This window comes from Sphingobium sp. LMA1-1-1.1 (genome assembly GCF_040676365.1).
Taxonomy (GTDB): Bacteria; Pseudomonadota; Alphaproteobacteria; order Sphingomonadales; family Sphingomonadaceae; genus Sphingobium.
Genome location: NZ_JBEGHS010000023.1, coordinates 1 through 228,965 on the forward strand (window position 1 = coordinate 1; position 228,965 = coordinate 228,965).

Annotated in this window: 199 protein-coding genes, 2 tRNA genes, 1 other RNA gene and 1 pseudogene; 87 read left to right on the top strand and 116 right to left on the bottom strand. The window is 61.8% G+C overall.

Annotated features, from left to right (window positions below; all coding sequences use genetic code 11):
• Positions 1–683 precede the first annotated feature (683 nt).
• From MRBLMA1_RS11525 to MRBLMA1_RS11540, 4 genes are all read left to right on the top strand, one after another.
• Positions 684–887: a hypothetical protein gene (locus MRBLMA1_RS11525; RefSeq protein WP_363736967.1), complete on the top strand. Its 204-nt coding sequence runs from the start codon at positions 684–686 to the stop codon at positions 885–887.
• On the top strand, positions 877–1,104 hold the full coding sequence (locus MRBLMA1_RS11530; RefSeq protein ID WP_363736968.1) for a hypothetical protein: 228 nt from the start codon (positions 877–879) through the stop codon (positions 1,102–1,104). The genes MRBLMA1_RS11525 and MRBLMA1_RS11530 overlap by 11 nt, the downstream gene beginning before the upstream one ends.
• A gap of 60 nt (positions 1,105–1,164) precedes the next feature.
• The gene (locus MRBLMA1_RS11535; protein WP_363736969.1) at positions 1,165–1,479 is read left to right on the top strand and encodes a hypothetical protein; all 315 of its coding nucleotides are present in this window, start codon (positions 1,165–1,167) and stop codon (positions 1,477–1,479) included.
• A gap of 76 nt (positions 1,480–1,555) precedes the next feature.
• Entirely contained in the window at positions 1,556–1,906 is a 351-nt protein-coding gene (locus tag MRBLMA1_RS11540; RefSeq protein ID WP_363736971.1) for a glycine zipper domain-containing protein, read from the top strand.
• Positions 1,907–2,047: 141 nt separating this feature from the next.
• Here MRBLMA1_RS11540 and MRBLMA1_RS11545 read toward each other — a convergent pair whose 3' ends face one another.
• Positions 2,048–4,348, bottom strand: a complete 2,301-nt coding sequence (locus MRBLMA1_RS11545) for an arylsulfatase (protein WP_363736973.1) — start codon at positions 4,346–4,348, stop codon at positions 2,048–2,050.
• 119 nt (positions 4,349–4,467) lie between these two features.
• Here MRBLMA1_RS11545 and MRBLMA1_RS11550 point away from each other — a divergent pair, with 119 nt between their 5' ends.
• Together MRBLMA1_RS11550 and MRBLMA1_RS11555 are read left to right on the top strand one after the other, a co-directional pair.
• Positions 4,468–5,154, top strand: a complete 687-nt coding sequence (locus tag MRBLMA1_RS11550; protein ID WP_363736975.1) for a TetR/AcrR family transcriptional regulator — start codon at positions 4,468–4,470, stop codon at positions 5,152–5,154.
• A gap of 169 nt (positions 5,155–5,323) precedes the next feature.
• Complete coding sequence (locus MRBLMA1_RS11555) at positions 5,324–6,004, top strand: peptidylprolyl isomerase (RefSeq protein WP_363736976.1); 681 nt, start codon at positions 5,324–5,326, stop codon at positions 6,002–6,004.
• Positions 6,005–6,061: 57 nt separating this feature from the next.
• Here the strand turns inward: MRBLMA1_RS11555 and MRBLMA1_RS11560 are convergent, their stop codons facing one another.
• Entirely contained in the window at positions 6,062–6,757 is a 696-nt protein-coding gene (locus MRBLMA1_RS11560; protein WP_363736978.1) for a hypothetical protein, read from the bottom strand.
• 160 nt (positions 6,758–6,917) lie between these two features.
• On the opposite strand from MRBLMA1_RS11560, the gene MRBLMA1_RS11565 reads away from it, so the two are divergent.
• A complete protein-coding gene (locus MRBLMA1_RS11565) occupies positions 6,918–7,139 on the top strand; it encodes a hypothetical protein (protein WP_363736980.1) in 222 nt (73 codons plus the stop codon).
• A gap of 26 nt (positions 7,140–7,165) precedes the next feature.
• Complete coding sequence (gene rarD, locus MRBLMA1_RS11570) at positions 7,166–8,047, top strand: EamA family transporter RarD (protein ID WP_363736982.1); 882 nt, start codon at positions 7,166–7,168, stop codon at positions 8,045–8,047.
• On the opposite strand, the gene MRBLMA1_RS11575 is transcribed toward rarD, so the two are convergent.
• On the bottom strand, positions 8,044–9,369 hold the full coding sequence (locus MRBLMA1_RS11575; protein WP_363736984.1) for a dihydroorotase: 1,326 nt from the start codon (positions 9,367–9,369) through the stop codon (positions 8,044–8,046). The genes rarD and MRBLMA1_RS11575 overlap by 4 nt on opposite strands.
• A gap of 61 nt (positions 9,370–9,430) precedes the next feature.
• Here MRBLMA1_RS11575 and MRBLMA1_RS11580 point away from each other — a divergent pair, with 61 nt between their 5' ends.
• Together MRBLMA1_RS11580 and MRBLMA1_RS11585 are read left to right on the top strand one after the other, a co-directional pair.
• Positions 9,431–10,168 (top strand): YgfZ/GcvT domain-containing protein, encoded by a 738-nt coding sequence (locus MRBLMA1_RS11580; RefSeq protein ID WP_363737429.1) that lies wholly within the window; start codon positions 9,431–9,433, stop codon positions 10,166–10,168.
• Positions 10,165–10,911, top strand: a complete 747-nt coding sequence (locus MRBLMA1_RS11585) for a glutaminyl-peptide cyclotransferase (protein ID WP_363736985.1) — start codon at positions 10,165–10,167, stop codon at positions 10,909–10,911. Before MRBLMA1_RS11580 ends, MRBLMA1_RS11585 begins: the two co-directional genes overlap by 4 nt.
• 150 nt (positions 10,912–11,061) lie before the next feature.
• On the opposite strand, the gene ssrA is transcribed toward MRBLMA1_RS11585, so the two are convergent.
• Positions 11,062–11,405, bottom strand: a transfer-messenger RNA (tmRNA) gene (gene ssrA, locus MRBLMA1_RS11590).
• Positions 11,406–11,492: 87 nt separating this feature from the next.
• On the opposite strand from ssrA, the gene MRBLMA1_RS11595 reads away from it, so the two are divergent.
• From MRBLMA1_RS11595 to glp, 5 genes are all read left to right on the top strand, one after another.
• Entirely contained in the window at positions 11,493–12,083 is a 591-nt protein-coding gene (locus tag MRBLMA1_RS11595) for an anthranilate synthase component II (protein ID WP_363736987.1), read from the top strand.
• A 196-nt stretch (positions 12,084–12,279) separates the two neighbouring features.
• Entirely contained in the window at positions 12,280–13,272 is a 993-nt protein-coding gene (trpD, locus tag MRBLMA1_RS11600) for an anthranilate phosphoribosyltransferase (RefSeq protein WP_363736989.1), read from the top strand.
• Positions 13,269–14,060, top strand: a complete 792-nt coding sequence (gene trpC / locus MRBLMA1_RS11605) for an indole-3-glycerol phosphate synthase TrpC (RefSeq protein ID WP_363736991.1) — start codon at positions 13,269–13,271, stop codon at positions 14,058–14,060. The genes trpD and trpC overlap by 4 nt, the downstream gene beginning before the upstream one ends.
• Positions 14,057–14,542 (top strand): cyclic pyranopterin monophosphate synthase MoaC, encoded by a 486-nt coding sequence (gene moaC, locus MRBLMA1_RS11610; protein ID WP_363736993.1) that lies wholly within the window; start codon positions 14,057–14,059, stop codon positions 14,540–14,542. The genes trpC and moaC overlap by 4 nt, the downstream gene beginning before the upstream one ends.
• A complete protein-coding gene (gene glp / locus MRBLMA1_RS11615; RefSeq protein WP_363736995.1) occupies positions 14,539–15,720 on the top strand; it encodes a gephyrin-like molybdotransferase Glp in 1,182 nt (393 codons plus the stop codon). The genes moaC and glp overlap by 4 nt, the downstream gene beginning before the upstream one ends.
• A 61-nt stretch (positions 15,721–15,781) precedes the next feature.
• On the opposite strand, the gene MRBLMA1_RS11620 is transcribed toward glp, so the two are convergent.
• Positions 15,782–15,940: a hypothetical protein gene (locus MRBLMA1_RS11620; protein WP_363736997.1), complete on the bottom strand. Its 159-nt coding sequence runs from the start codon at positions 15,938–15,940 to the stop codon at positions 15,782–15,784.
• Between the two features lie 154 nt (positions 15,941–16,094).
• Here MRBLMA1_RS11620 and lexA point away from each other — a divergent pair, with 154 nt between their 5' ends.
• Positions 16,095–16,781 carry a transcriptional repressor LexA gene (gene lexA / locus MRBLMA1_RS11625; protein WP_133654116.1) on the top strand — a complete coding sequence of 229 codons (687 nt, stop codon included), beginning with the start codon at positions 16,095–16,097 and terminating at the stop codon, positions 16,779–16,781.
• Here the strand turns inward: lexA and MRBLMA1_RS11630 are convergent.
• Positions 16,772–18,862, bottom strand: coding sequence for a ComEC/Rec2 family competence protein (locus tag MRBLMA1_RS11630; protein ID WP_363737000.1), 2,091 nt, complete (start codon positions 18,860–18,862; stop codon positions 16,772–16,774). The two genes, lexA and MRBLMA1_RS11630, sit on opposite strands and share 10 nt — an antisense overlap.
• A gap of 99 nt (positions 18,863–18,961) precedes the next feature.
• Between MRBLMA1_RS11630 and gltX the strand changes: the two genes are divergently transcribed.
• The 4 genes from gltX to MRBLMA1_RS11650 all read left to right on the top strand — a co-directional run bounded on the left by gltX (position 18,962) and on the right by MRBLMA1_RS11650 (position 23,219).
• Positions 18,962–20,416 (top strand): glutamate--tRNA ligase, encoded by a 1,455-nt coding sequence (gltX, locus tag MRBLMA1_RS11635; protein ID WP_363737002.1) that lies wholly within the window; start codon positions 18,962–18,964, stop codon positions 20,414–20,416.
• A gap of 17 nt (positions 20,417–20,433) precedes the next feature.
• Positions 20,434–21,720, top strand: coding sequence for a citrate synthase (locus MRBLMA1_RS11640; RefSeq protein WP_133654114.1), 1,287 nt, complete (start codon positions 20,434–20,436; stop codon positions 21,718–21,720).
• 183 nt (positions 21,721–21,903) lie between these two features.
• Positions 21,904–22,359 (top strand): carboxymuconolactone decarboxylase family protein, encoded by a 456-nt coding sequence (locus tag MRBLMA1_RS11645; RefSeq protein WP_363737005.1) that lies wholly within the window; start codon positions 21,904–21,906, stop codon positions 22,357–22,359.
• Positions 22,359–23,219, top strand: coding sequence for a sigma-70 family RNA polymerase sigma factor (locus MRBLMA1_RS11650; protein ID WP_363737006.1), 861 nt, complete (start codon positions 22,359–22,361; stop codon positions 23,217–23,219). The genes MRBLMA1_RS11645 and MRBLMA1_RS11650 overlap by 1 nt, the downstream gene beginning before the upstream one ends.
• A 12-nt stretch (positions 23,220–23,231) precedes the next feature.
• Here MRBLMA1_RS11650 and MRBLMA1_RS11655 read toward each other — a convergent pair whose 3' ends face one another.
• Positions 23,232–24,194 (bottom strand): acyltransferase family protein, encoded by a 963-nt coding sequence (locus MRBLMA1_RS11655; RefSeq protein WP_363737008.1) that lies wholly within the window; start codon positions 24,192–24,194, stop codon positions 23,232–23,234.
• A 68-nt stretch (positions 24,195–24,262) separates the two neighbouring features.
• Between MRBLMA1_RS11655 and MRBLMA1_RS11660 the strand changes: the two genes are divergently transcribed.
• The 4 genes from MRBLMA1_RS11660 to MRBLMA1_RS11675 all read left to right on the top strand — a co-directional run bounded on the left by MRBLMA1_RS11660 (position 24,263) and on the right by MRBLMA1_RS11675 (position 26,820).
• Complete coding sequence (locus MRBLMA1_RS11660) at positions 24,263–24,940, top strand: RluA family pseudouridine synthase (RefSeq protein ID WP_363737010.1); 678 nt, start codon at positions 24,263–24,265, stop codon at positions 24,938–24,940.
• 5 nt (positions 24,941–24,945) lie between these two features.
• Complete coding sequence (gene arfB, locus MRBLMA1_RS11665) at positions 24,946–25,371, top strand: alternative ribosome rescue aminoacyl-tRNA hydrolase ArfB (protein ID WP_363737011.1); 426 nt, start codon at positions 24,946–24,948, stop codon at positions 25,369–25,371.
• 42 nt (positions 25,372–25,413) lie between these two features.
• Complete coding sequence (locus tag MRBLMA1_RS11670) at positions 25,414–25,899, top strand: GAF domain-containing protein (protein WP_363737012.1); 486 nt, start codon at positions 25,414–25,416, stop codon at positions 25,897–25,899.
• A gap of 216 nt (positions 25,900–26,115) precedes the next feature.
• A complete protein-coding gene (locus tag MRBLMA1_RS11675; protein ID WP_363737014.1) occupies positions 26,116–26,820 on the top strand; it encodes an RcnB family protein in 705 nt (234 codons plus the stop codon).
• A gap of 78 nt (positions 26,821–26,898) precedes the next feature.
• Here the strand turns inward: MRBLMA1_RS11675 and MRBLMA1_RS11680 are convergent, their stop codons facing one another.
• The 3 genes from MRBLMA1_RS11680 to MRBLMA1_RS11690 form a co-directional block, all read right to left on the bottom strand.
• Positions 26,899–29,421, bottom strand: coding sequence for a sensor domain-containing protein (locus MRBLMA1_RS11680; RefSeq protein ID WP_363737016.1), 2,523 nt, complete (start codon positions 29,419–29,421; stop codon positions 26,899–26,901).
• A 172-nt stretch (positions 29,422–29,593) separates the two neighbouring features.
• Entirely contained in the window at positions 29,594–30,412 is an 819-nt protein-coding gene (locus MRBLMA1_RS11685; RefSeq protein ID WP_133654106.1) for an arginyltransferase, read from the bottom strand.
• A 160-nt stretch (positions 30,413–30,572) separates the two neighbouring features.
• On the bottom strand, positions 30,573–31,820 hold the full coding sequence (locus MRBLMA1_RS11690; protein WP_363737017.1) for a threonine ammonia-lyase: 1,248 nt from the start codon (positions 31,818–31,820) through the stop codon (positions 30,573–30,575).
• Between the two features lie 97 nt (positions 31,821–31,917).
• Here MRBLMA1_RS11690 and MRBLMA1_RS11695 point away from each other — a divergent pair, with 97 nt between their 5' ends.
• On the top strand, positions 31,918–32,787 hold the full coding sequence (locus MRBLMA1_RS11695; RefSeq protein WP_363737019.1) for an NAD(P)-dependent oxidoreductase: 870 nt from the start codon (positions 31,918–31,920) through the stop codon (positions 32,785–32,787).
• Positions 32,784–34,541, top strand: coding sequence for an amidohydrolase (locus tag MRBLMA1_RS11700; RefSeq protein ID WP_363737020.1), 1,758 nt, complete (start codon positions 32,784–32,786; stop codon positions 34,539–34,541). Before MRBLMA1_RS11695 ends, MRBLMA1_RS11700 begins: the two co-directional genes overlap by 4 nt.
• Positions 34,542–34,586: 45 nt before the next feature.
• Here MRBLMA1_RS11700 and MRBLMA1_RS11705 read toward each other — a convergent pair whose 3' ends face one another.
• The 19 genes from MRBLMA1_RS11705 to MRBLMA1_RS11795 all read right to left on the bottom strand — a co-directional run bounded on the left by MRBLMA1_RS11705 (position 34,587) and on the right by MRBLMA1_RS11795 (position 58,473).
• Positions 34,587–36,326, bottom strand: a complete 1,740-nt coding sequence (locus tag MRBLMA1_RS11705) for an MFS transporter (protein WP_363737022.1) — start codon at positions 36,324–36,326, stop codon at positions 34,587–34,589.
• Positions 36,326–37,078 (bottom strand): FkbM family methyltransferase, encoded by a 753-nt coding sequence (locus MRBLMA1_RS11710; RefSeq protein ID WP_363737024.1) that lies wholly within the window; start codon positions 37,076–37,078, stop codon positions 36,326–36,328. The genes MRBLMA1_RS11705 and MRBLMA1_RS11710 overlap by 1 nt, the downstream gene beginning before the upstream one ends.
• Positions 37,075–38,214, bottom strand: coding sequence for a glycosyltransferase family 4 protein (locus MRBLMA1_RS11715; protein WP_363737026.1), 1,140 nt, complete (start codon positions 38,212–38,214; stop codon positions 37,075–37,077). Before MRBLMA1_RS11715 ends, MRBLMA1_RS11710 begins: the two co-directional genes overlap by 4 nt.
• Complete coding sequence (locus MRBLMA1_RS11720) at positions 38,211–39,524, bottom strand: hypothetical protein (protein WP_363737430.1); 1,314 nt, start codon at positions 39,522–39,524, stop codon at positions 38,211–38,213. The genes MRBLMA1_RS11715 and MRBLMA1_RS11720 overlap by 4 nt, the downstream gene beginning before the upstream one ends.
• 2 nt (positions 39,525–39,526) lie before the next feature.
• Positions 39,527–40,279, bottom strand: coding sequence for a class I SAM-dependent methyltransferase (locus MRBLMA1_RS11725; RefSeq protein ID WP_363737027.1), 753 nt, complete (start codon positions 40,277–40,279; stop codon positions 39,527–39,529).
• A gap of 134 nt (positions 40,280–40,413) precedes the next feature.
• Complete coding sequence (locus MRBLMA1_RS11730) at positions 40,414–41,547, bottom strand: glycosyltransferase (protein WP_363737028.1); 1,134 nt, start codon at positions 41,545–41,547, stop codon at positions 40,414–40,416.
• A gap of 15 nt (positions 41,548–41,562) precedes the next feature.
• Positions 41,563–42,852 (bottom strand): sugar transferase, encoded by a 1,290-nt coding sequence (locus MRBLMA1_RS11735; protein ID WP_414714734.1) that lies wholly within the window; start codon positions 42,850–42,852, stop codon positions 41,563–41,565.
• Between the two features lie 175 nt (positions 42,853–43,027).
• The gene (locus MRBLMA1_RS11740) at positions 43,028–44,923 is read right to left on the bottom strand and encodes an XrtA/PEP-CTERM system amidotransferase (RefSeq protein WP_363737032.1); all 1,896 of its coding nucleotides are present in this window, start codon (positions 44,921–44,923) and stop codon (positions 43,028–43,030) included.
• Between the two features lie 10 nt (positions 44,924–44,933).
• Positions 44,934–46,454 (bottom strand): exosortase A, encoded by a 1,521-nt coding sequence (gene xrtA, locus MRBLMA1_RS11745; RefSeq protein WP_363737033.1) that lies wholly within the window; start codon positions 46,452–46,454, stop codon positions 44,934–44,936.
• Positions 46,454–47,683, bottom strand: coding sequence for a TIGR03087 family PEP-CTERM/XrtA system glycosyltransferase (locus tag MRBLMA1_RS11750; protein WP_363737034.1), 1,230 nt, complete (start codon positions 47,681–47,683; stop codon positions 46,454–46,456). The genes xrtA and MRBLMA1_RS11750 overlap by 1 nt, the downstream gene beginning before the upstream one ends.
• Complete coding sequence (locus tag MRBLMA1_RS11755; protein ID WP_363737035.1) at positions 47,680–48,741, bottom strand: FemAB family XrtA/PEP-CTERM system-associated protein; 1,062 nt, start codon at positions 48,739–48,741, stop codon at positions 47,680–47,682. Before MRBLMA1_RS11755 ends, MRBLMA1_RS11750 begins: the two co-directional genes overlap by 4 nt.
• The gene (locus MRBLMA1_RS11760) at positions 48,738–49,583 is read right to left on the bottom strand and encodes an XrtA system polysaccharide deacetylase (RefSeq protein ID WP_363737036.1); all 846 of its coding nucleotides are present in this window, start codon (positions 49,581–49,583) and stop codon (positions 48,738–48,740) included. Before MRBLMA1_RS11760 ends, MRBLMA1_RS11755 begins: the two co-directional genes overlap by 4 nt.
• Before the next feature lie 8 nt (positions 49,584–49,591).
• Positions 49,592–50,827, bottom strand: coding sequence for an XrtA/PEP-CTERM system-associated ATPase (locus tag MRBLMA1_RS11765; protein WP_363737037.1), 1,236 nt, complete (start codon positions 50,825–50,827; stop codon positions 49,592–49,594).
• Between the two features lie 30 nt (positions 50,828–50,857).
• Positions 50,858–52,444, bottom strand: coding sequence for a hypothetical protein (locus tag MRBLMA1_RS11770; RefSeq protein WP_363737038.1), 1,587 nt, complete (start codon positions 52,442–52,444; stop codon positions 50,858–50,860).
• Positions 52,441–53,376 carry a P-loop NTPase gene (locus tag MRBLMA1_RS11775; RefSeq protein WP_363737039.1) on the bottom strand — a complete coding sequence of 312 codons (936 nt, stop codon included), beginning with the start codon at positions 53,374–53,376 and terminating at the stop codon, positions 52,441–52,443. The genes MRBLMA1_RS11770 and MRBLMA1_RS11775 overlap by 4 nt, the downstream gene beginning before the upstream one ends.
• Positions 53,377–53,389: 13 nt before the next feature.
• The gene (locus MRBLMA1_RS11780; protein WP_363737040.1) at positions 53,390–54,901 is read right to left on the bottom strand and encodes an XrtA system polysaccharide chain length determinant; all 1,512 of its coding nucleotides are present in this window, start codon (positions 54,899–54,901) and stop codon (positions 53,390–53,392) included.
• A gap of 1 nt (position 54,902) precedes the next feature.
• Positions 54,903–55,547, bottom strand: coding sequence for an XrtA/PEP-CTERM system exopolysaccharide export protein (locus MRBLMA1_RS11785; protein WP_133654088.1), 645 nt, complete (start codon positions 55,545–55,547; stop codon positions 54,903–54,905).
• A 146-nt stretch (positions 55,548–55,693) separates the two neighbouring features.
• Positions 55,694–56,926: a pyridoxal-dependent decarboxylase, exosortase A system-associated gene (locus tag MRBLMA1_RS11790; protein WP_363737041.1), complete on the bottom strand. Its 1,233-nt coding sequence runs from the start codon at positions 56,924–56,926 to the stop codon at positions 55,694–55,696.
• Entirely contained in the window at positions 56,923–58,473 is a 1,551-nt protein-coding gene (locus MRBLMA1_RS11795) for an acyl-CoA ligase (AMP-forming), exosortase A system-associated (protein WP_363737042.1), read from the bottom strand. The genes MRBLMA1_RS11790 and MRBLMA1_RS11795 overlap by 4 nt, the downstream gene beginning before the upstream one ends.
• A gap of 49 nt (positions 58,474–58,522) precedes the next feature.
• Here MRBLMA1_RS11795 and MRBLMA1_RS11800 point away from each other — a divergent pair, with 49 nt between their 5' ends.
• Positions 58,523–59,530, top strand: a complete 1,008-nt coding sequence (locus MRBLMA1_RS11800) for a GNAT family N-acetyltransferase (RefSeq protein WP_363737043.1) — start codon at positions 58,523–58,525, stop codon at positions 59,528–59,530.
• A gap of 28 nt (positions 59,531–59,558) precedes the next feature.
• Entirely contained in the window at positions 59,559–59,849 is a 291-nt protein-coding gene (locus tag MRBLMA1_RS11805; protein ID WP_363737044.1) for an acyl carrier protein, read from the top strand.
• A gap of 215 nt (positions 59,850–60,064) precedes the next feature.
• Here the strand turns inward: MRBLMA1_RS11805 and trxB are convergent, their stop codons facing one another.
• The 23 genes from trxB to MRBLMA1_RS11920 form a co-directional block, all read right to left on the bottom strand.
• Entirely contained in the window at positions 60,065–61,027 is a 963-nt protein-coding gene (trxB, locus tag MRBLMA1_RS11810; protein WP_363737045.1) for a thioredoxin-disulfide reductase, read from the bottom strand.
• A 117-nt stretch (positions 61,028–61,144) separates the two neighbouring features.
• Positions 61,145–61,882: a peptidase gene (locus MRBLMA1_RS11815; protein WP_363737046.1), complete on the bottom strand. Its 738-nt coding sequence runs from the start codon at positions 61,880–61,882 to the stop codon at positions 61,145–61,147.
• Between the two features lie 24 nt (positions 61,883–61,906).
• A complete protein-coding gene (locus tag MRBLMA1_RS11820) occupies positions 61,907–62,776 on the bottom strand; it encodes a transglutaminase family protein (protein ID WP_363737047.1) in 870 nt (289 codons plus the stop codon).
• A gap of 13 nt (positions 62,777–62,789) precedes the next feature.
• On the bottom strand, positions 62,790–63,722 hold the full coding sequence (locus MRBLMA1_RS11825; protein WP_363737048.1) for an alpha-E domain-containing protein: 933 nt from the start codon (positions 63,720–63,722) through the stop codon (positions 62,790–62,792).
• A 43-nt stretch (positions 63,723–63,765) separates the two neighbouring features.
• Complete coding sequence (locus MRBLMA1_RS11830; protein WP_363737049.1) at positions 63,766–65,175, bottom strand: circularly permuted type 2 ATP-grasp protein; 1,410 nt, start codon at positions 65,173–65,175, stop codon at positions 63,766–63,768.
• Positions 65,176–65,288: 113 nt separating this feature from the next.
• Positions 65,289–65,365, bottom strand: a tRNA-Met gene (locus MRBLMA1_RS11835).
• A 106-nt stretch (positions 65,366–65,471) separates the two neighbouring features.
• The gene (locus MRBLMA1_RS11840; protein WP_363737050.1) at positions 65,472–66,233 is read right to left on the bottom strand and encodes a prepilin peptidase; all 762 of its coding nucleotides are present in this window, start codon (positions 66,231–66,233) and stop codon (positions 65,472–65,474) included.
• Positions 66,230–66,952, bottom strand: a complete 723-nt coding sequence (gspN, locus tag MRBLMA1_RS11845; RefSeq protein WP_363737051.1) for a type II secretion system protein N — start codon at positions 66,950–66,952, stop codon at positions 66,230–66,232. The genes MRBLMA1_RS11840 and gspN overlap by 4 nt, the downstream gene beginning before the upstream one ends.
• Entirely contained in the window at positions 66,949–67,434 is a 486-nt protein-coding gene (locus tag MRBLMA1_RS11850; RefSeq protein WP_363737052.1) for a type II secretion system protein M, read from the bottom strand. The genes gspN and MRBLMA1_RS11850 overlap by 4 nt, the downstream gene beginning before the upstream one ends.
• Positions 67,431–68,543: a type II secretion system protein GspL gene (gene gspL, locus MRBLMA1_RS11855; RefSeq protein WP_363737053.1), complete on the bottom strand. Its 1,113-nt coding sequence runs from the start codon at positions 68,541–68,543 to the stop codon at positions 67,431–67,433. The genes MRBLMA1_RS11850 and gspL overlap by 4 nt, the downstream gene beginning before the upstream one ends.
• Positions 68,540–69,529, bottom strand: coding sequence for a type II secretion system minor pseudopilin GspK (gene gspK / locus MRBLMA1_RS11860; RefSeq protein ID WP_363737054.1), 990 nt, complete (start codon positions 69,527–69,529; stop codon positions 68,540–68,542). Before gspK ends, gspL begins: the two co-directional genes overlap by 4 nt.
• Positions 69,522–70,259, bottom strand: a complete 738-nt coding sequence (gene gspJ, locus MRBLMA1_RS11865; protein ID WP_363737055.1) for a type II secretion system minor pseudopilin GspJ — start codon at positions 70,257–70,259, stop codon at positions 69,522–69,524. Before gspJ ends, gspK begins: the two co-directional genes overlap by 8 nt.
• Complete coding sequence (gene gspI / locus MRBLMA1_RS11870) at positions 70,256–70,648, bottom strand: type II secretion system minor pseudopilin GspI (protein WP_363737056.1); 393 nt, start codon at positions 70,646–70,648, stop codon at positions 70,256–70,258. The genes gspJ and gspI overlap by 4 nt, the downstream gene beginning before the upstream one ends.
• Positions 70,641–71,096, bottom strand: coding sequence for a GspH/FimT family pseudopilin (locus MRBLMA1_RS11875; protein ID WP_363737057.1), 456 nt, complete (start codon positions 71,094–71,096; stop codon positions 70,641–70,643). Before MRBLMA1_RS11875 ends, gspI begins: the two co-directional genes overlap by 8 nt.
• A gap of 85 nt (positions 71,097–71,181) precedes the next feature.
• On the bottom strand, positions 71,182–71,733 hold the full coding sequence (gene gspG, locus MRBLMA1_RS11880) for a type II secretion system major pseudopilin GspG (protein ID WP_363737431.1): 552 nt from the start codon (positions 71,731–71,733) through the stop codon (positions 71,182–71,184).
• 40 nt (positions 71,734–71,773) lie between these two features.
• A complete protein-coding gene (gene gspF / locus MRBLMA1_RS11885; protein ID WP_363737058.1) occupies positions 71,774–72,991 on the bottom strand; it encodes a type II secretion system inner membrane protein GspF in 1,218 nt (405 codons plus the stop codon).
• Entirely contained in the window at positions 72,984–74,528 is a 1,545-nt protein-coding gene (gene gspE, locus MRBLMA1_RS11890; protein WP_363737059.1) for a type II secretion system ATPase GspE, read from the bottom strand. Before gspE ends, gspF begins: the two co-directional genes overlap by 8 nt.
• A gap of 24 nt (positions 74,529–74,552) precedes the next feature.
• Positions 74,553–76,727: a type II secretion system secretin GspD gene (gspD, locus tag MRBLMA1_RS11895; RefSeq protein WP_363737060.1), complete on the bottom strand. Its 2,175-nt coding sequence runs from the start codon at positions 76,725–76,727 to the stop codon at positions 74,553–74,555.
• Entirely contained in the window at positions 76,724–77,554 is an 831-nt protein-coding gene (locus MRBLMA1_RS11900) for a type II secretion system protein N (protein WP_363737061.1), read from the bottom strand. The genes gspD and MRBLMA1_RS11900 overlap by 4 nt, the downstream gene beginning before the upstream one ends.
• Before the next feature lie 234 nt (positions 77,555–77,788).
• The gene (locus MRBLMA1_RS11905) at positions 77,789–79,171 is read right to left on the bottom strand and encodes a sensor histidine kinase (RefSeq protein ID WP_363737062.1); all 1,383 of its coding nucleotides are present in this window, start codon (positions 79,169–79,171) and stop codon (positions 77,789–77,791) included.
• Positions 79,171–80,268 carry a hypothetical protein gene (locus MRBLMA1_RS11910; protein WP_363737063.1) on the bottom strand — a complete coding sequence of 366 codons (1,098 nt, stop codon included), beginning with the start codon at positions 80,266–80,268 and terminating at the stop codon, positions 79,171–79,173. Before MRBLMA1_RS11910 ends, MRBLMA1_RS11905 begins: the two co-directional genes overlap by 1 nt.
• A gap of 46 nt (positions 80,269–80,314) precedes the next feature.
• On the bottom strand, positions 80,315–81,481 hold the full coding sequence (locus MRBLMA1_RS11915; RefSeq protein ID WP_363737064.1) for a hypothetical protein: 1,167 nt from the start codon (positions 81,479–81,481) through the stop codon (positions 80,315–80,317).
• A 78-nt stretch (positions 81,482–81,559) separates the two neighbouring features.
• Complete coding sequence (locus MRBLMA1_RS11920; protein ID WP_363737065.1) at positions 81,560–81,862, bottom strand: Hpt domain-containing protein; 303 nt, start codon at positions 81,860–81,862, stop codon at positions 81,560–81,562.
• An 80-nt stretch (positions 81,863–81,942) separates the two neighbouring features.
• On the opposite strand from MRBLMA1_RS11920, the gene MRBLMA1_RS11925 reads away from it, so the two are divergent.
• A complete protein-coding gene (locus tag MRBLMA1_RS11925) occupies positions 81,943–84,615 on the top strand; it encodes a hypothetical protein (protein ID WP_363737066.1) in 2,673 nt (890 codons plus the stop codon).
• A gap of 72 nt (positions 84,616–84,687) precedes the next feature.
• Here the strand turns inward: MRBLMA1_RS11925 and MRBLMA1_RS11930 are convergent, their stop codons facing one another.
• The 3 genes from MRBLMA1_RS11930 to MRBLMA1_RS11940 form a co-directional block, all read right to left on the bottom strand.
• Entirely contained in the window at positions 84,688–84,960 is a 273-nt protein-coding gene (locus tag MRBLMA1_RS11930; protein WP_363737067.1) for a DUF4242 domain-containing protein, read from the bottom strand.
• Between the two features lie 91 nt (positions 84,961–85,051).
• Positions 85,052–85,777: an extensin family protein gene (locus tag MRBLMA1_RS11935; protein WP_363737068.1), complete on the bottom strand. Its 726-nt coding sequence runs from the start codon at positions 85,775–85,777 to the stop codon at positions 85,052–85,054.
• A gap of 3 nt (positions 85,778–85,780) precedes the next feature.
• Complete coding sequence (locus tag MRBLMA1_RS11940) at positions 85,781–86,542, bottom strand: NUDIX hydrolase (RefSeq protein ID WP_363737432.1); 762 nt, start codon at positions 86,540–86,542, stop codon at positions 85,781–85,783.
• A gap of 249 nt (positions 86,543–86,791) precedes the next feature.
• Here MRBLMA1_RS11940 and MRBLMA1_RS11945 point away from each other — a divergent pair.
• The 6 genes and pseudogenes from MRBLMA1_RS11945 to MRBLMA1_RS11970 all read left to right on the top strand — a co-directional run.
• Positions 86,792–86,938 (top strand): annotated as a pseudogene (locus tag MRBLMA1_RS11945) (IS110 family transposase); the annotation flags it as partial.
• Positions 86,939–87,138: 200 nt separating this feature from the next.
• The gene (locus MRBLMA1_RS11950; protein WP_363737069.1) at positions 87,139–88,578 is read left to right on the top strand and encodes a CHAD domain-containing protein; all 1,440 of its coding nucleotides are present in this window, start codon (positions 87,139–87,141) and stop codon (positions 88,576–88,578) included.
• A 278-nt stretch (positions 88,579–88,856) separates the two neighbouring features.
• Entirely contained in the window at positions 88,857–89,825 is a 969-nt protein-coding gene (locus MRBLMA1_RS11955; protein ID WP_363737070.1) for an endonuclease/exonuclease/phosphatase family protein, read from the top strand.
• On the top strand, positions 89,825–90,988 hold the full coding sequence (locus MRBLMA1_RS11960) for a TonB-dependent receptor domain-containing protein (protein ID WP_363737071.1): 1,164 nt from the start codon (positions 89,825–89,827) through the stop codon (positions 90,986–90,988). The genes MRBLMA1_RS11955 and MRBLMA1_RS11960 overlap by 1 nt, the downstream gene beginning before the upstream one ends.
• A 46-nt stretch (positions 90,989–91,034) precedes the next feature.
• On the top strand, positions 91,035–91,835 hold the full coding sequence (locus MRBLMA1_RS11965; protein ID WP_363737072.1) for a YncE family protein: 801 nt from the start codon (positions 91,035–91,037) through the stop codon (positions 91,833–91,835).
• Positions 91,836–91,969: 134 nt separating this feature from the next.
• Complete coding sequence (locus MRBLMA1_RS11970; protein WP_363737073.1) at positions 91,970–92,374, top strand: DUF5110 domain-containing protein; 405 nt, start codon at positions 91,970–91,972, stop codon at positions 92,372–92,374.
• 203 nt (positions 92,375–92,577) lie between these two features.
• Here MRBLMA1_RS11970 and MRBLMA1_RS11975 read toward each other — a convergent pair whose 3' ends face one another.
• From MRBLMA1_RS11975 to MRBLMA1_RS11990, 4 genes are all read right to left on the bottom strand, one after another.
• The gene (locus tag MRBLMA1_RS11975; protein ID WP_363737074.1) at positions 92,578–95,391 is read right to left on the bottom strand and encodes a TonB-dependent receptor; all 2,814 of its coding nucleotides are present in this window, start codon (positions 95,389–95,391) and stop codon (positions 92,578–92,580) included.
• Positions 95,392–95,516: 125 nt separating this feature from the next.
• A complete protein-coding gene (locus tag MRBLMA1_RS11980) occupies positions 95,517–97,025 on the bottom strand; it encodes a glycoside hydrolase family 32 protein (protein WP_363737075.1) in 1,509 nt (502 codons plus the stop codon).
• Entirely contained in the window at positions 97,022–98,410 is a 1,389-nt protein-coding gene (locus MRBLMA1_RS11985) for a sugar porter family MFS transporter (protein ID WP_363737076.1), read from the bottom strand. The genes MRBLMA1_RS11980 and MRBLMA1_RS11985 overlap by 4 nt, the downstream gene beginning before the upstream one ends.
• Entirely contained in the window at positions 98,403–99,383 is a 981-nt protein-coding gene (locus MRBLMA1_RS11990) for an ROK family protein (protein WP_363737077.1), read from the bottom strand. The genes MRBLMA1_RS11985 and MRBLMA1_RS11990 overlap by 8 nt, the downstream gene beginning before the upstream one ends.
• Positions 99,384–100,260: 877 nt before the next feature.
• On the opposite strand from MRBLMA1_RS11990, the gene MRBLMA1_RS11995 reads away from it, so the two are divergent.
• A complete protein-coding gene (locus MRBLMA1_RS11995; protein WP_363737078.1) occupies positions 100,261–101,208 on the top strand; it encodes an ROK family protein in 948 nt (315 codons plus the stop codon).
• A gap of 307 nt (positions 101,209–101,515) precedes the next feature.
• Here the strand turns inward: MRBLMA1_RS11995 and MRBLMA1_RS12000 are convergent, their stop codons facing one another.
• Genes MRBLMA1_RS12000 through ptsP form a run of 4 tightly spaced genes read right to left on the bottom strand, consistent with a single transcriptional unit; the run spans position 101,516 to position 108,044 of the window.
• Positions 101,516–102,865 (bottom strand): carbohydrate porin, encoded by a 1,350-nt coding sequence (locus MRBLMA1_RS12000; protein ID WP_363737079.1) that lies wholly within the window; start codon positions 102,863–102,865, stop codon positions 101,516–101,518.
• A gap of 42 nt (positions 102,866–102,907) precedes the next feature.
• Positions 102,908–104,587 (bottom strand): PTS fructose transporter subunit IIC, encoded by a 1,680-nt coding sequence (locus MRBLMA1_RS12005; protein ID WP_363737080.1) that lies wholly within the window; start codon positions 104,585–104,587, stop codon positions 102,908–102,910.
• A complete protein-coding gene (locus MRBLMA1_RS12010; RefSeq protein WP_363737081.1) occupies positions 104,584–105,531 on the bottom strand; it encodes a 1-phosphofructokinase family hexose kinase in 948 nt (315 codons plus the stop codon). The genes MRBLMA1_RS12005 and MRBLMA1_RS12010 overlap by 4 nt, the downstream gene beginning before the upstream one ends.
• Positions 105,531–108,044 (bottom strand): phosphoenolpyruvate--protein phosphotransferase, encoded by a 2,514-nt coding sequence (gene ptsP, locus MRBLMA1_RS12015; RefSeq protein WP_363737082.1) that lies wholly within the window; start codon positions 108,042–108,044, stop codon positions 105,531–105,533. Before ptsP ends, MRBLMA1_RS12010 begins: the two co-directional genes overlap by 1 nt.
• A 133-nt stretch (positions 108,045–108,177) precedes the next feature.
• Between ptsP and MRBLMA1_RS12020 the strand changes: the two genes are divergently transcribed.
• The 4 genes from MRBLMA1_RS12020 to MRBLMA1_RS12035 all read left to right on the top strand — a co-directional run bounded on the left by MRBLMA1_RS12020 (position 108,178) and on the right by MRBLMA1_RS12035 (position 113,022).
• Positions 108,178–109,185: a LacI family DNA-binding transcriptional regulator gene (locus MRBLMA1_RS12020; protein WP_363737083.1), complete on the top strand. Its 1,008-nt coding sequence runs from the start codon at positions 108,178–108,180 to the stop codon at positions 109,183–109,185.
• A gap of 4 nt (positions 109,186–109,189) precedes the next feature.
• A complete protein-coding gene (locus tag MRBLMA1_RS12025; RefSeq protein ID WP_363737084.1) occupies positions 109,190–110,029 on the top strand; it encodes a shikimate 5-dehydrogenase in 840 nt (279 codons plus the stop codon).
• Positions 110,030–110,061: 32 nt separating this feature from the next.
• Positions 110,062–111,072 carry a class 1 fructose-bisphosphatase gene (locus MRBLMA1_RS12030; RefSeq protein WP_363737085.1) on the top strand — a complete coding sequence of 337 codons (1,011 nt, stop codon included), beginning with the start codon at positions 110,062–110,064 and terminating at the stop codon, positions 111,070–111,072.
• Positions 111,073–111,465: 393 nt separating this feature from the next.
• Positions 111,466–113,022, top strand: a complete 1,557-nt coding sequence (locus MRBLMA1_RS12035; RefSeq protein WP_363737433.1) for a glycoside hydrolase family 32 protein — start codon at positions 111,466–111,468, stop codon at positions 113,020–113,022.
• A 270-nt stretch (positions 113,023–113,292) separates the two neighbouring features.
• Here MRBLMA1_RS12035 and MRBLMA1_RS12040 read toward each other — a convergent pair whose 3' ends face one another.
• The gene (locus MRBLMA1_RS12040) at positions 113,293–114,303 is read right to left on the bottom strand and encodes a GlxA family transcriptional regulator (protein WP_363737086.1); all 1,011 of its coding nucleotides are present in this window, start codon (positions 114,301–114,303) and stop codon (positions 113,293–113,295) included.
• 138 nt (positions 114,304–114,441) lie between these two features.
• Here MRBLMA1_RS12040 and MRBLMA1_RS12045 point away from each other — a divergent pair, with 138 nt between their 5' ends.
• The 4 genes from MRBLMA1_RS12045 (at position 114,442) to MRBLMA1_RS12060 (ending at position 117,179) form a co-directional block, all read left to right on the top strand.
• Positions 114,442–115,269, top strand: a complete 828-nt coding sequence (locus MRBLMA1_RS12045) for an alpha/beta fold hydrolase (RefSeq protein ID WP_363737087.1) — start codon at positions 114,442–114,444, stop codon at positions 115,267–115,269.
• Between the two features lie 55 nt (positions 115,270–115,324).
• Positions 115,325–116,101 (top strand): SDR family NAD(P)-dependent oxidoreductase, encoded by a 777-nt coding sequence (locus tag MRBLMA1_RS12050; RefSeq protein WP_363737088.1) that lies wholly within the window; start codon positions 115,325–115,327, stop codon positions 116,099–116,101.
• Between the two features lie 12 nt (positions 116,102–116,113).
• Positions 116,114–116,617: a hypothetical protein gene (locus MRBLMA1_RS12055; RefSeq protein ID WP_363737089.1), complete on the top strand. Its 504-nt coding sequence runs from the start codon at positions 116,114–116,116 to the stop codon at positions 116,615–116,617.
• A gap of 235 nt (positions 116,618–116,852) precedes the next feature.
• Positions 116,853–117,179 (top strand): transposase, encoded by a 327-nt coding sequence (locus tag MRBLMA1_RS12060; RefSeq protein ID WP_363737090.1) that lies wholly within the window; start codon positions 116,853–116,855, stop codon positions 117,177–117,179.
• 94 nt (positions 117,180–117,273) lie between these two features.
• Here MRBLMA1_RS12060 and MRBLMA1_RS12065 read toward each other — a convergent pair whose 3' ends face one another.
• The 4 genes from MRBLMA1_RS12065 to MRBLMA1_RS12080 form a co-directional block, all read right to left on the bottom strand.
• Positions 117,274–118,881: an alpha/beta hydrolase domain-containing protein gene (locus MRBLMA1_RS12065; RefSeq protein WP_363737091.1), complete on the bottom strand. Its 1,608-nt coding sequence runs from the start codon at positions 118,879–118,881 to the stop codon at positions 117,274–117,276.
• Positions 118,882–118,996: 115 nt separating this feature from the next.
• The gene (locus MRBLMA1_RS12070) at positions 118,997–121,324 is read right to left on the bottom strand and encodes a TonB-dependent receptor (RefSeq protein WP_363737092.1); all 2,328 of its coding nucleotides are present in this window, start codon (positions 121,322–121,324) and stop codon (positions 118,997–118,999) included.
• Between the two features lie 737 nt (positions 121,325–122,061).
• Positions 122,062–123,102: a WD40/YVTN/BNR-like repeat-containing protein gene (locus tag MRBLMA1_RS12075; RefSeq protein ID WP_363737093.1), complete on the bottom strand. Its 1,041-nt coding sequence runs from the start codon at positions 123,100–123,102 to the stop codon at positions 122,062–122,064.
• 117 nt (positions 123,103–123,219) lie between these two features.
• A complete protein-coding gene (locus MRBLMA1_RS12080) occupies positions 123,220–123,996 on the bottom strand; it encodes a hypothetical protein (RefSeq protein ID WP_363737094.1) in 777 nt (258 codons plus the stop codon).
• A gap of 333 nt (positions 123,997–124,329) precedes the next feature.
• Here MRBLMA1_RS12080 and MRBLMA1_RS12085 point away from each other — a divergent pair, with 333 nt between their 5' ends.
• Together MRBLMA1_RS12085 and MRBLMA1_RS12090 are read left to right on the top strand one after the other, a co-directional pair.
• Complete coding sequence (locus tag MRBLMA1_RS12085) at positions 124,330–124,590, top strand: hypothetical protein (protein WP_363737095.1); 261 nt, start codon at positions 124,330–124,332, stop codon at positions 124,588–124,590.
• A 220-nt stretch (positions 124,591–124,810) separates the two neighbouring features.
• A complete protein-coding gene (locus tag MRBLMA1_RS12090) occupies positions 124,811–125,254 on the top strand; it encodes a hypothetical protein (protein WP_363737096.1) in 444 nt (147 codons plus the stop codon).
• A 50-nt stretch (positions 125,255–125,304) separates the two neighbouring features.
• Here the strand turns inward: MRBLMA1_RS12090 and MRBLMA1_RS12095 are convergent, their stop codons facing one another.
• The gene (locus MRBLMA1_RS12095) at positions 125,305–127,578 is read right to left on the bottom strand and encodes a TonB-dependent receptor (RefSeq protein ID WP_363737097.1); all 2,274 of its coding nucleotides are present in this window, start codon (positions 127,576–127,578) and stop codon (positions 125,305–125,307) included.
• 562 nt (positions 127,579–128,140) lie between these two features.
• A complete protein-coding gene (locus MRBLMA1_RS12100; protein ID WP_363737098.1) occupies positions 128,141–128,668 on the bottom strand; it encodes a DUF6152 family protein in 528 nt (175 codons plus the stop codon).
• Positions 128,669–129,337: 669 nt separating this feature from the next.
• On the opposite strand from MRBLMA1_RS12100, the gene MRBLMA1_RS12105 reads away from it, so the two are divergent.
• From MRBLMA1_RS12105 to MRBLMA1_RS12120, 4 genes are all read left to right on the top strand, one after another.
• Positions 129,338–129,826, top strand: coding sequence for a DUF6644 family protein (locus MRBLMA1_RS12105; RefSeq protein WP_363737099.1), 489 nt, complete (start codon positions 129,338–129,340; stop codon positions 129,824–129,826).
• A 42-nt stretch (positions 129,827–129,868) separates the two neighbouring features.
• Positions 129,869–130,357, top strand: coding sequence for a DUF6644 family protein (locus tag MRBLMA1_RS12110; protein ID WP_363737100.1), 489 nt, complete (start codon positions 129,869–129,871; stop codon positions 130,355–130,357).
• 248 nt (positions 130,358–130,605) lie between these two features.
• Complete coding sequence (locus MRBLMA1_RS12115) at positions 130,606–131,976, top strand: aminotransferase (RefSeq protein WP_363737101.1); 1,371 nt, start codon at positions 130,606–130,608, stop codon at positions 131,974–131,976.
• Between the two features lie 117 nt (positions 131,977–132,093).
• Positions 132,094–133,224 (top strand): MFS transporter, encoded by a 1,131-nt coding sequence (locus MRBLMA1_RS12120; RefSeq protein ID WP_363737102.1) that lies wholly within the window; start codon positions 132,094–132,096, stop codon positions 133,222–133,224.
• A 224-nt stretch (positions 133,225–133,448) separates the two neighbouring features.
• Here MRBLMA1_RS12120 and MRBLMA1_RS12125 read toward each other — a convergent pair whose 3' ends face one another.
• Positions 133,449–134,252: an SDR family NAD(P)-dependent oxidoreductase gene (locus MRBLMA1_RS12125; protein WP_133654976.1), complete on the bottom strand. Its 804-nt coding sequence runs from the start codon at positions 134,250–134,252 to the stop codon at positions 133,449–133,451.
• Positions 134,249–135,040 (bottom strand): 2-keto-4-pentenoate hydratase, encoded by a 792-nt coding sequence (locus MRBLMA1_RS12130; RefSeq protein WP_363737103.1) that lies wholly within the window; start codon positions 135,038–135,040, stop codon positions 134,249–134,251. The genes MRBLMA1_RS12125 and MRBLMA1_RS12130 overlap by 4 nt, the downstream gene beginning before the upstream one ends.
• A 168-nt stretch (positions 135,041–135,208) precedes the next feature.
• Between MRBLMA1_RS12130 and MRBLMA1_RS12135 the strand changes: the two genes are divergently transcribed.
• The 7 genes from MRBLMA1_RS12135 (at position 135,209) to MRBLMA1_RS12165 (ending at position 141,931) form a co-directional block, all read left to right on the top strand.
• Entirely contained in the window at positions 135,209–136,726 is a 1,518-nt protein-coding gene (locus tag MRBLMA1_RS12135; RefSeq protein WP_363737104.1) for an aldehyde dehydrogenase family protein, read from the top strand.
• Positions 136,727–136,760: 34 nt separating this feature from the next.
• Positions 136,761–137,243 (top strand): VOC family protein, encoded by a 483-nt coding sequence (locus MRBLMA1_RS12140; RefSeq protein ID WP_133654979.1) that lies wholly within the window; start codon positions 136,761–136,763, stop codon positions 137,241–137,243.
• 128 nt (positions 137,244–137,371) lie between these two features.
• The gene (locus MRBLMA1_RS12145; RefSeq protein ID WP_363737105.1) at positions 137,372–137,980 is read left to right on the top strand and encodes an amino acid synthesis family protein; all 609 of its coding nucleotides are present in this window, start codon (positions 137,372–137,374) and stop codon (positions 137,978–137,980) included.
• Between the two features lie 29 nt (positions 137,981–138,009).
• Complete coding sequence (locus MRBLMA1_RS12150) at positions 138,010–138,897, top strand: alpha/beta fold hydrolase (RefSeq protein WP_363737106.1); 888 nt, start codon at positions 138,010–138,012, stop codon at positions 138,895–138,897.
• Positions 138,898–138,970: 73 nt separating this feature from the next.
• On the top strand, positions 138,971–140,527 hold the full coding sequence (locus MRBLMA1_RS12155; protein ID WP_363737107.1) for an acetolactate synthase large subunit: 1,557 nt from the start codon (positions 138,971–138,973) through the stop codon (positions 140,525–140,527).
• On the top strand, positions 140,524–141,324 hold the full coding sequence (locus MRBLMA1_RS12160; RefSeq protein WP_363737108.1) for an SDR family NAD(P)-dependent oxidoreductase: 801 nt from the start codon (positions 140,524–140,526) through the stop codon (positions 141,322–141,324). Before MRBLMA1_RS12155 ends, MRBLMA1_RS12160 begins: the two co-directional genes overlap by 4 nt.
• 28 nt (positions 141,325–141,352) lie before the next feature.
• Positions 141,353–141,931, top strand: a complete 579-nt coding sequence (locus MRBLMA1_RS12165; RefSeq protein WP_363737109.1) for a cytochrome b — start codon at positions 141,353–141,355, stop codon at positions 141,929–141,931.
• Positions 141,932–142,035: 104 nt separating this feature from the next.
• Here MRBLMA1_RS12165 and MRBLMA1_RS12170 read toward each other — a convergent pair whose 3' ends face one another.
• Positions 142,036–142,410 carry a hypothetical protein gene (locus tag MRBLMA1_RS12170; protein WP_363737110.1) on the bottom strand — a complete coding sequence of 125 codons (375 nt, stop codon included), beginning with the start codon at positions 142,408–142,410 and terminating at the stop codon, positions 142,036–142,038.
• A 45-nt stretch (positions 142,411–142,455) separates the two neighbouring features.
• Positions 142,456–143,781: a helix-turn-helix domain-containing protein gene (locus MRBLMA1_RS12175; protein WP_363737111.1), complete on the bottom strand. Its 1,326-nt coding sequence runs from the start codon at positions 143,779–143,781 to the stop codon at positions 142,456–142,458.
• A gap of 418 nt (positions 143,782–144,199) precedes the next feature.
• Here MRBLMA1_RS12175 and MRBLMA1_RS12180 point away from each other — a divergent pair, with 418 nt between their 5' ends.
• A complete protein-coding gene (locus MRBLMA1_RS12180; protein WP_363737112.1) occupies positions 144,200–145,408 on the top strand; it encodes an acyl-CoA dehydrogenase family protein in 1,209 nt (402 codons plus the stop codon).
• A gap of 60 nt (positions 145,409–145,468) precedes the next feature.
• Positions 145,469–146,965 carry an NAD-dependent succinate-semialdehyde dehydrogenase gene (locus MRBLMA1_RS12185; protein WP_363737113.1) on the top strand — a complete coding sequence of 499 codons (1,497 nt, stop codon included), beginning with the start codon at positions 145,469–145,471 and terminating at the stop codon, positions 146,963–146,965.
• A gap of 237 nt (positions 146,966–147,202) precedes the next feature.
• Here the strand turns inward: MRBLMA1_RS12185 and MRBLMA1_RS12190 are convergent, their stop codons facing one another.
• Complete coding sequence (locus MRBLMA1_RS12190; protein ID WP_414714767.1) at positions 147,203–149,107, bottom strand: TonB-dependent receptor; 1,905 nt, start codon at positions 149,105–149,107, stop codon at positions 147,203–147,205.
• A 611-nt stretch (positions 149,108–149,718) separates the two neighbouring features.
• Here MRBLMA1_RS12190 and MRBLMA1_RS12195 point away from each other — a divergent pair.
• The 3 genes from MRBLMA1_RS12195 (at position 149,719) to MRBLMA1_RS12205 (ending at position 153,420) form a co-directional block, all read left to right on the top strand.
• On the top strand, positions 149,719–150,669 hold the full coding sequence (locus MRBLMA1_RS12195) for a LysR family transcriptional regulator (RefSeq protein ID WP_363737114.1): 951 nt from the start codon (positions 149,719–149,721) through the stop codon (positions 150,667–150,669).
• Positions 150,670–150,852: 183 nt separating this feature from the next.
• Positions 150,853–152,160: a hypothetical protein gene (locus MRBLMA1_RS12200; protein WP_363737115.1), complete on the top strand. Its 1,308-nt coding sequence runs from the start codon at positions 150,853–150,855 to the stop codon at positions 152,158–152,160.
• Positions 152,161–152,205: 45 nt separating this feature from the next.
• Positions 152,206–153,420, top strand: a complete 1,215-nt coding sequence (locus MRBLMA1_RS12205; RefSeq protein WP_363737116.1) for an IS701 family transposase — start codon at positions 152,206–152,208, stop codon at positions 153,418–153,420.
• 260 nt (positions 153,421–153,680) lie between these two features.
• On the opposite strand, the gene MRBLMA1_RS12210 is transcribed toward MRBLMA1_RS12205, so the two are convergent.
• The 3 genes from MRBLMA1_RS12210 to MRBLMA1_RS12220 form a co-directional block, all read right to left on the bottom strand.
• Positions 153,681–154,955, bottom strand: a complete 1,275-nt coding sequence (locus MRBLMA1_RS12210; protein ID WP_363737117.1) for a hypothetical protein — start codon at positions 154,953–154,955, stop codon at positions 153,681–153,683.
• An 82-nt stretch (positions 154,956–155,037) separates the two neighbouring features.
• Entirely contained in the window at positions 155,038–155,889 is an 852-nt protein-coding gene (locus MRBLMA1_RS12215) for a hypothetical protein (RefSeq protein WP_363737118.1), read from the bottom strand.
• The gene (locus MRBLMA1_RS12220) at positions 155,879–156,244 is read right to left on the bottom strand and encodes a DUF6152 family protein (protein ID WP_363737119.1); all 366 of its coding nucleotides are present in this window, start codon (positions 156,242–156,244) and stop codon (positions 155,879–155,881) included. The genes MRBLMA1_RS12215 and MRBLMA1_RS12220 overlap by 11 nt, the downstream gene beginning before the upstream one ends.
• Positions 156,245–156,722: 478 nt before the next feature.
• Between MRBLMA1_RS12220 and MRBLMA1_RS12225 the strand changes: the two genes are divergently transcribed.
• The 4 genes from MRBLMA1_RS12225 (at position 156,723) to MRBLMA1_RS12240 (ending at position 162,166) form a co-directional block, all read left to right on the top strand.
• Entirely contained in the window at positions 156,723–159,077 is a 2,355-nt protein-coding gene (locus tag MRBLMA1_RS12225; RefSeq protein ID WP_363737120.1) for a TonB-dependent receptor, read from the top strand.
• 77 nt (positions 159,078–159,154) lie between these two features.
• Positions 159,155–159,499 (top strand): DUF6152 family protein, encoded by a 345-nt coding sequence (locus MRBLMA1_RS12230; RefSeq protein ID WP_363737435.1) that lies wholly within the window; start codon positions 159,155–159,157, stop codon positions 159,497–159,499.
• An 84-nt stretch (positions 159,500–159,583) separates the two neighbouring features.
• A complete protein-coding gene (locus MRBLMA1_RS12235; RefSeq protein WP_363737121.1) occupies positions 159,584–160,351 on the top strand; it encodes a hypothetical protein in 768 nt (255 codons plus the stop codon).
• A gap of 654 nt (positions 160,352–161,005) precedes the next feature.
• Entirely contained in the window at positions 161,006–162,166 is a 1,161-nt protein-coding gene (locus tag MRBLMA1_RS12240; RefSeq protein ID WP_363737122.1) for a tyrosine-type recombinase/integrase, read from the top strand.
• Between the two features lie 311 nt (positions 162,167–162,477).
• Here the strand turns inward: MRBLMA1_RS12240 and MRBLMA1_RS12245 are convergent, their stop codons facing one another.
• The 7 genes from MRBLMA1_RS12245 to traA all read right to left on the bottom strand — a co-directional run bounded on the left by MRBLMA1_RS12245 (position 162,478) and on the right by traA (position 186,074).
• The gene (locus MRBLMA1_RS12245; RefSeq protein WP_363737123.1) at positions 162,478–163,008 is read right to left on the bottom strand and encodes a toxin-activating lysine-acyltransferase; all 531 of its coding nucleotides are present in this window, start codon (positions 163,006–163,008) and stop codon (positions 162,478–162,480) included.
• 15 nt (positions 163,009–163,023) lie between these two features.
• A complete protein-coding gene (locus tag MRBLMA1_RS12250; protein ID WP_363737436.1) occupies positions 163,024–178,455 on the bottom strand; it encodes an Ig-like domain-containing protein in 15,432 nt (5,143 codons plus the stop codon).
• A gap of 2 nt (positions 178,456–178,457) precedes the next feature.
• The gene (locus MRBLMA1_RS12255; protein WP_363737124.1) at positions 178,458–178,841 is read right to left on the bottom strand and encodes a hypothetical protein; all 384 of its coding nucleotides are present in this window, start codon (positions 178,839–178,841) and stop codon (positions 178,458–178,460) included.
• A 29-nt stretch (positions 178,842–178,870) separates the two neighbouring features.
• Positions 178,871–179,278, bottom strand: a complete 408-nt coding sequence (locus MRBLMA1_RS12260; RefSeq protein ID WP_363737125.1) for a hypothetical protein — start codon at positions 179,276–179,278, stop codon at positions 178,871–178,873.
• The gene (locus MRBLMA1_RS12265; protein ID WP_363737126.1) at positions 179,275–180,681 is read right to left on the bottom strand and encodes an HlyD family type I secretion periplasmic adaptor subunit; all 1,407 of its coding nucleotides are present in this window, start codon (positions 180,679–180,681) and stop codon (positions 179,275–179,277) included. The genes MRBLMA1_RS12260 and MRBLMA1_RS12265 overlap by 4 nt, the downstream gene beginning before the upstream one ends.
• Before the next feature lie 47 nt (positions 180,682–180,728).
• On the bottom strand, positions 180,729–182,912 hold the full coding sequence (locus tag MRBLMA1_RS12270) for a type I secretion system permease/ATPase (RefSeq protein WP_363737127.1): 2,184 nt from the start codon (positions 182,910–182,912) through the stop codon (positions 180,729–180,731).
• 312 nt (positions 182,913–183,224) lie between these two features.
• On the bottom strand, positions 183,225–186,074 hold the full coding sequence (gene traA / locus MRBLMA1_RS12275) for a Ti-type conjugative transfer relaxase TraA (protein WP_363737128.1): 2,850 nt from the start codon (positions 186,072–186,074) through the stop codon (positions 183,225–183,227).
• 172 nt (positions 186,075–186,246) lie between these two features.
• Here traA and MRBLMA1_RS12280 point away from each other — a divergent pair, with 172 nt between their 5' ends.
• Genes MRBLMA1_RS12280 through MRBLMA1_RS12290 form a run of 3 tightly spaced genes read left to right on the top strand, consistent with a single transcriptional unit; the run spans position 186,247 to position 187,021 of the window.
• Entirely contained in the window at positions 186,247–186,597 is a 351-nt protein-coding gene (locus tag MRBLMA1_RS12280) for a conjugal transfer protein TraD (RefSeq protein ID WP_363737129.1), read from the top strand.
• A gap of 16 nt (positions 186,598–186,613) precedes the next feature.
• A complete protein-coding gene (locus tag MRBLMA1_RS12285; RefSeq protein WP_363737130.1) occupies positions 186,614–186,835 on the top strand; it encodes a conjugal transfer protein TraD in 222 nt (73 codons plus the stop codon).
• 18 nt (positions 186,836–186,853) lie between these two features.
• On the top strand, positions 186,854–187,021 hold the full coding sequence (locus MRBLMA1_RS12290; RefSeq protein WP_363737131.1) for a DUF6771 family protein: 168 nt from the start codon (positions 186,854–186,856) through the stop codon (positions 187,019–187,021).
• Between the two features lie 35 nt (positions 187,022–187,056).
• On the opposite strand, the gene MRBLMA1_RS12295 is transcribed toward MRBLMA1_RS12290, so the two are convergent.
• The 4 genes from MRBLMA1_RS12295 to MRBLMA1_RS12310 all read right to left on the bottom strand — a co-directional run bounded on the left by MRBLMA1_RS12295 (position 187,057) and on the right by MRBLMA1_RS12310 (position 190,840).
• A complete protein-coding gene (locus MRBLMA1_RS12295; protein WP_363737132.1) occupies positions 187,057–187,797 on the bottom strand; it encodes a hypothetical protein in 741 nt (246 codons plus the stop codon).
• 4 nt (positions 187,798–187,801) lie between these two features.
• The gene (locus MRBLMA1_RS12300; RefSeq protein WP_363737133.1) at positions 187,802–188,731 is read right to left on the bottom strand and encodes a HEPN domain-containing protein; all 930 of its coding nucleotides are present in this window, start codon (positions 188,729–188,731) and stop codon (positions 187,802–187,804) included.
• Positions 188,732–188,801: 70 nt separating this feature from the next.
• The gene (locus tag MRBLMA1_RS12305; RefSeq protein ID WP_363737134.1) at positions 188,802–189,044 is read right to left on the bottom strand and encodes a sigma-70 region 4 domain-containing protein; all 243 of its coding nucleotides are present in this window, start codon (positions 189,042–189,044) and stop codon (positions 188,802–188,804) included.
• 50 nt (positions 189,045–189,094) lie between these two features.
• The gene (locus MRBLMA1_RS12310; protein ID WP_363737135.1) at positions 189,095–190,840 is read right to left on the bottom strand and encodes a ParB/RepB/Spo0J family partition protein; all 1,746 of its coding nucleotides are present in this window, start codon (positions 190,838–190,840) and stop codon (positions 189,095–189,097) included.
• A gap of 526 nt (positions 190,841–191,366) precedes the next feature.
• On the opposite strand from MRBLMA1_RS12310, the gene MRBLMA1_RS12315 reads away from it, so the two are divergent.
• Together MRBLMA1_RS12315 and MRBLMA1_RS12320 are read left to right on the top strand one after the other, a co-directional pair.
• Positions 191,367–191,573: a helix-turn-helix transcriptional regulator gene (locus tag MRBLMA1_RS12315; RefSeq protein ID WP_363737136.1), complete on the top strand. Its 207-nt coding sequence runs from the start codon at positions 191,367–191,369 to the stop codon at positions 191,571–191,573.
• Positions 191,574–192,143: 570 nt separating this feature from the next.
• Positions 192,144–192,380: a hypothetical protein gene (locus MRBLMA1_RS12320; RefSeq protein WP_363737137.1), complete on the top strand. Its 237-nt coding sequence runs from the start codon at positions 192,144–192,146 to the stop codon at positions 192,378–192,380.
• Between the two features lie 731 nt (positions 192,381–193,111).
• On the opposite strand, the gene MRBLMA1_RS12325 is transcribed toward MRBLMA1_RS12320, so the two are convergent.
• A complete protein-coding gene (locus MRBLMA1_RS12325) occupies positions 193,112–193,321 on the bottom strand; it encodes a hypothetical protein (protein ID WP_267252537.1) in 210 nt (69 codons plus the stop codon).
• 584 nt (positions 193,322–193,905) lie between these two features.
• Positions 193,906–194,199, bottom strand: coding sequence for a hypothetical protein (locus MRBLMA1_RS12330; protein WP_363737138.1), 294 nt, complete (start codon positions 194,197–194,199; stop codon positions 193,906–193,908).
• A 287-nt stretch (positions 194,200–194,486) separates the two neighbouring features.
• On the opposite strand from MRBLMA1_RS12330, the gene MRBLMA1_RS12335 reads away from it, so the two are divergent.
• Positions 194,487–194,672 carry a hypothetical protein gene (locus MRBLMA1_RS12335; protein WP_192670121.1) on the top strand — a complete coding sequence of 62 codons (186 nt, stop codon included), beginning with the start codon at positions 194,487–194,489 and terminating at the stop codon, positions 194,670–194,672.
• A 71-nt stretch (positions 194,673–194,743) separates the two neighbouring features.
• Here the strand turns inward: MRBLMA1_RS12335 and MRBLMA1_RS12340 are convergent, their stop codons facing one another.
• From MRBLMA1_RS12340 to MRBLMA1_RS12355, 4 genes are all read right to left on the bottom strand, one after another.
• Entirely contained in the window at positions 194,744–195,316 is a 573-nt protein-coding gene (locus tag MRBLMA1_RS12340) for a hypothetical protein (RefSeq protein WP_363737139.1), read from the bottom strand.
• 394 nt (positions 195,317–195,710) lie between these two features.
• On the bottom strand, positions 195,711–197,015 hold the full coding sequence (gene pncB, locus MRBLMA1_RS12345) for a nicotinate phosphoribosyltransferase (protein ID WP_363737140.1): 1,305 nt from the start codon (positions 197,013–197,015) through the stop codon (positions 195,711–195,713).
• A gap of 8 nt (positions 197,016–197,023) precedes the next feature.
• Positions 197,024–197,164 (bottom strand): hypothetical protein, encoded by a 141-nt coding sequence (locus MRBLMA1_RS12350; RefSeq protein ID WP_363737141.1) that lies wholly within the window; start codon positions 197,162–197,164, stop codon positions 197,024–197,026.
• A gap of 55 nt (positions 197,165–197,219) precedes the next feature.
• On the bottom strand, positions 197,220–197,954 hold the full coding sequence (locus MRBLMA1_RS12355; RefSeq protein ID WP_363737142.1) for an NUDIX hydrolase: 735 nt from the start codon (positions 197,952–197,954) through the stop codon (positions 197,220–197,222).
• Positions 197,955–198,029: 75 nt separating this feature from the next.
• Here MRBLMA1_RS12355 and MRBLMA1_RS12360 point away from each other — a divergent pair, with 75 nt between their 5' ends.
• From MRBLMA1_RS12360 to MRBLMA1_RS12370, 3 genes are all read left to right on the top strand, one after another.
• Positions 198,030–198,623 carry a cysteine hydrolase family protein gene (locus MRBLMA1_RS12360; protein WP_363737143.1) on the top strand — a complete coding sequence of 198 codons (594 nt, stop codon included), beginning with the start codon at positions 198,030–198,032 and terminating at the stop codon, positions 198,621–198,623.
• On the top strand, positions 198,620–199,594 hold the full coding sequence (locus MRBLMA1_RS12365) for a radical SAM protein (RefSeq protein ID WP_363737144.1): 975 nt from the start codon (positions 198,620–198,622) through the stop codon (positions 199,592–199,594). The genes MRBLMA1_RS12360 and MRBLMA1_RS12365 overlap by 4 nt, the downstream gene beginning before the upstream one ends.
• A 330-nt stretch (positions 199,595–199,924) precedes the next feature.
• Positions 199,925–201,430 (top strand): helix-turn-helix domain-containing protein, encoded by a 1,506-nt coding sequence (locus MRBLMA1_RS12370; RefSeq protein ID WP_363737145.1) that lies wholly within the window; start codon positions 199,925–199,927, stop codon positions 201,428–201,430.
• Between the two features lie 168 nt (positions 201,431–201,598).
• Here the strand turns inward: MRBLMA1_RS12370 and MRBLMA1_RS12375 are convergent, their stop codons facing one another.
• Both MRBLMA1_RS12375 and MRBLMA1_RS12380 read right to left on the bottom strand, forming a co-directional pair.
• Complete coding sequence (locus tag MRBLMA1_RS12375; RefSeq protein ID WP_363737146.1) at positions 201,599–202,480, bottom strand: hypothetical protein; 882 nt, start codon at positions 202,478–202,480, stop codon at positions 201,599–201,601.
• Positions 202,477–203,172 carry a hypothetical protein gene (locus MRBLMA1_RS12380; protein WP_363737147.1) on the bottom strand — a complete coding sequence of 232 codons (696 nt, stop codon included), beginning with the start codon at positions 203,170–203,172 and terminating at the stop codon, positions 202,477–202,479. Before MRBLMA1_RS12380 ends, MRBLMA1_RS12375 begins: the two co-directional genes overlap by 4 nt.
• An 81-nt stretch (positions 203,173–203,253) precedes the next feature.
• Between MRBLMA1_RS12380 and MRBLMA1_RS12385 the strand changes: the two genes are divergently transcribed.
• Positions 203,254–203,454, top strand: a complete 201-nt coding sequence (locus MRBLMA1_RS12385; protein WP_363737148.1) for a hypothetical protein — start codon at positions 203,254–203,256, stop codon at positions 203,452–203,454.
• Here MRBLMA1_RS12385 and MRBLMA1_RS12390 read toward each other — a convergent pair.
• The 5 genes from MRBLMA1_RS12390 to MRBLMA1_RS12410 form a co-directional block, all read right to left on the bottom strand.
• Positions 203,435–204,685: a three-Cys-motif partner protein TcmP gene (locus tag MRBLMA1_RS12390; RefSeq protein ID WP_363737149.1), complete on the bottom strand. Its 1,251-nt coding sequence runs from the start codon at positions 204,683–204,685 to the stop codon at positions 203,435–203,437. The two genes, MRBLMA1_RS12385 and MRBLMA1_RS12390, sit on opposite strands and share 20 nt — an antisense overlap.
• A 9-nt stretch (positions 204,686–204,694) precedes the next feature.
• Positions 204,695–205,501 carry a phage Gp37/Gp68 family protein gene (locus MRBLMA1_RS12395; protein WP_363737150.1) on the bottom strand — a complete coding sequence of 269 codons (807 nt, stop codon included), beginning with the start codon at positions 205,499–205,501 and terminating at the stop codon, positions 204,695–204,697.
• Positions 205,502–205,606: 105 nt separating this feature from the next.
• Entirely contained in the window at positions 205,607–205,930 is a 324-nt protein-coding gene (locus MRBLMA1_RS12400; RefSeq protein WP_264612073.1) for a DNA-binding protein, read from the bottom strand.
• A 4-nt stretch (positions 205,931–205,934) separates the two neighbouring features.
• Complete coding sequence (locus MRBLMA1_RS12405) at positions 205,935–206,276, bottom strand: type II toxin-antitoxin system RelE/ParE family toxin (protein ID WP_363737151.1); 342 nt, start codon at positions 206,274–206,276, stop codon at positions 205,935–205,937.
• A gap of 188 nt (positions 206,277–206,464) precedes the next feature.
• The gene (locus tag MRBLMA1_RS12410; RefSeq protein WP_363737152.1) at positions 206,465–207,085 is read right to left on the bottom strand and encodes a hypothetical protein; all 621 of its coding nucleotides are present in this window, start codon (positions 207,083–207,085) and stop codon (positions 206,465–206,467) included.
• An 85-nt stretch (positions 207,086–207,170) separates the two neighbouring features.
• On the opposite strand from MRBLMA1_RS12410, the gene MRBLMA1_RS12415 reads away from it, so the two are divergent.
• A complete protein-coding gene (locus MRBLMA1_RS12415) occupies positions 207,171–207,749 on the top strand; it encodes a hypothetical protein (RefSeq protein WP_363737153.1) in 579 nt (192 codons plus the stop codon).
• Between the two features lie 433 nt (positions 207,750–208,182).
• Here MRBLMA1_RS12415 and MRBLMA1_RS12420 read toward each other — a convergent pair.
• Positions 208,183–208,258 (bottom strand) — tRNA-Ala (locus MRBLMA1_RS12420).
• Positions 208,259–208,485: 227 nt separating this feature from the next.
• Between MRBLMA1_RS12420 and MRBLMA1_RS12425 the strand changes: the two genes are divergently transcribed.
• Complete coding sequence (locus MRBLMA1_RS12425) at positions 208,486–209,433, top strand: DUF2171 domain-containing protein (RefSeq protein ID WP_363737154.1); 948 nt, start codon at positions 208,486–208,488, stop codon at positions 209,431–209,433.
• A 48-nt stretch (positions 209,434–209,481) separates the two neighbouring features.
• On the opposite strand, the gene MRBLMA1_RS12430 is transcribed toward MRBLMA1_RS12425, so the two are convergent.
• Genes MRBLMA1_RS12430 through MRBLMA1_RS12445 form a run of 4 tightly spaced genes read right to left on the bottom strand, consistent with a single transcriptional unit; the run spans position 209,482 to position 214,323 of the window.
• Positions 209,482–210,318: an HpcH/HpaI aldolase/citrate lyase family protein gene (locus MRBLMA1_RS12430; protein WP_363737155.1), complete on the bottom strand. Its 837-nt coding sequence runs from the start codon at positions 210,316–210,318 to the stop codon at positions 209,482–209,484.
• Positions 210,315–210,767, bottom strand: coding sequence for a MaoC family dehydratase (locus MRBLMA1_RS12435; RefSeq protein ID WP_363737156.1), 453 nt, complete (start codon positions 210,765–210,767; stop codon positions 210,315–210,317). The genes MRBLMA1_RS12430 and MRBLMA1_RS12435 overlap by 4 nt, the downstream gene beginning before the upstream one ends.
• Positions 210,767–212,725, bottom strand: a complete 1,959-nt coding sequence (locus tag MRBLMA1_RS12440) for an acetyl/propionyl/methylcrotonyl-CoA carboxylase subunit alpha (protein ID WP_363737157.1) — start codon at positions 212,723–212,725, stop codon at positions 210,767–210,769. The genes MRBLMA1_RS12435 and MRBLMA1_RS12440 overlap by 1 nt, the downstream gene beginning before the upstream one ends.
• Complete coding sequence (locus MRBLMA1_RS12445; protein ID WP_363737158.1) at positions 212,722–214,323, bottom strand: carboxyl transferase domain-containing protein; 1,602 nt, start codon at positions 214,321–214,323, stop codon at positions 212,722–212,724. The genes MRBLMA1_RS12440 and MRBLMA1_RS12445 overlap by 4 nt, the downstream gene beginning before the upstream one ends.
• A gap of 63 nt (positions 214,324–214,386) precedes the next feature.
• On the opposite strand from MRBLMA1_RS12445, the gene MRBLMA1_RS12450 reads away from it, so the two are divergent.
• Positions 214,387–214,725 (top strand): DMT family protein, encoded by a 339-nt coding sequence (locus tag MRBLMA1_RS12450; RefSeq protein ID WP_363737159.1) that lies wholly within the window; start codon positions 214,387–214,389, stop codon positions 214,723–214,725.
• 1 nt (position 214,726) lies between these two features.
• Here the strand turns inward: MRBLMA1_RS12450 and MRBLMA1_RS12455 are convergent, their stop codons facing one another.
• Positions 214,727–215,872: an isovaleryl-CoA dehydrogenase gene (locus MRBLMA1_RS12455; RefSeq protein ID WP_363737160.1), complete on the bottom strand. Its 1,146-nt coding sequence runs from the start codon at positions 215,870–215,872 to the stop codon at positions 214,727–214,729.
• Between the two features lie 85 nt (positions 215,873–215,957).
• On the opposite strand from MRBLMA1_RS12455, the gene MRBLMA1_RS12460 reads away from it, so the two are divergent.
• On the top strand, positions 215,958–216,818 hold the full coding sequence (locus tag MRBLMA1_RS12460; RefSeq protein ID WP_363737161.1) for a LysR family transcriptional regulator: 861 nt from the start codon (positions 215,958–215,960) through the stop codon (positions 216,816–216,818).
• Here MRBLMA1_RS12460 and MRBLMA1_RS12465 read toward each other — a convergent pair.
• Positions 216,787–217,605 carry a methyltransferase domain-containing protein gene (locus tag MRBLMA1_RS12465; RefSeq protein WP_363737162.1) on the bottom strand — a complete coding sequence of 273 codons (819 nt, stop codon included), beginning with the start codon at positions 217,603–217,605 and terminating at the stop codon, positions 216,787–216,789. The genes MRBLMA1_RS12460 and MRBLMA1_RS12465 overlap by 32 nt on opposite strands.
• A 61-nt stretch (positions 217,606–217,666) precedes the next feature.
• On the opposite strand from MRBLMA1_RS12465, the gene MRBLMA1_RS12470 reads away from it, so the two are divergent.
• From MRBLMA1_RS12470 to bfr, 3 genes are all read left to right on the top strand, one after another.
• Positions 217,667–218,911, top strand: a complete 1,245-nt coding sequence (locus MRBLMA1_RS12470; protein ID WP_363737163.1) for a DUF418 domain-containing protein — start codon at positions 217,667–217,669, stop codon at positions 218,909–218,911.
• 54 nt (positions 218,912–218,965) lie between these two features.
• Entirely contained in the window at positions 218,966–219,136 is a 171-nt protein-coding gene (locus MRBLMA1_RS12475; RefSeq protein WP_025547882.1) for a (2Fe-2S)-binding protein, read from the top strand.
• 150 nt (positions 219,137–219,286) lie between these two features.
• Positions 219,287–219,766: a bacterioferritin gene (gene bfr / locus MRBLMA1_RS12480; protein ID WP_013847267.1), complete on the top strand. Its 480-nt coding sequence runs from the start codon at positions 219,287–219,289 to the stop codon at positions 219,764–219,766.
• A 197-nt stretch (positions 219,767–219,963) separates the two neighbouring features.
• Here bfr and MRBLMA1_RS12485 read toward each other — a convergent pair whose 3' ends face one another.
• Positions 219,964–220,371, bottom strand: a complete 408-nt coding sequence (locus MRBLMA1_RS12485) for a (deoxy)nucleoside triphosphate pyrophosphohydrolase (protein WP_363737164.1) — start codon at positions 220,369–220,371, stop codon at positions 219,964–219,966.
• Positions 220,372–220,448: 77 nt separating this feature from the next.
• Here MRBLMA1_RS12485 and MRBLMA1_RS12490 point away from each other — a divergent pair, with 77 nt between their 5' ends.
• Both MRBLMA1_RS12490 and MRBLMA1_RS12495 read left to right on the top strand, forming a co-directional pair.
• On the top strand, positions 220,449–220,634 hold the full coding sequence (locus MRBLMA1_RS12490; RefSeq protein ID WP_363737165.1) for a Flp family type IVb pilin: 186 nt from the start codon (positions 220,449–220,451) through the stop codon (positions 220,632–220,634).
• A 137-nt stretch (positions 220,635–220,771) separates the two neighbouring features.
• On the top strand, positions 220,772–220,933 hold the full coding sequence (locus MRBLMA1_RS12495; protein WP_363737166.1) for a Flp family type IVb pilin: 162 nt from the start codon (positions 220,772–220,774) through the stop codon (positions 220,931–220,933).
• Between the two features lie 67 nt (positions 220,934–221,000).
• Here the strand turns inward: MRBLMA1_RS12495 and MRBLMA1_RS12500 are convergent, their stop codons facing one another.
• The 5 genes from MRBLMA1_RS12500 to MRBLMA1_RS12520 form a co-directional block, all read right to left on the bottom strand.
• Positions 221,001–222,479: a M48 family metalloprotease gene (locus MRBLMA1_RS12500; protein ID WP_363737167.1), complete on the bottom strand. Its 1,479-nt coding sequence runs from the start codon at positions 222,477–222,479 to the stop codon at positions 221,001–221,003.
• A gap of 78 nt (positions 222,480–222,557) precedes the next feature.
• The gene (locus MRBLMA1_RS12505; protein ID WP_363737168.1) at positions 222,558–223,502 is read right to left on the bottom strand and encodes an acetyl-CoA carboxylase carboxyltransferase subunit alpha; all 945 of its coding nucleotides are present in this window, start codon (positions 223,500–223,502) and stop codon (positions 222,558–222,560) included.
• Between the two features lie 11 nt (positions 223,503–223,513).
• On the bottom strand, positions 223,514–224,431 hold the full coding sequence (locus MRBLMA1_RS12510) for a tyrosine recombinase (protein WP_363737169.1): 918 nt from the start codon (positions 224,429–224,431) through the stop codon (positions 223,514–223,516).
• Positions 224,431–226,245: a hypothetical protein gene (locus tag MRBLMA1_RS12515; RefSeq protein ID WP_363737170.1), complete on the bottom strand. Its 1,815-nt coding sequence runs from the start codon at positions 226,243–226,245 to the stop codon at positions 224,431–224,433. Before MRBLMA1_RS12515 ends, MRBLMA1_RS12510 begins: the two co-directional genes overlap by 1 nt.
• A gap of 5 nt (positions 226,246–226,250) precedes the next feature.
• Positions 226,251–226,439, bottom strand: a complete 189-nt coding sequence (locus MRBLMA1_RS12520) for a hypothetical protein (RefSeq protein ID WP_363737171.1) — start codon at positions 226,437–226,439, stop codon at positions 226,251–226,253.
• Between the two features lie 94 nt (positions 226,440–226,533).
• Between MRBLMA1_RS12520 and MRBLMA1_RS12525 the strand changes: the two genes are divergently transcribed.
• Positions 226,534–227,082 (top strand): shikimate kinase, encoded by a 549-nt coding sequence (locus tag MRBLMA1_RS12525; RefSeq protein WP_363737172.1) that lies wholly within the window; start codon positions 226,534–226,536, stop codon positions 227,080–227,082.
• On the top strand, positions 227,073–228,185 hold the full coding sequence (gene aroB, locus MRBLMA1_RS12530; protein ID WP_363737173.1) for a 3-dehydroquinate synthase: 1,113 nt from the start codon (positions 227,073–227,075) through the stop codon (positions 228,183–228,185). The genes MRBLMA1_RS12525 and aroB overlap by 10 nt, the downstream gene beginning before the upstream one ends.
• 262 nt (positions 228,186–228,447) lie before the next feature.
• Here the strand turns inward: aroB and MRBLMA1_RS12535 are convergent, their stop codons facing one another.
• Positions 228,448–228,867, bottom strand: coding sequence for a hypothetical protein (locus tag MRBLMA1_RS12535; RefSeq protein ID WP_363737174.1), 420 nt, complete (start codon positions 228,865–228,867; stop codon positions 228,448–228,450).
• Positions 228,868–228,965 lie beyond the last annotated feature (98 nt).

Consider the following 228,965-nt stretch of genomic DNA (forward strand, 5'->3'; position numbering starts at 1 on the left):
CAGGAGGAATAATCCCAAGATAGAACCGCTCATTTCTAGGAGCCATTCCTGCACAAATCTTACATGGTGTGTAAGGACATTGTGAGTAATGGCTTGCTTTAACCGAATATCCGACGCCCAGAAGCCGCCAGAACCCGGAGCCGCCGCCCACATGTCCCTTCATCAATCTACAATGTCAAAGAACCTCACAACATAAACCGGACAGCTATCCCACCCCGTTCCTTGCGTTCCGGGGGACCAGCGTCCGTCTATGTCGGCGACCGCCGCTTCCGCCGTCCCAGTGGGGCAGCGCCGCGTCGGTGAAGGGGCATCTAGGTGGGCCAGCAGATTCAGGCAACCCTAAAAATGACAGTTTCGAGAAATTTCTGGATTTTTTTGTTTAAAGGTCTGGAAAATATGTGTTTTCTGTTTCCAATGCCCGGACACACGGGCCTTTTCGCCTGATGAGGGACCACGAACCCTCCGACCCAAAGCGAAGGCCCAACTCCGATCCCGGGCTGGATAGCCGCCAGTATCAGACGCCATAAAGCAAGGTAGCCTTCGCACTGCGCTCCCGCTCTGCTTCACGACAAAGCGAAAGCGCGCTTTCCCCCGGCCCTTGAGACGCTGAGCTTCCCGCACTTCGGAGTTGTTGAAAGCCGGCATGGCTGCTTCTATCAGCGATCCATGCGGCGGCGATCTTCATGACGGGCGGTATCCGGGACATTCTCGCCCGTCTGCGCGCGCCCAGCGACAATGTCGTGGCGCGAGCCAGACGCATGGTGGAGGCGCATGTGCCGGAAGAACGGCGCGGCCCAGGATGGGACCGGCATTGGCGGGAGCTGGAGGCCTATCTGGAACTGCCCGGACAATGGCCCTGCGCCGAGGGGAAAGAAAATGACGACTGACAAACTTGTCGACATGATCATTGCCCGGATGGTCCGCGATCATGGACGCAGCAAGCATCACTGGCGCAGGCTGGTAGGGCCGATCCGCCTCTATAGCCGTACCACGCACCCTCATTGCAACTGGTCTGCCGCGCCGACCGGCACATTCCAGGAGATCGCCGCGATCGAGGCCTTGCTGGATGATTGGCGCATGCGTTACCCGCTGCTTTCCAGTTGATCGTGGCTTGAGAAACAGCAAGCGATAAGGCTGCTTCCGTCCCTTCGACGAGCTCCCGGCTTGGATATTGACCGGTGGTGCCAAGGGATTGGCGTCGTCATCCTCGGCCTTCTCTATGCGCTCCAGGGTTCCACCGTCGGCGCGATCCTCATCGCCGCCGGGAAAACCTCTTTCCGGCGGCGTTACGTCGTCGCGTCCTTCCGCCGGATCCTGGGACGATTCGCTGCGCTGTCCGTTCTGCGTGCCGACCTCCTCTATTTGAAGACGGCAAGGTGGGATTTCCGGTCCATATCCATTCCGAAAGGCCGCGGCGCGTTCGCGCTTAACCTGCTTTATCGACACGGCACGGCCAGTTCCGTTCAGCTTAACCGTTGATAACAAAGCGGTTCAGGATCGACGCATGTGCCGCGTGGAATAAGCGGGTCAACGACAAGGTAAGAGGAGACCAGTCATGACCATTCGCAAAACCATGCTCGCCATCGCTGCTGCTGCCGCGACGCTTTCCGCAGCGGTTCCGGCAACGTCCTTCGCCCGCGACGACGGCTGGCATCGCTATGACCGTCACGAGCGGGTCCGCTATTCCGACCGCCGCGATTATCGCGACTACCGCTCCTATCGCGATGACCGCGGCTATCGTTGCCGCAAGTCGGGCGGTACGACGGGCCTGCTGCTGGGCGGTGTCGCCGGGGCTTTGCTGGGCCGCGCGGTCGACACCCACGGTGATCGGGCTCCCGGCACCATCATCGGCGCTGGCGCAGGCGCCCTGGCCGGCCGCGCCATCGACCGCAATTCAAGCTGCTAAGCAGGAATCAGGAAAGGCGGCGGCGATGAAGCTGCCGCCTTTCTTTTGCTGCTTCAATTTTCTGTTTTACTGCTCCTGCCGAGCCGACTGATTCTCTCCATCAGAGTAGAAAACGCCCTCGCCGCGTCCGAAAACCCGGCATCAGCGCAGGTCGATCCGAACATCGCTCAACATCCCGGTGAAGTCGGATGGAAACGGATAGTCGCCGACAGGCGATCCATAATCCGTCCCCACGTCGAGACCTTCATTAAGCGAGAAAATCCCCGGAAGTGTCCGGGGGAGATGGCCGGTCGCCACGACCTGCCCGTCGGCGAGCAGGGTCAGTACGCCCCCGCCACCCCTGACCTGCGGGGCGCCCTCATAATCAAACCGCGCCACCAGCGACTTCGTACCTGCCGCAATCGGAGATTGCGCGACGATGCGGTAATGCGCCGCCAATCCAAGATTATAATCGAAAGCGGGCCGTCCATCGCGCAGATAGAAGGCCCAGCCCCCCGTCATGCCTCCCTGGGTGATGAGCATGCCGTTGTCACGCGCAGTGAAGCTGCCGTCCGCCGCGATGGTCCATGACCGGTTGCGGATATTGGGCGCGATCGTTTCGGGAATGCCGATCGTACCGGGATACAGTTCGAAATGGGTCCGCGAGTCCGGCGGGCGGTTAGCGAGCCTTTCCCCTGCCCGCCAGTCGAGCGGCAGCACATTGTTGCGCTTCGCTTCCTCCCACCACAGTTTCTTGTACTGCTCGAGCCGTTCGGGACAGCGAGCGGCAAGATCATGGGCCTGGGTAAAGTCATGATCCAGATCGTAAAGTTCCCAATGAACCTTATCGGGATCCAACATGGCACGGTTGGCTTCCCACGGGTTTGCGAGCCGGGCCGATGCCATCCAGCCGTGATCATAGATGGCGCGATTGCCGAACACCTCGAAATATTGGCGCTGCCGCACCTCGGGCGCATGGGGCTCCGTCGCCACGGGGAGCAGGTTGACGCCGTCCAGCGGCTTCTGCGCAACGCCGTCGACGCTGGTTGGCGCCGTAACGCCTGCAGCGGCAAGAAGCGTCGGCGCAATGTCCGTCACATCGGTGAACTGGCTTCTGAGCGCACCCTTGTCGGCAATGTGCGCGGGCCACGACATGACCATGGGATTGCGCACCGCGCCAAGATGCGACACCACCTGTTTGTAATAGCGAAAACGCGTATTGACCGCCCACGCCCAGCCGGCGGGATAATTGTTGTTATAGGCCGGACCGCCCAGGTCCGCCAGTTCGGCGGTCGTCACCTTCTCTTCCAACCCGTTTGCCGGCCCCAGTTCGTTCAGCGTACCATTCGCCCCGCCCTCCGCGCTCGCGCCATTGTCGCCCGCAATATAGACGATCAGCGTGTTCTCACCCCCTGGCATCGCATGGACGGCATCGATCAGCCGGCCCACCTCCGCATCGGTATGGGCGGCAAATCCGGCGAACACCTCCATCTGACGAGCGAAGATGCGCTGCGTTTCAGGTGGCAGGCTGTCCCATGCAGGAATTTCCGCCGGACGCGGGGTCAGCTCGGCATCCTTCGGCACCACGCCAAGCGCCTTCTGCCTTGCAAAGGCGGCGGTCCGATACGCGTCCCAGCCTTTGTCGAACTGACCCTTGAAGCGATCGATCCATGCCTTCGGCGCATGGTGCGGCGCATGCGTCGCACCGGGAGCAAGATAGAGGAAATAGGGCCGGTCGGGGCTGGCGGCCTTCACGCTCCTGATCCAGCCGATGGCGCGATCCGCAAGATCATGGGTGAGGTGATAGTCCGGGTCGCGCACAGGCGGCACGGGCCGGTTATTCTCGAACAGCAACGGCTGATGCTGACTGGTGCCCCAGGCGTTGAAGCCGTAGAAGTAATCGAAGCCAAAGCCGCCCGGCCAGTGATTGAAGGGCCCCGCAGGCCCGGCCTCGGCAGGCGGCGTGTTGTGGTTCTTTCCGAACATGGCGGTGGCATAGCCATTGTCGCGAAGAATGCGGGCAACAGGCACGGTACTCTGCGGAATGATGCCCGTATAGCCGTCATAGCCGGTCGCAAGTTCGGTGACGATACCGACCCCCGCGTTATGCGGATTGCGCCCCGTCAGGAGCGCGGCGCGCGTGGGCGAGCAGATACCGGCCGTATGGAAGCGATTGAAGCGCAAGCCCTCGGCCGCCAGCCGATCCATCGCAGGCGAAGGCACCGCGCCGCCAAAAGTCGCATATTGGCCGAAGCCGGCATCGTCGAGCATGATGACGACGATATTGGGTGCCCCTTTGGGCGCCGCGACAGGCTTGGGAAGCGATGCGGATGACGATTCCCGGAACGTCCGCCCGACCGTGCCGGTGAATGTCCTGTCCGGAAGCGGAAGCGTTGTGCGCGGCTCAGCAGCCAGGGCGGACGCGGCAAGCGACAGAACCAATGATGTGAACACCAATTTCATGCGGCACCTCCCGTGAATTTTTTCGAACCAGCAGATGCGGCATTGCCAACCGTCTCACCAGAATTATAACATGTGTATTAAACTGGACGTGGGCGCGCAAGCGGATATGGTGAAATGCCATGAGCCCTGCCGCTGTCCCCGTGAAACGACCCAAGTCGCGCGCCGTTATCGTCGATGTGGCGGAGCGTTTATGGGGCGAGCGCGGCCTCGACGCCGTGTCGCTTCGAGAGATCAGCGCCGCGGCTGGCTTGTCGAATCCGGCCTCGGTTCAATATCATTTCGGCGGACGCGACGGGTTGGTGAACGCGATCTATACAGGGCGGCTGCCGGCAATCGATGCGCGTCGCAGCGCCCTGCTGGCAGCGGCGCGCGTCAAAGGCAAGGAAGCGGATCTGCGCACTCTGCTCGATTGCCTGTTTCGCCCCCTTCTCGAACAGCAGGACGAGCGGGGCCAACACAGCTACGCCTCCTTCCTGCGGCAGGTCCTGCAATTCGAACCCGCCATTGCCCTGCGCGGCCAGGCCATGAGCTTGACGCCCGTGACGGTCGAGCTTCTCCTGCTGATCGAAAGAGCCATGCCGGACGTTCCACCGCAACTGGTGCAGCATCGGCTCATCGCAACGAACCTATTGATGCTTGACGTGCTGATCAGACACGACCGCGATCCCGAAGCGGAATTGCTGGTGGAAGAGATTTATGCCGATACGCTCGACATACTGGTGGCGGGCATCGCCGCATGCCCGACGACGGGAAATCCGAATGTGCGGCATGCGGCAAAGACGGACGGGGACTCCAACGAAATCTGATTACCTGTTCTGCATGGCCAGGATCGCTTGCGCCGAATGAACTGACTCATGGCGGCGCCTTCTTCTGCGAAGAAGTGTGTGGAACGGGTGCTTGTCACCCGGTTGCGCCGGGCCTGCACAGGCTCTAGCCTGGGGCGGAACTCCTTTCATTGAGCGTGCTTTCCTGTCGATGATCCCTGCTGTCCTGCGCTTTGCCCTCCTGTCGCTTGTCCTGCTTCTTGGCACCCTGCCTTCCGGTTCCGCCCTCGCGCTACCCGCGAACCGGCCCACCCCCGGCCATACCCGCGTAGCGATAGAGACCTCCGTGGGCACCATCGTGGTCGCGACCGACGATCGACGGGCGCCGATAACCTCCACCAATTTCCTTACCTATGTCGATGACGGGCGCTTCGACTGCGTGACCTTCTATCGCGCGGCGCGGCGCAAGAGCGATCCAGGGCTGGGGCTGATCCAGGGCGGGATCGACACCGACGCCCGCCGTTCGCTGCCGCCCATCAGGCATGAGCCGACGACGCAGACCGGGATCAGGCATCTAGACGCCACGCTTTCCATGGCGAGGCCCGACCGCGCCAATTCCGCCATGGGCAATTTCTTCATCACCGTGGGGCCGACGCCGAACATGGACGCGCGGGGCGATTATATCGGCTATGCCGCTTTCGGCCACGTCGTTGGCGGCATGGATGTGGTGAAGCGAATCCTTGCCGTACCGACCTGCTGCGGATCGGGACCGATGCGGGGGCAGATGATCATCAAGCCGATCCGTATCATCCGCGCAAGGCGGCTTGACGGCACGCCTCATCCGACGCGCGGGGTAAAGCCGTGGTTGTTGGGCCTCAGGCGCGAGCCGTGAAATCGGGCGGACGGCCGCTGCGATGCGCAGCTGACCAGTGCGCGGTGCCTCGCGGTCCTACCGGCCGTTATCCGCCAACAGGTCGACGCTCGTCTTGCCGCCCGGCACCTGGGTGAACAGCAGCAGGAAGGCGCTGCCGTCATCCTTGCGCGATCCGCCTAGCACATGGTCGCCGCCCATCACCCTGTGTTCGGCATCAAAGCCCGCGCGGCGAGCCTGGGTATAATAGAAGTCCATCACGCTTTGCCACGGCACCGGCGTGACGAATGTCGCCGCCCGCAGCGTGCAACCGTCCTTTTCCGCGCCCGCAGCTTCCATGAGTTGCGCGCCGGGATAAACGGCAAAGGGTTCAGGCAGGCGGCTGGCCCATTGCGCGCCATGGATCAGTTGCTCACGGCAAAGGGCATTGCCCCCCGGCTTCTTCTGTTCGGCGGCCACGGCAGCCAGCGCGGATTCGGACTCCTTTGCCTCCCCCAGAGCGGGCGCGGGCGTAGCAAGCAGCGACCCGCCAGCCAGCTTCACGGAGGCCGCCAGCGCCGTCGCGGCCTCTCCCTTCAACGCCGGCAGTTTTGCGGCCGCATTGGAGCTGCCTGCAAGCCGGGGATCGACCACGATCTGGTTGGCGAGCGCATCGACCGCATTGTTGGTGAGCTGGGCATCGAGCGCGTTCAGATCATCCTTTTTCTTGCCGCAACCCGCCAGAGGCAGGGCGACAAGCATCGCCAGAACACAGAAAGATCGAACAGGCGTCATCGCTTCACTCCTTCGTAAACAAGGGATGAAGAGTAGAGGTTAATTTTCCGTTAGGGATTTTGGTGAATCGCGAATTTTTTCCGGACGCCGGGCCAGTCTGCATCAACTGGCCCGGCATCTTGCCTTGTTTCGGCCGTTCTCACTCGCCATTTGTGCGGCCATGTTCAACATCCTGTCAGCCCTGATTGGCCTCATCACCCTGATTCTGATGATCCCGGCGGTTTTTCCGCTGCTGGGGGCACTGAACTGGCTGCTGGTGCCCATGGCATTGTTCGGCGCCTTTGTCGGCATGTTCTCCACGAAAAACGGGGGGCGTAATTTTTGCCTGATCGTGGCGGCGTTCGGCGCCCTGCGGCTGTTCATGGGCGGAGGCGTCCTCTGAATAATTTCCACCCATCCGAACAGGCGGTGCGGCAAGGCCTGCTCGCGGCCGTGGCGGCCTATGGCACCTGGGGACTGCTGCCGATCTATTTCAAGCTGCTGCATCATGTGGATGCGGTGGAGATCGTCTGCCAGCGCATTCTGTGGTCGCTGCTGTTGATCCTGACGCTATTGCTGGCGCGACGGAGCCTCCGCGAAGTGGGAGCGATATTGCGCGACCGGCGGCTCCTTTTCGCCCTTTCCGGATCGGCCCTCATGATCGGCATCAACTGGCTGACCTATGTCTGGGCGGTGAACGCGGGGCATGTCATCGCCGCCAGCCTGGGTTATTTCCTCAATCCGCTCGTCAACGTCGGGCTGGGCATGCTGCTGCTCGGCGAGCGGCTGAGGCTGGGACAACTGGCGGCGGTGGCGATCGCCGCAGTCGGCGTCGCCATCATGGCCGCAACGGCGCTGACGACGCTCTGGATCAGCGTGGCGCTGGCATTTTCCTTCGGTTTTTATGGACTGATTCGGAAAATGACGCCGGTTGCCCCCATGGTCGGACTGGGTGTCGAGACCTTTCTGCTGATGCCGCCGGCCATAGCCTATCTGTTCTGGCTGTCGATGCACGGCGGCGCCAGCTTTGGACAGGATGTGCCCACCACCACCCTGCTGATCGCAGCCGGCGCAGTTACGACCTTTCCTTTGGTCCTGTTTGCGATCGCCGCGCATCGATTGCCCATGGCGACGCTTGGCCTGTTGCAATATCTGGCGCCATCCATCCAGTTCCTGTGCGCTATCCTGCTGTTCGGCGAAAAGCTTACGATGGGACAGATGGCGAGCTTCGGATTGATCTGGCTCAGCCTTGTCGTGTTCGCGGCGGACGGCCTGAGCGCCGCCCGCCGCAACCACCTGGCAGCGGTTTAGGCGAACTCGGTCGCTTCGAAACGGACAGACTCACCCACTGCCTCATTCGCCAGTGCATCTTCCCACATGACGCGATGGCCGCGGATGATGGTGCCGACAGCCTTGCCGGTCAGGTCCATCCCCTCAAAAGGCGACCAGTTGCAGCGGGAGGACAGCCAGTCGCCACCCACCGTCCAGCGCTTCTTCAGGTCGACTACGGTGAAATCGGCGTCATAACCGATCGCGATGCGGCCCTTGCCCACCAGGCCGAAGACGCGCTGCGGCCCCGAAGAAGTCAGTTCGATGAAGCGACGGAGCGACAACCGCCCCTCCGCCACGTGATTGAGCAGCAGCGGGACCAGCGTCTGCACGCCCGGCATGCCGCTGGGCGAGGCGGGATAGGATTTCGCCTTCTCCTCGATCGTATGTGGCGCGTGATCGCTGCCCAGAACGTCGGGCACCCCCTGGTTCAGCCAGTGCCACAGCCCGTCGCGATGCGCGCCGGAGCGGATCGGGGGGTTCATCTGCGCATATGTGCCAAGACGCGGATAGGCATCCTCCGCCGCCAGGGTGAGATGCTGGGGCGTGACTTCACAGGTCGCGATATCCTTGTTCCGGCCGATATACTCCAGTTCGGCGGGCGTCGTCACATGCAGGATGTGGATGCGCCGGCGCGCCTTGCGGGCAAGATCGATGATCCGCCTGGTGGCGATCATCGCGCTTTCATCGTCACGCCACACGGGGTGAGACGACGGATCGCCTTCCACCCGCAGATCCTTGCGCGCGTTCATCCGTGCCTCATCCTCGGCATGGATGGCGACGCGGCGGGTGCCGCTGGCGAGGACACGGGACAATGCGTCGTCATCGTCGACCAGCAGGCTGCCGGTGGAGGCACCCATGAAGATCTTGACCCCCGAGGTGCCGGGTATCCGCTCCAGTTCCTTCAACTGCTCGGCATTGTCCGCGGTGGCGCCGACATAGAAGGCATGGTCGCACCACATACGATGATGGGCGCGTTTCAACTTGTCCCGTACCCGCTCGGCGGTGTCGGTGTTGGGATTTGTGTTCGGCATCTCGAACACGGCGGTGATGCCGCCCAGCACGGCGGCGCGGCTGCCCGATTCCAGATCTTCCTTATGCTCCAGCCCGGGCTCGCGAAAATGGACCTGGCTGTCTATGCAGCCCGGCAGCACGTCCAGGCCCGCGCAGTCGATCACTTCGCCCGCATCGCCCAGGGATGCGCCGATGGCGACGATCCTGCCGCCGCTCACGCCCACATCCACACTTTCCGCGCCGCCAGGGGTGTGCACGGTTCCGTTCTTCAGGAGGAGGTCGAAAGTCATGTCGGTCTCGCCAGCTTGGGGTGGGCTTGGATATGATGGGCGTTTGTCCTACCTAAAGCCGATGACCGGCACCACCCTTACCGACCGCGCGCTCCTCAGAATTTCCGGCGAGGATGCGAAAAGCTTCCTGCAGGGCCTGCTCACCCGCGACGTCCTGAAGCTGAAGGAGGGGGAGCCGCGCTGGACCGCGCTGCTGACGCCGCAGGGCAAGGTGCTGTTCGATTTCATCCTCTGGGCAGGGGGTGACGATGTGCTCATCGATTGCGAGGGCGCTCAGGCGGATGCCCTGATGAAGCGACTTACGATCTACCGGCTGCGGCGCAAGGTGGCGATCATGCGGGAGGATGTGCTGGCGGTGCATTGGGCTCTCGAAGCGCCCGGCAAGCCGTTCGATCCGCGCTTGTCGGAACTCGGCCACCGCTGGATCGCAACGCAGGATGAAGGCGATGCATCCGCGGCATTCCGGGCGCACAGATTGTCGCTCGGCATATTCGAAGGCGCGGGCGAACTCGGTCAGGACCAGCTCCTCTGGCTGGAAACCAATGCCGGCGAACTGAGTGGCGTGGATTATGACAAGGGATGCTATGTGGGGCAGGAAAACACCGCGCGCATGCATTATCGCAACAAGGTGAGCCGGCGCCTGGTCGCGGTGCCGATGGCACAGGCCGACGAGAAGCGGCAGAAGGCTGCGCTGACTGATCTTGGCCTCTCCATCGAATTGCGGCGGATGGAGGATATGGATCCCGCCGCCCTGCCAGGCTGGCTTGCCGCGGCCATGGCGGACCAGGCCGCCGAATGAGGCACGTCTTCGTCGCGCTGCTGGGCGCGTGGCTGCTGATCCTTCCCGCGCAGGCGGAGACGCGCTGGAAACTCGTCCGAAGCTATCCGCACGACCCCGGCGCCTTTACCGAGGGGCTCTTCTACCATGATGGCGCCCTGTATGAGAGCACGGGCCTGGAGGGCGAGTCGGAGATTCGGAAGGTCGATCTCAAGAGCGGCAAGGCGCTGGCCCACCGGATCATTCCCCGCCCCTATTTCGGAGAGGGCATCGTCAACTGGAAGGACCGGTTGATCAGCCTGACCTGGCGGCACCGGCAGGGCTTCGTGTGGAAGCTGAACGATTTTTCCCCGGTTTCCCAGTTCCGCTATGAGGGCGAAGGCTGGGGGCTGACGCAGGACGGGCACAGCCTCATCATGAGCGACGGCACTGCGCAGCTTCGCTTTCTGGACCCCGAAAGGCTGACCGAGGAACGCCGGATCACCGTGACGTGGAATGGCCGTCCTGTGGACCGCCTCAATGAACTGGAATATGTGAAGGGCGAAATATGGGCCAATATCTGGTACGATACCCATATCGCCCGGATTGATCCGCGCACCGGCGCGGTGATCGACTGGCTCGACATCGCCCCTCTCCTGCAGGCAAGCGGCGCCAGGGACAGCGAGGCGGTCGCCAATGGCATAGCCTATGACGCGAGGACCGACCGTCTGTTCGTCACGGGGAAGAATTGGGCCAGATTGTTCGAGATAAAGGTCGAGAAATAGGTCGGGCCAGTGAACTTCAGCGCCAGAAGCGCAATTCGCCGGAACCCGCCATGGCAGGGACAACGTCCCTCTCTCAGCGCCCGGAGCATGCCAAATGGATGGGGAGAAAAGGTCCGGAGGGTTCTGTTGCCCGGCCCCTCCGGAGGCCGCTGAATTCCCTTCTGTTGCCCGGTGGGTTCAACCGCGTTCTTTTTGAGTAATGTCAGGCCGTGAGGCCATCAATTACGCAGCAAGAGCAAGAGCCTCGTTATCGTTGGCACTTGTGAGTTTTGAACCTTTTTACGGCGTACTCAGGCCGGGTAAAGGCACCGCTTTTCAACACACGTCGATCCTAGTTCGGCCCCGTCACGCGCCCCGAAAACCGGGGAATGTGGTGGAGCCGCCGGGTACCGCCCCCGGGTCCGCTGCGCCTATTGCACGATACGATTTATCACCATAGCCGGGCGAACCCGGCACCGCCCTATATGGAGAGGCGCATCCGGTTTATCAAGCCGTCGCCGTTCGCAGGTCCAGGACAGTTCTCCCGTCGATCCGGAATCCCGACTCTTCCCCTGCCTCCGATCCGGCGCTAAAGCCGCGGCATGATCCTCGTCATCGACAATTATGACAGCTTCACCTGGAACCTCGTCCACTACCTCATGGAACTGGGCGCGCAGGTTGAGGTCGTCCGCAACGACGCCATTTCCGCCGGCCAGGCCCTTTCCACCGGCGCGCAGGCATTTCTGCTCTCGCCGGGCCCCTGCACACCCAACGAAGCGGGCGTCAGCCTTGATCTCGTCGCCGCCTGCGCCGATGCCGGCGCGCCGTTGTTGGGCGTGTGCCTCGGCCATCAGTCGATCGGCCAGCATTTCGGCGGTCAGGTCGTGCGCGGCGGGCTGATGCACGGAAAGACATCGCCGGTCACGCATGATGGCACCGGGCTGTTCCAGGGGCTGCCTTCGCCCTTTACGGCCACCCGCTATCATTCGCTGATCGTCGAGAACATTCCCGAAAGCCTTGTCGTCAACGCCACCAGCGAAGACGGTTCGGTCATGGGATTCCGGCACCGTGACCTGCCGATTCATTCGGCGCAATTCCACCCGGAAAGCATCGCCACGGAACATGGCCACGACATGCTGGCGAATTTCATGCGGATCGCCGGCATTCCGGTCCGCGAACGTGTGGCGGGCTGAACCGCTTTCCCCGGCAGTCCGGCCGCCTGTCCTCCTGCTTCACTCAACGCCGGAAAATTGATCACCATCGGTCCTGCGAATCCGGAAGTAGACGGCGCGATATGGCACCGCCCAGTACCACGCTGTTGCACATCCATAGCGACTTTCGCGTATCCCATCTCGACTCTGGCACCTTCCCATGATTAAGGCAGCGACCATGACCCGCCTGCCCGACCCCTGCCAGCCTCTCGACGCGCAACAGGCCGCAACGGCTTTCGATATGCTGTTCGATGCCGAGTTGCCGGAGGAGGAAATCGCCGGTTTCCTTGTCGCCATGGCCCGGCGGGGCGAGACGGCAACGGAAATCGCCGCCGCTGCCCGCGCCATGCGCAAGCGCATGATCCCGGTCACGGCGCCTGCGGGGACGATCGATGTCTGCGGCACGGGCGGCGACGGGCATCACACCCTCAATGTTTCAACCGCGGTGTCGCTGGTCGTCGCCGCTGCCGGCGTCCCCGTGGCCAAGCACGGCAACCGTGCCGCCTCCTCCAAGGCGGGCGCGGCCGATACGCTGGAGGCGCTCGGCCTGGACCTGGCGCGAGCAGCCGCGACAGCAGAAGCAACGCTGGCCGATCTTGGCATCTGCTTCCTTTTTGCGCAGAATTATCATCCCGCGCTCAAACGGCTTGGCCCCATTCGCAGGGCGATCGGGGAACGCACCATCTTCAACCTGATGGGGCCGCTCGCCAATCCCGCAGGGGTGCGCCGTCAGCTGGTCGGCATCGCCCGCCCTGACTATGTCCCCGTCTATGCGGAGGCGCTGGCGGAACTCGGCGTCGATCACGCGATGATCGTTTCCGGCGACGAGGGACTGGATGAATTGTCGCTGGCCGGCGGCAACGAACTGGCCGAGGTGAAAGGCGGCCGCCTTGTCGCGATGCGTCGCCTGACCGCTGCGGAACTCGGCCTTTCCACCCATCCGGTCGATGCGATCAGGGGGGGCGACCCCGCCTATAACGCTGCCGCCCTGCGCGCCCTGTTGCAGGGCGAAGCTGGTCCCTATCGCGATGCGGTACTGCTGAACACTGCTGCCGCCCTTGTCGTGGCGGATGCCGTATCCGATTTTCGCGAAGGCGTGGAGGAAGCCGCCGAAACCATCGATCGCGGCCTTGCCAATGCGCTCCTCAATTGCTGGATTGCCTATAAATGACGAACAAGCTGATCGAAATCTGCAATATGAAGCGAGAAGAGGTCGCCAGCCGAAAGGTGGCAACCGCCATTTCCGCGCTGCACGCCCGCGCCGCCGAGCAGACGCCGCCGCGCGGCTTTCGCAAGGCGCTGGACGACGCAGCCCGCTCCGGATTCGGCCTGATCGCCGAGGTCAAGAAGGCCAGCCCGTCCAAGGGCCTGATCCGCCCGGACTTCGATCCCCCCGCCCATGCCCGCGCCTATGCGGCTGGCGGCGCAGCCTGTCTGTCAGTGCTGACCGACGCGCCCTTTTTCCAGGGGCATGACGACTATCTGGTCGCGGCCCGCGCCGCCTGCGCCCTGCCTGTGCTGCGCAAGGATTTCATGATCGATCCCTGGCAGGTGCTGGAAAGCCGCGCATTGGGGGCGGACGCGATCCTGATCATCGTCGCGGCGCTCGATGACAATCAGATGGCGGAGATAGAGGACGCCGCGCTCGGCCTGGGCATGGACGCGCTGGTCGAAGTGCATGACGCGCAGGAACTGGAGCGGGCGATGAAACTCCGCTCACGCCTGATTGGCGTCAACAATCGTGACCTTAGAGACTTCACGGTCGATTTCGCCCGGACATATGAATTGGTCGGCCATGCTCCGGAAGGCTGCACCTTCGTCGCGGAAAGTGGCATAGGCAGCCATGACGACCTGATCGCCATGGCGGATCATGGCGTCCGCTGCTTCCTGGTGGGGGAAACATTGATGAGACAGGCGGACGTCGAAACGGCCACACGCAAACTGCTGACCGGCCAATGAGCAAGCTCACCCATCTGGACGAGGAGGGATCGGCCCATATGGTCGATGTTTCCGCCAAGGCCACAACCGCGCGCAAGGCCGTCGCGAGCGGCCGCATCAGCATGAGTGCCGAAGCGGCGGCGGCCATCGCGCAAGGGTTGGTGAAGAAGGGCGATGTGCTGGCCGTCGCCCGCGTCGCCGGTATCATGGCGGCCAAGCGGACCTCCGACCTGATCCCGCTCTGCCACCCCATTGCGCTCAGTTCCGTCAGCGTCGACCTCGACCTGGACGGCACCGGCGTGTCCGTGACGGCGACTGCGAAGACGGCCGGACAGACCGGCGTGGAAATGGAGGCGCTGACCGCCGCCTCGGTCGCGTTGCTGACGGTCTATGACATGGCGAAGGCGCTGGACAAGGGCATGATCATCAGCAACGTGCGGCTGCTGGCCAAGAGCGGCGGCAAGTCCGGCGACTGGACAGCCAGGGAAGATGGCGCGGTATGAGCCTGCTTCCCGTTGCGGAGGCGCAGAACCGCCTGATGGCGCTGGCAAGGCCGCTGCCGACGGATCACGCGCCTGTAGCCGCCTGCGCCGGGCGCTGGCTGACGGAAGATGTCGCAGCACTGCGCGAGCAGCCCTGGGCCGACCTTTCTGCGATGGACGGCTATGCCGTTCGCGCCGCCGAATCGCCGGGGCCATGGCAGGTGGTTGGCGAAAGCGCGGCGGGTGGGACGCTGCCTGCACCGCTCGAACCCGGCCAGGCTTGCCGCATCTTCACCGGAGCGCCCTTGCCGCCGGGCGCAGACGCGATATTGATCCAGGAAAATGCTGCCCGCGAAGGAAATGAGCTGCGCGGGCTCGAAGAGGCTCTGGCGGCGGGCCGCCATGTCCGCTCGGCCGGTTCCGATTTCCGCAAGGACGATCTCCTGCTGACGGCCGGCAGCGCGCTTGGCCCCGCGCAGATCGCGCTTGCCGTAGTGGCGGGGCATGGCGCACTGCCCGTTTCCCGCCGGGCGCGGGTCGCGTTGATCTCCACCGGCAATGAACTGGTGCCGCCCGGCGCGTCGACGCAGCCAGGCCAGCTTCCGTCATCTAACGCACCTATGCTGGCAGCCCTGCTTGCGAGCCTCCCCTGCGACATCATCGACCTGGGGATCGTGCGAGATGATCTGCCCGGCATGGCCCAGGCCTTTGCCCGTGCCGCCGATGCCGACATCATCGTTTCGACCGGCGGCGCGTCGGTCGGCGACCATGATGTGGTCCGTCCAGCCTTCGCCCAGGCTGGCGGCTCGCTCGATTTCTGGAAAATTCGCATGCGGCCGGGCAAGCCGCTGATGGCAGGGACATTGGATTCCGCCATTTTCCTGGGCCTGCCGGGCAATCCGGTATCAGCCTTCGTAACCGCGACGCTGTTCCTGCTGCCGCTGGTCCGCCACATGATGGGCGCGGCATCGCCCCTGCCGCGCACCGCGGTCGCGACATTGGCAGCATCGCTACCCGCCACGGGGGAACGGGACGACTATCTTCGCGCCTTCCGCACCGAAGCCGGCATCGTTTCGGTGACGTCGCAGGACAGCGCCGCCACCGCCGCCCTGGCCATGGCGGACTGCCTCATCCTGCGTCCCGGAGGCTCCGCTCCGGTGGCGGCAGGCGATCCCGTCACGGTGCTTCCCCTAATATAAGGGCCTTGCATAAGGAAAGGGGTCGCCATGCGACCCCTTCCAGTGCGAAGCTGATGAATGTTCAGCGCTGCTGCTTGCCGGGCGACTTGTCCTGACGGCGCTCATCACCCATTTGGCCCTGCCGGTCTTCCTGCTGTTGCTGGCGTCCACCCTGATTGGCACGGTCGCCGCCCTGCTGATCGCGACGTTGATCGCCGCCCTGGTTGTTCTGGTTGGCCATCTTACTCTCCTATTCACCTTCTTCGGCGAAGGCAGGCTTGAAAACGGCCCGGCGGCCGGCACGTTCCCTTAAACGCGGCGAACCGTTAGGCGCTTGACTTGCCCCGTTCCGTTTCCTATGCGTTCCCTATCCGTTCCAAAGAAGGGCAGGCGAAATGTTGACACCCAAGCAACAGGAATTGCTGAGCTTCATTCAGATCCGGCTGGAAGAGGGAGGCGTATCTCCTTCTTTCGAGGAGATGAAGGAAGCGCTGGACCTGCGGTCGAAATCCGGCATCCATCGCCTGATCAATGCGCTGGAGGAGCGCGGCTTCATCCGCCGCCTGCCCAATCGTGCCCGCGCTCTTGAAGTGCTCAAGCTGCCCGATGCCATGCATCGCGCGCCCAGGCTGGTCGTGCCTGCCAAGGCGCCGGTGACAACTGCTCCTGCCTTGAGCAAACCACCGATCGTCGCCAATGACATATTGGAGATTCCCCTGCATGGCCGCATCGCGGCCGGTGTTCCGATAGAGGCATTGGAGGGACAGAATATGCTCTCCGTACCCGCGGCGCTGCTTGGGACCGGGGATCATTATGCGCTGGAAGTCGCAGGGGACTCCATGGTCGAGGCAGGCATACTCGACGGCGATTTCGCGCTTATCCAGCGTACCGAAGTCGCGCGGGAGGGGCAGATTGTCGTCGCTCTGATCGATGAAAATGAAGCGACGCTCAAATATTTCCGGCGAGAGGGGCCCAAAGTCAGACTCGATCCTGCCAATAGTGCCTATGAACCGCAGATCTACGACCCGCGTCAGGTTCGCATTCAGGGCAAGTTGGCCGGGCTGCTGCGACGCTATAACTGACCGCCTCCGGATCGGCGCGGCCAAACGGAAGGTCGCGCAATCCACGGATGCCCGTCGTTCCGCATTTTCGCGCTGCGCACGGTACCATGGTCCAGATCGATGGCCAGCCCCCCGGTCTGAGCGAGGAATCGCCTATCCACCTTCAGCCAGCGAGGACGGCAGGCACCTGGCAGTCTACGGTCGCTGACGACGATATCGGCATTGGCGCAATCCCGCGCCAATATCGCATGGTCGATATTTACATTGCTCCGAGTGAGCAAAAGGTTCCACTTACGTCCCCCGCCCACCAGGCGGACGGCGCAGAGATCAAGCGAACAATGTGCCTGGGGCAACGTCGGCAGTGCTTCCAACGCGCCACCGTAACCAGCGCTTTCCGCCAGCATGTCGCGTGTGTAACTTCCGGCCCGTGCCCGCAGTATCGCCATGCCACTTGCGGTGCGAACCGCGACGTGGCGGCCATCGCTGCTGATCAATATGCCAGGCATCGGGGTCGCGAGGATCATGGTTACGCCTGCGGCAACGGGCATCAGGCCAGCCCAGCGCCAGTGACTCCGCCATAGGAGGCACCACAGCATGCCGAGCATCACGAGGCCGAAAACAGCGCCGGATTGGGCGGGCGTCAACATCACTGCCCAAGGGCTGGATGCTACGCCATGGGCCACCAGCAGCAGCAGATCCAACGCCCGCGCAGCAAGCCACCAGAAGGGCGCGCCCCACCCGCCCAGATCGAACAGCAAGGCCAGCGCTTCCAGCGGCATGACGACCAGAGTGGTAAGAGGTATCGCGACCAGATTGGCGACCGATCCCATCATGCCCGCCTTGTGGAAATGGAACAGAGCGATCGGCGCGAGCACCAGTTCGACCACCAGACCCGTAAGCAACATGCCCGCAAGACTGCGCCCCAGCCGGCGCCATGCCGCCTCGTCGCGCCCGGCTGCAAAGCGTCGGAAAGCGGGATGCTCGCCCAGTGAAACCAGAGCGACCACGGCGGCGAAGCTCATCTGGAAACTCGGTCCCATCAATGCTTCGGGCCATATGGCGAGCACGACCAGCGCCCCGGCCGCGACCAGGCGGAGGGTGATCGCATCCCGCCCCATCGCCAGTCCTCCGAGCACCAGCAGGGCAGCGATGCAGGACCGCACGGTCGGCACTTCGGCGCCGGTCAGGATCGTATAGCCGAGGCCGGCCAAAGCCCCACCGCCCGCCGCAAGGAGCATCAGCGGCCAATCGAGCGCTGCCCGGCGGCTGAGCGCCATCAGCCGCATCAGCAAAAAGATCACCACACCGATCAGTGCCGTCACATGCAGGCCGCTGATCGACAGGAGATGCGCAAGGCCGCTCCGCCGCATCGCCTCCGCATCGGCTTGCATGATCGCGCCCTGATCACCCGTGGCCAGGGCAGCGGCAATGCCGGCCCCCTGGCCGGGAACGCGCGTCAGAATGTGCTCGAACAAACGCGTTCTCAGGCGCGGACCTGTGGTGGCGGGCCGCAGGATCGTGATGGGCGGCAGCGCACGGCCCGTTGCGCCGATACCATCGAAATAGGCCCGGCGCGCAAAATCATAGCCACCCGGCAAGCTGGGCGGCGCTGGCGGCATCAGCCTGGTACGGACGGCCACGACGGCCCCCTCACCCAGTCCAGCCGGCGTCGAGGACTCGTCAAGATTGATGCGTACCAGGGCGGGCAGCGCCGGCATGCCGATCGGCCGGATCAAAAGCCGACTCATGTGCTGAGCAGGCAATCTATGAACGGATTGGACTTCTCCCTTCAGCGTGAGGACGACAGGGCGGGCCAGAGGAGGCGATCCCACCACCATGGCCTTGCCCCAGACCAGCAGGCAACCAGCGCAGGCCAGCAGGCTGCCAGCGACGAGCGCCTGACGCGTCCGGCCACCCGGTGGCAAAAGCAGCGCAGTGAAGGCGACTCCCAGCATCACGCAGCAGAAAGCAAGCCAATCCAGCCGGTTGGACAGAACGAACCAGGCGGCTATGCCCGCCGCCAATGCCACGGGGACCCAAAGCGGCAACCGCTCGCGCTCTTCCTCCAGCCACAGTTCCAGCGGGCGCCAGAGCGGCGCCATCCTCCCTCCAACCCAAGTGGCAACGGAGGTTTGTCGTGGCTCGAAAGCCATGCTAGGGGGCGTCGCGATCATGGATAGGTCGGGTGGATATCTGGGCAAATGTCAGGGAATGAAGCGGTGAGTGCTACGGGATTGAACAAGCAGGTAGTAACCCGTTTTGCGCCTTCGCCCACAGGTTTTCTTCACATTGGCGGCGCGCGCACCGCGCTGTTCAACTGGCTGTTCGCCCGCCACCACGGCGGCAAGTTCCTGCTGCGGATAGAGGATACCGACCGGACCCGTTCGACGGAGGAAGCGGTCGCCGCGATCTTCGATGGCCTGGAATGGCTCGGCCTGAGCGGGGATGAACCAGCAGTCTTCCAATTCGAACGCGCGCCGCGCCATGCCGAAGTGGCGAACCAGATGCTTGCGGCAGGCCATGCCTATCGCTGCTATGCGACGGCCGAGGAATTGGCCGAGCTGCGCGAACAGCAGCGTGCCGCCAGGCAGCCGATGCGCTATGACGGGCGCTGGCGTGACCGCGATCCTTCGGAAGCGCCCGAAGGTGCGCCCTTCGTCATCCGCCTGAAGGCGCCCCGCGAAGGCGAGACGGTGATCGAGGATGCCGTGCAGGGCCGCGTCGTCGTACAGAATGCGGAACTGGACGACATGATCCTGCTACGGTCGGACGGGACGCCCACCTATATGCTGGCCGTCGTGGTCGACGATCATGATATGGGCGTCACCCACGTCATTCGCGGCGACGATCACCTCAACAATGCATTCCGCCAGCTAGGCATCATAAAGGCGATGAATTGGGAAGAACCCGTCTACGCCCATATCCCGCTGATCCACGGTTCCGACGGCGCAAAGCTGTCGAAGCGACATGGTGCGCTGGGCGTCGACGCCTATCGCGACGAGATGGGAATGCTCCCCGAGGCGGTGCTCAACTATCTGTTGAGGCTGGGCTGGGGCCATGGCGACGAGGAGATCATCTCCCGCCAACGCGCCGTGGAACTCTTTGATATCACAGGCGTCGGCCGCTCGCCCTCTCGCTTCGACATCAAGAAGCTCGAAAATCTGAACGGCCATTATCTGCGTGAGGCGGACGATGCGCGCCTTGCCGCGCTGGTTGCTCCCAGGGTCGCGGCGAGGCTGAACATGGCTCTGCCCGAGAGCGGAGAGAAGCTGCTCACAGAGGCCATGCCCGCGCTCAAGCCGCGTGCCAGGACGCTTAACGAAATTGCCGAAGGCGCCGAGTTCCTGTTCAAGAATGGCCCGCTGGATTTTGACGAGAAGGCTCTTGCTCTGCTAGACGATTCTGCGCGCGTGCTGCTGGGACAGACAGCCGACGCTCTTGCACCCGTCCAGTCCTGGACGGTCGAAGCGATCGAAGAAGCCGTTCGCCGCGTGGCAGAGGATGCCGGCCTCGGGCTTGGAAAGGTCGCGCAGCCTTTGCGCGCGGCGCTGACCGGTCGCACGGTTTCGCCGGGAATTTTCGACGTCCTTTTCCTTCTGGGAAAGGCGGAGAGCTTGGAACGATTGGCCGCTGCAAGGCACGCATCGGCCAATTGAAGTATCAGGAGAACACCATGTCGGATAACAATGCCACTTTGAGCGTCGGCGGCGATGCAAAGGACTATGCCATTCTGAACGGCACGGTCGGACCGCAGGTGATCGACGTTCGCAAGCTCTACGCCAACACCGGCATGTTCACCTATGATCCCGGCTTCACCTCGACCGCGAGCTGCGATTCAGGGCTGACCTATATTGACGGCGATGCCGGCGTGCTGCTCCATCGCGGCTATCCGATCGATCAGCTCGCCGAACAGTCGAGCTTCATGGAAGTGTCCTACCTCCTGCTCAACGGCGAACTGCCGTCGAAGAAGACGCTGGAGGATTTCACCCGCACCATCACACGCCACACAATGGTGCATGAACAGCTCACCACCTTCTACCGCGGTTTCCGCCGCGATGCGCACCCCATGGCGATCATGTGCGGCGTGGTGGGTGCGCTGTCGGCCTTCTACCACGATTCGACGGACATCAACGATCCGGAACAGCGCAAGATCGCGAGCCATCGCCTGATCGCCAAGATGCCGACGATCGCGGCCATGGCCTATAAATATTCGGTTGGTCAGCCCTTCGTCTATCCGCGCAACGACCTCAGCTACACCGCCAACTTCCTCAACATGACCTTCTCGGTCCCGGCGGAAGAATATGTGATCGATCCGGTCGTCGTCGACGCGATGGACAAGATCTTCACGCTGCACGCCGATCATGAACAGAATGCGTCGACATCGACCGTGCGTCTCGCCGGTTCGTCGGGCGCCAACCCCTTCGCATGCATCGCGGCCGGCATCGCCTGCCTGTGGGGCCCGGCGCATGGCGGTGCGAACGAGGCCGCTCTCAACATGCTGCGCGAGATCGGCACTGTGGACCGCATTCCGGAATATATCGCCCGCGCCAAGAACAAGGACGATCCGTTCCGCCTGATGGGCTTTGGTCACCGGGTCTACAAGAATTACGATCCGCGCGCGACGGTGATGCAGAAGACCGCAAAGGAGGTTCTCGCCAAGCTGGGGGTCGACGATCCGATCTTCGACGTGGCCAAGGAACTGGAGCATATCGCGCTCAACGATCCTTATTTCATCGAAAAGAAGCTCTATCCCAACGTCGATTTCTATTCGGGCGTGATCCTTTCGGCCATTGGTTTCCCGACCGAAATGTTCACCGTGCTTTTCGCCCTTGCCCGCACTGTCGGCTGGGTCGCGCAGTGGAACGAGATGATTTCCGATCCCGCGCAGAAGATCGGCCGTCCGCGCCAGCTTTACACTGGTCCGACGCAGCGGGATTATGTCCCCGTCGAAAAGCGCTGAGCGCCACCCTCGACAGGATATGGATATGGAAACGGCGCCCCGCGGGCGCCGTTTTCGTCTGAGCAGAAGCCCCAAAGGCACGCGACTGTCGCCCCGGTGATCAGCTGTTTTTTTCCGCATCCATGTCACACCAGCCGGAGCTGGCTCGTCATACAGGCACAATCCAGAAAGAAAGGTGCCGACATGACTGCCAAGCTAGATCCCTTTGCCGCCGCGCCCCAGCTTATGAAGAGCTGGTTTGCGACCTCCAACGCCATTAACGACAGCCTTGAGCCCAGCCTCACCGAACTGGTGAAGATCCGCGCGTCGCAGATCAACCAGTGCGCCAACTGCCTCAACATGCACACCGCCGATGCCCGCTCGCAGGGCGAAAGCGAACAGCGCATCTATCTGCTCTCCGCCTGGCGCGAGGCGCCTTGCTATACGGCACGCGAACGTGCCGCATTGGAATGGACCGAGGCCTTGACGCGCCTCTCCGAAGGGCACAGCCATGAAGCGGCCCACAAGGCCCTGGCAGCCGAATTTTCGGAGGAGGAGCAGGTGAAACTGACCCTGATGATCAACATCATCAACGGCTGGAACCGCATCGCAGTGGGTTTCGGCCTCTGGTACGATACACCGGCCAAGGCGGCCGCGTGATGGCGCCGGGGATGCACGGGGACGCGGCGGAGAGCTTCGATCCGCTGCGTCCCCGACTTGTCCGCGTCGCCTATCGCATGCTGGGTTCGGTGTCGGATGCCGAGGATGTGGTGCAGGAGGCCTTCATCCGTTGGATGAGCGCGGACCGGGAGGCAGTGCGCGAGCCGGAGGCGTTCCTGCGCCGCACGGTCACGCGGCTGTGCCTGGACCAGCTCAAATCTGCTCGGCACAGGCGTGAAACCTATATTGGCCCCTGGCTGCCCGATCCGTTGGTGGAAGAGGCCGAGGAAGAAGAGGATGTCACGCTGCCGCTGATGTTGGCCCTGGAACGATTGTCGCCGCTGGAGCGGGCTGCTTTCCTGCTCCATGACGTTTTCGGCGTCTGCTTTGAGGAAATCGCCGCAACGGTCGAGCGCGACGCGGCGGCCTGCCGCCAACTGGCGGCCCGGGCACGCACCCATGTGCGAGAGGCGAGGCCCCGTTACAAGGTGGAAAGGCAGCGCGGGCTGGAGATCGCCGGCGCCTTCTTCGCCGCCTCGCGAAGTGGCGACATGACGGCGCTGGGTGCCATGCTTGCCCAGGATGTCAGCCTGCACAGCGACGGCGGCGGCAAGCGTCCCGCGGCGATAGTTCCCGTGCTGGGTTTCGGCCAGGTGATGCAGGTTCACAAGGCGCTGGCCGTGCTGTTCGGCAAATATGGATCGACGCTGGTGCATGTGGGCCTGATCAACGGCCTTCCCGGTTTCGTCACTCGGGAGGCGGACGGCGAATTCCAGACCACGGCACTCGACATCCAGGACGGGCACATCACTGGCATCTATGTGATGCGCAATCCCGACAAGCTGCGCCACCTGCACTGAATGGGCTTGAGCCTAAAGAAAAATGCGTCGCGCGGTGGGAACGGACCGGATCAGATAATAGGCGCCCAGCGGCAACAGCAGCGCCTGCATCAGCAGCCAAGGCTTGGCCACATAGGGCGAGAGATAGTGGATCACCGCGACGTGGAGATACATGATGACCAGCGATGCGCGGCCGATCGCAGCGATCCAACCGGAAAAGGGCGCGATCCGCACCGAAAGACGGAACAGCAGCAGGCTGGTGGCCATGGCCGAGCCAAGGGACAAAAAGGGCCAGCCATAATCAGCCGCCTTCATGTTGAGCGTCGGGATCAGTGTCATCAGTCCGGCGAGCGATAGCGGCACCAGCAACGGAAGCATCCAGCTTCGCCAGCGTACAAGCTGCCATGCCGCCCCTAGCCAGAGCAGGACCAGCGCCATGGGCACGGTCAACACGCCCATCGGCGACAGGGTGGTGAGCCGGCCCGCGCCATAGGCGATCAGCAGCACCGGCAGCATCAGCAACGCCCAGCGCCGATCAAGCTGATCGGGCCAGCGGACGAGCGCCATATTGAACAGGATACGCGCCAGCACCAGGCAGGGCACGAACCAGAAGATCGTGAACGGCCCCCGCAACCACGACCCGCCCAGCAGGATCGGCACCAGGTCCAACGGCCAGTCATGGAAGATCGGCCTGCCTCCCTTCATCCTTTCGATGAACTGGTCCGCCAGGATCAACAGGATGAGGAAAGCCGCATAAGGCCGCATCTGGGAAAGAAGCTGGCGACGGGTGAAGCGTCCCGCCGGCTGCGGCCGCGAAAGCAGGCCGGAAAGCAGGAAGAACAGCGGCATGTGAAAGCTATACATGGCATCGCGCAGCCCGCCGCGCGTCCACACATGCCCAACCACCACGGCGACGATCCCGATGCCGCGCGCGACATCGATCCATTCCAGCCGCCCTCCCGCCGGCGGATGCGCCTCATGCCCCCTGTTCTCCATCCCTTCCACGCCCTATAGGAAGCGGCACGCGCGTCAATCGCCAGCCTTCATTCACGGAAAAACGCCTCTTGTCCCTGCTTCATGACCGAGTCCTGTTCATCGATGGCGAGGCCATCATCCTCGACAAGCCGGCGGGCCTGCCGGTCGATGCGCCGCGTGACGGATCTCTTTCGCTGGAAAACCATCTTTCCTCGCTGACCTTCGGCTTTCAACGCTGGCCGCGGCCGGTTCACCGGCTGGACCGCGACACCAGCGGCTGCCTGCTGCTTGCCCGCAATCCCAAGGCGCACAAACGTTTTGCCGCAGCTTTCGAAGCCGGAACGGTCGCAAAGCGCTATGTCGCGGTGGTCGACGGCGTTCCCGCGGAGGACAGCGGCACCATCGAACTGTCGCTCAAGAAGATCAGCACAGCCACTCAGGGCTGGCGAATGATCCCGGCAAAGGCGGGCAAGACAGCGCTCACCGAATGGCGCAAGATCGCAGAGAAAGATGGCCGTGCGCTGATCGTCTTTACTCCCCGCACAGGCCGGACCCATCAGATCCGTACCCATGCGTTGCACGGCCTGGGCTTCGGCATAGCGGGCGACCCCGTCTATGGATCGGGGGAAGGCCCGATGTTGCTGCACAGCCGTTTCCTCAGCATCCCGCGCGGAGAGAAGCCGCCTGCTGAAGCAAGCGCCCCCTTGCCTCCCACCTTCGTGGCGGCGGGATTCGGGCAGGAACTGCTCGAACAGGCCGGGCTCTAGGCCTCTTGCCGCGCATTCCCGTCACCCGGTCGATCTCCATCGACAGCGATGAACTGTCGGAGAGCTTCGTCCGATCGACAGGCGCGGGTGGCCAGCACGTCAACACGACAGACAGCGCGGTGCAACTGCGCTTCGACGTGGCGAACAGCCCGTCGCTGCCCGATGCGGTCAAGTACCGGCTGGCGGCGATCGCCGGACGAAGGATGACGGCGGACGGGGTGCTGATCCTCCGTTCCGAAGGCTCGCGATCGCAGCTTTTGAACCGGCAGGAAGTGTTGGCTCGCCTGATCGAACTCGTCCGGGAGGCCACGGTCGTGCCCAAGGCGCGCAAGGCGACAAAACCCGGCAAAGCCGCCAAGGCGCGTCGCGTCGATGCGAAGAAAGCGCGCAGCTCGGTCAAGGCCGGACGTGGCAAGGTGCGGTTGGATTAGCCGGTCTGGCCTGTACATGCGGCGTCCCCTATATGAAAGGCCATGTTCGATTTTTCTCCCGCGGCCAACGCCGACAAAGCCACGCTCTACGATGACCTGCTCTCCGCAGCCGATGCGCTGACGGCAGGGGAACCCGATGCCATCGCCAATATGGCCAATGTCGCGGCACTGATCTGGCAGTTCCTGCCCGACCTCAATTGGGCAGGCTTTTACCGGATGGCAGAAGACGAGCTGGTCCTCGGCCCCTTCCAGGGCAAGACGGCCTGCATTCGCATTCCACTGGGCAAGGGCGTCTGCGGCGCGGCGGCCGCCAGCGGCGAGACGCAACTGGTCGAGGACGTGCACGCTTTTCCGGGCCACATAGCCTGCGATGCCGCCAGCGCTTCGGAAGTCGTGGTGCCGGTGATCATCGAAGGCAGGGTCGTCGCTGTACTCGACCTCGACAGTCCGCTGCCTGCGCGCTTCGACAGGACCGACCAAGAGGGACTGGAAACACTGGTCGAACGGATCGCGGCGCGTCTAGCCTAGGATCAACCCTTCCGGATTTACTGCCCCTTTTCGGGACAGGCATCAGAATGCCGACGCTTGGTCGGCGACTTCGCATCATGCTAAACAAATCCTTAAATATCAGCCGAAAACGGGGATTCGAGCATGCATATCCGGAGCTTCATCCTGGCCGGGACCTTTCTGGCGATCGGGTTGACGACGCCAGCGTCCGCTAATGGCCCGGTCAGGGGTGGAAGCATGGTTTCCCGGTCGGCAGTGCATGCAGGGACCGCAGTTCACCGCTGGGGACCGCGTTATCAAGGCCGCTGGTATGCCGGTTGGTACGCGCCGGGCGGCTGGGCAGCCTATCGTCGGCCGGTGATGGGCTATGTCCTGCCGCGTTACTGGATCAGCCCGGCCTATCAGATCCGCAACTATGGCGCTTACGGCTTGCCGGTGCCGGCCAGCGGCTATGGCTGGTCACGCTATTATGATGACGCGGTGATGACGGACCGGGACGGCCGGGTGCACGACTATCGCAACGGCGTCGCATGGGAGGCGGGCGATGCGCCGCCACCGCCGGGCCTGCGCTATGATGACGAGGTTACAGCGCGGGATGGCGCACCCCTGCCGCCGATGGACTATGAAGGACGCTGGAGCGGTACATGGCGTGACAAGGACGGAAAAACCTTCAGCGGCGATTATGAAGGCCGCTTCGAGGGACAGGTCCACGGTGGACCGGGCGTGGATTTCAGCCCGCCGCCTTATGCGGGTACGGACCGGATGAAGCGGCGTACCGCGCCGGGGGAACCCGTTGTGACCACGACGCAGACGCCAGGTTTCATTTCCGGTGGCTATTATTATCCCGGCACCACGACCACCACGGTCGTTGTCCAGCCTGCCGTCACTACCACCCGGACCTATGTGACCGAAGTTCCGGTGAGAAAGCGCAGAGTGCGGTAAGAGCGCATCAACAGCTTTTCGAAGCGGAGGGCGCGGCCCACAGCTGAACCAGAGCGGGCTTCGATCGCCTGGAAACCGCTAAGCAGCGCGGGATCGGATCGCTGCCCAGGGCCGGGGCCTTCCCATCAGATAGCCCTGACCGATTGTGCAGCCGCGCGCGATCAGCATTTCGACCTGGCCGACGGTTTCCACGCCTTCGGCCACCACCTCCATGCCAAGGCTGCTGCCCAATTTCACGATGGCGTCGACGATGACGGCGTCGCCTGGATCCTGTTCGATGTTGCTGATGAAGCTGCGGTCGATCTTGAGCACGTCGACCGGATATTGCTTCAAATGACTGAGCGATGCGTAGCCAGTGCCGAAATCGTCCAGCGCGATCCGCACGCCCGCCAAGGACAGGCGATGCAGTGCCCGCTCCACCTGCTCGGCGCCGCGGCCCAGGAAAACCGTCTCCGTCACCTCTATCTCGAATCGCTGCGGTGGGATCGCGCAGCGTGCCAGATGGGCGAGGACATAGTCCGCAAAATCATGCTGCATGAAATCGGCGGCGGACGCATTAATGGCTACCCGACCAGGATCCTGGCCGGCCCGGCGCCACCGGTCGACGTCGCGAACGACCTTCGCCAGCATCTTTTCCGTAAGCTCGACAGCCAGTTCCGTATTGTCGAAGGCCGCGGCGATCGTGTCGGGCGCATGTACGCCGGTACGAGGGTGCCGCCAGCGGAGCAGCGCCTCATACCCCAGAACGCGGCCGGTCCGCATATCCACCTTTGGCTGATAATAAGGGACGACAAGATCGTCCACCAACGCCTGGCGGGCCATATGGATCATCGAGCTGCGGTGCTGCGCGTCAGCACGCAGTTGCGACTGGAACAGCGTCAGCCGCCCCCGCCCAGAGGATTTGGAGGCATAGAGCGCCAGGTCCGCCGCCTTCAGCAACTCCGTCGCATCATCGCCATGTTCGCCGAACACCGCGCCACCCATGCTGATCCCATAGTCGAGCGATCGGCCATTATGGACATAGGGCGCCCGCACCCCACCCAGCAATTCGACGCTCCAGTCAGAAAGGGCCGCGCTGCTGGCAAGGGAGGGTGCGATCATGCCAAACTCGTCACCGCCCAGCCGCCCGATCATCGCATCGGCCGGCGCACAGGCGGCAAAGCGTTGCGCAAAGCCGCAGAGAAGCGCGTCGCCCGCGTCATGGCCGAGCGTGTCGTTGGTCCGCTTCAGATCGTCGATATCGACCAGGATCAGACCGAAGCTCTCGCCTGTCCGGCGCGCCTGCTCGGTCATTTCCTCCAATGTCGTCTGCCACAGCGCCCGATTGGGCATGTGCGTCATGGGATCATGGGTGGCGGCCCAGCGTATGCGTTCCTCGCTATTCCGTTCCTCCGTCACGTCCTGAAACGTGACGATGACGCGCAGCGGCTTTCCACAATCCGAAAAACTGCTCCATCCGACGCTCTTGATCCATCGCAGGGCGCCGGTATCTGCCCTGTGCACCCTTAACGTGGCTTCGAAATGGGGCGGCATGTGCTCGCTCGCAACTGCGTCCAGCATCGCGGCAAGGCGCGGACGATCCTCCGGATGGACCAGCCGCAATGCGAGTTCACTCGTCGCCGGCTCAGTGTCGGACAGGCCAAGCATCGTCCGGAATTCCCGCGACCAAGTCCGCGTCCCGGCGACGGCGTCGAAATCCCATATGCCAAGACGCGCCGACTGCACCGCCAGGCGGAATCGCTCCTCGCTGTCGGCCAGTTCGCGCTGCGCCATTTTCTGCGCGTGAATATCTTCCAGCGTGCCGTACCAGCGCACGACCCTGCCCTTCGCGTCGCGCCGCGCCGAAGCGCGCGCCCGCATCCAGCGATAACTTCCGTCGCTCAGGCGCAGCCGATAGTCCACGTCGAGGGGATCGCCAGTATGCAGTCTTTCGGTCCAGACGGCCAATGTCCGCTCGACATCGTCCGGATGCAGCGAGTCGATCCACCCCCGGCCCCGTGCATGCTCCGGCGGCATCCCGGTCAGTTCCTGCCAGCGGGGTCCAACCTCATCGATCTCGCCCGTGACCGTTGCGGTCCAGGGGACCTGCGGACTTAGCTCGACCGACCAGCGGTAATGCTGGCGGCTTTCCGCCAACGCATCCGCGAGCGCCCGCCGTTCACCGTCGTAACGCTCGTCCACATCCTCGATCGTTCCGTACCAGAGCGGCGCTTCGTCAGGTTCCTGGACCAACGTCATGCGCACGAGGCCCGATCGCGTCTCGCCGATACGGGTGTGCATCCGCACCAGGACAGGATCGGGCTGCACGGAGCGGTTGGCCGCTTCCGCCAAGGCCCGCCAGTCGGCCTTGGCCAATATGGCGCGCCAGCCCTTGCCCATGATGTCGCAGGAAAAATGGCGGGCGAAGAGGTTCGACATGATCTCCCGGGACAATATGCGTCCGCGACAGTCAGCAATCCACCGAATCAGCGGCGGCGAGACGCGCCCAAAGACCGGCGAGAACAGGAGTTCATTACGATAGTGAAATCCCTCCCATTCCAGCCCGTTCGGAGCCAGTTCAGAAGCGAATTCGCCAAATCTGCGATCAGCAAAACGGTCCATCTACCGATCCTGACCCATCGCCATTTCCGCAATCCATCAGCGATCAGTACCGGAAAAAGTTAAATAAGCTTTCCAACGCCGTAACGCATGATGATCCACAATGGCATGACCCTCCGCCGATCAGAGAAGGGCGCAACCCGCCCTTATGATCCAAGGCGGAATCGACGCGGCCTTATTTGCGGAAGATCGCCGCCAGTTCGCGAGGCAAGGCCGGTTCGTCCCGGCTCTCTGCCTGCCGGGTTGCCTGCACCTGCTGCTCCGGATCGAAACGGGTCCAGCCGTTGCGGCTCAACCGTTCCAGCGGGCGATAGCGGATCTTGTACTGCATCCGCTGCGATCCTTCGACCCAATATCCCAGATAGACATAGGGCAGGCCGGCCTTGGCCGCACGCAGGATATGGTCCATGATGATGAAATTGCCCAGCCCCTTGCGATGCTCCAGTTCCGTATCGAAGAAGCTGTAGATCATGGAGAGACCGTCACCCTGCCGATCGGTGAGGCAGGCGCCGATCAGCTTGCCGGGTCGACCATTTTTTCCAGGCTCGCGATATTCGATGACATGGCTTTCGACCGGGGTCTGTTCGACCATGTCCGCGAAATCCATCTCGTCCATTTCGGTCATGCCGCCGCCAGGATGGCGGGCACGCAAATAGCGCTGAAGCAATTCGAACTGCTCCTCTGTCGACCACGGCTTGCAAGCCGTGATGACCAGGTCTTCATTCCGCCGCAGCAACTTGCGCTGGGTAGCGTTGGGTTCGAATTCGCCAGCGACCACACGTACCGATACGCAGGCGGAACAATCCGCGCAACTGGGGCGATAAGCAACGTTCTGGCTGCGGCGGAAACCGATCCTGCCAAGGGCGTCGTTCAGTTCGGACGCATTGTCGCCGTTCAGTTCGGTAAATACCTTCCGCTCGTTTTTGCCGGGCAGATAGGGACAGGGACTGGGATTGGTGACGAAAAAACGCGGAAAGCGGAAAGGCGCACTCACAACCGCATCTCCCCCACAGCGTTGCCCGACCCCTGATTCATGAGGCGACTATGCCGTTCGCGGGCCGCTGTGAAAAGTTTATTTACCACGAAAATTGGTTAAGCGGCAGATAAGAGGCAGAGGCTCCACGGGATGGCCCGGAAATGGCCGATGTCGGACGTCAGGCGACCTCGATTGGCGCGACCTCATAGCCCACTTCGCGCAGGGCCGCGATCAGGCGTTCCAGATGGGCGCCATCCCGCGTCTCGCATTCCACGTCCAGACTGAGTCCCTTGGCCGGCAGATTGGTGAAGATCCGCTGGTGCGACAGTTCGAGAATATTGACCGCTTCCTGATCGAAGATGCGCGCCACATGGAACAATGCGCCCGGCCGATCCTGAAGGATGATGCGCAGCCGCGCCAGCCGCCCCGACCGCGCCAGATCGCGCAGCAGCACATTGGCCAGCAGTCGCGTGTCGATATTGCCCCCGGTCAGGATCAGCCCGACGCTGCGCCCCGCGAACAACTCCTTGTGGGTCAGCAGCGCCGCGAGACCAGCGGCGCCCGCACCCTCCACCACCGTCTTCTCGATCTGCAGCAGCAGGCTGACGGCTTCCTCCAAATGGCGCTCACTCACCAGCAGGACGTCATCAGCCAGCCGCTCGACGAAGCGGCGCGTGAGTTCGCCCGGTTCCTTGACGGCAATGCCCTCCGCCAGCGTATCGCCGTCGCAGGGCAGGTTCGCACCCTTGATATGGTCGTACATCGACGGATAAAGTTCCGCCTGCACACCATAGATCCTGATATCCGCCTTCATCGCCTTGGCCGCCGTCGCCACGCCTGAAAACAGGCCGCCGCCGCCGATGGGCACGATCAGCGTGTCAATCTCCGGCACATCTTCCAGCATTTCCAGCGCGACCGTCCCCTGTCCGGCCATGATGTCCGGCTCGTCGAAGGGATGGATGAAGGTCAGGCCCTGCTCCACCTCAAGCAGCCGGGCATGGGCATAGGCATCATCGAACTTCTCGCCAAATTGGACGACCGTAGCGCCATGACCCTGCGTCTGCGTGACCTTCACCGTGGGCGTCGTGTTGGGCATGACGATGGTGACCGGCACGCCCAGCCGCTTGCCATGATAGGCAAGACCCTGCGCATGATTACCCGCAGAGGCAGCAATCACGCCCTTCTTCTTCGCCGCCTCGTCCAACTGCAGCAGCCGGTTGAGCGCGCCCCGTTCCTTATAGGCGGCGGTGAACTGGAGATTTTCGAACTTCAGATACACCTTGCAGCCGAACATGGCCGACAGCGTCTGGCTGATCAACGTCGGCGTGTGCACGACGGAACCGGAAATTCGCACCCGCGCCGCGAGGATGTCGTCGACGGAAATGGGCAGCGGCACGGCGTTCTCGATCTTGGTCAGCGTGTTCATGGCGCGCCACCTAGCTTAAAATTGCTTCGGAAGGAACTGGCACTGACCGAAAACTCTGCTTATGGCTTGCGGGCGCGCATACAATTGATCGAGGCATATGGCTAAAATCGCGTTTATCGGCCTGGGCGTCATGGGCGGCCCGATTGCTGGGCATCTGGCGAAGGCGGGGCATGAGCTCACTGTCTATAACCGTTCCATCGGCAAGGCGAAGCGCTGGGCCGAGGCCTTTGGCGGGGCGGTCGCGATCAACCCAGCCAAGGCGGCCGAGGATGCGGAGATCGTCATCAGCTGCGTCGGCACCGATGATGATCTTAGCCAGATCACCCTGGGCCGGGATGGCGCCTTTCGTTCCATGAAGCCGGGCGGCCTGTTCATCGATCATACGACGGTTTCGGCACGGATCGCCCGGCAATTATTCGTGGAGGGGGAGAGCCGGGGGCTGCATTGCGTCGATGCACCGGTCACGGGCGGCCAGGCGGGGGCCGAAAGCGGCCGCCTGGCCATCATGTGCGGCGGCAGCGAGCCGGCAGTGGCTGCGGCGAAGATCGTGATGCAGGCCTATACCACCCGCATCGTCCATGTCGGGCGCGCGGGCGCCGGGCAGACCGCCAAGATGGTGAACCAGATCTGCATTGCCGGCGTTGTGCAGGGCCTGGCCGAGGCGCTGCGGTTCGCGCAGGCGGCGGAACTCGACTTGGACAAGCTGTTCGAAGCGATTTCCGGCGGGGCGGCGCAAAGCTGGCAGATGGACAAGCATTGGAAGACGATGGCGGCGGACAGTTTCGATTTCGGCTTTGCAGTGGATTGGATGCGCAAGGATCTGGGGCTGGCGCTGGAGGAAGCGCGGGCCAATGGCGCCACCCTGCCGGTGACCGCGCTGATTGACCAATTCTACGCTGATGTGCAGGCGATGGGCGGCCATCGTCAGGACACCAGCGCGCTCGTGCGGCGGATCACGCGGGCATGACCGGCAACGTTGCCGGCTCTGCGCCTGCCCCCAGAAAAAAACGACCCGGCGCCAAGCGACCCGGCATCGCTATCGCTGTTGCCCTGGCCCTGCCCTTCCCTGCCCTGGCCTCCGGCATCATCGACAATGTCAACGGCATCGCGCTGGATGCCAATGGCCATGTCGTCCGCTTCAGGGCGCTTACCATCGACGATGAGGGCAAGGTGGATAAGCTGCTGCCCGACCGCTATCAGGAACCGGAGCAGCCGCGCCCCCGGAAGCGGAAGAAGAACGAGCCGGAGCAGCCCCAGCCCAGTCGTCCCGACTTCAAGCTGGATGCCGGCGGGAAGACGCTGATCCCCGGCCTGATCGACGCGCATGGGCATGTGATGGGTTACGGCCTGTCGCTGATCACCCTGGACTTGTCAGACATGAAATCACTCGCGGAGGCGCAGGCGAAGATCAGGGCCTATGCCGCCGCCAATAGCGGCCGGAAATGGATCATCGGCACGGGCTGGAATCAGGAACTTTGGGGCCTGGGCCGCTTTCCGACGGCGGCAGAGCTGGACGCCGCCGTCAGCGACGTTCCGGTCTGGCTGGAACGGATAGACGGACATGCGGGCTGGGCCAATTCACTGGCGATCAAGGCGGCGGCCGTCTCCGCCGCGACCAAGGAGCCCGCCGGCGGGCGGATCGAAATGGCCGCAGGGAAGCCGGCGGGCGTGTTCGTCGACAAGGCGATGGACCTGATCACGCGGGTCGTGCCTCCCCCGGCGCCCAAGGACCGCGACATCGCGCTGGAAAAGGCGCAGCAGGCGTTGCTGCGGCAGGGCATCACCAGCGTTGCCGACATGGGCACCGGCATCGACGACTGGCAGGCCTTTCGCCGTTCGGCGGACCGCGGCGCATTGCGGGTACGGATCATGTCCTATGCGCTCGGCCTTGAGAATATGGTGCTGATCGCCGGACCGGAGCCGACGCCCTGGCTCTATGATGACCATCTGCGCATGGGCGGGATCAAGCTGATCCTGGATGGCGCGCTCGGATCGCGGGGGGCCTGGCTCAAGGCCGACTATGCCGATGCGCCGGGGCAGCGTGGCCTGCCGATGATCCCGTCAACCCAGCTTCGCAACATCATGAGCCGGGCGGCGATGGACAATTTCCAGATCGCAGTCCACGCCATCGGCGACGCGGCCAACAGCGAAGTGCTGGATGCGGTGCAGGAACTCAGCGAAACCTACAAGGGCGACCGGCGCTGGCGCATCGAACATGCGCAGATCGTCGATCCGGCCGAACTGCCGCGCTTCGGCCAATATGGCATTGTCGCATCGATGCAGCCGATCCATCAGACCTCCGACTGGCGCATGGCCACGGCGCGACTGGGAGAGGCGCGGTTGAAAGGCGCCTATGCCTGGAAAGCGATGCTGGACAATCGCGTGCCGCTTGCCTTCGGGTCGGACGTCCCGGTGGAAAGTCCCAATCCCTTCCCCGGCATCGCCGCCGCCATGACTCGGGAGGATGCGTCGGGCCAGCCAGCGGGCGGCTGGATGCCGGAGCAGCGGGTGAGCTTCGAGGCGGCGTTGGACGGGTTCACCAGGACGGCGGCCTATGCGGGCTTTGCGGAAAAGCGCTTCGGCAGTCTGGTGCCGGGACAGCGGGCGGACTTCCTGCTGATCGACCGGGATATCTCTACGTCCAGTCCGGCCGAAATTCGCGGGACACAGGTGCTTGAAACCTGGATCGGCGGCAAGCGGGTCTATGTGAAGGGGCAGTAGCCTGCCGTTGCAAACAGCGCGCCCGGCCACGGGCACGCATCGCCCTTACAACACATCTCCCGCCGCGTTGAACGCCTCATCCTCCGTCTCCGGCAACGGCGGCTGCACCGGCTTGTCGCAACCCTCTTCCTTCATGTGCGCGCGCAGCGCGTCCATGCGTCCGAGATTCCAGCGCGCCAACGGCACACCAAGCGGCCGAAACTCAGCGCGATCGAACAACTCCACCACATAATTCCTGCAGAGACTGTCGACCTGCTCAAGCGTCAGCATGCCCAGGTTCATCACCATCGGCTTGCCGGGTACGCCGTTGCGTCCTCGCACCAGGTCGGTCACATAAAGCCCGCCGCGCGGATCGACCAACACGACGTCGGCCCTGGATGCGTCGATCATCCTGTGGCTTGCCGCATAGGGCGCAACGAAGCTGTGCGTCCGCCACACCAGAAAAGCGCTGCTGAGCAAGGTCAAGGCCGTTCCCACGAATATGGGTCGCAGGGCGCCGGTACGGAAGCGCGCCCAGCCAAGGCCCGCCAGCAGGCAGAAGGGCCCGATGAAGCCGTGGGCATAGCGATAGCCCCAGCCATAGCCCTGCGCCAGGGCGAGCGCGCATCCCGCAAAGCAGCCCAGCGCCAACGGCAGCGCGATCTCCTGCCCCCGGATCGCCTTGCGCCAGCGCATTGCGAACACGCCCAGAGTGGCGAGCGGCACCATCAATATATTGTTCCAGGCGGCGAAACGGCTGAGATTCACCAGCGGCTGCCAGCGGTCGCCCAGCCGTTCGAACAGGCTGCCCACCTTATCCGCCACGCCCGCAGAAGGGCGCACGTCGGTGGGTTGCCCCAACACATGGGTCAGGAAGGCGGGCCAGAGCTTCGCCCAGACGATGACGATGGCCGCCAACACAAGGATGTGGAATATCGCGACCTTCCACCGCTTGCCCAGCAGCATCCAGAGAATGAAGGGCGCGATGAAGATCGGCGGGAAGTGCCATTGATGCAGGCCTGCCGCGATCAGGGCGACCGCGCCCGCGCTCAGATGGCCGATCGGCCCGCCGCGCAGCACCAGCGCCAGCCAGATCATGTTGAGCGCGAAATGCCCGGTCATGGCGTAGGGCGTCATCGCCGTGACCCACAGCTGAGCCGACGACAGCGCCAGCAGCATCGTCACCCAGACCGCGTCGGGCCTGTCCGGGAACAGGTGCAGCGCCACCCGCCACAACGCGAACAGCCCGGCCATCAGCAGCACCGGCCCGGCCAGATTGGGGTCGCCCAACTGCCAGAACAAGGCCTGGATCGCGCTGTTCACCGGCAGATAGGCCGCCGTCCAATAATCCGCCGCGCCAAAGGGAGAGAAGAATTCGGGCATGATCGCCCGGCGATAGGCCTCCCACTCCATCGGGATCGGGCGGGCCAGGAAACCCTCCCGCATATAGGCGGCGGCGAAGCGGGCGACCTCCTCGTCGCGGGAAATGGAATAGTCCTGGAACAGCCAGTAGTGGCCCGCCCATGCCACCAGGCCGAATACCAGCACCAGCGGCACCATTGTCCGGGCGCGCGGCAACGGCAGGCGCCAGCCCAGACCCTCCGCAAAGGGCGCGGCCAGCGTCAGGAGCAGCAACGCGCCAAGAAGCGCCGGAAAATCCTGGTCGAGGAACAGGATAACCGCCAGGCTGATCCCCTGCCTGTAGGTCACATGCCAGAGGAAGGTTGCGCCCAGCCAAAGCGTCAGCCCGATCGCCCCCGCAAGGAGCAGGCGAGTGGCACTGACCGGGCGCGCGGGAACGACCATCAGCCTTCCCGCGGCAACAGCGCCTGGTTGACGAAAATCCCGTCCATCTCGACCAGAAGGGGAAAATGCCCCTTGTTGTTGGCGAAGAAGGCGGAGGGGAGGAAGCCGCGCTCGGCCACCCAGTCGATCATCGCGCGATAGCTGGTGCCACCCTCATAGATCGGCCGGACGCCGAGTTCCGTCTGCACGCCAGCCATGTCGCGAAGCACTTCGCCCGCACCTTCACAGACGGACAGGTCATGCCCCTGGGTATCCATCTTCAGAAAGGGTCGGGCAAAGCCATGGGCGCGTTTCAGTTCCGGCAGCAGGCTTTCCAACCGGCGGCATTGCATGTCGACCGTGCGCGTCACCCTGTTGCGGTCGGCGAAAATGGCGTCCTGTTCCCCCGCCGGCTTCCTGAGCGAACTGAACTGGTCGGCCGCCATGATGTTGAAGCTGGCCATGCCATCGAAATCCGACAGGGCCATGTTGAACACATGCCATTGTCGGTCGGATGACGCATTCCGCTCCAGTTCGGAAAATATCTCGGGATTGGGCTCAAAGGACAATATCGTGCCACCGAAGCCCGCATCCTTGCGCAGCATCGTGGCATATTGACCGCGATTGGCGCCCACGTCGAACACGCAATCCACGGCAAAGGCGCCCAGGAAACGGCGCAGCGCCTGAATTTCCGGATATTGATGCACCCGCCCTGCCAGCGCCAGCCGCACCGCCAGCGCCCGATCACGCAGTTCCCGGATATAGCGGCTCATTTCCCGGTCACGCTGCGGTAGATGGCGATGGTGGCCAGGGCCATGTCCTTCCAATTGCCCATTGAATCTCCATAGGTCTGCGCCTGCGCGCCCAAAGCCTGCCTGATGGTCGCGCTTTCTACGAGGGGCAAGAGGGCTTGCGCAAGGGCGTGCGCATTGCCGGCCGGGCTTCTGACGGCCACTTCCTCCGGCAAGCTGGCGAACATGCCGACGTCGGACGTGACCATCGCCTTGCCATGGTGCAGGGCCGACAGGAAAGCGCCGCTGCTGTCGATATGTCGATAGGGGAAGACCAATATGTCCGCCTTTTTCATATGCGCGTCGAGCCGCTGTTCGGCAAGAAAGCCGAGATCGAGGATCAGTCGGTCGCCAAAGCCCGCAGCGTGGACGCTGTCCAGCAATGGGGCGATGTCCATGAAGGGCTTGCCCGCCAGCACCAGTTCGAAACCATGCCCTGCGCGCCAGAGCGACAGGCACGCCTCCAGCAGCAGGTCGACGCCTTTATACGGCCGGATAGTCCCGAAAAAGAGCAGGCGCGGCAGAACCGGGTCCGGTACTTGCGCCAGATCCTGCGGCCCGGCCGTTGCCAGTCGCATCGGCGGGTGCGGCGTCATATGGATGCGTCGGGGATCGACACCTTGACGTTCCAGCGCCTCCCTGGTCGTTCCCCCGTGCACGATCAGTGCATCGAACATGTCGAGCAGGCCGTGATACCCCCTGCCCTGCACCCCGGCATCGGCATGATAGGCATCGGCATTATGCACGGTGTGAACCAGTGCCGTGCCACCCTTCAACCGCCGCAGCATGATCCGGTCGGCAGGCGCGAGCGGCAGCCATTGCATATGCGCGACATCCGCACGCGTCAGCGGCGTCAGGTCGTCCAGCATGCAGCTCAGCCCATATTCCGCCGCCTTGAGCAGGCGGAAGGCCCGCCCTTCCCCCATGCGCAGGCGCAGAGCTTCGCTCCGACGGAAAAAGCGCGGCTCGTAACGATAGCCGTTCGGCGCAATCGCATCCGTGGCCCGCATCGGACGGCCAAGGAGGGCTACGTCCATGCCAGCCGCCGCCAGCGCCGCGCAAAGACTGTCGTCATAGCGTCCGGTGAAAAGCGACGGATCGCACATCGCGACCTTCATGCGCGCTTCCCTACCAGATGCCGCAGGGAAAGGCCGTGGATGAACGCGGCGACAAACAGGGTCAGCGTGTAGAGGATCAGGAACAGCAGGTCGAGCCGTTCCGGCGCGAATATCCTGGCCAGCGGCACGCTGAGCAGCGAACCGGCGAGGAAGGGCAAGGACCGGCCAAGCAGCAGCGTGAACCGTCCCAGCGCGCCTTGCACATAGACAGACACGCAGATCAGGGCGAGCGCCAGCAGCGCGCCGCCGATCAGCAGCAGTTCGACCCGGTCGATCGACGCGCGGCCATCGAACAACTTTGCGAACAACCATTCGCCCAGCAGGAGCAAGGCCGCCGAAGCACCGAACGCAAAGAAGAATGCCACCCCGAGCGCCCGCACCATCAACTGTCGCAGGCGACCTGTCTCCCCCGCATGAAAGGCGCGGGTGATGCGAGGTAATGCGGCCTCCACGGTCGCCCTGACCAGCATGGAAAGGGAACGCGACATCTTGAAGAAGAAGTCGAAGACCAGCATCGGCCGTGCATCAAGGGTTGCGGCGGCGATGGTGAAATAAGGCGCGTTATAGGCGAGGATTTCGGAAATGGTGAAGGCGGCCGAGGCGCCGATGTCCCGCAGATAATGGCGCCTGACATGGCCGCCACCGACCCCGAAGGACAGCCAGTGCCGCGTCTCCATGCCGAGGCGTCGATGCACCAGGGCGATGGCATAGCCGATCACCACCATACTGACGCAAAGTTGCAGAGCGACAGAGGCACGCGGGTCCAGTCCTTGCAGGATGAACAGCAGCAGCGCGATGGTCATCACCCGGCGCAGGCAATCCAGCGCTTCCCAGAGGAAATTGCCGTCCACCGCCGCAAGCGCCCTTTTGGCGAGCAGCGCGGGCAGGTTGAGACAGGCCGACAGGAAGAAGAGCAGGAAAAGCAGCGGCATGCCCGTGTGCAATCCGCCGATCGCCAGCGCGACCAGCAAAATCGCGAAACCGCCGAGGATCAGCAGGCCGAGGAAAAGGAACAGGACGCCCATTTCCTCCACGCGGAAGCCCCCCGCCTCATCCTGACCCAAGCCCAGCCAATGCCGGCGCAGGCGGGCATAGATGATGCTGGTGAGGCCGAACTCGGCGGAAATGGTGAAATTGCCGAACGCGACCAGCAGCAGGAAGGACTGGAACTCACGCAGAGGCAGGGCGCGCACGAAGACATAGGTGACGGCAAAGCCCCAGACCAGCGTCAGCCCGACATTGGCCAGCTTGATAAGGGCAAGGATGCGCGCCGACCCCTCCATCCGGGCGAGCGCGCTGCCGGGCGGCATGCTCACCGGGCGCCGGTCGCGAGCGGCTTGCGGGCGCGGAACAGCCGGTCGTCCAGTGCATAAAAATGCCGCGTATCAGCATCGATGGCGCTGGCGTCGATCTCCTCCAGATCAAAGCCCGCGCCCCGGATGCGGTCGGCAAAATCCAGGCCATATTGCCGCACATGGTCCCACTGGCCAAAACGCCGCTCGCGTTCGCGCGGCGGCATGTCGAAGCTGCCGTCCTCGGTCGGCCTGTCCCATAATGGCACGATCAACCAGGCTTCTCCACCGGGCTTCAGCGCGCGATGGATGTTGCGCAGCACGGCATGATCGTCGGGAACATGCTCCATCACATGGCTGGCGTAGAAGAGGTCGTAGCGATCGCTGGCATCAAGCGCCATCAGGTCGACGCGCTGCATGTTCGGCACATGGTAGCGGCCGGGATCGAGATCCGCCGGCGTATAATCGGCGGCGGTGGAAAAGCGGCGCACCAGACTGCCTTCATTCGGCGCCATGTGCAGCACAGCGCCCTGTTCCGGCACGGTCAGCACATGGCCCGCGATCAGATGGTTCATCAGCCGTTCGCGCGGGGAAGCGCCGCAGTTCGGACATCCCCATTCGGCATTGTCACCATAACGGAAAAATCCCACCACCGCCTGCCCGCAGGCCGGGCAGCCCCGGTTCGCCCGCGCGCCCAGAGCCCTGCGCACGGCCAACAGGCTGCGGGTCAGATGCTTGCCGGCGGCTTTCGCCACCCGCTGGAAAGTGATCACGCCTTGGCTCCAAAAAGCAGTTGGCACCGGCCTATACAATATGCCGCCATTTTGGCGAGCGATTCATTCCGTGCGCTGCTGATCCTTTGGCCCGTCGTCCAGGCAGGGCGCACCAATGGGCGGGGAAGCACCGATCAGCGCGACTTGGCTGGATTCCAGATCGTCACGGTACGCCCCGTCATCGCCTTCACGACGCCCTGCAATGTCGCGAAATAGGCGATCACGATGTCCACTATCGCCGCGAACGGCCCGCCCCTGGAACGCAGCCCCCGCCACAGGATGAACACGCCAGCCAGACCGCAGACCATGTAGAGCGTCGGCGAAATCCGCATCGCCAACGTTCCCGCCGCAACGATGCCCGTCAGGATAAAGATCCCGCCAAACCACCGCACGATCTTGCGCGAGGCATATTTGAATCTGTCGATCGCGCGCATCCGTCGCAACTGCGGCCGCAAATGGCTGTGGGTATGCCAGGCGCGGGCTGCAATGCGGACCTTGCGGCGATATTCGTCACCGCGCGCCGCCACCAGCCTTTCGCGGGCGATCACGTCCTTCGCTTTCACCAGCCGCTTGCCCGCGAAGACGACCGCCATCGACACGGTCAGATCGTCCAGCACGCTGTCAGGGAATTCCGGATAAAGCGCGCGCCTGATGGAGAAGATCGAGCCGTCGGCCCCCAGCACATTGCCGGTGCGCGATTCCTCGTCTTTCAACCGTTCCTCGATCCGCCAGTAGAGCGACCCGACCGAAGCTGTGGCGCTGTCCCCATCGCCCATATAGTGTAGCGACCCCAGCACGCCACCGATCTCCGGATCGGCATAACGCGCCAGCAGATTCTCAATCGCATCGGCGTCCAGCGTCACATTAGCGTCGGTGAAGATCAGCACATTGCCCTTCGCCCGCGCCGCCAGCAGCTTCATGCCATGCGCCTTGCCGCTGCGGCCCGGACCGCGCAGCAACGTCACCAGATCGCCCTGCGCCGCGATCAGCGCGGCAGTCTCATCCGAGGAACCATCGTCGAAGGCGAGAATTTCAAGCTTTGGGTAGCGCGCCTTCAGCATCGCCAGATTGGCCAGCTTTTCCGGCATCGCCCCTGCCTCATTATAGGCGCAGAAAAGCAGCGAAGCGGACGGCGCCGGCCCTGCCACCGGCTTTTCCGGCCGGGCGGGCAGCAGGCGCAGAACCAGCGGATAGAAGAGGAACGGCCATGCCACCGCCGTCAGAGACAACAGCAGCGCCAGGGTCGCGATCAGATCGGTCCGGTCCATCAATAGGCCCACCTCTCAATAAGCCTTGTGATGCACGAGCACGCCAATGGTCGCGACGATGATGCGCAGGTCACGCCAGATCGACCATTTGGTGACATATTCCAGGTCCGACTGAAGCCGGTCGATCAGATCCTGATGATCATCGGTAGAACCGCGATGACCGCGCACCTGCGCCAGCCCGGTCATGCCCGGCTTGATGCAATGCCGCTCCCAATAGCGCTCGTCCACTTCCCAATAGAGGCTGTCACCGGCCTTGGCGGCGGCGGCGTGAGGGCGCGGGCCGACGATGCTCATGTCGCCGCGCAGGACATTGAACAGTTGCGGCAGCTCATCGATGCTGGTCTTGCGCAGAAAACGGCCCACGGCCGTCACCCTATCGTCGTCGCGCGTGGTCAACTTGTCGGCCTTCCGGTCACTCGCCTCCGTCCGCATCGAACGGAATTTGTAGATGTTGAACGGCCGGGCATCCCGCCCGATCCGCGGCTGGCGGAAGATGACCGGACCGGGACTGGTCAGTTTCACGGCCAGCGCAGCGGCGATCAGCACCGGGGACAGCGCAATGGTTGCCGCCGTCGCGACGATGATGTCGAAGAATCGTTTGATGAGGCGGTCGCGAAACTGGAACGGCCCGCCCGCGACGATGATCGTCGGCTGGCCGTCGAACTCGTCCACCCGCGCGGGGGCGAAACGCAGCAGTTCCGGCACCACTATCTCGCCCCGCGCGGACAGGGACTTCAGGGCCACCGACCAGTCGTCCATCCGATCCATCGGGCAGGCGACGATCACCCGTTCCGCCATGCCGACGGCGGCGGCCAGCCTGGCGGCCATTTCGGCATCATGCCCCTTTGGATGCAGGCCGGCAGCGGCGGCCTCTATCAAATGCATGTGCGGACCGGTATCGATCGTCACCCCGTCCATGATGACCACGGTCAGATGCGGCACCTCACCCAGCAGGTGGGCGCTCAGCCGCCCGATGGCGAGCCGCACGGTCGCCACGCCGGCCGCCGAAATCCCCAACCCGACGATGAAGGTCAGACGCGAAAGCTGCTCCGCGATCTTGCCCAGATAGACGATCAGCAGCATCAGCATCGCCGCCTGCGCCAAGGCCATCAACCCCTGGAAGATGCCCCGCCGCAGGTTTTCCAGCATATGGATGCCATAGGCGCCGCCCTGCACCCCCAGCAGCACATAGATCGGCGCGATCATCGCGAACATGACGATGCCGTGCGGCTTGCCCGGTTCGCCCAGCCATGCGCCCAGCACCAGATAATTGGCGAGCAGGAAGGACAGGAAAAGTCCCGCCATGTCCCCCAGCAGACACAGCAGGTACAGGCGCACCCGCAATATTTCCTTGGAGACTGTCACTTATGGACCCTGATCAGCTTGGCGTGTCCGTCCCGTTGGCACTGCTTCGCACGGCTTGCAAGGATTTGATCGGCCACCCGCCCGGCGCGCAGCCCCGTCATAGGGCGATCCCGCATCAGAGGCTGAACAATCGCGTCAAAGCCTTGTCCAGCATCAGCAATTGCCACAGCAGCCGCCCATGATCGGCCAGCCCTGATTTATGGTCCGCCGCCGCCTTCCCCAGCACCCGCGGATCGAACCACCCCGTCCGGGCCAGAGCGGAGCCGCCCGCGATCGCCGTCGCTTCACCCGCCAGCGGGCCGCGAAACCATGCGCTGATCGGGGTCACGAAGCCCATTTTCGGGCGATAGAGTATGTCCTGCGGCAGGAACGGCTCCATCGCCTTCTTCATCAGATATTTGCCGCTGTTCCCGCGAATCCTTTGCGCCACGGGCAGGCGGGCGGCGAACTCGACCAGCCGGTGATCCAGCAGGGGCTCCCGCGCTTCCAGGCTGACGGCCATGCTCATCCGGTCGGTCTTGGTCAGGATGTCGCCGGGCAGCCAGATGCGCATGTCCGCATATTGCGCGCGGTCGAGCGGATCGCGTGCCGGCGCCTGCGCCATCGTCCTGATATAGCGATCCTCCGCCCGATAGGCGCCGAGGCGGGTCTTCATATCCTGGCTGAACAGTCGCTGCCGCAAGGCATGGGGCGTTACCCCGACTGACGCGGCATAGGCTTCCCCGCCCTCCCCCGCCAGTTCGAGCAGGGTCGATTTGGCCCGCAGGGGCCGGGGAGCCCAGTCCGCCTTGGGATACCAGCGCCCCAGGGTTCCGAACAAGGGCTGCCGCACCGAAGCGGGGATCAGACCGCGCAGTCGCTCCCCCTGCATCTGGAAACGATGCCGCCGATAGCCGGCAAAGGCCTCATCCGCACCATCTCCGGAAAGGGCCACCGTCACCTTCTCTCGCGCCAGTTCACACACCCGATAGGTCGGCAGCGCCGAGGCATCGGCGAAGGGTTCGTCGAAATGGAGCGCCAATATGTCGATCAGCCCATAATCGTCCGGCGACACGATGCGGGTGCGATGATCGGTGGCAAAGCGCCGCGCAACCCTGTCGGCATAGGCGGTTTCATCCAGTTCCTTGACGTCGAAGCCGATGGTGCAGGTCCTGACCGCCTGTTTCGACGCCTCCGCCATCAGCGCGACGACGCTGCTGCTGTCCACCCCACCCGAGAGGAAGGCGCCCAGCGGCACGTCCGCCACCATGCGGGATCGCACCGCCTGCCGCATCAGCGCGACCAGTTCCTCCTCCAGCGCCTCTGGCTTCGCGCTGCTGCGATCGGCAAAGCTGACGTCCCAGTAGCGCTGCGGTTGCGGCAGGGGCCGACCACGCACGATGCGGAGCGTCTCGCCCGCGCCCAGCTTCCGCACGCCGGCCACCATGCAGGCGTCATCGGGCACATAGCCAAAAGCAAGATAATCCTCGACCGCAGACAGGTCCGGAGCGCGCCGCAAAAGCGGATGGGCGAGCAGGCTCTTGAGTTCCGATCCGAAGATCAGGCTGCCGTCCGACAGCAGCGCATAATGGAGCGGCTTCACGCCAAGCCTGTCGCGCACCAGCCAGAGCGCCTGCGCCCGCGCATCGAACAGGGCGAAGGCGAACATGCCATTGAACTTCTCGACGCAGGCCTCGCCCCATTGGCGATAGCCGTGCAGGATGACTTCCGTATCGCTATGCGTGCGGAAGACATGGCCCTTGGCCTCCAGTTCGGCGCGCACCTCCCGGAAATTGTAGATTTCGCCGTTGAAGACGACGGCCAGGCTGTCATCCTCCGTCAGCATAGGTTGCGCGCCGCTGCCCAGGTCGATGATCGAGAGGCGCAGATGGCCCAGCCCAATGCCCGGCGCGGTCCAGATGCCGCTGTCGTCCGGTCCGCGCCAGGGCATGGCATCCAGCATCAGCCCGACCCGCGCCGGATCGACCGGCTTGGCCGTTTCAAGGTGGAAAATGCCCGCTATTCCGCACATTCGACGGGTCTTAGCGGGTTCGGAGGCTGCGGTCAGCCAAATCCTTCACATCGCCCAAATCATGAAGGAAGGTTGCGATGGCGGCATCCGAAGGGCGCCCGGCTCGTTCCTCCGCCGAAACCAGCACCGCGGCGGCGCGCTGGTCGCGACCCAGGATGCGCGCCTTCATCGTCTCCAGCTTGACCAGATGAGCGCTTCCCGTGGGCTGGCCGTTGCCCACGACATAGAAGCTGACCACATGGCGCACCATCCGGCCGGGCCCGGTGATCCGCTCACCCCGCGCGCCGTCGGGCGCCGCGGCAGGTTGCGACCAGGTCCATCCGCTATCTGCTCCGGCGGCGCCCTGACCGAAACCGACCAGTTCGCGCCCCTCATCCTGCCGGTCGAAGGTCGCAATGGCGAGATCGACGACCTGCCCTGCCGCGTTGCCATATCTTGCCATCGCCAGATAATCGGCGCCATCGAAGCGCGGCCGCCATGAAGAAAGCGGCGGCTCATCGACCCGCGTCCAGCCCTTCACGTCCGGCATGACGGGCGGACTGGCAAGCGGCGCGCCGGCCATGCCGCTCGTCGCCAGCCATAGCGGCGCGGCCACGATCATGGCCAGCGCGCCGCAGGCGAGGATGCCGGGCGAAGAATGGCCTTCACCGCGCAATCGTTCGGGATCGAACCAGGGATCGCCGGGCTGCCGGTCGAAAAATGGCCAGGCGGCTGCCATCACGATCGTCATGATGATGGCGAAGAACAGCCAGCCATAAACCACATGATCGAAACCGGCCGCCGCATCGATGGTGGTCACTTCAGCGACGAAGATGGTGGCGAAGGCACGCACCCCGTTAGCCAATATGGACAGGGAGAGCGCGCCCGCCATGAAAATGATCCGTCGCCGCCAGCTGGTGAAGCAGACATTGCAGACCAATAGGCCATAGGCCGTCATGGCGATCACGAATTTCGCGCCGGAGCAGGCCTCCGCCACCTCGAAATAGCCGTTGGGCGTGGTAATGAAGATGCCCTGCATCTGCGCCGGAACGCCGGTCAGATGGAGCAGGACCATGCTGATATGCGCGGTCAGCAATTGGAGAGGGGCGACGATTTCCTCACCGAAGGGGACCATGAAAAAGGCGTAGAACAGCGGAAAGAGCAACGCCCGCGTCACGGCGGGGCCCAGCAAGGCGATCACCGAACCCTGCAACATCAGGATCAGCGCGCCGTGGCGCACCACGGCCACGCCCGCCGCAGCGCCCAGCATCCAGGAAAATACGCCCAGCCCCAGCCAGAGCAGCCCCGGCGCCCAGGCCGACGGCTCCAGCCGGCGCAGGCCCGGCAAACGCTGCTGCACCAGCCATGCGACCAGGATGGGGATGAACAGGCAATGCCCGTAGGTCGATGCGGTCCACCAGATCGCCATCATGCCCAGCAGGTCGCGGTGGAACAACGCCAGGATCGTGCCGGCAATGATGGCAAGCGCGGTCAGATGACCACGCCAGCCTGACAGCTTTACCTCCCGCCGTATTTGAAGCGCGTCTTCCATCACGCGGCCCTCGCGTCGTCGGCATCCGACGATCCGAACAGAAGGTTCGGCAGATTCGCCAGCGTCGCGGACCAGCGGTAGCGCTCCTCCATCCGCGATCGTGCCGCACGGCCGAGGCGCGCGGCATGGGCCGGATCGGCGAGCAGAGCAAGGATTTTCCCCGCCTCCTGCGCGGGGTCAGCGGCAATCAGCAGATGCTCGCCATCGCGGGCGTCAATCCCTTCGGCAGCCTGGGGCGACGCGAGGACGGGCCGCGCCATGGCCATCGCCTCCAGCACCTTGTTCTGGATACCCCGCGCGATCCGCAGCGGCGCCACCACCACGTCAGCCGCCGCCAGCCAGCCGCGAACATCAGGCACGGCGCCGGTCACGATCACGCCGGGCAAAGCCGCCAGCGCCTGCACCGATTTCGTCGGATTGCGGCCGACAATGACGAAAATCGCTTCCGGACAGCGGGCACGGATCGCGGGCAGGGTTTCGCGGGCGAAGCTCTCCACCGCCTCCACATTGGGACGATAGTCCATCTGGCCGGTGAAGACGAGCAGCCGCCCCTCGGGCCGATCGACGGCGGGGAAATCCGCTGCGGGATCGAAGAAATCCAGCGCGACGCCATTATCGATGCCGACGATGCGATCCGGCCCCAGACCGCTTGCACGCCGGAACAGCTCCGCCTCCGCCTCGCTCACAAAGGCGCAGAGGTCGGCGCGCTCCGCCACCTGCCGCTCGAAGTTCAGCAGCATGCGTCCTTCGCGCCGGTTGATCCACGCCATGGGACCGGAGCCTTGCGCGCCATAAGCGGCATATTTGGCCGAATCGAGATCCACGAAATCCATGACGAAGCGCACGCCGTCCGCCAGCACCGGCACGAAATGCGCCATCTGCGCCGAATAGGTAACCACCGCCGCGATGGGTCGCTCCGCCAGCGTCTTCGCGACCCAGCGATGCAGGTCGGGATGATCGAACAATGAAACCAGCAGGGGCTGGCGCTGCACCAGCCCCTTGAGGCCCGCCAGGATGCGCGAGTGGTCGCGCGTCAGCACGCATTGGCTGGCGGTGATCTTCGCCATGTCGGCGGCAAAGCCCATGTCCCGCGCATCGTCGGCAAAGCAGCCGACGTGGACGGGCGCGATCTCCGCCATCCGCTTCAGCAGATGACAGGACCGAATCTTGTCGCCCCGGTCCGGCGGAAAGGGGATGCGATGGCAGAGGAACAGAATGTCTCCCCTCATCCCAACCCTCGCGCGATAAGCGGCCCGATGAGGTTGGCGACCGGCAAGGGCAGCTTCTTCCAGAGGTCGATCCGCCGCTGATAGTGCGGGCTGTTGGGATTGATGTCCCGCCGCTCGCCCGTGGACGACCAGCTATGATAGGAAAGCGGAACGGGGTCGAAGCCGAAGCTCCTCTTCCAGGCCGCCTGGCCGCTGCCCGCCTTGGAACGGCCGAAGTCGAAGATGCGCATGCCCCGCGCGCGGCCATGACCCATCAGTCGGTAATACATGAGTTCGTTCGATCGCAGCCGCCGCGCGTCCGCGATACCCCCGCCCCAGAAGGGCATGACCCGCCCCTGATGATAGAGGGTCAGCACCGCCGAAACCGGCCGATCGCCATCATAGACGACCAATATATCGGCATCCTCGCCAAAGACCGCCAGCACCTCGCGGAACAGCCGCGCCGGGAAGACCGGCGTGCCGAGATTGCGCACGCTTTCCGAATAGACCCGGTAATGCGCCTGCCGATGTCGCGCTTCCCGCCCGATCTCGACGCGCAGCGCATCGTTGGCGAGCGCCTTGCGTAGTTCCGCCCGATGCTTGCGCGGCACGGCGAGCAGCTCCGCCTCATCATCCGCAGCGATAGGCCGCGCAAAGCCAAGATGGCTGTCCTCATGCAGCGTCCAGTCACTGCCCGGCACCGGCCCGCCGCGAATTTCGACCGAGGCGATGCCGCCGTCCCGCGCCATGCCCTCGCAGGCCGCCGCCAGCGCAGGCACTGCCGCCGGATCGCTGGCGAGAATCCCGCCATCGACGGCAAAGCCCGAAGACACCAGGGCCTGGCCGAACAGGGCGCTCTTCACATGATGCAGCGGCAGCAGCCCGACCACCTCCCCGGAAGGAGCCACGGCGGCCAGCATATGTGCCCGATTGCCCGTCCCCCGCTCCACGCCCGTCAACCAGGCGGGCCGGTGAAAGGGCGTCCCCGCCGGATGCGCCATGACGAAATCATCCGCTGCCGCCCGCTGCGCCGGATCGGCGAGATTCAACGTCGTGACGAGCATCTCCCCCGCCATCATGCTGCCCGCTCCACTTCCTGCGCCGCCAGCGCATCCACGCGGGTCCAGGAAAAGTCCCGCGTCAGGCGGCGCAGCTTGGCTGCCATGACCGACAGATTGCTGTAATGCCGCACCCGCGAGCGCAAGGGCGCGCCGTCGACGCGCGGCTGGTCAGGGTCGATTTCCCAGGGATGGAAATAGATGATCGCCGGTCGCCCTTCCCGCTGGTTCACCTGCCGGATAGCCCAGCGCGAAAAACCATAGGGTAGCAGCCGGAAGAAGCCGCCGCCGCCAGCCGCCAGCGTCCGACCGGCAAACTTCGCGGTGGTCACGGGCAATTCGACGAGCGGCGATCCCTTGACCGGCCTCCAGGCGAAGCGGGGCGATTCGGGCCAGCCATAATGATCATGCCGGATCGGCGCGACGCTGCTGGAATAGGCATAGCCTTCCTCCGCCAGCACCTCATGGGCCCAGGGGTTGCGCCGGTCGATGGAAAAGCTGGGCGCGCGATAACCGGTCACCGCCTGGCCGGTCGCATCCTCCAATATCGCCCGCGACCTGCGCAGATCAGCGCGGAATTGCGCTCCGTCGAAGGTGAAGACCCGCTTATGGTCATAGCCATGGCTGGCGACCTCATGCCCCGCCGTGACAATGCGCCGCATCAGCGCCGGATAGCGCTCCGCCACCCAGCCGAGCGTGAAGAAGGTCGCGTGGACCCCTGCCTCCTCGAACAGCGCCAGCACCGCATCGGTATTGCGCTCGACGCGATGGGCCAGACTGGTCCAATCCTCGCGCCGGATCGTATGCTCAAAGGCGCCAACCTGGAACCAGTCCTCGACGTCGACGGATAGGGCGTTCCGCATGAGTCCGGTCAGGCGGCGGCGCTTTGCTGCGCCTCGCCCAGCCTTTCCTCGCGCTCGACCCACTCGACGAGCAGCGTCAGTACCCGGCGCAGTGCCGTGTCCTGTTCCGTCACCCGGAATTCCAGCGTGGAAAGCCGTTCCTCGACGAGGGCGAAGCAATCCTTGAGCGCTTCGGGATCGACGCTCGGCGCGCTGCGGGCAAAGTCGTTCTCAGCCCGAAGCGTGTCGATCTCGGCTCGCAGAGAGGCGATCTCGTCCAGCAGGTGCATGGACGGATCGGGCCGGGCGGCGCGCAGCGCGTTGACCTCTGCGCGCAAGGCCGCGACCTCCTCGGACACGATCGGATCGGCTGCAACAGGCGCAGCGGCAGGTATGTCCGCCAGCTCCTCCGCCTCGTCCAGCACGTTGCGCGCCATCGGTTCGGGGGTCACGTCCGTGTCCGCACCCATGTCATTCACCACCGCATATACCACCTCGGCATCGATCACCGAAAGCTGGTCGAGCGCGCCCAGCAGCAAAACGCGGCTGACCAGCACGTTGATCCGGCGAGGCACGCCGCCCGTTGCGGCATAGATGGCGGCGAAAGCCTCCGCCGTGAATTGCGGGTCGCCCTGCCATCCGGCCAGCGACAGGCGATGCAGGATATAGGGTTCGACCTCCCGCCGCATCATCGGTTCCAGATGATGGGTGGCGATCACGCGCTGGCGAAGCTGCTCCAGTTCCGGTGATTTCAGCAGATCGCGAAATTCCGGCTGGCCCAGCAGGAAAATCTGCAACAGCGACTGCCCACCCAATTGGAAATTGGAGAGCATCCGCAATTCCTCAATGGCCGAGATTGGCAGATTCTGCGCTTCGTCCACGATCAGCAGCGACCGCTTGCCGGCCCGCGCCTGCGCATGGAGAAAAGCCTCGATCTGCCTCAGGATCTGCGCCTTGGGCATGCCGTCCACGCCCAGGCCGAAGCTCTGCGCGGCAAGGCGCAGCATGTCGTCGCCCTCCACCTGGGTAGAAACAACCTTCACCGCCGTCAGCCGCGAAGGATCGATGGTGTTCATGAGGTGACCGACCAGCGTCGTCTTGCCCGCGCCGATATCGCCGGTGATGACGATGAAGCCCTCCCCCTGGGCCAAGCCATAGCCCAGATAGGACAGCGCCTTGCGGTGCGTCGCGCTCTCGAAATAGAAATGCGGGTCCGGCGTCAGCTGGAACGGGCGTCCCTGCAATCCGTAGAACTGATCGTACATATCTATCTCTCCACCCGACGGGGCATTGGCTTAAAATGTGTATCGAAGGCCAAGCTGGCCCATGGCGTTGATGACGGCGTCCAGCTTGTCCGCCTTGGCACTGTCCACGCCGACGGAGGCGGACGCCTGAAGATTGCGCGTGACGAGCCGGTAATAGCTGGCGAAGGCGCCCAGGTTCAGCACATCCAGCCGGTTGCCGCTGGCGTCGAAATAATTGGCGTAGACGGCTGTATCGATACTGGAATGGCTGTCCATCCGGTAGGTGAGAGAGGCGTTGCCGTACCAGTTCTGGTCCCTCGTACCGCGCACCAGCACGGTTTCGCCGGAAGGCGTCACGAATTTGCGTTGCGAATAGCCAAGGCCCACGCCCAAGCCCCAGGGTCCGCGTTCCGCGGCGAACTGCGCGGCGACGCCGCGATAGCGGAAATTGGCGCCGGTGATACCCGCCAGCGCGTCGTTGAAGCACTGGCCGCCGCCAGTGGTCGAGAAAGCGCAGCCAGTGAAATCGCCCGTGAAGGGATTGCGTACGACATTGAGGTTGCTGCCCGAGAGCGCCGCCACATCGGAGGTGATGACCCGTCCGAAGCTGTCGATGCCGTCGAACACCACCAGGGCAAAGGACTTGTCGCGTCCCTGCCAGATGAAGCTGCCGGAATAGGTCATGCCGCCGTAGCGTTCGCCCACGCGCGCGGTCAGCGACGTGCGGTGGCTGGGCCGCCAGAGGACGCCGACATCCCAGATGATGTCGTCGAAATCATAGATGAGCTGGCGGGGCGAACTGCCGTCCGTGACATAGCGGCCGCCGGAGGAAATCACCGGCAGGCCGTTGGCGTCCAGCAAGGGCGAACGCTGGCTTATCTCCATCTTCTCATAGCCGACGCCGCCAATCAGGGCGAGCGTGGGCGACACCGGCAGGGTCGCGTCAAGCCGCGCCCATTTGTCCTCGAACCGCTGGTCGAGCTGGCTCGCATCCTCCCGGCTGTAGCCGGCGCTGGCGACAAGGCCCAGCGGCATCCACACCCCCGGCCCGACGCCGACAGAACCCATCAGGTCATGGGTGGTCGATTCCGCAAATCCTCTGCCCAGTGGCGCGCCGGGGAAGTCGACATTCACGTCGTCCTCGACCCGCGCATAGCCCAGCCGGTAGGAGGCGCTGACGTCCAGATCGCCCAGCCGCGTGACATAGGACGGGCCGACATAGCCGGCATAGACCTGGCTGCTATAGCCGTTATTGCGCACCGAAGCGCCGGAAAACCCGTCTGTACGGACCCGCGTCGCCAATCCACCTGCATTCAGCGTCAGCCCGCGCGCCAGCGCATATTGGCCACTGACGATACCGCTGATGATGTCCTGATCGCTGAGGTTTTCGCCCCAGCCGAAGCTGTGCGCATATTGCACGTCCGCCGCTGCTTCCAGCCGTCGGGTCTGCACGCTGGCCGTCACGCCCGCGGTGACGTTGGTATAGGTCAGCACGTCGCCGCCGCCCTGGATCGGCGCGACCACGACCTGGTCGACACCCAGATAGGGGGAGACGTCGACCTTGCGCTCCTCATCACGTGCAAGCGCGGGCGAGGCCAGGGCCATCCCCGCGAGAAGAAGGGCAATGCGGGAGATCATGAGCCACCATGCTCCGCATCATGGCCATATGCATGATAGCTGCCGAAACGCCGTCCGCCGCTGGCGAAGTTCACACCGTTCAGGAGTAGCTTCACCTGGGACGCGCCCTTGAGCAGACCGGCCGCGTCGCGCAGCGCGCTTTCGGTCGTCCTGTCCGCGCGCACGACCAGCAGCGCGATGGCGGCGTGGCTCGCCAGCACCGCCGCCGGGGATGCGGCCAGCAAAGGGGGCGAATCGAACAGGATGATGCGGTCGGGGCGTCCCTCGGTCAGCCGGTTGAGCAGCATTTCCGTCCGCGCGGAAGCGAGATATTCGGTGTCGTTATTGCTCCGCTGCCCGGCAGGAAGCACGGACAGGGAAGGGATATCGGTGCGCAGCACGATATCCTCTATGGCGATGGCCGGATCGGCCAGCGCGTCCATCAGGCCCGGCCCCGCCGTAAGCCCCAGCGCCTCAGGGATGGCAGGCTTGCCGAAATCGGCGTCGACCAACAGGATCTCGCGCTCCTTCTCCGCAGCGAGGCTGAGCGCCAGATTGATCGCGCAGAAGCTCTTGCCTTCGCCACTATGCGCGGAGCAGATCAGCACCCGGTTTCCGCGGTTGTTGCCCGCCAGTTCCGCCAGCAGGTCACGCTTGAGCAGCCGGAATTCCTCGCTCATCGCGGTAACCGGACCGTCGGGCAGCAGATAGCCCGCCTCGACCAGCGCGATGCGGTCGATCGGCTGGACCGGCCCGGTCCAGTCCGGCGCGCGATGGCCGGGGACAGGCGTATCCACGGCAAGGGCCGCAGGTTGCGAGACCTCCACCACCGGTTCGCCCGCCGGAACCTCGACCGCCGGCGCCGCGCGCCCACGCAGGGCCGCACTGAAATCGTAGATCTCGGTCGCCCGCTCGATCAGCGATCCGCCGGAAAGGGACTTGTGCTTGTTCATTTCCAGTCCCTCCTCAGGCCAACCCGCGCTGGACGAATTCGATGACGATCAGCAGCAGGCACAGCGCCGCCAGGCCGCCGCTGGCGCCTGCGAACCACTTCATCCGCTGCCTTTCCATCGCGAGTTGCGCCGCGTTGACGGTCTGGCTGATCGATCCGATCACGGCGACGCCCAGCGCCTTTTCCAGCCGCGCCGCATTGGGGAAGCCGCCCTTGAGCTGGGCCACGGCAAAGGCCGTGCCGACGCCCGCGCCCAGTCCCAGGATCAGCACCCCCAGCAACAGCAGCGGCCGGTTGGGTGCGGCGGGAGCGGTCGGCAGGCTGGGCGGATTGATCACGCGGAACTGGACCGATCCGGTTTCCGACTTCACATCGCCGCGCAGGCGGATTTCCTCGCGGTCGGCCAGCATCTTGTCATATTGGGTCTTGAGCACCTGATAGTCGCGGTCGAGCCGTTCCTGCTCGGCGGCGAGGCCGGGCTCATCGGTCTGGCGCGAAGCCATGGCGTTGAGGTCGGCCTGCAACTGCGCCTTGCGGGCGGACAGCCCCTGCACCGTCGCGGCGCGTTCCGCCTGCATCGACCTGATCGAGAGATAGGCGGGATTGGGCGTGCTGCCCACGCTGCCGCCGCCCTGACCGCGCAGCAGGTCCACCTGCCGCTGGGCCGCGATCACGTCGGGATGGCTGTTGGTGAAGCCGCGCGCCCGCATCGACGCAAGATCCGCCTGCGCCTGCGCCAGGGCCGAAGGACCGCCCGAAGCGCCGACGCCCGGCAAGGTCTGCGGCGTGCCGGCAAGCTGCCCGTTCATCGCCGCCAGCGCACTCTGCGCCTGCACGAGCTGCGAATCGATGCTGTTGATCTCCGACCGGGCGGCGTCCATGCGCTGGCCGATCGACCCGGCGCCCGGCAGCATGCCCGCATAGCGCTGCTCAAAATCCACGCGGCGCTGTTCGGCGGCGGCAAGCTGCTTGCCCCGCGCCGCCAGTTGCTGGTCGAGGAAGGCGAGGCTCTGGCTCGTCTCCACCTTGTCGGAGGAAAGGTTGGTTTCCTGGAAGATGTCGACCAGCTTCTGCACGATCTGCTGCGAAATGCGCGCATTTGCGCCATCCGACAGGCCGGAGTCGGCCCAGGTGGCGCTGATGTCGATCATGCTGGGGTCAAGCTGGGCCATCACCGTGATGTTCTCGCGCAGCCTGGTGATCTTCGCTGCCAGGTCACGCGGCCCGTCAACCGTCCGGTTGAGGTCCGTTTCCTTGACCACCCGTTCCAGATTGGCGGTGCTGGCCAGCGTCTGGCGCAGGCGATCCAGATCCTGCTGCGCCTGGACCTGGGTGATGCCCACCTTGTCCTCCAGCAGCGACTGGGTGTTCACATAGACCCGCGCCTTGGATTCATAGCTGTTGGGGATGAGCGCCACGCCCAGCCAGCCGAGCAGGCACACGCCCCATGCCACCCCCAGCGCCAGCCAGCGGCGGAGCCAGAGGCCATGCAGGATGACCAGCAGTTCGTCGACCAGCGCCGCCATGTCAGAACATGCTTTCGGGAATGATGATGACGTCGCCGGGCGCCAGCATGACGTTCGCCTTGCTGTCCCCGCGCTTCAGCAGGTCGCCGATGCGGACCTGATATTCCTGCTGCTTGCCGTTTTCCTTGTTGTAGCGGACCAGCTTTGCCTTGTTGCCCGCCGCATATTCGCTGAGGCCGCCGACCGAGATCATCGCGTCGAGCAGCGTCATGTTGGCGCGATAGGGGATGGAGGCGGGTTTCTCCGTCGCGCCGACGATCCGCACCTGCTGGCTGAAGGTGCCGGAGAAATTGTTGACGATCACCGACACCAGCGGATTTTCGATATATTTGCCGAGCGCAACCTTCAGGTCGTCAGCCAGTTGCCTGGGGGTCTTGCCGACCGCGGGCATGTCGGAAATAAGCGGGGTGGTGATGCGTCCGTCGGGTCGCACCTGCACCTTCGCGCCCAGGTCCGGATTGCGCCAGACGAAGATGGTGAGGTCGTCGAGCGGCCCGATCACATATTCCTCGCCCGGCCCCTCCTGCGTCGAAACGAAGGACGCCGGGGGCAGATTGGGTGCGCTCCCGCCCGAAGCGCAGCCCGAAAGAGCCAGGACCGGCAGTGATACGCCGATCATCGCGCGGGAAACCGACAGGAAACGCATAGATTCAACCCCTTTTGCGGCCACACCGACAGCCGCCAAAGGGGGGCGCCGGCAACCGTCAAGCACTCAGCTTCGACGGCCTTCTTGCCCACAAAGGGTAAAAATAGCGTTAGGAGTTAAGTTATTGGCAAATCAGTTCATTAAAATCAGCCGACGAGCAGTTCCAAAGGCGCCGGATGTCCAAGAAATGCGGCCGGGCTGGCCGAGGCACCATAAGCGCCCGCAAGGAAGATCGCGATAAGATCGCCCTCCTCCACCGGTGGCAGCGCGACCTTGTCCCCCAGCCTGTCGATGGGCGTGCACAGGCAGCCCACGACCGTCACGGCTTCCTCCGCCGGAGCTTCCCCGAAGCGATTGGCGACGGCGATGGGATAGTTGCGACGGACGACCGTACCGAAATTGCCGCTCGCCGCGAGCTGATGATGCAGCCCCCCATCGACGACGACGAAGGTTTCGCCCTGGCTTTTCTTCACATCGACTATGCGGGTGAGGTAGACACCCGCCTCGCCCACCAGCCATCGGCCCAGTTCCATGGCGAAGGCGCTATCCTTCAATATGTCCGCGCGTCCGTCGAGCAGCCTGGCCAGCGCATCACCGATGGGGCGGATATCCAGCCGTTCGTCGCCGGGGAAATAGGGAATGCCGAAGCCGCCGCCCAGATTGACCAGCGGCGGCGCGACGCCCACGCTGTCGGACAGGCGAGTGGCGAGATCGATGGTGGCGGCCTGCGTTTCGATCAATGCCTGCGCGCCCAGAGCCTGGCTGCCGGTGAAGATATGCCAGCCGCGCCATTCGCCCCCGGCATCGATCACCCAGCGCGCCAGCGCGGCCGCCCGCTCCGCATCAACGCCGAAGGGTTTGGCGCCACCGCCCATGCGCATGCCCGACCCCTTGAGGTCGAAATCCGGGTTCACCCGCACCGCCAGCTTCGGTGTCTTGCCGCGCTGCCCGGCAAGGGCGATGGCCCTTTGCGCCTCACCCTCCGATTCCAGGTTGATGGTCGCGCCGCTGTCGATGGCGGCGATCAGTTCATCGTCGCGCTTTCCCGGTCCGGCAAAGCTGATATGGGCGGCGTCCATCCCCGCCTCCAGCGCCCGCGCCAGTTCCCCGCCCGACGCCACGTCGAAGCCGTCGACCAGCTTCGCCATGCGCTCCAGCAGGGGCAGGTAGGGATTGGCCTTCACCGCATAATGGAGCGACAGCATGGCGGGCATGGCGTCGCGGAACGCCCGAACCTGCCCCTCCATTATGCCCATGTCATAGACGAACAGGGGCGTGTCGCCAGCCTCCCCGACCAGGCTCCCCGCGCCGCAGCCCCCGATCAGCAACATGCCCTCCTCGCCGCTGAAGAAGGGCGGGACCGGTCCCATCGGCTTCATGCGGCAAATTCCCTCGCCAGCGCGACGCGGTCGATCTTGCCATTGGGATTGCGGGGGAATTCGGGAAGCATGACGATCTCGCGCGGTTGCATGAAATTGGGAAGCTCCTGCCGAAGCCGAACCTCCACCTGCGCCTTTAGCTCCGGCGAAGCGGTGCGCAACAACAACAACACAGCCTGTCCCAGCCGCTCGTCCCGGACGCCCAGCGCCACCGCCTCTGCAATGCCGTCCACGGCGACGGCGGCTTCCTCTATCTCCGTCGGGCTGATGCGGTTGCCGGCGGACTTGATCATCGCATCATCGCGTCCGACGAAATAGAGCAGGCCCCCAGCATCCCTCCGCACTGTGTCGCCCGACCATACCGCCATGCCGCCATAGCGGGAAGCGGGCGGCGCGGGCCGGAATCGCTCCCCCGTGCGCACGGGGTCGCGCCAATAGCCCTGCGCCACCAGCGGCCCGCAATGCACCAGTTCGCCGGGCTCATCGTCGCCCGCAATCGAGCCGTCCGGGCGGACGACCAGTATCTCCGCATGGGGAATCGCCGATCCCATGCTGTCGGGATGGCTGGCCACCAGCGCGGGCGGCAAATAAGTGGAGCGGAACGCCTCTGTCAGCCCGTACATGGGATAGAGGTCCGCCCTTGGAAACAGCGCCCGCAGCTTCGCCACCAACGGCCGCGTCAGCGCCCCGCCACTATTGGTGAGCCGCCTGAGCTTTACCGCCACATCGGCGGGCCAGTCCAGTTCGACCAGTTGCACCCAGAGCGGCGGTACCCCGGCCAAGGTGGTGATGTCCCGCCGGTCCACCGACTTCACCACGTCGCGCGGCGTCAGATAATCGAGCGGAAAGACGCACCCGCCGGCGCACCAGGTCGAAAACAACTGATTCTGCCCATAATCGAAGCTGAAGGGGAGCACGCAAAGCGTCCGGTCCTCCGCCGTCAGCATCAGATATTCCGCCACCGACACGGCCCCCAGCCAGAGATTGGAGTGGCTCAGCATCACGCCCTTGGGCCGCCCGGTCGATCCGCTGGTATAGAGGATCGCGGCCAGTTCGTCCGGCGCGGCGTGGGACGGCCCCAATATCTCCCCGCCGCTCATCGCGCAGGCCGCATCATCCTCCCGGTGCAGGTCGCATCCCTCCGGCACGTCGTCCGGCGTCAGCGTCGCCAGACGGCTGGCGGTTCCGATCAGCAGCGACGCGCCGCTATCGGCCAATATATGCGCGACCTGCGCATGTTTGAGCAGCGGGTTGACCGGCACATGCACGAGCCCGGCGCGGGGCGCAGCGAGCGGCATCAGCGCCGCGACCGGGCCCTTGGCGATCCAGCTTGCGACTCGGGCGCCCCTTTCCAGTCCGAATCCGGCCAGCCATGCCGCCAGCCGCCCCAATGTCGCTTCCAGCTCGGCATAGCTGTGCGTGCCGGACCGGCCGTCCAGCGCGGGCCGTGCCGGGTCGCCGCGCAGCAGCAGATGGTCGATCGGCCGGACCTGCGCGCCGTCGATCGTCGGGGCCGCAATCGGCGCGGGGGAATCGCTTAACTCCATCTCCAGACTTTTTTCCTAAACGCGATGCTGTCGCCGGGGAGATAATGGTTTGCTGGTCGCAAGGGAATATCGCAGCGTCGAACAAGCGCGCCGCGCGCTGGGTTCAGCGCTCGACCGCGCCTGCACGCCGTTGCTGTTCGATCGCATCGACTGGTTCGAATCGCTCCATGCGCATTGCTTTCCGACGACCGGCGTCCGCATCTTCCAGGCGTTGGAGGGGGAGTGCCAGGCATGGTTGTTCCTGCTTTCCCCCGGCGCGGGACGGCTGAGCGCTCTTGCCAACTGGTACAGTTTCGACTGGCGTCCGGTCTTCCTTGGCCCTTCGGACGAGTCGGTCCGACGCCGCCTGGTCGAAGTCATCGCCCAGTCCCTGTTGACGGACAGTGCCCAGGTCGACCTCTATCCCGTTACGTCCGCGTCGAACATGCTGCTCGACGCCTTTCGCCGCGCGGGCTGGTTCAGCGTCCGGCGGCCGATGGGCGGACGGCATATATTGCACCTGAACGGTCGAACCTTTGACGAATATTGGGCGCAGAGGCCCGGGCGCCTGCGTACGCTGATAGCGCGCAAGAAGCGTGCGAGCCGCTTCACCCTCAGCATCGCGGACCGGCTGACCGAGGCGTTGTGGCGCGACTATGCCGCCGTGCAGGAACGAAGCTGGAAGAAGCCCGAAGCCGATCTGCGCTTTCTGCATGCGCTGGCCCAGCGGGAAAGCGACGCTGGCACGCTCCGCCTGGGCTTCGCCCGGCTGGAGGGTCAGCCGGTGGCGACCCAGCTCTGGACGGTGGAGAACGGCACCGCGCTGATCCACAAGCTGGCGCATGACCAGGCGTTCGACGGGGCATCCCCCGGCAGCCTGCTCAGCCATGCGATGTTCAGCCACGCCATCGATCAGGATCATGTCGCGACGATCGACTATGGAACCGGTGACAATGGCTACAAGACCGATTGGATGGAGGAGCGCGAAACGCTCTACCGGCTTGATTTCTTCAATCCCAGAAGGGCGTCAATCTGGCTCCCCGCCGCGCGGGCGGCCATTTCCGCGCTTGTAGGCTAGCGGCGGAACGACTAGGTAGGCCCCCATCATGCGGGCGGACAATGCACAACCGGTCGACCGGACCATGGATATCGAAACGATGATGCGCGCCTTGCTGCGCGATGCGCTGGCCCTGTCGCAGGAGCGGGTCGATGCGTTCGATGCGGACACGCCGCTTTTCGGCGCGCTGCCGGAACTGGATTCCATGGCCGTCGCAGGCCTGCTTACCGAAATGGAAGACCGCTTCGGCATCCTGATCGAGGATGAGGATATAGACGGCGACACGTTCGAGACGTTCGGATCGCTTGTTGCCTTTGCGCGGGCGAAGACGGGGGCCTGAGTTCCCGGTTTGGCGGCCAAATTCGGAGGCCGTCCTGATTTAATGGAAACGCGCCCCGCTCCTGCGAAGGCATTCGAACGAGACGAGTGGCTTGTAAGAGCCCGGTTCCGCCCTCAGTAAATCATCGCATCGTCTGAACTGGGCTCCTGCCTTCGCAGGAGCACGCTGTGCTTCATGGCGACAACTGGCCAATTACCGCCAGCGGAAGAACCGCCCTATTCCGCCGCGACGGCCTCAAAATCGGCTTCGGCCAGGAACTTTTCCACGTCCAGCGCGGCCATGCAGCCCATGCCCGCGGCGGTCACGGCCTGGCGATAGACCTTGTCGCTGACGTCGCCCGCCGCGAACACGCCAGGAACAGCGGTCCTCGTCGTGCCTTTTTCCACCAGCAGATAGCCTTCATCCATCGGCAATTTGTCGACGAACAGTTCGGTGGCGGGCTGATGGCCGATGGCGACGAAAGCGCCATCCGTCTCTATATGCGACCTGTGGCCGGTCACCGTGTCGACCAGGTCGACGCCGACCAGACCCTCCGGATTGCCGCCGCCGACGAAACGCTCCACCGCCTGGTTCCAAAGCACCTTGATGTTCGGATGCGCGAACAGGCGCTGCTGGAGGATCTTTTCCGCCCGCAACGAGTCGCGGCGGTGGATCAGCGTGACGTCATGGCTGTGGTTGGTGAGGTAGAGCGCCTCCTCCACCGCCGTATTGCCGCCGCCGATCACCACCACCTTCTTGCCGCGATAGAAGAAACCGTCGCAGGTCGCGCAGGCCGAAACGCCCTTGCCCTGCAAGAGCTGCTCGCCCTCGGTGCCCAGCCATTTGGCCTGGGCGCCGGTGGCGATCACCAGGCTGTCGGCATAATAGAGCGTGCCGCTGTCGCCCTTCAGGCGGAAGGGCCGCTCCGAAAGGTCCACGTCGACGATCTGGTCATACATCATCTGCGCGCCGACATGCTCCGCCTGCGCCTGCATCTGTTCCATCAGCCAGGGCCCCTGGATCACGTCGCGGAAACCCGGATAATTTTCGACGTCGGTCGTGATCGTCAACTGGCCACCCGGCTGCATGCCCTGGACCACGATCGGCGCGAGCCCCGCGCGCGCGCCATAGATGGCGGCGGACAGGCCGGCCGGGCCGGAACCGAGGATCAGCATGCGGGTCGAATGGGTGGCGGTCATGAATGTCTTTCCGGCTGCGATTCGTCTGTCGGGATGAGATAAGCCAAGCGGCCGGAGGCGCAAGCGATGGATTTGCTTGACGGGCGAGAAGCTGAACCTTGGCGGGCGCCAGTCCCGTCAGTCGAGGACGTTGGGCAAATCCTCGAACCCCTTGCGCAGCGCGGCCGACCAACTGTGCGAGAGAAGCTGGAATTCCTCATTGTCCGCTTCGATCCGGGTCCGCACGCGGAAGTCGTAGGCATCCCGCTCGATCACCGTGAGGTCCAGCGGCATCCCCACCGACAGGTTGGAGCGCAGGGTCGAATCCATCGACACCAGCACTGCCTTGGTCGCATCCTCCAGGCTGGTTTCACGCTTCACGATGCGATCCAGGATCGGCTTGCCATATTTATGCTCGCCGATCTGGAAGAAGGGCGTGTCCTCCGTCGCCTCGATGAAATTGCCCGCCGAATAGATGAGGTAGAGCCGCGGCTTGCCACCCCTGCGCTGGCCGGCGATCAGGATGGAGGCGTCCGCCGCCGCGCCCTGCATCTCTATGGTGCTGCGATAGCGACCCTGCATCGTGCACATCGCCTCCCCCACGATCTGCGCGACGCGGTGCATGGTGGAGCAGTTGAGGATCGTTTCCACGTCCGGGTCCAGCGCCGCATCCTTGATCGCGCGGCTCAGCATCGCCTTCACCCCCTGGGTGATCGACAGATTGCCCGAACACATCATGGTGATCGCGCGCTCGCCCGGCACGCTGTAGGTGAAGCTCTTGCGGAAGCGGGCAATATTATCCATCCCCGCATTGGTGCGGGTGTCGGACAGCATGACCAGCCCCTGGTCGACCCGCACCGCCACACAATAAGTCATTGCCCCAAGGGCTCCTGTCGTCGTTCAACCCTGCGTGGTGGTCTGCGCACCTTGTTGCTGCTGCCGCTGGAGCTGCCGCTCCTCCACCCCGTCCTCCGCCTGCGCGATCCGGACGTCCGCGTCAATCCAGATATCGCCCGCCACGGTCACGGAACCGCGTATCGGCGCGGCCTCGTCCGCATCCAGCCCGCAGGCGAGGCGCAGATAGCGCTCCGTCACACAGACCCGGTTGGAAGGATCGAATCCCACCCAGCCCAGTTCGGGCACCAGCGCCTCCGCCCAGCCATGGGTCTCGTGCAGCACATCGCCCTCATCGGCCAGCAGATAGCCGGACACGTAGCGCGCCGGAATGCCCATCGCCCGCGCGCCGGCGATGAACACCTGCGCATGGTCCTGACACACCCCGGCACCCAGCGCGAAAGCCTCCGCCGCCGTGGTGTCGGCGGTCGTCACGCCGGCGCGATAGGCCACGGCATCGCTGACGGCGGCCGACAGCGCATGAAGCCGGGCCAGCGGCCCGTCCTCGTCCGGCAGGGACAGCGCCATCGCCCGGATTTCCGGTGATGTCCCGGTCAGCCGCGTCTCCCGCAGGAAATAGCGCGGGTTCACCGGGCAGCCGAGCCAGCCCACCACGCCATGACCCTCCCGCGTTTCCACCAGTCCTTCCGCGACGATGACGGCATTGTCCATCCGGTCGTGCCGAACCCAGATCGCCTCCATCTCGCCATAGCTGTTGCGGCGGAAACCGGTCAGCGGCTCCTCATTGACGCTCACCTGCCAGTCGAGCACCTTCTGCGTCGGCGTATCGACGGGCATCAGCTTCAACCGCATCGCCACCCGCCCCGCCGCAGCCTCATAGCGATAGACGGTCTGGTGACGGACGAGCAGTTTCATGCGCGCCCTCCCCTCAGCCGAAATGATAGGCCTGGGCGATCTCCACGCCCAGCCGGTTGGTGTTCATCAGGCCATTCTGCACCGTTTCATGCAGGCCTGCCCGGAAGATTTCGCCGCTGTCCAGCTGCTCCAGATCGGCCACCATCTGGCGCACGGTGTCGTGGCAGGCCGATCGCGCGTCATGCCATCCCGCCAGGCGGTTCAGCCGATAGGCAAGCTGGTCATAGCAATAGGCGACACTGCGCGGGAACAGGCGGTTCAGCATCAGGAAATCCGTGATCTGCCAGGGCGTATAGGTGCCGCCATAGACATGGTGAAAGGCCCGCGCGCCCGACAGCGCGTACAGCACCGATGTCCATTGATAATGGTCGCGATTGCCGCCCACGACCTCCGTCTCCGGCAGCAGCACATAATATTTGACGTCCAGCAGGCGCAGCGTCATCTGCGCCCGTTCCAGCGCGGAGCCGGCACGCAGGAAATCATGCCCCTCATTGCGGAGCTGCCCGGAATGCGCCGCGCCGCGGAAGGTCATTACCCGCGTCTTGACCCAGTCGATCAGCGCCGGAAGCTGCTGCCGCGCCTCCGCCACGTCATAGCTGTCGAGCTTGCGCCAGCCTTCGTTCAGCGCCTCCCACATATCCTGCGTCAGCATGGTACGGGCCGATTTGGCGTTGGCGCGGGCCTTGAGCAGGCAGGAACGGATGGAGGAAGGATTGTCGATGTCGAGCATCAGGAAGGCGATGGCGTCGCTCTCCGTCACCGGCGCGCCTTCGGGGAAATGATTGAGCGCTCCGGTCGCCCGCACCACCGAGCGCCACTCTTCGCGATGATGCGCGCCAGGCAGGATGGCCATGCGCTGCCCCATGGTCAGCAGACGCGCGGTGGCCTCTGCCCGCTCCATATAACGGGCCATCCAGAAGAGATTCTCCGCGGTCCGGCTCAGCATGCGAGAGATTTCCGATCAGATATGGACATGAATGCGCGCATCATCAGTCCTGCAAAACCCAGGTGTCCTTCACCCCGCCCCCCTGGCTGGAGTTCACCACCAGCGATCCTTCGGTCAGCGCCACCCGCGTCAATCCGCCGGGCACCAGCCTGAGTTGCTTGCCCACCAGGCAATAGGGCCGGAAATCCGCATGCCGCCCCACAACCGCCGCCGGTCCCAATGTCGGCACGGTCGACAGGTCGAGGGTCGGCTGGGCGATGAACTCGCCCGGATTGGCACGGATGCGGTCGGCATAGGCCGCGATCTCGTCCCTGGTCGATTTCGGCCCGATCAGCATGCCGTAGCCGCCCGATCCATGAACCTCCTTGGCCACCAGTTCGTGCAGATTTTCCAGCACATAGGCGCATTCGTCCGGCTTACCGCATTGCCAGGTCTGGATATTGTCCAGGATCGGCTGCTCGCCCAGATAGAAGCGGATCATGTCCGGCACGTAGATGTAAACGGCCTTGTCGTCCGCGATCCCCGATCCCGGCGCCGACGCCAGCGTCACCCCGCCATTGCGGTAGACATTGAAGATGCCGGGCACGCCCAGCAGGCTGTCCGCCCGAAACACCAGCGGATCGATATATTCATCGTCAATGCGCCGGTAGATGACATCGACAGCCTTTGGCCCCAGCGTGGTCTTCATCCAGACCCGGTCATCGTCGACGAACAGGTCCGCCGGCTCCACCAGTTCCACGCCCATCAGGTCCGCGAGGAAACTGTGCTCATAATAGGCGCTGTTGAGCGAACCGGGCGTCAGCACCACTACCACCGGATCGCCCCTGCAGGCGGGCGGCGCGACTTCCTTCAGGCTTTTCAGCAATTCGGCCGGATAGTCATCGACCGGCGCGACCACGCCCTGGGCAAAGAGTTCCGGGAACATGCGAGTCATGATCTCGCGATTTTCCAGCATGTAGGACACGCCGGAGGGAGTGCGGCAATTATCCTCCAGCACCTCGAACCGCGCTGGCCCGGTGCGGACGATGTCGATGCCAACGATATGGCTGTACACCTTTCCCGGCGGGGTGAAATCGGCCATTTCCGCCAGATAGGCGCTGTTCTGGTAGATGATGTCCGCGGGCATGATCCCCGCCTTCACAATCTCGCCGCGATGATAGACATCGTGGAGAAAGGCGTTGAGCGCCCGCGCCCGTTGCCGGATGCCCTTATCCAGCACGCGCCATTCCTGGGCCATGAAGATGCGGGGCAGCAGGTCGAAGGGGATCAGCCGTTCCGGATCGCCCCCCTCGCCATAGACGGCAAAGGTGATGCCGATGCGCCGGAATATCGCCTCCGCCTCATCCATTCGACGATTGAGCCCGGCAATGCCGGTTCGCTCCACCCAATTCTGCACTTCCGCGTAGCAGGGGCGTATCGAACCATCCGGCTCAAACATTTCGTGGAAGGGCAAAGTATCGATCCTCCCTCAGCCGACAATCGGCTGGTTGTGCGTTGCAACATTAGTGCAATAGGGAAGGACGAATGCAAGCGGAAAATCCGCTTGGGAACGACAGTCTGTAAAGGTGGTAGCGGAGGAGGGACTTGAACCCCCGACACGCGGATTATGATTCCGCTGCTCTAACCAGCTGAGCTACTCCGCCCCATGGGCTGTCCGCCGGGCGGCGCCCTGCGGTGAGGCGGCGCTATAAGCAGAGCAGGCTGATGGGTCAACGGGGTTTCACGGCATCGCGAAATTTCTCTTGCCGGTTATCTGCCCGCGCTGGTGAGGACAGTTGCGAGCCACCATCCCGGCACTGCCGCGATGGCGAGGAAAGTCCCCAGCGGCAGGCGCGTCGCGCCATCGATCCTCCTGCCTGTCGCCATGACCGCGCCGACGGCCAGCAACCCCACGCTCGCGGCAAGCAGCAGGATGAACGGCAAGGCCTGCCAGCCGAACCAGGCGCCCAATGCGCCCAGCAGCTTGGCATCGCCCAGGCCCAGCCCGTCGCGCCCACGAAATCGCCGATATCCGAGCGCGATCAGCAACAGCGTCAGATAGCCGGTCATTGCGCCGATCGCCCGCCCTGCCATCGTCGTGTCGGTGACCCATGGCCCGATGGTGAAGCCCAGGAAGGCCAATGGCAGGGTCAACCCGTCGGGCAGCCAGAAATGCCGCCTGTCGAGCACCGCCAACGTCAGGAGGAGCCAGCCCAGCATGGCCCACCCCACCCCGCCCGGATCGGGCGAAAAGCCCAGGGCAAGCGCGCCGATGATCGCGCATCCCGCCTCCACCCGGCCATGCAGCGGGTCGATGGGGGCGCCGCAGCTCCGGCACCGGCCGCGCTGAACCAGCGCGCTCACCATCGGCACGAGATCGACGACGCCAAGGACCCGCCCGCAGCCGTCGCAGGCCGAGCGACCACGCAGCACGCCGCGCCCTTGCGGCCAGCGCAGGATGATCGTTGCGAGGAAACTCCCGGCTATTGCCCCCGCCGTCGCGCCCAGCAGGGCAGGAAAGGCCTGGATCACAGCGTTCCTTCGATCTTCAGCACGCGCGTGCCGCCAGCATCGACAAAGCCCGCGCTGGCCAATGCCTCGCCCAGGGCAGCATCGGCGGTTTCCACCCGCATTTCCGCCAGGTAACGACCTGATCGCCAGATGCGCAGATTGACCTTTTCCAACCCCGACTGGCTGACGAGCGGCAGCAGCAGCGCATCGCCATCACAACTGGCCACGCCCGACAGGCCCTGGGACAGGTTGAGTCCCGGAAACTGACCCGCCATCTGCGCCCGGACCCGCCCCTCCGCATGGCCGCAACGGTCGCCGGAGAACCATGCCGACACGTCTTCCATGACGAAGCTGCTGACCGGCAGAGGCGCGAAGGTCCGGCCCAGCGGCACGGCGCCTGTCACATCGTCGATCCCCATGCGCCCGAAGCCGACCGTCAGCGCGCCGCTCAGATCATCCGCCGCGCCGTTGCGGCGCCAGACGTCGAACCGCGCCCGCCCCACCAGCAACGACAGGGGAGACAGGCCAGCATGGACGGACCCCAGCGATACCGTGCCCAGCATCAACTGGTCGAGCCTGCCGCTCCACACCGTGCCGCGCACCTCCCGCGCCGCCACGCCCAGCCGCTCCAGACCTGTCATGCCGAGCGCGATGCGCATGGGAAGGAAGATTAGGAAGCCCAATGCGAACAGAGCGATGAGCGCGATGCGCATCGGCCGCGAAAGATGGAGCCCCATCATTGCCCGCCCCGAACCAGCACGGCCTGCACCGAGACGCTGCCCGCCGTCGCGGCCGGCCGCGCGCTCATCGTTTCGACTCGGATGCCCCGCGCTTCCAATGCGGCGAGCCACGACAGCAGCGCAACCGGGCGGACGGAGGCGATAGCCATGTCGACGCGGTCCGCGCCCTGCGCCTGCGCGCGTTCCAGCGTCAACCCGGCCTCGCCAGCGCTCTGGCCGATGAACTGCTCCAGCGGCACGGCCGTATCGATCGGCCCCGCCGTGCGTGGCAGCGACTTCAGCAACGTCACCTTCGCGCGGATGGCGGCGTTGCGGTCCGTCGCCTCCCGCAAGGCATCGCGCACCGAACGCTGCGCCGCGGCGAGTGGCCGCGCTATGCCGAGCCAAAGGATCACCGCCGCCAGCAGCGCGAACATCACGCCCAGCATCCACTGTTCGCGAGGGCTTCGTTCACCCCACAAGACCCGTAACCGTTCCATCATGATTGCACCGTGATATCCGCCAGCATCCGTCCGCCGGGCTCCTGCGAAGGCGTGGCGGTGATCGTGAAACCCTCCGCCTGGAGTGCGAGCAGTACCATGTTGATATCTTCCACTTTCGCCGCGGCCAGCGTGGCGCGGATCATGCCGTCGTTATCACGCGACAGCGCGGTCAGCGACACGCCCGGCGCGTCCTGCATCGCACTGAGCAGCCCTGCCACCGGCGCCGTGAAGGCATAGGCCCCCGCTCCTCGCGCCGCGAGCCGGCGCTCCATCTCCGCCTCCGCCTGGTCGAGGTCGGTGGCACCGGGCACGACCTGCCGGGCAAGCGCCAGACTTTCCGCATCGAGACTGTTTGCGGCGACATGCTGTCGCGCAATCCCGATCAGCGCCATCAGCAAACTGACGAACAGGATGAGCCCACTCCACAGCATGATCCGGGCAATCCTTCGCTTGTCGAACGGCCGTCTCACCCGTTTGGCAAAGTCGCCCTGCCGCAGATCGATCGGTGGCCGCTCCAGCGCCGCAACCGCCAGCGCATCAATCTGAGCAGCGGGCACATCCCGCACAACGGCTTTACCTATCAGTTCCGGCAAGACCAGGTCACCCGCCAGCACCAGATCGGTCCCGCGCAGCACTGCTTCGCCGCCGATCATGCCGCGTTCAAACCCCTCTTGCGGTTCCGGCAGCAGCAGCGGGGCGGGCACCATGATGTCGGGGTCGAGCCCATGGTGCTGCGCCCAGAGCAGCCAGTGCTGCATGTCCGCGCGCGCCGCGACGGCGATGCAGTGCGGGCGCGCCGGATCCTCATTCTCATCGGCGGCGGCGAAAAGCTGGTCCGCGGGCACGATAGCGCCGGCGAGCGCCGCTAGCCGCGCCGCCGCGCGCCCCTGACGGGGAGCAAGATCGGGATATTCGATCCAGTTCAGCGTCACTAGCGCGGCAGGCGGCACCAGCAACACGATCGCGTCATCGGGCAGCGCGGTGAGGCCGCAGGCCGCCAGCCAGTTCGCGCCCGTTCCGCTCTGGACGACGGCGCCTTCCACCACCCGCATCCACAACGGCTCGCCCTGTTGCGGCAGGGCGACGATCAATCCTTCCCGCACGCTCATGCGCCGCTGCTCCCGCTACGGCGGATCAATTTAGCCGGGCTCTGCCGCGCATCGATCAGTGCCCATTCCACCACCTCTGTCCCCCCGACATTCACCGACACGTCCACTCTGAAAAACCCTGTCGTCAATTTGACCTGCTGCCCAACCTCTTCCAGCGGGCTGATCCCCTGGCTCGCCAGAGGAGCCCAGAACTGCACCGTGCTGCCGTAGCCTTCCGCAGGCCGCTGCGCCAGCAATTGCCGTGCCTGCGCCACGCTAAGCTGGCCCTGGAGCATCATCGCGAACAAAGGCGCCTGATCGGGCAGCAGCGTGTTGATATTGATCGGCGACAGATCGGCCGTCGGCAGGGCGCAGACCCATGGCCGCACCACATCATAGATTGCAGGCGTCACGCCATTCACCGCGCGCAGCTCACTAGCGTCGACCATGAAGCGGTTGGAGGTGCGATAGGGCCGGGGCGCCCGCGCATAGGTCTCATCCTCCGCGCCGCCGGGCTGGGGTACGCTGTCGGTGTCGATCCAGTCGGCGAGCGAGGCGGCGGCGACCTGTGCCTGCCGGGCGTCGATCCCCAATGCCTGCAGCAAAGCCTGAAATTGCGACACGCCGACCGGACGGACCTTCAGGTTCGCCTCATTCTCGCCCGCGACCACGCTGTTGAGGTTGAAGCAATTGCCGCCATCGGTGACGCGCGCGATCGCCGTGCCGCCCGGCATCGGGATCGCCTGCGGCGTACCCATCCAGTTCCCCGCCAGCGTCGTCTTGCCCGGATTGGCCGCCACCAGATCGCCGATCCGCAGGCGCGCGATCTCGGTCCCCGCATCGGCAAAGGCGCGGGCCTGATCGATCGCGCCGCCATTGCCGGTCATCCGCGTGGCCAGCGCCAGCCGCTCCAGCGCGGTCGATGCGACCACCGCCATCACCGCCACCAGCAGCAACACGGTCAACAGCGCCGCGCCGCGCTCGCCCGCCTTTCCGCGATCAGCCATTGGCCGGCACCCCTTCCAGCCTTTCGGCCGGGCCCGGTCCGACCAGGAAGCGCAACGTCACCGGCGATTCGCCCGTCCGCCTCACCGTCATTTCCACGGCGCGGGGCATCAGGTCGGGCTGTGTCGGCACCCATTGGTCGCGCCAGTCGCCGCTGGCGTCGCGAAAGCGGAGCGCGACATCTTCGACCTGCGTGAGCAGTGCGGCCGGCTCATCGCCCGCCGCGCCATCCACCTGTGCATAAGTGCGCCGTTCCAGCCGCCCCTGCCGCACCCAATATTCAACCTTCTGGAGCGAGGGCCGCGCCAGGTCGCCCAGATTGTCCCAGCCACCCCGTACGAACTGGAGGACGGGCAGGTTCTCCCCCTCCCGATGCGACCAGAAAGCAGGCGCCAGCGTACCCGCTTCGGTGCGGCTGATGCGCGGCACAGCCTGCCCCAGATCGGCCGCCAGCGCGCCGCTTGCCCGCTGCACCGCCGCCATGTCGTCGAGCCGCAGCTTGATCTGCGCCTGAGCCGACACGCTGTTGCCCAGCAGCAGCACCCCCGCCGCCGCCAGCATGGCGAAGATCATCAAGGCGACGAGCAGTTCGATCAGCGTGAAGCCGTGCTCGGCGGAACGCTTCAGGGGCGTGAAGCCGTATTCGGCGGAGCGGTTCAGGAAAGTGAAGCCGTGCTCGGCGGAACCCCCAAAAGACTCGAAGCCGTGTTCGGCGGAAACGGCCCGTCTCATTGCACTGCCCGCACGAAGCTCAGCACCACGGGGGACGAGCCCGCCTGCCCGTTTACCGTCAGGTCGACCCGGAGCAGGCGCCTGTCATTGGTCGCCCTGACCGCCCGCGTCCAATGCCAGCGCCGACCGCCATTGTCGACGTCGCCCTCTTCACTGCCAAGCGAAGGCGGTGCGGGATCGGTCTGCACCTCCACCATCAGGTTGCGCGCGACGATCTGACCCATTGCCTTGCTGTCGAGGTCGGCGGCCGTGTGCAGGGTCACGCCCTGCAGGCGGACGAGCGCGAGGGCGGCGAGGCTGAACACCGCCAGCGCCACGAGCATTTCGAGCAGGGTGAAGCCCCGCTCCGCGGTAGGCGGGGTCGCAAGGACGAGGCGCGACCTAGCCACCGACCGCGACCTTCCCGGCCATGTCGACCGAAATCGACACCCGCTCCCCCTCGCGAGCGAGGGTCACGGTCATCGGATCGGTCGGAAGTCCCGTTCCGTCGAAGCCGATCTGCTGCCGTCCATCCTTGCCGACCAGCGCGCGCGTTCCGGCCTTCCAACTGGCGGTGACGAAGGGCTTGTCCTCCAGCCCAACCCATTGGCCGCCGTCGCGACGCTGAAAGCCGTAGCCCGAAGCCGAAACCCACACCCCCATGGGACGCGCGGTGACGACCGCTTCGTCGCGCGCCGCGGCAAGGCGAGCGGCGAAGCGGTCGGCATCCTCGATCACCCGGCCGCGGGGATCGGGGATCGCCAGCACCACCACGGCTGAAATGAAGCCGATGATCGTCAGCACGACCATCAGTTCGATCAGCGTGAAGCCGTGTTCGGCGGGACGCCTCAGAGACATGAAGCCGTGTTCGGCGGAACGCCTGAAAGACCCGAAGCTATGTTCGGCGGGACGCCTCAAGCACCCGAAGCCGTGCTGCGGGCGATCAAAGATCGCTGGAATAGATGTCGGCATTTTCATTGTCGCCACCCGGCTGTCCGTCCGCCCCCAGCGAACTGATGTCGAACGCGCCCTTCCGCCCTGGCACGGCATAGGTATAGGGACGTCCCCAGGGATCGTTGGGCAGCTTCTTGATATAGCCCCCGCGCCTGTAACGCTGCGGCTGGGTAAGCGAGGCCGGGGGAATGAGGAGCGCCTGCAACCCGTCGGTCGCGGACGGATAGGTCAGGTTGTCGAGCCGATATTGTTCCAGTGCCTGCTCAATGGTGGCGATGTCGGCCTTCGCCTTTTCTACGCGCGCCGTATCCGTGGCCGGAATGACGTTGATCGCCACGATGGTGGCAAGCAGGCCGATGATGACGATCACGACCATCAGTTCGACCAGAGTGAAGCCGTGTTCGGCGGAACGTTTGGGGGACGTGAAGCCGTGTTCGGCGGGACGCTTCAGGGACGTGAAGCCGTGTTCGGCGGAACGTCTCGAAGACTCGAGGCCATGTTCGCCCCTTGCGCAGTCACGCTCCTGCCTTCGCAGGAGCATGTCGCACTTCAACGTCTTCAGATTACGCATATTCACTCCTTCAGGCCCCGGTAAGGCTCTGCAATTGCAGGATGGGCAGCAGGATGGACAGGATGATGACGGCGACAATGCCGCCCATCGCTATGATGATCAGCGGCTCCAGCATGGCGAGCGCGGCCGAGGTGAAGCTGTCGAACTCCCGCTCCAGATAATCGGCTGCCCGCTCCAGCATGGTGTCCAGCCGCCCCGCGCTTTCCCCGCTGGCCGTGAGGTAGACGAGCAGCGGCGGGAACACCCCTGCCCGTCGCAGCGCCGCCGACAGGCTGCCGCCACCGCGAATGGCCTCCACAATCTCCTCCGAAGCCTGCCGCAGCACCCGGTTGTGCACCGTCTGGGTCGTGAGCGACAAGCCCTCCATCAACGGCAGGCGGCTCGCCACCATGGTCGAGAGCGTGCGCGCCATCCGCGCTGCGTGCAGGTCGCGGATCAACCGCCCCAGCAATGGGAGGCGCAGCAGCACCGAATCGAAACGATAGCGGAAGCTCTCCACCTTCAGCGCGCGCCAAAGGCCGAAGGCGGCCAGCCCCAGCAGGATCGCCAGCAGCCACCAATAGCCCGCCAGGAAGGCCGAAATCCCCATCACCATGCGGGTGAGCAGCGGCAGTTGCTGGCCCACCGTATCGAACTGTTCCACCACCTTGGGCACGACGAAGATCATCAGCGCCGCGACCACGCACACCGCAAAGGCAGCGAGCACGGAAGGATAGGCGATGGCGGTCAGCACCTTCGATCGGATCACCGCCTGCCGCTCCATCAGGTCGGACAGGCGCTCCATGATCGTGGGCAGGCTGCCTGAACTCTCGCCCGCTGAAACCATCGCGCGATAGAGCGGCGGAAAGCTCCTCGGCTCGGCGCCCAGGGCATCGGCCAGCCGACGCCCCTCCAGCACGCCCGAATGCACCTTGCCGACAATCGCCTGGACATGCGCCTGCTCGCTCTGCCGTCCGATGGTGCGGAGCGACTCCTCCAGCGGACTGACCTGGATCAGCGTCGACAATTGCCGGGTGAACAGCGTCAGTTCCTTGGCGGAGAGGCGGGGCGCCCGGAAGGACAGCCCTGTCCGTCTGCGCGCCTTCTCCACCGCGCCGGCCTCGATCCGCACGATGAACAGCTTGCGCGAGTCCAGCTTCGCCCGCGCGTCCTCGACCGTCTCAGCCTTGATCGCGCCGCTGCGCTCCCGTCCGGCGGGGTCGATGGCGATATAGTCGAACTCAGCCATCGGCGATGGTTTCCACCTCGCCCGCGTCGCGCCGCGACACGCGGATCGCCTCCTCCGCCGTGGTCTGGCCGTCGCGCACCAGCGCCCGCGCGGCCGAGCCCAGATTGGGCGCGTTCAGAAAGGCGTGGCGCGCGATCAGCGATTCATCGCCGCCATCGTTGATGAGCCGCCGGATGGTGTCGTCCACCCTGATCGCCTCGAACACGCCGATCCGGCCCTTGTAGCCGGTGCCGTTGCACGCCTCGCACCCGCGCGCGCGGTAGATGATCGTGCCCGGATCGAAGCCCAGCAGCGCGCTGGCCGACTTGTCCGCCTGCACCGGTTCGCGGCACTTCTGGCAAAGCCGACGCACCAGCCTCTGCGCGATGACGGCGCGCAGGGTGGAAGCCAGCAGGAACGGTTCCACCCGCATGTCGCGCATCCGCGTGATCGCGCCCACTGCATCATTGGTATGGACGGTGGACAGCACCAGATGCCCGGTCAGGGAGGCCTGCACGGCGATCTCCGCCGTTTCCCGGTCGCGGATTTCGCCGACCATGACCACATCGGGGTCCTGTCGCAGGATCGCCCTCAGCCCCGCCGCGAAGGTCAGGCCGACCTTCGCATTGACCTGCGTCTGTCCGACGCCGTCGATCGCATATTCGACCGGGTCTTCGACCGTCAGGATATTGCGCGTGCCGTCATTGAGCTGCCGCAGGCCCGCATAGAGCGTCGTCGTCTTGCCCGACCCGGTCGGTCCGGTGACGAGGATGATGCCGTTCGGCTCCTGCAACCCGTCCCGGAAGATCCGGTCCGCCGCCCCGGCCATGCCGAGCAGGTCGAGGTTCATGCCCGCATTCTCCTTGTCCAGGATACGCAGCACCACCCGCTCCCCCGCCCGGCTGGGCAGGGTCGACACGCGCACATCGAGCAGTTTCCCGCCCAGCGTCAACCCGATCCGCCCGTCCTGCGGCACGCGCCGCTCGGCTATGTCGAGCCGCGCCATCACCTTGATGCGGCTGACGACGACGGGCGCGACATGCGGCGGCATGCGCAGCGTCTCGCGCAGCACGCCGTCGATGCGCATCCGCACGATCAGCCCGGTTTCATAGGGTTCGATATGGATGTCCGACACGCCCTGCCGCGCCGCTTCCGCAATGATGCCGTTGATGAGGCGGATGGCGGGGGCATCGTCCGCGCTGTCGAGCAGGTCGTCGGCGGTCGGGATATCCGCGGCCAATATGTCCAGCTCGTCCGCCCCGACCTCGAGCGATCCGGCCATGGCGGCGGCGCTGCCCTCCATCGCATAATGATCCGACAGATGCCGGTCGAATTGCGCGGCATCGACGAAGCGCACGTCGAAGCTGCGCGCCAGATGCCGCCGCACTTCCAGCAGCACCCGCGGATCGCTGCCCTCGCGCACGGCGATGGTCAGCCTTTCCCCCTCCGGCGGCAGCATCACGACGCCATGCTTGCGGGCGAAGACATAGGGTATGTCCACCGCTCGCGGCGCGACATGCGGGGGGATATCGGCCGTCACGATCAGCGGCTCATTCATATCCACCTCCGTTCGGAAAGCCCCTCACCGCTTCTCTCCGCTGGCAGGAATCTCGACGGGCCGCACCACGCCGCTCGACTGGCGGGCGGTCGGCTCGATGATCTCGGCAGGCGGCTGCACCACCGCATCGCCCGGCTGGGGCGCGGCGGCGGGCGGCGTCGCGCCCATATAGTCGCGCACCAGCTCGTCTATGCCCGGTTCCTGGTCCGGATTGCGCTGCAACTGCATGCCGCGAATATAGCCGTAGCGCTGCTGCGTCAGTTTCTGCGCATCTTCCTTGGACCGCAGGATGGTGGGGCGGATGAAGACCATGAGGTTGGTCTTGGTCCGGCTCTTGCTGCGCGACTTGAACAGTTCGCCAAGGCCGGGAATATCGGACAGCAGCGGAATGCGCTCGATCGTCTTGCGCTCATTGTCGTCCAACAGGCCGCCAAGCGCCAGTATCTCGCCATCGTCGACCGTCACGGTCGTCTCTATCTCGCGCTTGTTGATGATGAGGTCGCTGTCCTTGTTCGACACCGGGCCGGCGACGCTGGACACCTCCTGCTTCAGGAACAGCTTGATCGCGCCGCCGGTGTTGATCTGCGGCTTCACCTCCAGCTTGATGCCGACATCCTGCCTCTGGACAGTGCGGAACTGGTTGTCGAAATTCTGGGAGAGCGCCTCGCCCGTGGTCACCGGCACCTGCTGGCCGACCAGGATCGACGCCTTCTGATTGTCCAGCGTCATCACCGAGGGCGTGGACAGGATGTTGCTGTCGGTGTCGGATTTGACGGCATTGATGATCGCGCCGAATATCCCGTTCCTGCCGAGCGATGTCGCCACGCCGCCGAAGCCGCCGGTCGCATTCATCAGGCTGTCGACGGCCGCCTGTTGCAGCGTATTGGAAAGGTCGCCATTTTGCCGCGTCCTCGTCTCCGTCCGTGTTCCGTCGGGCGCCACGACGGTCGTCGTCGTCTCGCCCAGCCTGTCGGCGGCGATCGCCCCCGCCAGCGTCAGGATATTGGGCTGCGCATTGGAATAATTGGTCGCCGCAAAACCGGTCTTGGTGCTGCCGATCAGGAACTGCACGCCCAGTTTCTTGGCGGCGGCGTCACTGATCTCGACAATGATCGCCTCCACCAGCACCTGTTCGCGCCGCGTGTCGATCTGGCGGATCGTCTCGCCCAGCATTCGCTGCACATCGCTGTTGGCCGCGACGATGATTGCATTGGCGCCTTCATAGCGCGTGACGATGGCGGGGCCACGCGACGAGATGCCGTTGCTGCCCCCGCCGCCCGAACCGGCTGCGGCGGCAGGCATTGCAGAGGGCGCGTTTCCGGCAGCAGGGGTGGAGGCGGTCACGGGCGAGGCAGTTGCCTGCCCGACCAGTTGCTGCAACACCGGCAGCAGTTTTTCCGCGTCGGCATGTTCCAGCCAATAGACGCGGATTTCGGTCCCGCTCGCCGCCTGCCTGTCAAGATCGCGCGCCATCTGCGCCAGCCGCGCCACCGTCCCGGCATCCCCCCGGATCGCGACGGCGTTGCTGCTGTCGATGGGCACGATCGTCGCCGGCTTCGCCGCCCCCTCGCCGCCTGTCGTCACCAGCGCCTGCAGGGATGTCGCGATCTCCCGCGCTCCGGCATTTTTCAGCATGACCGTGGTGGTCGAGGCAGTATCCCGATCGATCCGCGCGATCACCTGCCGGATGCGCCCGATATTGTCGGCATAGTCGGCCACGACCACGCTGTTGCCCGCCCGGTTCGCCGTCACCGAGCCATCCTTGCTGACAAGCGGCCGCAGCGTTTCCAGCGCGCTCGCCGCGTCGATGGAGCGCAGGCGGAACACCTCCGTCACGAACTGGTTGCGATTGGCCGCCCGGCCCACGGCGCTGGGCTGGCCCGCCGCGCCATCGGCCGGCTGGATGCGATAGGCGCCGCCGGGCGCCGGCACCGCCACCAGGCCGTTCGCGCGCAGGGTGGACAGGAATATCTCGAAATATTCGGACCGGGACAGGGGGCGGTCAGTCACGACGGACACCTTCCCCGACACACGATTGTCGATGATGAAGGTCCGCCCGGTCACCCGTGCCGCATCCTGGATGAAGGCGCGGATGTCAGCGTCGCGCACGTTCAGCGTCTGCTGCGCCATGACCGGCGATGCGATGGGAGCCGCCAGCGCGAGGGCCATGGCGGCGGTAAGAAGCGGTTTTCTGGTCATTGGCCTTGCAGTGTCAGGTTGATCGTGGCGGGCGAGGCCCCGCGTTCGACGGTCAGGGAAATGCGCGCGCCGGGCACGATCTTGCCCTGCAGCGCCTGGAGATCGCTCATCGATCCGATCGGCTGGCCATCGACCTGGGTGACGATATCGCCGGGCTGGAAGCCCGCCTGTTGAAAGCCCGGCCCCCTGGCCGACAGGATCAGGCCGGTGACGCGTCCATTCTGCATTCGCGGGGTGAAGCCGACGTCGCGCTTCACCATGTCGGCACCTGGATTGTCCATGCCCGCGATCGGCGAAGGCGGCAAGCCAGCCGGCGCTCCTCCATCCGGAGCGGCGGTCGGGGCCGGTTGGGACTGATCGAGGAAAAGCTGTTCCTCCGCCCCGCCGCGATCGATGGTGATATGGTCGAAGGCGACGGCCTTCAGCACCACGCCGGGCATGATCTCTTCCCCCACGGCGAAGCTGTTCTGCACGCCGTCCGGGCCCGCGACGATCGCGGACCCCAGCCCGGACCCTTCGTTCAGGCGAATGCCGTAAACGGTCAGCGCCAGCGAAGTCACGACGCCGCCGCCCGACTGTTGCAGGCCACCGCGATAAAAGGGGTCGAAGCTGGAAAACAGGGCCTGCCGCTCCGCGACGGGGAGGAAATGGGCCTGTCGCCCTTCCCACGGACCAAAACTGCCAACCGGCGTCAGCACCGCCCAGAGCAATCGGGCGCATTGCAACGCCAGCAGGCCAAGCAACAGCTTCTCGATGACCGACAGCCAGTTGATAGGCGGCAGGCGATTGCCCAGGTTCCGGATAGTATCGCTGAAAGCCTCACGCATGCGCGTCGTTCATCCCCCTTGATATCGGCGCTGCTAGAAAATATGTCTTACTACTGGATGACATTATTGTGACGCTTTGAAGACAATCGCAACGATCGAAGCGACGGCGCTTGCATTTCGAGCGGCCAGCACCCCACCAAATGAGATCGCCCAAAGCGCCGGAGGTGATCGGACAACCATATGCCAGCGGACCTATTTCCTGATCAGCGATCGGTCCGGCCGCGCCGAAACCGCCTATCCCTGCAATGCGGGAAGCAGCAGGATGAAGCGGGCGCCGCCTTCGGGGGCGTCGTCGATGCGGATGTCGCCGCCCATGGCCCGCGCCAGACGCCGCGAAATGTAAAGGCCAAGACCGCTGCCGCCCGCATCGCTGCGGCCCAGCCGCTCGAACTTGTCAAAGACGCGCTCGCGACTGTCGACGGCTATCCCGCCTCCCTGATCCTGCACGGCGATCCAGGCCTGGCCGCCGGACCGGCCCGTCTCTATCCGCACGGTCGATCCCTCGGGCGCATAGCGCACCGCATTGCCGACCAGGTTCATGAGGATCTGCAAGGCCCGGCGAAACTCCCCTACGGCAGGCTCCGCTGCATCCAGCGCGGGTGGCAGAATGTCGATTTCCCGATCCCGCGCCTTGACCAGGAACAGACCCGCGGCGCGGCGTCCGATGTCGGCCAGGTCGACTTCCTCCGCGATCACGCTGAAATCGGGCCGGTCGATCGCCTGCAGGTCCGCCAGATCGTCGATCAGCGCCATCAGATGGCGCCCCGCCGCCGAAATATCATGGGCGTAGCCCAGATAGTCCGGCCGCAGCGCGCCCTCCAGTTGCGCGGCGATCGAATCCGCATTGGCGATGATCCGCCCCAGGGGACGGCGCAGGGAACGATCAAGCCTTTTCCCGAATTCGGCGGGATAGAATAGCAGCGGCTCCGGCGTGGCGAGCGGCGCCGACACGGCGCGGTCCATGGGCAGCGCCTTGCCCCGGTAACCCGCCAGTTGCCCGGCAAGGTCGAACATCGGAAAGCCCGACAGAATGAAGCGCTGCGCGGGGTCGCTCGTCAATCCGGCTACCTGGTCGCGAAAGGCGCGCCGCTGCGCAAAACCGCGCAGGATGGCGAGATCGCCGTCCGAGTCGGCACGCAGTTCGAAATAGCTGGTGAAGCGGCTGCCCGGCACCGGCGGCGCGGTGGGAAGCGTTCCTTCGCTGCCCAAACCCTCCAGCACGATCTGGAAGCGCAGCTGCGTGTCGATCTGCCATGTCCAGCCGTCCGACAGGGCGGCGATGTCGGTCTCCCGCCGCGCCAGGTCGAGCGGGGGCGCCACTGCTTGCCGCTCATGCCAATCGATGATGGCAAGCTGTACCCGTTCGTCTTCGGGCCTGGCGCGCACCCACATGTCGATGTCGCCGCGCTCCGCCGCCGCGACCACGGGGCGGGACAGGGCGATGCCCAGATGCGTCGCCAGTCGCGCCATCGCCGCCAATTGCGGGATCGCCAGCGCGCTGCCGATGTCGCCACCCGCCTCCTGTTGCAAGGAAAGCAAGGGCGCGTCCGCACTCAGCAGCCGACCGTCCGAGGCGACGGTGGCCCGGATGACGGCGGGATGCGCCGGCATGTTCATCAACCGGCGATCCGCCGCAGATGATCGAGCTTCGCGCGCAGCGCCGCCGGTGCGCGCAGGGCGCCCACTGCCGCGTCGGCCTGGGCCACGCTCAGTTCCTGATAGCGCATGGCTTCCCCGACGATGGTCGCGTCCGACAGGGATGGCCGCACCGGCCGCAGCGCCAGCAGCAATTGCCGGTAATCGCTGTCCGATCCGCCGAGCGCGCGGCAAAGAGCAGCGACCTGCCCCACTGGCCCCATGACCAGTATGTCGGCGACCTGAGCGCTCGCCATCCGCAATCTTCGCCCGGCGAGCGCGGCGAACAGCAGGAAATGCCTGTGCTGCAGCGCGGCCGCCATCAGTTCAGACGCATCGGCATGGGTGTCCAGTTGACGGACCAGCCTGTCCGCCGCCGCGATTGGCCCCGTTGCTTCGTCATGCCGGGCCAGTTGGCGCTGCGCTGCGGCTTCGACCACGGGCAGCACCGCTTCCACCTCGATCAGGCCGCTCCGCTGGGCGATGGCTGCAAGGCAGGCAGCGGCGGTCCACAGCAATTCCGCGAAAAAGCCGGCGGGCAGATCAGGCTGCATCGGCTGATCCTCCGCCGCGGTCAGCAGCCAGCGCCCCTCCGCCAGCATCAGTGCGGCCAGCGCCTCACCCAGGGCCGGGTCGCCCGCTGCGAACAGCGGCTCCACCTCCGATTCGCTGCCCACGCCGCCATCGGGACCACCAAACTGGCGCAGCATCAGGCTGATCCCGCCGCGCATCTGCATATGGGCGAGCAGCGGCGGCGCCAGCAGCGTCGGTTGCGCACACAGGGTCGGCCAGCAGACGGGTTGCGGCCAAGGCGCCAGCGCAGCCGCAATTTCCGGCGTTTCCTCCAGCGCCAGACGCAATCCGATCTCGATGGCGGTCAGGCATCCGCCCAAATGCCGCCGGGTCTCCGCCACCAGCGCGTCATGCCGTTCCCGTCCGTCATCGGGAAAGAAAAACGCCAGATCAATGGCATGGCCGACGGGCACGGCGGACAAGCCCGCCATGACTTGCGCCATTGGCCAGCAGTCCGCCTGGGTCGGTCCGATCAGGGACGAAAAGGCGCTCATGCCGGCCAGCATAATGGCACGTCGTTAAAATGCACTAAACCGTAACGGGCAAAATCGTTCAATTCCGGCGGAGCAGGACCATCGTTCCCACCGACGCGATGGCGCACAGCATCGCCAGGTCGAACGTCAGCGCGAGCGCCCCGGCGAGCGACGCCAACAGCAGGGGCAAGAGCGCGCTGGCGGGCGTGAAGATCATCCATGGGCGAGCTGGTCCCGCCTTCTGCCAGCGATCCGCCATCTGGATGATCGCCAGCAGCAGCGCCAGATAGGTCGCGATCGGTCCTTCTCCCGCGAGAGCGATCCCCCCCAGAACAAAAGCCGGCACGATAAAGGCGATCCAGCCGACAGGCAGCGGCCGCAGCGCCATCTCGTCCAGCCGGTCAGCGGTCTCCGCCAGCAGCAGCGACGCCAGCAGCAGGCAGAAGCCGGTGCCCGTCCAGAGCAGTTCGATCGGCACCAGCGCGATCGCCCCCAACGCCATGGCGGCAATCCGCACCTGCAATGCCGGAACCTGCATGCGCATCAGCGCCGGACTGATCAGCCGGGCGGCGGGGCCCAGCAGATAATGTTCGGCTGCACCCCGGACACGCCGGAGCCGCGGTCCGCTGGCAAGCACCGCCTGCGCCGCCAGATCCGCCTGCTCCTGCGTTTCCACCAGCGCGACGCGGCCTTCCATCAGGTCGTCCTGCGGCACGGTGATCCGGCGCGCGCCGGCCTGCACCGCGCCCCGTACCAGCGTCAGCGCCAGATCCCAGTCCCCGATCATGTCGAGCGTGTTGAACAACAGGTCCGGACTGACCCGGACGAGCCCGGCCCAGCGTTGTCCGGCATCGATCCGTTCGAAGGGAGCGCTGGCCCGGCTGTCGTCCGTCACCAGCAGGGCGTCGCCCTGCTGCGCCGCCATGGCTTCGAAATAGTCCTGCCCGATGATTGCGCCGTCCGCGACCAGCAGGGCGTCAGCATCGCGGGGGGCATCGCGCACCATCGACACCATGTCGCGGACCAGTGCGATGGCGATGCCGTCAGCCGACAGCCGGTCGACGGCCTGCGACAGGGCGGGCGTGATGACGCTGACCAGGATCATCACCCGGTCGGCCCCTGCGCGCACGGCCTGCCGCGCCTGATATTCCACCAGCGTCTGTCCGGCGAAGTGCAGGCCGGCGCGCAGCGATCCGGCCGAATCGCCGCCAGCCCGGCTCGCGCTGAGAATAGCCGCAAAAGTCATGCGTGATGAAACCGACCCGATCCTTGTTTAGCCCACCTTGTTACAAGGCGGACGCGATCGCGCAAGCGGACTGACGCGTCAACCTTGCATGAGATCGTCGAGAGCGGTGCGCAACCGCCGCAATATGCGCGGATCCCCCGGCGCGGCGTCGGCCGCTTCATCAGCCATCGCCATCAGGGCGGTCAGGCCGAAACTCGCGGCCAGCCCCTTCAGCCGCCATGCGGCGAGCTGCCAGTTCGCGTCGCAGCGCGAACGCCCCAGCAGATCGACCTGCCGCTCCGCGCTTTCGATGAAGGCGACGCGCAGATCCTCGATCAGCGGTCTGTCGTCGCCGACAGCGGCGGCAAGAGCGGCATTCAGGGCGCCTGGATCATAGGACATGGGGTCAACGCTATCTGGCTTGCGTTAAGTTTTGGTAACAGGGCATTTTCGTACGCGCAAAAGCTGCTAGGATGGCTCGCATGAATGGGGGCAGCACAATCGTCGAATTCTGGCGGGACAAGGAAGCACCGGCCGATGACACGGCGCAGGCGGACGACACCCTGCTATTGAAACAGGCCGTTCTGGACCTGGAAGATGAGGCCATGGCCGCAGAGGGCGACGGGCATGGCATGCCGGCCGCGGCCTGGGCCTCCCTCGTCGCCGGCCTTGGCTGGACCGGCTTTGCCGGCTGGGCGACGCTGTCGTCGGGGCAATGGCGCGCCGGGCCCGCGGCATGGCCGGGACTGGTTGCGACCATCATGGTCCCGCTTATCCTGCTGGGTGTCTGTTACCTGCTGCTTTTGCGGAACAGCCGCAGCGAATCCCGCCGCTATCTCGACACCGCCCGCGCCCTCAGGACCGAAGCGGAACTGCTGGAGCGGCGGGTTGCGCGAATCGCCAGCCAGCTCCAGACCGCACGCCAGACCATGCAGGACCAGGCGGAACTGCTCGACAGCTATGGTGCGGCCGCCAGCAGCAATATGGAGGCGTCGGCCGAGCTGATCGCGAGCCGCGCCCACAGCACCGCCGAACGCGCCGAAGCGGCCGAACGGGCCGGACTGGCGCTTGTCCAGCGCATGGAAGCGCTGGCCACCTCGATCCCGGCGTTGGAGGATCGCGCGACGCGCATGTCGGCCCAGATCGTCGACAATGGCCACGCGCTGGCGGAACGCATCGACATGCTGGAAGCGCGGCTGCATGCGCTGGGCGAAGTTTCCGACGATGCCCGCAGCCGGACGCTGTCCGCGACCAAGAGCCTGTCCAGCCAGCTCACGGAACTTCAGGAGGCCACGCGCTCGGCGACGCAGGAAGTGACCGGCATGGCCGATCTCGCTTCCGGCCGGATCGAGGCGACGACTCTGAGCGCGCGCAAGGCGATGGAAGAGAGCTGGCTCGACATCGAACAGAAGTCGATCGTGCTGAGCGGCCTCACCGAGCGGACCAAGTCGGAAATAGCGGAGACCACCCAGTCGGTCATCGCCCTGCTAACGCAGGAACTGAACCGCGTCGAGATCGACGTGCTGCACCGCCTGGAAACCACGCATGGGCGCGCCCAGGAAACCATGGCGGCGGTCGACGCCAATCTGACCGCGCAGGCCACATCGCTCAAGGCCCTTATAGAGGGTGCGCAGGCCGGGATCGCAGCTACCAGCCAGTCCGCCCTCTCCACTCTGGCCCGCGATGCCGAAACCGTGGAGGCCGAGCTGCGCCAGCGAGTGGAAGCGGCCGTTGCACAGACCCATGAGGGCATCAGGCTGACGGACGAGGGCATCATCCACCACACGGAGGCGCTGGAGGCGCTCATCGCCCGGTCGCGCGACAGCATCGCCGCCATCGGGGATGAAACCGTCGCCAACCTTGCGGATCATGTGGGTGAGATCGAAAGCCGCCTGCACCAGATCAATGATCTGGTCGAGGGCCAGCGCACGCTTGTCTCCGGCCTGCAGCGCAGCCTGGACGAGGCGGTCGATTCTGCGCAGTCCCGCTTTGCCGCGATGGAAGAGTCTGCTCTCGCCCGCAATGAGCGGCTTACCGAAGCGCTATCGCGCCTGACGGCCGAAACGCAGCGCATCGACGCCGCCCTGGCGGCGGGCGGGTTGACCGCCGAAAAGCTGATAGGCAGCGCAGAAACGCTGATGGTCGCGCTTGATTCCAGCGTCCGCGAACTTGACGAAACCTTCCCTGCGGCGCTCCAGCGCTTCGACGGCAGGATCGAAACCAGCCGCACCCTGCTCGACAGTGCCGCGCCGGAGATCGAGCGGCTGGAGGCCATATCCGAGGCGCTGCTCGGCCGGACCCAGGAGGCGGAGGAGTTGCTCCGCGGCCAGGGACGCCGCCTGTCCGAATGGCTGGAAAGCACGCAAAGCGGCGTCGATGCCAATCGCGAATTGGTGGAAAAGCTGCGCACCGCGCTCGACAATGCGCATCAGGACGCGACCCGCATCACCGAAGGCGCGGGGCCACTGCTCGTCACGGCGTTGCTCCGCGTCAAGGACACGGCCGACCAGGCGGCCGAACGCGCCCGCCAGGCGTTGAGCCGCGCCATTCCCGAAGCCGCAAACGCGCTTGCCGACGCCAGTGAACAGGCCATGCAGCGCGCGATCGACGAAAAGGTCACTGCCCAGATCGAAATGGTCGCCAAGGTGGCGGAGGAAGCCGTCAAGGCCGCCCATCAGGCCTCCGACCGCCTGACCCGCCAGCTCCTGACCATCGCAGACACCAGCGCCAGTCTGGAGGCGCGGATAGAGGAGGCCGATCGCGTCGCCGAAGACCGCGACCGCGACCATTTCGCGCGACGGTCCGCGCTGATCATCGAATCGCTCAACAGCACGGCGATCGATGTTTCGAAGATACTCTCCAATGATGTGACGGATTCGGCCTGGTCAGCCTATCTGAAGGGCGACCGCGGCGTCTTCACCCGCCGCGCCGTCAAATTGCTCGACGCCGGCGAATCCCGCGAAATTGCCCTGCATTACGACAATGATCCTGAATTTCAGGAACATGTGAATCGCTACATCCACGACTTCGAATCGATGCTGCGGATCATCCTGTCGGCCCGTGACGGCAATGCGCTGGGCGTGGCGATCCTGTCGTCCGACATGGGCAAGCTCTATGTCGCGCTGGCGCAGGCGATCGAAAGGCTGCGGCAATAGGGGTTATCCTGCCTCATGCTCAAGCGAAGGAGCATGAGGCGCTTACCATCGCCACCCCTTTCGCCAGACAGATTAGTCGGCCGTTGTCGGATCGATCGTCGCGTATATTCGGGCAATTCTGTTTGCGGGGAAACCCGCCATTTCGGCATGCTGGCGGATCAATTCCTCGCTCGGCGCACGATAGATGCAGTAGATCCTGTCGTCCGTCACATAGCTGTGGACCCATTGGATATCCGGGCCGAGCTGGCGCAACACATCGCAGGATCCCTGCGACGCGCCCTTGAGCTGCTCACCCGATAACTGGCCGACGCCAGGCATGTCCCGTTCGATCACGAATTGCGGCATGACGTCCTCCCTTTCCGAAAAGACGCGCGGATCATAGGCGCTTCGCGCGCCGATTTCGAGGACGATATCGGGTTAGGGCCGGCCTGGAACCTCAACGGCAGGCGCGCCCGCCCCACGCGCCGCGTTCCGCCTGATCAAGATGCAGGTGATCGCGGTGGGCCGCATTGTAATCGGGCGACAGGACGGTCGAAAACAGGCCGCAGGCGCCGTCACGAACCTCATGCAGAAATTCTGCTTCCTTCCCCTCCCCGCTCCAGTCAGCCGCAACGCCGATCCGGCGGCCGTCCGTCAGGATGAAGCCCGCCACGTCAATGGCATCGGCCGTTGCATGCTCGCTGAAATCCCCGGCGCTGCGGCCATAGAGCCGACGGCAGCTATAGGCGCCGAAATGCGTGATCCGGCGCACGGCACGGCCGAAATGGCGCTGGGCGGCTGGCTGGACGACCTGCCATTCCCAGACCTTGAGGCCGGCAGCAACCGGACAGGAGGGCGCTACCGCCGCCGGTTCCAGCATGATCGCGTCCCTGGCGGGCGCCAGCCGCACTGCATCGGCATAGGCGCACTGGTCCTTGCCTCCCCGCTTCATGCGCGCATAGGCGACCCCCGCCCGGTCGAGCAGAGCCCGGCATTCGGCGGGATGCGCGGTCAGCAGGGCAAGCTTGCGCCCGGTGAACAGGCCGACCGGCTGGGCCAGATCAAGGGGCGTCCACGGCACATTCTGAGGCTGGCGACCGACATAGGCATAGCCGATCAGGCAAATGCTCAGGATTGCCCCGATCTGGACAAGGCGGCGCAAAAAGAGGTGAAGCCGGCGCATGCCTCAAGCACGCCGGACAGTCCCCATTGGTTCCGACGTAACCGGATAGCCCAGATGATCGGGAATGCAGAGATGCCGCTCCCCTTCTCTTTCCTCAAACCAGGGCGTGACCGTCTGGACCGGAATTGACAAGGCATGCGCCGACAGATCATCGAAGCCATTGAATTGAGCCAGCCGTTCCAGATTGCGGCGGGTGGGGAAGATGATCCGCCCCTCCCCCCGGTCGCAGCGAGCGATCGTGTCCGCCGCGCTGCTCCAGAAAAGTTGCACATTTTCGGTGGCGTCCACGCTCGCATTCTGTCCTTCCGGCGCCCGTGCAATATAGAAGCGGGTGTCGAAAACGCGCTGTGCGTGCTCCAGTCGCGCGGGGTGCCAGCGGGCGAAGGGCACCAGCCGATCCAGCGCAATCTCCAGCCCATGCTCGTCAAGCATGTCGCCAAAGGCCATCCCCGCCGCAAGCGCCTGCCGCATGAGGGGGAGCCGATCCGGCGGCGGAGGAGATGTGAAGCCTATGGCAAGGCCGCTTTCCTCCAGGGTTTCCCGAACGGCGGCTATCCGCGCCGCTGCCTCATCCACAGGCAGTCCACCTGCGATCCTTTCGGCAAGCGCATGGTCGCCGGCATCCACGGCCCCACCGGGAAAGACCAGTGCCCCTGCGGCAAAGGCCATGCTCGACGCCCGTTCCATCATCAGGATTTCCGCGGCCGCGCCCGGCCGGTCGCGCAGGATCACCACGGTCGAGGCAGCGCGGCTCTCAGGAAGCATATCTGTCATGAAACCGCCAATAGGCATCCAAATCGCTGGCGGTAAAGTCCCTTGCGTCAACCCCTTGGCCCGACATCGTATGATGCTGATTGCGCCGATCTGGCGCACGGAGGGGGAGCAGATGGCAGAAGGTACATCTTGGCGAAAGCGGAGCTTCCAGATCTGTGAACGGATCGCGCGGGGTCGGTTCTGTACAACCGGACGATGTCACGGGCGAAGATGGAGCAACTTCTGTGCGAGCAGGATTCCTGCATCATTGCGATGGAAGCCTGAGCGACCAGCCATTTCTGGGGCCGCCATGCTCAATCACTCGGGCATGAGGTCCGCTTGATCCTGCCAATCTACGTCAAACCATTCGTCAAACGGCAAAGGAACAATGCTGCCGATGCCGCAGCCGATCCGGCCGAACATGCACCACCTTGCCGCCTTGAGCCGGATAGCCTTCAACGGCAAACCAATCCATGTTAACCACTTTTCATAAGCGGAAAGCGGTCAAGGCCGAGCTGCGCATCTTTCATGCTCCCTCGTCCGTTGCGCAATGGCTCATGAAGCGCTCACGAACGGCCCGGTGGGCATCGGATCAAGGGAGTGCCGCAATGCCGGTCGAGACGGAACTCAAACTGCAACTCGAACCCGACGCCATCCCCTTTCTGGAGGCGAGCGACCTTCTGGGCAAGGCGGCACCCGTGGTCAGACAGCGCTCGCTCTATTTCGACACGCCCGATCAGAAGCTGCGCGCCCAAGCCATGTCATTGCGCATCCGCCGTGCGGGCCGGAGCAGGACCCAGACCCTCAAAGGCTACGAAGGTCAGGCTGCTGGCCTGTTCGAACGATCGGAATGGGAAATGCCTGTCAAGGACGACCAGCCCAAGGTCGAGGGACTGAAGCCCCTGATCGATGCACTCGGCAAGGAGGTGAACGGCCTGGGCATCATCTTCGAGGTACGGAATGAACGGCGGACATGGCATTTGCGGTCGGGCGGATCGGACGTCGAACTGGTTCTCGATCATGGCGCGGCTGTGGTTGCAGGGCGGACAAGCGCGATCGACGAAATGGAGCTGGAACTCAAATCCGGTCAGCCCGCCGATCTGTTTCGGCTCGCCCGGCAGATCGACGCCATCGTCCCCGTTCGCCTGGGCGTTCAGAGCAAGGCGGAACGCGGCTATGATCTGCTCGGCCCGGCACGCACCGCGTTCAAGGCGGAGGCGCTGTCGCTCGCCAAAGACGCCAGCGTTGCTGATGCATTCAGGGCCATCGTCCATGGCTGTCTGCGGCAATATCGGCTGAACGAGACGCTGTTTCTGGAAGCGCCCAATCCCGCCGCCCTGCATCAGGCGCGGGTCGGGCTGCGGCGGCTGCGCTCGGCATTCACGATCTTCAAGCCGGTCCTGGAGCGCGAGAGGGCCGAGCGCTTCAAGACCCGGCTGCGCGACCTTTCCGCGGTGCTGGGGGATGCGCGCAATCTCGACGTCCTCAAGGAGAAACCTTTACCGCCAGCAGCGTTGAGCAGGATCGAGGAGGCACGGCAAGCCGCCTATGAGAAGGTGGAGCGGCGACTGCATGCCGCCGAAAGCCGCGCCTTGATGATGGATCTGATCGAATGGCTGGGTGACGACGACTGGTTCACCAACCATGAACTGGCGGGCAGACCCGCCATCGGTTTTGCGGACGACCGGCTTGGCCGGTTGCGGCGACGCATCAAGAAGGACGGTCGCCATCTCGCCCGTGGATCGGACAGTGAGCGGCACGAGGTGCGCAAGGATGCGAAGAAGCTCCGCTACGCTTCGGAATTTTTCGCCCATCTGTTCGACACGCCCAAACAGCAAAGACGTCACGGGAAATTCCTGAAGACGATGGAAAAGCTGCAGGACGATCTCGGCGCCCTCAACGACCTCGCAACCGCTGACGAGATCATCGACAAGCTGGGCATCGACAAGTCCAGCACTCAGCATATCCATGCCGATCGCCACGCCCTGATCCGGCACGCCAGCAAGGCATGGGAAGACTTGATCGACCTGAAACGCTTCTGGCGCTGATCCGGCCGCTCAAACAGGCATGCTCCGCATCGCCGGCACTACCCATGTAGAAAGATGAATATTCATTATACTGCCATAAGAACGAAATCGCCACGACCCAATGTTTGGGTAGCTGCCCTTCAAACTTGGGGGGCGCCATGTTCAAAACATCTTTCACAATCCTGTTCGCCTTTATAGGCGCGCTGTCGCCTATCGGCATAGGCGAAACAGGGCTTAGGGACCAGGCAGTCGCGGCAGACACTGTCAGGGTCGAGAGACCAGACAATGTGCTGTCGGTCATGACATATAATATCAAGGGACTGCCCTGGCCGATCGCGCTTGACCGGGATGACGCCCTGGATCGGATTGGCGAGCGATTGGCAATGATGCGCCGTGATCGACGCCAGCCGCACATCGTCCTGATGCAGGAGGTTTTCTCCTCCAAGGCTGCGGAAGTGGCTGCCGTGGCCGGTTACCGGCATGCCGTAATGGGTCCCGATTCAGCCCTGCGCACGACGATGGCCATGGACGGTATCGACAGGCGCTATATCAAGGCCGCCCGTTGGGATCGGGGCGAAAATATGGGCAAGTCTCTGAACAGCGGCCTCATGATCCTTTCGGATTATCCTGTCCTCGGGATTGAGCGCATGGCCTTTCCGGACTTTGCCTGTGCCGGTTTTGACTGCCTTGCCAATAAGGGCGTGTTGATCGTCCATTTGAACATTCCCGGCGTCGGGCGAGTCAGCGTCGTCAATGCCCATCTGAACGCCCGTTCGGCGGCGATGGTGCCTGTTGCGCGATCGCAACAGGCCTTTGCCCGTCAGGTCGATCTGATGGCAGGTTTCGTTGCCCGGCATATCCCGCAGGGACAGGCCATGATCCTGGGTGGGGACATGAATATCGGCAGCGACCAGCAACGCCAGGCCAGTTTCTTTACCGCCTTCGCGCGATCCGGCTTGTCCTTCATCACGCCTGCCCTGGGCGGTGCAAGCCAGGCGCTCGCGCACGGCCAGCTGGCTGAAGCCACTATGCGGCGAGACCTGTTACACGCCGCCCGCCACGGCAAGGACTGGCTGTTCGGCCGCGACGCGAGCGGCACCGCCCTGCCCGTTCGGCGGGCGCAAGTGCCCTTCGGCAACGAAGTGACAGGCGAACCGCTATCCGATCATTTTGGTTATGTGATCGATTATGCCCCGAAGAGATACGGAGCGCATGAACTCATCCATTTTGCGGAGCGCGGCGAACTCCCGCGACTGGGAGGCCGCTGATGCGCACCCTATATTGCGGGTTCGCGGTGGCGCTCCTGCTGTCTGGAGGGGCCGCGCAGGCGCAGACCGCCGACATGAACGGAGCCTTTTTCCTCAAGCCCGACCTCGCGCATCGGATTTTGCCGCCTGCGACCAATATGAGCAGGCATTCAAGATTGCCGCGGCTGGCGCGGGTTGCTGTCGACGATCGCACCCATGAAATCGCGATAGTCGTCCGGCGGCAGAAGCAGCGGTTCGTTGGAGGCAGATGGGGCGGTAGCGATCAACCCGTTTCGTCCGCTGCCCTATCGCAAAGCCGCATGGTATTGATGACCTTTGAAGACCGCATTCCGCTGGCGGAGCGGCTGACTCTGAGGGCAGGTTTCCAGGGGATGAAGCTCAGCAATCGCGGCGCAAATGTCACTTCGCTCGGCAGCAATGAACGCCTTCGCACGCGCGACTGGTTCATGCCGCGGGTCGCCATAGGCTGGAGGCCGGGAGCGGATCTTGACCTGATGATCGACTATCGGGAAACATTGACCGGCTATGGCGAAACCGGCCGGACCGGGCCAATGGGACTGACCCGGGAGGATTTCAGGACATGGTCGCGGAATTTCAGGCCCGAACGGCACCGCCGCCTGCGCTTCGACGCGGATTGGCTGCCCGCAGCGGATCTGGGCGTGAAGGTAACGGCTTTTCAGGGACGCCTCGACGATCGGCTGCTCTTTACCGACCATGGATATATGCCGGTGGACGGCGGCTCCGCCCGCCTTCTGGGCGCCGCCGTCAGTATCAGTCATCGCCTCTCCTCAAAATGGCACTGGTCGATGCGCTATGGCGCGACGCAACTGAAGCGGACCGAAGGCGGCTCCGCCACCGAACAAAGCATGACGGTCCAGGCTGGCTGGAACAGCGGCCCCTGGAGCGCGACGCTGAGCGGCACAAGAAGCAGCCGGCCCGCCCTGTGGCATGAAGCAACGGAATTGCGAGGGCCGATGCATGTCATGGGGGAGCTGCGGTACGAAATTGCCGGGCTCGATCGCACCCCGCTCAGCGTCGCGCTGCGCCTGACGGATTCCGACCGTCTTGCCAGCAATGCGCTGTTGCGCAATGACCGTTCGGGCATTGCGCATGCGACCGATCAGGCCCGTGGGCTGATGCTGAATGTCGCTTGCAACTGGTAAAACTGGCTGCCTACGGCAGCAGTCATTTCCCCATGGAGGGCAATATATGAAATGGCTCCTGCTTGCCGGCTTAGGCCTGTCGGCCCCCGCCCTCGCGCAGGAGGCATCTTCGCCGCCTGCCGAGCGGGTGAGCCTGCGCCTTTCCGCCCCCGAAGCCAATCAGGGCGCCGCGTCGGACGGCAGATTCGTCTATGCCATCGATAATGACCGGATCGGCAAATATCGCATCGATACCGGCAAGCGTGTTGCGCAATGGCAGGGGGATCGGCGACTGTTTCCCCATATGAACAGTTGTACCGTGGCCGGGCGGGAACTGGTATGCGCCGCATCCAACTATCCCGCCGTGCCGCAGACCAGCGCGGTCGAATTTTTCGACACGGCGACACTCCGTCATCTGCGAACCGTAAGCCTGGGTTTCGGCCCGGGGTCGCTCACGGTGCTTGATTGGCATAACGGCAAATGGTGGGCGGTATTCGCCAATTATGCAGGCAAGGGCGGAGAGCCGGGACGCGACACGCGCTACACGTTGCTGGTTCGCATGGACGACACCTTCCGTCAGGAAGCGGCATGGACCTTTCCGGCAGAGGTGCTGGCCCGTTTCGCCCCTTATAGCTGTTCGGGCGCAAGCTGGAGCAAGGATGGCAGGCTTTATGTGACCGGGCATGACCGGGCGGAAATGTACGAACTCGCCTTGCCCGAAGCGGGTTCGGTGCTGGAACTGCGCCGCACCGTCGCGATCGCGACGCCGGGCCAGGCGATCGATTGGGATCCGGTGCGCGCCGGCCGCCTCTGGTCGATCGACCGCGCGAAGAATGAAATGATCGCCAGCGAGATTCCAGGGGAATAGGATGAGCTCAACTTAGCCGCAAACCCGCCCACAAAGGCCGGACGACCTCAGGCGGCAACCTCATCACGCTCAAGGATGAGGGCGGGGCTTCTGCCCATACGCTTGAGGTCACGCCACGCCTCGACGAACTCTCGGTGTTCGTCCGGGGCGGAAGCATCATTCCGCGTCAGAAGCTGGTTCAGAGCACCGATGAGACGCCGACCGGCCCGCTGGATCTGGATGGGTCGGATTGCAGCGGCAGCCTGTATCTGGACGACGGCAAAAGCTTTGCTTACCGCAAGGGCTCTTTCGTCAGAAAAGCCCTCACCTGTTCTGTCGGGAAGGACGGCAGCGTTTCCGTGACCATCGGGAAGAGCGAAGGGACCTTCCAACCCTGGTGGCGGGAGTTCAACGTTATCGTGCATGGGATGTCGCATCAGGCCGGGAAGGCGGTGCTCAAAGGCACGAACTCTGGCGATCTTCCAATCGTCCGCGGCGATGAGGTGATTTCCGTGCTTATTCCTGCGCGCAAGGAGGAAAGGACGCTGACAATTGACTGAAACCGGCTCACTTCGGAGATGGTTTCCGACTGGCGTGGTGCACCGCGTCCCGCCAGTCCGGTTTCCAACGTAAGGCGCCGACTGTGCTGAGTTGCTCAGCTTGAGGCAAGACCACAGCCAATGGCGGCTGACCGCCGGCGAGATCGTCATTTGCGAGGGTAAGGCACATGCCTGACCCTCGCTCGGAGACAAGATGATCAGGATTACATTTTGAACCGGACACCCAGACTGAAGTAACGTCCCTCGACCCTGAGATCGCGGGGGAAATACTGGGTCTCATTATAGTAGCGATAATTGTTGAACGGCTGGCCCAGGATGTTGCTCACATTGCCGACGATCGTAATCCCCTTGATCGCTTCGTAGGAAGCAGAAAAATCAAGGCGCGAAATGCCGCGGGTAATCTCCCCGGCATATTGATCCTCATTCGAGTTGCGGTTGTAGCTGTTGATGTAGCTGGAGCGATGATTGTAGGACAGACGAGCCGACACCGGCCCCTTCTCGTAGAAGCCCGTCAGATTATAGGCCCATTTGGAAAGGCCGGTGATCCGCACCTGGCGCGCACCCTCACCCAGAACGGTTGGCAGGGCATTGGTCCCGTCGAGATAGGTGACATTGGCCTGGACGCCGAAGCCGGAGAGCAGGCCGGGCAGAAAATCGAAGAATGTCTGGAAGGATGCTTCAGCCCCCTTGATCTCGCCCTTGCCGGCATTTTCCGGCCGGTTGATCTGAATGCGCCCATAGTCGGGGTCCATCAGGTCGCGGGTATAGTTGCTGATGAAGCCTTGCAGATCGCGATAGAAAACCGCCAGCGTCGCCGACCCATTTTTGGAGAAATAATATTCCAGCGTGGCATCGTAATTTTTCGATGTCAGCGGCTTGAGATCCGGATTACCGCCGCTGCCGAAGGCGGCATATTGCGGCGGAGACCCATCAGGCCCGGGGCTGTTCCGGGTGATGTTGAGCGACGGGTTGAGCTGCCCGAAGCTCGGCCGCGTCCGTGTCTGGTTATAGGCCAGGCGCACCTGGAATTCGGGGGTCAAGCGGATCCGTGTCTGAATCGACGGCAGGACGTCCAGATAGTTCTGGCGCGAGATTTGCGAAATGATCTGCGATGTGCCGTCTGCACCATTCACCCGCGAAAAGCCGGAATAGCGGCCATCGGTGTTGACAACGCGGACACCGAAGGTGCCGTCGACATCGATACCGCCAAGTTCAAACTCATATTTGCCCTGGCCGTACATGGCATAGCTGGCTTCCTTGGCCGTAAAGCCATTGAGCGGGTCGAACGGAATTTCCTCGGTCGCAAACTTGGTGACGGCGTCGCGGATGCCGCCGTCATTGGGAAACATGACCGTCAGTTGCTGCACCGACGCATAGGCCAGCTGCCGCAAGGCCTCGACATTGTCCCGAATGGCGCTCCGGGTCGGCGCCAGCCAGTTCTGAAAGCGCTGGGGGTCACCACGGAAGCCGTCGTTTATGAGTTCCAGTTCACCCGTCGGCAGGCTGGCGAGCGGAAGCCCCAGCCCGGCCGTATAGGCATAGCGGTTGTTGTTCTGCATGAGCGCGGTGCGATCGCTTGCCCGGATGCCGACCTGAATCCTGGGTAGCCAATCGATATCGGTTGCAAGGTCGAGATCAAGACGCCCCTGTACGCCATCGCCCTTGGTAACGAAGTGGCGCTGATAATAGCCGCGCCAGACATAGTTGGCCGGATTGGTCTTGTCGAAATCACCCAGGTCGAAAACCGCCGAGCCCTTGACGTCCCAATCGACATTGATGGTCGGCGCGCTGGCGAGCTGACCATCGACGCTGTCTTCGTCCGCTTCATATTTGCTGTAGGTGTAGGCGAAGTCGCCCGACAAGGTGACGCGGTCGCTTTTCCATTTGAAGCCCAGAGCGGCCTGATAGGTGTCGGTCTGGTCGTCCTGGGTGGAACGAAAAAATTCGGGCACATAGCCGCCCGTCTTGGTGAAGCTGGCGGCCTTGAGCGGCTCCCCTTCGACCAGGACCACATTACTCAGCGTCGGCGCGACACCATCGATGCTGCGACGCTCGAAATTGACGTTGAAGCCGTCGCGCAGCACCTTGCCGCGATAGGCCTGCCAGAGGCCCTCCGCATAAATTTCCAGGTCCGGCGTCGGGCGCCACTGGATGGCGCCGTTGATGGCGGGCCGATGCCGGACGCCCTTCTCGTAGAAATTGCCGGCATTGGCGGGAAAGCGGAAATTACCCACGCCCGGCGTCGTCACGGTCATGTCGTCGGCGGGATCGTCCGTACCGAAGCCCAGCGGACTGATGATCGCGGAATCGGCATAGCGATCGGCATTACGGTAAGTCATGCGGACATAGCTGAAATTGACGAGAGCGCCGATCTCGCCGATCGACGTGTCCCAGCGCTTGGTCAACAGAAGGTTGGCCGATGGATCGAAGGCCTTGGATTGGTCATTATAGGATCCGCGGACCTCGCCGGCAATTTCCGTGTCCTTGACGTCGAAGGGACGGCGCGCGCGCAGGTTGATAAGGCCTGCAAGGCCGGGTTCGATGAGATCGGATGTCCCGGACTTGTAGACCTCCAGGCCAGCAGCCACGCCTGCGGGGAAATCCTGCAGGTGGAGCACGCGGTCGTCAGCCGTGAAGAACTCACGGCCGTTGAAGGTCGTGTTCACATCGGGAAGGCCGCGAACGAGAACCACACCCGCTTCATCATTGTAACGCAGGACCTGAACACCGACGACGCGGGAGATCGCCTCTGCCGCATTATTGTCGGGTAGCTTGCCGATATCTTCCGAAACAATCGCATCGACGATCGCATCGGATTGCCGCTTCATGTCCTGCGCCGATCCAAGCGCTGCGCGATAGCCGGTCACCACGATGTCGGGAACGGACACGGAATCGGCCGTTTCCTCGCCCTTCTTCAAAGGGACGTCGCTTCCCGCCTCCTGCCCGATGGCAGGCACCGCTAGCAGCAGAGATGCGAGCGAAGTGGAGCCGAGCAATGCAACTGTCTCGAAATTCATGATTATCCTCCCTCTGTTCATAGCTGCGCTGGCCGCACAAAGCCGTTCCCGACTGGCTGCGTCAGCGGAAATCCAAAAATCATCCGATGTGATGGGGCTGTTTCAGCCCTTCAGTGTGGAGATCGTCAGCGTTGCACCTCCGGCTTGATCGGCCATGCCGTGACGTTCAGCATCGCGGGTCCGTCACGGGCCGATGCACTCCAGCGCAGGCCGCCCGAACCGCGGAAGAAGCGATCGGTGATGGTCTGTTCGCCATCATTGATGAACAGTTCAACGATCGATTCATCGACCAGCAGGCGAAGCGAAACCTTGCCCCTGCTCAGGTCTACCCGCGCCACATGGCGGTTGGCAAAGCCGTCATGGAAATGTGGACCGGAGCGGGAGCGGTCGACAAAAACCTCGTTCACCGCCGGGTTGACGCCGATGACCATCTGATAGCCCTCACCGTCGGTCAGCGTGATCGCCACCTGCTCGCTTTGTTCCCAAGACAGATCCGCCTTGAGATCGACGGCGCCGCCCTCGATCGGAAGCGAGACGGGTTCCTTGCCCAATGGCAGCTGCCGCGAGATATGCTCGCCGCTCCGCAAACTTTCCAGCTCCCGGACGGGTCGCTGCGTCAGGCGATAGCCCTGGGCTGTTTTCCTCAGGGAAATGGAACGCGCGACGGTCATGATGCCACGGGCGGGATAGGTGGGAATCGCCTCGGCATACCGCCAGTCGTTGGCCCAGCCGATCCAGATGCGACGCGGATCGTCCTTGGGAAGGTCGTTCCAGGCAACGGCGGCGTAGAAATCGGCGCCATAGTCGGTCCAGACCGGTTCCCCGCCCCACCCCTCGACGGGAGTGAAGCGACGCCCATCAAAGTCGCCCACGAAATATTGGCCGCCAGAGCCGCCCCCGACCGCCTGGTCGCCAAGATTGATGCTGAGTACCCAGCGCTGTTCGCCCGGCTTCCCGCCTTCAACCGGAAGCAGATTGAGGTCGGGGCATTCCCAGTTGCGTCCCCGACCACCCGCTGGTCCGAAGCTGCTGGCGAAGGTCCATTGCTTGAGATTGGACGAAGTGAAAATGACCGCGCGATTTTCAAGCGCCATGACCGCGATCATCACCCATGACTTCGTCGGCTCGTGCCAGAAGACCTTGGGGTCGCGAAATTCGGGTGAACCGACGCTCAGCACCTCGCCATGCACGGTCCAGGTGCGGCCGCGATCATTGCTGTAGGCAAGATATTGGGACTGCAGCTTGGCCTTGGGATTATGTCCCGTGTAGATGGCGATCATTGGCGGCTTGCCGCCCTGGCCAAAACCACTGCTGTTCTTCCAGTCGATCACCGCACTGCCGGAGAAGGCCATGACATCAGCGGTTTCGGGGATCGCGACGGGCAATTCCTGCCAGGTTACCAGATCCCGGCTGACCGCATGACCCCAACTCATATGACCCCAGCGATCGCCATGTGGATTATATTGATAGAAGAGATGATACTCCCCTTCAAAATAGACCAGCCCGTTGGGGTCGTTCATCCAGTTCCGCTTGGGCGCGAAATGATAGGCCGGGCGGGGGTCGGCCCGCTGCGCTTCGGCCTGCACCGAGACCATCAGGGCCGCCGCCGTCAGCAGGGCAATCTTTCCGGTCATGCCTGTGCGCTCCCCAGGTCCATGTCCTCCAGCGCCACGCCGTTGGTTTCCGGCATGGCCTTCCACGTCCAGAAAAACTGAAGCAGCATCATTGCGCCGAAAAAAGCGAATACCCAGCCGCCGACGCTGGCTGCAAACACCGGAAAGGCCCAGGTGATCGCGGCGGCCATGACCCAATGGGTCGTGCTGCCGAGCGCCTGTCCCTTGCCGCGAACAGCACTCGGAAAGACCTCGGAGATAAACACCCAGATGACAGCGCCCTGGGACACGGCAAAGGCGGCGATGAAACCCAGCAGACCAACAAGGATCAGCGTACCGTCGGGATTGGCGCTTTCAAGCTGATAGCCGACGAGAAGCAGGGCGGCGGCACACAATATGGACCCGATGTACAAGAGCGGCTTGCGTCCGAAGCGGTCGATCAGGAAGAGCGCACCTATCGTGAAGAGCAGGTTGGTCCCGCCAATGGCGATGGACTGCAGCAAGGCACTGTCCGCGCCTGCGCCTGCCAGTTCGAAGACACGCGGCGCATAGTAGAGAAGCGCATTGATACCCGAAAGCTGATTGAACATGGCAATCGCGATGGCGCAGGCGACGGGACGGGCATAAGCTGGCTGGAACAGCTTGGGCGCCGCAGACCGATCGACACGTGCCTCAGCCTCCTGGATGTGGCGAAGTTCGCCGGCCGGATCAAGAAAGCCAAGCTTCCTCATGACACCGAGCGCCTGCGGTCCCCTGCCATTGATCGCCAGCCAGCGTGGGCTCTCAGGCAGCAAAACACTGACTACAAGGAAAAGGGCCGAGGGCAGGGTAACGATGCCGAACATCCACCGCCATGCGGTCTGCGCTGACACAAGGTTGGCAATCATGTAGTTGGACAGGAAGGCGATCAGGATGCCAAGGACGATATTAAGCTGGTTCATCGCGACCAGCCGCCCCCGGAACCGCGCCGGGGAGACTTCGGCGATATAGATCGGCGTCACGACGGACGCAGCGCCAATTGCCAACCCTCCCAGAAATCGGAAAGCCAGAAGCGTCAACCAGGAACCCGCAAGGCCCGTGCCAAGCGATGACACCACATAGCAGATTGCGACCGCCAGCATCACGGCCCGGCGCCCGAAGCGGTCGGCCGGCGCTCCAGCCACCAACGAACCGAGCACGGTGCCGATGAGAGCGGAAGCGACAGTAAAGCCCAACATGCCGTCGCTGAGGCCAAATCGTGCCTGCAGCGCCGAGGTCGTGCCTGAGATGACGGCCGTGTCGAAACCGAACAGGAGGCCGCCGAGCGCCGCGCCGGCCGCGCTCAAGATGATCGCGTTGGTGACCCGGGCATCACCTGCCTCGCCCGTCTGGTGAGCCGCGCGATCCGATACAGAGGGACTATGCAAATGCAGCTCCTGACAGAGAGGATTGGTTGGAGAATGATGGAAGTTCGACGGACCAGTGCATCGGCCACTGGCGTATCGCGGTCCGGTAGGCGAGCGCCAGCGCGCCCGTCAGACCCGCCGATGCTCCGGCTGTAGGCGCCACGACATAGTCGTTCATTTCCAGGGCACGCATGCTGGTGTCATAACCGGCAAGCTTCGCGGTCAGGGCAGTCCGGACCCGCTCGTACATGCCCGGCGATTCCATGACGCCCCCGCCGATGATGATGCGGTCCGGACGAACAACGTACGTCAACGTCGCACACAAGCCAGCAAGATAGTCGGCTTCGATCTCCCAGCCCGGGTGATCGATCGGCAGTTGTTCACCCGGCACACCCCAGCGCGCCCGCATCGCAGGGCCGCAAGCCAAGCCCTCCAGGCAGTCGCCGTGAAAGGGACAGATGCCTGGAAACAGCTCATCCCCTGCGGCGCGGGGCAACCGGATATGCCCCGCCTCGGGGTGATTGGCACCACCATGGGGAGCGCCGTCGATCAGCAGACCCACGCCAATGCCGGTTCCAACCGTCACATAACAGAAAGTATCGAGCCCCTGCCCGCTGCCGAACAGCCTTTCTCCAACCGCCGCACAGTTTACATCGGTATCGAGCGCCATTGGGGCGTCGATCATTTGGGAAAAATGACCAAGCAGATCGACATCCTGCCAGCCGACCTTGGGTGTGGACGTGATGCGGCCATAATCCCCGGCGACAGGGTTGAGCGACAGAGGGCCAAAGCTGCCGATCGAGAAAGCCGACAAAGGACCAAGATCAGCACCGGCCTGCACAAAGAATCTGCTCGCGGCGGCGAGGGTATCAGCCGGAAGAGTTGTTGGAATCCGTTGCTGCCGGATAATACGCCCGTCGCGATCTGCGATGCCGCAGAGGAATTTCGTACCGCCGGCTTCAACGGCCCCCAGGAGGAGATTGTCATTCTGCATGATTTACTCGCACGGCAAGCCAACCCCTGCATGGTGAAGCATGGGCTGAAGCTTTAGGAATATAGGATTGATTGCGGGCATGCGGCGCCGCCCAGCGCGAGCCCGGAGACAGAACGCCGTCAAGGCTCAATCTGCGAAAATCAAGTGGGTTAGCCGCCACGACCGTCCTCTTCCCTGCTGTGCAGCACGTATTCGTGCTTGCCCGTCACCACATGTGGCTCTCATTAAATCTACAAATGTGATTTAGTCTGTCAACCGCATTTTTGCGACGATGAAAGATATCGCGCTTCCCAAAAAAATGGGGGAGGATCTGAGCTGAAAGCCCTTATCCTCCCCCCTTACATTTCCAGCGTGCAGTCTGGAAACTGGGCACTTCCCGTCCGGTTCAGACGAGCTTTGTCGGGTTGGTCAGGCGCTCGCAACGGAAGAAAGGAGAGATTCACAGCCGCTGCGCGCCACGGGTCCGAACGAAGCCAAAAGACACGGAACTATGCTGCCCGACCTGTCATAGTCTGAAGCTCGAATCCCCACCTGACCCAATAAATCTATCAATGTGATTTAATGTGTCAAGCGAGTCTCGCGTTCGGTCGCCCTTGCCAATTACCTCAAGGCTGTTCCAAATCATCCATCCCTATCGCGCATCCTCTTGCTGCCGATACTTTGAGCGGAGTCGCAGGTGAACAAACGTGGCAGCAATGCAGTCGGTGTACGGCGGTATAATGAGCGCCTCATCCTTGCCACGGTAAGGCGACTGAACGGCGCCTCCAAGGCTGACCTTTCAAGGATTACCGGTCTGTCACCGCAAGCGGCCGTCCGCATTGTCGAAAGCCTTGCGAACGAAGGGCGCCTGATCAAAGCGGGAAAGCGGACAGGAGGAATGGGCCAGCCTTCGGTCATCTACCAGATCAACGGGGACAGCGGCTGCACGATCGGAGCCGAAATCGGTCGCGACAGGTTGGTATGCACCATGCTCGATTTTGATGGTCGCGTCATCGCATGCGAGAGCACAAGCGCGCCCTATCCCAGCCCAGCGAGTGCCGTGGAGCATATCCAATCCTTTGCGCGAAAATATATGCCGCAACTACGCAAGGAGCAGCGCGAAGGCTTTCTGGGCTTCGGAATCGCAATGCCCTGGTTCATCGGCGAATGGCGCGAAGAAGCGGGCATCGCGGCCCCGCAGGCCGCTGCCTGGGCGGCGCCGGGGCTGGAGGAGTTTTTCCAGAAGGAACTGGATGGCGCGGTTATCTTCGAAAATGACGGTAATGCAGGCGCCCTTGCCGAGTTCATGTCGGGATCGGGCGTGGGGCTGACCAATTTCCTCTATGTGCATATCGGGAATTTTGTCGGCGGCGGGCTGATCCTGAACGGGGAGATCAAGCGCGGCAAGAACGGCAATGCCGGTGCGCTCGCCTCCATGCCGATACCTCAAGGCACCGGCGTGGATTTCCTGTTGCACGCAGCATCCCTTTATCAAATGACGACCAGTACAGCCGAAGCAAACCCGGATTGGGAAGGCTGGATAGCCCGTTGCGCCGATGCGCTGGCTTTCATCATCATCAGCGCAAACAGCCTTCTTGACCTCGACGCTGTGGTCATCGGGGGAGGTCTTTCACAGGAAAAATTGCGCAACCTTGTGGGCCGCATCCACAGCAATATCCAACAGGCAGCTCCGCGGGACTTTTTCTGTCCGGAACTGAAAGTCGGAGAAAATGGCGGAAAAGCTCCTGCAATTGGTGCTGCCTTACTCCCCCTTTTCTCGACCTACGCCCCAAACCTCATATCCCTGCTAAAAAGCGATGCAACCCCGGCAGAGGTCGGTCCATGATGCTTGGCCAACAGATGACGATCGCGTCGTCCGTTAACCAAGATTCGTTTCAATGCAGATGCTTGAGGAACGGCGTGAAGACGCGGGAGAATTGGCTATAACGAAAGCCTGGCTTCGCCGGCCTGCGGCTCAACGGGTCGCTTCGCGACGAACTGCTCAATGGCGAAGTGTTCTATAGGCTCGCCGCCGAGGCAAAGGTGCTGATCGATATCCGGCATCCGGGTCCGATCTTTCATAGACCACAGGATAGAGACGCTATCTACTCGGCCATTGCTGAACGCCTCGTCTCCGGTAGTGGCCAAATCCCCTATTTCCCCAGGAGACGCATTGCATCCAGGGTGAACTTAAACCCCAGGATGAAGGCATCCTTGATGTTCCGCCTACGCTCGGGCGCCCCGGTCTGGTCGGGATGCAAGATATATTGCAGGTTGGGCGACAGGCGGATCGCCGGATTGACCTGAAATCCATAGGCCAGTTCCATCATATACTGATGGCGGCGAATATCGGCACGCCCGCCTGAAGTAACCCGCGCAGCATTCATCCTCTGCATTGCAAGGTCGCTGAAACGCTGATCGTTGATGGCGAAGCCGATCGTGTCCTGATCGCGCCCGGCGAACGTGCCGGTCTGTACGATCCCCATGCCCAGATAGCGGCTTTCCTCAACCCGGCCGGACAGGTTGGTCATTGCCACGCCAAAGATGCTCAGCCCCCGTTGCGAGGCCAGGTCAGGGCGCGTGAGCATCTGATCGAAGCGGACATAGAGGCCTGACCGTCCGTTCCGCGTCGCCGCTGGCCGACCGGTCAGGATCGCGATACCCCCCTGATCATCACGCAGCGGATCGGCATAGTCGCCACGATCAAACCAACCGCCCAGAATATAATGTCCCGGCAGACGATCATCGGCAGAATCCCGACCATAGCTCAACTCCCAGGGCACGATCACCCCGGTCGCATTCTTCGTACTGAAATTGAATCCATGGTCGCTCGCGCGCTTGCGGTCGGGGTTCACTTCGTAGACGCCGGCATGCAGCATGACCTGCGGCGTCACATGCAGCTTGGCATGGGCCATCCAGCTCGATGCCGGGAAATAGGTGAAATTGCTGTTCTTGAAGACGAAGGTTGGATTGCCGCAGGCCGAATTGGTCTGGAAATGACAGTAAAGTGGCGAGTTGAGGAAATGGATGTTCGCCTGACTGCGCCCGGCCTCGACATCCAGACGCCCGTCGAAAAAGGTCTGTTGCCAGGTCAATATTGCCAGATGCGTATTCTGCGTGCCGTAGATTTCCTGCACCGACGTGTTGTTGCCGATGGCCATGGCAGCCAGATTCTTGCCGTGGCGATTGGTGACGGCAAAATGCAGCGTCGCACCTCCGATGCCGATGATCCGGTTAAGATCAAGGTCGGCACCGACATAGACCTGCCCGGCATGGGCCGCTTCGCGGCGAAGCCCGCCAGAAACATTCGCCGCCGCTTCACCTGTATAGCTAAGCGACAGCGTCACACCCTGCTCGGCCAGCGGCTGCCATGAGGCTGGAGCCTCCGACCGGGCGGGTGCTCGATCTCTGCCGGCTTCAGCCTGATCCTGCGCCAGTGTGACGGGCGCGGCAAAGGCCACGGCGCTCGCCACGCAGGCGGCACTCATCTTCCTGAAATACATTGAAACCCTCTCCAATTATGCTTTCGCTTAGGCGTCAGGCCTTCATTTGATTGCGGGGCGCTTGAGCATTCCGACCAGCAGCGCGCTCACGACAGTGCCGACCAATATGGCCAGCGCGTAGACACCTACATGCGTGACCGCGCCCGGAATCGGCAGCACGAACAGGCCGCCATGCGGCACCTTGAGTTCGACGCCCATTGCCATCGAGATGGCGCCAGTCACGGCTGATCCAGCCATCAGTGCCGGAATGACACGCAGCGGATCGCGTGCCGCAAAGGGGATCGCGCCTTCGGTGATAAATGCCAGGCCCAGGACCGCAGCCGCTGCTCCCGCTTCGCGCTCTTCAGGCGTGAAACGATTGCGGAACAGGCGAGTGGCGAGCGCGACGGCAAGCGGCGGCGTCATGCCAGCGGCCATGGTCGCGGCCATGGGCGTATAGACCTGACTGGCGATCAGGCCGACCGAGAAGGCATAGCCCGCCTTGTTGACCGGCCCGCCCATGTCGAATGCCGACATGGCGCCCAGGATGAGGCCGAGCATCAGCGCGCTCGATCCTTGCATGCCGCGCAGCCAGTCGGTCAGGAAGGCCAGCACCGCGGCGACCGGTGTGCCCACGGCATAGAGCATCAGTAGCCCGGTCAGCAATGTGCCGAGCAACGGCAAGATCAGGACCGGCTTCAATCCCTGCAAATTCTTGGGAAGCCGGATGCGACGATTGAGCCAGTCGACGCCATAGCCAGCAATGAAGCCGGCAACGATGCCTCCCAGAAAGCCGGCCCCCAGATTGGCAGCCAGCAGGCCGCCGATCATGCCCGGTGCGATGCCGGGACGATCCGCAACCGAATAGGCAATATAGCCCGCCAGCGCCGGCACCATCAGCATGAAGCCGCCCTTGGCGCCGATTTCGAACAGGGCATGCGCCAATGTACCTTGGGCAGCCGCATCATTGGCGTGGATGCCACCCAGCGCGAAGGCGAGCGCGATCAGCAGCCCGCCTGACACCACGAAGGGCAGCATGAAGGACACCCCGGTCATCAGATGCTTGTAGGGACCGGCGCGCTTCGCGGCCGCCGCGTCGCCCGACGGGGCCATAGCCGCTTCCCCGCCCTGCACGGTGGCCTCCGCCAATGCCCGCTCGATCAGCTTCGCACCGCCGGTGATGGCAGGCTTGGTGTTGCCCGCAAACACGCGCTTTCCAGCGAAACGGCTGCGGTCGACCTCCCGATCGGCGGCGATCAGAACGACATCGGCGGCGGCGATCTCCTCGGCGGTCAGGGGATTGCCTGCCCCGACCGAGCCTTGCGTCTCGACGCGGATGGGATAGCCAAGCTGCCGTGCGCCTTCGGTCAACCCTTCGGCCGCCATGAAGGTATGAGCGATGCCGGTCGGGCAGGATGTGATCGCGACGATGCGGGGCTTGGTCGCAGCCGAGGCCGGCTCCCCACCGCCAGCCAGAGCGGCGACGGGATCGGCCAGCACCGCCTCCAGGGTAAGACGGCGATGCGGTCGGGTTTCGGCGGCGCTATCGACGCCTTCCGGACCAACGAGGAGAAAATCGCCCTCGGCATCGCCAGGCAACGGGTTGACAACGCCCTGCGCGGTCCGCAGTTCGATCTCGATGACGCGCCCCTGGGCGCGGGCAGCCTTGCGCAGCGCTTCACCAGCAAGGACGCCGGCAACGCCGGACTCGCCGGCCTCCACCACCGCGAAAATCCTGCTCATTGCTTCTCTCCCATGAGAATTTCCGTCTCGACGCTGGCAGCGAGCGCCTCGATCCTGTCCCTGGCGGGCAGATGCGGACCCGCACATCCCAGTTTGCCGACGGCAAAGGCGGTCGACAGACGGGCGATACGATCCAGTCCCGCCTCCTCGATCAGAGCTGCCGCCAGACCGGCAACCATGGCGTCGCCTGCGCCGACCGTGCTTTCCACATTGTTCGCCCTCAGGCCCGCGCGCAGCAGTTCCGATCGGGTCAGGAACAATGCCCCCTGTGCGCCCATCGATACGGCAATCAGGTCGACACCGCGATCCAGCAGCCCCGTGGCGACCTCTATGATCTGATGTGGGGCATCAATCGGAGTGCCATGCCATTCCGCCAGTTCATGCAGATTGGGTTTCACGATATTGGGCAGGACCGCGCCATCCAGTGCATGGCGCAGGGCAGGGCCGCTGCTGTCGAGCAGAACGATCGCGCCCCGGCCACGCAACATGACGATGAGGCGGGCATAGATATCGGGCGGACATCCGGGCGGAAGGCTGCCCGCCAGGATGACGAGATCGCCGGCCTGCACCTGCGCATCGAGGGTCGCGATGACGGCATCGACGCCGGCCGGAGGCACGGCGGTGCCTTCCATGTTGATGTCGGTCGTGCCATGGGCGTCGACCAGCTTCAGGTTGACCCGCGTGCTGCCAGCATGGCGCTGGCAACGGTCGACGATCGATTTGGCGGCAAACAGGGCGTCGAAGGGCGCGACATTTTCGCTGCCCAGCAGCCCCATGACCGTCGACGGCACGCCCCAGTCGGCAAGGCAACTGGCAGTGTTGATCCCCTTGCCCCCGGCATCCAGCCTCATCGAACGGGCGCGATGCACCTCACCGGGAATGAGCCGATCAAGCATGACCGTCTGGTCGATCGCGGGGTTGAGCGTCAGGGTGAAGACGGCCATCACGCACCCTCCCCGTCCAGCGCGCGCACATCGGCGGCGCTTGTCGCATCAAGGGCACGGGCGGCGAGCGCCTGAAGTGCGCCAAGGCTGCTTGCGCGGATGCGTGCCTTCACGGCGGGAATGTCGCGCGGCGTCATGGACAGTTCGTGGACGCCAAGACCGGTCAGCAGTGCCGCGCCCAGCGGGTCCCCCGCTATGCCGCCGCAGACGCCGACCCAGCGGTCGTGCCTGCGTGCACCCTCGACCGTCATGGCGATCAGGCGGAGCACGGCCGGATGCAGGCTGTCGGCCTCGCTCGCCAGTTCCGGGTTCTGCCGGTCGATGGCGAGCGCATATTGGGTGAGGTCGTTGGTGCCGATCGAGAAGAAATCGGCATGGGCGGCAAGCTTATGGGCCTGGACGGCGGCGGCGGGCACTTCGATCATGATGCCGATGGGGACGAGGGGCGCGTCCAGTTCCGCCCGGATCGCTTCGCAGCGTTCGCGCAGCGCGATGAGTTCGGATGCCGAGGTGATCATCGGGAACATGATCGACAGGTCGCCGCCCCCTTTTGCTGCGCGATAGAGGGCGCGCAGTTGCGGCTCCAGCAGGTCGGGGCGACGCAGCAGCAGGCGCGCGCCGCGCACGCCGAGGAAGGGATTTTCCTCCCTGGGCAGATCAAGATGCGGCACCTGCTTGTCACCACCGATGTCGAGCGCGCGCACGATCAGCGGCCGATCGCCCAGCGCGCCGATCATCGCGCGATAAATGGCGCATTGCTCCTCTTCACCGGGGCTGTCGCCGCGTTCGAGGAACAGGAATTCCGTGCGCATGAGGCCCACCCCTTCCCCGCCCTGCGCCAGCGCGAAGGCGACCTGATCGGGCCGGTTCACATTGGCGCCGATAGCCAGTTCATGACCGTCCAGCGTGCGGGCAGGAAGGGCGCGTTCCGCCTCCTCGGCCGCGCGCCTCGCGGCGATGTCGGCGATCCAGGCACGGGCGGAAGCGATATCCTCCGCCGAAGGATCGAGCCAGATGCGGCCGCTGTCGCCATCGACGATCGCGGTGGTCCCGGCCGCCTGCGCCAGCAGATCAGCGCCACCAGCCACCACAGAAGGCAGACCGAGCGTGCGCGCCAGAATCGCACTGTGGGAAGTCGGACCCCCCAGCGCGGTGGCAATGCCCGCCACCCGGCTGATGTCGAGCGTCGCGGTGTCCGACGGCGACAGGTCCGTCGCGACCAGCACGCATGGCTGTTCCGGCAGATCGGCCAATGTGCCCACGCTCAGGCCCGGATCGATATGGGCTAGCACGCGCCGGCCGACGTCGTGCAAGTCGGCAGCACGTGCAGCCAGCACTGGATTGCCCAGTGCGGAAAGCTGTCCTGCCATGCGGTCGATCGCCTGATGCCAGGACCAGGCTACGCCATGACCTTCGACCATCAACTGGCAGGTAAGGGTGATGAGATCGGTATCGTCCAGCAATCCGGCCTGCGCCGCAAAGATCGCGGCCTCCCCCGCACCCAGACGCCGGGTGGTGTCGTCGACCAGTGCCTTCATCTGCGCCCGCGTGCGGACCAGCGCATCGTTGAGCAGCGCGCCGCCGGCAACGAGATCGACCGGCTGGTCCGGCACATCCAGTTCCGCCGCAGCAAGAACATGGACCGGGCCGATCGCCAGACCGGGGCTGGCCGCGACCCCAGCAATCATGGCTGGAGCATTTTCGTGATTGCTGACCGGCTTCCAGCCGCGCACAGGTGCCTTCGCCTTTTCGGCGGCACGGGCGGCATCTGCCTTTTCGCGGGCGGTGAGGCCAGTGACAGTACGCATGAACCGGTCCAGCGCCTGCCGGTCACTTGCCGAAATGGTCGCGCGGTCGCCTGCCTTAAGTCCCAGTTGCAGCAGCGAGACGAGGCTGCGCGGATCGGCAATGTCCCCATCATGGCGGATGCGTATGGGCGTAGCCAAGGTCTTGGCTGCTTCCGCCCAGGCTGAGGCGGGCCGGGCATGCAGACCTGCCGGATAGTCGATCGTCCATTCGATCCGTTCGGCCAGATCCTCTGCGACGGGCCGGGCTTCGCCGGAGTTGGCGTCCTCATGGAGGGCAGCGGCAATATCCGCCGGATCGTCGGTGGCGAGCAGGGTCGCCAGCCGCGCCTCATCCTGAATCAGGCGCGTGAGGCGGCGGAGAATCGCGATATGACTGTCGGAACTGGCAGCGATGCCGACGACGAGATGGGCGCGCTGGCCAGGATTCCACTCGATTCCCTCGCGCAGTTGCAGGACCACGATCCCGTCGCGGCGCACCAGCCCCTTGTCCTCGCCCAGGCCATGTGGAATGGCGACGCCCGATCCCAGATAGGTGTTCGCCACCGCCTCCCGTCGCACCATGCTCTGTTCGTAGCCGGGCGCGACGCAGCCCGCAGCGACCAATATCTGGCCGGCCTGCAGGATCGCAGCCTCCTTGTCGGATGCCCGCGCGTCGATGCGGATCAGGTCTTCATGACGAAGCGCATTCAAGGGTTCGGCAATCATAGCTCTTTGGCATCCTCTCTCTTCCTCTTAAGAAAACGTTTTCTCATGATTCTGTCAATACACTTGCAATATCCCCATATAATCGGCCATATTCTGGGCAGAATTTAGAGAGGATGAGGAAAACGATTTTCCCATGACAGCCGGTATCAAGGATGTTGCGCGAGTCGCCGAGGTATCGCCGGCCACTGTCTCCCGGGTGCTTTCCGGGCGGGCGGTTGATCCAGCCATGCGCGACAGGGTGCTGGCGGCGGTTACGACAACAGGCTACCGTCCCAATCTTGCAGCGCGTCGGCTACGGTCGCGCCACAGCAACACGATCGGCCTCATCGTGGCGGATATCCGCAATCCCTTCTTCACCGCCGTGTCGCGCACGGTCGAGGATATCGCCTATGAACGAGGTCTGCGGGTCATATTGTGCAATACGGATGAAGATCCCGCCAAGGAGGCGATGTATCTCCAGTTGATGCAGGAAGAACGGGTAACGGGGGTGATCCTGGCGCCTACCCGGCAAGGTGCGGAGAAGGTATCGCGGGCCAAGGCAGAGCATCCCATCATCCTGATCGATCGCGTAGCCGCGACAACGACGGATTGCGTCGTCCTCGACAATGAAGCGATGGCAGGCGCCCTGGTTACCCATTTACATGCACAGGGCTTCACTTCGATTACCGGCCTGTTCGGCGCGGCCAGCACTACCGGTGCCGAACGGCGCGCCGGCTTTGAACAAGCCGCCCGTACGATTGGTATCCACACTCAATCCCTCTCCGTGCCGCATGGCGAAGGTGAAGCAGAGAAGCTGGTCAGTGCTCTGTTGCAGGCTCCCGATCGTCCCGAAGCCATCATCGCGAGCAATGGCGTGATGCTGATGTCGGTGCTGCGAGCCGCTCGTTTTCTGGGCCTGAGCGTCCCCAAAGACTTTGCCCTGGCGGGGTTCGACAATGATAGCTGGACAGAATTTGCAGCGGATGGGCTGAGCGTTATCGAACAACCGGTGGAGGAGATCGGGCGCTCGGCCATGGCTATGCTGCTCGACCGGCTCGACCATCCGAACGCCGCCGCTCGCAAGGTCGTCCTGAGCGGACGGCTCATCGCTCGCGGATCCACGATGCGGCGCGACACATCACTAAGCCACAATGGGGACTGAGGACATGAAACCGCCAATCGGCAGAGACACCAGATTGTGCATGTCGCTGTCAGGTCGCCCCGGAAACGCCGGATCACGCTTTCACAATCGCCTCTACGAGATCCTGGGACTGGACTATGTCTATAAAAGTTTCAGTACGCAGGATCTGGCTGCAGCGATCGGTGGCGTCCGCGCATTGGACATCCGCGGCTGCGCCATCTCCATGCCGTTCAAGGAAGTGGTCATTCCCCTGATCGATGAGCTTGAAGCTTCCGCTCGCGTGATCGATAGCGTCAACACCATCGTCAACGACAGTGGCCGACTGACTGGCTACAACACGGATTATGTTGCGGTTCGCCAGTTATTGGAGAAGCGCATTGATAAACCGGTACCATTTCTGCTCCGCGGTAGCGGCGGAATGGCGAAGGCCGTCGCTGCCGCGCTCAAGGATGCAGGCTTCGTCGATGGGATGATCATCGCGCGTAACGAAATGGCCGGGCGGGCGATCGCAGACCAATATGGCTATCACTGGCACATGGATCCGCCGCAGGATGGCGCGCCGTTGCTGATCAATGTCACGCCATTGGGTATGGACGGCAAGGACAGCGCAGCTCTGGCCTTCAGTCAGGAGCAGATCGCCGCCTGCAGCATTGCCTTCGATGTCGTTGCCCAACCGGTCGACACGCCCTTCGTTCGCGCCGCAAGAGCCGCACGAAAGAATATCATCTCCGGTGGCGAAGTCATCGTGCTCCAGGCAGTCGAGCAATTTATTCTGTATACAGGCGTAAGGCCGGAAGCCGCCGATATCCATGAAGCAGCGCGATATGCCCACGGTGCAGACGTTGCCGCAAGAATAGCTGATTAACTCTCCTTCCCTCCCCCATGCAGAGGCGCACCATGCAGGCCATCTCCCTCAGCCGTTTCCTGATCGAGCAGCAACGTCAGGCTCAGGCGTTGCCGGGAGAATTGCGCCTTCTCATCGAAACGGTCGCGCGCGCCTGCAAGACGATCAGTCATGCAGTATCCAAGGGCGCACTGGGCGAAGTCCTTGGCAGCCTTGGCAGCGAAAATGTTCAGGGTGAGGTTCAGAAAAAACTCGATGTCATTGCCAATGAGTTGCTGCTCGACGCCAATGAGTGGGGTGGCCATCTGGCAGCCATGGCGTCCGAGGAGATGGAGACCCTCTATCCCATTCCCAATCGCTTTCCGAAGGGCGAATATCTGCTGCTGTTTGATCCGATCGACGGCTCAAGCAACATTGATGTCGCCCTGAGCGTCGGCACGATCTTTTCTGTACTCAAGGCACCCGAAAATGCTTCAGGGCGCGAGGTAACGGAGCAGGATTTTCTTCAATCCGGCATCCATCAGGTTGCAGCCGGCTATGCGATATATGGACCGCAAACGCTGCTGGTTCTGACGATCGGATCCGGCGTCTACGAATTCACTCTTGATCGCGAAATCGGCTCATGGCGGATGACCGATGGCCCCATGCAGATGCCGCAAGGCAATCGGGAGTTCGCCATCAACATGGCGCGCAGACGTCAATGGTCGCCGCAAATCAAGCGCTATGTCGAGGAACGTATTCAGGGTGCGGAAGGGCCGTTGGCCACGGACTATAATATGCGTTGGACCGCCTCCATGGTGGCCGACGTACACCGAATTCTGAAAAGAGGGGGCACCTTCCTTTACCCCAAAGATGCGCGCCCGGAAGGCGAGGCGAGGCTACGCCTCATGTATGAAGCAAATCCGATGGCTTTTCTGGTAGAACAGGCAGGCGGCGCAGCCATAGACGGTGACCAAAGGATCATGGAAATCTTGCCCACCAAATTGCACCAGCGGGTAGGAGTAATTCTGGGCGACAAGGCAGAAGTCGTTTCACTTCAGAGCGACCGAACAGCCGAAAACTAAAGCCGAGCCGACAACGCCGCACCAGAGAAACCACGTAAATTCAATGGACTAGTTCCACAAGAGATGTCCATAAGTCGCCCCTTCCTGACGGCTTGACGCGATTAAATCACATATATAGATTTAATCGCAAGCGATCATGGAAAAGCATGATGCTGCACAGGAGGAAAAGGGTCATGAAGGCGTTTTCCGTCAGCCGCATCCAATTGGCGGGCACGCAGAGATTGCGAGCCCCTCCTTCGACCTGACTGCAATCAGGCATCGATGCGCTCCGCTCCAAGCGAGCGCGCCGACAACAGCCAGAAAATCAAAAAAGTTGGTGAGAGGAGTAGGCCAGTGGCGTTTACCCCCTTCTATTCACGCAGGCAAACGCTGCAAATGCTCGCTGCCTTTCCAATGCTTTCATCCTGCGGCAGCGAAGCAGAACCTGCAATTGGTGCAACGTCCGCGCCGAGTGGAGCTTCGAATTCTCCGGCCTTGCCAACGGAACCCGAAATAAACGGGCGACCAAGATATCACATCGCAGCCCCGCCAGGGGGCTGGATCAACGACCCACAGCGTCCTGTACGAATGGGCAATCGCTGGACTATGTGGGCCCTATTCAATCCGACCTATCCCACCGATGGCACCGAATGGCGCCGCTGGACCTCTCCCGATCTCGTCACTTGGCAGGATCAGGGTATCTCGATCCCACGCCACACAACAGCCTATGGAGACATCTGGACAGGCAGTGCCATTGTGGACGCTGCCAACACTGCCGGACTCGGCCCCGGTGCGCTGATAGCGCTCGTCACCATGCCTGCCGACAATGCAGCCGGGCAAAATCAATCCTGCGCACTCTGGTACTCTCTTGACGAGGGCGCCAGCTTCACCTTTCACGGCATCGTACTGCCCAACATCCCAGGAAACAGGCAATTTCGCGACCCTACGGTTTTCTGGCACGAGACCAGCGGGCATTGGGTCATGACGCTCTCGGAAGAAGGCAAGATCGGCATCTACACCTCGCCAGATCTGAAGCAGTGGACCTATTCAAGCGGATTTCTGTCAACGGTCGCCGGTGCCGTGATGGAATGCTCTCATCTCTTCAAGCTACATCTATACAATCCGGACGGCACGACCTCCTCGGACAAATGGGTTTTGCTGGTAGGTGGAGATGGAACAGCCTCCGGATTCACTGGCGGAACCTGCTATTGGGTCGGCGAATTCGATGGCGCGACCTTCACGACCGGCAATCCCGATGAACAATGGCTGGATGGCGGAGCCGATTTTTACGCGGCCGTTATCTGGACTGACCCGCAAGCTGCCGATCCCCTTACCCATGCATATTCGATCGGATGGATGAACAACTGGGCGTATGCCAACCGACTGCTACCGACTTACGATTACCGAGGTCAACTCAGTATTGTTCGAGAATTACGCCTACGGCTTCTTGACAACGTGCCACGGCTTTTCAGCACCCCTCTCCCAGCGCAGAATGACGTATTCACACATGCGGTTCATGGCACTGATCAGACGATTGCCGAAGGCAATAATTATATCTGGCCCGCAGATGCGGGCTCTCTCGCCGGCCGCATTGACCTCACCCTCACGCGCATCGGATCGAACTGGCCGTCAGGAGTGTGGCTATCCGTGCGCGGAGGCGGCGGCTATTTCACTCAAATAGGCCTCGAGCTAAGCGATAATAGAACTTTCATCAAACGCGACACCAGCGGCCCCGGCGCCCCCGACAGCGATGCCTGGCGTAAAAATCGAAGCCTGCCGTGCGACTTCTCTGACGGCATTGCGAAGATCAGCCTCTTCATCGACACGGGCTCTGTGGAGCTGTTCCTGAATGAGGGTGCAGCCACGTTGTCAGAACTGATCAATGCCCGAATGATTGACATAGCGCTGGACCTCAGCGCGTCAGGAGGCAGTGTTCGGGTATCACAAGTTTCATTATCGAATTCTGGTTGAATAACAATTTTTTATCAAAAATGAACACTGCCTGACAAAACTCATTTACATCTTTTCCATTAGCCATTTTAACTTCACCCTGGCGGAATCCTACTGTTTGTATCCCACGGCATGATGTAGCTGGGGGCTGAGGTTGTCCCCGTTATTTTCGGATAGGTGGCCCGCAGCATATGGCCCTGCTCATCGAGGCCGGGCAGATGACAGCATCCGGCTACGTGCCACATATCCCGATTTACTGCTTGCATCCGGCGGGGCGTCCACAGCCGCCATTCAGGCTACTTCCGCCAGCGGGTACGACGACGAAAAGCGCTGGCGATATTCCTGGGGCGACAGGCCGGTGATCCGATGGAAGAGCTTACGGAACGCAGCGGCATCCTCATAGCCAACCTCCCACGCAATCTGATCGACGGTGCGCTTCGTGAACTCAAGCTGTTCGCGCGCTTTGCCGATACGGATGTGCTGAACATATTCGACGGGCGTCTTGTCCGTAGCCGCCTTGAACCGCCGCTGGAAGGTACGCTCCTCCATCCCTGCTTCGGCTGCCAAATCGGCGACCGAGATCGGACCCGCCCCCCTGCCCTGTAACCAATGCTGCACCTTGAGGATTGGTTCGTCGCCATGCGTGAGCCGGGGCGCGAAGCTCGCATAATTCTTCTGTTCGCGCCCCGACGGATCGATCAGGAAGAAGCGCGCGGTCTCCATCATCACCGACGGACCCAGCAACCGCTCGACAATGCGCAAACCCAGTTCAGTCCAAGCCATCAGCCCGCCGGCCGTAATGATGTCGCCCTCGTCGACCACCATCCGGTCGGCTTCAAGCCTGACATCGGGAAAGCGCGCCCTGAATTCCTCGGCAAAATACCAGTGCGTGGTCGCGGGACGCCCCGCGAGCAAACCGGTCGCGGCAAGCGCGAAAGCGCCGCCGCAATTCGACGCGAGGATGCTCCCTTGCGCGTGGCGGTCGAGCAGCCAGCGCGCATAGGGGACCGCTTCCTCGGCCTCGAGCAACTTGTGCAGGCTCCCCGGCGCGATGACGACGCCCGGCGAATTACCGCAAGGCTCTTCCGGATGGCTGTCGAAGCAACGAGCGAAGCCCCCGGCGTCCTGCAATCGCCAATGACTGACGCGGATCGGCGTACGACCGTGATCGACCGCAAAACGCCCTGCGACATGGAACAGGTCGGTAATCCCGTGGACCATACCGATCTGGCAGTCTGGATATAGCATCATCCCGACCTCGACCAGCGTGGGCGGCCCATCGGGCACCTTCAACTTCGGCATGACAGTTCTCCGATCGATCACTTGTCGGAATCGGCCCGCATATTGTCGGGTCCGCCAATCCCGCGCAAGCGAAGCTGCGTCTATCTCTCCTTTCAACGGCGGACGATCCGTCTCTCACGAAGCGAAAGGAACCACGACATGACCACCATCGCCACCACCGACGGCACGCACATCTTCTACAAGGATTGGGGCCCGAAGGACGGGCAGCCGATCCTCTTCTCCCACGGCTGGCCGCTCAGCGCCGACGCCTGGGATGCCCAGATGGTGTTCTTCGCGAACCAAGGCTTCCGCACCATCGCCCACGACCGCCGCAGCCACGGCCGTTCGGACCAGGTCTGGGATAACAACACCATGGATCAATACGCCGACGACCTCGCCGAGCTGATCGAGCAGCTCGACCTGAAGGACGTCATCCTCGTCGGTCACTCAACCGGTGGCGGCGAAGTCACCCGCTATATCGGGCGCCACGGCACGGATCGCGTTGCCAAGGTTGCGCTGATAGGCGCAGTTCCCCCGCTGATGCTCAAGACCGAAGCCAATCCGATCGGCCTGCCGATCGAGATATTCGACGGAATCCGCAAGGGCACCTTTGACAACCGCCCGCAATTCTTCAAGGATCTGACGCTTCCCTTCTTCGGCTATAACCGCGAGGGCGCCAACGTCAGCGAAGCGGTGCGCGACGACTTCGTCCGGCAAGGCATGAACGGTGGCCTCAAGGGTCTGCTCGACAGCATCCGCGCCTTTTCGGAAAGCGACTTCAACGAGGATCTCAAGAAATTCGACAAGCCCACCCTCGTCCTCCACGGCGACGATGACCAGATCGTCCCGATCGACGCCTCGGCTCGCTCAACCGTCAAAATCGTCAAGCAGGCGGTGCTGAAGATCTACGAAGGCGCCGACCATGGCCTGACCGTCACTCACCAGGACCGGTTCAACGCCGACCTTCTCGACTTCATCAACAGCTGATAAGGAATAGGCGCGGTCCAAAGGGGACTGCGCCTCCTTCCGCAGGAGACGTCAGATGACCAAGCAGACTTTTCTCATCACCGGCGCATCGGACGGCATCGGCGCCGTCTATGCCGATCGCCTTGCCCGCCGCGGACACAACCTCATCCTCGTCGCGCGCCGGGCCGACAAGCTTGCCGACCTCGCCGCCCGCCTGACCAGCGAGACCGGCGTGTCGGTCGAAACCCTCTCGGCCGACCTCGCAAATGCCGACGACCTGAGCCGCGTCGAAGCGCGCCTCCACAGCGACGAGGCAATCACAGGCCTGATCAACAATGCCGGCATCGCGGGCGAAACGACCTTCGTTGACGCCGACCCCGCCTATCTCACCGGGATGATCAACCTCAACATCCTCGCGGTGACACGCCTCTCGGCTGCGATCGCGCCACGTCTAGCGGAAACGGGATCGGGTGCGATCGTCAACATCACCTCGATCACCGCGCTGATGCCCGACGGCTTCACCGCCGTCTATCCAGCCAGCAAGGCCTATGTCCTCGCCTTCACCGAAGCGTTGCAGGTCGAACTTGGCGCGAAGGGAGTCCGCATCCAGGCGGTACTTCCGGGCATCACCCGCACCGCGATCTGGGACGAGGCGCAGCTTGCCAGCATACCGGCCGAAATGGTGATGGACGTAAACGACATGGTCGACGCCGCGCTTTCAGGCTTCGACAAGGGCGAGGTGATCACCATTCCCGCGCTTCCCGACATGGCCGATTACGAAGCCTATATCGCCGCCCGCTCGACGCTTCGTCCTTACCTTTCGCTGTCGCGCCCTGCGGCGCGCTACCTCTGAAGGAGACATGCCATGATCCTTGGATTGACCATAGCGCAGTTCACCATGCTCCATGTCGCGATCAGCTTCGTCGGCATCGGATCGGGCCTGATCGCCCTGCCCGCTTTCGCACGTGGCCGCGTGCTTCCGCGGGCAACCGGGATATTCCTCTGGACAACCCTGCTCACCAGCCTGACGGGTTTCCTCTTCCCGATCGTCGCTTTCACCCCCGCGCTCGGGGTCGGCATCTTTTCGACCCTAATCCTCGGGGTCGCCTTCTGGGCTTGGTATGTTCGCAAGCTCACAGGCAGCGCCTCATCGATCTACGCAGTCACCGCAACGATTGGCCTCTGGCTCAACCTGTTTGTGTTGGTGGTTCAATCTTTCCTGAAAATACCCGCGCTCAATGCGCTGGCGCCGCATGGAAACGAGCCGCCGTTCGCAGCCGCGCAAGGCGTGTTGCTGATCGCGATGCTCAGCCTTGGCTATCGGGCCTTTAGGGCGAGCCGGCGTCTTCTGACAGTCAAATCCGTCTGACATCCGGCAAGGGCGGCCCACATGGTCGCCCTCGTCGCATCGATGTCGAGAAAGATCTCAGCCTGCATCGCCCATAAGTGATCATTTTCGACTACTGGTTCCCCGCGCATATTCGCCGACGCGCGTTCTGACCGGGCGAATTCACACTCCGGACACGGTCGGTGGTTGAGGTGGTTTGCGGCCGATCTAAGCTCATCCCGTTGCTCTCATGCCGCGATGTCGGCGGTTTCAACTCATGCTCGGTCATCGTTTCGACACCATCTGCATCGCCCCGCTGATCAAGGGTGTTGAGTTCGGTGCCTTGCTTGCCAACAACACCTTCGACAGCAACGAGATCATCGCCGAACTCAACGAACGCGGCGCAAAGATCGTTATCTCGCAACACCCCCGCTGCGCCATTCTCATCGGGCTCGATACAGAGATGTATAAATGGCGGCATCTGATCGAAAAATTCTTCTGTAAACTCAAAGAGTTCGAACGCATCATCATGCGCGCATGCAAAACCGATCAGAGCTTTGAGGCCATGATCTACCTTGCCGCCGCCGTCATCAACTCGCCATGAAGCCCCACAGGCCTTGATATATGCGGCATAGGCAGAGGAGCGCAGATTTCTTCATTCTTGATAGACTATAGGCATCGATTGCCAACTTCGCCTTCTACTCGGGCTGTCGCGCGGCTGGCTCGAAATCTCCGGGCTGAGCAATGGCTTTCAATTCGTCACGGTCTTCCGGTAGCAAATAACCCTGTTTGACAGCGGCCTCCTTCGCTCCCTCATATTTTCTGAGATATGTACTGTACGACCCGTAAAGACGACGCAGCTTGGCGTGGTCATACGGCACCTTCGTGTCATAGATGATATCGCAGTGAGACTCCTGCTCGGTCCAATAAGTGGCAGAGGGAACGGCGATCCAAGGCGGTCGAACGCCGCCGATCATGTTCTGCGTCGTGGCATCCCGAAGGACGCCCTTCCCTTTCCTGACGACACGCGGCGCCCTGGGCATCGGTTTCCCTTCCCGCACCCACTTGTCCATGTCGTCCAGCAAGGCAGAGACAACCATCTCGGCCGGCTCGTCGTACAGCATCTGGCAGCGCGGCACATCGCCCTTGCCAACATCGGCAGCGACATCTTCGGTATGTTGGGTGCCATGATCCGCCAGTCGCAGATGCGGCATACCCGTCACTTCATAATAGCGCAGCATCGGTTGGTCCGTATCTGGCGGGAGGGTGATGCCTTCGATCGCGTCATGCATCAGCTCCGACTGGCTATAGACAGTGACGAAGGGCACATCACTCGGCATCTTGCGAGGCACACGGATGACGTCGCCGCCAACTTCCCCAAAGGCCATGCGACCGGTCATATAGGCGTCAATGAGCGGGCGTCCATCGGGCATGCGCCATTGCTGATGACGCCCTTGGTCGAGATAATCCATCCACACCTGCGCAGTTACCGCCCAGCTGTCCACATAGACACGCTGCACGCGCAGCCCGCTCATCGGACCATCGGCGAGGTTGGATTTGAGCAGCAGCGCCAGCCCAGCACCAATACCCTGAGACTGCGGCACAAACGGATCAGGCGCTCCACCGCGTTTGAAACGGGCCGGGTCGTAATAGGAACCCAGCGGCGCATAACGGGCATAATCGAAACGCCGCATGAATTCGAAGTTCACGATCCCCGTATAGCGGTTGGGACGGCCCGTCGCCTCATACTCACCCGGCGGAAATTTGGGGTCCTCCGCTGGCTTGTTGATATTGAGGGTATAGCCCACATAGGCATAGCCTTTGCGCAGCAAATAGGCGCGAGTGAGTATCCAACCCGCGCCCCGTTCTCCAAACCAGCTGAAAGGCTCAATGACGACAGTGCCGTTGAATTTGGCCGGATCTTTCGGCTTCCGCACCAAGATGCGCGTAATATATGGTGCCTGGAACAGCGCCTCGCCCGCCGCCGTGATCGCCGGCGCGGTTCCGGAAAGATAATACTCCTCCTCGATATACCCGGCCTTCTCGAGATCGCTATATTCGGTTCCTCTCCGCGTTGCGGACGACAGGGGCGGTTGGCCGGTGGACGGCACCGGCAACGCCGAAGGCATGGATGGGACTTCGGCCTGAGCGGGCGAAACTGCCGCCATCAGGGAGGCAGCCAGATAAATCGACAGGGCGGCCGAACGATTGACCCCCTTTTTGCGCCATAGGCACCGGACGACGGTTGACGTCATGACACTGCCACCATGCTTATGCCCTCTCTGAATGACCATATCGCCCCACATTCTGCCTCATGGGCTCCATGCGATGCCAATCCCGCATCAAATGAAGGCTGGCAGGGTCTTGCCCTACCAGCCCTCCGTCCAGGTACTACGGGATCCACCTGGACACCTCCACAGCTCAGAATTTCAGTCGATATTGCACGCCCAGCTGCCGGGGCCGGCTTACGGCCGCCCTGGGCAAGCGCTGTGCGCTGCCGTCCGCCAGGATCTCCTGACGCTCGAACCCCGAACTGTAGAGGTCGCCAAGGTTCAGGCGCTTGTCGAGCAGGTTCTTGCCGAAAAGCATGATTTCCGAAGAGCCGAAGCGCAGACCGAGATTGGCGTTCACGAAATTGAACGGGTGGCGGGTGAGGAAACCCCCTGCGCTATTCGCGACCTTGACCGAGCTTGTGTAGCTATAATCGCCGCTGACAAACAGGCTCATATTCGCGCCGATCTCATGCTCATAATTTGCCCCGACAGTCGCGGTCCATTCCGGAACCTGCACCAGACGCGTATCGGGCGCCTGATTGATGAGGCCCGGATCGATCAGCTTGCCGTTGGTATATCCAAGGCCAAGCTGGATGGTGAGCGGCAATTCGGCAACCGGCCGGCCCGAAATCTCAAGTTCGCCGCCACGGATTCGTGCCTTGCCGGCGTTGGCAATGAAGGAGAAGGTGCAGGTCGGCAGCGCAACCTGCTGCTGGATGTTGGACCAATCGATCTGGAAGGCGGCCGCCGAAACGTTCAATCGCCCGAAACGGTTCTTCGCGCCGACCTCGTAACTCCACAAGGTATCGGACTTGTATTCCTGCACGTCATCCTGGGTACGGCCGATCGCCGCCAGATCCCCTGAGCAGAAATCGGGAAGCCTGCCCTGCGATCCGCCCACCCGGAAGCCCTTGGCGGCCGAAGCATAGATGGTGCCATCCGTGCCGATCTTGTATGAAGCAACCGCTTTGGGAACAAAGCCCTGCTGCCGGCTGCGTCGCTCCGGCGCGAAGTCGCCGCCCGGCGCGTTGAAAATGCCCTGGCTCAGCACCGCATCGGCCTTTTGCTTGATCCAGTAATGGCGCAAACCCAGGGTCACGGTGAGCCGTGGGACCACCTCATAATAGAGTTCACCGAAGATGGCGCTATTATCTTCATGCGCGGGGTAGCGCTGGTTCGTCACATAGGGCGGATCGAAGCCGGCTGCGCCGAGTTCCGGCACGATAACCGCCGGCTGGTAAAAGCTGGTATATTTATGCTGGTAGAAGACGCCCACCGTTCCGGACAGATGCGGCAATAGTGCGCCTTCGTCGAAGGACAGACGCGTTTCCTGCGTGAAACGGCGGTCGCGCGAGATATTGTCCGTGAAAAGCGCAGGATTGCCGGCATCGACCCCTAGCGAGTTTTCGATGAAGAAGTTGGTACCCTCGGTATTGTCTTCGCGCTCATAGGTCTTGCGGGCAAAATAGCTTGTGGACGATATGACGGAAAAGCCGTCGCCCGCATATTTGAGCGCGAGCGATCCCAGGCCCCAACGGTCTTTGGAGAATTCCTGAACATCCCGGTCGCGATCGAGGGTATAGGTTTGCGGCTGATAGCCTGGCAACGGCGCATAAGCCGCCGGGAAGCCATGCAGATCGCTGCTCTGCCCGATCCCGCTCAGCGTCGCTTCGATCGAATCAGACAGCTTGAAGCGTGCCGAGATCGATCCGGAATAGGTGTCGTTGCGGCCCTGCCCGCCTTTCGTGGTGAAGTCCCCCGCGCCATCGGGAAAACGGCGACTGACAAAACCTGATTCGCGCAAATAGCCAAAGGCCATGTTGAGCGCCACGCGATCGGGAACGAGCACGACGTCCGCCCGCGCATTGCCATCGAAGTCGAAGCCGCCACCCTTCGTTCCACCCCCTTGCACCTGGACGACATAGCTATTGTCGTTGAGCGATGGCTCGCGAGTAATGAAGCGCAGATTGCCGCCCATGGAACTGGCACCGAACAAAGTGCCCTGCGGTCCCTTCAGCACTTCGATCCGGTCCAGATTGAGGACCTGCGGACTGATCGATGCCGGCACAGGAGTATCGTTGATATAATAGGCGGTCGTGTTGGAACCGGCAACGCCGCGAATAACGGTTTGACGGCCACCTACGAAGCCAACCGACGAAAAATCGGTACCTTGACCATATTGAAAGGTCAGGTTGGGAATTTTCGTCGCATAGTCGGCGAAAGTCTGGATATTCTGCTTCTGCAGATAATCGGATGAATAGGCGGTGATCGATGCGGGAACGTCCGTGAGCGTTTCTTCCTTGCGCCGGGCCGTCACCACAATCGCCTCGGCGTCCGTTTTCGCCCGCTGCGCTTGCGGCTCCTCCTGGGCGTGGAGAACCGCCGGACATATTACCATGGTAGCGGATGCAGACGCCGTCAAGGCTATTGCCTGGCGCACCGCCCAATGTTTCCCCGATGTGGAATTATATTTCATAACAACCCTCCCTGCATGTTGTCGCGGCAGTAAAGATTTGGATTGCGACGGTTCAGACAATCGGCGAAATCGCCAGCGATTGTTCCTGCTGCTCAACATATAGTGGCAAGATTTAATCCCGCTCTGTTCGATAATATTTGATACGGTTATTTCTAATTTTGAATTTTTCCGTAATCCAAAATCAATAGCTTCAATGAGGCAGGATCATTCAACTGCCCGATCCGACAAAGGTGTACCGAACGCCGCTCCACTGTCCAATATGCGCAGACCTTTCCTGCCTCCTTGGAGCCACGCGTCGGACATTCGACATTGCCCGCCTGCTCGCACGCCCGGCAAAACCAGGATCGAGGTACCGCGCATCTATCGATAGACGGACACTATCGATGCTTTTTACTAAGAGTCAACAGAATGTCAATTTTATCTATCATTGTTGCATAAATGATGCGTCTCGCCTTGTTCCTTGGCTGTGCTGCATTTCCGGCGAGCAAGCGCTGGCTGCACGACAGCTCCCGTCGAAACCGCAAGCCAGCGCACGGCCTGGTTGAAGTCTTCAGCAAGGTGGAGTGCGCGATCAGGGAACCCTGGCATCAATCGATGTCGAGGCCGAGCGAACAGCCCGGCAATCAAGACAGTCGTTCACGCAGCTGCCCGCCCGCCATCGCTGACGGGCAGGGTCCCGGTATGGGGGACAAGGCCCGGCCGTCACCAATGTCGCAGTCGGCGATCCTTGGCTCCTGCTATTTCGCCGTCACCAGCGATTGGTGCGCAGCCTTTATCTGAGCGACGGCGGGGGTCCAGAGAACGTCAGCGATTTCGCTGAAATCGCGCCATTGCTTGAGCCAGCTGAAGCCGCCATTTTCGGACGTGAACAAATGACCATATTTGGTACCCGCGACGATCTGGCGATCGTTCCAGGGATTGACGGAAATGGCCCAGAAGCAGGAATTGGGCTGCTGGGGAAGAGGCAGAACCTCCCAGCTTTCTCCAGCGTCGCGGGAAATCAGCAGCTTGCTTGTCGTGCCAGGCGTACCATCGGAAATGCTGAGATACAGCACATTCTCGCTCGCCGATGGCTTGTTGAGGGCGCGAACATAGTAGAGCCCGAAAGCCTCGCTCGCTAGAATCCCGGACCAGCTTTGGCCATCATCGAAGCTGCGGTAGACGGCATTGACGCTCGCCACGACCACGACCTTCCGGCCGTGGTTCGGCAGAACCGTAATATTGTGGATGTCGGAATTGAAATCCCACAACAGACGGTCATCCAGCCGGGTCCAGGTTTCGCCGCCATTGTTGCTGTGAAACAGCCCTCCCTCCTCGAGCCCGAACCACAATTTGTTGCGATCAGTCGAGTCATAGGCGAATGCCAGCAGCCGCGGCCGATTGACGCCGGCACAGAATTCGGGGATTTCGACTGGCGCCCGCAACCAGGTCTGGCCGCCATCCTCGGTGCGCCACAACGCGGCGCGCGACGGTGCCCCGGTACCAACAAAAATCCGATCGGCGTCATTGGGATCGACCGCAACTTTCCAGACCGTTTCCCCGTCAAAGGGCGATGCGACCCGTTCCCACTTTCCACCCGTGTCGGTGCTGATGCATAGCCCGATGTCCGTTCCGGCGTAGATCGTCTCCGGCGACGTCGGACTGACGCTTAATGAGCGGGTGATCGCATCGAATTCGAGCTGTTGGCCCACGCCGAGGCGATTCCAGCTTTTGCCATCATCCGCGCTGCGAATGATCGCTTGCCCGACCGTCGCCACTAATATCGTTCCGTTGCTCATTTTACTACCTTTCAAATGTCTGCGCCGCGGCGACCACTCGGCTGTCCAAATCCTTGGATCACAGCATCCAGATCTTTCGGCTCACCAAGTTATCGATGACGTCGTTGCGACGTTCGATCACTTCGTGTCCGGCTGAAGCTGGAGGGACGCCTTGCCCTCAGCGTCCACCTTGGTCTGGTTATTCTCGCAGACAAACTCCCCGATCTTGTAATCGGTCTTCTTGTACTGGAACGTGAAACTATAGGGCCGACTGAGATAATCCGGATCCTCGATCATGACCTTGTTCTCGAGCAGGGTCGGCGATGACCGCCTCAGCCTTTCGGTAATCTTCATGTTTATACTGTGAGGTACATTGAAGAAGAGGACGTCGGGTCGCACGCGCGAGGTTTCAATCACTAGCGTGTCGCCGTCCCAGCGCGCGACCGAATAGCCATTGTAGGAGGGCTCCGTATCATCGGCCGGCGGCATCTTCTCGCCGATATGCACCCTGCGGGTCTGGGAGAGAAATTCGGCAAGCACGACCAGTCGCTTTGCATCCTGCATGATCTCGATCGGGTAAATCGCACCCATGATCGAGGGCATGCCCTCCGGCAGGCATTTCGTGCTCGAATTGGCGATCGGTGTGCCCGCCACGTCAGCCGCGTGGAGCCTGTTGAGTAACGTCGCGTATTGACCCGCGAATGGCTCCTTCAGGGGAAACGGTCCGCCAGGTGGCGGAGGATGGTCGGGATCAGTCCCGTACCAGTCGTCAGGATAGCGCTGCCAGGTTCCCGAGAAATCCGGCCGGCCATCAGAAGTCCGGGGGCCGTCGCGGTCAGCTTGATCCTTCGATAGTCCGCCACAGGCCGCGGTCAGCAGGACGAGTGACAAAAAGGAAACTTGCCAGATCTTCACAGCCGATCCTCCACCAGGCCGCCACAGCAAATCGCAGAAAGATCGCAACCCGCGCCGCTTTGTATCCGCAACATCGAAGCTCTCCCCAATCCAGACGCATATCCGCCATTTTCAGGACGCGAAGAGGCTGGATCGCCCGGCGACTCCCCGCATCATTCATATTTACCGTTATGGCAACACATCGGTATTATGCAAGACTATTGTTGCGTAATGTAAACCTCAAGCTTATATGGGCGAAGAGGTTCAATCCCTGATGCGGCCCCGGTTGCAGGTTCCAGACGATTTGCAGCAAAGTGGTGCAACATCTTGGGGTTCGAAGAGAAGGATTGACAAATGCGCAGGTTTGTAACGGCTTCCGTGTTTCCGACATTGATGGTTCTGGCTTTCACCGGCTGCTCCGGAAAGACGAGCGACAATGAGGCGGACGCTACCGCCAGTTCCACGCCTGCTGCCAAGCCAGTCCAGATGTCGAGCGAACTCGACAAGTTCATGAACAGACCAATCAACCCGGCCGAGGACGGCGTCGTCAATTTCGATGAGCGCAGCGGCGATGGCGGCGCGAACACCAGACAGGACGACCAGAACGCCAAATAAGTAGGCGGTTGGTTTCAAAAGGCGCTTTCACATTGCTGGTGGGGAAACAAACATGCGGCATGCCATCTCTTTCGTTGCCCTCGCTGCCTTGGCAGGCCCCCTGGTGGGGCTGGGTGGGTGCTCGGACAAGGCCCCGGTTGAGGCAAGCTCCAATCAGACGACGTCCTCATCCCAAAACGGGGCCGAACCCTTCGATACATCCTTTACGATCAAGCAATTGATGAACGCGACGGTCGATCCGGCGGCCGACGGGCTTTGGGAATCCGTCGCGACCGTTTCCGACGAGAAGGGCGTGGTGAAGCGCGAGCCGCGCACAGCCGAGGAATGGGATGCCGTGCGACGCCATGCGGTGACACTGATCGAAGCGATGAATCTCGTGATGATGAAGGGGCGGCACGCAGCCCCGGCTGGCATTGTCCGACCGTCGGGCGAACTCAGCACGGCACAGATCGACGGCCTGCTCGCCAGCGATCATGAAACGCTGGTGTCCTTCGCCCAGAATATGCAGAGGACAACGAGGACCGCGCTGGCAGCCATCGACCGGCGGGATCCGGTCGCCCTTTTTGAGGCTGGCAGCGAGATCGACCGTGCGTGCGAAGGGTGCCATATGACCTTTTGGTATCCCGATGGCGGCGATCCGCGGCTGCAGCATCTCAAGAAATGAGACGGCCTGTAAGCCCACGCGTGAAGCCCTCGCTCAGCGTGCCTGCCACCTCATCGTCGTCCGAAGGGTATCCGCAGCGTCACCCCATAGGTTGCTGGCGGCGCATAGATTGACGTCGTGCCCAATATGCCAAGGTTCAGCGCGTACGCACGGAACGCCTTGTTGAAGACGTTCTTGCCCCATGCGGTCAACGCAATCCCTGTCGCCCGATCCGTATAGGTGAGCGATGCGTTGGTCACGTTATAGGCTTTCTGGAGAGATGACAGGCCATTGGTGACTTCCAGATATTGGTCGTCATACCAGGCACCGTCGATCTGGCCCGCCACATTGCCGCCGCCCAGATCCACATTGTAGCGCAGCAGATAATTCAGGCTGAAACGCGGCGCATTGGGAAATTGCGCACCCACAATCGTTTTCTGGGGAAAATCACAGAGAAAGAAACCGCCCTGGTTCGCACAATATTGCGAGTCCGGCGCTCCCGGGAAGAACTCAGGACCCACCTGCGTGCCGGTCGCCGGAATGCTGTCGACATGCGATGTTTGCCATGTCGCGCCGAGAACCGCGTCAAAGCGCCGCGAAGGAGACCAGAAAGCCTCAAGCTCCGCGCCGGTCGAATGGGCATCGCTGTTATAGACGTGCGGTACGCCACCGGCGAGGGAGAAGGCCTGATAGTCATTGTAAATATAGTGAAACAGCGTGCCGTTGAGACGCAGCCTGCGGTCCAGCAGCGATGCTTTGAAACCCGCCTCCAAACTGTTGAGCGTTTCGGGCCGATGCTTGAAATCGAGTGGCTGGATGTTCGACGAAAGCGACCAGTTCCCGCCCTTGATGCCGCGGTTCCACGAGGCATAGACGAGCAGGTCGGGCGTTGCCTGAAAATTAAGCGAGACGCGCGCCGCCCAGCCGTCGAACCTGTCCCGATTGACCCCGGGCACGATCGCGGCCAGCCCCTCGCCGGTGAACAGCGTAACCGGATTGGAATTGATCGAAGGATCGACGAGAATGGCGCTATAATCGATCGACTTGCGATCAGACGAAAAGCGTCCTCCCAGGGTGAGCGTCAATCGCTCGGCAAGTGTCAGATCGCCCTGCGCGAATACCGACCAGTTGCGGGATCTGATGCTATAGGGCTGTTGGACGGTTGGCGTCGCGAACGCGCCGTTGGCCGCTAGGGCGAGGTCAATGACGGGGGCACCCGTGATATTGTGGTAGCCCTGATATTTCATGTCGAGAAAATAGCCGCCGAGCTGCCATTTGAAACGGTCGGCTTCTCCACTCAGCCGCAATTCCTGAGAGAATTGGTGAAAATCCATGGCTGTGTCGACATTCACGGTGAGAAGCGGCGTGGCATCTCCATCCTCTGCATAGACCTGCTTGAGTTGAAGATAATTCGTGATGGACGTGAGGGTAAGGCCATCGCCCGCCTTCCAGTTGAAGTCCGCCTGATAGTCATTCACATGTCGATCAAGGTTGCCACGACGCTCTCCGAAATGCTCCCAGGGCGAGGCAGGCTGACCTGTCAGACCGTTGATCACGCCCCCCGTTCCATCGCTCAGCCCGGCGGCGTCGGTATGGCAGTAGCCGTTGGCCTCGGCATCGCAATTTTCGAAAACATAACCACCGGTCGCGACGTGATCGTCCTCCGAATGTTTGTACCAAAGGCCAAGCGTCGCTTCCGGCGAGAGATCATATTGGAGATTGACCCGCGCCGCCCATCCATTGCGACCGCCCAGATCCTGGCCGCTGCCCGGCAATATGGTCCCGTCGGCAAGGACGGTGTCACGCGACTTTATGTAGCCATGGGCCTTGTCGATCCGTCCTGCGACACGGACCCTCAGTCCGGTCGCCAATGCCCCGCCGATCGCCCCCTCGATTGCCCGGCTCTCGAAACGACCATAGTCCCCCTGGACATAGCCGTTGAAAGCATCCTCGCTCGCGTCGTTGCTGATATAATGGATGAGACCGCCGGTTGCGTTGCGGCCAAAAAGCGTGCCCTGAGGACCGCGCAGCACTTCAATCCGTTTGACGTCGAAAAGTTGCCCTGAAATGGCGTTCATCGAAGCGACATAGGCGTTGTCCTGGTAGACGGCGACCGGCGCTTCGAGATTGTCCGTGAAATTGTTCTGCGAGATGCCGCGCAAGCTGAAGATGGTGAGCTTGGGCGACCAGGCATTGACGTGGAGAGCCGGGATTTGTTGCGTGATCTGCGTGGTGTCGCGAATGTTCAGGCGCGCAATCTGCTCGCCGGAAAATGCGCTGACGGAGAGCGGCACCTTCTGCAGATTCTCGCCGCGCTTGTTAGCGGTGACGACAATATCGCCCATTGCGGCCCCGTCCCTGGCTGCGCCTTGATTGCTTCCTTTCTCGGCAACCTGAGCTTGGCCCGCAGGAGCGGCGAGAATGGCGCAAAGTCCGAAAAACCATGCCAAGGTGCGGTACGACGTAGTGTTAGAGAAGTGCATAAATTTCCCCCTACTGTTCAAGGCCGATCTTCCGCTTGAAGCTGTCCTCTGCGGTTTGCCTCATGCGGAAGGGCGTCATTTCCGTTCCGTCGAATAGATTGCTATTCGGTCTTCAGGCCCAGTATTCCGTCTCTCTCCATCACAGTTTTTTTGTTCTCGCAGACAAATTCTGTGATTCCATATTCGTGTATCTCACGCCTATATTTGATAATGAATATAAGGCCTTGATAGACACTTGGGATTTTCGATTGTGATATCGTTCTGCAAAATATCCGACCCGATAAGGTAAAGGCGCTCGACGATCTTCATGGTCCCGCCATGCGGGATATCCTCGTAGCGAACCTCCGCGATTTCTTGACCAGCGATCGGTTCCGATCGCGTGGAAATCGCTCTAAAGACTATGCTCGCATCTTTGTGGCCTGCTTCACCAGGCGGCGAGCAATCGGCCGTCCGGAACCTTGACCTTCGCCAGCATCCCACCCGTTTGCCCGTTCTTGAGAGGATGCATGGCCACGCGCACGCGCTCGCCCGCCTTGATCGTGTTGAATTTCCAACCTGCATGGCGCATCAATGCTGGACTGCTGCACTCCAGCGTATAGCGAACCGTCTTTCCATTGACCGGCACGTCGAGCATCACGAACGCATGCGGGTTCGTCCATTCGAACTTGCCCACCTCACCTTGCAGGACGAAGGTCTTGGTCTGGTCGAACATTGCAAAGGAATGATGGGCGGAAGCGGGCGCACTGATCACCCCCAGAACTGCGAGAGCAAGTACAGATCGCGCGATTTTCACACTCATCTTCATTCTCCTGAAAGAGCTTGTTTGGCCTGCTGGTCTTTTCATGCCATTGATCGCCAACCGCGACATCGACGCAAGAGCGGCGCCAAAGCGCAACGGTATCGTGAAGCTCGAACGATTGTCTCGCAAAACCAACCGGCTTTCCATCTTCATATGTCGTCCGCCCCCTATCGCTGGCTGTGGCCGGCTCTTCGCTTATGCCAATTGCAGAACGCCAGATAACATTCACGAATCGGGTGACGCCGAATCGGATGCTCAATTTAGGTAACTAATATCCGTATTAACGCAATACTGTTGCGTTATATGAACGGTAACGAACATCGCGCGCGGCGTGACAACCTTGATTGTCAATGAAAGAAAATACCTGTTTATCAATGTATTGATTCAATTTCCGTGAGCCAAAGGATGTTCGTTGGCACACCCGCATCGATCGACCTGGAAAACGGGATATTTTCACCAAACAGTCTATCAAGCTCTACAACAATCATCTATTATTCGAGCGATTTGTTGCGCTGCTGGTGCACCGGAACGACGCATTATAACGCGCAATTCCGGACCGCAGGAAAGGCGCGGCCGTTTTCAACGCCACCAATCGGGAGAAGCTCATGCCAATTGCTGGAAGTTTTGAGCGGTGAATGTGTCGCAGGCGACATGGCCGCTGCACCAAGGCCGCCCGGTCGATCCACGCGTCCGGATCCGCGTTGGCGTCGTGTGGAATGCCGGGCGGACGCAGGAGTGTGCCGGCCAGCATTCGGTCCCCCCAATGTGTGCGCGGCAAGATACGCGGACGTCCCAGCCGCGATACCATCAGGAGAATGACAGATGAGCCTTCAGAGCTTTGCAACATGGCTCTACGCCACCCCGCTGGCAACAACGATCCGTGACGAGCCGTGGATCATTCCTTCGGTCCAGAGCGTCCATATTCTCGCCATAGCGGTGGTTGTCGGATCGGCCCTGGTATCGGACCTGCGACTTGCAGGCGTGCTGGCGACCGACACGCTCCCCAATGTCGTCGTGCGTCGTTATCTGCGCTGGATGTGGGTGGCCCTTGCCGTCCTGCTCGCGACAGGCTCACTCATGGCAATCGGCGAACCGGACCGCGTGCTGACGAATTTCACCTTCTGGCTCAAAATGGGGCTGGTGGTCGTCGCATGCCTTCTCACCTGGTATTTTCGGCGTCCACTCCTCCATCCCGAGTTTCAACTCGACAGCGCGAGATGGCGCCCTCTTGTGAAGCCCGCCGCCTGGCTGTCGCTGGCCATCTGGATCTGCGTCATCTTTTGTGGGCGCTGGATCGCCTACACGATCTGAACGCCCCCCCTTTTCAACCCCATTCTACCGGAAGGATCTGCCGTGGATCTGATTACCATCTTCCAGAAACTGGAGGAGACACCGCTAGCCCTGGCGATCAAGGAAGGCGACAACAGCTTCCCGTGGATTGAATCGGTCCATGTTCTCGCCATCGTCCTGGTCGTCGGAACCATTGCGATCGTTGATCTTCGCCTGATCGGCTATGCCTCGCATCGCCGCGGAGCACGGCAACTGATCGTCGAACTGCTGCCTTACACCTGGGCGGCTTTCCTGCTCGCGGTCGTGACAGGATCGCTGCTCTTCATTTCCAACGCGGTCAAATATTCAGAGAACCCCATCTTCCTCGTCAAGATGGGGTTGCTAGTCGCGGCCGGCGTCAACATGGCCATATTCCACATGGGCGCCTATCGGAAAATCGCCGACTGGAACGATGCGCTGCCGCCGCCGGCCTCAGCGCGTTTCGCAGGCGCAAGTTCGCTTGCCCTCTGGATTGCCGTCGTCATTTGCGGCCGTTGGATCGGTTTTATCTGAAAATAGCAGGCTTGCGGCCTTATTGTTGATGTTTGGTAACACTAATCCGATTTTTCGATCAACTGTTGCGTATAGATCAGAATAGGCATATGCAGTGGAGGCAGCCCCGTCTACAGGGCGCGGACAAGCCTCGCGGGTGTTCGCTTGCCGCCACCGACAGGGCTTTGGGACGAAAGGATCACGCATGAAATGTCGACCTTGGCCCCTGACCCGACGTCTTCTTCAACAGCATTTTCAGGATGCCGCTCATGACACTTGACATTCAACGCGCTGGCCAGATCGATCAGGCCACCCATTTCCATCCCTTCACCTGGATCGAGGATCTCAAGCGGGACGGGCCCAACGTCATGACCGAGGGCAAGGGCGTTCGGATCAAGGATATTCACGGCAATGAATATCTCGACGGCATGGCGGGCCTGTGGTGCGTCAACCTGGGCTATGGTTGTGAAGAAGTTACGGAAGCGATCGCCGCGCAAAGCAAGCGCCTGTCTTTCTTCCACGCCTTCAACGGCATGTCGACCGATGTCGTCATCGAGGCAGCCGACGAGTTGCTCAAGCGTGCCCCCGTCCCCATGGCACGCGTGTTCTTTGGCGCGTCCGGCAGCGACGCGAACGAGACGCAGATCAAACTTATCTGGTATTATAACAACCTTCTGGGCCGTCCCAACAAGAAGAAGATCATTGCGCGCTGGAACGCCTATCACGGCTCCGGTGTGATGACCTCGAGCCTCACCGGCCTTCCCAGCATGCACAATCTGTTCGATCTGCCCATCGGCCCAATCCTGCATGTCACCGCGCCGCACCATTACCGCAAGGCGGCCGAAGGCCAGTCCGAACGTGATTTCTCGCGCGCGCTCGCGGCAGAACTTGAAGAACTGATCGCCCGAGAAGGCGCGGATACGATCGCCGCCTTCTTCGCCGAACCTGTCATGGGCGCGGGCGGCCTCATCGCGCCGCCCGAAGGTTATTTCGAAGAGATCGTCCCGATCCTCAAGCGCCACGACATCCTTCTGGTCCTTGATGAAGTCGTCTCCGGCTTCGGACGCCTCGGCACTTACTGGGGTAGCCAGACCTTCAATGTCGAGCCGGACCTGATCACTTCGGCCAAGGGCGTGACGAGCGGCTATTTTCCGATGTCTGCCTGCTTCATCTCACCAAAGATATGGGATGTAATTGAATCAAGCTCTCCCAAAGCGGGCCTGTTCGCTCACGGATACACCTATTCCGCCCATCCCGTTGGCGCTGCGGCGGCATTGGCAGCGCTCAAGGCGATCGATGACAGGAAAGTCGTCGAGAACGTCGCTGAAGTCGGACCCTATCTCCATAGGTCGATGAAAGCCGCCTTCAGAGACGATCCGCTCGTTGGTGAAATCCGCGGCGTGGGCCTCATGATCGGCATCGAACTGGTCAGGGACAAGGCGACCAAGGAGGCCTTCCCGGCTTCCGACCGTGTGGGTCGCCGCGTACTGCAGGCGGCCGCGAAGGAAGGACTCATAACCCGCGCCCTGGGCGACACCCTTGTCTTCGCGCCGCCGCTCGTCATCAACCATGCGGAAATCGACGAGCTGGTGCAGAAGTTCAAGCAGGCTGTCGAAGCGGTCCGCGGCACCGTCGCCTGATTGAAGACCGGAATGCGGTCGAGCGGCACCTCAGCCGCTCACCCTTTCCTGTATTCGGACATCGTTTCTGGAGAGGCTCGAAGACATATGAAAATGAGCTCGGCGGAATCAGCCAGCGTGCGCACTTCAGTGCACTGCCTAAGTGCTGGAGGCCTTGCCGCGAGTGTCCTGATCGGAATCGTTGGTGCCTGGACCATCCTGATCACGCCGGGCCTCCTTGCGGTCGTGGCCGTGCAGGGCGCGCTCAGCGATCAGCAGCTTGGATATGTCGCTGCCTGGGAAATCAATGCGATGGCCGTCACAATCGGCCTCAGCACCTTCCTGCTTCCGCGCTGGGACTGGCGGCTGTGTGTCGCGGTCGGCCTTACCTTCATCATCGCCGGCAATGTCGCGACCGCGTTCAGCGCCGGCTATGCAGCGATTACATTGACGCGAACGATCGCGGGCGCTGGAGAAGGCATTGCCGTGGGTTTTGCTTTCGCGGCGTTCGGTCGCGCCGAAAATCCTGATCGTGCCTTTTCCATCTATCTCGTCACCGGCGCGCTCGCCGGAGCAATTGCCCTGCTTTACCTGCCAAGTTGGCAGGAAAGCGTTGGCACCCGAACCTTGTTCCTTGCGAATGGCGCGCTTGGCGTGCTTACCCTAGGCGGCCTGTTCTGGTTTCCGCACGGCCGTGTCGCTGCCGACGACCCCAGAGCCACGGCGCTTTGTAACCGGCGCCTCGCTTTCCTGGCGCTGATCGGCGTGTTCTTCTATTTCGGCGCAATCAGCGCGATGTGGAGCTATGCGGAACGCATCGGTCAGGCCAGCGGCCTTGACGCCCACCAGATCGCGCGCGGTCTCTCTTACGGAACCTTTGCAGGCATGGGTGGGGCGGCTCTGGCGGGTTTAACGCCCCGACGCCTTGGCCGGATAGGACCCCTTCTTGTGAGCGGCGTCGTTTCCATCATCAGCTTCCGGCTGCTGGACGGCAGGCTGACGCCGCACATTTTCATCATTGCCATGGTGCTGCTGCTCTTTGCCTGGAACTATGCCCAACCGCTTCTTTCAGGCGTCTGCTCCGATGCCGACCCGCGCGGCCGCATAGTCTGCGCCATGGGATCGATCCAGACGTTCGGGATGGGCTTTGGCCCGGCAGCCGTTGCCGCGACGCTGGGTTCAGGGAACTTTTCCCTCGCCGTGTGGGGAAGCTGCGCCGTGCTCGGGGCCAGCCTTCTTCTGGTGGTCAGCGCTATTCGTACAAGCTGACCTTTAAACAGCTACCCGCCTTGGCGGGATTATTACTGCCGGTTGAACATTCCGATGTGGAACCGCGCGCTACGTCTGCCTGCCAAGACCCCGATCCGCCTGAGCGCCGCAAACCATTAGGGTCAGGCGGAAGGAGCATTGCCAGGGATCAGCATATGACCAAAGGCGCGCCTGCTTTGCGCCTGGGGGATCGGCGGATCGAAGACGATCCGCCGGAGAGCCGCTCAGAGGAAAACAGCGCGAGACAGGCCGCCATCCACGGCAATGGATTCGCCGGTGATGCCACTGGCGAGCTGCGACGCCAGGAACACGATCGGATCGGCAACTTCCTCCACCTCGAGCATGCGGCGCAATGCGGCAGGCCCGGCTGCCTCCCGCTCGACGATCGCTTCAAAGGTCGTGCCTTCCTCATCGGCCATCTCGCGGAACCAGCTTTCGACGTGCTCGGTGCGCGTGACGCCGGGATGGATGATATTGGCCGTTATACCATCTTGGCCGACTTCGTCCGATAGCGTCTTGGTGAAATGCACGAGCGCGGTGTTACGCATGCCACTTAGCGCTTCCGTACAGCGCGCTGTAAGGCCGCCGACATTGATAATGCGTCCCCACTGGGCCTTGCGCATGTGCGGAACGCTCGCCTTGCACATCCGGAAATACCCCATCAGCTTCGTGTTCAGGTCAAGAAGCAGGGCATCTTCATCGGCTTCCTCGATGGCATTGCGCACCAGGCCGCCGGGCGCGGCGGCGCAATTGACAAGGATATGCAAGCCGCCAAAGAGACGCACGGTCTCGTCGACGGCCGCCTGGACCGACCCCTTGTCGGTCGTATCGACCGCGATCGCCGCGATCTCGCCCCCCGTATCAGCCCGAAGTTCTCCGGCCGCCGCGTCCAGCGCGGCCTTTGTGCGGGCGGCAATCACCACCTTGACGCCCGCTCGCGCCAACTTGCGGGCGGTCTCCTTGCCGATGCCGACACTGCCGCCGGTGATGATGGCAACCTTGCCTGACAAACCAAGATCGATGCTCATTCGTCTCTCCCTTTCAATGGCGCGCGCGCGATGATCACGGATACAGATCCAAGGCCGCCAAAGTCGGCCAGGATTTCTTCTTCGGATTCAAGATCGGTAATGCCGGTGGCACTGCCGCTCGCCACCAATTGCCCACGGGTCAGGCGCTGGCCGCGGCGAGCAAGCCAGTTGGCGAGCCAGGTGACGGAGCGAAGCGGATTGCCCAGCACCGCCGCGGTCGAACCACGAACCGGATCGCGACCCTTGCAATATAGATTCACAGGAATATCGGAAAAGCGCTCGTCCCAGCCCGAGGCAAGACGGGATCCCACGATGAGCAGTTCGGCATTGCTGTTGTCGGCGACGAGCTGCGCGACTGTTACATCGTCATCGTCGTAGCGCGACGCGCAAAGCTCAATACCCGCGAACAGACCGGAAATGCGTCGTGCGATATCGCTCTCGGACAGGGGGGCAGAGCCGACGGGAAAATCCTCGCCGATCTCGACTATGAGCTCGGCTTCGGCGAAGCGCTGATAGGAGACGGAATCGATCCGAACAGGCGATTGCATGAAATCGCGGCTCCGCAGTCCACCGGCGATGGGCTCGCTCGTCCCCATTGCATGCTGCGCCGCAGAGGTCGTCAAACCGACCTTGTAGCCCCCCAGGGACTCGCCCAGCGCCGCAAGGGTTTCAGACTGGATTGCATAAGCTTCGTCCAAAGAGAAGGGGGCGACGGGTCGCGCTGCCAATCCCTCGCCCAGACGGGCCTTGACCAGTCTCTGCACAACATCGCGCGATGCGGTTTCCACAATGCACTCCAGTTCAGTGTTCCCAGGCCGCCTACATGCCTCCATTGTCTATTCAATGCAACATTCATGCTCAAAAACTATCTATTGTTCAGTTAAACAAGATGATGTAGGTATTGCATCAACACGAACAGGAGGGCCCTCCCCACGGGCCCCGGTTGGAGCATCAGGATGACGGCACTTTCCTCCATTCAAACACCCCGCGTGGTTGCAGCGCGACTCAGCGAGTCGCTGAGCAAGGCCCCTCGCCAGCTTCTTATCGGCGGCAAGCATGTGGACGCCCTGTCCGGCCGTACGTTTGCAACGACCAACCCGGCTACCGGCGAGGAACTGTGCCAAGTCGCCCATGCCGGACCGGAAGACGTCGATCTGGCGGTCAAGGCGGCGCGGCGCGCGTTCGAGGATCCGGCATGGCGCCGGATGAGCGCCATGGACCGTTCGATGCTACTTTATCGTCTCGCCGACCTGATCGAGCGGGACGCCCATGAGCTGGCGGTCCTCGAATGCCTGGACAATGGCAAGCCCGCGAGCCTGACGCGGCTTGTTGAAATCGAAGGCTCGATCAAGACCTTCCGTTACTTCGCGGGCTGGCCCTCGAAGTTCGGCGGAGAGACTCTCCCCGTTTCACCGCGGGGCGGCCTTCAGATCCTTAACTACACGACGCGTGAACCGGTTGGCGTGGCCGCATTGATCGTGCCGTGGAATTATCCCATGTCGATGGCGGCCTGGAAGATTGCACCGGCGGTGGCGGCCGGCTGCGCCGTCGTGCTCAAGCCTGCGGAGCAGACGCCGCTCACGGCGCTGCGTCTTGCCGAACTGGCGCTCGAAGCAGGCTTTCCGGCGGGCATCATCAACGTCGTGACCGGTTTTGGTGACGCGGGCGCGGCGCTGGTCGAACATCCCGGAGTCGACAAGGTCGCTTTCACCGGCTCAACCGAGGTGGGCAAGGCTATAGTGCGGGCCTCCACGGGCAATCTCAAGAAGGTCTCCCTGGAACTGGGCGGCAAATCGCCCCAGATCGTCCTGCCAGATGCCGATCTGAGCGCGGCGGCGGCGTCGATCGCGCAAGGCATTTTCTTCAACCAGGGGCAGACCTGCACGGCCGGTTCGCGCCTCTATGCTCATGAGGCTGTCTATGACGAGCTCGTGGAAGCGATCGCCGGCCATGCACGCTCACTCAAGATCGGCAATGGCCTGGACGAAGACGTCAATTTCGGTCCGCTGATCTCCGAGGAACAGTGGAACCAGGTCAGCGGCTATGTCGAGATCGGCGTGAACGAAGGCGCGCGCGTGCTGACAGGCGGTGCCCGTCCATCCGGGCTGGATAATGGCTATTTCTTCGAGCCCACCATCCTGGGCGATGCGCAGGCGGGTATGCGCGTGGTGCGTGAAGAGATATTCGGACCGGTTCTGAGCGCCTTGTCGTGGAAGGACGCGGATCAGTTGATCGCTGAAGCCAATAATTCGGACTTCGGTCTTTCTGCCGGTATCTGGACCAATGATATCAAGAGCGCTCACCGCATCGCCGGTGCCGTGAAGGCCGGCTCGGTGTGGATTAACTGCTTCAATCTCGTCGATCCTGCAACGCCGTTCGGCGGCTTCAAGCAGTCAGGCTGGGGCCGCGAACATGGCCGGCAGGCGATGGAACTCTACAGCGAAACCAAGAGCGTCTGGGTCAACCTGACCTGAGACGAAGTCCATGGAGACACAGAAGGAAGCTCTCATGTTCACTCCTAAAATCCGGCGCATCGCGCACCTCGTCCTCTATGTGAAAGATCCGGAGGCCTCCGCTGCCTGGTACAAGGACGTGCTCGGTATGGAGGTTGTCACCCGCATCAACGGCGGTCCCTATGAAGGCGGCATATTCCTCACCTTCGGGGTTCATGATCATGACATCGCACTTTTCCCCGCTCCTCCCGGCGCCACCAAGGGGCTGGAATTCGAGCATGTGGCTCTGGAGCTCGATAGTCAGCATAGCCTGGAGGATCTTCGCCGGGTCTATGCCACCTTCATCGAAAAGAAGGTGCGAATTCATGAAATTCTGAACCATGGAGTATCGGTGGGCATATATTTCCATGATCCCGATGGACATATGCTCGAAGTCGTTGCCCAGGTCGTCGACCCTGCAGGTGGCGCGGCGATCGAGGAACTGGGCCGGAATGAAGGCCAAGCCGATCCGTTCGAGCTTTCTCCGCTCTACGACTAACCCCCGCCGCGCGCCGTCGCCCTCCTTCGCCGAGGCCGAGAGGCAAGCCTATCGCAGCGATACAGGCGCCCACGTCCATGTCCGCGCGACAATATCATCGATCACAACAGGAAGGAATCATCGTTACCATGTCCGAGCGCCCGAGCAATTTCAACGGCCTGCACATCCGCAAATGGTTCACCTATGAGGAAGAAACGCTGGCCATCGAAACTGGCCGGCTGGCCGATGGCGAACCGGTGGTCAAGATCGTGGTCGCCGCCGCCATCGCCAATCCCCATGCAGGAAAGTTCACCAATTCCTTCGACGAGGTGATCGCCGCATCCGAGCATCTGGGCATCGAATTCGGCCGCCGCATCCAGGAGCGCCTCGCCGGCCGAAAGGTCGAAAGCTATGGCAAGGCCGCCATTGTCGGTGCCAATGGCGAATATGAACATGGCAATGCATTCCTGACGACGAACTTCGCCAATCCCGTCCGCGAAGCCGTGGGCGGCGCAGAGGCGTGGGTACCCTCCACCGGAAAGCGCGGCGGTCCGGGTACCGAAATCGACATTCCGCTCGCCCACAAGGATGCGCTGTATGTGCGCTCGCACTATGATACCTTCTCTGTCAGCTTCGGCGATGCGCCGAGCCCCGATGAAGTCGTCATCGCGATGGCAGTCGCCACAAGAGGCCGTCTGCACCCGCGCCTGGGTGGCCTCACTTCGGCTGAGGCCGTCGGCAAGGACGGCCTTCGCTGATTCCCCTCATCAGGTGATGGAATAAAACCATGCGAGAGACCGCGCCAGTCGCACCGCAGCCCCTTCCAGGCGAGCGTGTCGCCTTTCACGAGGGGAACGGCATCAAGCTTCGCGTCCGGGAATGGGGCGCCAAGGACGCCCCTGCCCTCGTGCTCCTGCACGGATTGCGAGGCTTTTCGGGGACCTGGCGCGGTCTCGCCGAACATCTGGCCGAGGATTATCGCCTCATCGCCATCGATCAGCGAGGTCGGGGCGAAAGCGATTGGGACCCGGGCCGAAACTATTATACCGATGCTTATCTGGACGACCTTGAGGCAGTGGTGGAAACGCTCGGTCTCCAGCGCTTCGCACTTCTAGGCCATTCGATGGGGGGGACCACGGCATATGTCTATGCGGCCAAGCACCCCGACCGCCTGTTCGCACTCATCATCGAGGACATTGCGCCTGGCGCCTCCATCCAGGGCGAAGGGGCTGAACGGATCAAGGCCGAAATGGCTGCACTACCGTCTGATTTCGAGAATTGGGACGCCGCTCGGGCTTATTGGCGCTCGGCACGGCCGACCGTCTCCACCGAAGCCCTTGAGCAGCGCCTTGCAGAGAGTCTGCGGGAAGCCCCCGATGGCAGGATCGCCTGGCAATATGATGCAAAAGGGATCAGCGAGACGCGCCTCCATCCTGATCCCCTGCGCGTCGTAGATCTCTGGCCGGTGATCGAGCGTATCGACACGCCGACATTGATCATTCGCGGAGAGCGTTCGGACTTCTGCGCGATGGAGGCTGTAACGGAAATGCAGCGCCGAAACGCGTATATCCAGTCGCTGACCGTCGCAGGCGCAAGCCACTATGTCCATGATGATGCGCCCGCTGCCTTCGTTCGGCACGTAAGGCGCTTTCTATCCGCGACGCTGCGACCGTGACATTTGGTGCCGCGTGAATCGCCATGCGGTAATCTGAAAATTTTCCAGGCGAAATGAGAAGTTGGAGGAAATTGTGGCCGCAACAAATGGTGCGCATCTGCTGCTTGAAACGGCGCGCGATCTCGGCGTGGAAATCTGCTTTGCCAATCCCGGCACGACCGAGCTGACGCTCGTCGACGCGCTGGACAGTGTTCCCGAAATCCGGCCGGTGCTGGGCCTGTTCGAAGGCGTCTGCACCGGCGCGGCTGACGGCTATTCCCGTGTATCGGGCAAAACCGCCCTCACGCTTCTCCATCTTGGGCCGGGCTTTGCAAACGGGATTGCAAACCTCCACAATGCGCGCCGCGCCCGTTCTTCGATCATCAACCTGATCGGCGACCACGCGACGTGGCATTTGCCGTATGACGCGCCGCTCACCTCGGATATCGAATCCCTTGCCAGGCCGGTGTCCCAGGCGGTCATCCGCCTGGCCGATGTCGCGACCCTCAGCGCCGACGTGACCCATGCCGTCGCGCTGGCGATGAGTGCGCCGGGCAGCATCGTCACGCTCATCGTACCCACCGACATCATGGACGCACCGGCCGCTGCCAACAGATCGCCTGCGCTCGCGGCCAGGGAACAGTATCGCATTCCGTCACCCGACGAGATCGCCGACCGGGCAAAGGCCATCCCGGCTGACGCGGATGTCATTTTCCTTTTGGGCGGTAGCGGCGCTCTGCACGAAGGCGCGATCCGGGCCGCAGGGCGCGTGGCCGACAAGATCGGCGCACGGCTGCTCATGGAATCTTATCCGCGCATCGTTGATCTCGGCGGCGATCTGCCCCGCCTCGAACGTCTCGCCTATTTTCCCCAGGATGTGATCGCCCAGCTCGGCGATGCAACGATCGTCCTGGTCGGCGCGAAGACGCCGGTCAGCTATTTCGGCTATGAGGGACAACCGAGCCAGCTCGTCAGCGATGAGAAGCTGGTGATCCTTGCCGAGGACAATGAGTGCGGCGCCACCGCGCTGGAACTGCTTTACGAGCGTCTGAAGGAGCGCTCGTCTTCCCCTTCCAGCCCTCCGCCTTCCGCTCGAATCCGCAGCAACGACCTCACGCCAGACGAAATTGTCGAAGAACTGATCGTGCAGTTGCCCGAAGGCGCTATCATTTCCCTTGAAGGATCGACGCTGGGCGGCCCGTTCCTGCGCGAATCCTACCGTGCGGCGCGCCATCGCGTGATGACGAACACGGGCGGTGCGATCGGCCAGGGGCTTCCCTGCGCGGTAGGTGCCTCGCTGGGTGCGCCTGGCGCACGAATCGTCTCCCTGCAATCCGACGGAAGCGCCCAATATACGTTGCAGTCTCTCTGGACGATGGCTCGCGAGAACCTCCCCATCATCATCGTCATGGCCGCCAATCACCGCTACGGGATCCTGCAGACCGAACTGAAGCGGGCCGATGCCGACCTTAGCCTGCCCGCGATCGAGACGCTCACGCGCCTCGATAATCCCAAGACAGACTGGACGGCGCTGGCGCAAGGCTATGGCGTGGCAGCGATCCGGGCGACCAACTCGCAGGAATTCGCCGCAGCATTGAAGCGGGGTTTTTCGCATGACGGTCCCCTCCTCATTCAGGCCGAACTGCCATGAGCCACCTGCAACGGGATACCGATGTCCCCGTCGCCCTCATAACAGGGGGCAGCGGCGGCATGGGCTATGCGATTGCCGCGGTTCTAGCGCGCAAGACATTTGCCGTCGTCATCACGGCCCGCGACATGCAAAGGCTGGAAGACGCCGCCAGCCGGCTCAGGAAGAATAGCCAGGGTGTGATCGAGGCCCTGCATTCCGACGCGACTGATCAGAACTCCGTCGACCACCTGATCGCATCCGTCCTCGAGCGTTTCGGTCGTATCGACCTGCTGGTCAACTGCGCCGCCAGTACATCGAGCGTTTCGGGCGATGTCGCACGGATCGAGGTCGATGCCATTCTCGATGACCTCAATACCAAGGTCTGCGGCTATCTGCGCTACACCCGCGCCGTGACGCCCGCCATGACCAGCCAGCAGGCGGGACGGATCGTCAATATCGGCGGTCTGACCGGCCGTAATTCGGATACGTTGAGCGGGATGCGCAACGTCGCGGTTACGCATATGACCAAGGCCCTTTCCGATGCCTTGGGACCCAAGGGCATCACGGTCAACGCGCTTCACCCCGGCATCGTCCGGACACCCCATCTTGACGAGCTCTTCGAAGAACTGGCCCATGACGGCCAATGCACGGTAGAGGATGTCGCAGAGGACTTCATCTCGCGCATTCCGCTGCGGCGCGTCATCGATGCCGAGGAGATCGGCGATGTCGTAGCCTTCCTGGCCTCCCCCGCCGGCGCTTCCATTACGGGCGAATCGATCGCCATCGACGGGGGTTTTTCGCGCGGCATTTATCTTTAACGGGGTCCAGAAAACAGGAAGACAAGAGATGGAAGAGACGGAGCAGCCCAGGACTGGCGAAAGCGTGGTCGATCGTTACCCCCCCTCCCTCCGGCTACTTCATTGGGCGCGCGCCGTGCTGATCCTGGGCCTTATCATCGTGGGGTGGACCATGACGTCCCTTGCGGATGAAGTCCCCGCCAAATATGGCATCTTCTATCCTTGGCATAAATCATTCGGACTGCTTGCCTTTCTCGTCGTTGTCGTCCAGCTCATCATACGCGCCCGGACGCCTGATTTGCCCGAACCGCCAGAGGCACTCACGCGCGGTGAGCGGTTTCTTGCCAAGTTCGTGCATCGTGCCATATATGTGCTTCTCGTGCTCGTGCCCGTGATGGGCTATGCCATGTCGAGCACCTATACGATGAGCGATGGCGTCTTTTTCTTCGGTACCAACCTTCCCGAATTGCTCCCGAAGAATGACAATTGGTTCGCCGTCTTCCAATGGCTTCACAAGGTGTTGGCCTATAGCTTGCTGGGATTGATTGCACTCCATGTCGCCGGCGCCATAAAACACCGCTTCTTCGATCGCACGCGTGCGGGCGATGTGCTGCACCGCATGCTTTGAACCGGAGAAACGATGGCCCAGCCTTCTGAACCTGGGCATGATCGCGGCCCTAAACCGGCCGCAATGTCACACGGCAATGAAGCATGGGCTACTGAGGGGCACCGTCATTGCGGCTCGACCTCCCTCAACCAGCTATCCGCTTCGTGGAATGCCGAGAAAATGACGCAATTTTCCATTTGCTTCAGAGTACGGTGCACTTGCATGCGCAAAAGCGCCTGAGGGATGACCATCGCATTGCGGCTGATCGGCCTGCCGATACACAGATCGACGAAACGCTTGTTCAGTTCGACGACTTCCTGGGATTGCGCACCCCATTCCGAAAGATCGTCCAGCAGCGTAAAGGAGCTCCCGGCAGCCATCGCACGGTCAAGCGCCTCTTCGAAAATTGCTTGCGCTTGCAGAGCCTCCGCTACGGACCAGAAACCTTTGTAGCGCAAGTGAAGCCGCCGCGTAGCCGGGTCGAGTGTATAATGGAGCATCGGTCGACCTTCCCTGAGAAATGCCTCGTCGGGCGTTGCAAGAGATCAGTCTGCCCCTCTGCGGCGCTCCGCGAGCGAAGCCGTCTGGGGGTCTGAATCGGGGAACTGCTGGCCTGGAAATTGACGGGTCCAAACATTTGTGGCCGTCAGGCGACGGGCGAGCAGCAATGCGCTGTCGACGTTCATGTTGCCGATCGAACGCACCCGGAACAGCGCTTCGAAGGGCCCCTGCCCTCCCAAGCGCTTTTGCAGTACCTCCAGCTGCCCCGGATCCGCACTGACCTCAGCCATCTGCATGACCGCCGCATCGCGGGTCCCCGCGATGACGAGGATGGCATTGCCCGAGGGCCCAGGCAGGCTCGCCATATAGCCGATATCGATCTGTGGTTTGGTCTCTCCATCGAACGGACCCCAATTGGCAATATAGTGCTTGCCTGTGGCCCGATCGATCAGCTCATCATAGGTCGCCCCGACTTCGAAGCCGGACGCCTCGAACAGCGGATCGCGCAATATCCCCAGACCACTGAGAAGCCCGACATAGATGACGTTCGATTTTCGCATGAGATCGGGATTCAAATGGGACATGGCGATGACGCTGGACCGAGGCTTGGCCCGATCGGCATTCTTCACCGCCGGAATGATGTCGTTCAAAGCGGAAGCAACGCTGATCGGCATGTAATTGAGATTGACGTCGGTGTAGCGCCCGAAGTCCTCGGGATGACTCATCAGATATATTTCAAGATCTTCCTTGGAATTGATCGAGAAGTCGCGCACAAGATGGGTTACTCGCCCACGCACCTGTTCGCCGATCAGGTAATGATCGCCCGCCACCACCAGATTAGTGGCGTCATTTTCTGCGAACGGACGCCAGAGAAAACTGTCCGCCAATGGGGCAGATTGTCGATCGCGATGGTCCTTCCAGACCCAGAGCGCAATATTGAGCAGGAACGCGAGAGCAATGATACAGAGCAGGCGTCGATGCTCCCGGATGGCGTGAACCACCCGCCATGCCATCGCTGGCGGACGGGGTGGGTTTAACTCCGCGGGATCGCTCAGCAGGATGCGATATTCACCCTTTGGGATGATGAGGCGCGCGCCCGGACGGTCAGCGTAAACATCGTCCAGCTTGCCGCGCAGCCTGTGCATGTAGACCCGGACGGTCGAATCCTGCCCGCCGTCCTCGGGCGTGCGCTTCGCGAAAACGGCATGGAAGATCTCCATCTCTTTTGGCGCTTGTCCCGCCATCGTGCGTTCAAGCAGATAATCGAACAGCTTGACCATCGTATCTGATCGAGCCGAGGTGATTTTGGGCCTGACAAGCGCCGCCTCGTTGCAAAGCGCTTCGAATTCCTTGCCGGTTTCAGACGCCACGCATGCTACCCAGGTTTCTGAGCCGCTTGGTACCCTTTTCCGACACACCAATCTCCAGAAAGCTTTGGCTCGGCTTGGAATTTGAACCCTCCAGGTCGAAATCCACGGTGATCACGCCCTCCCCGGTTTCATCCGCGCACCAACCCCATCGCGCCTTTGCGGTAACAATATGAGGGAAATATCTAAGATTGTAAACTTTCCTGCTGCGGAGTGAGGGGAATGCAATTGCAGATGGGCATTTCGGCGGGTGCCAGCCCTGAGATGGTCGCGATGTTGGGGACGTTTACCGCAAACTCCCTTTGCCGCCCAGGCAGCGACGCGCAACAGTATTGCATTTCGTAAACAGTATGGCATAATATCGACATAGCGTTGCTATTTTTCAATTACGATCGAAACATATCAGCTAAAGAGGATTGCCATGGGCCACGCTGCATTGCAGCCGTCGCGGAACGAAGCGAGCGACGATCTTGCCAATCTACTGCGCGAACGCGCCCGGAACCTCGTTCCGGTCCTTCGCGAGCGCGAAGCCGCCGCAAATGCCGGCGGCCAAGTTCCTCCTGAAACCATCGAGGATTTCGAGCAGGCCGGCTTTTTCAAGATTCTCCAGCCCGCCCGCTATGGCGGTTATGAATTGTCGCCCAAAATCTACTGCGATGTGGCGCGCATCCTCGCAGAGGGCTGCATGAGCAGCGCCTGGGTCTATGGCGTTGTCGCCGTCCATAATTGGCAACTGGCCTTGTTCGACGAGCGGGCAGCACAGGATGTCTGGGGGGAAGATAAATCGGTCCGCCTCAGCTCGTCGCAGATGCCGGCGGGTAAGGTGATGCGCGTCGAGGGCGGCTTTCGCCTCAGTGGGCATTGGGCCTTCTCCAGTGGATCAGCCCATTGCAAGTGGGTGATACTGGGCGGCATGGCGCCGGCAGGCGAAGGCGAAAAGCCCGAAGCGCTTCATTTCCTCGTTCCACGTCCCGATTACCGCATCGTCGAAAACTGGGACGTGATGGGCCTTCGCGCGACCGGCAGCAACGACATCGTCGTCGAGGACGTCTTTGTGCCCGAGTATCGCGCGATCAGCGAACATTCCATGTTCATGCTCGATTGTCCCGGCCATGTCGCACATCCCGCGCCCCTGTACAAAATCCCGTTCGCGCAGCTGTTCAACCGGACCGTCGCGATCACCTCATTGGGCGCTCTCAAGCGTGCAGTGGAAGTATTCATCGACAATACCCGCGCAAAACGTGCGACCTATACTGGCTTGCGACTGGCGAACGACCCCTCGATCCAGCAAGCCGTGGTGGAGGCCCAGCGTACGCTCGACGAGCTCGAACTCGTCCTCGATCGGGATCTGAACGAGTTGACACGCCGCGCTGAAAATAATGACTGGCCGATCGAACGGCGCGCCGAACTGGCCGTATCGACGACGATGACCGTGAGCCGTTGCGTCACGGAAGTCGACAAGCTGATGCAGTTTAGCGGAGGCAAGGCAATCTACAGGGGCAATGCCATGCAGCGTGCCTTCCTTGATATTCACTGCGCGCGTGCGCATGCGATGAATAATCCGCTCCCCTATGCCCGCAATCTCGCAGCCGTCTATTTCGGCTTTCCCAATGATTGCGAGGATGTCTGACGATCGCCGCCTGCCTTCGGCATGAGAAAGGCGCGCAATCCCAAGATTCGAGGTAATATCATGACCGTTACTGACGCGCTCCGGGCTGAATCAGGTCCCGCGCTCATCCCGTCGCTGCAGGGCATCGATCTTTTTCGTTCGGCCTCCTACATCGGTGGGAATTGGCTGACCGGGTCCAAATCCATAGCGGTCGACAACCCGGCCACTGGGGAGATCATCGGCCATGTGCCCGATCTTGGCGAGGCTGAAGCCACCGAAGCTGTCGATGCCGCCGAGAAAGCCTTTGCGGGATGGAAGACGCGCACGGGCAAGGAGCGCGGCAAGATCTTGCGGCGCTGGGGCGAGCTCATCACGGAAAACAAGGACGGCCTTGCCCGCATCCTGACAGCCGAACAAGGCAAACCGCTCTCCGAGGCGCGGGACGAAGTGGACTATGCCGCATCCTATCTCGAATGGTTTGCCGAGGAAGCCCGTCGCATCGACGGCGATGTGCTGACACCCCACCGGTCCGATCGACGGATCATGGTGGTTCGCCAGCCCATCGGTGTCGTAGCTGCCATCACGCCTTGGAATTTTCCGCTCGCCATGATCACGCGCAAGGCGGGCCCAGCTTTGGCGGTCGGCTGCACCATGGTTCTGAAGCCCGCCGGCTTCACGCCCTTCTCCGCTCTGGCTTTGGCAAAGCTTGGCGAGGATGCCGGCATTCCCGCCGGCGTCTTTAACGTCATCACCGGGAACGCGCAGGCGATCGGCAACGTCCTCACCAGCGATCAGCGGGTGCGCAAGCTCACTTTCACGGGCTCCACCGCGGTGGGCAAGAGGCTGGCCGCGCAGTGCATGCAGACGGTCAAGCGCCTGTCCTTGGAACTGGGCGGCAACGCACCCTTCATCGTTTTCGATGATGCTGATCTCGATGCCGCGGTCGAAGGCGCCCTCGTCTCCAAGTTCCGCAATACTGGCCAGACCTGTGTCTGCGCCAACCGCTTCCTCGTTCAGGACGGCATCTATGATGAATTTGCGCGAAAACTGGCAGCGCGTGTTGGCCAGTTTGTCGTGGGTGATGGCCTTGCCGGACCCAGCGACCAGGGGCCGCTTATCAACGATCAGGCGGTCGCCGATGTCGCGGCCCATGTGGCGGATGCAGTGAAGCGCGGCGCCAGGATCCTGACGGGCGGTGACAGGATCAAGGGCGGAGGCTCGTTCTTTGCGCCTACCGTCCTGATCGATGTATCCCATGATGCTCTCATGTGCAGCGAAGAGACATTTGGTCCTCTCGCTGGCCTGGTACGCTTCAGGGACGAGGCTGAAGCGATCAAGCTTGCCAATGACACCACGGCAGGCCTCGCATCCTATCTGTTCACGCGCGATCTGGAGCGTATCTGGCGTGTTTCGGAAGGACTGGAATATGGCATGGTCGGGGTCAACACGGGCCTGATCTCCACCGAGATTGCGCCTTTCGGCGGCGTCAAGGAGTCGGGCTTTGGCCGCGAAGGCTCGAAATATGGGGTCGACGACTATCTGGAGATGAAGACGATCTGCCTTTCCGTCGGCAACTGATCGCCCGGCCCTTAAGTCAGCCCTGCCTTGCCGCGCGCAAGGCGGGGCTTCCTCCTTCCCACGATCCGCTGAATTCGCACCGTCGAAGGATTCTTGACCTGCACCCTCTCATCAGCAAGTTCATTCTCATTCCTCCCCGTTCCGATGTGATCCTTCTCCCGCATGGCTTTGTTCGGCGCGCCGAGGAGCAAGAGATCGGTCCTCCGAAGAACAGGAAGACATCCTCCTGTAAAATTTTCAGAAACTGTACTTTACGCCCAGACGTAACGTTCGCGGCTCTACGACACGGCTCAGCCGTCCTTCGACAGGCCCGGCATCGTAGCCAGGAATATAGGACTCATAATAATAGGCGATGTCTTTGTCTCGACTGTTCAAAACGTTGAGAAGTTCGCCGTAAATTTCGAGATTGCGGGGTTTCCATGCCACCCTGGCGTTAACCACCGTGCTCCCTTTATCGCGAACGCTGTTGTCCTCGATCAGCGCATAGGGGCCGAGATGGCGAAGACGCGCGCTTGCAACCCACCCCTTGAATACCGCTGACACGCCCGCCGACGCGGCGTTTTCGAAAGCGTTGGGAATATGGTCGCCATTGTCGTAGCGCGAATGGCTTGCCGTGTAATTGCCGTCGATAGCGAGCCATGGGGTCGGCCGCCAAAAGGCCACCAGTTCGTAGCCGCGACGCCGACTGGCGCCTGTTGGCTCCACCGCATTGGAATCGCCGACAAACCGCAACTCGCTGCCGACATCGAGCCAGAAATAGGTTGCCGTCAGGCTGAACGGCCCATGCTGGAGCCGAGCACCGATCTCCTTGCCGGTGCCTCGCACTAAGACAGGAACAGGCGACGCGCTATTGACTGCGCCGCGGACGTCATTCGAATGAAAACCGCGCCCCAGATTGACGTAGAATTCGAGGATTGGCGCGGGGGAATAGGCAAGCGCGATTTTCGGAGAAACAAGGGTTGCGTGCCCGCTGCCTTCTCCCAGAGCCAGGGCTTCGGCATCCTTCGCACGAACCGAGTAACCATAATGATCGCCACGTAGCCCGGCGATCACGCGAAGGCCGGGCAACGGCCGGAGTGTCGCTTCACCGAACAGCGCGAGCGATCCCTCCTTCACGCGGTAGACGCCGAGGGATTTGACGAAGCGCCGCTGATCAGTGTGGTGCACACCAACAGTACCAATGTCGTCGAAACGATTCTCCGTTCCCACCGTCAGGTCGAGCCAGGGCAGCAGCGTCAAATCCTTGCGCGCATCCAGACCGACAATGAAACGCTTGTCGAACTGATCGATCTGGGCGCTGCTGCCATCTGCGTTGGCATAGGTGGGATTGGAGGTCATCTCCCAATCATAGAATTGCCCATGGAGATTGGCCGACCACCCGTTGCCGCTTGCGCGGACAGCAGCCACCAACCGCGTCGTTCGCCCCCTCGCCGAGGGGTCCGGAGAACAAAAGACATCCGGGCATGACGCCGATCCGACGATCCGTTCCGGAATCTGTTCCGTCGGCCGCCAAGTGGCGTGATAGGCGTGCAGCGTAAAATCCAGCCTGCCAAAGCCCGTAGTGACGAGATATTTGCCGAAGCCCGAAAGATGTCGGAGCTTCTCCGCTTCCTGCCATGGCCCATCATACATCTTGTACTGGCCAACGAGCGTTAAGCTGTTCCCGCCAACATCGATCGAGCCGCCTCCGGCAAGACGCCGCCAGCCATAAGACCCCCCCTCTATCGATGCCCATGGCGCGGCATAGCGATCGATCGTCGTCAGATAGGCCGCGCCCGCAAGGGCAAAATCACCTCCGTCGGCTCGATAGGGACCTTTCCGATAATCTTCGCGGTCGACGATTTCGGGAATCAGCCCGTTAAGATCGAGATAGCCCTGCCCATGACCATGCGAACGCAGGTTCATCTGAACGCCATCGATATAGGTCGTGAAATCCGACCCATGGTCGAGGTTGAAGCCACGCAGGAAATATTGATTGGCCTTGCCGCTTCCGGAATGCTGGGCCGCGATCATGCCTGGAACCGATTCGAGCAGTTCGGCAACCCTGACCAGCGGACGGATGAGAAGGTCGGAGCCAGAGACGCTGCCTTCACTCGCCGCTCCAGCGGAGCCGATCTTGTTCTCGCCGCGACCGAAGACCACGATCGCGCTTCCGTCTCGATCCCCGGACTTGTCCTGCTCGCTCGGGGCCCCTTCATCCCTCAAGGGCGAGAGAGCCGCTTGGGTATCCTCTTCATGGGCAAAAGCAGGCAGGGCAGCCACCGCCAATGCAGCGGAGGCGAAAATGGGAAGTTGCGAATGTTTCAATGATCACCTGTCAGCGCGTGGTCGAAGCCTTTCCTCCTTTGCTGCAGCAACCGCACGCGTCTCGTTGTTTACGGTTTGTAACGGTGTCGATCGCGTTTCCCTCTTGCACAAGTTCGGAGGAAATCGTCGCACCGACCCGCGATCTGAAGGCGATTTTTGCCCGTTATCCGCAACAGATGCTTGCTGCTGAGGGAACTGTTACCTACAGTAAACTCTCAAAAAACGAGAGGCACCAGCCCGGCGGCCCCGGTTTGCAAGAGAGGAGATTGCACGGCGTGACTCTGAGTAACAACTGAAACAATCTCTCGGATGCCACGATCGCAATGTCGCCGAGAGAGTCTGCAAGGAATCGGCAAACCGCATGCATTGAGCGCTATTCGCTCACGAGGACACCCGGCGCAACTCAATGAAATATTCAGCATTGCAAGAGGACAGAAGGTTTTAAGATGGACGACAAGCTGGATATCGGCAACGCGATCGCAATGATGTCGTTTGCGGCGGTAGTGAGCTCCGGCAGCTTTTCTGCCGCTGCCAAGACATTGGGCTATTCCAAGGCCGCGGTCAGCCGGCAGATCTCGCGGCTCGAGGCGACGATCGGACTGAAGTTGCTCGATCGCACTACTCGTACCGTGACGCTGACGCCGTCGGGCAAGGAGATGTACGCCCGCTGCGCGCGGATCGTCGACGAGGTGAGCGAGGCCAATCAGGTCATCTCCGGAATGCTGTCAAAGCCTCGTGGCGATCTGAAGGTGAATGCGCCCGTTGTCGCTTCCCTTTTCAACGTCACCCAAATCATTCCGCGATTCTTGCAGGAATATCCGGACGTCCGGCTGATCATGAACCTGTCGGACACGAGGGCCGATCTGCTCAAGGGCAAGTTCGACGTCGCCTTCTGGGTGGGGGACACCTATGATCCAGATCTGGATTCGGTAAAGCTGCGCGATTATGAAATGGCCCTTGTAGCTTCGGCCGATTATCTGGACGCAAACGGCAGGCCGGCTTCCGCCGCAGATCTCAAGGAGCATCCGTGCATCCTGGAAACTCACTTGTCCAAGCTTGGCGAGTGGCGGTTATCGTCCGACGAGATCGTTTCCGTCAGCCGCGGCTCGCTCGCATCCAACAGCGTCAGGATGACGCGGGAAGCAACCTTGGCGGGAATGGGTATTTCCTATCTTCCGCGGTTCCTTATCGAGGATGACATCAGTTCCGGCGCTCTGGAGGTCATTCTTTCCGACATTGTTTCCGAACGGCTGCCGCTCTACCTCATCTTTCCCAAGGGCAGTTATCAGCTCGCAAAAGTCAAAGCTTTTGTCGATTTTTTCTCGCAGGAGATCATGACCACTGCCAAAGCCAGGAGGAAACGGAAAAGCGGCATACCCCTGGCACGGGCCATATAGCTGATTTTGATGTCGATAGTCCTTGCACCTGCAGTGTTACACGATCCCATGAACTCTCCCTCTCCCAAGGTGAGGAGAAGAGTGCTCTTTTCAGGCGTGTCGCCGCATCCCCCGGCGTGGAATTCGGCGCTGATGGCTGCGCAACTATGAAACGCGGCGCGATCGAGGGTAGCGGACAAGCATTTGAAAAGCTCCATCCCCTTCGGCCCGGCTGACGTGGAATTGAAACGGCTCTTAGCCGAACGGGCCGCGCAATTTCGAGCGACCCTGATAGGGGAGAGCCGTTCCGCAACTCTCGTCCACTTGTTTGACTATCTGCTCGAAAGGTCTGGCGATCCACGCCCACCCAAGGAGATCGAAGTCGCGATGGCGGTGTTCGGCAAAAGCGCCGAGTTCGACACCTCCCAGGACTCGACCGTGCGGGTCCATGTCCACCGCCTTCGCCAGCGGCTCGAAAGTTGCAATGCCGGAAAGAGCGGCCCATTGCTGCAAATCCCCAAGGGGGAATATCGTCTGCTGTTGGCCGATGGGCCCGAAAGCCTGGATGACGCCGCCACGTTTCCCGACCTGCGGAGACCTCACTCCAGGCAAAAGCGGTTATGGGCGGCAATCGCAATCTGTTCTTTGGTTACCCTGGCGCTGTGGACGACATTGTTCCTGGCCAGTGGCCGTGGAAGTCCAGTCAACCTGCCCCTCAGCCAAACCTCTTTCTGGAAACCCGTCGCGACACACAAGCGATTGCCGCTAATCGCGGCGGGTGATTTCTATATGGTCGTCGAGAGCGGACAGGATGGCAAAATCGAACGCCTTTCCATGCGCCCGACAATCCGCTCCGGGCGCGACCTTGACAATTATCTGACAATGCATCCCGATCAATACAGCAAGTTGCGGGACCGTGATATCCGCCGTGTCCCGGCGAAAGTTGCGACAGGCGCTGCGGCGCTTCTGCCGCTGATCGCATCAGTGCGAGCCGACGGAGGCATGCCCGATATTGTTCCAGTCTCTCAGATTTCCCAAGAAACCATCGATTCAGACGATATCATCTACATTGAGCACTTCTCAGAGCTGGGCATGCTGAGATCTGCTGTGCTCGGCCAGTCCCGCTTTGCGCCTGGTCCTGATCCTGACGAGGTAACGGACCTGCCCTCCGGCAGAATTTTCAGGGTGCGCCCAGCTATCGAGAAATCCTTCGATGAAAATATGCCGTCCAGCGACCCCTATGGCTATGATTATGGCTATATCGCCAGCTATCCTGGGCCCTCCGGCAACCAGATACTTGTGATTTCAGGTATTGATGATACGGCGCTGTCTCAAATGGTCAAGCTTGTATCAGACAAACGACAACTCGATCTGCTGTCACGCAAGACTGGCGGCGCGAAAGCGTTTGAAGCGCTCTATCAGATTCGCACGGCAGGTGGACTGATATTCGACACCAGCATCGTGATCGCACGGGCCTTGGATGCCGGCACACGCAAAGCGCCCTCTTCCTAGCATTACAGTTGCACATTGAGTTGAACTCTGAATCAATAGGTTTCCATGGTAAGGAGGCCGTGGATGACGGGTGCATCGATCGAGAGGACACTGGAGCTGTGGGCCTCCTCGCTGCGGGATGTGAAGGGTCGCATGCGCGGGCTGTTCACGCAGGAGCGCGTTGCGGCTTCGGCGAACCTGTTCCTGGACGGGTTGCTGGGTGACGAGCGCCGCAAGACCGGCTGGATGCGCGCGGAGGCGGCCGGGGATCCTGGTCCGTGGCGGCAACAGGCTATTCTGGGCCGTGGACGCTGGGACGCAGACGGGCTGCGCGACATCGTGCGGGATTATGTTGTCGAGCATCTCGCCACAGATGGAGCGGTTCTGGTTGTCGATGAGACCGGCTTCCTCAAGCAGGGCAAAATGTCGTGCGGCGTCGCGCGTCAATACACAGGTTCGGCCGGCAAGATAACGAACTGCCAGATCGGTGTGTTTGCCGCCTATGTGTCCGCTCGCGGACACGCCTTTATCGATCGCGCCTTGTACTTGCCCAAGAGCTGGACCGGTGATCCCGCGCGGCTTGCTGCGGCCCATGTTCCTGAAGCAGCAGCCTTCGCGACCAAGCCGGCGCTCGCGGTTCAGATGATCCGGCGTGCACTGGCAGCCGAAGTGCCGTTCTCCTGGGTTGCGGCGGACGCGGTGTATGGCGTCGGCGATGTCGAACAGGCGCTACGCCGCGCCTGCAAAGGCTATGTTCTCGGCGTTAAATCAGACCACCACTTCGGCTCCTGGGGTGATAAACCTCCAGTCGCTGGCACCGCTACAGAGATTGCACGAAACCTTGAACCAGAGGTATGGCAGCGTCTTTCCGCTGGGGAAGGCACCAAGGGCGCCCGACTTCATGACTGGGCATATTGCGAACTCGCCGATCTCGACGCTGACGAATATGATGAGACCCAATCCAGACTTTGGACCCGTGGCCTTCTGATCCGGCGCAATATCCGCGACGGTGATCTCGCCTTCTTCACGACATGGTGCCCGGCCGGCACGGACATCCAGACCCTCGTCGCCGTCGAAGGCTATCGCTGGGCGATCGAGGACAGCTTCGAGACAGCCAAGAACGAGTTCGGCCTCGACCACAACGAAACCCGCTCGTGGCATGGATGGCATCGTCACGTCTCTCTCGTCATGCTCGCCTTTGCGATGATGGCGGTGATCCGATACCGCGCCAACGACCTGGCGCCCCCAAAAAGACCGAGGATACGGACCACCAGGATCTGATCCGCTGGTCCATCCAGGAAGTCCGGCACATCGCCAACAGGCTCGAACAGCGCCGTATCCAACCCACCTACGTCAACGCATGGTCATGCTGGCGACGCGCCCATCAAGCCGCTGCCAGACGAGCTCATCTCAGATCAAAAACGCAACTGTAATGCTAGAGCATGTTCAAGTTGACCGTTACGGTCGACGGCTCGGAAAATGCGGTATCAAAAGACCAGAGCGTTTCCGCTCATAGTGACAACGCTCGAGGGCGCGCCCGATTATTCATCACGCTTCGTTTTGTCCCACATCCGTTGTGAATCGATTGGCCTCGCAATCAGCAACCTGCTGCCATAGCTTCGATTGAACATCGTGCGGACTTGGTAGAGAGCTTCGAAGGACCGCAAGTTTCCGCCAAGGCGCTGGCGCAACTCCTCCACCATTTTTGCGTCCATGACGACATTGGCCATCTGCGCGGCACCGGCATCTCCCGTTCCTGACAGGATCAGTATCTGGTTACCGGAAGGGCCAGGATAGCTGGCGACATAACCATAATCTCGCCGGGGGACAATCCTGTCGTCCAGCAAATAGGGACTGTCGGACAGGAATCGCCGCCCGGACAATGTGTCGATCAGCTCATAACAGGTCGTACCACAACGGAACTTCGAAGCCTGAAACAACGGATTGCTCAGCAAAGGAGAAATTGCATCAAGCGCCCCGAGATAGATGATTCCGGACGACCTCAGCATATCGGGATTGAGTTCGGATGTTGTAACCGGCCGCGACGACACATTTGCAAGAAAAGATGAAATATGGCTAACCGGGCTCAAAACATCTGAACTTACCGAATAGAGATCTTCATTATTAAAGATGTTCCGCATCTCCACATTTTTTGCGATATACGCATAAAATGTATCGGATGATTCTATCGAAAGATCCTGCACAACCTCATCGGAGTTATCCGATTTCTGCTTTCTCACAAACATGAAATAGTCGCCCATGACGATTAATGGAGGATTTTTCTCTCCACTAAAAGAGCGCCAAAGTTCTGAACGGCCAAGGGAATCACCCGAGCCCAGGACATGGCTGAAATACAGCAGGGCCAGCAGGGCATTTATGAGCAATAATAGCGATAGGGCTGCCGCTATCAGACCGAGACCTTGGCGGGGCACTCCCGATGACTCGGCAACCGGTGTGGCTTCCTCGCCCCCAATGCTGGGCGTTTCGAGGACAAGACCATATTCACCCTGCCGAATGGTCAGACGTGCACCGGGTTTGTCGACATAGAAGAGGTCCAGTTTCTTGCGCAGTCGATAGACGCCGACCCGGACCCTGGAACCCTGATGCCCCGGTTCACTCGAACCCTCCTGAAACACCTCTTCGGCAATTTCCGCTTCTCTGGGCCGGCGCCCTCCGATGGACTGCTGCAACAGAAAATCGAAAAGCCGAAGCAAGGTATCCGATCGGTTCGAGGCGATAAAGCTCCGCACCCGGCGACCTTCTTCCGCCAAAGCGCGGGCCATTACCTCGGAAACTGAGCTATCTTCGATCGTCATTCACCATTTCGTCTGGCGCTCGCCTGTTCCTCGGTAGGCTACCCGGATTTCGACCGAAATCAAACGCCATGCCCTCGGCTGCTCATTTGAGACCCATGGATACGGTGCCGTCCGAGTTGATCACGTCGAGCCGGTGATCGCACACATATTCAGGAATTCGATAGGCGCGGTTGCGCTTATACTCCCAGCTGAAACTATATGGTGTCTTGAGATATTCCGGATCCTCGACGGAGACATCCAGCCGCAGCATATCGGGTGCGATCAGGCGATATCGCTCGGTAATCGTCATCGCATCGCTGTGAGGAATATCGTAGAACTGGAGGTCCTTCTGCACGCCGCGCGTTTCGACGACCAGCATGTCCCCTTCCCAGTGGCCAGACGAGAAACCGAAATAGGACGGTGCTAGATCGTCGGGGGCGGGGAAAGGCGCATCGAGATAGATGCGGCGCGTCTGCATGAAAAGCTCCGCCAGCACGGTGATCTGCCCCGGATTTTGCAGGATCTGGATAGGATAAATCCCCTCCATGATGCCAGGCGTGCCCTCGGGAAGGCAACGCGTGCTGGCGTCGACCAGAGGTGTGCCCGCTGTCAGCCCGGCTTGACGCTTGTTGCGAATGGCTCTCCACTCGCTTGCATAGGGCTCTTTCAACTCTGGGCCCTTGCCAGGCGGCGGCGTCAGCTTTGTTTCGTCATCGTCCAGAAACGGGCCGGGATACCGTTCCCAGACACCTGAGATGTCCGGCTCTGCCTTCACGCTCGCGACTGCCGCCGGCCTGGCGGGCATGGGCGCAGCAAGTGCGACGCCGCCGCATACCCATGTCAGCGTGGCGGTCAATGCGAAAGTCAGCCCACCTGGATGGCCTAAACGCATCAGCTGTTCCGTTCTTCCTCGCTTGGCTTGCCCCTTGGGAGGCATCTGGTGTTCACCACGCATCCAGTTTGCTCCCATTGGGCAGGGTGGCGACCTTCAGTGCGCCGCCGGGCTTGCCATTGCGCAGCGGGTAGAAGCTGACGTTGATCCTGTCCCCCGGTTTCAGCGAATTGAACTTCCAGCCCGTCTTTGACATGTTGGACGGACTGCCGCATTCCAGCGTGTAAGTGGTCTCATCCTTTTTAATGACCACGAATACATGCGGGTTTGCCCATTGAAATTGCGCGACGGACACCCCCTTGAGTTCGGAAGTCCTGGTCTGATCAAACATCGAAAAGGAATGATGCGCCGCCAAAGGTTGACCGAGTGCAAGAAGGCTGGCGCCAAGAACACCGGCACGGATTCTGATTTTAGACATTCACGGATATCTCCTTGATCGACGAGCGGCCGCGCCAAATTGCTCTGCATGGTTCGATCGCCGCTTGATCGATTGCCTTCCGGGGCTATCGGCCGATCGGGTTTGGTTCAATTTACCCAGCCGCCCAAACAGCCGGTGAGCCTCGCAACGTAACGGAACATTGCACCGGCGGAAGTACAAAGGGGTCGCGAAACCGTTAAACGGGCACTGCGCAGGGTAACAACCTCCAATCACGCCAACCCTCCTTGCCCTCCACCGGAAATCTGCGGGCAACCTTCAAGCCAACGGCAGTCCGACGCGGGTTTCCGGTAACGTTACAGCCAGGATCTGAACGTTTCGGAACAGTGTTACACTGGTCTGTTTTGTTTACTTTCCGATAACAAACTACACAAATTGCAGAATGTGTTGCCGATAGGAAACGCTGCGCACTGCAACGAGCGGGCGCGAATAGCATCATGCAAACGGGGAAAGAGGGACCATGAAATATTCCAAAGTTCGGACGATGCCATCAGGATATGGCATCGTCACAGGCAGGGCCGCAGGGTCGCTACCTTTTGGAGTCCTTCTTCTTGCCGGCTCGGCGCTGACATTGCCCGTTGAGTCTGCGCATGCACAGGAGAACAGTGCAAGGAAGGGCGAATATCAGGAGGCAGTGAGCGTCCCGGAAATCATCGTCTCGGCCCGCCGCAGGGACGAAGCGCTGACCAACGTCCCTGCCTCCATCACCGCTTATTCTTCCGACTTCCTCGAAAAGCAGAATATTCAGACGTTCACCGACTATGCGACCAAAGTGCCCAATTTAAGCTTCCAATATGGGCAAGGCGGCAACCTGCTCTGGAGCGGCGATCGTCAAACCACGATCAGGGGCGTGGTCGGCAATGACACCACTGCTTATTACATCAACGATACGCCCGTCCCGGCATCTGTAAGTCCCCAAACGTTGAATCTGGAACGCATCGAAGTCTTGAAGGGGCCACAGGGAACGCTGTTCGGCGCCAGCTCCATGGGTGGCACGCTTCGATTCATCACGAAAAGGGCCTCGCTTAACGAAACAAGCGGCGCTGTGCAGGTGCAGGGCGGCGCTACCCGCAATGGCGGATTCGATTTCGACGGTAGCGCCATGGTGAACGCCGCCCTCGTTCCGGACCGGATCGCCCTGGACGTGGCGCTAGGCTATACACGGGAATCGGGCTTCATCACGCGGCGGTTTCCGGACGCGGCCTCCGGCGAACTCGTTTCAAAAAAAGGTCAGGGACGTAACGACACCTATACGGGTTCCGTTACGTTGCGCGTAAAGCTGACGGAGGACTTGGAAGCGACAATCAACGGCATCGGGCAGACCAGCAAGCTGCACGGCTTTCCCGCCAGCTACGTACCGCTTCCCGCTTACAGACCGCTGTCCTACACGGTGGAACGCGACCGCGATGTGCAGGAATATTCAAAGGATCGCTGGGGTATCGCGTCGCTGGTGTTGAATTATGCAGGTGACGGCTTCTCGGTGATATCGTCGAGCAGCTATTTCAAGCGCAAGATCCGGGAACTGGAAGACAATACGGAAGGTACGAACCAATATTTCGAACAGGATGAAGGCATCGATCTGGGGCGACCGGCCTTCCATGTCACCAGCCTTTCCAAAGAGCGGCGCCTGACGCAGGAAGTGCGGCTTTCGTTCGACCAGGGCACGATATTGCCGGATCTTTCCGGCATCGTCGGCTTCTTCCACCAGAATCAACGCTCCTATTCGATTGCGCCGGGCATTTTCGTTCAGGAAATGGAAGACGCGGGTTTGATTCCTCCCTATTTGAGCTCAGCCAGCGCAGATACACGCAAGATCGACACCGCCTTCTTTGGCGAAGTCTATTACGAGTTGGCGCCCAGGCTCACCATGACGCTGGGGCTACGAAAATATTGGGTAACCCAGAACACCGCCGCCAGCACCGACACCGGATTTATCTATGGTGAAACGGGCATGTCGGAAAATCCTGCGGTGCACAACACGGAGACGGGCCTGGTGCCGAAGGCCGTGCTTTCCTACGAGATCGGCGACCGCGGCAACATTTATGCCTCGGTGTCCAAGGGATTTCGTTCTGGGGGCCGACAGGCGCGTCTGCCCGATTTCTGCGGGGATGATCTTGCCAGGCTGGGACTCACGGTAGACGATATTGGACAGTATAAGTCCGACACACTGTGGAGCTATGAAGTCGGTGCCAAAAGCCGCTTGGCTGGCGGCAGGCTGAGCGCGTCAGCCGCCGCATTTCGAATGGACTGGTCTGACATACAACAGGCCACCCTGCTCCCGATCTGCGGAATATCGTTTACCACGAACGCCGGCAAAGCTCGGATAAACGGCGCGGAGATCGAAATTTCCGGCAAGCCCTTTGCCGGGGTGCCTCTGTCAATCCAGCTTGGCCTCGGTCACACCGACGCAATCCTCAAGGACCCGGGCGTTCTGCCGCAGGCGCCGAATAGCCGCCTGGGCCTGGTCCCGAAATGGACCGGCACCATTTCCGGATATTATGAAGCGCCGGTCAATGACGATGTCAGCCTGTTCGTCGCCGCAGACTATAGCTACACCAGCTCGACCAAGGTTCCCGACGGCGAGGGCGGCTTTCTCTCGCGGCAACCGATCGACATGGTCAATGGCAATCTTGGTCTGAATATCGGCCATTCGCAGATTCTGATCTACGTCAAGAATCTGTTGGATAAGCGATTGAATTATGGGGACCAGCCATCTTCGTCATTCGATCGGCGGGATGAAAATGATCAGCGCCTGCCTCGTGGCGTGGTCAGCCGCCCACGCCAGATCGGCGTGCAGTATCAGCTGAATTTTTGATTTCCACTGAGTCAGGGGATGGTGCCGCCGTCCCTGCTCTCGACCAAGGAACGGATATGAAATCGCTTGTGAAATGGATGGCGCCTGCGTCTCTGGCAGCGGCCATCATCCCACTCCCTGCCCTGGGCCATCATTCTTTCGCCATGTTTGACCAAAGGACGGAGACCAGACTTAAGAGCTTGGTCGTGACACGTTTCGAATGGACCAATCCGCATGTCTTCGTCATCGGGACTGCCGGTTCCACCACCTATACGCTCGAATGCAGCAGCCCCAATCTCATGGGGCATCAGGGCTGGAAGCACAACACGCTGACGCCCGGAACCAGGATTGACGTCGCCTTCTATCCTCTACGCAACGGCAAGCCTGGCGGGATGTTGAAGACCGTCACGCTGCCGGGCGGCAAATCGATGAGCGCATGGTGAACGCCCCACTTGCAGATCAGGCGCCAGCGCCCCCAGACTTCCTGACGATGCCACCCCAAATTCGTCCATGAAGGGAGCAATCCGATGAAATGCTCTTCCCCTCGCCTTGGCATCCTGCGATCTGCGATCGTGCTCGTCGCCTGTGCCCTGACAATGCCTGCCATTGCGGGCATTCCAAACATCAGCGGGGTATGGAATCACTATCCTCCATTGCCCGGAACCTTTTCAGGTCAACCGAACCCTCCGGAATGGGATCCGGGCGAACCGCCGCTCAGAGAGCCATATAAGACGCAATGGCACCAGCTACAGGAAAAGCTGGCCGCCGCGGAAGCCGCGGGCCATCCGCTGCCCGACGATAGCGCCCTTTGCCGGCCCGACGGAACCCCCATGATCATGTGGGCGCACTACGCACTGCAAATTCTGCAAAATCCTGATCTCAAGCAGATCACGGTGCTCTCCGAATTCATGGCGCAAACCCGGCGCATTTATCTCGATGAAGACCTGCCGCCGATCGACAGCATAGATCCGGGTTATCTCGGCTACTCGGTGGCGCGATGGAACGGCGACGTTCTCGAGGTCACCACGGCGGGAATCCGCGAAGACGTAAAGTTCATGGACATTCCCCATTCCAAGAACATGATAGTCAGGGAAAGGATATTCATGGACGCCGAAAAATTTCTGATAGATGAAGTGTCGATTGAGGATCCCCAATATCTCTCAGAATATTATAATTTCAAGTTCATGTACAAAAAGGAGCCCCTTTCGTACAAGATCTCTGAATATGTCTGCGATAACCAACGTTCGATCATATTGCCTGACGGCAGCCTGGGCATGGCGGTGGAAACACCATAGAGTCGTGATGATAGTTGCATGAATCGCTTGGCCACGCCAAGAGCACATCGTGCTATGATTTAGAGCCTGCCTTGAATCTCATGCGAGGCGAAAACTTCGGGTCAGCCCAGATAGGTTCGCACTGCTCTTGACCGGCTTGCACGTATCGAGCGGGATCCTAACTCGATAACCATGGTGGTCGCCCCCTATCTTTCGGAGCAGTCCCGCGTGCGGCTGACATTTCCGGCGCGAGTCGTCCACAGCGCATTGCCGAGGACGCCGCCGCGCTGAACAAACCATCCTGACCGGGAATTGCGCTAGGTGGTCTCGTCAAACTAGCGGCGCCGCGATCAAACGTCATCTTACGGGTTAAATGCCGTCTGGGCTTCTCGATCCGAGGGAAACGGCAGCAAGAAAGTGGCCGATGCCGTTCGCCGGACAGGATCGTTCCGAATTTTAAGGCGGAATACCCAAATCCCAGAAAAATCGAGTGATTTCAAAGAGAAATGGTGGAGCCGAGGTCTGTAAGCATCTCTACCCGAGAGAGGTCAGGACGTCTCTAACACTTTGTATTTGTTAGGTTACGGTTCAACACTCGTCTTTGATCATTTCTCTGTTTCCCACACCATCCCGCTATGGATGAGGGACGAGATGAGGGACGAAAGGAGTAATGAGTTGCCGAATCTGACGGCCCTGCAAGTGAAAAACGCTGGCCCCGGTCGACATGCCGATGGCCGCGGCCTTTACCTATTGGTTCGGGAAAGCGGCTCGCGTTCTTGGGTGTTTCGTTGCCAAGTTGATGGCAAACGCCAAGACTTGGGCCTAGGGCCGGTAAGCAAGCTCTCGCTCGCGCAAGCACGAGCAGAAGCGGCCACATTACGGATACGTATCCAGAATGGCGAACCGTGGCGTTCGGAAAAGACAATGACCGCAGAAACAACGCCGACGTTCGCAGCCGCTGCGCGCGCCTGCCATACAGCGATCAAGGGCGGCTGGTCGAATCAACGCCACGCAGCCTCATGGCTCATATCGCTTGAGCAACATGTTTTCCCGGTATTCGGCGAGCTTCCCGTCCATCTGGTCGCCAGTCCAATCGTCCGCGAGGCGCTGGCGCCAATCTGGCTCAAGATACCGGAAACAGCTCGCCGCATTCTACAACGGATCGGGACTGTACTGGATTTCGCACACATCCAAGGCTGGCGCCCTGATGAGGTGACGTTGCGGTCTGTCGCGCGCGCGTTGCCACGGCAACCAGTTGAAGACAGTCATTATGCCGCCATGCCCTATATCGAAGTTCCGGTCTTGGTAGCCACTTTGCATCGGCTATCGGCGACGGCTGGTCGCGATGCGCTGCTCTTCACTATCCTCAACGCGGTTCGATCAGGAGAAACGCGGTTGGCAACTTGGCCTGAGATCGACTTCGAGGCGCGTACATGGACAATTCCAGCCTGTCGCATGAAGATGAAGCGGCGGCACATCGTACCACTCTCTTTGGCGGCGGTTGCGATCCTAAATCGGCGTCATTCAGTTCGCGCAACCGATGATGGCCTCATTTTTTCTAATCATGGCACGCGACCACTAAGCGATATGACAATGTCAAAGGTGCTGCGCGATCTTGGCCACTCTAAAATCACAGTCCATGGTTTTCGCAGCAGCTTCACCGATTGGGCAGCGGAAAGGACGCGCACACCAAAAGAAATTGTCGACAAGGCGCTCGCACACAAACTCGCCGATCGTGTGGAAGCAGCGTACCGTCGAACCGACTTCCTCGATCGTCGGCGGAACCTTATGCGTGCTTGGGCAACATTTGCATTCAGCAGCCTACAATCCGAATGACTTGGCCCGGCGCAGAACTGCTTAGTCGATGCTCGAGCAAAGTTGGTCACCTGGCAGTGGACAAGTCACGTTAACTGTATCATTACAAACGCAGATACGGCGGCAGGATACAAATTCCCGCAACAACTAATTGAAAGTAAGATATTATTAAATAATAATATAATAAAATAACCAAAATTTACTACAACGAATACATGATCCATCTTTGGATTCATTGAAACGTATTGATCGATAACAAGATTTTGTCAAGGCGATCCCTATCATCGTCCTACAATATCTCAGGCGTCGCCCGGCTCCAGGCTTCCACTCCTCTATTGTTTGCTTGCCAGAGAGGCTTCAATGGCAACCTTGAGCTTCTCGCCAGCGTCCCCATCGACCGTTTGCACGGTCCGCTTACCTGACCTCGGATCAGTCTGATGGAATTTGAAGGCTTTGCCGCTTAGCGGCCCGGAAATCAGATCGGCGATCATGATCTCCCGATGCTTGTTCTCTCCGTTTGCGAAAGGCGCGATGAGGTCAACAAGCCAGATCACCTCGCCAGACGTCCACTCCTCGAGCGTCAGACGGTTGGCCGGTTCGATCATCCCGCCCTCCAGCTTTTTCTCGGCTTCCGGGCTGCATTTCGCCCAAAGCGCCAGGCCCACCGGTCTGTCGCCATCGCGGAAAACATAGAATTGCTGGTGGATCAGCGCCGGCATCAACAGCCATTCGATGTCGCCGATCGAAAGCCCTCGATGCAGCGGGGACTGCGTCAGGAGCCAGGTCATCTCTCCCAGCATGTGGCTTACCGTGGGCGGCGTGGAAGCGGCCGCGGCCGCTCCCTTCTGTATCGTCTCATTCATGCGACAGTCCTATAATCAGGCCGCGAAATAATCATAGAGCGCTTCGGCCTTGACATAGCGGGTGTTCAGTTCACCCTCTCCCGCTTCTGCCCCGAACGCGGCCATCTGTTGCGTCATGCGCGCCAATATGGTCTCCCACCCGCTCGCTGGCTCGTTTGCCGCCTCGCCGGGCTTATAGGCGAGCGCTACGTCGCCTACGGTCCCCACCGAGCCGTTCGCACGCGTGAAAGTGGAAGTGGCCAGCACGACATTCGATCCGATCTTCACATTCTGCTCGACCGCACGCGATGACAGGCTGATCGAGGTGATACCATGATCGGCCAGGGATTTGAGTTCCCCGCTATCGGTCGCACCATCACCATCGCTATCCACCCAAATCTTCAATTCGCCAAAGCGGGTGTCGCTTGCGTCAATCTTGCCATCCTTGTTGGAATCGAGTGCTCCAAGCGCGTCAAGATCGCTCTTGGCATTGCTCTTCTCGGTGAGGAAGCTGAGTTCCGAAGCGCTGGTAATGCTACCGTCACCGTCACGATCGATGACCAGGAACCCATCACCCTTCCCAACCCATCCGGTATTGTCGGCAATGCCATCGCCATTCATGTCAAAGGCGGCCTTGGCTTTCTTGATCGAACGCATCTCGACGCCGTCGCCATCCAGATCGAGGATGATCGGCGAAAGCATGCCGATGTCCTTGTTGGAGAAGGACAGGATGGTGGCCGGATCGACCAGACCCGAGCGCCCGTCCAGAACGGCGGTGTCACTCCGCCGACGAACGAACATCTGACCGCCGGTTGTCGAGATCATATAGCGCTTGGATTTACGCTCATATTCCTGCCGCTCGACGTCGATCGCCGGGACAATCGCAACATCCGAAGTGGCGGGCGTTCCGGCCCCCGCCCATGCCGAATAAGCCTCACCAGCGCTGCCGTCACCGCGCACATAGGCAAGCCCGGCATCGAGAGCCGTACCAGTGGTGCCATTCGTGCGGCTGAAGCTCGCCTTGCCGTAGATGATGTTGCCACCGTCGTTGGCGTTTTCCGGCGCGATTGACGAAAGACCGATGGCGCTGATCCCCGCTTCAGCGAGACTCTTGACCTCACCCGCATCCGAGATGCCGTTGCTGTTGGTGTCGAACCAGAGCTTGAACTCGGCAAAGCGCGCATCGAGCGCATCAAGCACACCATCGCCATTACTATCGAATGCCTTAAGGCCCTCAAGGTCGGTCTTTGCGCCTTCCAGATCGCCGACAAAGGAGATTTCGGCAATATCCGAGATCTCACCGTCACCATTGCGATCCAACGCCAGGAAAGCATCCCCGGATTCGATCCAGCCTGTGCGTTCGGTCGCGCCGTCGCCGTCCATATCAAAGCGAACTGTGCTTGAGGTTACCGAAATCAGGCCAGCACCGTCACCGTCATAGTCAAGGATGACTGGAGCGGCGATCCCGATATCGGAGGGATCGAACGACAGGAAAACGTCACCGACGGCTCCGCTGGTACCATCATCGCGCAAAAATTCCGAGGTCGCATAAATCACGTTATCGGCCCCTCCCGGAGCCTCGCCTGTCAAGTTGAGCGTCAGGTTGACCTGTGCGATCCCCAGCGCCGAAAGCGAGAACAGCTCCCCAGTCTGGCTGATGCCATCCTGGTTGATATCACGCCATATCTGGAATTCGGCGAAACGTTCATCGCCACCATCAAGGAAGCCGTTGGCATTGCTGTCATAGGCTCGCAACCCTTCAAGGTCCGACACAGCCCCTTCGGCATCCTCCACAAAGGAGATTTCGCTGATATTGTCGACTACACCATTGGCGTTACGATCCAGCGCGAGGAAACCATCGTCACCGCTGAGCCAGCCAGTACGATCCGCGATTCCATCCAAGTCCATATCGAAGGTTGTCGTAGAGATATCGGCAGCCACAAGTTCGAGGCCATCGCCATCGAGATCCAGCGTGACGGGAGGCGTTGTCTGCCCACGGCGAATGAAAGTGATCTTCATCGGAATATAAGTGGTACGATCGCCGTTTAGGATGTTGAGCGTGAAGGTTGCGTCAACGCTTGAGGTTCTCCTGACGCCTCCGATCTTCAGGCCGCCCTCCCATTCGCCGTCCCAATCCTGTCCGGGAACCCAGAAACTGATGCGTCCAGAAGAATCAATGTTGATATTCGGCATAGCCGTCGCGTTGATCTCGCCACTTCCACCCGAAACAACATTATATTCTCTATAGCTCAGGTTCGAGATGGAATAGGTAACACCTTGGCGTTCGGGATCAGTGACGAGTGGCGTGATATAACGGGTCACTGCCGAAGAGTTCGCCATGATCCAATATTCGGTATCACCTCTCTTGATCCAATTTCCCTTGGAACTGCCCGTCAGGTAGGATGCATAGGAAACGTCTTCATTCACGTCAGCGACATTAAGCGTCATGGTTGCCGAGGCTATCTGACCCGAACTGTTGTCAATCGCCTGAACGCCCAGGTTGAATGTCGCCCGGGATGGATCTCGGCCGGTATAAACCTGATATTCGTAATAGCCGCCATATTCGTCCCAATAGCCTTGGGTCTCGTAAACTTCGACAAGAGACTCATAATCTGTTCCTCCCGTCATCCAGATCGCACCAGTCGCTGCATCGATACTCCAAGGCCCCCAATTCTGCGAACCATTGGAGAAGCGGTAGCTGATATTGGCGCCGCCTTCCGCGTCGGACAGCATCAACGATTTGGCATTGAGAAGCTCGCCAGATGTTGCCGTAACACCTACCCATGGTCCTAGAGCGGTGTTGGATTCATTGACATTGAAGGAGCGATTGGCCAGCGTGTGCTGCTCATTGACGTCTTTAACATTGATATTGACCGTACCGTATCGGTAGCTGTTGTTCGCCCCGAACGCCTTGTCGTAGATCAGGGTCTGATAGCCTAGCGTCCTCAGACCATCCTCGTAATTGATATTCTGATTCCCGTTGACGTAGATGTTACCGGTTTCGGACATGACAAAACGCTGATCAGTGCTACGCGAGACCCAAGCGTTGAGATTACCGTCCCAATAGCGATCCCAGTTCGAGAAGACATAGCGCAGTTCGCTGGATGGGCCGTCGATGTCCGCACCCCACACCGCGCCGACGAACTGATACCAGTTTGTATTCTCGTTGAGATTGAACGAGAACGGGTCTGCAGCCCACCAAGGGGTCTCATTCTTATCCTCGATGAGGACATTGTAATAAAAGGGATCGGACAGCGCGCCGCTGGCGTCCCGGGCAGCCAATGTCAATGTTGCGACCCGGATTTCCTTCAGTCCATCGCCGTCGGTATCATAGTAGAAGTCCGCATCGGTGCCAAACTGTCCTTTGTTAGCGCGCAGCCAGTCAGCTGTGAAATTAACACCCGACGAGAACTGGATGTGGTTGTTGCCCCAAGTCTGGAACCATCCATTCTGATTGCCGCCAAGGATCACAATGTTGGGTGTCGTGCCATCCGGATCGGCCATGGTGAATCGCGCGATCAGATTCCCTGAATGAGCCGGATCGCCCCCTAGTGTTTCAGAGAAGACGTTCGATGCCTCAAGAATGAGATTGTTGGGGCGTTCGTTCACGTCGGAAATGAACACCTGCATGAGTTCCTGGTTGGACCAGAGGCTACCATCGAATGCCTTAAGCCCTACGTCGGCGACATGGGCATCGAGACGTCCATCCCCATTCCAATCATTGATGCCGTAGCCATTCGCCCGGAACCATTCGAAATCGAAATTGAGTCCGGGCTGAAAGCGAACCGTATTGCCATCGATATAGAACCAGCCTTGAGAAGTACTGCCATCCGCGAAGCGCAACAGCGGCGTTCCGCCGTCCGGATCGGTGAGCCCGAACAAACCAGCCACGACATAGGCATTCGCAGAATTGGAGGTGAGGCCCGTTTCATCGAAGAAGGACCATTTCGTCGTGCCGTTATCGGGCGCGTTGGGCGTTTCATTGACATTGTTGACGGCGACCGTGAGCGCCTGATCTTTGAATTGGCCGAAGCTGTCAGTGACCCGCACGGTAATGGCGTGTGACGTAGCAGCCTCATAGTTCAGCAGCGATCCGTTGGCGACACTGAGCACACCCGCCGAAGTGAGCGCAAAGCGCCCGCTGGCATTGTTAAGGAGCGCAAAGGTGAAGGTATCGCCAGCATCTGGATCGATACCCGAGACGGTGCCGACAATGGTACCATTTGCGGCGTTCTCGTTGACCGAGCCAGACAGGCTCGCCCCGCTCGGCGGGGCATTGATGACCACCGTCGTTGTCTTCACCGCCGAGATTGCGGTCTGCCCACCTTCAGTTGCGCGCGCCGTGACGGAAAGCGAAAGATCCTGGCTCCAGCCTGCTGGCGCATTCACCTTAAGGCCGCTCGTCTGGGCCGGCGTGAGCTTCCACAGGCCCGAAGTGCCGTCATAGATGCCCGCACTCAACGTGACGGCCGCCGGTACACCTGCAACCCAGATTTCCTGGACCTCAGAGCCATCGTTATCGGGGAAAGTGACGTTAAGGGTGAGCGGGATTCCGCCCGCCTGACCAGCCGTTCCCGAACCTCCGACAAAGGACGCAATCACGGGTGTATCCGCAACTGGATGGACAGTGACCGTAAATTCCTGGGTCTCCGTCACACCGCCTGCGTCAGTCGCCTGGACGCGGATGGTTGCCGTGCCACTGGCATTGGCAACCGGTGTGATGGTGAAGCTGCGCTGGCCGTTGGCATTCGCTGCGCCAAAGACAAGGCCCCCATTGGCGATAACCGCACCGCCGGAAATCACGCTCGCCGACATCTGGATGTTGGCGTTCGGCGTAATATCGTCGGTGGTCGTGACGGTCAGGCTGATCGTGCCATCCTCGTTCACGGTCCGATTGCCGATTGCCGACATCACGGGCTTGGCATTGGTGCCCCAATAGGTTGCCCATTGCGCCTTGTACGTAAGATCCGCCATCAGCGCGTCACGCTGGACGGCCGTCGTCGGCTTGGTCTTGGTCGCCATCAGTTGAACCAGGCCTTCGACGTTGATCTGGCTGCTGTAACGCGTGCCGGCGATGATGAAGTCGATCTTGTAGCTGGCCCGGCTGCTGGCGTCGGAGATCAGGTACCAGTCCTTGATGAGGACACTGGAACTCGTGCCGATGACGCTGATCCGCATATCGTTGCCGGTCTTCTCAAACCAGAGATCCTCATCGTTGATCGCTCCGGTCGTGTCCTGGAAACCGAGCACATCGACATCGGCCCCTGAGGGGTCATAATTGTAGATGGTGTCGGCATCCGAGGATCGCGTGACGATATAGGTGTCATTATCAATGCCGCCATTGAGGATATCGTTCCCCGCGCCGCCATCCAGATAATCGTCCCCACTTTCGGCATAGAGTTGGTCATTGCCCGCGCCACCAAGGAGCGTGTCGTTACCGCCCCCGCCATAGATGATATCATCACCATCGTCGCCCTGCAGGGTATCGGCGCCATCGTCGCCATAGAGCGTGTCATTGCCGCTCCCACCCTGAAGATTATCATCACCGGTACGACCGCGTAACGTATCATTACCGCCCATGCCTTGAAGCCAGTTAGCGGAACTGTCTCCACTGAGCACATCGGCAACGCCCGTGCCCCGGAGGTTTTCGACGCTGGAATAACTGTCTCCCGCCGCGGCACCTGTATTGGCGGAAGGCGTGACAAGATCGGCTGTCACCCCTGTCGTATCAGCCAGGCCCAAGCTCGACATATTATAATCGGCCCAGTCCCAACCCGCTCCGCCTATCAACTGGTCGCTACCCAGGCCACCAAGCAGCATATCGTCGCCGTCACCGCCATTTAGTTGGTCATTCCCGTCGCCGCCATAAATGACGTCGAAGGTGTCGCTGTCATTGGCTTCACCATAGAGAATGTCATTGCCTGCCCCGCCATGAAGCGTATCGGCTCCATCACCGCCATGGATCGTGTCATTGCCGCTCTGGCCATACAACTGATCGTCGCCTGACCCACCATCGATCAGATCGTCGCCATCGCCTCCATCGATGGTATCGTTGCCGCCGAAGCCATAGAGAATATCTCGGTTTTGCTGGCCGATGAGCGTGTTGCCATTGGCGTCGCCTTCCAACACATCGTCCCGATTGGCAACGGCAATGTCGAGCACACGCTGGATCGAGAATGGCGAAGCACTCTGGTCCGTCGCCGTGACCGTCAGCGTGACAGTGCTGCTAGCTTCGTAGTCAAGTGCCGCGCCCTGCTTCAGACGCAGGATATTGCCCACAATCTCAAACCGACTGTCGGACACCGAATAGTTGTAGCTGGCGTTAGCGAATCCGGCGATGTCGGGATCGATAACATTGAAAGTTCCAATGGCAACAGCCGGCAACGCCGTTCCATTGGCAACCCGATCGCGTTCCGCAACGGAAGCTACACTCGGCAGCCAATCGAGAGCGGTTGGCACCTCATTCGTGTCTTCAATGCGGATCGCGAAATCTGTAGAGCCAAATGAGGAAAGGCTGCCGTCGGTTGCATCAACAGAGCCGCCGAGCACGATCTCCATCAAGCCATCGCCATCACTGTCAGAAGCGGTGAGTCCGGCATTATACAGGCTTTCGAAATCCGGCTCGTACCCGCCGGCAAAGCGAACCTCGTTGCCAACAACCTCAAAGCGATTTGAGGGATTATTGACAAGTCGTAGGCTGGGGGTGGTTCCATCGACGTCGGACAGCGCGAACCGCGCCACCCAACTGCCAGCCAGACCACCAGACGAGGTTTCTGAAGCCATGCCGGCCTGCTGGATCAGCAATGGCGTATTGGGCGCTTCGTTGAGATTAGTCACCGATATGGTGGCGTCTTGCTCAAGGACGGCCCCATGCGTATCGGTCACACGGATGCGAATAAGGTGCGAGGACGCCGCCTCATAATCGATTAGCGCCGCATTTTGAACGAGCAGAATGCCGTCGGTGGTAATAGCGAAACGCCCACCGGCATCATCGGCCAGCGTGAAGTTGAAATTGTCGCCGTCGACATCGCTGGCCTCGAAAACCGCAACGGGGGCGCCAGGGAAAGCACCCTCTTGAATTGTGGCCGTACCGCCGTTCTGAACGCGAAGATTGCGTGGGGCATCATTAACCGGCGCCACGGTGACGGTAACGGAAATCTCCGCCGCTTGGCCATCGGTGTCCGTAACGACAACGCCGAACTTGTCCGCTCCATTGAAATCCGCATTCGGTGTATAGACGAACACGCCCGTCACCGCATCGATCGTTACAACGCCATTGGCCGGTTCGGTTCCAAGATGGTAGCCGCTAATATTCTCGTCATGATCGACGGCACCCGTCGCCACGGATCCGCTGGCATTGTCCTCGTTGATTGCAAGCGTGATCGCACTTCCGGTTGGCTTCGCCTTGTGGCCCTCATGCCAGTAGGCTGCTAATTGCGCGGTGATCGCCGCAGGCATGCTGCCCGGCGTGGATGCGCTGCTGGCCGACATGGTACCGATCAGCGGCGTCGCATAGTTGAGGAACAGGCTGTGCGTGGCGGTGCTGATGGTACGGATGCGAGCCGGATTCGTGGTGCTGAAATAATTGCTGACGGTGATCGTCGCGTCGCCACCGATAACGCCGACCTTCAGATCATTGCCCTGGCGGGTCAGCCAGATATCATCGATGCCGACCGACTGGTCGAAGACGATGCTGTTGATCCCTGAGCCATCCGCGATCGTGTCGCTGCCTGAACGCGCATCGAAGAGATAGACATCGTCACCGGCATCGCCCTGCAACCAATCGGAGCCTGCTCCGCCAATGAGCGTATCGTTGCCGTCGCCACCGACCAGGACATCCGCGCCATCGCCGCCCTGCAACTGATCGTTGCCCCAATTGCCTTCGAGCCGGTCATCGCCGGCATCGCCGAGAATCTGATCGTTCCCGGCGCCGCCATAAACCTCGTCATTGCCCAAGCCAGCCTGGACCAGATCATTGCCATCGAGCGCGTAAATGACGTCGTTGCCGTCGCCGCCATCGATATTGTCGTCGTCAATGCCACCGTTGATGAAGTCATCGCCATCACCGCCGTCGAGGACGTTCGCGCCGTCGCCGCCATTGATCACGTCGTTACCGCCAAGACCGGATAGACGATTACCCCCCGCATCCCCGGTCAGCGTGTCGGCAAATTGCGAGCCTGTGACATTCTCGATGCCGATCAGTAGATCGCCCTCCGCGTCCCCGCCGGTCCCGCTTCCGGCTGCGAGGTTGACCTGCACGCCTGCTGCTGAACGCACATAGCGTGCACTGTCACCCCAGCCGATTTCGGTTGCCGCCGAATTAGCGCCGCCGTCGAGCCGGTCCGCGCCCGCACCCCCTTCGAAAATATCGTCGCCATTCCCGCCATAGAGGAGATCATCGCCGGCGTATCCAACGAGGACGTCATTCCCGTCTCCGCCAGCGAGATTGTCGGCGAGGCTACCCCACTGTCCCACGATCAGGTCATCGCCCGACGTCCCCGTGACCTGCGCCGAGCTTGTCGCCCATACTATCGAACTCAACGATGCGGATGATCCATCGGCGAACTGCAACGTCTCGATGGCGCCATTGGCCGTGAACTGATCGTAGAGGATGAGTTGGGCAGTCGACGATCCCGTGTATTGGATCAGAAGATCATTACCGGTCCGCGTGAACTTGAGGTCGCCGAGGCCAATTCCCTGCCCAAACTCAAGCACATCCTCGCCGCTCGATACGGAGCTGTCATAGGCAAAGCGGGTGACCTGCTGCCCGTTCGTCCTCGAGAATCCGCCAAGCCAGCCCTCCTGGATATAGGCGGAAGGGATCGGTGCGGCGGGCGTAACGCCTGCAGCATAGACATAGCTGCTGCTGTCATAGACCAACGCGCCGCTGGAATTCTGGATCTGCAGCCGCCAATAACGGTAGCCGGAAACCGGCTCGGTCGCGCCGGTGGCCGCCCAGGACTTGACCGAATATCCATCGGCCAGAAGGCCCGCGCTCGTCACGGCCTGTTCTATGGAGAATGCGGCATCCTTGATGTTGTCGGCGCCATCCCCGATGTTCCAGACATAGGTGTCATCGCCCGAACCGCCTCTCAGCGTGTCGTTACCCTGGCCACCCGTCAGGACATTGTCATCTTCGTCGCCGCCCAGGATGTCGGCGGCAGCGCCGCCGGTCAAGTCCTCGATGCTGTCATAGCTATCGCCCGCGCCTTCCCCAGCGTTCGACCAGCTCGCCGAAAGCACGGCGCGAACCCAACCGCTCGCCGAGACATAGGAAGCCGTATCCTGTCCCGCGCCGCCGATCAGAACGTCGTTGCCCTTGCCGCCATCGAGGATATCGTTACCGGCGCCGCCATAAAGGACATCATCGCCCATCTCGCCTTTCAGCGTGTCGAAGCCGCTATTGCCCGCGATAATGTCGTTACCTGAGCCGCCCGCGATGATATCGTCGCCTGCGCCGCCCGTGATCCAGTCCGCTCCCGACGTTCCGGCCAATGGCGTGATGTCGGTCCCGTCCGCATAATCGGTCCCTGCGATCAGATTGGTAACGCCTGCGCTGATGTCGAGGATGCCCGTCTGATAGAAGGCAAGCTTCTCGATCTGCCAAGGCAAATTATACCAGTCCTTGATCGTGATGTTGTCGCCAATCGAATTGGCCGTCGAAAACTCGCTATTCTCATCAGCGATGTTGAGGATCAGATCGTTGGAGCCCGCAGGGCGCGACAGGACGATATCCTGGATCTTGATGCCAGGATCGAACTCGATGGTATCGGTGCCGCTATTGGCGACAACCGCACTGCCAGCAGGAGGGTTGAAGACACTGAGGGTGCCTGTCAGATCGTCGTAATCGAACCGGCCGAGCCACTGTAGATTGGGCGATTGAGCCGTACCCACATTCTTGCGGAGATAGGCGCCGCCGGGGCCAGTTACCTCACCGGTCTGCTCGTTATAATGATAGCCCGCAGCTTCGTTCCACTGGTCAGAAGCGCTCCAGACGACATCCCAATGCGCGGAATAATCATCGAACAGTTCATCGCGGCCATCACCACGCGAATATTTGAAGATGTCGTCGCCCGCGCCGCCTACGACCACATCGCCATCACCGCGGCCGCCGGACAGGATGTCATTGTCATCGCCGCCATAAAGGTCATCGCCGCCGCCGTCGCCCGAAAGGGCATCCTTGCCCTTGCCGCCGATCAACTGGTCAACGCCTAGGCCGCCGACCAGCAGATCCTGGCCCGAATGACCAGCGACCAGATCGTTGCCGGTCCCGCCATTGCCGATGTCGTCGCCGCCAAGGAGCTGGAGCTGGTCATCGCCGTCGCCGCCATAGACGAAGTCGTTGCCGCTGGTGCCGATCAGCACATCGTTGCCGCTGCCACCCACGATGAAGCTGGTGATATCACCGATGCGGATTTCGTTACCGTCGGCGAATTTGAGCCATTCGATCCGCTTGAAGTAATCTGAGAACCAGTCCTTCACGGTCAGCTGCGTACCGGTGAAGGTGGTGATACCGCTTGCATTGGTCTGCATCACGCGGATGATGAGGTCGTCGCTGTCCGTGCTCGACCGGATCATCTGGATGTCATTGAGGCTGATGCCTGCGCCGAAGACGATCGCATCCTCGCCACCGATTGCCGCCTTCTGCACGACGCCAGGCGCATCGCCGACCCAATTCTTCTTGATCGTTCCGGCAAGCAAGCCCGCCATGCGTTGGCTGACATAATCGCCTCCGCCCACTTGTGCGGCGGGCGCGCCATTGGGTTCGTCTTCGGCAATATCGGCGCCCTCGCCCAACCGCACCAGATATTGGTCGTTATCCAGGCCGCCCGTGAGGATATCTCCATCGCCGGCGCCGCCTGCAAGGATATCGTCGCCTGCACCAGCGGTCAGCGTATCGGCGCCTTCACCGCCCTCGAGCCAGTCGGAGCCCTCCCGGCCGCGCAACAGGTCGTTTCCCGCGCCGCCGTTCAGATAATTGCCGTCGCCGCCGAGCGCGTTCTGGTCGGCCGTGCCCGCATCGAGCACGTCGTCGCCATCGCCGCCCAGGAGCCAGTCGTCCAGGCGACCGCCATAGAGCGTATCGTTGCCAGTGCCGCCGAAGATGTTGTCGCCCAGGTCCGAGGCGTAGATTGTGTCGTTGCCCGCACCGCCATCGACAGTGGCGGCGACGTCGATGGCAAGCTCGCGCCGGTCAGCGGTGGAGAAGGTAATGGATGCTACCTCGCTCGTGCTCCGGCTGCGCGAAATCGTGAAGGTCGCGGTGCCACTGTCCTCATGCACGATCACATTGTCGAGCCATACATAGGGCTTGAAGCCGCTGGTTGCGTCGATGATCGTGCCCTTGCCCGATATCGGCGTCGCGCCATTGGCGAGTGCGCCCGCCCCTGCCGTCACCGTAGCCGTCAGGGTGAAGCTCTCATTGCCCTCGACATTGAGATATTGCAGCTTGCCGTTACCCGGCGTCACTTGTCCGGTGATCGGGTTTGTGGTGGGGCCGACATATTCGGGATTGAGGACATTGTCGGCGATCACCGCCGTGCGTACGAAAAGCTGGGTCGTGCCCGCCGCGAAGGTCGCACTGGTCGCATTGGTCCAGTTGATGCCGTCGATGGAAACCTGCACATTGCTGGCGTCCGTGGCGCCATAATCGGCGCCTTGGCCGCTCGCGCGACCGTCCGCCAGCGCGAGGCTCACGGTCACATCTGTGCCGACCGCCTTCGACAGGCTGAGGCGGAAGACGGCATAGCCGTCGGCCTCCGACGCGAAGCTCCTTCCTACCATGAGGTGAGCGGCGGAGGAGGCGTCGCTGATAATCGTCGCCGTCGCGTCACCACCAATGGCGCTCATGCCTGAGCTGTTGGAGAGGGCCGCGAGGAAGCTCTCGATCACCGTGTCGGCATCGCCCGCGACAGCGACAGTGACCTGCTTGCGCGATTCGCCGGAAGCAAAGCTGATGGTCACGCTGGTCGCGGTGAAATCCGCGCCCGATACGGCGATGTCGTCCTGCAACTCGCCGTTGACGGTATAACCGCTCTGATCGGCCAGCTTCTTGGTCCGCAGGTCGATGACGTCGTTCGCAGCGCCGGCTTCGATCGTCGTCTGGCCGGCAATGTCGATGGCGTCGCCTAACGTATAGTCGCCGACGCCGATCAGGCGACTGATTTGGTTGCTCGCCGGATCGTAATCGAACTCGAATACGACATTTGCAGCGTTCGTGCGGGCTTCTGTCATGAGGAAGGAGAAGCCGCCGAACCAGTCGGATGCCGCCCTGCGGGTGAGGCCAAGCTCGTTGGCGCGCGCGAGGGTCAGAAGCGTCTCAATCGCGAACACGCTATTGGGTTCAGCGGAGACTATCGCATTGATAACGGTGGAATTGGCGAGATAGCTTTCATATTGCTGCGCCGCGCCGATATTGCCGAGCAGAACATTGGTGTCGAAGTTGCGCGGATCCAGGCCGCCCAATTCGAAGGTGTTGTAGAGCGCGCGCTTCACATAGATATCGCCGCCCGCGATCTTAAAATCTGGATCGCTAAGGCCGGTATAAACACCATAGCCTATCAGACGAACAGCCGCATCTTTGCCAGAAAATTTTTGGGTGATCGCATCGCTGCTCTTGGTCGAATAAGGCTTATAAACAAATTTCTTGCCCCGCATGCCGTAATTGCCGGACTGAACGGCATCAGGATCGATGAGTGCGCCTCCAGTTGCAGAAAGAATGCCGTTGAAGCTTTCTGATACGGCCGATGCAACAGAACGCGCGGCCTGTTTCGAGCCGCCATGTTTGGACCACACGTTCGCAACGACGAACTTGTTCTCAGCTTCACTCCATTGTGAATCTGCACCGGAGCGAGGTGTGCCGCCCACGATCGAACCGATTAGGCCGCCCACAATGAAGCCGACAAAGGCAACAACAGCAACACCGATAGGTGTCAAAACCAGCCCTGCCGGTGCTAGAAGGGCATTAACTCCAAGAGGAGCGAGAGCCGCGCCGACCGACGATCCGATCTGTCCACCCACCGTGTCGAAGCTGATGACCTTCGAAGCAAGGAAGGATCCGACAAAGCCGCCAACCACATTTCCAAACTGGGCCCAGTCCAGCGACTGCAAAGCCTGCGACAAGTTGTTGCCTTCGATGATCAACTGGTTGGCAAGTTGCCCGATGGCATAACCCGCTGAGGTGTTCGCCAGCTGCCCCGCAAACCCGCCCAATCCAATGGTATTCACCAGTTCCGCTGTTAGGAATGACGAAAATGCGCCTACAGCGGATGTAAGTATATGGTCTGGAAACTCAGCAATGGCCGTCTTAACCATTTGCGTGGAAGACTTTGTCAGGCTGCCCGCGATAATGCCATCGGCAAAGCTCTGAGACAAAGAACCCAGCATACCGGAAAAAAGGACCTGCTGAAATGGATCATCTCCCCCTAGTGCCCTGCCCAATGTGCCACCAAGAATTCCGGCAACCTGTTCGGCGGTTCCAAGAGCATGAATCTTTTCTTTGATAGCGGATCGGGAGCCTTTAACATCCTTCGGGTCTAAATATTTCGCGATAATGATATCTCTTATTCGGCTGCTCGAAATCTGTCCGCCACCGCTTGCAATTGAGCGATTTGTAGCTACCGCATAGTATTCAGAAGTATTGGCGCCTTGGGACTGGTTGAGATCAGGGGCCCCCGTTTCCTGTTGTAGATTATTGCGCGGAATAAGTCTTCCAGACGAAGTGGTAGGTGCGGCACTCTTCCCAATAACGAAAGAGCTTGATTCACCATTTTCAAAATCAACATCATAGCTCTGCCTATAAACATCCCCCTCTATCGCAACATCAAACTTAGAATGTGGTCCCTCAATTACTACATTATTGTTTTGGTCCACTACGCGGTAATACATCTCTCCATTGTGCGAGTTTACTTCAGCATCGCCATGGGTTGAATATGTAACAAACTGTAAGATTCTATCGCTACTCAGTTCATCTAGGGAAATAATTTTCTCAAGAATGAAATTTTTTGATGTATTGTTAAAACTTATGGCGGCAGTAGATAAGCCACTTCCCACCACGTTCTTGTGGAATATCTCTACACTTTGCCCCTGCAGAAGATCCGTTGCCGTATACGGATTCAGTGTAAACTGCTGTATCCTCTCTAATATACCAGCATTATTATAAAATTCTCCATCTGATGTTTCGTAAAAGCTGGATATTCGGGCGTTCATGTCCAGATCGATTTGATCAATCGAATCAGACCATGCCCACGGGTTAAGAGTATCGATCGCATGTTGGACCAGCCGTTCGCCGCCAATGCCAGCCGCAACTCCGGAAAGCACAGTAATCGCTCCCCTTAAATAGGGGCTCGAAACCCACTTCGAGAGCCGCGCGCCTGCTACCAAGCCAACTTCACCGGCCTTCAGCGCGGCCTCAAAACCAGCTACAGTTTTTGCTGCATCTCCCGGAGTACCAAAGCGAAGGTCCGTTGCAAGTTGGTTGATATATGCCGCTTCTCCCAAGGCTGTTGCGAGTTTCAGCGTAAAGGAACCGGCTTTTTGCAAACTACCCAGCATAGCGCCGGAAAATGCTATGCGTTCCGTCAATCTCACCTGGCGGTCGACAAAAAGCCCGGTTTCCGGATCTGTAAAATTTGGTAAGGTATCCAAAGAATAATTTTTATAGGAAATCTTTGCTTCCGGCGCGATGCCGTTTACACCGGAAATCCCATTGTTAACGAAATAATCGTCCGAAATCGCTACTCGAATTTTAAGAGCATCTCCATCCTTATACAGATCATATTGAAAATTATCTATGATGTCGCCGATGGACTTTCCAGAAATACGCTCAAGCAAGTTGCTTTTCGCGACCTCTGAATCAAAAGACAGCTCCTCAGAATTATATAAAGAAAGTAGAACGTCTCGAGGTATTCCGTTGATATTCGTAACATTGCTATTGCGAATAAGATTTGGAAGTTCGGTATTGGCTAATACCTTATCATATCTAACCCCATCTACGACAATAAAATCCGTCGTATCCGCCGCAATAACAAGAACATTACCTTTTGCCTGATTGGCGATTTGACTGGACAGCTCGTTCCAAAGAGATGCGATCTCTGCTTTTGCCTGACTATCGGACAGTCCAGCCCTAAAAAGAACTTCTCTAACTAAGTTCTCACCGGTGCCATCCGAAGCGTTGAGAACTTGCCCCATGCCGGTATCCATATCGACAAAGAACTTGTCCGGTGCGCTGTTTTTGATCGCATCACGAACTTGCCATGAACCAACTGTATTCGGGGCATCTGCACCACCTTCTCTCTCTACAAGGCCAGCAAAATTACCGCTATATAGCAGTACGGTTTTGTCAGTTGGAACCGTCCATTCGACCGAACGAATGACGTCTAATACCTGCTGCCTAGTCGGTTGCTGTCCATTCGGCAGACTCAAATAGGATTTGAGCGTATCAGTTGCTTGCTGTACCGTTGCTCCCACGATCAATACCCCTCCAGATACTGAACATATTTGACCGTTACCAACGCTTTGCTCGGTATTCCGTCCTTGAATAAACCAAATCCACCATGCCTATTACGAGAAGCACACAAGGCTTCTTCGATAATAGCCATCTGCTCTTCCGTTAAGGTATGTCTCGCCACCAAATAATGTGCCCAGCCACCGTATCCCGGATATTTCAATTTTTCTTGGTCTGTAAAGAATTCACCACCAATTGACTGACATTCAAACGAAAATACCGTTTTATCGGTATCTATTTCCTTAATGGAATACCAAAAATTATCTCTTCCTGGAGGAGGAGATTTCATCAGATATAGGCCATTTTCTTTGTCTAACACCGGACCTTTTTCTTGCCATGACCATGCCATTATTTGAAATCCTGTAAAAAATTATTTATTCATTGAGCAAGAAGAATTCTTTGCAAACGAAGCTGCGCTTCCACTAATCCAGTAATGTTAGGTTGACCACCTAGCGGAACGACCCGCCCCTTAGCGCCATTGCCGGTTGAGGGCATGTAGACCCACATCGTCCCGCCGCTGTCGCTCGCCGCTTGCCTGTAGAGCTTCATCGCTCGGGCTTTATCCCGCGGGACACCGTTGCCTTCTTCGAACCTTATGCCGAGGTCGAGTTGGGCCTGCTTGTCACCATTCTGTGCCCGTTGCGCGAGTTCCTGCAATTCCGATGTAGTTTGAACAGGCGCTAAGGATATGCCCATATAGCTGGAACCAGCGCATCCGGCCGTGCTTAGAAGAACTGTGCCAATCGCACACAGAGCCAGCTGGCTCCAACAAGGTGCCAGTTTCATCGCTCCCTCCCGGCTTCATCCAGCGACTGTACGATGGGTGAGAGCAGATACTGAATAATCCGCCGCTCGCCCGTCTTGATCTCAGCCTGCACAGCCAGCCCAGGCCCAATCGGCTGATCCTTCCCAGCTACCCTTATCGTCCGCTGGTTCAAGCGAATGCGCGCGGCATAGACAAGACCCGGCTGGACCGGTCGGTTCTTCTCATCCCTGAGCGCCGCCTGCTGGTTCTGCTCGATCGCATCGCGGCTGATCGTCTCGACCATACCTTCGATCAAACCATAGTCTGTAAACGGATAGGCCTCGAGCTTGACCCGCACCTCCTGCCCCTCGCGCACGAATCCTATGTCCTTGTTGAGGATCATGGCCTCGACCTCGACGTCACTTCCATCCGGTACAATCACCATGATCGGCTGCGCAGGCTGGACCACGCCGCCTATGGTTGTAACCGCGAGCTGTTGCACCGTGCCACTGACCGGCGCGCGCAGTTCCTGGAATGCTCGACGACGCTCCGATTTGTGCAGTTCCTGAACCGCCAAGGCCGACTTGTCAGTAGCTTCGGAGAGTTCGGTCACCGCGCCCTTGGCAAAACCTTCGCGCAGCTTGGAGAGTTCTGCGTCCAGCGCGCCCATTGCGGCACGCGCCTTGGCAGCGGCAGCCCGCTGAACCGCGATATTCTGGATATGCTCGAGGCGCAGTTGCTCATATTCGAGAGCCTTCAGCTTCGAGTAATAGCCCCTCTCCGCCAGCTCATTGCGCGCGGCAAGTTGACGTTCCACTAGAGGCAGGGTCATTTTCAGCTTGGCGATTTCCGCTTCGGCGGACGACAGTTCAGCGGCCTGCTGCGCGCGCTGCTCACCCAGACTCGCGCGCTGCGCTTTATACTCCGCGATGGCAGCACGAACGAACTGGGCCTGAGTGGAGGATACATCCGAAGGCGTCCCAAGAGGCGCGATGAAGCGACCCGGTCTACCGGCGAGATAGGCCAGCAATGCATCGTTGCGCGCGCGGATCACATTGGCGAAGAGAAGCTGCTGCCCCGCTTGCGCTTCATCGGCTCCTGCCAGGGTCGGATCGAGTTCTACAAGCAACTGCCCCTTTGTGACGTGCTGACCGTTACGCACATGGATGGCACGAACCGAACCGATTTCGATGGGCTGGATGATCTTTACGTTGGCGGATGGAATAACCTTCCCACTCGCGACCGCGACGACATCCACCTTGCCGATCGCGGACCAAATAAGGGCTATGGTGAAAAGACCGCAGAGCAGAAGAAGGAGCATGCGCAGGCCCGGGCTGGGCGGCTTCTCCATGATCTCCAATGCCGCAGGCAGGAATTCATGGTCACTGATCGGACGCTTGGCCTTGTCCGCCTCGTTCTGCATCGTCCAGCTGATCTTCAGCACCCGCCAATGATGGCTGAGCGTCGGGAAGGTCGCTGCGGCCCAGGCCTTCATGCCACCTGTCCCATCTGCTTGGTGTAGAGCTGCGCATAGCGCCCCCCGGACTTGCGCAGGCTTTCATGATTGCCAATCTCGGTGATCGCTCCTCCCTCGACGGTGACGATGCGATGGCATTGGCGAACAGCCGAAAGCCGGTGGGCAATAATGATGACCGTACGGCCTTGCGCGATGCGGCGAAGGTTGGTCTGGATGATCTCCTCGCTCTCGGCATCGAGCGCACTGGTCGCTTCATCAAGGATCAGAATGCGGGGATTGCCAATCAGCGCCCGCGCGATGGCCATACGCTGGCGCTGCCCGCCAGAGAGGTTGCCGCCCCGCTCGTCAATGACGGTGTCGTAGCCGTGCGAGAGTTCCAGGATGAAATCATGCGCACCCGCCAGGTTTGCCGCAGCCATCACCCGTTCCATTGGCATGGTGGGATCGGCAAGCGCGATATTCTCGCGCACCGAGCGGTTGAACAGGATGTTCTCCTGCAGCACCACGCCGATCTGGCGCCGCAGCCAGGCAGGATCGACAAGCGCGAGGTCGGTGCCATCGACCAGGACGCGCCCCTGCTCAGGGACGTAAAGGCGCTGGACCAGCTTGGTGAGGGTGGACTTGCCCGAACCCGACGGTCCCACAATGCCTAGCATCTCGCCCGCCTCGACCGTGAGGCTGACGCCGCGTAAAGCTTCGGGCGCATCGGGCCGATAGCGAAAGCGAACCTTATCGAACTCGACCTTGCCCCGGATCGGCGGCAGGCCGGCGCGGTTGGGGTTATGCTCAGGCTCGGCGGGCGTGTTCAGCACATCCCCCAGCCGGTCGACGGAAATGCGGACCTGCTGGAAATCCTGCCAGAGCTGCGAGAGGCGGAGGATCGGCTGCGCGACGCGTCCCGAGAGCATGTTGAAGGCAACCAGCGATCCCACGCTCAGATCACCCGCGATCACCGCCTTCGCGCCGAAATAGAGGATGGCGACTGTCGTCAGCTTGGAAACGACCTGGATGAGATGGCTGCCCCAATTGGCGAGCGTCGCCACCGCAAAGCCGGTATTGGTGTAGCCGGCAAATTGCTTTTCCCATTTGGCGCGCATCTGCGGCTCGACCGCCATAGCCTTCAAAGTGCCTATGCCGGTGACGCTTTCGACGAGAAACGCCTGGTTTTCCGCCCCGCGCTTGAACTTCTCGTCCAGCTTAGCGCGTAAAGGCGGCGTAATGACGATCGAAATGGCCGCGTAGATGGGTATCGACAGCGCCACGACCAGCGTCAGCATCGGGCTGTAGAGATACATGACGATGAAAAAGACGATGGTGAAAAAGAGGTCGATCACCACGGTCACGGCGTTCGAAGTCAGGAACTCCCGGATTCGCTCCAGCTCCCGCACCCGCGCCACGCTGTCACCGACGCGCCGCGCCTCGAAATAGGAAAGCGGAAGGTTCAGGAGATGGCGGAACATGCGCGCCGACAGCTCGCTGTCCACTCTGTTGGTGGTATGGGCAAAGAGCCAGTTACGAAGGGCTGAGAGCAGCGTCTCGAACAGAAGAACGGTCGCAAGACCGATCGCCAGCACATCGAGCGTGGTCATTGACTGATGCACCAGCACCTTGTCGATCACGAGCTGGAAGAAGATCGGGGAAACCAGTCCCATTAGTTGCAGGAAGAAGGAGCCGATCAGCACATCGCGCAGGGCGCTGCGATATTTGACTAGCGCGGGAATGAACCAGCTGATGTCGAACGGGCGCGACGTCCCTGCCATCTGCTCGCGCGTGGTCATCAACAACAAGCGTCCGGCAAAACGCCCATCCATTTCACCGCTGGTCCACACCTCCGGCTTGTCGCCATCACCGCGCTGGACCAGGAGACGGAGAGCCTCCTCCTGCTGATCAACCTTCAGCAGAATGACGACTTGTCCGTCGCGCAGTTCGGCGAGTGCGGGCAAAGGCAGCTTCGCCAGATCGGCAAGCGAAGCGGAGCGGATCTTTGCAACGATTTTCAGCCGTTTTGAAATCCGCGCCAGATCCTCCAGCACATAGCCGTTCGCAGGCTCGCCATGATCGTGCGCGATCTGCGCAGGATCAGCGGGAACCCCGAGAAATTTCGCTAAAAGGACAAAGGAGGAAAGGACAGAATCCGAGAAGGAAGATGTTTTGGAACTTCCGTCGAATCCGCCACCCTCAACGGCAGCGGACGTCATTCAGGCTGGGTGGTTTCAGCCCGGGCACCGCCCACAACAAGACCCTCTGGAAAATTGATAGACCGAAACAAACGACATCCCCCGCAAAATCACCCAACGTGCGAAGGACACGACCCCTCATATTTATTCCCCCGCATCTCCTTGGCTATCAAATCCAAAATGGCCCCGCAATCAGTTATTTAGCGATGGTATAACTATTTACTCCGAAACGGAGGAATCTCTCGCCGGGCCAGTCGGCACGAATCGCATGATGAACAATCTGCCGTTGTTGACCATGCAAGGACGACATAAACCTCGGCGCTCCGCTGGTCCTCACACTCCGATCCCCAGCCCTCGGCCGCGCCCCAGGTCGATCCCATGGTTGAACGCGAGCTCCGCCCCCAACCTTCGCCCGCTGTCGATGGCAATGCCGAGTTCACGCTTGCGGTTGGCTAGGATCGATTCCACCTGCGGATCGCGCTCCAGCGATCGCGCCATCGACCGCATGCCATCCTGACAGGTGCGGCGCCGGTCATAGTCGCCATCGACATAGGCGCGCTCCGCGGCTTTGGCGTAGCGGTTCCAGCGCTCGACGAAACGGTCGGCCCTGAGGTTCGGATCGGTGCGAACTTCGCGCTCCTGGACGATGGCCAGGCGCGCTGGCTCCGTGTCACCCCGCGCGGCTCCGGCGGCCAATGACGGGTTACGGCCATAGGCGGTTTCCGCGTCGAGCGCCGCATGGTCGCGCAGGCCGTTCAGCTGCTGCCTGGCTTGTTTGAGTTCGTTTCTCTGATCCGGCGTCATTTCCGCGCCCTGATCCTGCATCGAGAAGATCGCCTGCACGACGCGGGCATGCCGTGCGATCGCACGATCCCGGACCTCCATGATGCTTTCCGCCGGTTCGGCCATGGCAGGCTGATCGGCCCGCAGCTCCAACCCTTCGAAGGGAGACCGGGCGGGTTTTGGTGCAGCCTGCCGCTCTGGCGCGGGTGACTGGGCATAATCCGACGCCATGTCCTTGCCGCGCTCGCGGCTGAGGGCGCGCGCCAGCCTGCCGCGATCGGCAAAATCATTCTGGCCATAATGGAGGTCGACCGTGCCGCGATGGCGTGAGAGCGCGACATAGGCGGCATGGCGATCGAGCCCCGGCGTTGCGAGCACATGCACCCGATCCACGGTCATGCCCTGTGCCTTGTGGATGGTGGCGGCATAGCCATGATCGATCGCGGCATAATCCTTCACGTCGAATGCGACGGCACGGCCATCGTCCAGCATCGCCGTCATGCGCAGCTGATTGACATGCTGCACGGTGGCAAGGGTGCCGTTCCTGACGCCCAGGCTGCGCTCATTTTGCAAGAACATGACCCTGTCGCCGGAGGCAAAGCTGCGCGTTCCCCGTTCGACCGTCAGGCTGACCTCCTGGCCCAGCCCACCTGCGCCGCGCAGCCGGTCGCGAGCCGCCTCGTTGAGTTCGCGCACCTCGTCATTGGTGTGGGTGAGGATAATGCGACTCGCTTGCGGGTTAGCACCGCGATCCCGGTCCCAGCGGTCGATCAGCTCCTCACGTGCTTGGCTGCGCGTTGCGGCGGCATGGACATGGCCGGCTTCCTCATAAGCTGACAGCGCCTCGCCGGTCCGGCCCGTGGCCAGCGCCCGAGCGGCTTCACGCTGCCATTCCTCCTGCTGGCGGCGAATGGAGGTGATCTCGACGCTACCATGCCGTTCTGCGACCGAGCGGAACGCCGCCCCCGCCTCGATCGCCTGGAGCTGTTCGGGATCGCCGACCAGCACGACCTTGGCGCCGTGCTTTTCGGCTTCGCGGATCACTCGCTCCATCTGCCGGGTACCGATCATCCCGGCCTCGTCGATGACGAGGATGCATTTGTCGGTCAGCAGTTCACGATCCTGACTCCATTGATGTTCCAGACTGGCGATGGTGCGGGACGTGATGCCCGACCCGCCTTCGAGATTTTCCGCGGCGATGCCCGACAGCGCCGCGCCCTGCACGGTATAGCCCGCCTGCTCCCACGTCTCACGCGCCACGCCCAGCATCGCGCTCTTGCCGGTGCCGGCATAGCCGATGACATTGCTGAGGGCCTTGGGGCTGGTCACATGCTCGAGCGCCCCGCGCTGCTCGGCGGAGAGTTCCATGCCTCGCTGCGCTGCCTGCGCCAGTGCGCGATCGACATGCCGCGCCGCGACGCCATGATGGCGGCGCGCATCGAGCGTGGCGGTGGCACGTTCAAGCCGCTGTTCGGTCTCCAGCATGGCGCGTGAGGTGAAACGCTGTTCACTGCGGCCATCCTTGCCCAGCGCGACAAGATCTGGCGACGCCTTCACCGCCGCCATTACCGTATCGAACTGATCCTTCCCTTCGCTGTGGCGATGCACGAACATCGCTAGGTCACGGGTGGTGAAGGTGGCCTGTCCGTGGGTGATCGCGTCGAGCGCGATGGCGGGATTGGCAATGATCCGCTCGCCATTGGCGCGGGCAATGGCGTGATGCTCTTCCAGCCGCTCACTGTCATGGCCTTGGCAACCCATGCGGGAAGCGGCGGGACCGATCTTGTTCTGGGGCTCCAGATCGATGCCTTGGGCTTCCAGGCTACGATGATCGATCCGCGCATCAATATCGAGTTCGGCGAGGCGGGTGTTCACATGGGTACCCCAAGCTTCGCGCCAGTGCGTGAGCAGTTCTGTCCGGTTCCAGTCGCGGACCTTGGCGCCAAACCCTTCTTCGGTCACCTCGCGTAGGCCGAGCATCACATGGGCATGGGGCTTGGACTGCCCGTCAGGGCCGACATCCCAATGGACATTGAGATCGGCGACCATGCCGCGATCAACGAACTCGCGTTGGACGAAATCACGGGCCAGCGCGATGCCTTCCGCTTGGTCGAGCTCGCGTGGAATGGCGAACTCGATCTCACGGGCGAGTTGCGCGTCCTTGCGGATTTCGGCTGCCTCGACATCATTCCACAGCTTTTCCCGATCGCGCCATGCTTCCGGCGCCCCGTCCGGCAGCATCACCTCGCTGTGGACGACGCCCACCTTATTGGAGAAATCATGATGTCGGCCAAGCCGCTCATCATGGAGGCGCGAGGCCGAACGATAGGCGGCCGCCGCCAGCGCCGACGAACCGGCAGCGCGGGAAATGATCTTGGCGGAGAAATGATAGATCGCCATGGCGACATACCAATTACCGCTAAAAGCGCACGTCGGCACGACGTATAAGCGCGCCCTCGAAAGATTTCATCAATCTCGGGATGCGGCAATCTCATGAAATATCAGAGCATTGCCGCTGATCGAGAGGAACGATAACTGGAATGTCCTTTCGTTTACAAGAAGGACATTCTCCATGCGTAAGCCACGCGATCCCTCGACGCCGCTCGGGAGAGCCTATGATGCCGAACTCAAAGCGCTGACCGACAAAGCGAGACAACTCAGGCTTCGCAAGCAGAGCCAGTTGGGCGAGCTGGTGATGGCGACCGGCGCCGATGCGCTCAGTGCCGAAGAACTGGCGGGCGCACTGCTCGCCATCGCCACGACCAGCGACAGCGTGAAGCGGGAGGCGTGGCGCAAGCGGGGCGCCGTCTTCTTTTCAGGGAAAGGAAACGAGGCTGGCCATGGGGCTGGCGATAAGCCGGGCGGCGCTGCGGCGGGTGACGACCGCCCGGCACCGGCTGCTGGCCAGACAGGCACGCAATGACAAGCGGGATTGGCAGGTGAAGCGGCGCGAACGCACCCGGCATCTGATCGAGCTTGGCGGCCTTGTCATGAAGGCGGGACTGGTCGAACTTGTCGACGACGATCGCGCCGCCATCCTCGGGCTGCTCGGCGAAGCGGCTGCAAGGCTGCGGGCTGAGGATCGTGCGCAACAGTTGCTGCTTTGGCGGCGGCGCGGCCAACGCATGTTTGCGGCCGCATCCTTGCCGGTTCAGGACTGAACCGTCATAGGGCAGGCCATGGACGAAGAAATGAAAGTCATCATCCTGGGCGTGATCGAACGCGCACCGCAATGGATTCGGCATGATCTTGCGGCGAAGGACGCGGCCGCTCGCGCCCGTGCGGAAGAAACACTGGCGGCGATGATCGCCGATGCGCTGGGAAAGGACGGCAGCACCGCCGTTTGAGGGGCGAGCTGCGGATCAACCCGCTTGATGATCCTTCATGTCAACGCGTCGACGCTTTCGATCGGCAGGGTCGAGCCGGGGTGATAGTCCGATGGACGCATGTTCCACACGACCGGCGGCAGTTCGCATATCGTTGGCTTGCGGCCTTGGATTTCAGCAAAAACCCCGGTGAGTTCGATCCGGTAGTCGCTGCTGAAATCGGGGGCATTGGGGAAAGGCGCAGGCAAACCGGTCGCCGCAAATTCGATCTTGATGCTGTCAACGGATTGCGCCGGAATCGGGAGATGCAAAAGGCCGCCAGCTTCCTTTGGCCGAAATATATGGTTGCGTGCATGCGGCCGATCTGACTGACGCAAAACAAGCATCGCGGTGTCGAAGCGAATGACGGCCTTGCACGGTGTCCGCGTCAGATTCCGCCATAGCGTCAGATGGAGGCGGCACTGATCCATCGTCGTGCCGGTCATCGACACTTGCGGCGCTACGGTGATGATTGAAGTTGTGGGGCGGTGACGAAGCCAAAATCCGATCCGGAAGAACGGTCGGGGAAACCAAGGGCGTGGCATTCGCACCAACAAGCGTCGCCAGCCCATTATAGTAAGAGCGGACAGCAGTACGGCACCGGCGCCAATCACAACAGACAGGCCCAGAGGCTCCGGCAGCTTGGGAAGAAAATCGGGCAGCAGATGATCCAGCACCCAATAGGCGATCGCCGCTAGGGAAGGCAGGGTCAGATATTGCGCGATCTTTGCCCGCCATGACCATGCGCCGGTTGCCATGCTATCACCCCGCCTGACGCGCGGTTGCTTCAAGTTGGGCTATACGTTCGGAACAGATAGCGTGTACCACGCGGCCGAGTTCCTCGACCTGTTCGCCGAGCCACGCCAGTTCTTCCTCGGTAATGCGGTAATGCTTGGCGTATCTCGCCTTCACATAGGCTTCCTTCAGCTTCTCGAACCGTCCGCGCTGCTGGCGATTGTCGCGCGGCCAGACATGGCAGAGCCGCCGGTCGATCCGTTCGGCCTGTGTCCGCAGGAACGCCAGATTGTGACTGTGTGGCGTATGGAATGTGCACGTAAGAAGAACGCAATTGTAGAGTCGTTCGGCCGCTTGGTGTAAAAGGAATGCTGCGTCCTTTAACCGACCTTGCTGCTGACTGAAACGCGCAGTTTCAAGCATACCGGAAGCGTTTGGCATCCACTCTTCAAAATATTCCTTCGCCATCTCCAGCGCCGCATGTGACGTCTTGGGCTTGGGCTCGAAAAGCTCGCTGTCTTCTGACTCGTAAAGGGCGATGCCGTCCTTCGCGACGTCCATGAAAAAATAGCGGCCATGGGCAAGGCCGTCATTCACCTCGTCAAGGGTGTGGACGATGAAATTGACCGGGGTCTTGATGGTGCCGGTAATGCTATATTCGCGGATCAGCCGGTCATCGAGCTTGGCCCAATATTTGACGCGGTCCGTGAGCCGCTTGTCGCTGACGATGATGAGCAGATCATAGTCGGACTGGTAGCCCTTGGCGGTGTGCGGTTCGTCAACCCATGTGCCGCGCGCGTAGCTGCCGTAGAGCAGAATCTTCTGGATGCGGCCTGCCTTCTTCCACTCGTGGCGCGACAGGGAAAAGGCATCCTCAAACTCCTCGAAGATGATCTGGATGATCCGCTCCAGCTCACGCTGCTTGTTGGCAGGAAGATGATCGAGACCGGTTTTCATGGGGTTGATCCTAGCGAGGAGAGAGCGATGCGCCAACCTCGCCCGGCACGAACCGGGCGAGGCAGTCTTGTCAGCGAAACCAGCGCCGCCAGCGATGCCGCGCTGGATCGCCCAGATTGCGGCGGAAATTGGCGAGAGCCTGAGCGAAGAGCCGTTCGACCTGCCGGTTGGAAAGACCTGTTCGTTCGGCAATTTCGGCATAGCTCAGGGCATCAAGCCGGATGGCCAGAAAGATATCGCGCTGGATACGGGGCAAGCGAAGCACCGCATCCTCCAGCCGCGCGATCAGGGCCGGATCGTTGCTGTCGTTCATCGGAATTCTCCCGACAGGAAAAACCGGCGGCATTGCTGCCGCCGGTCGAATCAGGCTGCCTGGGCCAGCGGGGACGGTTGCGGCGCGAGGGATGCGACCAGATCGGCCAGCAATACGCTGCGCTCAACTGTGGGGACACCACCGCGCTCGGTGTAGGCCGTGGGCGGAAACACCATCCAGCGGGGCACCCAGCCTTCGACTTTCGCCCGGCCATTCTCACCGATCAGGCAATCGCGGATGATCTGCCGCTTGACCTTGCCGATTGCCCCTCGGTTAGCGGCTACCGCTTCCTCACCCGCAACCTCGGTCAGGATGTCGTCCAGCACTTCCCGGTCGCGCAACTGGTCGAGCAGGGCATCGTCGCAGGTCCATGCCTCACGCATGTCGATGCCAAGATGCAGGCCCAGCAGATCGACAAGGGTACTACCTGCTTCCAGCGTTTCGGCCATGACGATAGCCAGCACCTCCTGCACTGCCTCGTCGGACAGGGATGCCAGGCGGACGAACAGGCTTGCCACGCCATGATCGCTTTCATAGCCGCCGGTGACGGTCGAGGTGTCGGGATCGAAGCCGAGCAGCGCCAGCACCGCCCGCCGCCGCGCATCGAACGCCGTTTCAGAAATGCTCGTCTCGATGTTTTCGGCAACCGCCTCGTTCACCGCCCGCTGCGGTTCGACCGATACCCGCCACAACGATGATCCCACGATAGCATGGGCCACCATCAGGCGCAGGGCCAGCGACGGGGAGCCAGCCACCGCCGCCCGCACGACGGCATGACGATGAAGGTCCACATAGTTGCGGATGGCAGGACCGATTTCGGGGCGCACCGGCTTTTCGGTCACAGTCTCACCCGCTGCCTGTTTCCGCGCCTCTCTGATCGTCAGATAGCCCTCATGGAAAGTGACATCGCCGCGTGATCCCACAGCAATGAAGACCTTGCCGCCCTTGCGCTTGGGGGTGCGTTCATGATCCCAGCTATGGAAGGGTTCGCCAACGGGAAGGATGACGACATCCTGCCATCCGGCTTCGCGATAGGCGTCGGCCCGCTCGACAATGGCCGCCTCCTGTGAGGTCCAGAATATGGACGCATCGGCAAAGTAGCGCTCCTCTCCGAAGAGGTCAGACACGATGTTGCCCGGAAAGCTGGCCAGATCGAACAGGGCTGCGCTGACCGGGACGGATGCACCACCGCAGGCCCACGCTTTCAACCGGGAGCCGGTTGGGCAATATGCTTCCGGATCGTCCAGCAGAGCCAGCCACTCACGCTGCCGGACCTTGGACAGCAGGGTCAGATGCCGAACGGTCGCGGCATCGATCTCATTCTGGCGATAGAGATTACGGATGCGAGGCAGGAGATTGCCCAAGGCCAGCGTCCGCTTCACCTGCAATTCGGTAAGACCGAAGGTAAGGGCTATATCCTCCACGTTCCGCCCTTCGCGCACCAGCCGGGTGAAACTTTCCCATCGCGTCACTTCGTCCGGATCGAGCCGGGCCACATTCTCGATCAGCGAGGCTTCCAGCGCCGCCGCATCGTCGCCTGCTTCCATGATTGCGCATGGCAGGGCTTCGGCTTCACCGCTTTCCTGTGCAATGGTCAGCGCCGCTTGGTAACGCCGCTTGCCCGCGACGATCTCGTAGCTGTCAAGACTCCCATTCTGCCGTACGATCAGCGGCACCAGCACACCCCGCGCCCGCACGGAGGGCAGGATATTGGCCAGATCAGGGGTCTTGCCCTTGGCCCGCATATTGGCAGGCGAGATGGACAGATGGGCGATGTCGATATGCTTGAGTTCCATTTCCTTCACTCCTTCAAAACACCGCAACCGGCGCCGGATGGCGGGGGGAGCGGCAGGAGCGACCCAAAGGCCCGTCGAGGGAGCCGGGCTGCACCCGCAGGGGCGCAATGGAATGGAGCACTCAGGCGCAGCCTGAGTTGTTGCCCGGCGCGACGGGCCTAAGGGCAAGCGACGCTCCCCCCGCCAGATCGACGCCGGAGGCCAACGCCAGCGCGCACAGCGCGATGACCGCATACGGACCAACGGGCCGCCCCAAGCCCGAATCGGGCAACTTGCGCGCTGATCTTCAGCGCGCTCCGCAGCTCCTTCCCACCTGAAAAGGCTCCACAGCCGCATCGCCGATGGCCGCAAAATCCATCGGCAAAATTTTTCTGCATACGATCTGGCCCGCCGTGAACCGACATGGTCCGCCATGGCCCGATTTGACCCAACGCCCTGATTCTCATGGGCTTGACGCAGCCAATGCCGCTCACAATCCTGATGCTCAGGGGCAAGCAAACCGCATCGCAGCATACAGGAATTTGCTATGACCGCTCAGTTCCCCGACCGCATCCTCCGCCTCAACACCGTGCTCGACCGCACCGGGCTCAGCCGGGCCACCCTCTATCGCAAGGTGGCGGATGGCACCTTTCCCAGACAGGTGCGCATTGCCACCCGCTGCATGGGATGGCGTGAGTCCGCCATCAACGACTGGCTCAAAAATCCCATGTTTTATAGCGTCGAGGATGGTTGACCCCGCATTCAGTCCGTTTTGGTGCCAGTTGGCATTGTGTCGGCACTGGCTCGGCCTACATTATTCTCACCGCTCTTTCCCCTTGAGTGCGGCAACTACCTTGAACTCGTCCCCGCCGTTGAGCTTGCTCCGGCGGGGCAACTTTCCTTCGGGTGCGTGCACATCGTTGATAATCACATGCCGACATGCGTCCCGGCCGCGCTTGGGATATTTGCGACAGTCGAGTTCGGAACGCGACAGCGTCGAATTCGACCGGCGCCCGAGAGCGGGCCGACGTCCGTTCGCGCCGATTTAGCGGTCGTTCTCGGGCCCCGGTCGAAGCGTCGATAGCTACCCCTCATTCAGGTGTCGTGGAGCGGCCGTATGCGGTGCGGAGACGGTCAAATTTCGCCTTACGAGACGCTCACCGGTCGATTTATGCCGCATGCGCCCTCAGCGGCCTTCGAGCGGGCAAAGCGCAAAGAGTGCGATCCTGATCATCGACTTTCTCACCGCCCTCGACTTCCCGGAAAGAATTGCAACCGCTTGGTCGACGCAATACTACGCATTGGTGAAGACGGGAGTAAAAGAGTGCAAAAGCTGATCGTTGTCGAAGGGAAGAAGGGATCTGGTAAAACGTCCGCAATTCACGAAGCAGCGAAGCTTCTAGGCTGCGGCCTCACAATCAACAGCCCTGCGGATATTTTTATGATCACGTATCTCAAGCTTGGTACAACCAAATTTGGCATCGGGATCGCAAGCTCAGGTGACAGTGCGCAGATCATCAAGGAGAACATAGACGCTCTATACCCCCACCACCTCGACTAAATTATCACCGCGTGTAGCGCGCCACGCGCGGGCATGCCGGTCCTCCAGGGGTTCGCAGCACTTGAGAGAGCTCAATTGGTCACCATCCAGTCCACCTGGCAACAGAACGCGACAGCTCAGCAAATCGGCGCGAAGGTCGCGGCCATTGCTCAGCAAATTCGAAGCCAGATTCCCTGAGTGCTTGAAAATTGCCGGCTCTTCATACGCCGGGATCGCCAACATAGCCGACGTTTGTGGCGCTTCGCCTCACCGTCGAAACCGGCCGTTCATGCACACGGCAAATTATGGCGCCCTTGGCCGATCTCAGGATCGCGGGTTACTGGCAACGAATCGGGAAAGCTGCCCTTCCCTCGTAGAGGAAGCCGCCGCGCCGCAGTCGACCAGTTTTTGCCGCTCAAATCCGCATCACAATTTCCGGTTAGCGGACATTGCGTCAATGACGATGCACCGGCATAACCTTGCCTATGAGCGAGTATGAATGGGTTAAGCGGCCGCCGAATATCTTAGAACGCATTATCGCTGGTGCGTTTGTCGCTGTGCTTCTCTTGGCGTCTGCAAGCTCTTATGCCGGATGGCGTATTTTTGGCGAACATGACGGCAAGGTAGCCATAGGCGCAACCTTTGTCGGCGTCATCCTGATCAGGCTGTTGCCACAAGCGAGGCGTAAGCCGCCAGCCTGATTACGACCAGTATTTGCCATTTGATTGCAAATAACCTGTTCCAGAACCGGACTAAGCGGGAGTTTGTTCCGGCCCATATAACGGTTCAGGAACAGTCCACGCAGAAGGCAAATCTGAGAAATTACCCCACAGCTTCCACTCACCACTAGCTGCATAAAACGATGCCAGTCCCCACTGGGGCGGATCAGGCCAGCCGAACCAATCCCGATCAATCAAAAATAAAACTTCATCGCCAAACTCGGCAATGAAACCCGTTCCCATCTTTCGCGCCCAATCGTGGTCGTCTCCGAGTGCAGATATCGCTGGCCAGTCGTTTAGGCCTGCGCGCCGCCAAGTAAGTGGCCAGCTTGCGCGTTCGCGATACCCCTTCTTCATAGAACGTGATCGCAAAAATCCCGCCTTCCATGGGTTCGCTTCCCAAAACATTTGTGATTGGGCCTCTTGTGTCTGATCGCCCCCTTTATGCTCCGAAAGCCGACAGGCTGCAAACCACCCCTCGCCAGCCATCGGCGGCGCTGGTTCGCAAGCGGCCCGCTCAATTGGCGACCTTCCGGTTTAGAGACGGCCAGCTGCCGGGCAGCACGCGCCTGAATAGCCGACGTTTGTGGCGCTTCGCCTCACCGTCGAAACCGGCCGTTCATGCACACGGCAAATTATGGCGCCCTTGGCCGATCTCAGGATCGCGGGTTACTGGCAACGAATCGGGAAAGCTGCCCTTCCCTCGTAGAGGAAGCCGCCGCGCCGCAGTCGACCATTCTTGGTCACTCCGTCAGATCGTCGGCATCGCTGAAACCGGCCACTCTTTCGGCTGGCACGTCGGACGCCGGATGACGAAATCGTGGTGGTTAGCTTCCGTCCGGCTCGATGCGGTTCAATCGCACAAATCGCGCTGCGGCTAGGGTCAGAACGAGCAAACATGTAAAGTATCCGACCGCCAGCATGTCATTCGGGACAAAACCACGCAACGGCTCCGTCAACAAAAGGATCGGTGAAGTATAGGCCGCCACGATCCACCAGCCCAAATTGCCGTCATACTGCCAATCCAAGGCGCTGCTTACAAACATGGCCAGCGGGACGGACCAAAGATAGCCTACAAGCCACACCAGAATCATCGTGCGTCGTGTTAGCTTACCGATCATGTGAAACTATGAGCATTATGCGCGATTGTCCGCAAGTGGGCGATTGTTGCCGAATGTTTTTTCCGCGCAGCGACAACTATCGCCGGTCACGCTTCCAAAACCCGACCTTCCGCTAACCACCCAGCATCGTCGTTCCCGTCCTGCGGATCACCGCGTGCCGCCTGTAAGCCGCTGGGCCGGTTCAGGCGAGGAAAGCCGCCCAGCGGCACGCGACCATTTTTTGCCGCTTCCGTCGCTTCGCGGACTTGCCGATTGCGGACGTTCCCCTTCGTGATATTTTCCGGTCCATGAAAGTACGTCAGAAGAAGCTACGCCTGACCGAAGCGACTGCCCACTACCTGCGGCAGATCGGGCGGAAGGCGCAAAAAGGCGAGGAGCCGAACGATCGCGGCTTTGATCGCAAGCTTGATGAAAAGCTAAAGCGGATGCGGCCTGAAGACGTCGATGCTCTTTTTCGCGGAGAAGACGACTAGCGTTTCAACGGCGGCTGCCGACCATTCTTGGTCATTGCGTGATGTTTCCAGAAACCCTGAAACCGGACATCTCAACGCTTCGAAAACATCGATTCAAACATGGCCGCTGGCATAAGTTTGACATGAACGGCTCCTTGATCCCCTATCCCATCCTGCACTACGTTTCGGGGAGCCTGGAGCGAAATGAGCATGTAGCCATCGGGTGCTTTTGAAACGAAAAGCATGTCAATGTCTGAGCCGGGGATGGTGTTTTCGTGGACAACCTGGAATCCACCAGCCTTCAAAAGTGCGGCAACCTTGGTGCGAACTTCCACCGTCTGCTTTGTGTTAGCCAACACCACATGACAGGCTCCCGGACTGTCCCCGACCCCGATAAAAACTTCGTCTGGCTGCGCCTTCAGTCGAAACCATGTGGGAACCCGATTGAAATGGGCCTTCACCGTTGGGGGGACTTCTGACGTACTTTCGAGGAGAAGGCTCGCCGCAGTCTCCTGTGTTGGCGGCTTCCCTCGCGCCGTTTGAAAGCAAACATCGGGAATAGCGTTAAAAAACCGCGTAGCAAGGTCGGCGGTGCCCGCTGCCTGCGCCTGCGAAGGGCTAGCAACTAAGAGTCCCATAATACCCAGCACTGCCATCTGGCGCATACACATATCTCCCTTACGGAAGCGCCTAACCAATTCTGCCTAATTTTCTTTAAAGATAAGGTTCTGCTTTTAGGCAAATTTGATCCAAAGCCGCCCTTCCGCCATCCACCCTCGCCAGCCATCGGCGGCGCTGGTTCGCAAGCGGCCCGCTCAATTGGCGACCTTCCGGTTTAGAGACGGCCAGCTGCCGGGCAGCACGCGCCAACATAGCCGCCGTTTCGGTGATCCGCCTACGGTCCTACAAGGCGCCATTCGTTCATCCTCCAAACCAATGGCGGCTATCCCAGAGCCCAGATACTTGTTGCTGCCAACAGGCCTCATCGCAGACGATCGTCGCGACCACCTCACCCCGCAGGTCGAGTTCAAATAACTTGGGGCGTCGCCCGGAGGCTGATTAAACTGCGACGGCCTGTTGTACTCGACCATCTTGCCCGAAGATCCTCAGGTAGCGCTCGATTTCAGCAGGATCGCCGGTCGCCTTGGAAGGATTGTCGGAGAGCTTCACGGCTGGACGCCCGTTGGCGCTAGTCACCTTGGCCACGAGCGAGATCGACCGCAGCTCGTGCCTGCCATCGGGATCGCAGCCTCGAAAGTCGTTGGTGAGGTTGGTGCCCCAGCCGAAGCTCATCCGCACCCGATCATGGAAGTGACGATACGTCGCTTCGATGCTGTCGACATCCATCCCATCGGAGAAGATCAGCAGCTTGGTGCGAGGATCGCGGCCATGCGCCTCCCACCAGGCAATGATCTGCTCGCCGCCCCGGATCGGGGGCATGGAGTCCGGACGGAAGCCGGTCCAGTCGGCGAGCCAATCGGGGGCGTCGCGCAGAAACGCGGTAGTGCCGAAAGCATCCGGGAGCGCGATAAGCAGGTTACCGTCATAGTGTGCCTGCCATTCCTCTAGCATCCGATAGGGCGAGGCCGCGACGCCGGCATCATCATCGGCGAGAGCCGCCAGCACCATTGGCAGCTCGTGGGCGTTGGTGCCGATCGCCTCTAGGTCATTGTCCATCGCTAGCAACACGTTCGAGCTGCCGATGAAGCGCGTGCCCAAACCCTCCTTGAGCGCTTCAACGCACCAGCGTTGCCAGAGGAAGCTGTGGCGGCGGCGGGTGCCGAAATCTGAAATCACCAGGTCAGGACGCTGGCGCATCCGTTCCACCTTTTCCCAGAGCTTGGCCTTGGCGCGGGCGTAGAGCACGTCGAGCTCGAAGCGGCCCTTACCCCTGAGCGCGACACGCGAACGTAGCTCGTTGATGATGGCAAGCGCCGGGATCTCCCACATCGTCGTATGCGTCCACGGCCCCTCGAACTGCAGTTCGAACTGGCCGTCGACCTTGCGCAACTCATAGTCGGGCAGCTGGAAATCGGCCAGCCATCCGATGAAATCGGGCGCGAACATGCGCTGCTTGCCGTAGAAGCTGTTGCCCGCGAGCCAGATCAACTCCTTCTTTGAGAAGCGGACCGTACGCGCATGGTCAAGTTGCTCGCGCAGCTCCGTCTCGTCGATCACGTCCGCCAATCGCACCGACTTGCTGCGATTGATCAGCGAGAAGGTCGCCTGCACGTCTGGATGCAGATGCCGGATCATCTGCAGCATCAGCAGCTTGTAGAAGTCGGTGTCGAGCAGGCTTCGCACGACCGGATCGAGCCGCCAGCCATGATTATAGACACGAGTCGCGATATCGGTGACGGGCATGGTCGATCCTAGCCAGTTACGAGGTGAAGAGCATGGGCAGCGAGAGCCACGGATACGCGGCGGCCCCAGTCGAACACCAGAAAGTCCTGTTCCATGCCGTCCGCAAAGATCACGCCGCCATCGTTCATCCGCAAGGTGACCTCGATCATTTCGCCGGGGAGCTTGCCTGCTGCGCGATGAAACCGAAATTGCGGACGTGCGCGATCATTGTTCCCCTTTTGCTTGACGGTAGCAATAGAGTTCGGCCGGTCGGAACGACGCGCCGGTTTCGCGCTCGCCCGTCGCTTCCAGCCAGCCGCGGTCGAGCATGCGGCGACGGAAGGCAGGCTTGTTGAGCTTGGTGTCGAGGATGGCTTCGTAGATGTCCTGCAAAGCGCGCAACGTGAAACGCTCGGGCAGGAGCGCGAAGGCGATCCCGGAATAGTCGAGCTTCCCGCGCAGGCGCTGCACCGCGAGGCTGAGCATCTCACCGTGATCGAACGCCAGTTGCAGCGGATCGCCGTCACCGATACGCGCCTCGATGGGGCCGCCTATCTCGCCGGGCCATGGTACGTTGAGTTCTGCGAGCGCCAGCTCCGGGGCGGACTTCAACGCGGCCGCGAAGCGGTCCGCCGGGAGGAGCGCGAAATAGGCCACGCTGATGATCCGCGTCCGCGGGTCACGATCGACTGCCCCGAACGTGTAGAGCTGCTCGACATAGGCATCCGACATCCGCGCCTTCTCGACAAGGATACGATGCGCCGCTTCGTCGAGGCTCTCACCGATCCCGACAAAGCCGCCGGGCAGCGCCCATGCCCCCGCAAACGGGTGTTGGTCGCGTCGCGTGAGCAACACGGCAGGCGCGCCATCGACCACGCTCATCAAGATCAGATCTACCGCGACTGACGGGCGTTCATACGCCGCAGGATCGTAGTTTTCGAGAAAGGCAGCTTCGTCCATTGCTCCACCTTATATGCGTTATGCGCTTTACTTATGTGCGAAGTGCACATATGTCAAATGCCAAGGAGATGAGCCATGAAGCGTTTCGTGATCGTCGTGGACATGCAGCGGGATTTCGTGGCCGCCGACGGGGCACTGCCGGTGGGTGGAGCGGAGGCGATCGTACAACCAATGAAAGCATGGCTCGCGGGCCTACGTTCCGAAGACGTGGCTGGCGTGCTCTTCACTGCGGACACGCACGTGCCTGCTATCTATGCAGCCTCGACAGAGGCCGAAGAGTTTCCACCACATTGCGAGAAGGGCACGCCGGGATGGAAGAATGTGCTCGATCCAGACGCGATCGATCCTGCCATGCCGGTCTATCGCCTCGAAAAGGGCATGTTTGACATGTGGGCCGAGCCCGACCTCACGATTGCGGTGGTCGCCACAGATGAGCAGATTGCGCGGGACGCCTTCTTTGCGGAGCTGAAGGCGCGGGGCGTCAACGAAGTGACGGTGATCGGCGTCGCTGCCGACTATTGCATACGCTGGGCAATCGAGGGCCTCCTCGCACGTGGATTCCCGGTCGAAGTGCCGACGCGACTTACCCGCGGTATCAGGCGACCGATCGAACAAGTCATCGCCGATGATTTTGCGGGCGCGCCGGTTCGGTTGGAGGCGGCGGCATGATTGTCCTGTGGCGCGTCTCTAATCACTGCAATCTGGCGTGTCCCTTCTGCGCCTATGACAAGCGCCTGAGCTTACCGCGGGAAGAGGCGAATCCGAAGCAGGTGGCGCGGCTCATCGACCTGCTCGGTGCGTGGCGGAGCGAAACCGGACGTCCGGTGCTGTTGAGCTGGCTCGGCGGCGAGCCGTTGTTGTGGGCGCCGCGTGCCGAGCTGGACAAGCACGCGGCCAGCCAAGGCATTGGACTTAGCCTGACCACCAACGGGACCCGCTTGGGTGCGCCGCGCGTGCGAGCGGAGCTTGTGCAGCGCTACAGGGAGGTCACGATTAGTATCGATGGCATGCCCAGCTTCCATGATGCCATGCGCGGCTGGCGCGGCGCATTCGACAAGCTCGCGCAGAGCGTCCCGGCGCTGACAGGTGAGCGGGACGCCGCGGGCGCGGGGCTCAAAGTGCGCGCCAACATCGTGCTGATGCGCGACAACATCGATGGTTTTGCCACATTGTGCCGAATACTCGCAGGCTGGGGAGTCGACGAAATCAGCTTCAATCAGTTGGGCGGGCGCGATAGACCCGAATTCTATCCCAACCATCGCCTACGCCCCGACGATGTCGCGCAACTGGTGGCTGAGGTGCCCCGGCTGCGCATCGAGCTCGGCCAGATGGGAACAACGTTGGTCGGCGGGACTGCTTATCTGGAGCGGTTCGCCGACACGGTCGCGGGGCGACCACTGTCCGTCGCCGATTGCCGGGTAGCAGAAACCTTCCTGTTTATAGACGAAGCCGGCCGCATCGCGCCATGTAGCTTTGCGCCAGAGCATTTCGGCGTTTCAGTTGATGATCTTCGTAGTGTCGCGGATCTTCAGGCTCTGCCGCGCCAATTGCAGTTGCACCAGCGCGTGCGGCCGGCTCGCGACTGCGCCGATTGCCCCAGTACCCAGCAGTTTGCCAAGTTCGAACCGCTGCTAGCATGAATCCGTCCGGGCGAACTCATTTGACTGCAAGCGCCGACATAGCCGACATTCGTCCACCCGAGACGACTACCTAAAACCTGCCTTTCGTTCATTCCTCTGGCGGGCGGCAGCGAGCTACCACAACTAGGCACTCAGCCGCCCTTCCAAGCGGCGGCGGCGAACGAAAGATTCGATCAGGAGCGGACCTTCAGTCTTTCTTAGTGCCAACCGGGCAAGCCGGGGCCGAAATAGGTCGAAGAGCTCTCCATCGCGGCACACAATCACGCTGCGAACCCGAATAGGGTAACCGTCTATGTCCGTCAGCCCAATGACCGAAACAGCGTAGCGCCTTTGTCGCTCGATCTCATAATCGACCGGTGCCACGAGTTCTGTGGACGAGAGCTCAAGGACTATCGCCGCACGAACCACATGCTCGTGCCACCACCAAAATTGAGCTATCGAGCGGTAATGGCATCCCGCGTACCTCCAGACCAGAACTTGCTCGCCGATCTCGTCGAACGTCGGATCGAAGCGCCCGATGTCGAATACAAGAATTTCATGCCGCTTACCGAGAATGTCGAGAGGGCGAAGATTGCACGTCACATTTGCGCGTTGGCAAATGCAGGCGGGGGGTGGTTGGTCTTCGGCTTCGAAGATGACGGCGTACCGAGCCATCCCCATCCGGGGGACCTTGCTGCCTATGGCCAAGACGCGATCAATGGGATCGGAGCGAAATACCTTGAGCCGCAGCCGCATTGCGAAGTGCATCGCGTGACCGCGGCGTCCGGCCTCTCCTACCCAGTGGTCCGGGTGCCGTCGCATGGGGCGGTGCCGGTGTGCGCCAAGACCGATGGTCCCCAGGATGCCAAGGGTAGGCCACAGGGGATCAACAAGGGCGTCCATTATGTGCGGGCGCCTGGGCCGCAGTCGGTGCCGATCGACTCTCCCGAACTCTGGAGAGAGGTACTCCGGCGATGCGTAATGACGGATCGAACCTCGCTCCTGACCTCAATCGGGCAGCTGTTCGATCGGCCGCAGCCCACCGCCGATTCGGCGGCCCCGCTGCTGCGACAGGCGGATTGGGCGCTCGAGCGGTGGACAGCGGCGGCGACCGCAGCGGACGCCGACTGGCCGGTCGCCATGGCAGGCAATCGGGTCGCGTTCGGTTTTCGGCTGACCGATGACGCAGGTGACGCGCCTGCGCCGCTCCCGCTCACAGCGCTGGACAGCGCGTTGCGGGAAGCATCGTCGGCCTCGGCGAGCATGAGCCGTGGCGGAAGTGGAGCGTTCGAGCGCGGGCATTCGGGCGAGAGCAAGCCCGGGGTCATCCTTGCAGAGGGTCGGGAAGCCTATGCGGCGCAACAAACCGCCAAGGGTAAGGAATATTTACTACCCGCCGAATGGTTCGTCCGGGACGATGGGCTCGGTGTGGAGGTAGCGGGAATGGGTGAGGACAATCCTTGGGTCACCGAGACACTCGCGCAGCGGCGATCGCGCCCGTGGCCGCCAGGTGAGCGCCTCGCCCCTAGCTTCCAAGTGGATATGACCGCCGAACGGGTCGCATTCGTCGGCGCGCTGGCAGGCCACTTTCCGGATGCGACGAGGTGCGAGCTCATGGTCGATTATTTGGGACTTGCCGGCCGGCAAATCGATGAGACAGCTGTCGGTGCCTACTTCAGCATCGAGCGGTCGAGCCGAGAGAATGGCAGACGTGTCGTGATCGAAGTCGGGGTCGCGGCCCTCACCGCGGAATTGCCCGAGGTGGTTGCCGCGCTCATTGGACCCATTTTCCGGCTTTACGAGTGGGAAGTCGGTGCCGACTATGTCCGCAAGTTTCTCACCGGCGGTCGCCGCTGAGTGGAGTATCAAGAGACTGGCTCGCACGTCTTCAGTCGATGATTATCGCAACCGCAAATGGGCCAGCTCGATTGGCTGCCGGAACTGGTCCAAACAACCGCGCGCACCGAAACGGAGCGGGATTAGTTGCTTATTCAATCAGTGAACAGAGCGGCTACGCGATCTTCGTCAGCTGTAGAATGCGTGACTGCGTGGGCCTGGCCATTGGTCCCGCTCCAGATTGGCCGCAAAATCCTGGTTCCCAATCCTGCGACAGGCCGATGCCGCGATAAATTGCACGCCAAGCGCAAGCTTTACGACCGAAAGCCTCGTCAGCCCTGAGGCCGCATAACGGCTCTGCACATAGTCCGGGAGAGCGGCTGCAACCGCGGCGACGATGGAATCGTCACGATGGGGACTAAGCGCTGCCAATCTTCGTGCCAGCTCTTCATGATTATGTCCCACGTCACGCTTGGCCAGCGCCTTAGCATCCACACCAAGATCGATGAGGGCAGCTTTCATCGACAGTTCGGCGGTCAGGCAGATGGGCTGCACGACGGAATCCACGCTGAAACCGCTCGCCAGGATGTTGGCGACGTCCTCGAGGTTCGACAGCGCCATGCGCCAAAGTTCGGACGGCGGCTGAACTTTCCCGCCGTCGATGCCGTAGGTCAAATCGTAGAGGTCTGCGAACGCGAAGGCGCTGCAGGCCGCAATAGCTGCATCACCTCGGCACCAACGAACCCATTCTTCGTGCGACTGAAAGTCTAGACTCTGATGAATCGAGACCGAACACGTCCCGAATACCACGGCGACCGTCACCTTGCGGACGGTGTCCACGGAAGCCGCGAGACCGACGCCCTTCCCAGGCCATGCCTCATCGACCTGCGGAAACAGCCGGCGATAATCCTCCATGACCCGGTCGACATCCGGATTGCCGAGGACTCCCATGACGAAGCCGCTCCCGAGGATCGCCATCGCGGCACGCATGGGGCGCGCATGCATGGCAACGCCGGCTTGGGCGAACTCAACGTCGAGCCGCAGGAGATCCCGATCGGTCCAGGTCGTCATGCGACCGAGACATCGAAGGACGGCCAGGCTCGGCGGAATGTCCTCAATGCCTTGGTGCGGGCCTCGTCCAAGGCGCGGGCGGCGCTATGATCGACCATGAAAACAGGGCAGTTTGGATCGTCGCAGGAACAGTGCCGAATGCTCTGATCGGCCAGGTGGTGTTTGAAGACTCGGCGAATCTCGTCGAGCTCGCGCACGACTTTCGTCATTTTTGCCCGCGTTCCGGCATCTCGCAGGGTGTGCAGCGACGGCAATCGGCGAATTTCCGTTCCGTCCCGTGTTCGCCAGATCCCGGTATTGAGCGCGCCGATCGTATCCTCGATCGCCTGCTGAAAGGCGGGTAGAGAGCTTTCAGCCTGGAAGGGTGTTCGGAAGGCTGGCCGCTCGAACACCGCGGCCATGATCCGCAGGGTGTCCTCATCGGACAATTCGGGAAAGTCATCGACGAAACGGCGCAGCTCGCTCTCGGCGTCTGGGAAAACGACACCCTCGACGAAACGCTGAAGCAGAAATTCCGCACGCAGCCGGAGCGCTTCTTCGAACTCCACCCCTGACCAGATATCGACGATCTGAATGCCGAGCTTACGACCGGCTGATTTTACACGATCGCGCTGATCGCTGGAAACGGCGCCCCGACAAACAAATTTGAAGGCGTCAGGCACGCCGCTCGGAGCGCGGCACGCCTTTTCCATGTCACGTGTGGCCTTCGCTTCGGTGAGGCTCGCGCGGTTGACGCACTGGATCACGGTGCTGCGAGGTTGCCAATCTTCGAAATGTTCGATCCCGACAATGTCGCGACCGAGGTCACTGCCGGTCTGGCCATGCCATGCGAGATCGCTCCAACCTGCGCGCAGATGATAGGCGAAGACCAGACGCTCAAAATCCTGCCCGCCAAAATCCTCGAAATGGACGGGCCGGACAGTGCGGGCGATGATGCTTGTCATGGAGTCGCCCTCATTTCCGCGGCTCTCTGAGGAACATCGGGTAGAAACTCGTCTGCGGCTTGAGCTTGAGCATGTCTCCGATGGCGATGGTGTTCGCCTTGCGCCGCTCACCGCCAGCGGGCGTTATGACCTCGACATCGGGATTCTCGATAATCGCGCTGTGCACGTCATCCGTATGCGCCGGCGTCGTGTTGTAGATGCTCTCGTAAAAGTCGCCCACGCCAATGACGTCACCGGACCCAGAAATCAGCTTGGGGATGTCTGTCAGAAGCTGCGTCTTCGCCGCCTCGCGGCCGGAGAGATCGAAGAGATATAGCGACCCATCTTCGTGGCTCGGGTCGTAGCTCAGCATGTTGAGCCCCGAGCGGCCGAAATGCGCTTGGGCACTGCTGTTCCCATGCAGGATGTTGTTATAGACCTGACGAGCGCGGTAGAAATTGCCGAAGTGAATCAGCCAATATCGCCACCCATCGGGATTATTGATCGAGAACGGGCTGACGAAGGGGGCGCAGGTCCGGAAGGTTTCGAACACCAATCGCTCAGCTGCGCCGAGCCAATTGCTCTTGCTCATCGCGCCATTGAGCGTGCCCAGATTGGTGGCATCGATATCGAAGGGCCGAAGCTGGGCTGCTAGCTGGACCGGGTCAGACTTCTGCAGGAAAGACACCAGGGCCTCGATCGCGAAGGTGTAGAATATCTCGACCGAATGATAGGATCGCATGATGTCGAGCAGCGTCTGGCGCTGAACATGGCTGTGACCGCACTGGTCGAGGTTGAAGAGGACGTTGCGATAGCGGCCTTGGTCGAGCAGCGCCTTCATCTGCGGATAAACGACCTCGAACGCTTCGGTCATGTACGCAATACGCAGATGCAGTTTGGGGACATTCTCCACGATCTCCGCCTGCAGAGGCGCGATGTTCGCCTTGAGCGCCTCGATCGCGTCTCGATTATGATCGTTCAGGATCAGTAAGCATTCGATCTCGATCAGCCCCAAGCCTTGCGCAGCGCGCTGGACGTTGACCGTCTCAATCGCCCGCTTCAGTTCCTTAACGAAGATCAGAGGCGAGCCGGCGGTGCCGCACTGATAGCGGCCGCCACCGGCAAACCCGTCGACGATCGCTAACCGGAACCGTTCCTGTTTGGGGAGCTGGCAGCGGACAGTCAGATACTCGGAGAAATACTCCCGAAGTATCTTGTGCTTGCGCCGCGAATGATCTTCCAGCGTCGCACCATCAGCCCACTCATACGGCTTTTCCGCCATCGTGCCCCCTTAGCAACGCCGTTCCCCTTGTGATCCCATGGCACCCACAAAGGCGGACGGCATCTCATCCCAGGTTTGTCCGCGATATTCTCTGCCGTTGGCCTTCTTCGACCGGCGCTTGTTGTCTTTGCCCGACGTTCCCCATTGCTTGAAGAAAAAAGCAGTTTCGTATTCTGTGCACTGGTGATGGATCTGGTCGATCCACTCCTCCCGGATCGGCCGGGCCGATCGGCCGCTCTCGCCGCCCACGATGGCCCAATGGATATCGGACAGATCGACATCTCCGACGGGACCGATCAATGGTTCGAACGACAGGAAGCGAATGGCTGCTGGCACCGTTCGAAGATGATCGATCCTGCTCACAACATCAGCATCTTCGACGCTAGTGCCCAACCATACATTGGGCAGGATATCCTGGATTTGGGTCGAGACGATGGATGCCATGCGCTCGGGGCGTTTGGTGAGAATCTGGTAATTGTGGTGCGGAGTCTCGCGCATGACCCGCCACACCTCAAGGATGAAGGCATCGCTCACCTGTTCGTGGAACAGGTCGCTCATTGAATTGACGAATATCTTGCGCGATTTTTTCCAGCGCAGGGGAATGGCGAGCGACGCCTGATCTTCCCGGACGACGCCGCTCCAGATGGTGCGCTTGCCGCTTCGCCGGGTCAGTCCGGCATATTTTTCCATCCGCATCGCTTCGAGCCGCTTCGCCATCTCCATGGCGTAGCAGTTCGTGCATCCGGCGCTGATGATCGAGCAGCCGGCGACTGGATTCCAAGTGGCGTCCGTCCATTCAATCTGCGTTTCAGCCATGCCGTTCTCGCTGCACAGTCCGGGCCTGGATTCGTGCGCCGATTGCCCGTCGCGCGGCCTTTATACCACCTGGAACATAATGGGAACACGTTGAAACGGCGATATTCATGCCGCTTCGACCGCGTGAGCCTGGATATCGACGCCGAGCCGTTTGCGGACGGCACCAAAGATCGCGGCGAGGTTATCCATGCTCGGATTGCCTTTTTCGGAGAGCATCCGATGAAGGCTCTTGCTGGGCTTATTGGTTTCGACGGCAAGCGTCTCGAAGCCCACCGAAGCGTTCACAAGATCCCGCAAGATGAGGCGCGCAGTATGGGGTTCGCCATTGAGAAACAGCGTCGCCGCTTCATCGAGCATGGCCTTGGCGAAGGCAGGGTCACGCGCCGCGCGCTCCTTCACCGTCTCCTTGAAATCGCGGGTCAGTTCCATGTCGTCATCTCCTGCCCGGTGGCTTCGCAGCCGCCTTTCGGGCCTTGTATTCTGCCAGTAGCGCGCCGGCCCGGTCGATATCGGCCTGTTGCCGCTTCTTCGTTCCACCTACGAACAGAATGATGAGGGTATCACCGTCCTGAGCGAGGTAGAGGCGATAGCCTGGTCCCCAATCGATCCGATACTCGCCCAGCCCGCCGCCGATCCATTTGACGTTCGAGGTATTGCCCATCTCCAATCGCAATGTCGCCGTGGCGACTTTCGCCGCCGCTTGCGGATCGAGATCGCCAAACCAGGACCCAAACGGATTTGAACCATCCTCCCGAATATACTCTTGAACGATCATCCCAACGATCCGATCAGTAACATATACGTTACCGCCTGTCCAGTAGGCTCTGACGGTCCCTCAAGGCATCGCAAGTAGCCAATGCCTATCGGCGGGGCCAGCGCGTATCTCAGCAGGCTGGGATTTGGAGGCATTCGACGGAGCAATGAAGCTCGCCGCCCTGCCAACCGCCGTTCTGCAATCCGTGACTAATAAGGTGGATCGAGCACCGCCATGGGCAACGGGTCTAAATGGCCCCAGAACCGTCCAATCCCGCGCGCGTAGCGCAGGATATCGCCCGCCCGAATCCGGAGCATTTCGCTGACCGGCGTCGGTGCGGGCGCCAGATCGTAATAGTCGAGCGACGTGCTGTCCCAAAGCAGTGGCGCAATCGCCTGCAGTTCCTTGCATGACCGACCTTCGCCATGACGGACCACATTGGCGACCAGATGCAACTCCTTGAGGTCATCTGCCATACCCGTTGCCGCCAGATCGAGGCCACCAATCCGCACGCAAGCGGGAAGCGCCGTCTCCATGCTGCCGGCTTGCTCGCCATGAGCATGAGCCCAACGGCACAACTGGCGCTCGAACAAGCCGTCCAGGGTTAGCGCAAACGCCTTGGCAGCTTCATTGGCCGTGTGGTTGTCAACCTGGGCCGCGCATCGGGCCAAGAATTCGTCCATGCTGCTCGTTTCCCCCACCACAGGCGGGTTGTGTGCCGGAAGCTGATCCAGCGTCACGACGATCACCCGGCGATAGAGGCGATCGATATTGGCTTGGAATATCCGGGGCAGCTGATCGGCGACATTCATGCCATGAGCATAGCGCATGCTCCGCAGCCACCAACGCTACCAATTTTTTGCTGTCGCCCTGCTCGGAACCAAGTGTAGCCTCCGCTGCGATGATGGTGCCCTCATGACCCTCGGCCGTTCGGGAATTCCTGACCACATACGAGAGTGGATGGAAGCCCGCGTGCGTGAGCGCGGTCCTGTGCCGATGACGGACCGGATGTTTGATCACGGCCGGAACTATCACGAATGCGCTTTGCGTTGCCTCGAATTGCGGGGAGACGGCCAGACCTTTCTGTTCCCGCCGGCCCTCGTATTGCTTGCGTTCGCCGTCGAGATTTACCTCAAGGCGCTGCTCACCATTGAAGGCAAGACTGGTAAGGATCTCCACGGCCACGATCACAGTGATCTCTACGGTCGCCTCACAGCCGATACGCAGGCGACGGTCGCTGCCCGTTATAAGCAACGCTATCATCGGACACTATCTGAGGACTTGCCGGGATATGCGGATCTGTTCGTTAAGCACCGCTACGCTTACGAGTTGGAAGGTACGCATGAGACCGACATGTCGGGCGTCGCCCAGCTCGCGTCATCGCTGTATGAAGTCTTGACCGAATTGCGTCCCAATCTCGGTCGTGCGGGGTTGGTTCATGATCGTATCATCGCTCCGAATCAAGGGGTTCCGATAGTAGCCGGGCCTGCCTAAGAAATTACCGGCCCGCTAGTGCTCCGGCCAAAGATGACTGCTTATGAAATTGGTTATCAGCGCGCGGAACGGCAAAGATGAAGGCCTTGCGGTCGCAAGGTTTTCGTTCGGTCTGATCCCGGGAACGTCCACCTATCTCGATCTGCGCTCCAAAGGAGACATTCGGGACTGTCCAACAAAGCGGACATGATGACCGGCCCGCACGCGGCAATGAAATGTCCGCTGCCGGTGAGCGAAATTTTGCCGCTGAGCGGCCAGGAAAGGGTCGAAATTAGCTAGCAAAATTGGCTGTGTTTTCTTACTCCCCAGATCCAGACCCCTAGGAAAACCGCCACGTCGCTTCAAAAGCACTCATAAAAGCTCAGTGACGTGAGGGACGATTTTGGCCATCGGGGGAAAAATCCACCATTCAAACCACATTTTTGGGGTTGAATGGTGGAGCCGAGGGGGATCGAACCCCTGACCTCGTCATTGCGAACGACGCGCTCTCCCAGCTGAGCTACGGCCCCGTAAAGGAGCGCTGCCTATAAGCGAGCGATTGCGGCCATGCAACGGTCTTTTTGCGCAAAATTGGGGCGGCTGCGAACGGTCTGCCCAGGTCACGCTCAATAGCTATGCCGGGGCAAAGGCGGGACATTACTCCTGCGTAACGCCCGGAACGATGCAGCTTCATGCTCATTGGTGCGGTGACGGCGGCCGAATGGGCGTCGTGCAAAAGCAGACAAGGAGACGGACAATGGGTTACCAAGGCGGACGTCGCTATGGTGACGGCGATCGTAACTGGACGGACTGGGACCGCGATTCCGACCGTTACCGCGCGCGGCGCGACTGGCGGGACGATCGCGGCTATCAATATGGCACGCGCGGCCAGTTCGGCGGAACGGGTTCCGGATATGGCGGGTCGCGCGACCGGCGCCTGCCCGACGATTATGATCCGGAAGAGCGCGGCTTCTTCGACCGTGCGGGCGACGAAATCCGCAGCTGGTTCGGTGACGAGGATGCGGAACGCCGTCGCGAATATGACGATTATTACAACCGCCCCTATGGCGATCCGCGCGACCAGAGCAGCCGGATCGGCTATGCCTCGGCCTCCAACGCGAGCCGCTATCTGCCCAATCGCGGTTATGCGCCCTATACCGGCGAACGCAGCGGCTTTGGCAGCGAGGATCATGGCTATCGGGTGCGCGCCTTCGGTGTGAACCATGATTATGGCGAGCATCACGACGCCAATTACCATGCCTGGCGCCAGCAGCGGATCGACGAGCTGGATCGCGATTATGCCGAATATCAGCGCGAGAACCGCGAACGGTTCAACAATGAGTTCGGCACCTGGCGCACCCGCCGCGGCGAACAGCGCGAGGCCGTGCAGCAGGTGCGCGAGCATATGGAAGTTGTCGGCAGTGATGGCGAGCATGTCGGCACGGTCGACAAGCTGCGCGGCGACCGCATCGTCCTGACCAAGAGTGACCAGGAATCCGGCGGCGTCCATCATTCGATCCCGTCATCCTGGATCAGGTCGGTCGATGCGCAGAAAGTGACGCTGGAAAAGACGGCGGAACAGGCACAGACCGCCTGGCGGACGGAGCGCGAGCAGCAGGCGATGTTCGGGTCGCAGGGCGATGACGCCAATGACCGATATAGCGGCGCTGGCGGCACGAGCTTCGAAAAAGGTCGCTACCGATAAAGGTCAGAAAAAATGAAGGAGGGTCCGGCCGCACCGCCGGACCCTTTCTCATTCTCCCGCGGCCAGCACCCGCTGCGCCTGGATGAGGTGTGGCCGGTCGATCATCCTGCCGTCCAGCTTCAGCACCCCTGCCCCCGGATTGGCGGCAAAGGCATCGATGACGGCCCTTGCCCGCGCGATCTCCGCCTCGCTGGGGGTGAAGCCTTGGTTGATCGCCGCGATCTGCACCGGATGGATCGCCATCATGCCTGTAAAGCCGTCACGCCGCGCGCGCCCGATATAGGCCTTGAGATCGTCCATCGCCTCAATACGGGGAAAGATCGTGTCGATGGCGGGAACACCGGCCGCATGGGCGGCGAACAGCGTTAGGCTGCGCACCATTTCAAAGGGCGCGGTGTAGCGGCCATCCTCCTCCCGAGAGGTCGAGGCGCCGATCGACGCAGGCAGATCCTCCGCCCCCCAGCTCAGCCCCGCCAGCCTGTCGCTCACCTGCCGGAATGTGCCCATTTCGAAAATGGCGGCGGCAGTCTCCGTCGCGATGGGCAGGACCGGCGGCAGGTCGGCGCCCCCCGCCCGCGCGATCAGCGCCCGGATGCTGTCCGCGCCCTCCGCCTTGGGCAGCATGATACCGTCCGGCGATGCCGGCAGCACGGCGTCCAGGTCGTCGCGGCTGTCATCACCGTCCAGCGGGTTTATCCGCACGAACGCCAGACAGTCGCGCGGCGACGCCAGCCACTCGGCCATGGCCGCCCGTCCATAAGCCTTGCGTTCCGGCGCAACCGAATCCTCAAGGTCCAGGATGATCGCATCCGCGCCGCTGGCCACCGCCTTCGCAAAGCGCTCGGGACGGTCGGCGGGCACGAACAGCAGCGAACGGAGCTTCATGCCGGCCTCTTCTTCAGCAGCGCCATGCGCAGGCACTGGCAGACGATTTCATCCCGCTGGTTATGGAGGCGATGGGTGAAGGTCACGATGCCCGCTTCGGGGCGGGAGCGGCTTTCCTTGAGTTCGGTCACCTCGCTGTCCGCTCTCAAGGTATCGCCGATGAAGACGGGCTTGGGCATGACCAGCCTGTCATAGCCAAGATTGGCGACCAGCGTGCCCAGCGTGGTGTCACCCACGGACAGCCCCACCATCAGCGCGAAGGTGAAGGTGCCGTTGACCAGGATCTGGCCGAATTCGGACGCCCTGGCCGCTTCGGCATCGAGATGCAACGGCTGGGGATTATGGGTCATGGTCGAGAAAAGCAGATTGTCGGTCTCCGTGACGGTGCGCCGGATTTCATGGGTTATCCGATCGCCGACAGTCCATTCGTCATAATAGCGGCCTGCCATTAGCTTTCCTCCCGCTCCACCAGCACCAGCAACGTGCCTTCGCTCACCTGCCCGCCTTCGCTGGCGGCCAGCTCCGCCACCACGCCGTCGAAGGGCGCGACAAGGCTGTGCTCCATCTTCATCGCCTCCAGCGTCACCAGCTTCTGACCCTTGGCGACCCGCTCGCCTTTGGCCACGGCGACGGCGATGATGCGACCCGGCATGGGGGCGAGGATCGCGCCGTCGGATGCGGCGCCTCCAATCACGCCCTCGGTCCGGGAGGGCATGAATCGCCATGTCTTGCCTTGGAAGGTGACGAATATTGCATCGCCATCGTCTTGGATCAGCGGATAGCTGCGCTGGTCATAACCGATCCGGCTATCCCATCGTCCCCTATATTGGGCCATCTGATCGGAAAACCGAACTTCGGCCTGAGGGCTTGCGTTGAGACGCAGTCCTTTGCGACCAGAAGTCTGTGGTGAGAACCGTTCCACAAAGCGTTCGGCAATCAGGTCGAGCATCCATTGAGGCGGATCAACCTCATAAGCCGTGTCATCCATATGCCTTTCAATGAAGCCGGTATCGATCTTGCCGCGTCTAAAGTCAGGCATGACGACCAGCGATCCCAGAAAGGACGCATTAGTCTTCACTGGCCATATCCGGCTGTCCCAACACATTTTGTTAAGGCCGACAAGAGCCTCCTGGCGCGTTTCCGCATGGCAGATGAGCTTGGCGATCATCGGATCGTACCAAGGGGAAATTTCGTCACCCTGCGATACGCCCGTTTCGATCCGCAGGCGCACGTCATAGTCGGTCGACAGTTCCGCAGTTCCCCGCTCATCCCTCCATTGCGTTTGTCTCATGGCGTGTGGGATGGTGAAGCTCTCCAGCTGTCCCGTGCTTGGCAGGAAGCCTTTTGCAGGGTCTTCGGCATAGAGCCGCGCCTCTATGGCGTGACCGTCGATCGACAATTCCTCCTGCCTTTTCGGCAACGGTTCGCCGCTTGCCACGCGCAATTGCCATTCGACCAGATCGACGCCGGTGATCTCCTCCGTCACCGGGTGCTCGACCTGCAAACGCGTGTTCATCTCCATGAACCAGATGCGGTCGGCGCGCAGGCCCCCGCCCTCCCCGGCGCTGGCGTCGGCGATGAACTCGATCGTGCCCGCGCCGACATAGTCCACCGCCTGCGCGGCGCGCACCGCCGCGCCGCAAATCGCCTGGCGGGTTGCCTCGTCCATGCCGGGCGCGGGCGCTTCCTCGATCACCTTCTGGTGGCGGCGCTGGAGCGAACAGTCGCGCTCGAACAGATGGACAATATTGCCATGGCTGTCGCCGAACACCTGCACCTCGATATGGCGCGGCGAGAGTATATATTTCTCGATCAGCACCTGGTCGTTGCCGAAGCTGGAGGCCGCCTCCCGCTGGCAGGAGAGCAGCGCGTCGGCGAAATCCTCCGGCGCGTCCACCCGCCGCATCCCCTTGCCGCCGCCGCCCGCGACCGCCTTGATGAGGACGGGGTAGCCGGTGGCATCGGCCTCGGCCTTCAGGCGTTCGGTGCTCTGGTCCTCGCCCAGATAGCCGGGGGTAACGGGCACGCCTGCTTCGGCCATCAGCTTCTTGGCGGCGTCCTTCAGGCCCATGGCCGTGATGCTGTCGGGATTGGGGCCGACCCAGATGAGCCCGGCGTCGATCACGGCCTGCGCAAAGGCGGCGTTTTCCGACAGGAAGCCGTAGCCGGGATGGATGGCCTGTGCTCCCGTGGCCTGCGCGGCGGCGATGATGCGGTCGCCGATAAGATAGGACTCGCGGGCCGGGGATGGACCGATATGCACAGCCTCGTCGGCTTCGCGGACGTGGAGAGCCTTCGCGTCTGCATCCGAATAGACCGCGACGGTGCGGATGCCGAGGCGCCGGGCGGTGCGGATGATGCGGCAGGCGATCTCGCCGCGATTGGCTATGAGCAGGGACTGGATCACATGCGGAACACCCCGAAGCGGGGCGCCTCCTCGACGGGTGCGTTGAGCGTGGCGGCAAAGGCGAGGCCAAGCACGTCGCGGGTCTGGGCGGGGTCGATCACGCCATCGTCCCACAGCCGCGCCGTCGCGTGATAGGGATTGCCCTCATCCTCGTATTTCTGGCGGATCGGCCCCTTGAAGGCTTCGGCTTCCTCCGGCGTCCATTTCGCGGCGTCGCGGTGGACGGTCGCCAGCACGCTCGCCGCCTGCTCCCCGCCCATTACGGAGATGCGGCTGTTGGGCCAGGTGAAGAGAAAGCGCGGGCTGTAGGCCCGGCCGCACATGCCGTAATTGCCCGCGCCGAAGCTGCCGCCGATCAGCACGGTGATCTTGGGCACGCTGGCGGTCGCGACCGCCGTCACCAGCTTCGCGCCATGTTTGGCGATCCCCTCCGCTTCATATTTGCCGCCGACCATGAAGCCCGAGATATTCTGGAGGAAAAGCAGCGGAATGCGCCGCTGGCAGGCGAGTTCGATGAAATGCGCGCCCTTTTGCGCGCTTTCGCTGAACAGCACGCCGTTATTGGCGAGGATCGCCACCGGCATGCCCCAGATATGGGCGAAACCGCAGACCAGCGTCGCGCCGTAGAGCGATTTGAACTCGTGAAATTCGCTGCCGTCGACGATGCGGGCGATCACCTCCCGCACGTCATAGGGCGCACGGACATCCTGGGGGACAATGCCGTAAAGTTCCTCCGGATCCTGTTTCGGCGGCCTGGCTTCGCTCAGGTTCAGGTCGATCCGCGGCGCCGGTTGCAGGGTCGACACGATGTCCCGCACGATGGTCAGCGCATGCTCGTCATTCTCCGCGACGTGATCGACCACGCCTGAGCGGCGGCCGTGCACGTCCGCGCCGCCCAGATCCTCGGCGCTGATGACCTCTCCCGTCGCCGCCTGAACCAGGGGCGGACCGGCGAGGAAGATCGTGCCCTGATTGCGCACGATCACCGTCTCGTCCGACATGGCGGGCACATAGGCGCCCCCCGCCGTGCAGCTTCCCATGACGCAGGCGATCTGGGGGATGCCCCGTGCCGACATTTGCGCCTGATTGTAGAAGATGCGGCCAAAATGCTCCCGGTCGGGGAAGACGTCCGCCTGGTTGGGCAGGTTTGCGCCGCCGCTGTCGACGAGGTAGATGCATGGCAGCCGGTTCTCCATCGCGATTTCCTGCGCGCGGAGATGCTTCTTCACGGTCAGCGGATAATAGGTGCCGCCCTTCACCGTGGCGTCGTTGCAGACGATCATCACCTGCCGCCCCGACACCCGGCCGATGCCCGCGATCAGCCCGGCGCCGGGCACTTCGCCATGATACATGCCGTTGGCGGCGAGCTGTCCGATCTCCAGAAACGGGCTGCCCGGATCGAGCAGCCGTTCCACCCGATCGCGAGGAAGCAACTTGCCGCGCGCCACATGCCTGGCCCGTGCGGCCTCGCTTCCGCCGAGCGCCGCCTGTGCGACCTTGGCGCACAGTTCATCGCGAAGCGCGCGGTTATGCGCCGCATTGTCGCGGAAGGAATCGCTCTCCGTCGAAAGCTTCGTATCAAGGGTCGGCGCGCTCATCCCCTTGCGCTCCCCCGCACGCTGATGCGAGAGGGCAGAGGACTTCCCAAGCCGAGTCCCTCCATGCCGACCATCCTGCTCCTCACCATTTCCAACCTCTTCATGACGACAGCCTGGTATTGGCACCTGAAAGGCGGGATGAACAAACCCCTTTTCACGGTCATCCTGATCAGCTGGGGCATCGCCTTCGTCGAATATTGCTTCGCCGTACCCGCCAACCGGATCGGCTTCGCCCATGGCTGGAGCGCGGGCCAGCTCAAGATCGCGCAGGAAGCCATAGCGCTGCTGGTCTTCGGCGGATTCATGGTGACGGTGCTGGGCGAACCGCTGCACTGGCGCCATTTCGCCGCCTTCCTCTGCATCATGGCGGGGGTTGCCTTCCTGTTCGTGGGCCGCAGCTGAGTCACGCGCCGATCAGTTCGCGGCCGATGAGCATGCGACGGATTTCGTTCGTGCCCGCGCCGATGTCGAGCAACTTGGCGTCGCGCATGTACCGCTCGACCGGCCAGTCCTTGGTATAGCCAGCGCCGCCCAGCGCCTGCACCGCCTCCAGCGACACCTTCATCGCATTTTCGCTGGCCAGCAGGATCGCGCCGGCGGCGTCGAAACGGGTGGTCTTGCCCATGTCGCAGGCCCGCGCCACGGCATAGACATAGGCCCGCGCCGAATTGAGCGCCACATACATGTCCGCCACCTTGGCCTGCATGAGCTGGAAGGTACCGATGGGCTGGCCGAACTGCTTGCGCTCCCGCACATAGGGCAGCACCACGTCGAGGCAGGCCTGCATGATGCCCAGCTGGATGCCGGACAGGACCGCCCGCTCATAATCCAGGCCCGACATCAGCACGCCGACGCCGCCATTGAGCGGGCCCATGATGTTTTCCTCCGGCACTTCGCAATCGTCGAAGACCAGTTCGGCCGTGGGCGATCCGCGCATGCCCATCTTGTCGATCTTCTGCCCGATGGAGAAGCCCTTGAAATCCTTTTCGATCAGGAATGCAGTGATGCCGCGCGATCCCTCGCCAGTCTTGGCGTAGACGACGAGCGTATCGGCATGGGTCGCATTGGTGATCCAGAATTTGGTCCCGTTGAGGACGTAGCGGTCGCCACGCTTCTCGGCGCGCAGCTTCATCGAGACGACGTCCGATCCCGCGCCTGCTTCCGACATGGCGAGCGAGCCGACATGTTCGCCGGAAATCAGCCTGGGCAGATAGCGGGCCTTCTGTTCCGGCGTGGCCCAGCGGCGGATCTGATTGACGCAGAGATTGGAATGCGCGCCATAGCTGAGGCCGATGGAGGCGGACGCCCGCGCCACCTCTTCCTGCGCGACGACATGTTCCAGATAACCGAGGCCAAGGCCGCCATCAGCCTCCTCCACGGTGATGCCGTGCAGGCCAAGCGCGCCCATTTCGGGCCACAGGTCGCGCGGGAACCAGTCCCTAGCATCGACTTCCGTCGCCAGAGGCGCGATGCGATCGGCAGCAAAACGCGCCGTCGTTTCGCGGATCATTTCCGCATTATCCCCCAGCGCGAAGTCGAAATCAGTCATGGCGGCTCTCCTTGCGGCGCATCCTATCGTTCACCGGCCTTCAGGAAAAATTGAAACGGTGCGGGATAGTGTATAGTTTCTGTCTATGATCGAACGCTATCTGCTGCGCTATTTCCTGGCTGTCGTGGACCAGGGCAATTTTTCCCGCGCCGCCGCGCATTGCCTCGTGTCGCAACCGACGCTGTCGGTGGGCATCGCCAAGCTGGAGCAGGCGGTGGGCGCTGCGCTTTTCCTGCGCAGCAACCAGCGGGTCGAACTGACCATGGCGGGCACCAGGCTGGTAACGCACGCCCGACGGATCGAGCGCGAATTCAACCTGGCGGAGCTCGCGGGCGAAAGTAGCAAGCAGACGCCGGTGCTGCGCATCGGCCTGTTGTCGAGCATTTCAGGGGAAAGGATTGCCCATGCCCTGACCGACGGCGCCCTGCCCAGCGATGGCAGGATCGAATTCATTCCGGGCAGCGAGCGCGAATTGCTGGGCCGGCTGGACGCGGAACGGATTGATGTGGCCCTCACCCTGATCAGGCCTGGCGCGGACCGATTTCTGACGCAACCGATCATAGAGGAAGGCTATGCAGTCGCCATGGCCGATGGCCATCCGTTTGCAGGACGGACCGTTGTGGCGGCCGAGGAATTGGCGTCGGAAACGATGATCGTGCGCCGCCATTGCGAGGCGCTCTCCGCCACCAGCCGCTATTTCGTCGATCGCGGCGTCCGACCGCATTTCGCCCTGCGATCGACCAATGACGAGCGGGTGATGCAGATGGTCGCGGCAGGCCTGGGCATCACCGTCATGCCCGAAAGCTATCGTTGGCCGGGCATGGCACAGGTCACGCTCAGGGACTTTCACGAGCGGCGAAATGTCGGATTTCTCTTTGGCGCGCGGGCCGCGGCACTACAGGGCGCGCCGATGCTCAAGGCGATCGAGGCGTCCTTGAAGGCATAGCAATGCCAGCGGCGGCCGCGCCCGCGCTGCGCGTCACCCGGCCGAACAGCACCTGGTAGACGTCATGGCCGCCGCCTTCGTCAAAGACCGCCATCACGCGCCGGAGATCGCGCGGCGAAAGGGGCCTGCGCCCTTCGTTCGGCACCACCGCCCCGATGCCCTTGAGATGGGCGATCAAGCCCTTCGCGCCATCGCACGGCAGGGCATATTCCTCGTCAAAGGCGAAGGCGTCGTCATACGCCGCCAGCATCGACCGCAGCCCTTGCAGCGAAGGATAATGCGGGATGCCCGCGCTCAATCCGGCGGCCTGATGCGCGGCGCGCCAGCGGGTGAAACTGCCCTGCCCCATGGTCGAGAAAAGCAGGCTTCCGCCGGGCCGCAGCAGTCCGGCCAGACGCGCAATCGCGCCCTCCAGATCGTCGAACCATTGAAAGGCCAAGCTGGAAAGGATGAGATCGAACCATTCGCCTTCGAAGATCGGCGCTTCCCCATCCATCGCCAGGAATGTGCCCGCGACCAAACCGCCCGTGGCGGCGCGGGCCAGCATGTCGGGCGACAGGTCCGTCACCACGAATTCCGCGCCGGGCCAGCGAGCCTGGATGTCGCGCGTCAGAAAGCCCGTGCCGCAACCGATTTCCAATATCCGGCCGGAGCCGTCGCGCCGCTGCCGCTGCGCGAGATCGGCCACGAGCGCCGCGGCCTGCCGCTGCGGTCCGGCGTGATCATCATAATGCTCCGCAGCCGCGCCAAATGCGTCGCTTATTCGTTGCTTGCGGTGGCCGTTCATGGCTAGTCGCAATGACAGAGCCGCACTCCCTTTTCCAGCCTTTCGAGGACCGCACCGACCCATGACCGCCCCCTCCTCCCGGATTCCCGCCATGGACGTTCTGCGTGGCTGCGCGGTCATGGGAATCCTCTGGATGAACATCGCGGCCTTCGCCCTGCCCGAGCAGGCCTATTTCAGCCCGGCTGCCGCGGGCCGGCTGTCCACAGGCGACATCGCCTTCTGGACGGCCAGCTTCCTGTTGGTCGACGGCAAGATGCGCGCCCTGTTTTCCATGCTGTTCGGCGCGTCAATGCTGCTGCTGATCAACAGGGAGGAAATGGCCGGGCGGAACGGGGCACGCGCGCAGATAATCCGGGCCGGCTGGCTGTTCGTCTTCGGCCTCGCTCATTATCTGCTGCTGTGGTGGGGCGACATATTGATGATCTATGCGCTGGTCGGGCTGGCGGCGCTGCCCTTTGCGCGGCGGGAACCGCTGTCGCTCGTCAAATGGGCCTTTTTCTTCTTCCTGGCACATTTCCTGATCTGCGCGGGCTTCATCGGCACGCTTTACGCCTGGGGCCATGCCGCCGCGACATCCGGCGCGCCCAGTCATGTCAGCGCCGGTTTCGCCAATTTCATCGACTCGTTGTCCAATCCTGCCCATGCGGCGATTCGGAACGAATATGACGTCTATCGCGGCAGCTATGCCGGTATTGTCCTGCATCACGTCGCCCTGTTCGGTGGGCAGTGGCCTACGACCCTGCCGTTCATCGCGTTTGATACGCTGGGGTTCATGCTGCTGGGCATGGCGATGCTGAAGGGCGGCTTCCTGACCGGTCGCTGGGCGGCGGAGCAATATTGGCGAACGGCGCGCCACTGTTTTCTGATCGGGCTGATCCCGATGGCGGTGCTCGCGATATGGATCATTTCCAGCCGGTTCGCTCCGCTCACAGCGCTGGGATCGGTACTGGCCTGGTCGTTCCCCTTCCGAATCCCGCTGGCGGTCGGATGGGCGGCGCTGGTCCTGTGGCTGTTCACCCGTCACCGCAGCGCAGCCCTGACCGCGAGGATCTCCGCCGTCGGCAGGCTGGCGCTCAGCAACTATCTGGGCAGCAGCCTTGTCATGTGCGCGATCTTCTATGGCTGGGGGCTGGGTCTGTTCGGCCATGTTCCGCACCATATGCTGCCGCTGTTCGTGGTGGGGGCATGGGCGATCATGCTGATCTGGTCGCCGCTCTGGCAACGGCGATTCGCCCTGGGCCCGGCGGAATGGCTATGGCGCAGCCTTGCCCGAGGGCAAACGCAAAAGATTCGCAACAGCGACTGAATTCCTATTGCGACCTATTATCATCTAAGCTATCTCCCTGTTCAGGAGATCTGCATGGTTGTCTGTGTCTGCAATGCCATCCGTGAAAAGGACCTGAAAGAGGTCGCCCGCGAAGGTTGTGCAACTCCCTGCAGCGCCTATGCCCGGCTTGGTCGCCGGCCGAAATGCGGCCAATGCGTGCCCTTCGCCCGTACGATCATCGCGGCCGAACGCGCCTCCATCTGAAGCCATTGCGTATCAAGCGCATCGGAATGACGCGAACTTGACGCAATAGCGCGGCAGAAAATGACGGATTCCCGCGGCTTTCCGGATTAACAAACGGAAGCGAAATGCTTATGATCCAGGCACTTTCCCCTACAGCCGGAGAAGAACGCCATGAAGGGCGACGCCAAGGTCATCGAATATCTCAATGAGGTTCTCAAGAACGAACTTACCGCAATCAACCAATATTTCCTCCATTATCGCATGCTCAATCATTGGGGCATCGAGAAGCTCGCCAAGTTCGAATATGAAGAATCCATCGATGAGATGAAACATGCCGACAAGCTGGCCGAGCGGATCCTGTTCCTCGACGGCCTGCCCAATTTCCAGTTGCTCGGCCGCCTGAAGATCGGGGAAACGGTGGAGGAAATCCTGAAGGCCGACCTTGAGCTGGAATATGAAGCGCTGCCGGTGCTGAAGGATGCCATCGCCTATTGCGAATCGATCCGCGACTATGTGAGTCGCGACCTGTTCCAGCACATCCTCGAAAGCGAGGAGGAGCATGTCGATACGCTGGAAACCCAGTTCGAAATGATCGATCGCATGGGCATCCAGAACTACATCCAGTTGCAGAGCAAGGCTGCGGAGGAATAAGCACAGCGGGGCCGGCTCCTCCGGAACGCCGGCCCCGCCCATTCCGGGCATGGGTGGACAGCCCGGCCGCGCCTTCGCAAGGAAGGCTCTGGCAGCTAGAGCGGGTTTCGATCTGATTGAATCAGATCGCCGCTCCGGATTCTTTGTTTTCCGCTATTTCTTGACCAGCGATCGGTTCCGATCGCTTGGAAATCGCTCTAGATCAGGGAATCAAGCAAACCGATCAACGGCAGGTCTGCGGGCGGCATCTCCAGCGCATACATCTGCGCGGGCCTGATCCATTGGAGCGCGGTCGCATGCCGCGCTTCGGCCACGCCCTGCCATTTGCGGCAGACGTAAAGCAGCAGCAGCAGATGGCGATCACCCAGCGGTTCGCTGGCGAAGGTCGCGGGCGCGAGGCAGCTCGCATGGGTGCGGATCCCCAATTCCTCCTCCAACTCACGGATCAGCGCGGTTTCAGGCGCTTCCCCCGGCTCCACCTTGCCGCCAGGGAACTCCCAGAGATGCGCCATTGGCTTTCCGGGCGGACGTTGCTGCAACAGGACGCGGCCATCAGCGTCGATCAAGGCGGCGGCCACCACCAGCAATGGAGAATTTATCGTCATACTGTTCCCGCTTCAGGGGTTTGTTAACCCTGCCCCTTTTACAAGGGCGTCCGGGCTGTGTGTAAATGGGGTGCGACATGCGGGCATTATTCAAAAATTTCAGCTTCTGGAAGCTGATCTATTGCCAGCGCGGCGCCACGGCGGTGGAGTATGGGCTGATCCTTGCCCTTATCTGTCTGGCTGTCATGGGCGCAGTTTCCAACGTCGCCAACAAGACAATCGGAATGTGGAACAACGTCGCGACGGAGGTCCTGGCGCATTAACCATCTATATCTGACACCTCCTTCGCCCATTAAATCTTTATCAACCCCCTTCTTCTACATCAGTCCAAGCTGACCTTCATCTCAAGCGGGGGGCGGCCGGGTAGTTAAACGTGGAATTTAATTCAAGGAGACTTCCAATGCAGTTCATCCGCAAGATGCTGAAGAACGAAAAGGGCGCCACCGCCATCGAATACGGCCTGATCGCCGCTCTCATCGCTGTCGCTGCCATTGGCGCGATGACCAGCCTGGGCGGCAAGCTGACCAACACCTTCACCAAAGTTTCGAACAACATGAACTAAGTTCAGCTTGGTCGATAAAAAAGGGCGGCGGAAGCAATTCCGTCGCCCTTTTTCATTGCGTTCGTCCTTACCAGCTAACGATCTTCACCCGCTGTCCCGGACGCAGGACGCTGTTCGCCGTCAGGGCATTGATCGTCAGGAACCGGTCCAGCGGATAATCCGTATAAGCCATGCGCTTTGCCAGGGACTGGACAGTATCCCCTGACTTTACCGTTACAACCTCGACCCGACGCGGCTTGATCGCCGCGGCATCCTGGGCTGAAAGACGCTGCACTGACTGCACCATGCTGGAAAAGGGGCCAATCCCCTGTCCCGCCGCCGTCAGCAGCAGGAAGTGATAGGCCTTCCCGCCACCGAAATCATAAGCGAAAACGGTCGCATCGACCTGGCTGGACTGGGTGCTGGCGCGGATCGTTCGCCAGGCCGCCGGAAGGCCATTGACCGTAACGCGCCGTACCTCCCCAGCGGGAACACCGCCGACGCCCCCGCCCAGCTTTGCAAACACCGAATCGATATAGGCGGACAGATCGCCGGAATAAGGGGCGGCGCTGAACTGCGCCTGGCCACCCGATCCCACGACGCTGACGGCACTCGCGCCATTTTCCATGCCGAATCCCGATGGTGCGGTGAAGCTCACCCTCAGATCAGGATGGCAGAAACGGCTGCCCTCGATCACGCCCTGTTTGGGATCATCGCCATAGAGAACGCCATTGAGCGCGTTCAGGAATGCATCACGGTTCCGGACCGTGCTGGTGGACCCGCTGCTGGCTGCATTGCGCGAAGCGCGGCCGACGCGCGAGGCGGGATCCGGATGGGTGCTTGCCCATTCCGGCACCGATCGGGAACTGCCCGCAAACCGGGCGTCCAGGCTGCTTTGCGCGGCGAGCGACGCCAGCATGGATGACAGGGCCCTTGGATCATAACCGCCCGAGGCCAGATAGCGTATGCCCAGGTCGTCCGCCTCATATTCCTGGCTGCGCGAGAATTTGAGCGTCAGCAGCTGACTGCCTTGCCCAATTCCCTTCTGCAACAGGCCGGTAAACGCCGAATCGCCCAGCAAAGCGCCGGTCAGTACCTGCAACAGGGTGCCGCCAATGGCATTGCGCTGCGCCGCCTGCTGTCGCCTCTGACCATGCTGGGCCGCGACATGGCCGATCTCATGGCCCAGCACGCCGGCCAGTTCCGCCTCATCGTTCATCAGCGCCATGAGCTGGCGCGTCACATAGACATAGCCGCCGGGAATGGCGAAGGCGTTGTTCACCGGCGAATTGAGCAGGGTGACGGTGAAGTCCCCCTGCGCATTGGACAGGCCGGACTGGACCGCGATGCGTCGTCCCACGCCCTCCACATATTTCACCTGCGGCCCGGCATAGGCGCCGCCAAATTCGTTGAGAAGCTGCGGATGCTGCTTGGCGCCCGCTTCCTTTTCCTGCGGACTGATCGACGAAACCGTCCGAATCGCGCGCTGCTGTCCTTCCGCCGACGGCGCAGCCGCCAGGACGATCAGGCCCAGCCCGGCGACAGCCAGAGATGATCTTCGTTCCACGGCCTTTCCTGCTCCCCTGTTACCTTCGCGTAACGAGCAATAGCAGGCGGATGTTCCCCGAAACAGAGGATCGCGCGGTCAGACGCCGATGGCCAGAAACTTGTCGGCGCGATCGGTACGCAGCGCATCGGCACCAAGACCGGATAGCGAATCCAGCTCCTCCCCGATCGCGGCGCCCAGATTGGCGATCGCCTGCACCGGCTCCCGATGGGCGCCGCCGACTGGTTCCGGCACGATGCGGTCGATGACGCCCAGCGCCTTCAGATGCTGCGCCGTCACCTGCATGGCAGTTGCGGCATCGCTCGCCCTTTCGGCGGTGCGCCAGAGGATGGAGGCGCAGCCTTCGGGCGAGATCACCGAATAGACCGCATGTTCGAACATCAGCACGCGATTGGCAGCCGCCAGCGCCACCGCACCGCCGGAGCCGCCCTCGCCCACCACGGCGGCCACCATCGGCACGCCCATCGCCAGGCATTGCTCCGTCGAACGGGCGATCGCCTCCGCCTGTCCGCGTTCCTCCGCCTGCACGCCGGGGAAAGCGCCCGACGTATCGACCAGCGTCACCACCGGCAGGCCGAAGCGGTCGGCAAGCTGCATCAGGCGGATTGCCTTGCGATAACCCTCGGGCTTCGCCATGCCGAAATTATGGCGGACGCGGCTTGCCGTATCATCGCCCTTCTCATGGCCGATCACCACCACGCGCCGCTCATCCAGCGTCGCGAAACCACCGATGATCGCCTGATCGTCGGCAAAGGCCCGGTCGCCGGCCAAGGGCATGAAATTGTCGAACATGCCCGCGACATAATCCTTGAAATGCGGACGTTCGGGATGGCGAGCAACCTGCGTCTTCTGCCAGGGCGACAGCCTGGCATAGGTATCGACCAGCATTTTCGAGGCGCGCTGCTCCAGCTTGTCGATCTCGCCGCTGATGTCGATGTCGCCCGCATTGGCGGTCGCGCGCAATTCGATGATGCGCGCTTCCAGTTCGGCAATCGGCTTTTCGAATTCGAGAAAACTAACCATGGCGCATGGCGTTAGGACGCAGATGCTTCGCCGTCAACGCGGCGATGCGTCATGGAAGCAAGCGGATGGCGGCTGTTGACCAGTTCGACCAGCCTGCGGCTGTCGACATGGGTGTAGATTTGCGTCGTGCCGATATCGGCATGGCCCAGCATGGACTGCAGCGCGCGCAGGTCTGCCCCACCCTCCAGCAGATGCGTGGCGAAGGCATGGCGCAGCACATGGGGGCTGACCCGCTCCGGCGCGATGCCGGCAGCGGCGGCCAGGGCCTTCACCATCTGATAAAGACGAATCCGGCTGACATGGCTCTTGCCCGAAGGGAAGAGCCAGGGGCTTTCGGCCGGCACATGGGGCAACCAGGCCGCCACGGCGGCACGGGCCCGGTCGGAGATCGGCACCAGCCGTTCGCGCGCGCCCTTGCCCTTCAGGATCAGGAACGGGCGATCCGACGCCAGGGCGCGGCGCGGCAGCGACACCAGCTCCGTAGCCCGAAGTCCCGATCCGTAGAGCAGTTCGATCAGCGCCGACAGTCGCAGATCCAGCGGCGCAGGATGATCGACGGCCAGCCTCGCCGCGATCAGTGCGAACAGGGACTCGACCTCCTGGGTCGAAAGGATCCGGGGCAGGGGCCGACGGGTCACGGGACGCGGCAGGGCGGCGGACGGATTGTCGGCGCGCAGCCCCTCCTCCTCCAGAAAGGCGTAGAAGGCGCGCAGGGCGGAAGATTTCCGGGCGACCGAAGAGGCCGCCAATGTCGCCCAGGCTGTGGCCAGTTCCGCCAGGCCATCCTTGGTCGCGACCACCAGACCGCCGACAAGGTCCGCCGCGCCCTGCAGATCGGCCCGATAGGCCAGCAACGTATTGCGCGACGCACCCCGTTCGGCCGCCATCATCTCCAGAAAGCGGTCGATAAGCGCGGCATCCTCTCCCATCAGAGTCGCGTCATCGCCTCCGCGGCGATCATCCGCGCTTCGGGATCGAGGCCGACGCGGTGCAGCGCCCCGACAATATGGTAGAGGTGGAAGGCCGGCAGGCGGTTCCAGTCGGCGGTCTGCATGCCGACCGCCGCCAACAGCGCGACGCTGCCCTTCTCGCCACGGGCAGCCGCGGTGTCGATCGCGCGCGACCAACGGCTGGCGGCAGCCAGGTTGAAGCCATGATCCTGCGCCAGCGACGCGCTGTCCTGCGCATTGAGCCGCGCAAGTCCAGCCAGCGACGCTATCAGCATCTGGGCCTTGCGCGGATCGGCATCCTTGGCGAAGGAAGAAACCCGTCCCGCACCGATCTCCACCACCGCACTCGGCGCACCGACCGCCAGCAGGGCCCAAAGGTCCGCCGCGCCGTCCCCGTCCGCCTGCGCCGCGAGCCGCGACCATTGCGCCGCGCTGCGATCATAACCGGCGGTGAACATCGCCGCGACCAGATTGGCCGCATCGCGCGCACTCAGCTCTGAAACCGGCAACGCCGCGGCCGCACGCGCCGTCGCGATCAACCCGACGAAATCCGGCCGCGCCTCATTCTGCCAGAGCGTCCGCATGGCCTGGAGCCGCTCGTCAGCCCCCGCGCCGGCATAGGCTGCACGCAACGCATCCACCCGATCGGCCGCTTTGGCGGGCACGTCACCATCGGACTGCAACTGGCCGTAGAAATCGACCAGCGCCTGCGAGGAAAAGACGCCGAGCCGCGCCGCCACCTCCGCTCCCGGCAGGCGGCGAACGGCGGACAAAGCAGGCGCGCGCGCTTCCCAGGCGCGGACATGCGCACCCGCCGTGGCATAGAGATCATCGGGTATCTCGACATTGAGCGCCGTCGCCAGACCGAAACGCCAAGCCGTCAGCCGATCCACCCCGTCCCATTCGATCTTCACCGACCGGCGGGCGTTGAATCCCGCGCCGACGACCTTTTCCGCCAGCCGATAGTCGATGCCCCGCACCATGCCGCGCCGCTGCTCCTGATTGAGCGCGCCGCTGGCCGTTCCTTGATCCCCCGACAAGGCCGGGCAGATCGCCCTCGTCATGTCCCAGCCAGGCTCCTTGCTGAACCGCAGCGCGCCCGCCGACAGCGGGCAAAGGCCCGCCGGATCGGCCGTCGCCAGATAGGTCTGCATGGCGATGGCGTAGAGGCGCGGAGTGAAACGGTCGGAATCAACGCTCTGCACCAGCAGGCGGGCACTGTCCGCCTCCCCCATGCGCAGCAGCAGCCAGGCGCGCTCGGCCACCCAGTCCGCGCCATCGATGTCGCGCGGCGTATCGGTCGCCGACAGCAGCGCCCGGCGCAGCAGGATCGACGCCCAGCGCGATGTGATCGGCGCGCGCGTTTCCTTCATCAACGTCGCCAGGAACCGGCCCGATTGCGCGCCAAAGGCATTGGGCGCCAGTCCCAACCGGCCGGGCGTCAGCGGCCCTATGCGGTCGAGCGAACGATGCGCGTTTTCAGGCAGGTCATATTTCTGCTTTTCGGCGGAGAGTTCCTCCTCGCTCATCGGTTCCGTCGCATTGTCGCCCGCCTCTTGCGTGACGGCGAAGCCGGGCGGCAATATGGGCACCACGGAGGGCGAACCGGCAGGCGCCGCCGGGGTACCCGGTGCGGGGCGCGGCGGCGGCGCAACGGGTGGCGGCGCCGCGGGCGCATCGCCAAAGCCGGGCGGCAGGAGCGATTCGGGCGTCTCCTGCGCCACCACAGGCAGCGCCAGCGCCAGCGCCAGCGTGCCCAGCGCCCATTTCGCGTTCACCCGCCGCTGCCGCATGCCGTTTACCGGCCCAGCTTTTCGGCAGGAATGACCTTTTCCACGCGGGCCTGCGGCTTTTCGCCGCCGCGCGACCAGAGCAGGGCGATGATCCCCGCCAGCACGAGGACCGCAATGATGGGAATGATCGGCAGGGACGTCTTGCGGCGCCGGGAGCTGCCCTCAAAATTGCTGTAGGAACGATTGCGCTTCATGAGTCCTGTTCTGGCTGGCTATTCTGGCTGGGCCAAAGCTGAAGGAAAGTTGCGATTTGCCTTGTCGACGCGGGGATGTATAGCCCCGCTCGCCATGCAGCGAAACAGCAAATCCGCCGATGCGCAAGCGAAGCGCGGCCCCATCGTCCTGGTGGGCATGATGGGCGTGGGCAAATCGACCGTCGGACGGCGGCTGGCGGCGCGGCTCGGCCTGGGTTTCGTCGATGCCGACGAGGAGATCGAAAAAGCGGCGGGCATGACGATCACCGAAATGTTCGAACGCTATGGCGAGGACTATTTCCGCGACGGCGAACGGCGGGTGATCGCCCGCCTGATGGACGGCGAGCCCAAGGTGATCGCGACCGGCGGCGGCGCCTTCATGCAGGAAGAGACGCGGGCGCTGATCCTGGATCATGCGCTGGCGATCTGGTTGAACGCCGACATCGACACGCTGGTGGACCGGGTGTCGCGACGGGAGGGGCGTCCGCTGCTGAAGGGCAAGGATCCGCGCGTGGTGCTGACTGAGCTCGCGGCCATACGCAATCCGGTCTACGCGCTCTGCCCCATTCATGTGAAAAGCGCCGCCGCGCCGCATGACGTGGCAGTCGACAGCATCATGGAGCAGCTTTCCCAATGGCCATAGTCCGCGTCGCGCTCGATTCGCGCAGTTACGACATTCTGATCGAACAAGGTGCGCTGGACCGGGCGGGGACGCATCTGGCGGGCTATGCGCGCAAGGGACGGCTGGTCGTCGTCACCGACGCAAATGTCGCCGCCACGCAGCTCCCCCGCCTGGAAGCGAGCCTGCGCGCCGCCAATGTCGCGGTGGAACCCATCATCCTGCCGCCGGGCGAGCAGACCAAGAGCTGGCGCCACCTGGAAGAACTGCTCGACGCGCTGCTGGCACTGGAGATCGAGCGCGGCGACCATGTAGTGGCGCTGGGGGGCGGCGTGATCGGAGACCTGGTGGGCTTTGCCGCCTCGATCCTGAAGCGCGGCTGCCATTTCATCCAGGTGCCGACGACATTGCTGGCGCAGGTGGACAGTTCCGTCGGCGGCAAGACCGCGATCAACGCGAAGGCGGGCAAGAATCTGGTGGGCAGCTTCTACCAGCCCTCGCTGGTGCTGATCGATCCGTCGACGCTCGACACGCTGCCTGCGCGCGAAACGCGGGCCGGCTATGCCGAGGTGGTGAAATATGGCCTGATCGACGATCCCGTCTTTTTCGCCTGGTGCGAGACGGAAGGACATAAGCTGCTGTCCGGCGACGTCCAGGCGCGCGAATATGCCATAGAGCGCAGCGTGACCGCCAAGGCGGCCATTGTGGCCGATGACGAGCGGGAGACGTCCGGAAGGCGGGCCTTGCTGAACCTAGGCCATACTTTCGGCCATGCGCTGGAGGCGGATACCGGCTTTTCCGATCTTCTGCTCCATGGCGAGGCTGTTGCGGCGGGAACCGCCCTTGCGTTCCGTTATTCGGCGCGGCTCGGCCTCTGCACGGTCGAAGATGCAGAGCGGGTGACCGCGCATCTGAAGGCCGTCGGCCTGCCGCACGATCTGGCCAGCGCGCATGTGAAGGCGAACGGCGCGGCGCTTGTCGCATATATGCTGCACGACAAGAAAATGGCGGCAGGCACCCTCTCCTTCCTGCTGGCGCGGGGAATCGGGCAGACCTTCCTGTCGAAGGATGTCGTGCTGGACGATGTGGCTGCGTTTCTGGATCAGGATCGCGCGGCCGAGGTTTGACACCAAGGCAGGAATGAAGGTCAGGGTTGTATCAGGGGATACAACCCAATTTAAGTGCTCAGCAAGCTGTTGTCAGGCCAAACAATCTCATATCCCGGCACATCTTCTTCCGGTGGCATGAATTTCTCGCCATACCGCGGGCATATCTCCAGCCGAACTTGCCATGATCTAATCTGACTTGCGCAGGTCCGCTATCGAGAAGCACCCATGGTGATGATCGTAACAATTTATCGATCTCCTAAGGGCATATCCGTGCAGCGCCTCAAGGGTGATTTTTGGCATGCTCCATGCGCCGCTCGGCGCGCCATTGTCGCAACGCCTTGGCAAGACAACCGGCAGCGCTGCTGCTGACGACCGAACAACCGCTGACGGGCAGGCTGTCACGTTGCGTTTCTTCCATGGTCGCAGCTTGGCTCGTCCAACCTGGAGCACCCGATGAAGCCGATTTTTCCCGTAATTCCTTGGGGATGCGATAGCGCTCCGCTTCCGGTCTACGGGCACAGACCACAATCTCATTATCCCGGCCCGGCGGACAGGAATCATTGCCATAGACGGTCAGGTTAACGGTTCGCGGGGACGATGATTCGGACGGATCAGATGCCGTGGCAGCCGGTTGTGCCAGCGCGGGAACGGACATGGCTGGCATCGACGCAAAGATGGTGATCATCGAGGCTTTTTTCATGATTCCCGCTTATCAAATGCGCTTGGCGAACGCGATGCCAACGCTCAGCGCTACAGCATACACCTGATATAGGAGGTCCGGCATCTTGCGGATGAGTT

Bases quoted from the DNA above. Each gene is read 5' to 3' on its own strand.
- MRBLMA1_RS11525 (WP_363736967.1), top strand. From the start codon at position 684: ATGACGGGCGGTATCCGGGACATTCTCGCCCGTCTGCGCGCGCCCAGC.
- MRBLMA1_RS11530 (WP_363736968.1), top strand. From the start codon at position 877: ATGACGACTGACAAACTTGTCGACATGATCATTGCCCGGATGGTCCGC.
- MRBLMA1_RS11540 (WP_363736971.1), top strand. From the start codon at position 1,556: ATGACCATTCGCAAAACCATGCTCGCCATCGCTGCTGCTGCCGCGACG.
- MRBLMA1_RS11545 (WP_363736973.1), bottom strand. From the start codon at position 4,348: ATGAAATTGGTGTTCACATCATTGGTTCTGTCGCTTGCCGCGTCCGCC.
- MRBLMA1_RS11550 (WP_363736975.1), top strand. From the start codon at position 4,468: ATGAGCCCTGCCGCTGTCCCCGTGAAACGACCCAAGTCGCGCGCCGTT.
- MRBLMA1_RS11555 (WP_363736976.1), top strand. From the start codon at position 5,324: ATGATCCCTGCTGTCCTGCGCTTTGCCCTCCTGTCGCTTGTCCTGCTT.
- MRBLMA1_RS11560 (WP_363736978.1), bottom strand. From the start codon at position 6,757: ATGACGCCTGTTCGATCTTTCTGTGTTCTGGCGATGCTTGTCGCCCTG.
- MRBLMA1_RS11565 (WP_363736980.1), top strand. From the start codon at position 6,918: ATGTTCAACATCCTGTCAGCCCTGATTGGCCTCATCACCCTGATTCTG.
- MRBLMA1_RS11575 (WP_363736984.1), bottom strand. From the start codon at position 9,369: ATGACTTTCGACCTCCTCCTGAAGAACGGAACCGTGCACACCCCTGGC.
- MRBLMA1_RS11580 (WP_363737429.1), top strand. From the start codon at position 9,431: ATGACCGGCACCACCCTTACCGACCGCGCGCTCCTCAGAATTTCCGGC.
- MRBLMA1_RS11585 (WP_363736985.1), top strand. From the start codon at position 10,165: ATGAGGCACGTCTTCGTCGCGCTGCTGGGCGCGTGGCTGCTGATCCTT.
- MRBLMA1_RS11595 (WP_363736987.1), top strand. From the start codon at position 11,493: ATGATCCTCGTCATCGACAATTATGACAGCTTCACCTGGAACCTCGTC.
- trpD (WP_363736989.1), top strand. From the start codon at position 12,280: ATGACCCGCCTGCCCGACCCCTGCCAGCCTCTCGACGCGCAACAGGCC.
- trpC (WP_363736991.1), top strand. From the start codon at position 13,269: ATGACGAACAAGCTGATCGAAATCTGCAATATGAAGCGAGAAGAGGTC.
- moaC (WP_363736993.1), top strand. From the start codon at position 14,057: ATGAGCAAGCTCACCCATCTGGACGAGGAGGGATCGGCCCATATGGTC.
- glp (WP_363736995.1), top strand. From the start codon at position 14,539: ATGAGCCTGCTTCCCGTTGCGGAGGCGCAGAACCGCCTGATGGCGCTG.
- MRBLMA1_RS11620 (WP_363736997.1), bottom strand. From the start codon at position 15,940: ATGGCCAACCAGAACAACCAGGGCGGCGATCAACGTCGCGATCAGCAG.
- lexA (WP_133654116.1), top strand. From the start codon at position 16,095: ATGTTGACACCCAAGCAACAGGAATTGCTGAGCTTCATTCAGATCCGG.
- MRBLMA1_RS11630 (WP_363737000.1), bottom strand. From the start codon at position 18,862: ATGGCGCCGCTCTGGCGCCCGCTGGAACTGTGGCTGGAGGAAGAGCGC.
- gltX (WP_363737002.1), top strand. From the start codon at position 18,962: ATGTCAGGGAATGAAGCGGTGAGTGCTACGGGATTGAACAAGCAGGTA.
- MRBLMA1_RS11640 (WP_133654114.1), top strand. From the start codon at position 20,434: ATGTCGGATAACAATGCCACTTTGAGCGTCGGCGGCGATGCAAAGGAC.
- MRBLMA1_RS11645 (WP_363737005.1), top strand. From the start codon at position 21,904: ATGACTGCCAAGCTAGATCCCTTTGCCGCCGCGCCCCAGCTTATGAAG.
- MRBLMA1_RS11650 (WP_363737006.1), top strand. From the start codon at position 22,359: ATGGCGCCGGGGATGCACGGGGACGCGGCGGAGAGCTTCGATCCGCTG.
- MRBLMA1_RS11655 (WP_363737008.1), bottom strand. From the start codon at position 24,194: ATGGAGAACAGGGGGCATGAGGCGCATCCGCCGGCGGGAGGGCGGCTG.
- MRBLMA1_RS11670 (WP_363737012.1), top strand. From the start codon at position 25,414: ATGTTCGATTTTTCTCCCGCGGCCAACGCCGACAAAGCCACGCTCTAC.
- MRBLMA1_RS11675 (WP_363737014.1), top strand. From the start codon at position 26,116: ATGGTTTCCCGGTCGGCAGTGCATGCAGGGACCGCAGTTCACCGCTGG.
- MRBLMA1_RS11680 (WP_363737016.1), bottom strand. From the start codon at position 29,421: ATGGACCGTTTTGCTGATCGCAGATTTGGCGAATTCGCTTCTGAACTG.
- MRBLMA1_RS11690 (WP_363737017.1), bottom strand. From the start codon at position 31,820: ATGAACACGCTGACCAAGATCGAGAACGCCGTGCCGCTGCCCATTTCC.
- MRBLMA1_RS11695 (WP_363737019.1), top strand. From the start codon at position 31,918: ATGGCTAAAATCGCGTTTATCGGCCTGGGCGTCATGGGCGGCCCGATT.
- MRBLMA1_RS11700 (WP_363737020.1), top strand. From the start codon at position 32,784: ATGACCGGCAACGTTGCCGGCTCTGCGCCTGCCCCCAGAAAAAAACGA.
- MRBLMA1_RS11705 (WP_363737022.1), bottom strand. From the start codon at position 36,326: ATGGTCGTTCCCGCGCGCCCGGTCAGTGCCACTCGCCTGCTCCTTGCG.
- MRBLMA1_RS11710 (WP_363737024.1), bottom strand. From the start codon at position 37,078: ATGAGCCGCTATATCCGGGAACTGCGTGATCGGGCGCTGGCGGTGCGG.
- MRBLMA1_RS11715 (WP_363737026.1), bottom strand. From the start codon at position 38,214: ATGAAGGTCGCGATGTGCGATCCGTCGCTTTTCACCGGACGCTATGAC.
- MRBLMA1_RS11720 (WP_363737430.1), bottom strand. From the start codon at position 39,524: ATGCCGCCCGGCAGCGCGCTCGCCCGGATGGAGGGGTCGGCGCGCATC.
- MRBLMA1_RS11730 (WP_363737028.1), bottom strand. From the start codon at position 41,547: ATGGACCGGACCGATCTGATCGCGACCCTGGCGCTGCTGTTGTCTCTG.
- MRBLMA1_RS11735 (WP_414714734.1), bottom strand. From the start codon at position 42,852: ATGGCGGGACTTTTCCTGTCCTTCCTGCTCGCCAATTATCTGGTGCTG.
- MRBLMA1_RS11740 (WP_363737032.1), bottom strand. From the start codon at position 44,923: ATGTGCGGAATAGCGGGCATTTTCCACCTTGAAACGGCCAAGCCGGTC.
- xrtA (WP_363737033.1), bottom strand. From the start codon at position 46,454: ATGGAAGACGCGCTTCAAATACGGCGGGAGGTAAAGCTGTCAGGCTGG.
- MRBLMA1_RS11750 (WP_363737034.1), bottom strand. From the start codon at position 47,683: ATGAGGGGAGACATTCTGTTCCTCTGCCATCGCATCCCCTTTCCGCCG.
- MRBLMA1_RS11755 (WP_363737035.1), bottom strand. From the start codon at position 48,741: ATGATGGCGGGGGAGATGCTCGTCACGACGTTGAATCTCGCCGATCCG.
- MRBLMA1_RS11760 (WP_363737036.1), bottom strand. From the start codon at position 49,583: ATGCGGAACGCCCTATCCGTCGACGTCGAGGACTGGTTCCAGGTTGGC.
- MRBLMA1_RS11765 (WP_363737037.1), bottom strand. From the start codon at position 50,827: ATGTACGATCAGTTCTACGGATTGCAGGGACGCCCGTTCCAGCTGACG.
- MRBLMA1_RS11770 (WP_363737038.1), bottom strand. From the start codon at position 52,444: ATGATCTCCCGCATTGCCCTTCTTCTCGCGGGGATGGCCCTGGCCTCG.
- MRBLMA1_RS11775 (WP_363737039.1), bottom strand. From the start codon at position 53,376: ATGAACAAGCACAAGTCCCTTTCCGGCGGATCGCTGATCGAGCGGGCG.
- MRBLMA1_RS11780 (WP_363737040.1), bottom strand. From the start codon at position 54,901: ATGGCGGCGCTGGTCGACGAACTGCTGGTCATCCTGCATGGCCTCTGG.
- MRBLMA1_RS11785 (WP_133654088.1), bottom strand. From the start codon at position 55,547: ATGCGTTTCCTGTCGGTTTCCCGCGCGATGATCGGCGTATCACTGCCG.
- MRBLMA1_RS11790 (WP_363737041.1), bottom strand. From the start codon at position 56,926: ATGAAGCCGATGGGACCGGTCCCGCCCTTCTTCAGCGGCGAGGAGGGC.
- MRBLMA1_RS11795 (WP_363737042.1), bottom strand. From the start codon at position 58,473: ATGGAGTTAAGCGATTCCCCCGCGCCGATTGCGGCCCCGACGATCGAC.
- MRBLMA1_RS11805 (WP_363737044.1), top strand. From the start codon at position 59,559: ATGCGGGCGGACAATGCACAACCGGTCGACCGGACCATGGATATCGAA.
- trxB (WP_363737045.1), bottom strand. From the start codon at position 61,027: ATGACCGCCACCCATTCGACCCGCATGCTGATCCTCGGTTCCGGCCCG.
- MRBLMA1_RS11815 (WP_363737046.1), bottom strand. From the start codon at position 61,882: ATGACTTATTGTGTGGCGGTGCGGGTCGACCAGGGGCTGGTCATGCTG.
- MRBLMA1_RS11820 (WP_363737047.1), bottom strand. From the start codon at position 62,776: ATGAAACTGCTCGTCCGTCACCAGACCGTCTATCGCTATGAGGCTGCG.
- MRBLMA1_RS11825 (WP_363737048.1), bottom strand. From the start codon at position 63,722: ATGCTGAGCCGGACCGCGGAGAATCTCTTCTGGATGGCCCGTTATATG.
- gspN (WP_363737051.1), bottom strand. From the start codon at position 66,952: ATGATGGGGCTCCATCTTTCGCGGCCGATGCGCATCGCGCTCATCGCT.
- MRBLMA1_RS11850 (WP_363737052.1), bottom strand. From the start codon at position 67,434: ATGATGGAACGGTTACGGGTCTTGTGGGGTGAACGAAGCCCTCGCGAA.
- gspL (WP_363737053.1), bottom strand. From the start codon at position 68,543: ATGAGCGTGCGGGAAGGATTGATCGTCGCCCTGCCGCAACAGGGCGAG.
- gspK (WP_363737054.1), bottom strand. From the start codon at position 69,529: ATGGCTGATCGCGGAAAGGCGGGCGAGCGCGGCGCGGCGCTGTTGACC.
- gspJ (WP_363737055.1), bottom strand. From the start codon at position 70,259: ATGAGACGGGCCGTTTCCGCCGAACACGGCTTCGAGTCTTTTGGGGGT.
- MRBLMA1_RS11875 (WP_363737057.1), bottom strand. From the start codon at position 71,096: ATGTCTCTGAGGCGTCCCGCCGAACACGGCTTCACGCTGATCGAACTG.
- gspG (WP_363737431.1), bottom strand. From the start codon at position 71,733: ATGCTCCTGCGAAGGCAGGAGCGTGACTGCGCAAGGGGCGAACATGGC.
- gspF (WP_363737058.1), bottom strand. From the start codon at position 72,991: ATGGCTGAGTTCGACTATATCGCCATCGACCCCGCCGGACGGGAGCGC.
- gspE (WP_363737059.1), bottom strand. From the start codon at position 74,528: ATGAATGAGCCGCTGATCGTGACGGCCGATATCCCCCCGCATGTCGCG.
- gspD (WP_363737060.1), bottom strand. From the start codon at position 76,727: ATGACCAGAAAACCGCTTCTTACCGCCGCCATGGCCCTCGCGCTGGCG.
- MRBLMA1_RS11900 (WP_363737061.1), bottom strand. From the start codon at position 77,554: ATGCGTGAGGCTTTCAGCGATACTATCCGGAACCTGGGCAATCGCCTG.
- MRBLMA1_RS11905 (WP_363737062.1), bottom strand. From the start codon at position 79,171: ATGAACATGCCGGCGCATCCCGCCGTCATCCGGGCCACCGTCGCCTCG.
- MRBLMA1_RS11910 (WP_363737063.1), bottom strand. From the start codon at position 80,268: ATGCTGGCCGGCATGAGCGCCTTTTCGTCCCTGATCGGACCGACCCAG.
- MRBLMA1_RS11915 (WP_363737064.1), bottom strand. From the start codon at position 81,481: ATGACTTTTGCGGCTATTCTCAGCGCGAGCCGGGCTGGCGGCGATTCG.
- MRBLMA1_RS11920 (WP_363737065.1), bottom strand. From the start codon at position 81,862: ATGTCCTATGATCCAGGCGCCCTGAATGCCGCTCTTGCCGCCGCTGTC.
- MRBLMA1_RS11925 (WP_363737066.1), top strand. From the start codon at position 81,943: ATGAATGGGGGCAGCACAATCGTCGAATTCTGGCGGGACAAGGAAGCA.
- MRBLMA1_RS11930 (WP_363737067.1), bottom strand. From the start codon at position 84,960: ATGCCGCAATTCGTGATCGAACGGGACATGCCTGGCGTCGGCCAGTTA.
- MRBLMA1_RS11935 (WP_363737068.1), bottom strand. From the start codon at position 85,777: ATGCGCCGGCTTCACCTCTTTTTGCGCCGCCTTGTCCAGATCGGGGCA.
- MRBLMA1_RS11940 (WP_363737432.1), bottom strand. From the start codon at position 86,542: ATGCTTCCTGAGAGCCGCGCTGCCTCGACCGTGGTGATCCTGCGCGAC.
- MRBLMA1_RS11950 (WP_363737069.1), top strand. From the start codon at position 87,139: ATGCCGGTCGAGACGGAACTCAAACTGCAACTCGAACCCGACGCCATC.
- MRBLMA1_RS11955 (WP_363737070.1), top strand. From the start codon at position 88,857: ATGACATATAATATCAAGGGACTGCCCTGGCCGATCGCGCTTGACCGG.
- MRBLMA1_RS11960 (WP_363737071.1), top strand. From the start codon at position 89,825: ATGCGCACCCTATATTGCGGGTTCGCGGTGGCGCTCCTGCTGTCTGGA.
- MRBLMA1_RS11965 (WP_363737072.1), top strand. From the start codon at position 91,035: ATGAAATGGCTCCTGCTTGCCGGCTTAGGCCTGTCGGCCCCCGCCCTC.
- MRBLMA1_RS11975 (WP_363737074.1), bottom strand. From the start codon at position 95,391: ATGAATTTCGAGACAGTTGCATTGCTCGGCTCCACTTCGCTCGCATCT.
- MRBLMA1_RS11980 (WP_363737075.1), bottom strand. From the start codon at position 97,025: ATGACCGGAAAGATTGCCCTGCTGACGGCGGCGGCCCTGATGGTCTCG.
- MRBLMA1_RS11990 (WP_363737077.1), bottom strand. From the start codon at position 99,383: ATGCAGAATGACAATCTCCTCCTGGGGGCCGTTGAAGCCGGCGGTACG.
- MRBLMA1_RS11995 (WP_363737078.1), top strand. From the start codon at position 100,261: ATGGGCCAGCCTTCGGTCATCTACCAGATCAACGGGGACAGCGGCTGC.
- MRBLMA1_RS12000 (WP_363737079.1), bottom strand. From the start codon at position 102,865: ATGTATTTCAGGAAGATGAGTGCCGCCTGCGTGGCGAGCGCCGTGGCC.
- MRBLMA1_RS12005 (WP_363737080.1), bottom strand. From the start codon at position 104,587: ATGAGCAGGATTTTCGCGGTGGTGGAGGCCGGCGAGTCCGGCGTTGCC.
- MRBLMA1_RS12010 (WP_363737081.1), bottom strand. From the start codon at position 105,531: ATGGCCGTCTTCACCCTGACGCTCAACCCCGCGATCGACCAGACGGTC.
- ptsP (WP_363737082.1), bottom strand. From the start codon at position 108,044: ATGATTGCCGAACCCTTGAATGCGCTTCGTCATGAAGACCTGATCCGC.
- MRBLMA1_RS12020 (WP_363737083.1), top strand. From the start codon at position 108,178: ATGACAGCCGGTATCAAGGATGTTGCGCGAGTCGCCGAGGTATCGCCG.
- MRBLMA1_RS12025 (WP_363737084.1), top strand. From the start codon at position 109,190: ATGAAACCGCCAATCGGCAGAGACACCAGATTGTGCATGTCGCTGTCA.
- MRBLMA1_RS12030 (WP_363737085.1), top strand. From the start codon at position 110,062: ATGCAGGCCATCTCCCTCAGCCGTTTCCTGATCGAGCAGCAACGTCAG.
- MRBLMA1_RS12035 (WP_363737433.1), top strand. From the start codon at position 111,466: ATGCTTTCATCCTGCGGCAGCGAAGCAGAACCTGCAATTGGTGCAACG.
- MRBLMA1_RS12040 (WP_363737086.1), bottom strand. From the start codon at position 114,303: ATGCCGAAGTTGAAGGTGCCCGATGGGCCGCCCACGCTGGTCGAGGTC.
- MRBLMA1_RS12045 (WP_363737087.1), top strand. From the start codon at position 114,442: ATGACCACCATCGCCACCACCGACGGCACGCACATCTTCTACAAGGAT.
- MRBLMA1_RS12050 (WP_363737088.1), top strand. From the start codon at position 115,325: ATGACCAAGCAGACTTTTCTCATCACCGGCGCATCGGACGGCATCGGC.
- MRBLMA1_RS12055 (WP_363737089.1), top strand. From the start codon at position 116,114: ATGATCCTTGGATTGACCATAGCGCAGTTCACCATGCTCCATGTCGCG.
- MRBLMA1_RS12060 (WP_363737090.1), top strand. From the start codon at position 116,853: ATGCTCGGTCATCGTTTCGACACCATCTGCATCGCCCCGCTGATCAAG.
- MRBLMA1_RS12065 (WP_363737091.1), bottom strand. From the start codon at position 118,881: ATGTGGGGCGATATGGTCATTCAGAGAGGGCATAAGCATGGTGGCAGT.
- MRBLMA1_RS12070 (WP_363737092.1), bottom strand. From the start codon at position 121,324: ATGAAATATAATTCCACATCGGGGAAACATTGGGCGGTGCGCCAGGCA.
- MRBLMA1_RS12075 (WP_363737093.1), bottom strand. From the start codon at position 123,102: ATGAGCAACGGAACGATATTAGTGGCGACGGTCGGGCAAGCGATCATT.
- MRBLMA1_RS12085 (WP_363737095.1), top strand. From the start codon at position 124,330: ATGCGCAGGTTTGTAACGGCTTCCGTGTTTCCGACATTGATGGTTCTG.
- MRBLMA1_RS12090 (WP_363737096.1), top strand. From the start codon at position 124,811: ATGAACGCGACGGTCGATCCGGCGGCCGACGGGCTTTGGGAATCCGTC.
- MRBLMA1_RS12095 (WP_363737097.1), bottom strand. From the start codon at position 127,578: ATGGGCGATATTGTCGTCACCGCTAACAAGCGCGGCGAGAATCTGCAG.
- MRBLMA1_RS12100 (WP_363737098.1), bottom strand. From the start codon at position 128,668: ATGAAGATGGAAAGCCGGTTGGTTTTGCGAGACAATCGTTCGAGCTTC.
- MRBLMA1_RS12105 (WP_363737099.1), top strand. From the start codon at position 129,338: ATGAGCCTTCAGAGCTTTGCAACATGGCTCTACGCCACCCCGCTGGCA.
- MRBLMA1_RS12115 (WP_363737101.1), top strand. From the start codon at position 130,606: ATGACACTTGACATTCAACGCGCTGGCCAGATCGATCAGGCCACCCAT.
- MRBLMA1_RS12125 (WP_133654976.1), bottom strand. From the start codon at position 134,252: ATGAGCATCGATCTTGGTTTGTCAGGCAAGGTTGCCATCATCACCGGC.
- MRBLMA1_RS12135 (WP_363737104.1), top strand. From the start codon at position 135,209: ATGACGGCACTTTCCTCCATTCAAACACCCCGCGTGGTTGCAGCGCGA.
- MRBLMA1_RS12140 (WP_133654979.1), top strand. From the start codon at position 136,761: ATGTTCACTCCTAAAATCCGGCGCATCGCGCACCTCGTCCTCTATGTG.
- MRBLMA1_RS12145 (WP_363737105.1), top strand. From the start codon at position 137,372: ATGTCCGAGCGCCCGAGCAATTTCAACGGCCTGCACATCCGCAAATGG.
- MRBLMA1_RS12150 (WP_363737106.1), top strand. From the start codon at position 138,010: ATGCGAGAGACCGCGCCAGTCGCACCGCAGCCCCTTCCAGGCGAGCGT.
- MRBLMA1_RS12160 (WP_363737108.1), top strand. From the start codon at position 140,524: ATGAGCCACCTGCAACGGGATACCGATGTCCCCGTCGCCCTCATAACA.
- MRBLMA1_RS12165 (WP_363737109.1), top strand. From the start codon at position 141,353: ATGGAAGAGACGGAGCAGCCCAGGACTGGCGAAAGCGTGGTCGATCGT.
- MRBLMA1_RS12170 (WP_363737110.1), bottom strand. From the start codon at position 142,410: ATGCTCCATTATACACTCGACCCGGCTACGCGGCGGCTTCACTTGCGC.
- MRBLMA1_RS12180 (WP_363737112.1), top strand. From the start codon at position 144,200: ATGGGCCACGCTGCATTGCAGCCGTCGCGGAACGAAGCGAGCGACGAT.
- MRBLMA1_RS12185 (WP_363737113.1), top strand. From the start codon at position 145,469: ATGACCGTTACTGACGCGCTCCGGGCTGAATCAGGTCCCGCGCTCATC.
- MRBLMA1_RS12195 (WP_363737114.1), top strand. From the start codon at position 149,719: ATGGACGACAAGCTGGATATCGGCAACGCGATCGCAATGATGTCGTTT.
- MRBLMA1_RS12205 (WP_363737116.1), top strand. From the start codon at position 152,206: ATGGTAAGGAGGCCGTGGATGACGGGTGCATCGATCGAGAGGACACTG.
- MRBLMA1_RS12210 (WP_363737117.1), bottom strand. From the start codon at position 154,955: ATGACGATCGAAGATAGCTCAGTTTCCGAGGTAATGGCCCGCGCTTTG.
- MRBLMA1_RS12215 (WP_363737118.1), bottom strand. From the start codon at position 155,889: ATGCGTGGTGAACACCAGATGCCTCCCAAGGGGCAAGCCAAGCGAGGA.
- MRBLMA1_RS12220 (WP_363737119.1), bottom strand. From the start codon at position 156,244: ATGTCTAAAATCAGAATCCGTGCCGGTGTTCTTGGCGCCAGCCTTCTT.
- MRBLMA1_RS12225 (WP_363737120.1), top strand. From the start codon at position 156,723: ATGAAATATTCCAAAGTTCGGACGATGCCATCAGGATATGGCATCGTC.
- MRBLMA1_RS12230 (WP_363737435.1), top strand. From the start codon at position 159,155: ATGGCGCCTGCGTCTCTGGCAGCGGCCATCATCCCACTCCCTGCCCTG.
- MRBLMA1_RS12235 (WP_363737121.1), top strand. From the start codon at position 159,584: ATGAAATGCTCTTCCCCTCGCCTTGGCATCCTGCGATCTGCGATCGTG.
- MRBLMA1_RS12245 (WP_363737123.1), bottom strand. From the start codon at position 163,008: ATGAATGAGACGATACAGAAGGGAGCGGCCGCGGCCGCTTCCACGCCG.
- MRBLMA1_RS12255 (WP_363737124.1), bottom strand. From the start codon at position 178,841: ATGGCATGGTCATGGCAAGAAAAAGGTCCGGTGTTAGACAAAGAAAAT.
- MRBLMA1_RS12260 (WP_363737125.1), bottom strand. From the start codon at position 179,278: ATGAAACTGGCACCTTGTTGGAGCCAGCTGGCTCTGTGTGCGATTGGC.
- MRBLMA1_RS12270 (WP_363737127.1), bottom strand. From the start codon at position 182,912: ATGACGTCCGCTGCCGTTGAGGGTGGCGGATTCGACGGAAGTTCCAAA.
- traA (WP_363737128.1), bottom strand. From the start codon at position 186,074: ATGGCGATCTATCATTTCTCCGCCAAGATCATTTCCCGCGCTGCCGGT.
- MRBLMA1_RS12280 (WP_363737129.1), top strand. From the start codon at position 186,247: ATGCGTAAGCCACGCGATCCCTCGACGCCGCTCGGGAGAGCCTATGAT.
- MRBLMA1_RS12290 (WP_363737131.1), top strand. From the start codon at position 186,854: ATGGACGAAGAAATGAAAGTCATCATCCTGGGCGTGATCGAACGCGCA.
- MRBLMA1_RS12295 (WP_363737132.1), bottom strand. From the start codon at position 187,797: ATGGCAACCGGCGCATGGTCATGGCGGGCAAAGATCGCGCAATATCTG.
- MRBLMA1_RS12300 (WP_363737133.1), bottom strand. From the start codon at position 188,731: ATGAAAACCGGTCTCGATCATCTTCCTGCCAACAAGCAGCGTGAGCTG.
- MRBLMA1_RS12305 (WP_363737134.1), bottom strand. From the start codon at position 189,044: ATGAACGACAGCAACGATCCGGCCCTGATCGCGCGGCTGGAGGATGCG.
- MRBLMA1_RS12310 (WP_363737135.1), bottom strand. From the start codon at position 190,840: ATGGAACTCAAGCATATCGACATCGCCCATCTGTCCATCTCGCCTGCC.
- MRBLMA1_RS12315 (WP_363737136.1), top strand. From the start codon at position 191,367: ATGACCGCTCAGTTCCCCGACCGCATCCTCCGCCTCAACACCGTGCTC.
- MRBLMA1_RS12325 (WP_267252537.1), bottom strand. From the start codon at position 193,321: ATGGGAACGGGTTTCATTGCCGAGTTTGGCGATGAAGTTTTATTTTTG.
- MRBLMA1_RS12330 (WP_363737138.1), bottom strand. From the start codon at position 194,199: ATGATCGGTAAGCTAACACGACGCACGATGATTCTGGTGTGGCTTGTA.
- MRBLMA1_RS12335 (WP_192670121.1), top strand. From the start codon at position 194,487: ATGAAAGTACGTCAGAAGAAGCTACGCCTGACCGAAGCGACTGCCCAC.
- MRBLMA1_RS12340 (WP_363737139.1), bottom strand. From the start codon at position 195,316: ATGCGCCAGATGGCAGTGCTGGGTATTATGGGACTCTTAGTTGCTAGC.
- pncB (WP_363737140.1), bottom strand. From the start codon at position 197,015: ATGCCCGTCACCGATATCGCGACTCGTGTCTATAATCATGGCTGGCGG.
- MRBLMA1_RS12350 (WP_363737141.1), bottom strand. From the start codon at position 197,164: ATGATCGAGGTCACCTTGCGGATGAACGATGGCGGCGTGATCTTTGCG.
- MRBLMA1_RS12355 (WP_363737142.1), bottom strand. From the start codon at position 197,954: ATGGACGAAGCTGCCTTTCTCGAAAACTACGATCCTGCGGCGTATGAA.
- MRBLMA1_RS12360 (WP_363737143.1), top strand. From the start codon at position 198,030: ATGAAGCGTTTCGTGATCGTCGTGGACATGCAGCGGGATTTCGTGGCC.
- MRBLMA1_RS12365 (WP_363737144.1), top strand. From the start codon at position 198,620: ATGATTGTCCTGTGGCGCGTCTCTAATCACTGCAATCTGGCGTGTCCC.
- MRBLMA1_RS12375 (WP_363737146.1), bottom strand. From the start codon at position 202,480: ATGACGACCTGGACCGATCGGGATCTCCTGCGGCTCGACGTTGAGTTC.
- MRBLMA1_RS12380 (WP_363737147.1), bottom strand. From the start codon at position 203,172: ATGGAAAAGGCGTGCCGCGCTCCGAGCGGCGTGCCTGACGCCTTCAAA.
- MRBLMA1_RS12385 (WP_363737148.1), top strand. From the start codon at position 203,254: ATGTTCGATCCCGACAATGTCGCGACCGAGGTCACTGCCGGTCTGGCC.
- MRBLMA1_RS12390 (WP_363737149.1), bottom strand. From the start codon at position 204,685: ATGGCGGAAAAGCCGTATGAGTGGGCTGATGGTGCGACGCTGGAAGAT.
- MRBLMA1_RS12395 (WP_363737150.1), bottom strand. From the start codon at position 205,501: ATGGCTGAAACGCAGATTGAATGGACGGACGCCACTTGGAATCCAGTC.
- MRBLMA1_RS12400 (WP_264612073.1), bottom strand. From the start codon at position 205,930: ATGGAACTGACCCGCGATTTCAAGGAGACGGTGAAGGAGCGCGCGGCG.
- MRBLMA1_RS12405 (WP_363737151.1), bottom strand. From the start codon at position 206,276: ATGATCGTTCAAGAGTATATTCGGGAGGATGGTTCAAATCCGTTTGGG.
- MRBLMA1_RS12410 (WP_363737152.1), bottom strand. From the start codon at position 207,085: ATGCGCTATGCTCATGGCATGAATGTCGCCGATCAGCTGCCCCGGATA.
- MRBLMA1_RS12415 (WP_363737153.1), top strand. From the start codon at position 207,171: ATGACCCTCGGCCGTTCGGGAATTCCTGACCACATACGAGAGTGGATG.
- MRBLMA1_RS12425 (WP_363737154.1), top strand. From the start codon at position 208,486: ATGGGTTACCAAGGCGGACGTCGCTATGGTGACGGCGATCGTAACTGG.
- MRBLMA1_RS12430 (WP_363737155.1), bottom strand. From the start codon at position 210,318: ATGAAGCTCCGTTCGCTGCTGTTCGTGCCCGCCGACCGTCCCGAGCGC.
- MRBLMA1_RS12435 (WP_363737156.1), bottom strand. From the start codon at position 210,767: ATGGCAGGCCGCTATTATGACGAATGGACTGTCGGCGATCGGATAACC.
- MRBLMA1_RS12445 (WP_363737158.1), bottom strand. From the start codon at position 214,323: ATGAGCGCGCCGACCCTTGATACGAAGCTTTCGACGGAGAGCGATTCC.
- MRBLMA1_RS12450 (WP_363737159.1), top strand. From the start codon at position 214,387: ATGCCGACCATCCTGCTCCTCACCATTTCCAACCTCTTCATGACGACA.
- MRBLMA1_RS12455 (WP_363737160.1), bottom strand. From the start codon at position 215,872: ATGACTGATTTCGACTTCGCGCTGGGGGATAATGCGGAAATGATCCGC.
- MRBLMA1_RS12460 (WP_363737161.1), top strand. From the start codon at position 215,958: ATGATCGAACGCTATCTGCTGCGCTATTTCCTGGCTGTCGTGGACCAG.
- MRBLMA1_RS12465 (WP_363737162.1), bottom strand. From the start codon at position 217,605: ATGAACGGCCACCGCAAGCAACGAATAAGCGACGCATTTGGCGCGGCT.
- MRBLMA1_RS12470 (WP_363737163.1), top strand. From the start codon at position 217,667: ATGACCGCCCCCTCCTCCCGGATTCCCGCCATGGACGTTCTGCGTGGC.
- MRBLMA1_RS12475 (WP_025547882.1), top strand. From the start codon at position 218,966: ATGGTTGTCTGTGTCTGCAATGCCATCCGTGAAAAGGACCTGAAAGAG.
- bfr (WP_013847267.1), top strand. From the start codon at position 219,287: ATGAAGGGCGACGCCAAGGTCATCGAATATCTCAATGAGGTTCTCAAG.
- MRBLMA1_RS12485 (WP_363737164.1), bottom strand. From the start codon at position 220,371: ATGACGATAAATTCTCCATTGCTGGTGGTGGCCGCCGCCTTGATCGAC.
- MRBLMA1_RS12490 (WP_363737165.1), top strand. From the start codon at position 220,449: ATGCGGGCATTATTCAAAAATTTCAGCTTCTGGAAGCTGATCTATTGC.
- MRBLMA1_RS12495 (WP_363737166.1), top strand. From the start codon at position 220,772: ATGCAGTTCATCCGCAAGATGCTGAAGAACGAAAAGGGCGCCACCGCC.
- MRBLMA1_RS12505 (WP_363737168.1), bottom strand. From the start codon at position 223,502: ATGGTTAGTTTTCTCGAATTCGAAAAGCCGATTGCCGAACTGGAAGCG.
- MRBLMA1_RS12510 (WP_363737169.1), bottom strand. From the start codon at position 224,431: ATGGGAGAGGATGCCGCGCTTATCGACCGCTTTCTGGAGATGATGGCG.
- MRBLMA1_RS12515 (WP_363737170.1), bottom strand. From the start codon at position 226,245: ATGCGGCAGCGGCGGGTGAACGCGAAATGGGCGCTGGGCACGCTGGCG.
- MRBLMA1_RS12520 (WP_363737171.1), bottom strand. From the start codon at position 226,439: ATGAAGCGCAATCGTTCCTACAGCAATTTTGAGGGCAGCTCCCGGCGC.
- MRBLMA1_RS12525 (WP_363737172.1), top strand. From the start codon at position 226,534: ATGCAGCGAAACAGCAAATCCGCCGATGCGCAAGCGAAGCGCGGCCCC.
- aroB (WP_363737173.1), top strand. From the start codon at position 227,073: ATGGCCATAGTCCGCGTCGCGCTCGATTCGCGCAGTTACGACATTCTG.
- MRBLMA1_RS12535 (WP_363737174.1), bottom strand. From the start codon at position 228,867: ATGAAAAAAGCCTCGATGATCACCATCTTTGCGTCGATGCCAGCCATG.